At 59.9% G+C, this 230,686-nt stretch carries 201 protein-coding genes, 11 tRNA genes, 2 rRNA genes, 1 other RNA gene and 5 pseudogenes (2 of these 220 cut by a window edge); 90 read left to right on the top strand and 130 right to left on the bottom strand.

The window, feature by feature from the left end; translation table 11 throughout:
- From recF to ACJ2A4_RS01080, 8 genes are all read left to right on the top strand, one after another.
- A protein-coding gene (gene recF / locus ACJ2A4_RS01115; protein WP_408873274.1) for a DNA replication/repair protein RecF crosses the window boundary here: on the top strand, positions 1-683 show its 3' portion. It extends 421 nt beyond the left edge of the window; 683 of the gene's 1,104 nt are visible here — the last part of the coding sequence; its start codon lies off the left edge, out of view; its stop codon occupies positions 681-683.
- An 85-nt stretch (positions 684-768) separates the two neighbouring features.
- On the top strand, positions 769-3,213 hold the full coding sequence (gyrB, locus tag ACJ2A4_RS01110; RefSeq protein ID WP_408873273.1) for a DNA topoisomerase (ATP-hydrolyzing) subunit B: 2,445 nt from the start codon (positions 769-771) through the stop codon (positions 3,211-3,213).
- On the top strand, positions 3,203-3,994 hold the full coding sequence (locus ACJ2A4_RS01105; protein WP_408873272.1) for a DUF3108 domain-containing protein: 792 nt from the start codon (positions 3,203-3,205) through the stop codon (positions 3,992-3,994). Before gyrB ends, ACJ2A4_RS01105 begins: the two co-directional genes overlap by 11 nt.
- Before the next feature lie 104 nt (positions 3,995-4,098).
- Positions 4,099-5,433, top strand: coding sequence for a bifunctional UDP-N-acetylglucosamine diphosphorylase/glucosamine-1-phosphate N-acetyltransferase GlmU (gene glmU / locus ACJ2A4_RS01100; protein ID WP_408873271.1), 1,335 nt, complete (start codon positions 4,099-4,101; stop codon positions 5,431-5,433).
- Positions 5,433-7,259: a glutamine--fructose-6-phosphate transaminase (isomerizing) gene (gene glmS / locus ACJ2A4_RS01095; RefSeq protein WP_408873270.1), complete on the top strand. Its 1,827-nt coding sequence runs from the start codon at positions 5,433-5,435 to the stop codon at positions 7,257-7,259. Before glmU ends, glmS begins: the two co-directional genes overlap by 1 nt.
- A gap of 78 nt (positions 7,260-7,337) precedes the next feature.
- Entirely contained in the window at positions 7,338-10,304 is a 2,967-nt protein-coding gene (locus tag ACJ2A4_RS01090; RefSeq protein ID WP_408873269.1) for an FAD-binding and (Fe-S)-binding domain-containing protein, read from the top strand.
- 116 nt (positions 10,305-10,420) lie between these two features.
- The gene (locus ACJ2A4_RS01085) at positions 10,421-11,041 is read left to right on the top strand and encodes a thiamine phosphate synthase (RefSeq protein ID WP_408874064.1); all 621 of its coding nucleotides are present in this window, start codon (positions 10,421-10,423) and stop codon (positions 11,039-11,041) included.
- 49 nt (positions 11,042-11,090) lie between these two features.
- Entirely contained in the window at positions 11,091-13,664 is a 2,574-nt protein-coding gene (locus ACJ2A4_RS01080) for a cation:proton antiporter (protein WP_408873268.1), read from the top strand.
- On the opposite strand, the gene ACJ2A4_RS01075 is transcribed toward ACJ2A4_RS01080, so the two are convergent.
- Positions 13,661-15,091, bottom strand: coding sequence for a peptide MFS transporter (locus tag ACJ2A4_RS01075; RefSeq protein WP_408873267.1), 1,431 nt, complete (start codon positions 15,089-15,091; stop codon positions 13,661-13,663). The two genes, ACJ2A4_RS01080 and ACJ2A4_RS01075, sit on opposite strands and share 4 nt — an antisense overlap.
- A gap of 583 nt (positions 15,092-15,674) precedes the next feature.
- Between ACJ2A4_RS01075 and ACJ2A4_RS01070 the strand changes: the two genes are divergently transcribed.
- On the top strand, positions 15,675-17,300 hold the full coding sequence (locus ACJ2A4_RS01070) for a porin (RefSeq protein ID WP_408874063.1): 1,626 nt from the start codon (positions 15,675-15,677) through the stop codon (positions 17,298-17,300).
- A gap of 50 nt (positions 17,301-17,350) precedes the next feature.
- Entirely contained in the window at positions 17,351-17,863 is a 513-nt protein-coding gene (locus ACJ2A4_RS01065; RefSeq protein ID WP_408873266.1) for a hypothetical protein, read from the top strand.
- Here the strand turns inward: ACJ2A4_RS01065 and ACJ2A4_RS01060 are convergent.
- From ACJ2A4_RS01060 to ACJ2A4_RS01025, 8 genes are read right to left on the bottom strand one after another with little or no spacing between them, the layout of a single operon-like run.
- Positions 17,860-18,657: an MBL fold metallo-hydrolase gene (locus ACJ2A4_RS01060; RefSeq protein WP_408873265.1), complete on the bottom strand. Its 798-nt coding sequence runs from the start codon at positions 18,655-18,657 to the stop codon at positions 17,860-17,862. The two genes, ACJ2A4_RS01065 and ACJ2A4_RS01060, sit on opposite strands and share 4 nt — an antisense overlap.
- Complete coding sequence (locus ACJ2A4_RS01055) at positions 18,654-19,439, bottom strand: TatD family hydrolase (protein WP_408873264.1); 786 nt, start codon at positions 19,437-19,439, stop codon at positions 18,654-18,656. The genes ACJ2A4_RS01060 and ACJ2A4_RS01055 overlap by 4 nt, the downstream gene beginning before the upstream one ends.
- On the bottom strand, positions 19,436-20,971 hold the full coding sequence (gene metG, locus ACJ2A4_RS01050) for a methionine--tRNA ligase (RefSeq protein ID WP_408873263.1): 1,536 nt from the start codon (positions 20,969-20,971) through the stop codon (positions 19,436-19,438). The genes ACJ2A4_RS01055 and metG overlap by 4 nt, the downstream gene beginning before the upstream one ends.
- Before the next feature lie 30 nt (positions 20,972-21,001).
- The gene (locus ACJ2A4_RS01045; RefSeq protein WP_408873262.1) at positions 21,002-21,925 is read right to left on the bottom strand and encodes a DNA polymerase III subunit delta'; all 924 of its coding nucleotides are present in this window, start codon (positions 21,923-21,925) and stop codon (positions 21,002-21,004) included.
- Entirely contained in the window at positions 21,922-22,566 is a 645-nt protein-coding gene (gene tmk / locus ACJ2A4_RS01040; RefSeq protein WP_408873261.1) for a dTMP kinase, read from the bottom strand. Before tmk ends, ACJ2A4_RS01045 begins: the two co-directional genes overlap by 4 nt.
- A 4-nt stretch (positions 22,567-22,570) precedes the next feature.
- Positions 22,571-23,845, bottom strand: coding sequence for a D-alanyl-D-alanine carboxypeptidase family protein (locus ACJ2A4_RS01035; protein ID WP_408873260.1), 1,275 nt, complete (start codon positions 23,843-23,845; stop codon positions 22,571-22,573).
- Complete coding sequence (locus ACJ2A4_RS01030; RefSeq protein ID WP_408873259.1) at positions 23,842-24,690, bottom strand: septal ring lytic transglycosylase RlpA family protein; 849 nt, start codon at positions 24,688-24,690, stop codon at positions 23,842-23,844. The genes ACJ2A4_RS01035 and ACJ2A4_RS01030 overlap by 4 nt, the downstream gene beginning before the upstream one ends.
- Positions 24,677-25,660: a lytic transglycosylase domain-containing protein gene (locus ACJ2A4_RS01025; RefSeq protein ID WP_408873258.1), complete on the bottom strand. Its 984-nt coding sequence runs from the start codon at positions 25,658-25,660 to the stop codon at positions 24,677-24,679. Before ACJ2A4_RS01025 ends, ACJ2A4_RS01030 begins: the two co-directional genes overlap by 14 nt.
- 182 nt (positions 25,661-25,842) lie before the next feature.
- Here ACJ2A4_RS01025 and ACJ2A4_RS01020 point away from each other — a divergent pair, with 182 nt between their 5' ends.
- Together ACJ2A4_RS01020 and ACJ2A4_RS01015 are read left to right on the top strand one after the other, a co-directional pair.
- A complete protein-coding gene (locus ACJ2A4_RS01020; protein ID WP_041110405.1) occupies positions 25,843-26,409 on the top strand; it encodes a DedA family protein in 567 nt (188 codons plus the stop codon).
- A 5-nt stretch (positions 26,410-26,414) separates the two neighbouring features.
- Entirely contained in the window at positions 26,415-27,479 is a 1,065-nt protein-coding gene (locus ACJ2A4_RS01015; RefSeq protein WP_408873257.1) for a D-alanine--D-alanine ligase, read from the top strand.
- A 21-nt stretch (positions 27,480-27,500) separates the two neighbouring features.
- Here the strand turns inward: ACJ2A4_RS01015 and ACJ2A4_RS01010 are convergent, their stop codons facing one another.
- Positions 27,501-27,965 (bottom strand): MlaD family protein, encoded by a 465-nt coding sequence (locus tag ACJ2A4_RS01010; RefSeq protein WP_408873256.1) that lies wholly within the window; start codon positions 27,963-27,965, stop codon positions 27,501-27,503.
- A gap of 159 nt (positions 27,966-28,124) precedes the next feature.
- Here ACJ2A4_RS01010 and ACJ2A4_RS01005 point away from each other — a divergent pair, with 159 nt between their 5' ends.
- The gene (locus ACJ2A4_RS01005; protein ID WP_408873255.1) at positions 28,125-28,967 is read left to right on the top strand and encodes an undecaprenyl-diphosphate phosphatase; all 843 of its coding nucleotides are present in this window, start codon (positions 28,125-28,127) and stop codon (positions 28,965-28,967) included.
- Positions 28,968-29,005: 38 nt separating this feature from the next.
- Entirely contained in the window at positions 29,006-30,547 is a 1,542-nt protein-coding gene (locus ACJ2A4_RS01000; RefSeq protein ID WP_408873254.1) for an amino acid permease, read from the top strand.
- On the opposite strand, the gene ACJ2A4_RS00995 is transcribed toward ACJ2A4_RS01000, so the two are convergent.
- Complete coding sequence (locus ACJ2A4_RS00995; protein ID WP_408873253.1) at positions 30,539-31,744, bottom strand: mechanosensitive ion channel family protein; 1,206 nt, start codon at positions 31,742-31,744, stop codon at positions 30,539-30,541. The two genes, ACJ2A4_RS01000 and ACJ2A4_RS00995, sit on opposite strands and share 9 nt — an antisense overlap.
- A gap of 203 nt (positions 31,745-31,947) precedes the next feature.
- Between ACJ2A4_RS00995 and ACJ2A4_RS00990 the strand changes: the two genes are divergently transcribed.
- Positions 31,948-32,022, top strand: a tRNA-Met gene (locus ACJ2A4_RS00990).
- A gap of 76 nt (positions 32,023-32,098) precedes the next feature.
- Positions 32,099-32,968: a glycosyltransferase family 2 protein gene (locus tag ACJ2A4_RS00985; RefSeq protein WP_408873252.1), complete on the top strand. Its 870-nt coding sequence runs from the start codon at positions 32,099-32,101 to the stop codon at positions 32,966-32,968.
- Between the two features lie 56 nt (positions 32,969-33,024).
- On the opposite strand, the gene ACJ2A4_RS00980 is transcribed toward ACJ2A4_RS00985, so the two are convergent.
- Entirely contained in the window at positions 33,025-33,483 is a 459-nt protein-coding gene (locus ACJ2A4_RS00980) for a DUF4167 domain-containing protein (protein ID WP_408874062.1), read from the bottom strand.
- A 264-nt stretch (positions 33,484-33,747) separates the two neighbouring features.
- A complete protein-coding gene (gene prmC / locus ACJ2A4_RS00975) occupies positions 33,748-34,593 on the bottom strand; it encodes a peptide chain release factor N(5)-glutamine methyltransferase (RefSeq protein ID WP_408874061.1) in 846 nt (281 codons plus the stop codon).
- A 30-nt stretch (positions 34,594-34,623) separates the two neighbouring features.
- Between prmC and ACJ2A4_RS00970 the strand changes: the two genes are divergently transcribed.
- Positions 34,624-35,094, top strand: coding sequence for a hypothetical protein (locus ACJ2A4_RS00970; RefSeq protein ID WP_011251633.1), 471 nt, complete (start codon positions 34,624-34,626; stop codon positions 35,092-35,094).
- A 3-nt stretch (positions 35,095-35,097) separates the two neighbouring features.
- Here ACJ2A4_RS00970 and prfA read toward each other — a convergent pair whose 3' ends face one another.
- The 6 genes and pseudogenes from prfA to ACJ2A4_RS00940 form a co-directional block, all read right to left on the bottom strand.
- Complete coding sequence (gene prfA, locus ACJ2A4_RS00965) at positions 35,098-36,159, bottom strand: peptide chain release factor 1 (protein ID WP_408873251.1); 1,062 nt, start codon at positions 36,157-36,159, stop codon at positions 35,098-35,100.
- Between the two features lie 4 nt (positions 36,160-36,163).
- Complete coding sequence (gene hisS / locus ACJ2A4_RS00960; RefSeq protein ID WP_408873250.1) at positions 36,164-37,411, bottom strand: histidine--tRNA ligase; 1,248 nt, start codon at positions 37,409-37,411, stop codon at positions 36,164-36,166.
- The gene (ispG, locus tag ACJ2A4_RS00955) at positions 37,411-38,556 is read right to left on the bottom strand and encodes a flavodoxin-dependent (E)-4-hydroxy-3-methylbut-2-enyl-diphosphate synthase (protein ID WP_408873249.1); all 1,146 of its coding nucleotides are present in this window, start codon (positions 38,554-38,556) and stop codon (positions 37,411-37,413) included. The genes hisS and ispG overlap by 1 nt, the downstream gene beginning before the upstream one ends.
- Before the next feature lie 91 nt (positions 38,557-38,647).
- Positions 38,648-39,911 (bottom strand): annotated as a pseudogene (locus tag ACJ2A4_RS00950) (RodZ domain-containing protein).
- A 12-nt stretch (positions 39,912-39,923) separates the two neighbouring features.
- A complete protein-coding gene (locus ACJ2A4_RS00945; protein WP_408873248.1) occupies positions 39,924-40,967 on the bottom strand; it encodes an NAD(P)H-dependent flavin oxidoreductase in 1,044 nt (347 codons plus the stop codon).
- A complete protein-coding gene (locus ACJ2A4_RS00940; RefSeq protein WP_408873247.1) occupies positions 40,964-42,289 on the bottom strand; it encodes an aspartate kinase in 1,326 nt (441 codons plus the stop codon). Before ACJ2A4_RS00940 ends, ACJ2A4_RS00945 begins: the two co-directional genes overlap by 4 nt.
- Before the next feature lie 174 nt (positions 42,290-42,463).
- Between ACJ2A4_RS00940 and ubiG the strand changes: the two genes are divergently transcribed.
- Positions 42,464-43,219 carry a bifunctional 2-polyprenyl-6-hydroxyphenol methylase/3-demethylubiquinol 3-O-methyltransferase UbiG gene (gene ubiG / locus ACJ2A4_RS00935; protein WP_408873246.1) on the top strand — a complete coding sequence of 252 codons (756 nt, stop codon included), beginning with the start codon at positions 42,464-42,466 and terminating at the stop codon, positions 43,217-43,219.
- A gap of 65 nt (positions 43,220-43,284) precedes the next feature.
- On the opposite strand, the gene ACJ2A4_RS00930 is transcribed toward ubiG, so the two are convergent.
- The 8 genes and pseudogenes from ACJ2A4_RS00930 to ACJ2A4_RS00895 form a co-directional block, all read right to left on the bottom strand.
- Positions 43,285-44,556 (bottom strand): lactonase family protein, encoded by a 1,272-nt coding sequence (locus ACJ2A4_RS00930; protein WP_408873245.1) that lies wholly within the window; start codon positions 44,554-44,556, stop codon positions 43,285-43,287.
- 97 nt (positions 44,557-44,653) lie between these two features.
- Positions 44,654-45,085, bottom strand: coding sequence for a DUF2147 domain-containing protein (locus ACJ2A4_RS00925; RefSeq protein WP_408873244.1), 432 nt, complete (start codon positions 45,083-45,085; stop codon positions 44,654-44,656).
- 39 nt (positions 45,086-45,124) lie between these two features.
- Positions 45,125-45,381, bottom strand: a pseudogene (gene grxC / locus ACJ2A4_RS00920) (glutaredoxin 3).
- A gap of 7 nt (positions 45,382-45,388) precedes the next feature.
- The gene (locus ACJ2A4_RS00915; RefSeq protein ID WP_408873243.1) at positions 45,389-46,159 is read right to left on the bottom strand and encodes a double zinc ribbon domain-containing protein; all 771 of its coding nucleotides are present in this window, start codon (positions 46,157-46,159) and stop codon (positions 45,389-45,391) included.
- Between the two features lies 1 nt (position 46,160).
- A complete protein-coding gene (locus tag ACJ2A4_RS00910; protein WP_408874060.1) occupies positions 46,161-46,349 on the bottom strand; it encodes a DUF3553 domain-containing protein in 189 nt (62 codons plus the stop codon).
- Between the two features lie 30 nt (positions 46,350-46,379).
- The gene (gene pgmG, locus ACJ2A4_RS00905; RefSeq protein WP_408873242.1) at positions 46,380-47,786 is read right to left on the bottom strand and encodes a phosphoglucomutase/phosphomannomutase PgmG; all 1,407 of its coding nucleotides are present in this window, start codon (positions 47,784-47,786) and stop codon (positions 46,380-46,382) included.
- Entirely contained in the window at positions 47,786-48,670 is an 885-nt protein-coding gene (gene galU / locus ACJ2A4_RS00900) for a UTP--glucose-1-phosphate uridylyltransferase GalU (protein WP_408873241.1), read from the bottom strand. The genes pgmG and galU overlap by 1 nt, the downstream gene beginning before the upstream one ends.
- A 210-nt stretch (positions 48,671-48,880) precedes the next feature.
- Positions 48,881-48,966: transfer RNA gene (locus ACJ2A4_RS00895), tRNA-Leu, on the bottom strand.
- A 77-nt stretch (positions 48,967-49,043) separates the two neighbouring features.
- Between ACJ2A4_RS00895 and lipB the strand changes: the two genes are divergently transcribed.
- On the top strand, positions 49,044-49,727 hold the full coding sequence (gene lipB / locus ACJ2A4_RS00890) for a lipoyl(octanoyl) transferase LipB (RefSeq protein WP_408873240.1): 684 nt from the start codon (positions 49,044-49,046) through the stop codon (positions 49,725-49,727).
- Here the strand turns inward: lipB and ACJ2A4_RS00885 are convergent.
- Together ACJ2A4_RS00885 and ACJ2A4_RS00880 are read right to left on the bottom strand one after the other, a co-directional pair.
- Positions 49,708-50,301, bottom strand: coding sequence for a LolA family protein (locus tag ACJ2A4_RS00885; RefSeq protein ID WP_408873239.1), 594 nt, complete (start codon positions 50,299-50,301; stop codon positions 49,708-49,710). The genes lipB and ACJ2A4_RS00885 overlap by 20 nt on opposite strands.
- Positions 50,298-50,612, bottom strand: a complete 315-nt coding sequence (locus ACJ2A4_RS00880) for a BolA family protein (RefSeq protein WP_408873238.1) — start codon at positions 50,610-50,612, stop codon at positions 50,298-50,300. The genes ACJ2A4_RS00885 and ACJ2A4_RS00880 overlap by 4 nt, the downstream gene beginning before the upstream one ends.
- Before the next feature lie 68 nt (positions 50,613-50,680).
- Here ACJ2A4_RS00880 and ACJ2A4_RS00875 point away from each other — a divergent pair, with 68 nt between their 5' ends.
- From ACJ2A4_RS00875 to ACJ2A4_RS00865, 3 genes are all read left to right on the top strand, one after another.
- On the top strand, positions 50,681-51,301 hold the full coding sequence (locus ACJ2A4_RS00875) for a DnaJ domain-containing protein (RefSeq protein WP_408873237.1): 621 nt from the start codon (positions 50,681-50,683) through the stop codon (positions 51,299-51,301).
- 87 nt (positions 51,302-51,388) lie between these two features.
- A complete protein-coding gene (gene cobS, locus ACJ2A4_RS00870; RefSeq protein ID WP_408873236.1) occupies positions 51,389-52,405 on the top strand; it encodes a cobaltochelatase subunit CobS in 1,017 nt (338 codons plus the stop codon).
- 4 nt (positions 52,406-52,409) lie between these two features.
- Entirely contained in the window at positions 52,410-54,284 is a 1,875-nt protein-coding gene (locus ACJ2A4_RS00865; protein WP_408874059.1) for a cobaltochelatase CobT-related protein, read from the top strand.
- On the opposite strand, the gene ACJ2A4_RS00860 is transcribed toward ACJ2A4_RS00865, so the two are convergent.
- Both ACJ2A4_RS00860 and ACJ2A4_RS00855 read right to left on the bottom strand, forming a co-directional pair.
- On the bottom strand, positions 54,238-55,665 hold the full coding sequence (locus tag ACJ2A4_RS00860) for a pyridoxal phosphate-dependent decarboxylase family protein (RefSeq protein WP_408873235.1): 1,428 nt from the start codon (positions 55,663-55,665) through the stop codon (positions 54,238-54,240). The genes ACJ2A4_RS00865 and ACJ2A4_RS00860 overlap by 47 nt on opposite strands.
- A 76-nt stretch (positions 55,666-55,741) precedes the next feature.
- Complete coding sequence (locus tag ACJ2A4_RS00855; protein WP_408873234.1) at positions 55,742-56,569, bottom strand: DUF1217 domain-containing protein; 828 nt, start codon at positions 56,567-56,569, stop codon at positions 55,742-55,744.
- Between the two features lie 98 nt (positions 56,570-56,667).
- Here ACJ2A4_RS00855 and ACJ2A4_RS00850 point away from each other — a divergent pair, with 98 nt between their 5' ends.
- Positions 56,668-57,531, top strand: coding sequence for a DUF2125 domain-containing protein (locus ACJ2A4_RS00850; RefSeq protein WP_408873233.1), 864 nt, complete (start codon positions 56,668-56,670; stop codon positions 57,529-57,531).
- Here ACJ2A4_RS00850 and mfd read toward each other — a convergent pair.
- Positions 57,520-61,041, bottom strand: a complete 3,522-nt coding sequence (mfd, locus tag ACJ2A4_RS00845) for a transcription-repair coupling factor (RefSeq protein WP_408873232.1) — start codon at positions 61,039-61,041, stop codon at positions 57,520-57,522. The two genes, ACJ2A4_RS00850 and mfd, sit on opposite strands and share 12 nt — an antisense overlap.
- Before the next feature lie 72 nt (positions 61,042-61,113).
- Between mfd and recG the strand changes: the two genes are divergently transcribed.
- The gene (gene recG, locus ACJ2A4_RS00840; protein WP_408873231.1) at positions 61,114-63,264 is read left to right on the top strand and encodes an ATP-dependent DNA helicase RecG; all 2,151 of its coding nucleotides are present in this window, start codon (positions 61,114-61,116) and stop codon (positions 63,262-63,264) included.
- A 76-nt stretch (positions 63,265-63,340) separates the two neighbouring features.
- On the top strand, positions 63,341-65,035 hold the full coding sequence (locus ACJ2A4_RS00835) for a putative bifunctional diguanylate cyclase/phosphodiesterase (protein ID WP_408873230.1): 1,695 nt from the start codon (positions 63,341-63,343) through the stop codon (positions 65,033-65,035).
- A 55-nt stretch (positions 65,036-65,090) separates the two neighbouring features.
- Here ACJ2A4_RS00835 and ACJ2A4_RS00830 read toward each other — a convergent pair whose 3' ends face one another.
- On the bottom strand, positions 65,091-66,092 hold the full coding sequence (locus ACJ2A4_RS00830) for a lipid A deacylase LpxR family protein (RefSeq protein WP_194258801.1): 1,002 nt from the start codon (positions 66,090-66,092) through the stop codon (positions 65,091-65,093).
- Between the two features lie 277 nt (positions 66,093-66,369).
- Between ACJ2A4_RS00830 and ACJ2A4_RS00825 the strand changes: the two genes are divergently transcribed.
- Positions 66,370-67,056 carry a cold-shock protein gene (locus tag ACJ2A4_RS00825; protein WP_011251660.1) on the top strand — a complete coding sequence of 229 codons (687 nt, stop codon included), beginning with the start codon at positions 66,370-66,372 and terminating at the stop codon, positions 67,054-67,056.
- A gap of 146 nt (positions 67,057-67,202) precedes the next feature.
- Here ACJ2A4_RS00825 and smpB read toward each other — a convergent pair whose 3' ends face one another.
- From smpB to ACJ2A4_RS00805, 4 genes are read right to left on the bottom strand one after another with little or no spacing between them, the layout of a single operon-like run.
- Complete coding sequence (smpB, locus tag ACJ2A4_RS00820; RefSeq protein ID WP_011251661.1) at positions 67,203-67,697, bottom strand: SsrA-binding protein SmpB; 495 nt, start codon at positions 67,695-67,697, stop codon at positions 67,203-67,205.
- 8 nt (positions 67,698-67,705) lie between these two features.
- Complete coding sequence (gene dapA / locus ACJ2A4_RS00815) at positions 67,706-68,599, bottom strand: 4-hydroxy-tetrahydrodipicolinate synthase (RefSeq protein ID WP_408873229.1); 894 nt, start codon at positions 68,597-68,599, stop codon at positions 67,706-67,708.
- A 38-nt stretch (positions 68,600-68,637) separates the two neighbouring features.
- Positions 68,638-69,474, bottom strand: a complete 837-nt coding sequence (locus ACJ2A4_RS00810) for a prephenate dehydratase (protein ID WP_408873228.1) — start codon at positions 69,472-69,474, stop codon at positions 68,638-68,640.
- Positions 69,474-70,199: a 3-deoxy-manno-octulosonate cytidylyltransferase gene (locus tag ACJ2A4_RS00805; protein WP_408873227.1), complete on the bottom strand. Its 726-nt coding sequence runs from the start codon at positions 70,197-70,199 to the stop codon at positions 69,474-69,476. Before ACJ2A4_RS00805 ends, ACJ2A4_RS00810 begins: the two co-directional genes overlap by 1 nt.
- Before the next feature lie 75 nt (positions 70,200-70,274).
- Here ACJ2A4_RS00805 and ACJ2A4_RS00800 point away from each other — a divergent pair, with 75 nt between their 5' ends.
- The 3 genes from ACJ2A4_RS00800 to ACJ2A4_RS00790 all read left to right on the top strand — a co-directional run bounded on the left by ACJ2A4_RS00800 (position 70,275) and on the right by ACJ2A4_RS00790 (position 74,009).
- Entirely contained in the window at positions 70,275-71,063 is a 789-nt protein-coding gene (locus ACJ2A4_RS00800; RefSeq protein ID WP_408873226.1) for an inositol monophosphatase family protein, read from the top strand.
- Between the two features lie 142 nt (positions 71,064-71,205).
- Positions 71,206-72,456, top strand: coding sequence for a phosphoglycerate dehydrogenase (serA, locus tag ACJ2A4_RS00795; protein ID WP_408873225.1), 1,251 nt, complete (start codon positions 71,206-71,208; stop codon positions 72,454-72,456).
- A gap of 50 nt (positions 72,457-72,506) precedes the next feature.
- A complete protein-coding gene (locus ACJ2A4_RS00790) occupies positions 72,507-74,009 on the top strand; it encodes a YifB family Mg chelatase-like AAA ATPase (protein ID WP_408873224.1) in 1,503 nt (500 codons plus the stop codon).
- A gap of 4 nt (positions 74,010-74,013) precedes the next feature.
- Here the strand turns inward: ACJ2A4_RS00790 and metC are convergent, their stop codons facing one another.
- A complete protein-coding gene (gene metC, locus ACJ2A4_RS00785; protein WP_408873223.1) occupies positions 74,014-75,225 on the bottom strand; it encodes a cystathionine beta-lyase in 1,212 nt (403 codons plus the stop codon).
- 2 nt (positions 75,226-75,227) lie between these two features.
- Entirely contained in the window at positions 75,228-76,124 is an 897-nt protein-coding gene (locus ACJ2A4_RS00780; RefSeq protein WP_408873222.1) for a sulfurtransferase, read from the bottom strand.
- Between the two features lie 69 nt (positions 76,125-76,193).
- Between ACJ2A4_RS00780 and ACJ2A4_RS00775 the strand changes: the two genes are divergently transcribed.
- Complete coding sequence (locus ACJ2A4_RS00775) at positions 76,194-77,273, top strand: AI-2E family transporter (RefSeq protein ID WP_408873221.1); 1,080 nt, start codon at positions 76,194-76,196, stop codon at positions 77,271-77,273.
- Complete coding sequence (locus tag ACJ2A4_RS00770) at positions 77,270-77,896, top strand: endonuclease/exonuclease/phosphatase family protein (protein WP_408873220.1); 627 nt, start codon at positions 77,270-77,272, stop codon at positions 77,894-77,896. Before ACJ2A4_RS00775 ends, ACJ2A4_RS00770 begins: the two co-directional genes overlap by 4 nt.
- A gap of 5 nt (positions 77,897-77,901) precedes the next feature.
- Here ACJ2A4_RS00770 and cls read toward each other — a convergent pair whose 3' ends face one another.
- Positions 77,902-79,314: a cardiolipin synthase gene (cls, locus tag ACJ2A4_RS00765; protein WP_408873219.1), complete on the bottom strand. Its 1,413-nt coding sequence runs from the start codon at positions 79,312-79,314 to the stop codon at positions 77,902-77,904.
- Between the two features lie 155 nt (positions 79,315-79,469).
- Between cls and ACJ2A4_RS00760 the strand changes: the two genes are divergently transcribed.
- Positions 79,470-80,192, top strand: coding sequence for an arginyltransferase (locus ACJ2A4_RS00760; protein WP_408873218.1), 723 nt, complete (start codon positions 79,470-79,472; stop codon positions 80,190-80,192).
- Positions 80,193-80,194: 2 nt separating this feature from the next.
- Here the strand turns inward: ACJ2A4_RS00760 and parC are convergent, their stop codons facing one another.
- Positions 80,195-82,402, bottom strand: a complete 2,208-nt coding sequence (gene parC, locus ACJ2A4_RS00755) for a DNA topoisomerase IV subunit A (protein ID WP_408873217.1) — start codon at positions 82,400-82,402, stop codon at positions 80,195-80,197.
- Between parC and ACJ2A4_RS00750 the strand changes: the two genes are divergently transcribed.
- Entirely contained in the window at positions 82,379-82,855 is a 477-nt protein-coding gene (locus ACJ2A4_RS00750; protein ID WP_408873216.1) for a hypothetical protein, read from the top strand. The genes parC and ACJ2A4_RS00750 overlap by 24 nt on opposite strands.
- On the opposite strand, the gene recO is transcribed toward ACJ2A4_RS00750, so the two are convergent.
- From recO to ACJ2A4_RS00660, 18 genes are all read right to left on the bottom strand, one after another.
- Positions 82,849-83,613, bottom strand: coding sequence for a DNA repair protein RecO (recO, locus tag ACJ2A4_RS00745; protein WP_408873215.1), 765 nt, complete (start codon positions 83,611-83,613; stop codon positions 82,849-82,851). The genes ACJ2A4_RS00750 and recO overlap by 7 nt on opposite strands.
- 131 nt (positions 83,614-83,744) lie before the next feature.
- On the bottom strand, positions 83,745-84,653 hold the full coding sequence (tsf, locus tag ACJ2A4_RS00740) for a translation elongation factor Ts (protein ID WP_408873214.1): 909 nt from the start codon (positions 84,651-84,653) through the stop codon (positions 83,745-83,747).
- 101 nt (positions 84,654-84,754) lie between these two features.
- Positions 84,755-85,552, bottom strand: coding sequence for a 30S ribosomal protein S2 (gene rpsB, locus ACJ2A4_RS00735; RefSeq protein WP_011251676.1), 798 nt, complete (start codon positions 85,550-85,552; stop codon positions 84,755-84,757).
- A 196-nt stretch (positions 85,553-85,748) separates the two neighbouring features.
- Positions 85,749-89,171, bottom strand: coding sequence for a DNA polymerase III subunit alpha (gene dnaE / locus ACJ2A4_RS00730; protein WP_408873213.1), 3,423 nt, complete (start codon positions 89,169-89,171; stop codon positions 85,749-85,751).
- Between the two features lie 68 nt (positions 89,172-89,239).
- Complete coding sequence (locus ACJ2A4_RS00725) at positions 89,240-89,935, bottom strand: ABC transporter ATP-binding protein (RefSeq protein ID WP_408873212.1); 696 nt, start codon at positions 89,933-89,935, stop codon at positions 89,240-89,242.
- Entirely contained in the window at positions 89,928-91,178 is a 1,251-nt protein-coding gene (locus tag ACJ2A4_RS00720) for a lipoprotein-releasing ABC transporter permease subunit (protein WP_408873211.1), read from the bottom strand. Before ACJ2A4_RS00720 ends, ACJ2A4_RS00725 begins: the two co-directional genes overlap by 8 nt.
- The gene (gene proS, locus ACJ2A4_RS00715) at positions 91,178-92,494 is read right to left on the bottom strand and encodes a proline--tRNA ligase (protein ID WP_408873210.1); all 1,317 of its coding nucleotides are present in this window, start codon (positions 92,492-92,494) and stop codon (positions 91,178-91,180) included. The genes ACJ2A4_RS00720 and proS overlap by 1 nt, the downstream gene beginning before the upstream one ends.
- A gap of 11 nt (positions 92,495-92,505) precedes the next feature.
- Complete coding sequence (locus ACJ2A4_RS00710; protein ID WP_408873209.1) at positions 92,506-94,164, bottom strand: ribonuclease J; 1,659 nt, start codon at positions 94,162-94,164, stop codon at positions 92,506-92,508.
- A gap of 40 nt (positions 94,165-94,204) precedes the next feature.
- Positions 94,205-95,017 (bottom strand): type III pantothenate kinase, encoded by an 813-nt coding sequence (locus tag ACJ2A4_RS00705; protein WP_408873208.1) that lies wholly within the window; start codon positions 95,015-95,017, stop codon positions 94,205-94,207.
- A gap of 16 nt (positions 95,018-95,033) precedes the next feature.
- Entirely contained in the window at positions 95,034-95,765 is a 732-nt protein-coding gene (locus ACJ2A4_RS00700; protein ID WP_408873207.1) for a biotin--[acetyl-CoA-carboxylase] ligase, read from the bottom strand.
- A gap of 19 nt (positions 95,766-95,784) precedes the next feature.
- Positions 95,785-95,859: transfer RNA gene (locus ACJ2A4_RS00695), tRNA-Val, on the bottom strand.
- Positions 95,860-95,934: 75 nt separating this feature from the next.
- Positions 95,935-96,219, bottom strand: coding sequence for an HU family DNA-binding protein (locus tag ACJ2A4_RS00690; protein WP_408873206.1), 285 nt, complete (start codon positions 96,217-96,219; stop codon positions 95,935-95,937).
- A gap of 141 nt (positions 96,220-96,360) precedes the next feature.
- Positions 96,361-98,925 carry an endopeptidase La gene (gene lon, locus ACJ2A4_RS00685; RefSeq protein WP_408873205.1) on the bottom strand — a complete coding sequence of 855 codons (2,565 nt, stop codon included), beginning with the start codon at positions 98,923-98,925 and terminating at the stop codon, positions 96,361-96,363.
- A 153-nt stretch (positions 98,926-99,078) separates the two neighbouring features.
- On the bottom strand, positions 99,079-100,344 hold the full coding sequence (gene clpX, locus ACJ2A4_RS00680) for an ATP-dependent Clp protease ATP-binding subunit ClpX (protein ID WP_194258823.1): 1,266 nt from the start codon (positions 100,342-100,344) through the stop codon (positions 99,079-99,081).
- 196 nt (positions 100,345-100,540) lie between these two features.
- Positions 100,541-101,188, bottom strand: coding sequence for an ATP-dependent Clp protease proteolytic subunit (locus ACJ2A4_RS00675; RefSeq protein WP_408873204.1), 648 nt, complete (start codon positions 101,186-101,188; stop codon positions 100,541-100,543).
- Positions 101,189-101,322: 134 nt separating this feature from the next.
- Complete coding sequence (gene tig / locus ACJ2A4_RS00670; protein ID WP_408873203.1) at positions 101,323-102,654, bottom strand: trigger factor; 1,332 nt, start codon at positions 102,652-102,654, stop codon at positions 101,323-101,325.
- Between the two features lie 59 nt (positions 102,655-102,713).
- Positions 102,714-102,798 (bottom strand) — tRNA-Leu (locus ACJ2A4_RS00665).
- A gap of 68 nt (positions 102,799-102,866) precedes the next feature.
- Positions 102,867-104,336: an NAD(P)H-hydrate dehydratase gene (locus ACJ2A4_RS00660; RefSeq protein ID WP_408873202.1), complete on the bottom strand. Its 1,470-nt coding sequence runs from the start codon at positions 104,334-104,336 to the stop codon at positions 102,867-102,869.
- 191 nt (positions 104,337-104,527) lie between these two features.
- On the opposite strand from ACJ2A4_RS00660, the gene ACJ2A4_RS00655 reads away from it, so the two are divergent.
- From ACJ2A4_RS00655 to ACJ2A4_RS00640, 4 genes are all read left to right on the top strand, one after another.
- Positions 104,528-104,980 (top strand): hypothetical protein, encoded by a 453-nt coding sequence (locus tag ACJ2A4_RS00655; RefSeq protein ID WP_408873201.1) that lies wholly within the window; start codon positions 104,528-104,530, stop codon positions 104,978-104,980.
- A 156-nt stretch (positions 104,981-105,136) separates the two neighbouring features.
- Positions 105,137-107,272 (top strand): DEAD/DEAH box helicase, encoded by a 2,136-nt coding sequence (locus tag ACJ2A4_RS00650; protein ID WP_408873200.1) that lies wholly within the window; start codon positions 105,137-105,139, stop codon positions 107,270-107,272.
- Between the two features lie 11 nt (positions 107,273-107,283).
- Complete coding sequence (locus ACJ2A4_RS00645) at positions 107,284-107,478, top strand: hypothetical protein (RefSeq protein ID WP_408873199.1); 195 nt, start codon at positions 107,284-107,286, stop codon at positions 107,476-107,478.
- Positions 107,471-108,796, top strand: a complete 1,326-nt coding sequence (locus tag ACJ2A4_RS00640) for a class I SAM-dependent RNA methyltransferase (RefSeq protein ID WP_408873198.1) — start codon at positions 107,471-107,473, stop codon at positions 108,794-108,796. The genes ACJ2A4_RS00645 and ACJ2A4_RS00640 overlap by 8 nt, the downstream gene beginning before the upstream one ends.
- Here ACJ2A4_RS00640 and ACJ2A4_RS00635 read toward each other — a convergent pair.
- The 8 genes from ACJ2A4_RS00635 to ACJ2A4_RS00600 form a co-directional block, all read right to left on the bottom strand.
- Entirely contained in the window at positions 108,741-109,097 is a 357-nt protein-coding gene (locus tag ACJ2A4_RS00635; protein ID WP_062510147.1) for an iron-sulfur cluster assembly accessory protein, read from the bottom strand. The genes ACJ2A4_RS00640 and ACJ2A4_RS00635 overlap by 56 nt on opposite strands.
- Positions 109,098-109,113: 16 nt before the next feature.
- Positions 109,114-109,482, bottom strand: coding sequence for an SUF system Fe-S cluster assembly protein (locus tag ACJ2A4_RS00630; RefSeq protein WP_041110500.1), 369 nt, complete (start codon positions 109,480-109,482; stop codon positions 109,114-109,116).
- The gene (locus tag ACJ2A4_RS00625; RefSeq protein ID WP_408873197.1) at positions 109,479-110,720 is read right to left on the bottom strand and encodes a cysteine desulfurase; all 1,242 of its coding nucleotides are present in this window, start codon (positions 110,718-110,720) and stop codon (positions 109,479-109,481) included. The genes ACJ2A4_RS00630 and ACJ2A4_RS00625 overlap by 4 nt, the downstream gene beginning before the upstream one ends.
- Positions 110,717-111,892: a Fe-S cluster assembly protein SufD gene (sufD, locus tag ACJ2A4_RS00620; RefSeq protein ID WP_408874058.1), complete on the bottom strand. Its 1,176-nt coding sequence runs from the start codon at positions 111,890-111,892 to the stop codon at positions 110,717-110,719. Before sufD ends, ACJ2A4_RS00625 begins: the two co-directional genes overlap by 4 nt.
- Before the next feature lie 17 nt (positions 111,893-111,909).
- Positions 111,910-112,680: a Fe-S cluster assembly ATPase SufC gene (gene sufC / locus ACJ2A4_RS00615; protein ID WP_062510140.1), complete on the bottom strand. Its 771-nt coding sequence runs from the start codon at positions 112,678-112,680 to the stop codon at positions 111,910-111,912.
- A gap of 1 nt (position 112,681) precedes the next feature.
- Complete coding sequence (gene sufB, locus ACJ2A4_RS00610; protein ID WP_408873196.1) at positions 112,682-114,163, bottom strand: Fe-S cluster assembly protein SufB; 1,482 nt, start codon at positions 114,161-114,163, stop codon at positions 112,682-112,684.
- Between the two features lie 12 nt (positions 114,164-114,175).
- Positions 114,176-114,658: an SUF system Fe-S cluster assembly regulator gene (locus ACJ2A4_RS00605; RefSeq protein ID WP_194258828.1), complete on the bottom strand. Its 483-nt coding sequence runs from the start codon at positions 114,656-114,658 to the stop codon at positions 114,176-114,178.
- Between the two features lie 120 nt (positions 114,659-114,778).
- A complete protein-coding gene (locus ACJ2A4_RS00600) occupies positions 114,779-116,056 on the bottom strand; it encodes a DUF445 domain-containing protein (protein WP_408873195.1) in 1,278 nt (425 codons plus the stop codon).
- Positions 116,057-116,201: 145 nt separating this feature from the next.
- On the opposite strand from ACJ2A4_RS00600, the gene ACJ2A4_RS00595 reads away from it, so the two are divergent.
- A complete protein-coding gene (locus tag ACJ2A4_RS00595; RefSeq protein WP_408873194.1) occupies positions 116,202-118,979 on the top strand; it encodes a phosphoenolpyruvate carboxylase in 2,778 nt (925 codons plus the stop codon).
- 88 nt (positions 118,980-119,067) lie between these two features.
- Positions 119,068-120,651, top strand: a complete 1,584-nt coding sequence (locus tag ACJ2A4_RS00590; RefSeq protein WP_408873193.1) for a S10 family peptidase — start codon at positions 119,068-119,070, stop codon at positions 120,649-120,651.
- Between the two features lie 76 nt (positions 120,652-120,727).
- Here the strand turns inward: ACJ2A4_RS00590 and ACJ2A4_RS00585 are convergent, their stop codons facing one another.
- The 4 genes from ACJ2A4_RS00585 to ACJ2A4_RS00570 form a co-directional block, all read right to left on the bottom strand.
- On the bottom strand, positions 120,728-121,171 hold the full coding sequence (locus tag ACJ2A4_RS00585; RefSeq protein ID WP_408873192.1) for a hypothetical protein: 444 nt from the start codon (positions 121,169-121,171) through the stop codon (positions 120,728-120,730).
- Between the two features lie 13 nt (positions 121,172-121,184).
- Positions 121,185-123,287, bottom strand: a complete 2,103-nt coding sequence (gene fusA / locus ACJ2A4_RS00580) for an elongation factor G (protein WP_194258833.1) — start codon at positions 123,285-123,287, stop codon at positions 121,185-121,187.
- A gap of 171 nt (positions 123,288-123,458) precedes the next feature.
- Complete coding sequence (gene rpmB, locus ACJ2A4_RS00575; RefSeq protein WP_062510124.1) at positions 123,459-123,761, bottom strand: 50S ribosomal protein L28; 303 nt, start codon at positions 123,759-123,761, stop codon at positions 123,459-123,461.
- A gap of 96 nt (positions 123,762-123,857) precedes the next feature.
- Positions 123,858-125,660 (bottom strand): ABCB family ABC transporter ATP-binding protein/permease, encoded by a 1,803-nt coding sequence (locus ACJ2A4_RS00570; RefSeq protein WP_408873191.1) that lies wholly within the window; start codon positions 125,658-125,660, stop codon positions 123,858-123,860.
- A gap of 65 nt (positions 125,661-125,725) precedes the next feature.
- On the opposite strand from ACJ2A4_RS00570, the gene ACJ2A4_RS00565 reads away from it, so the two are divergent.
- The 3 genes from ACJ2A4_RS00565 (at position 125,726) to ACJ2A4_RS00555 (ending at position 128,257) form a co-directional block, all read left to right on the top strand.
- Positions 125,726-126,568 carry an NUDIX hydrolase gene (locus ACJ2A4_RS00565; protein ID WP_408873190.1) on the top strand — a complete coding sequence of 281 codons (843 nt, stop codon included), beginning with the start codon at positions 125,726-125,728 and terminating at the stop codon, positions 126,566-126,568.
- Positions 126,565-127,011: a DUF3574 domain-containing protein gene (locus ACJ2A4_RS00560; protein ID WP_408873189.1), complete on the top strand. Its 447-nt coding sequence runs from the start codon at positions 126,565-126,567 to the stop codon at positions 127,009-127,011. Before ACJ2A4_RS00565 ends, ACJ2A4_RS00560 begins: the two co-directional genes overlap by 4 nt.
- 121 nt (positions 127,012-127,132) lie before the next feature.
- On the top strand, positions 127,133-128,257 hold the full coding sequence (locus tag ACJ2A4_RS00555) for an AI-2E family transporter (RefSeq protein ID WP_408873188.1): 1,125 nt from the start codon (positions 127,133-127,135) through the stop codon (positions 128,255-128,257).
- Between the two features lie 23 nt (positions 128,258-128,280).
- Here the strand turns inward: ACJ2A4_RS00555 and ACJ2A4_RS00550 are convergent.
- The 7 genes from ACJ2A4_RS00550 to ACJ2A4_RS00520 all read right to left on the bottom strand — a co-directional run bounded on the left by ACJ2A4_RS00550 (position 128,281) and on the right by ACJ2A4_RS00520 (position 132,752).
- Positions 128,281-128,357, bottom strand: a tRNA-Pro gene (locus ACJ2A4_RS00550).
- A gap of 60 nt (positions 128,358-128,417) precedes the next feature.
- Complete coding sequence (locus ACJ2A4_RS00545; RefSeq protein WP_408873187.1) at positions 128,418-129,251, bottom strand: MerR family transcriptional regulator; 834 nt, start codon at positions 129,249-129,251, stop codon at positions 128,418-128,420.
- Entirely contained in the window at positions 129,241-129,567 is a 327-nt protein-coding gene (locus ACJ2A4_RS00540) for an integration host factor subunit alpha (protein WP_408873186.1), read from the bottom strand. Before ACJ2A4_RS00540 ends, ACJ2A4_RS00545 begins: the two co-directional genes overlap by 11 nt.
- A gap of 74 nt (positions 129,568-129,641) precedes the next feature.
- Positions 129,642-130,616, bottom strand: a complete 975-nt coding sequence (locus ACJ2A4_RS00535; protein ID WP_408873185.1) for a beta-ketoacyl-ACP synthase III — start codon at positions 130,614-130,616, stop codon at positions 129,642-129,644.
- A 6-nt stretch (positions 130,617-130,622) separates the two neighbouring features.
- Positions 130,623-131,732, bottom strand: a complete 1,110-nt coding sequence (gene plsX, locus ACJ2A4_RS00530) for a phosphate acyltransferase PlsX (protein WP_408873184.1) — start codon at positions 131,730-131,732, stop codon at positions 130,623-130,625.
- A gap of 72 nt (positions 131,733-131,804) precedes the next feature.
- On the bottom strand, positions 131,805-132,017 hold the full coding sequence (gene rpmF, locus ACJ2A4_RS00525) for a 50S ribosomal protein L32 (RefSeq protein WP_408873183.1): 213 nt from the start codon (positions 132,015-132,017) through the stop codon (positions 131,805-131,807).
- Positions 132,018-132,170: 153 nt separating this feature from the next.
- Complete coding sequence (locus ACJ2A4_RS00520; RefSeq protein WP_408873182.1) at positions 132,171-132,752, bottom strand: DUF177 domain-containing protein; 582 nt, start codon at positions 132,750-132,752, stop codon at positions 132,171-132,173.
- 106 nt (positions 132,753-132,858) lie between these two features.
- Between ACJ2A4_RS00520 and ACJ2A4_RS00515 the strand changes: the two genes are divergently transcribed.
- On the top strand, positions 132,859-133,431 hold the full coding sequence (locus ACJ2A4_RS00515; RefSeq protein ID WP_062510109.1) for an outer membrane protein assembly factor BamE: 573 nt from the start codon (positions 132,859-132,861) through the stop codon (positions 133,429-133,431).
- Between the two features lie 16 nt (positions 133,432-133,447).
- On the opposite strand, the gene ACJ2A4_RS00510 is transcribed toward ACJ2A4_RS00515, so the two are convergent.
- The 4 genes from ACJ2A4_RS00510 to def are packed head-to-tail and all read right to left on the bottom strand — an operon-like array spanning position 133,448 to position 136,509.
- Positions 133,448-134,839, bottom strand: coding sequence for an ATP-binding protein (locus ACJ2A4_RS00510; protein WP_408873181.1), 1,392 nt, complete (start codon positions 134,837-134,839; stop codon positions 133,448-133,450).
- A complete protein-coding gene (locus ACJ2A4_RS00505; RefSeq protein ID WP_062510107.1) occupies positions 134,817-135,515 on the bottom strand; it encodes a response regulator in 699 nt (232 codons plus the stop codon). The genes ACJ2A4_RS00510 and ACJ2A4_RS00505 overlap by 23 nt, the downstream gene beginning before the upstream one ends.
- Positions 135,512-136,000 carry a MarR family transcriptional regulator gene (locus ACJ2A4_RS00500; RefSeq protein ID WP_408873180.1) on the bottom strand — a complete coding sequence of 163 codons (489 nt, stop codon included), beginning with the start codon at positions 135,998-136,000 and terminating at the stop codon, positions 135,512-135,514. Before ACJ2A4_RS00500 ends, ACJ2A4_RS00505 begins: the two co-directional genes overlap by 4 nt.
- Positions 135,997-136,509 (bottom strand): peptide deformylase, encoded by a 513-nt coding sequence (gene def, locus ACJ2A4_RS00495; RefSeq protein WP_408873179.1) that lies wholly within the window; start codon positions 136,507-136,509, stop codon positions 135,997-135,999. The genes ACJ2A4_RS00500 and def overlap by 4 nt, the downstream gene beginning before the upstream one ends.
- Positions 136,510-136,697: 188 nt before the next feature.
- On the opposite strand from def, the gene rpsU reads away from it, so the two are divergent.
- Positions 136,698-136,901 carry a 30S ribosomal protein S21 gene (gene rpsU, locus ACJ2A4_RS00490; RefSeq protein ID WP_011251722.1) on the top strand — a complete coding sequence of 68 codons (204 nt, stop codon included), beginning with the start codon at positions 136,698-136,700 and terminating at the stop codon, positions 136,899-136,901.
- Positions 136,902-137,020: 119 nt separating this feature from the next.
- On the opposite strand, the gene ACJ2A4_RS00485 is transcribed toward rpsU, so the two are convergent.
- The 6 genes from ACJ2A4_RS00485 to ACJ2A4_RS00460 are packed head-to-tail and all read right to left on the bottom strand — an operon-like array spanning position 137,021 to position 144,080.
- Complete coding sequence (locus ACJ2A4_RS00485) at positions 137,021-139,138, bottom strand: prolyl oligopeptidase family serine peptidase (protein ID WP_408873178.1); 2,118 nt, start codon at positions 139,136-139,138, stop codon at positions 137,021-137,023.
- Between the two features lie 52 nt (positions 139,139-139,190).
- Complete coding sequence (gene motA, locus ACJ2A4_RS00480; protein WP_408873177.1) at positions 139,191-140,057, bottom strand: flagellar motor stator protein MotA; 867 nt, start codon at positions 140,055-140,057, stop codon at positions 139,191-139,193.
- A 26-nt stretch (positions 140,058-140,083) separates the two neighbouring features.
- Positions 140,084-141,019, bottom strand: coding sequence for a flagellar motor protein MotB (locus tag ACJ2A4_RS00475; RefSeq protein WP_408873176.1), 936 nt, complete (start codon positions 141,017-141,019; stop codon positions 140,084-140,086).
- A gap of 49 nt (positions 141,020-141,068) precedes the next feature.
- Entirely contained in the window at positions 141,069-142,475 is a 1,407-nt protein-coding gene (locus ACJ2A4_RS00470) for an ArnT family glycosyltransferase (RefSeq protein ID WP_408873175.1), read from the bottom strand.
- A gap of 4 nt (positions 142,476-142,479) precedes the next feature.
- Positions 142,480-143,586: a glycosyltransferase gene (locus ACJ2A4_RS00465; RefSeq protein ID WP_408873174.1), complete on the bottom strand. Its 1,107-nt coding sequence runs from the start codon at positions 143,584-143,586 to the stop codon at positions 142,480-142,482.
- A gap of 11 nt (positions 143,587-143,597) precedes the next feature.
- Positions 143,598-144,080 carry an Lrp/AsnC family transcriptional regulator gene (locus ACJ2A4_RS00460; RefSeq protein WP_408873173.1) on the bottom strand — a complete coding sequence of 161 codons (483 nt, stop codon included), beginning with the start codon at positions 144,078-144,080 and terminating at the stop codon, positions 143,598-143,600.
- Positions 144,081-144,179: 99 nt separating this feature from the next.
- On the opposite strand from ACJ2A4_RS00460, the gene trxB reads away from it, so the two are divergent.
- Together trxB and ACJ2A4_RS00450 are read left to right on the top strand one after the other, a co-directional pair.
- On the top strand, positions 144,180-145,154 hold the full coding sequence (gene trxB / locus ACJ2A4_RS00455) for a thioredoxin-disulfide reductase (RefSeq protein WP_408873172.1): 975 nt from the start codon (positions 144,180-144,182) through the stop codon (positions 145,152-145,154).
- Between the two features lie 118 nt (positions 145,155-145,272).
- Positions 145,273-146,172, top strand: coding sequence for a LysR family transcriptional regulator (locus ACJ2A4_RS00450; RefSeq protein ID WP_408874057.1), 900 nt, complete (start codon positions 145,273-145,275; stop codon positions 146,170-146,172).
- 445 nt (positions 146,173-146,617) lie between these two features.
- On the opposite strand, the gene ACJ2A4_RS00445 is transcribed toward ACJ2A4_RS00450, so the two are convergent.
- The 3 genes from ACJ2A4_RS00445 to ACJ2A4_RS00435 form a co-directional block, all read right to left on the bottom strand.
- Positions 146,618-146,923 carry an integration host factor subunit beta gene (locus ACJ2A4_RS00445; RefSeq protein WP_408873171.1) on the bottom strand — a complete coding sequence of 102 codons (306 nt, stop codon included), beginning with the start codon at positions 146,921-146,923 and terminating at the stop codon, positions 146,618-146,620.
- 40 nt (positions 146,924-146,963) lie between these two features.
- Positions 146,964-147,854: a signal peptide peptidase SppA gene (sppA, locus tag ACJ2A4_RS00440; protein WP_408873170.1), complete on the bottom strand. Its 891-nt coding sequence runs from the start codon at positions 147,852-147,854 to the stop codon at positions 146,964-146,966.
- A 142-nt stretch (positions 147,855-147,996) separates the two neighbouring features.
- On the bottom strand, positions 147,997-148,464 hold the full coding sequence (locus tag ACJ2A4_RS00435; protein ID WP_408873169.1) for a MucR family transcriptional regulator: 468 nt from the start codon (positions 148,462-148,464) through the stop codon (positions 147,997-147,999).
- Between the two features lie 417 nt (positions 148,465-148,881).
- On the opposite strand from ACJ2A4_RS00435, the gene ACJ2A4_RS00430 reads away from it, so the two are divergent.
- The 3 genes from ACJ2A4_RS00430 to ACJ2A4_RS00420 all read left to right on the top strand — a co-directional run bounded on the left by ACJ2A4_RS00430 (position 148,882) and on the right by ACJ2A4_RS00420 (position 152,789).
- The gene (locus tag ACJ2A4_RS00430; protein ID WP_408873168.1) at positions 148,882-149,931 is read left to right on the top strand and encodes a UdgX family uracil-DNA binding protein; all 1,050 of its coding nucleotides are present in this window, start codon (positions 148,882-148,884) and stop codon (positions 149,929-149,931) included.
- Between the two features lie 27 nt (positions 149,932-149,958).
- Positions 149,959-152,202 carry an FUSC family protein gene (locus ACJ2A4_RS00425; RefSeq protein ID WP_408873167.1) on the top strand — a complete coding sequence of 748 codons (2,244 nt, stop codon included), beginning with the start codon at positions 149,959-149,961 and terminating at the stop codon, positions 152,200-152,202.
- Between the two features lie 203 nt (positions 152,203-152,405).
- Entirely contained in the window at positions 152,406-152,789 is a 384-nt protein-coding gene (locus ACJ2A4_RS00420) for a hypothetical protein (RefSeq protein WP_408873166.1), read from the top strand.
- Here ACJ2A4_RS00420 and ACJ2A4_RS00415 read toward each other — a convergent pair.
- Both ACJ2A4_RS00415 and ACJ2A4_RS00410 read right to left on the bottom strand, forming a co-directional pair.
- A protein-coding gene (locus tag ACJ2A4_RS00415; RefSeq protein WP_408873165.1) for an IS5 family transposase occupies positions 152,786-153,581 on the bottom strand; the annotation gives its coding sequence in 2 pieces (ribosomal slippage) (positions 152,786-153,242 and positions 153,241-153,581; 798 coding nt in all). The genes ACJ2A4_RS00420 and ACJ2A4_RS00415 overlap by 4 nt on opposite strands.
- A gap of 269 nt (positions 153,582-153,850) precedes the next feature.
- Positions 153,851-154,450 (bottom strand): annotated as a pseudogene (locus ACJ2A4_RS00410) (transposase); the annotation flags it as partial.
- Between the two features lie 63 nt (positions 154,451-154,513).
- Here ACJ2A4_RS00410 and ACJ2A4_RS00405 point away from each other — a divergent pair.
- Positions 154,514-155,700 (top strand): IS3 family transposase gene (locus tag ACJ2A4_RS00405; RefSeq protein ID WP_408873164.1). Its coding sequence is split into 2 segments (ribosomal slippage): positions 154,514-154,784 and positions 154,784-155,700, totalling 1,188 coding nucleotides; the frame shifts between segments, so codons are not numbered across the junction.
- A gap of 60 nt (positions 155,701-155,760) precedes the next feature.
- Here the strand turns inward: ACJ2A4_RS00405 and ACJ2A4_RS00400 are convergent.
- Positions 155,761-156,246, bottom strand: a pseudogene (locus ACJ2A4_RS00400) (transposase); the annotation flags it as partial.
- 164 nt (positions 156,247-156,410) lie between these two features.
- Between ACJ2A4_RS00400 and ACJ2A4_RS00395 the strand changes: the two are divergent.
- Entirely contained in the window at positions 156,411-156,794 is a 384-nt protein-coding gene (locus ACJ2A4_RS00395; RefSeq protein WP_408873163.1) for a tyrosine-type recombinase/integrase, read from the top strand.
- A 43-nt stretch (positions 156,795-156,837) separates the two neighbouring features.
- On the opposite strand, the gene ACJ2A4_RS00390 is transcribed toward ACJ2A4_RS00395, so the two are convergent.
- Positions 156,838-157,898 (bottom strand): IS3 family transposase gene (locus tag ACJ2A4_RS00390; RefSeq protein ID WP_408873162.1). Its coding sequence is split into 2 segments (ribosomal slippage): positions 156,838-157,637 and positions 157,637-157,898, totalling 1,062 coding nucleotides; the frame shifts between segments, so codons are not numbered across the junction.
- A 36-nt stretch (positions 157,899-157,934) separates the two neighbouring features.
- Here ACJ2A4_RS00390 and ACJ2A4_RS00385 point away from each other — a divergent pair.
- Positions 157,935-158,429: a hypothetical protein gene (locus ACJ2A4_RS00385; protein WP_408873161.1), complete on the top strand. Its 495-nt coding sequence runs from the start codon at positions 157,935-157,937 to the stop codon at positions 158,427-158,429.
- A gap of 247 nt (positions 158,430-158,676) precedes the next feature.
- On the opposite strand, the gene ACJ2A4_RS00380 is transcribed toward ACJ2A4_RS00385, so the two are convergent.
- Positions 158,677-158,766 (bottom strand) — tRNA-Ser (locus tag ACJ2A4_RS00380).
- A gap of 290 nt (positions 158,767-159,056) precedes the next feature.
- Here ACJ2A4_RS00380 and rplU point away from each other — a divergent pair.
- The 4 genes from rplU (at position 159,057) to proB (ending at position 161,916) form a co-directional block, all read left to right on the top strand.
- On the top strand, positions 159,057-159,371 hold the full coding sequence (gene rplU / locus ACJ2A4_RS00375; RefSeq protein WP_408873160.1) for a 50S ribosomal protein L21: 315 nt from the start codon (positions 159,057-159,059) through the stop codon (positions 159,369-159,371).
- 33 nt (positions 159,372-159,404) lie between these two features.
- The gene (rpmA, locus tag ACJ2A4_RS00370) at positions 159,405-159,671 is read left to right on the top strand and encodes a 50S ribosomal protein L27 (protein WP_008851550.1); all 267 of its coding nucleotides are present in this window, start codon (positions 159,405-159,407) and stop codon (positions 159,669-159,671) included.
- A gap of 101 nt (positions 159,672-159,772) precedes the next feature.
- The gene (gene obgE, locus ACJ2A4_RS00365) at positions 159,773-160,783 is read left to right on the top strand and encodes a GTPase ObgE (protein ID WP_062510076.1); all 1,011 of its coding nucleotides are present in this window, start codon (positions 159,773-159,775) and stop codon (positions 160,781-160,783) included.
- Positions 160,780-161,916, top strand: coding sequence for a glutamate 5-kinase (gene proB / locus ACJ2A4_RS00360; RefSeq protein WP_408873159.1), 1,137 nt, complete (start codon positions 160,780-160,782; stop codon positions 161,914-161,916). Before obgE ends, proB begins: the two co-directional genes overlap by 4 nt.
- Here the strand turns inward: proB and ACJ2A4_RS00355 are convergent.
- Positions 161,907-162,545, bottom strand: coding sequence for a hypothetical protein (locus ACJ2A4_RS00355; RefSeq protein WP_408873158.1), 639 nt, complete (start codon positions 162,543-162,545; stop codon positions 161,907-161,909). The genes proB and ACJ2A4_RS00355 overlap by 10 nt on opposite strands.
- Positions 162,546-162,614: 69 nt before the next feature.
- Entirely contained in the window at positions 162,615-162,881 is a 267-nt protein-coding gene (locus tag ACJ2A4_RS00350) for a DUF2312 domain-containing protein (RefSeq protein ID WP_062510070.1), read from the bottom strand.
- A gap of 282 nt (positions 162,882-163,163) precedes the next feature.
- Here ACJ2A4_RS00350 and zwf point away from each other — a divergent pair, with 282 nt between their 5' ends.
- The gene (gene zwf, locus ACJ2A4_RS00345; protein ID WP_408873157.1) at positions 163,164-164,633 is read left to right on the top strand and encodes a glucose-6-phosphate dehydrogenase; all 1,470 of its coding nucleotides are present in this window, start codon (positions 163,164-163,166) and stop codon (positions 164,631-164,633) included.
- A gap of 6 nt (positions 164,634-164,639) precedes the next feature.
- Positions 164,640-165,110, top strand: a complete 471-nt coding sequence (locus ACJ2A4_RS00340) for a hypothetical protein (protein ID WP_194258858.1) — start codon at positions 164,640-164,642, stop codon at positions 165,108-165,110.
- Here ACJ2A4_RS00340 and ACJ2A4_RS00335 read toward each other — a convergent pair.
- Positions 165,107-166,129 carry an alpha/beta hydrolase gene (locus tag ACJ2A4_RS00335; protein ID WP_408873156.1) on the bottom strand — a complete coding sequence of 341 codons (1,023 nt, stop codon included), beginning with the start codon at positions 166,127-166,129 and terminating at the stop codon, positions 165,107-165,109. The genes ACJ2A4_RS00340 and ACJ2A4_RS00335 overlap by 4 nt on opposite strands.
- Before the next feature lie 75 nt (positions 166,130-166,204).
- On the opposite strand from ACJ2A4_RS00335, the gene rnpB reads away from it, so the two are divergent.
- The 24 genes from rnpB to ACJ2A4_RS00215 all read left to right on the top strand — a co-directional run bounded on the left by rnpB (position 166,205) and on the right by ACJ2A4_RS00215 (position 194,372).
- An RNA gene (gene rnpB / locus ACJ2A4_RS00330) (RNase P RNA component class A) lies at positions 166,205-166,623 on the top strand.
- Between the two features lie 291 nt (positions 166,624-166,914).
- Positions 166,915-167,394: a division/cell wall cluster transcriptional repressor MraZ gene (gene mraZ / locus ACJ2A4_RS00325; protein WP_408873155.1), complete on the top strand. Its 480-nt coding sequence runs from the start codon at positions 166,915-166,917 to the stop codon at positions 167,392-167,394.
- Positions 167,391-168,362: a 16S rRNA (cytosine(1402)-N(4))-methyltransferase RsmH gene (rsmH, locus tag ACJ2A4_RS00320; protein WP_408873154.1), complete on the top strand. Its 972-nt coding sequence runs from the start codon at positions 167,391-167,393 to the stop codon at positions 168,360-168,362. The genes mraZ and rsmH overlap by 4 nt, the downstream gene beginning before the upstream one ends.
- Positions 168,359-169,144 (top strand): hypothetical protein, encoded by a 786-nt coding sequence (locus ACJ2A4_RS00315; protein WP_408873153.1) that lies wholly within the window; start codon positions 168,359-168,361, stop codon positions 169,142-169,144. The genes rsmH and ACJ2A4_RS00315 overlap by 4 nt, the downstream gene beginning before the upstream one ends.
- Before the next feature lie 81 nt (positions 169,145-169,225).
- Entirely contained in the window at positions 169,226-171,205 is a 1,980-nt protein-coding gene (locus ACJ2A4_RS00310) for a peptidoglycan D,D-transpeptidase FtsI family protein (protein WP_408873152.1), read from the top strand.
- An 8-nt stretch (positions 171,206-171,213) separates the two neighbouring features.
- Positions 171,214-172,674 carry a UDP-N-acetylmuramoyl-L-alanyl-D-glutamate--2,6-diaminopimelate ligase gene (locus tag ACJ2A4_RS00305; protein WP_408873151.1) on the top strand — a complete coding sequence of 487 codons (1,461 nt, stop codon included), beginning with the start codon at positions 171,214-171,216 and terminating at the stop codon, positions 172,672-172,674.
- Positions 172,671-174,044 carry a UDP-N-acetylmuramoyl-tripeptide--D-alanyl-D-alanine ligase gene (murF, locus tag ACJ2A4_RS00300; RefSeq protein WP_408873150.1) on the top strand — a complete coding sequence of 458 codons (1,374 nt, stop codon included), beginning with the start codon at positions 172,671-172,673 and terminating at the stop codon, positions 174,042-174,044. The genes ACJ2A4_RS00305 and murF overlap by 4 nt, the downstream gene beginning before the upstream one ends.
- A complete protein-coding gene (gene mraY / locus ACJ2A4_RS00295; RefSeq protein WP_408873149.1) occupies positions 174,044-175,135 on the top strand; it encodes a phospho-N-acetylmuramoyl-pentapeptide-transferase in 1,092 nt (363 codons plus the stop codon). Before murF ends, mraY begins: the two co-directional genes overlap by 1 nt.
- Positions 175,132-176,478: a UDP-N-acetylmuramoyl-L-alanine--D-glutamate ligase gene (murD, locus tag ACJ2A4_RS00290; RefSeq protein WP_408873148.1), complete on the top strand. Its 1,347-nt coding sequence runs from the start codon at positions 175,132-175,134 to the stop codon at positions 176,476-176,478. Before mraY ends, murD begins: the two co-directional genes overlap by 4 nt.
- Positions 176,479-176,482: 4 nt before the next feature.
- Entirely contained in the window at positions 176,483-177,676 is a 1,194-nt protein-coding gene (locus ACJ2A4_RS00285) for an FtsW/RodA/SpoVE family cell cycle protein (RefSeq protein WP_062510049.1), read from the top strand.
- A complete protein-coding gene (murG, locus tag ACJ2A4_RS00280) occupies positions 177,673-178,770 on the top strand; it encodes an undecaprenyldiphospho-muramoylpentapeptide beta-N-acetylglucosaminyltransferase (protein WP_408873147.1) in 1,098 nt (365 codons plus the stop codon). Before ACJ2A4_RS00285 ends, murG begins: the two co-directional genes overlap by 4 nt.
- Before the next feature lie 38 nt (positions 178,771-178,808).
- A complete protein-coding gene (murC, locus tag ACJ2A4_RS00275; RefSeq protein WP_062456879.1) occupies positions 178,809-180,242 on the top strand; it encodes a UDP-N-acetylmuramate--L-alanine ligase in 1,434 nt (477 codons plus the stop codon).
- Positions 180,239-181,159, top strand: a complete 921-nt coding sequence (gene murB, locus ACJ2A4_RS00270; protein ID WP_408873146.1) for a UDP-N-acetylmuramate dehydrogenase — start codon at positions 180,239-180,241, stop codon at positions 181,157-181,159. Before murC ends, murB begins: the two co-directional genes overlap by 4 nt.
- The gene (locus ACJ2A4_RS00265) at positions 181,156-182,067 is read left to right on the top strand and encodes a D-alanine--D-alanine ligase (protein WP_408873145.1); all 912 of its coding nucleotides are present in this window, start codon (positions 181,156-181,158) and stop codon (positions 182,065-182,067) included. Before murB ends, ACJ2A4_RS00265 begins: the two co-directional genes overlap by 4 nt.
- Positions 182,067-183,005 (top strand): cell division protein FtsQ/DivIB, encoded by a 939-nt coding sequence (locus ACJ2A4_RS00260; RefSeq protein ID WP_408873144.1) that lies wholly within the window; start codon positions 182,067-182,069, stop codon positions 183,003-183,005. Before ACJ2A4_RS00265 ends, ACJ2A4_RS00260 begins: the two co-directional genes overlap by 1 nt.
- Positions 183,002-184,399 carry a cell division protein FtsA gene (ftsA, locus tag ACJ2A4_RS00255; RefSeq protein ID WP_408873143.1) on the top strand — a complete coding sequence of 466 codons (1,398 nt, stop codon included), beginning with the start codon at positions 183,002-183,004 and terminating at the stop codon, positions 184,397-184,399. The genes ACJ2A4_RS00260 and ftsA overlap by 4 nt, the downstream gene beginning before the upstream one ends.
- Positions 184,400-184,456: 57 nt before the next feature.
- A complete protein-coding gene (gene ftsZ / locus ACJ2A4_RS00250) occupies positions 184,457-185,995 on the top strand; it encodes a cell division protein FtsZ (RefSeq protein ID WP_408873142.1) in 1,539 nt (512 codons plus the stop codon).
- 115 nt (positions 185,996-186,110) lie between these two features.
- On the top strand, positions 186,111-187,142 hold the full coding sequence (gene lpxC, locus ACJ2A4_RS00245; protein ID WP_408873141.1) for a UDP-3-O-acyl-N-acetylglucosamine deacetylase: 1,032 nt from the start codon (positions 186,111-186,113) through the stop codon (positions 187,140-187,142).
- A gap of 68 nt (positions 187,143-187,210) precedes the next feature.
- Positions 187,211-188,110, top strand: a complete 900-nt coding sequence (locus ACJ2A4_RS00240) for an outer membrane protein assembly factor BamD (protein WP_408873140.1) — start codon at positions 187,211-187,213, stop codon at positions 188,108-188,110.
- A gap of 45 nt (positions 188,111-188,155) precedes the next feature.
- On the top strand, positions 188,156-189,874 hold the full coding sequence (gene recN / locus ACJ2A4_RS00235) for a DNA repair protein RecN (RefSeq protein ID WP_408873139.1): 1,719 nt from the start codon (positions 188,156-188,158) through the stop codon (positions 189,872-189,874).
- A complete protein-coding gene (gene ligA / locus ACJ2A4_RS00230; RefSeq protein WP_408873138.1) occupies positions 189,871-191,922 on the top strand; it encodes an NAD-dependent DNA ligase LigA in 2,052 nt (683 codons plus the stop codon). The genes recN and ligA overlap by 4 nt, the downstream gene beginning before the upstream one ends.
- A 70-nt stretch (positions 191,923-191,992) precedes the next feature.
- A complete protein-coding gene (locus ACJ2A4_RS00225) occupies positions 191,993-193,342 on the top strand; it encodes a hemolysin family protein (RefSeq protein ID WP_408873137.1) in 1,350 nt (449 codons plus the stop codon).
- Between the two features lie 36 nt (positions 193,343-193,378).
- Complete coding sequence (locus ACJ2A4_RS00220; protein ID WP_408873136.1) at positions 193,379-193,951, top strand: isochorismatase family protein; 573 nt, start codon at positions 193,379-193,381, stop codon at positions 193,949-193,951.
- Between the two features lie 10 nt (positions 193,952-193,961).
- Positions 193,962-194,372, top strand: a complete 411-nt coding sequence (locus ACJ2A4_RS00215; protein WP_408873135.1) for an Ivy family c-type lysozyme inhibitor — start codon at positions 193,962-193,964, stop codon at positions 194,370-194,372.
- Between the two features lie 41 nt (positions 194,373-194,413).
- Here the strand turns inward: ACJ2A4_RS00215 and ACJ2A4_RS00210 are convergent.
- From ACJ2A4_RS00210 to gpt, 3 genes are all read right to left on the bottom strand, one after another.
- Positions 194,414-194,490: transfer RNA gene (locus ACJ2A4_RS00210), tRNA-Arg, on the bottom strand.
- Between the two features lie 18 nt (positions 194,491-194,508).
- Positions 194,509-194,585, bottom strand: a tRNA-Pro gene (locus ACJ2A4_RS00205).
- A 49-nt stretch (positions 194,586-194,634) separates the two neighbouring features.
- Complete coding sequence (gene gpt / locus ACJ2A4_RS00200; RefSeq protein ID WP_408874056.1) at positions 194,635-195,132, bottom strand: xanthine phosphoribosyltransferase; 498 nt, start codon at positions 195,130-195,132, stop codon at positions 194,635-194,637.
- Between the two features lie 80 nt (positions 195,133-195,212).
- Here gpt and ACJ2A4_RS00195 point away from each other — a divergent pair, with 80 nt between their 5' ends.
- Positions 195,213-196,439 carry an MFS transporter gene (locus ACJ2A4_RS00195; RefSeq protein WP_408873134.1) on the top strand — a complete coding sequence of 409 codons (1,227 nt, stop codon included), beginning with the start codon at positions 195,213-195,215 and terminating at the stop codon, positions 196,437-196,439.
- A gap of 66 nt (positions 196,440-196,505) precedes the next feature.
- Here ACJ2A4_RS00195 and ACJ2A4_RS00190 read toward each other — a convergent pair.
- The 4 genes from ACJ2A4_RS00190 to ispH form a co-directional block, all read right to left on the bottom strand.
- Positions 196,506-196,581: transfer RNA gene (locus tag ACJ2A4_RS00190), tRNA-Asn, on the bottom strand.
- 111 nt (positions 196,582-196,692) lie between these two features.
- Complete coding sequence (gene rnhA / locus ACJ2A4_RS00185) at positions 196,693-197,145, bottom strand: ribonuclease HI (protein WP_408873133.1); 453 nt, start codon at positions 197,143-197,145, stop codon at positions 196,693-196,695.
- Entirely contained in the window at positions 197,138-198,088 is a 951-nt protein-coding gene (locus ACJ2A4_RS00180) for a homoserine kinase (RefSeq protein ID WP_408873132.1), read from the bottom strand. The genes rnhA and ACJ2A4_RS00180 overlap by 8 nt, the downstream gene beginning before the upstream one ends.
- 6 nt (positions 198,089-198,094) lie before the next feature.
- Entirely contained in the window at positions 198,095-199,105 is a 1,011-nt protein-coding gene (gene ispH / locus ACJ2A4_RS00175; protein WP_194258886.1) for a 4-hydroxy-3-methylbut-2-enyl diphosphate reductase, read from the bottom strand.
- A gap of 102 nt (positions 199,106-199,207) precedes the next feature.
- Here ispH and ACJ2A4_RS00170 point away from each other — a divergent pair, with 102 nt between their 5' ends.
- Positions 199,208-199,801, top strand: coding sequence for a hypothetical protein (locus ACJ2A4_RS00170; RefSeq protein WP_408873131.1), 594 nt, complete (start codon positions 199,208-199,210; stop codon positions 199,799-199,801).
- 133 nt (positions 199,802-199,934) lie between these two features.
- Positions 199,935-201,818 carry an OPT family oligopeptide transporter gene (locus ACJ2A4_RS00165; protein WP_408873130.1) on the top strand — a complete coding sequence of 628 codons (1,884 nt, stop codon included), beginning with the start codon at positions 199,935-199,937 and terminating at the stop codon, positions 201,816-201,818.
- An 18-nt stretch (positions 201,819-201,836) separates the two neighbouring features.
- Here ACJ2A4_RS00165 and ACJ2A4_RS00160 read toward each other — a convergent pair whose 3' ends face one another.
- The 3 genes from ACJ2A4_RS00160 to ACJ2A4_RS00150 all read right to left on the bottom strand — a co-directional run bounded on the left by ACJ2A4_RS00160 (position 201,837) and on the right by ACJ2A4_RS00150 (position 203,802).
- A complete protein-coding gene (locus ACJ2A4_RS00160) occupies positions 201,837-202,394 on the bottom strand; it encodes a hypothetical protein (protein WP_408873129.1) in 558 nt (185 codons plus the stop codon).
- A 228-nt stretch (positions 202,395-202,622) separates the two neighbouring features.
- A complete protein-coding gene (locus ACJ2A4_RS00155; protein WP_408873128.1) occupies positions 202,623-203,183 on the bottom strand; it encodes a cob(I)yrinic acid a,c-diamide adenosyltransferase in 561 nt (186 codons plus the stop codon).
- Between the two features lie 28 nt (positions 203,184-203,211).
- On the bottom strand, positions 203,212-203,802 hold the full coding sequence (locus tag ACJ2A4_RS00150; RefSeq protein ID WP_408873127.1) for a DUF4142 domain-containing protein: 591 nt from the start codon (positions 203,800-203,802) through the stop codon (positions 203,212-203,214).
- A gap of 116 nt (positions 203,803-203,918) precedes the next feature.
- Here ACJ2A4_RS00150 and ACJ2A4_RS00145 point away from each other — a divergent pair, with 116 nt between their 5' ends.
- The gene (locus tag ACJ2A4_RS00145) at positions 203,919-204,350 is read left to right on the top strand and encodes a DUF423 domain-containing protein (protein ID WP_408873126.1); all 432 of its coding nucleotides are present in this window, start codon (positions 203,919-203,921) and stop codon (positions 204,348-204,350) included.
- 7 nt (positions 204,351-204,357) lie between these two features.
- Here the strand turns inward: ACJ2A4_RS00145 and ACJ2A4_RS00140 are convergent, their stop codons facing one another.
- The gene (locus tag ACJ2A4_RS00140; protein WP_408873125.1) at positions 204,358-204,690 is read right to left on the bottom strand and encodes a hypothetical protein; all 333 of its coding nucleotides are present in this window, start codon (positions 204,688-204,690) and stop codon (positions 204,358-204,360) included.
- 89 nt (positions 204,691-204,779) lie between these two features.
- Here ACJ2A4_RS00140 and ACJ2A4_RS00135 point away from each other — a divergent pair, with 89 nt between their 5' ends.
- Entirely contained in the window at positions 204,780-205,301 is a 522-nt protein-coding gene (locus ACJ2A4_RS00135) for a thioredoxin family protein (protein ID WP_408873124.1), read from the top strand.
- Positions 205,302-205,342: 41 nt separating this feature from the next.
- On the opposite strand, the gene ACJ2A4_RS00130 is transcribed toward ACJ2A4_RS00135, so the two are convergent.
- The 12 genes from ACJ2A4_RS00130 to ACJ2A4_RS00075 form a co-directional block, all read right to left on the bottom strand.
- A complete protein-coding gene (locus ACJ2A4_RS00130) occupies positions 205,343-207,031 on the bottom strand; it encodes a M3 family oligoendopeptidase (protein ID WP_408873123.1) in 1,689 nt (562 codons plus the stop codon).
- A 41-nt stretch (positions 207,032-207,072) separates the two neighbouring features.
- A complete protein-coding gene (locus tag ACJ2A4_RS00125; RefSeq protein WP_408873122.1) occupies positions 207,073-208,284 on the bottom strand; it encodes a pyridoxal phosphate-dependent aminotransferase in 1,212 nt (403 codons plus the stop codon).
- A complete protein-coding gene (locus ACJ2A4_RS00120; protein WP_408873121.1) occupies positions 208,281-209,483 on the bottom strand; it encodes a pyridoxal phosphate-dependent aminotransferase in 1,203 nt (400 codons plus the stop codon). The genes ACJ2A4_RS00125 and ACJ2A4_RS00120 overlap by 4 nt, the downstream gene beginning before the upstream one ends.
- A 140-nt stretch (positions 209,484-209,623) precedes the next feature.
- A complete protein-coding gene (leuB, locus tag ACJ2A4_RS00115) occupies positions 209,624-210,733 on the bottom strand; it encodes a 3-isopropylmalate dehydrogenase (protein WP_408873120.1) in 1,110 nt (369 codons plus the stop codon).
- On the bottom strand, positions 210,730-211,356 hold the full coding sequence (gene leuD, locus ACJ2A4_RS00110; protein ID WP_408873119.1) for a 3-isopropylmalate dehydratase small subunit: 627 nt from the start codon (positions 211,354-211,356) through the stop codon (positions 210,730-210,732). The genes leuB and leuD overlap by 4 nt, the downstream gene beginning before the upstream one ends.
- Positions 211,356-212,783, bottom strand: a complete 1,428-nt coding sequence (leuC, locus tag ACJ2A4_RS00105; RefSeq protein WP_408873118.1) for a 3-isopropylmalate dehydratase large subunit — start codon at positions 212,781-212,783, stop codon at positions 211,356-211,358. The genes leuD and leuC overlap by 1 nt, the downstream gene beginning before the upstream one ends.
- A gap of 21 nt (positions 212,784-212,804) precedes the next feature.
- Positions 212,805-213,197 carry a 50S ribosomal protein L19 gene (rplS, locus tag ACJ2A4_RS00100; protein WP_153429028.1) on the bottom strand — a complete coding sequence of 131 codons (393 nt, stop codon included), beginning with the start codon at positions 213,195-213,197 and terminating at the stop codon, positions 212,805-212,807.
- Between the two features lie 24 nt (positions 213,198-213,221).
- The gene (gene trmD, locus ACJ2A4_RS00095; protein ID WP_062509991.1) at positions 213,222-213,926 is read right to left on the bottom strand and encodes a tRNA (guanosine(37)-N1)-methyltransferase TrmD; all 705 of its coding nucleotides are present in this window, start codon (positions 213,924-213,926) and stop codon (positions 213,222-213,224) included.
- Entirely contained in the window at positions 213,923-214,465 is a 543-nt protein-coding gene (gene rimM, locus ACJ2A4_RS00090; RefSeq protein ID WP_408873117.1) for a ribosome maturation factor RimM, read from the bottom strand. Before rimM ends, trmD begins: the two co-directional genes overlap by 4 nt.
- Positions 214,466-214,493: 28 nt before the next feature.
- The gene (gene rpsP / locus ACJ2A4_RS00085; RefSeq protein ID WP_062509988.1) at positions 214,494-214,838 is read right to left on the bottom strand and encodes a 30S ribosomal protein S16; all 345 of its coding nucleotides are present in this window, start codon (positions 214,836-214,838) and stop codon (positions 214,494-214,496) included.
- A 42-nt stretch (positions 214,839-214,880) separates the two neighbouring features.
- Positions 214,881-216,308 (bottom strand): signal recognition particle protein, encoded by a 1,428-nt coding sequence (gene ffh / locus ACJ2A4_RS00080; RefSeq protein WP_408873116.1) that lies wholly within the window; start codon positions 216,306-216,308, stop codon positions 214,881-214,883.
- 128 nt (positions 216,309-216,436) lie between these two features.
- The gene (locus tag ACJ2A4_RS00075) at positions 216,437-216,964 is read right to left on the bottom strand and encodes a Spy/CpxP family protein refolding chaperone (protein ID WP_408873115.1); all 528 of its coding nucleotides are present in this window, start codon (positions 216,962-216,964) and stop codon (positions 216,437-216,439) included.
- A gap of 222 nt (positions 216,965-217,186) precedes the next feature.
- Between ACJ2A4_RS00075 and ACJ2A4_RS00070 the strand changes: the two genes are divergently transcribed.
- Positions 217,187-217,276, top strand: a tRNA-Ser gene (locus ACJ2A4_RS00070).
- Between the two features lie 130 nt (positions 217,277-217,406).
- Here ACJ2A4_RS00070 and ACJ2A4_RS00065 read toward each other — a convergent pair.
- From ACJ2A4_RS00065 to ACJ2A4_RS00050, 4 genes are all read right to left on the bottom strand, one after another.
- Entirely contained in the window at positions 217,407-218,696 is a 1,290-nt protein-coding gene (locus ACJ2A4_RS00065; protein ID WP_408873114.1) for a DEAD/DEAH box helicase, read from the bottom strand.
- 294 nt (positions 218,697-218,990) lie between these two features.
- On the bottom strand, positions 218,991-219,599 hold the full coding sequence (locus ACJ2A4_RS00060) for a nitroreductase family protein (RefSeq protein WP_408873113.1): 609 nt from the start codon (positions 219,597-219,599) through the stop codon (positions 218,991-218,993).
- Positions 219,600-219,708: 109 nt separating this feature from the next.
- A complete protein-coding gene (gene metW, locus ACJ2A4_RS00055) occupies positions 219,709-220,314 on the bottom strand; it encodes a methionine biosynthesis protein MetW (RefSeq protein ID WP_194258905.1) in 606 nt (201 codons plus the stop codon).
- On the bottom strand, positions 220,314-221,504 hold the full coding sequence (locus ACJ2A4_RS00050) for a homoserine O-acetyltransferase (RefSeq protein WP_408873112.1): 1,191 nt from the start codon (positions 221,502-221,504) through the stop codon (positions 220,314-220,316). Before ACJ2A4_RS00050 ends, metW begins: the two co-directional genes overlap by 1 nt.
- Before the next feature lie 148 nt (positions 221,505-221,652).
- On the opposite strand from ACJ2A4_RS00050, the gene ACJ2A4_RS00045 reads away from it, so the two are divergent.
- Complete coding sequence (locus ACJ2A4_RS00045; RefSeq protein ID WP_408873111.1) at positions 221,653-225,435, top strand: glycoside hydrolase family 99-like domain-containing protein; 3,783 nt, start codon at positions 221,653-221,655, stop codon at positions 225,433-225,435.
- Positions 225,436-225,535: 100 nt separating this feature from the next.
- Here ACJ2A4_RS00045 and ACJ2A4_RS00040 read toward each other — a convergent pair whose 3' ends face one another.
- On the bottom strand, positions 225,536-226,135 hold the full coding sequence (locus tag ACJ2A4_RS00040; RefSeq protein ID WP_408873110.1) for a TetR/AcrR family transcriptional regulator: 600 nt from the start codon (positions 226,133-226,135) through the stop codon (positions 225,536-225,538).
- A gap of 88 nt (positions 226,136-226,223) precedes the next feature.
- On the opposite strand from ACJ2A4_RS00040, the pseudogene ACJ2A4_RS00035 reads away from it, so the two are divergent.
- A pseudogene (locus ACJ2A4_RS00035) lies at positions 226,224-227,649 on the top strand (coniferyl aldehyde dehydrogenase).
- A 78-nt stretch (positions 227,650-227,727) separates the two neighbouring features.
- Here the strand turns inward: ACJ2A4_RS00035 and ACJ2A4_RS00030 are convergent.
- From ACJ2A4_RS00030 to ACJ2A4_RS00020, 3 genes are all read right to left on the bottom strand, one after another.
- Positions 227,728-227,804 (bottom strand) — tRNA-Met (locus tag ACJ2A4_RS00030).
- 52 nt (positions 227,805-227,856) lie between these two features.
- Positions 227,857-227,971 (bottom strand): 5S ribosomal RNA (gene rrf, locus ACJ2A4_RS00025).
- Between the two features lie 83 nt (positions 227,972-228,054).
- A 23S ribosomal RNA gene (locus ACJ2A4_RS00020) occupies positions 228,055-230,686 on the bottom strand; it runs 104 nt beyond the window's last position.

Genomic DNA, 230,686 nt, shown 5'->3' with positions numbered 1-230,686 from the left:
TGGTTATGGCATTGTCACCCGATCATGGTCGGCAGATTGCGGCTCATGACCGTTCAGTTGCCAGCCGCAACCGGCTTCTTTCCGAGCGTCCGTCCGAGGCGGCGTGGCTGTCTTCCATTGAGGACTCCATTGCCCGGCATGCTGTTGCCGCTTCCGCTGCGCGGCTCGCACTCGTTGAAAGCATGAACGCCCATCCGTTTGAAAATGATGGATTTTCTGCCAGCACGCTTCATCTGGACTGTGCCATCTCCGCTCGCCTTGGCAGACAGCCTGCGCTGGAGGTGGAGGACTGGATCAGGAGCAGTCTTCAGCAGTCCCGCGATGAGGACCGGCTGCGTTCCGGCACCTCTGTCGGTGCCCATCGCGCCGATTTCACCCTGTCCGATACTGCAACAGGACGTCCCGCCGAGCTTTCGAGCAGTGGTCAGCAGAAAGTCATGCTGACGGGTACGATCCTGGCCCATGCACGGCTGATGCGACAGGAGCGGGGCCATGCGCCGGCGATCCTTCTGGACGAGCCTCTGCTTCATCTGGATGAAGTGCGACGGCGCGCACTGCTCGAAAGCCTTGAAGGATTGCAGGCTCCTGTCCTGATTACGGGCACCGATATCGAACCATTTGCGCCAATTGCAGGCCGCGCCCAGTTTTTTTCCGTCAGGAACGGCACCATATCTCCGTCCTGACATAGCCGCGCCGCTGGCCTAACTGGGCGGCGCAGGCTATACTGACCCCACAGATTTTCAGAGTACCATGGAGACCCTCACGCGCATGTCAGAGACCCAGAACCAGCCCGAGATTCCTGGCGCCGACGGTGAAGATTACGGCGCTTCCTCCATCTCGGTACTGAAGGGACTGGATGCCGTCCGCAAACGTCCGGGCATGTATATCGGTGACACGGACGATGGCTCCGGCCTGCATCACATGGTCTTCGAAATCATCGATAATGCCGTGGACGAGGCCCAGGCCGGACACGCGACTTACTGCATCCTGACGCTCAACGGCGACGGGTCGGTTTCCGTGCGCGACAATGGACGCGGTATTCCGACAGACCTCCATCCCGAAGAGGGTATCAGCGCTGCCGAAGTTGTGCTGACCAAGCTTCATGCCGGTGGCAAATTCAACCAGAACTCCTACAAGGTTTCCGGTGGTCTGCACGGCGTGGGTGCCGCTGTTGTGAACGCGCTGTCCGAATGGATGGAAGTGCGCATCTGGCGCAACGGACTGGAGCATAAGATCCGCTTCCAGCATGGCGAGCGTGATGAAGCGCTTCATGTCATCGGACCGTCCACGGAAGACCGTGGCACACTGGTCACGTTCAAGCCTAGCAAACAGACCTTCACGAAGGTCGATTTCGATTTATCCATCCTGGAACGTCGTGTCCGTGAACTGGCGTTCCTGAACTCGGGCATGCTGATCATCCTGCGTGACGAGCGTCATGCCGAGCCGAAGGAGCTGCGCTTCCACTATGATGGTGGCCTGAGCGCGTTCGCGGAATGGCTTGATTCTTCAAAAACTTCCATTGTCACGCCGCCGATCACGGGTGAGATCGACAATCCCGAAAGCGGCATCCGCGTCGAGTTCGCGCTGACCTGGAACGACAGCTATCACGAGACGATGCTGTGCTTCACCAACAATATCCCGCAGCGCGATGGCGGTACGCATCTGGCCGGTTTCCGTCAGGCATTGACGCGCGTTGTTGGCAAGTATGCCGAAGGTGTGGCCAAGCGTGAGGCGGGATCGCTGACGGGCGAAGATATGCGCGAAGGCATGACCGCTGTCCTGTCCGTGAAGGTGCCGGACCCCAAGTTCTCCTCGCAGACAAAGGACAAGCTTGTCTCGTCCGAAGTCCAGCCTGTCGTTCACGCTGCAGCCTCCGATGCGATCTCCCACTGGTTCGAGACACATCCCAAGGAAGCGAAGGCCATCGTCGCCAAGATCATCGACGCTGCCAGCGCGCGTGAAGCTGCGCGTCGTGCGCGTGAGCTGACGCGGCGCAAGGGCGTGCTGGATGTCTCCTCTCTTCCGGGTAAGCTCGCGGACTGTCAGGAACGCGATGCGTCCAAGGCTGAAATCTTCATCGTTGAGGGTGACTCCGCAGGTGGCACGGCCAAGCAGGGACGGGATCGCCGCTTCCAGGCCATTCTGCCGCTGCGTGGCAAGATCCTGAACGTCGAGCGCGCCCGGTTCGACCGGATGCTGGGCTCGGCGGAAATTGGAACACTGATCACGGCACTTGGCACTGGCATCGGCCGTGGTGATGTCGATCAGGGCGGTTTCTCGGCCGAAAAGCTGCGCTACCACAAGATCGTCATCATGACCGATGCTGACGTGGATGGGTCGCATATCCGCACGCTGCTGCTGACGTTCTTCTTCCGTCAGATGCCGGAGCTGATCGAGCAGGGCTATCTCTATATCGCCCAGCCGCCGCTCTATCGCGCCAAGCGCGGTCAGGAAGAGCGCTATCTCAAGGATGATGCCGCTCTTGAGCAGTATCTGCTGGACAAGGCCCTGGCGAATGCCTCCCTGCGCTTTGCGGATGGCCGGGAACTGACAGGAGAACCTCTGGCCGAGGAAGTCGCATTCCTGTCGGCTGCCGCCCGTCGCCTGCAGAGCATTGCCTCCAAGGTGCCGGTCTGGATCATGGAGCAGGCTGCCATTTCGGGTGTGCTCGACAGCGACATCGCTGTTGCAACCTCGCGGATGCCCGAGTTCCAGCAGCGTCTTGATGGGGCATCGCTGCCCAATGAGCGCGGCTGGAAGGTCTCGATTTCTGAGACGGGTCTGGAATGTGCCCGCTCCGTTCGTGGCGTAGGCGAGGTTTATCGGATCGAACCGTCACTGCTCCGTTCTGCCGAAGCCCGTTGGCTGGTGTCGGAGTGGGAGCGTCTGGCCCGCGATTTCGCAAAACCTGTCACGCTCACGCTCGATCCGACGGCTTACGAACTGTTCGGTCCCGCAGCCGTCATGGAGCGCATCCTGCTTCAGGGCCGTCGTGGCCTGACCATCAACCGGTTCAAAGGCCTGGGCGAAATGAACGACGAACAGCTGTGGCACACCACGCTCGATCCTTCGACCCGCACCCTGCTGCAGGTCCGGGTCGGCGATGTGGAAGATGCCGGGCAGGTGTTCTCTACACTGATGGGCGATGTTGTGGAGCCCCGTAGGGACTTCATTGTCGGCAATGCCCTGAAAGTCGCCAATCTTGACGTTTAAGGCTCTTGTCGCAGGGACTGCACTTGTCCTGATGGCCGGTCTGGGCTGTAGCCCGGCCCGGGCTGAGGGGCAGGTCAACGCTGCCTATGCCGTTTATCTCAAGGGCTTTCACGTCCTGAATGCGCAGGCATCCTATCAGCTCCAGCCCTGGGGCTATGGGGGCAGTACCCAGATCAAGCCCGCGGGCCTGATCAGCTGGTTCGTGACCATGGACGTGACATCCCGCGTTGAGGGAAAGTTTGCGCCCGACGGCAGCGTGCAGCCGGTGCTGTTTGACAGCGGGGGCATTTCCCGCGGCAAACATCGGCATGTCCGGCTGGAGTTCTCGAACGACACTCCCAAAGTGACGGATCTCCAGCCGCCGGAAACTGACCGCGAACCGATCCCCGACAGCTCCCTGCCGCATACGGTCGATACGCTGAGCGGTATGGCGCGGCTGCTGCATTCTCTTGTGACAACCGGAAAATGTGACGGCTCGCAGATCGTTTTTGACGGGATCCGTCTGAGCGAAATGGTGGTGCATGGCCCCACCGTGGCAGATATTCCGCAAGGGCAGGATGAAGCCTATTCGGGGCAGGCCCTGCGGTGTGACTTTATCGGTCGGCAGCTGGCAGGGTTCGTCAAGGACTCTCCGAACAGGGCGAAACTGGCTGCGCCACAGCCGGGAGCAGTCTGGTTTAAGAAGATTGATGGTCTGGGCGCAGTCCCGGTCCGGATCGAGTTCAACCACCCCAAACTCGGGCGTGTCATGGTTGTCATGCAACGCGCCGTGGCTCCCTGAACGGAGCACTCGAACGTCTTGCAATAATCGGCAATTCGAAGTGATGACACAGTCTGCGGGCTCCGTTTGACGCGGGCCCGTGGTTTGGATACCCCGGGCAGGACATGACCGACAGCACCCATCGCACCACTGCCATTATCCTTGCCGCGGGCCTCGGCACGCGCATGAAATCCCGTCTGCCAAAGGCGCTGCATCGTCTGGGCAACCAGCCGATGATCAACCATCTCATCACAACTGCCCGACAGGTCTTTGATGATGTGGTCGTCGTCACCGGCCCGGACATGCCGGAACTTGAAAAAGCCGTCCGTCCTTTCAAAACCGTCACGCAGATCGAGCGGCTTGGCACGGCACATGCCGCCAACACGGCGCGGGACCTGTTCGGTACTGGCGACGTGGCCATTCTCTACGCCGATAATCCGCTGATCACGGCAGATACGATGCAACGCCTGCTGGCAGCACGCAGGGAAGGCGCCAGTCTGGCGCTTCTCGGAATGCGGCCTGCAGAACCGGGACGTTATGGCCGGATTGTGGAAGATCACGACAGGGTCGTGAAGATCGTCGAATTCAAAGATGCCACTGAAGATGAACGCCGCATCACGCTGTGCAATGCGGGCGTCATGTGTGCCGGAGCCGACGATTTCCGGACCTGGCTTGCGGATGTCGGCAACGACAATGCCCAGGGCGAGTATTACCTGACAGACGTGGTTGAAATGGCCGCCAAAGCTGGACCGGTCGTTTGCGTGGAAGCGCCGGAAACTGAACTGGCGGGGGTCAACTCCCGTTCGGAACTGGCCCGTGCCGAGGCGACGCTTCAGACCCGACTGCGAAATGCGGCCATGGATGCGGGCGTTACTCTTGTTGCTCCTGAAACCGTTTTCTTCAGCACCGACACCGTCATCGAGGCAGATGTAACGGTTGAGCCGAACGTTTTCTTTGGCCCTGGCGTCAGGGTCCGTTCCGGAACCCTCATTCGCGCCTTTTCCCATCTGGAGGGCTGCGAGGTCGGGGAAAATGCGATGATCGGCCCTTATGCCCGGCTGCGCCCCGGCACGCTCTGCGCCGCGCAGACGCATGTCGGCAATTTCGTCGAACTCAAGAATGTGGAACTGGGTGAGGGCGCGAAGGCCAATCACCTGACCTATCTGGGCGATGCCTCGATCGGGAGCGGCACGAATGTCGGCGCAGGGACCATTACCTGCAACTACGATGGCGTGTTCAAACACCGGACCATGATCGGCGAGCGCGTGTTCGTCGGCTCGGACTCCATCCTTGTGGCTCCTGTGACCGTCGGGAACGATGCCCTTATTGCGGCTGGTAGCGTCATCACCAGTGACGTTCCCCCCGGCGATCTGGCTCTGGGCCGGGCCAGGCAGACGCTGAAAAGCGGGCAGGGCCTTCAGATCAAACAGTCTCTCAAAGCTCGGAAGGAACAGGGCTGATGTGCGGTATCTGCGGAATTGTTGGACACCAGCCTGCCAGTCCGATCGCGTTCGAGGCGCTCCGTCGTCTTGAATATCGCGGATATGATTCTGCAGGCATCGCTACGCTGACGGCATCCGGGGACATTGAGCGCCGTCGTGCAGCTGGCAAGCTCGACAATCTCGAGCATGTCCTGAAGGAACATCCGCTGCCTGGCACGACCGGGATCGGGCATACGCGGTGGGCCACGCATGGCGCACCCACGGAAAACAATGCCCATCCTCATGAAGCCGGTCGCGTGGCGATCGTCCATAACGGCATCATCGAGAACTTTGCTGAGCTCAAGAAAGAGCTTGAGGCGAAGGGACGTGTGTTCCAGACGGAAACGGATTCAGAAACAGTCGCCCATCTGGTCGATGATTATCTGGGGCAGGGGCTGGAGCCTCGGGAGGCAGCCTTTGCTGCGATCAAGCGGCTGGAAGGCGCCTATGCCATTGCCATGATCTTCAAGGATCATGAGGGTCTGCTGATTGGCGCGCGCCACGGCGCTCCCTTGGCCGTAGGTTACGGCAACGGTGAGATGTTCTTGGGGTCCGACAGCATTGCGCTGGCTCCGATGGCCCGGAAGATGACCTATCTGGAAGATGGCGACTGGTGTGAACTGACCCCCGGTTATGTCACGATTTTTGACATGACCGGCGCTGAAGTCAGCCGTCCGGTTCAGGATCTGACGTTCATGGCCGGGCAGGTCGGCAAGGATGGTTACCGACATTATATGGAGAAGGAACTCCATGAGCATCCGGTGGCCATCGGACAGACGCTGAAGCGGATCACTGATCCGGCTTCAAAGCGCATTGCCCTTCCCGAAATGCCGTTTGATCCGGCGCAGGTTCCACGCATTACCATCACGGCCTGCGGATCGGCCTATTATGCCGGTATGGTCGGACGGTACTGGCTGGAATCCCTGGCGCGCATCCCGGTGGAAATCGATGTTGCGTCCGAAATGCGCTACCGCGAGCCGCCGCAGCCGGACAAGGGCGTGGCGCTGCTGATTTCCCAGTCCGGCGAAACTGCTGATACGCTTGGGGTTCTGCGGAGCCTCAAGAAGGCCGGGCAGAGCATTGTTTCCGTGCTGAATGTCGAGCACTCGACCATGGGACGTGAAAGCGATCTCGTGCTGGGTATGGATGCTGGTCCGGAAATCTCCGTAGCCTCTACCAAGGCTTTCACGGCCCAGCTTTCCGTTCTGGCGGCTCTGGCGATCGACTTCGCGCGGGCTCGCGGCACCATGGATCAGGCCCGTGAAGAACGTCTGACGGCCAGCCTGCTGGATCTGCCGTCCCGCGCGGCCGAAGTCTTTACCCGCACAAAGGATATCCAGGCCATGGCGGCCGTTGTCGCACAGGCTCGCGATGTTCTGTATCTCGGACGCGGGATCTGTACGCCGATTGCGTTTGAAGGCGCCTTAAAATTAAAGGAAATCAGTTACATCCACGCGGAAGCTTATGCCGCAGGTGAACTGAAGCATGGTCCGATCAGCCTGATCGACCAGACCGTTCCGGTCGTCGCCATAGCCCCATCGACGATCCTGTTCGACAAGACCCTGTCCAACCTGCAGGAAGCCAAGGCTCGGGGTGGTCGCATTCTTGCCTTCACCGATGCGGAAGGTGCGAAGCGGCTGAAGGACGTGGCTGAGCAGGTTGTCATCATGCCGGATGTGGACGCGTTTGTGGCCCCGATCCTGTATGCCATTCCCGTCCAAATGCTGGCCTATGAAGTGGCGCTGCTCAAAGGGACGGACGTGGATCAGCCCCGCAACCTTGCGAAGTCCGTTACGGTGGAATGAAGGATTTTCCTATCGGGGGAAAGTTTTCTGCATAGAGTATAATGGCATAGACAGTGAGACGGTGAAGGAAACGCACAGATGGGTGGAGACGCAGTATCCGGCAGAACAACCGGAAATTCAGGCCTGTCTCCCAGCGCATCTGAAATCGTCGTCCGCGAAGCCTTTGTCAGACGACTGGATGAGCAGGGATTTGAAGGCGATATCCATCTTCAGGTCTCCTCCCGTCTCGTCTCTTCCACCGATAACAGCATCTATCAGCGTCTTCCTGCGGCCGTCATTCATCCGCGGACAGGCGAAGATATCAACCGGGCCGTACGCGCTGCCGCAGATGGACAGCTGACCCTTGCGATCCGTGGCGGTGGAACTGGAACCAATGGCCAGTCGCTGACCGAGGGCGTTGTGCTGGATGTCTCGCGGCATCTGGACCGGATCCTCGATTTCGATGCTGAGTCAGGAACGGTTACGGTTGAGCCGGGCGTCATTCTGGCGCGGCTTAATGCGTTTCTGAAACCCCACGGTTTTTTCTTCCCGCCAACGGTCTCGACGGCCACCAGGGCCACGATCGGCGGCATGATTGCGACGGATGCGTCCGGCAAAGGATCGCGTATCTACGGTCGGACGTCCGACTATATAGACGCCATGGATGTCGTTCTGTCGGACGGAACCGACCTCCATGTGGGCGCTCTGACAGCCGCGCAACTGAAAGACCGCGTGAACGGAGCAGGGCTTGCGGCCCGTGCCTATCGTGAAGTTCAGCGGGTTGTGACCGAACAGGCCGACGAAATCCGGCGGGTCTTTCCGGACATGAACCGCGGGCTGACGGGGTACAACCTTCAGAATGTCCTGCTTGAGGATGGAAGCTTTCATCTCGCGCGGCTCTTGGCAGGATCAGAGGGCACGCTTGCCCTGACCAAGAAAATTGTTCTGCGCGTGAAGCGATTGCCGAAATACCGGCAGCTCATCGTCGTCCGCTATGCCAGCTTTAACGACACCCTGCGTGACGTTCAGATCCTTCTTCCTGCCAATCCGTCTGCGGTGGAAGTGCTGGACGATCGCGTTCTCGCCAGGGCCCAGCAGGATGTGATCTGGCATGTGCTTGAGAGCGTTCTAGGCAACAAATCTGCACTTCCGGTCAAAGGCATGAGCTTCGTCGAGTTTGTCGGAGACGATCTGGATGTCCTGCACAAGCAGATGGCTCATGCGGTCACCCTACTTGAGAGCTCTCCCAACAAACCTATTGATCATAAAGCAGTTTCTGATCCAGACATTATCGCGAACCTCTGGACGCTGCGGGAAAAATCGGTCGGTCTGTTGGGCCGCCCTGATGGCCACCGGCAGGGCGTTCCATTCGTTGAGGACACTGCCGTTCCTCCGGATGTGCTGCCTGAATATGTGAGCGAGTTCCGGGATATTCTGGACGGGTACGGGCTGTCTTACGGCATGTTCGGACATGCAGATGTGGGCTGCCTGCATGTCCGGCCGTTCCTGGATATGCTGACCGCAGAGGATCGCGCGCTGATCCGTCCGATTTCCGATGCTGTGGCTAATCTGACGAAACGGCATGGTGGTCTGCTCTGGGGCGAACACGGGCGCGGCTTCCGGGGTGAGTTTTCCCCGCTGTTTTTTGGTGAAACGCTGTTCGCGGAACTCTGCCGGATCAAGGATGTCTTTGATCCCAAAGATATTTTCAACCGCGGCAAGCTGGCACCCGGTGGTGCGGGCTATCCTGTAGACCGGATCGACGGCATCCCGTTCAAGGGACGTTTCGACGAGGACATTGCTCCCGCGCTCCGCGAACCCTATGCGCTTTCCATAAGTTGTAATGGTAATGGCGCCTGTTTCAACCGTGAGCCGGACATGGCCATGTGCCCGTCCTACAAGGCCACGAAAGACCGGTCCCAGTCTCCGAAAGGTCGCGCGCTTCTGATCCGGAGCTGGGCCAGGCTACGCTCGCTGCCGCAGGACGCCCCCGATCGCAGCATGCTTCCGGCCCTGACGGACGAACTCAAGGATGCGCTGGATACCTGCCTGTCGTGCAAGGCCTGTGCGACACAGTGCCCGATCCGTGTGGACATTCCCTCCATGCGTTCGAAGTTCCTTGCCAGCTATTTCCGGGACCATCGCAGGCCGATCCGCGATTATCTCGTTTACTGGCTGGAGCCGCTTCTGGCTGTGGGCCGGACGGTCCCGACGCTGACTAACCTCCTGATGCATAATCCGCTCTCGCGGGCTGTTCTGTCCCGGTTCGGGCTGGTGGATCTTCCGCACCTGCGTCCGGCGCAACTGGATGCGGGCAGCCGGATCAGCCGTTCGTGGTTGCGGCGCAACCGCGGCAATTCGCGTGCTGTCATTCTGATGCAGGATTCATTTACAGGCAGCTTTGATGGCGGGCTTGTCGAGAACGTCCATACGCTTCTGACGGCTCTCGGGCTGGATGTGAAGGTCACGCCTGTCTGGGATAACGGCAAGGCCCGTCATGTTCTAGGATTTCGCAGGGGCTTTGGCGTTACGGCCCGCCAGACGCTCCGAAACCTGCGCAAACTCGCGACATTCAAGATCCCGGTTGTTTCGCTGGATGCAGCCACAGGCCTGATGTTCACCCAGGAATATAAGGATGTCGCAGGAAAGGCGCCGATACCGGCCGTTATCCCGCTGGAAACGTTCCTGCGCCAGAAGATAGAGCAGGGGACGTTGCAGTCCACACAGATCAAGAGCATGGCGCCCCCCATGACTGTCATCTCCCACTGTACGGAGCAGGCTGCACGACCGGAAAGTGCCGGGGACTGGGCCTTTATCCTCGGTCATTTCGGCGTGCCGGTGCAGGCGGGGAAAGCGGGATGTTGCGGAATGGCCGGGCTGTTCGGGCATCAGAAAGAGCATGTCGACCTGTCACGGAAGATCTTTGATCAGAACTGGCGGACCAAGGTCGAAAAGCCCCTCCTCGCAACCGGATTTTCATGCCGCTGTCAGACGGAGCGCATGGCCGGTCATCGCCCGGCCCATCCGGCAGAAGCTCTGCTCGCCGCTTTGCAGGAACGGTCCTGAAAACAGGACGTTAATAAAGATATGCTATCTCTGGACGCATCCGGTCCGAACTGTAACAGTGTGGTCCAGTCTGATGATGCGCCACCTTGTATGCAGGCCTGTGGAGTACGAACGTGATGTCTTCCCTTCCGTCAAGGATCTATGCCGTCGTTGACCATCCCCGCTGGGTGGAACGGCTTGGTGGTGCAGGCCTGCGCTTCATCGAGATTTACCTCCGGGACCTTCCGGAAGAGGAAATCAGGGCGCAGGCTTTGCTGGCCCAGGAACTTGCCGCACGTTTCAATGTATCTCTAGCCCTGAACCGCTACTGGCAGACCGCCATCGAACTGGGCTATGAGTGGCTGCATCTTGGTCCGGAAGATCTGGAAACGACCGATCTGGACGCGATCCGGACAGCTGGCATCCGGTTCGGGATTTCCACTCATACCCATGAGGAACTGGAAACGGCGCTGGCCTGCAAGCCGGATTACATTTCCTTTGGTCCGGTCTGGTCCACGCAGCTTCGGGGCTTGGCACTTGAGGGACGCGGACTGAAGCAGTTGGCAGAATGGCGAAAGCTGTGCGGGACTGTTCCACTTGTCGCGATTGGCGGCATTAACGTGTCCCGTCTGGAAGACTGTCTCAAAGCCGGGGCCGATACGGTGGCCGTCATGAGCGACTTCATTGGTCAACAGGATCCGGAAGGACAGGTCCGGCGCTGGCTCGATGCCTTCTCCCGGGAGACGGCATCAACTTGAAATACGATAAGTCGTCTGCGGACGATCTCATGAAGGGACAGAACCAACGATGATGGTGACAGGACTGGCGGCCGTACTCCTAGCGCTTGCGTTCCTGCTCACGCTTGTCAGCATCATTCAGCCTCTCGCGAAACGTCTTGAGATTTCCGAAGCGGTTCTGCTGGCTTTGACCGGGATCGGGCTTGGGCTTGTTGCATCTCTGATCGTTCGCTCCTCTGCGACCGACCTGCTGGACGGGGCTGCCGAGGCGTTGATCTATTTCCCGGTCAACAGTGAAGCCTTCCTGCTGATCTTCCTGCCGATCCTGGTTTTCCAGGGCGCGATGGCCATTGATGTCCGACGTCTGGCGCATGAGACGGCGACGGTGCTTCTACTGGCTGTTGTGGCAGTCATCGTCTCGACCGCGACAATCGGTTTTGCGCTTTATCCTTTTGCCAAACAGAGCCTTGTTGTCTGCCTGCTCCTCGGCTCCATCGTTGCCACGACCGATCCTTCTGCCGTGGCAGGCATCTTCCGGGAAATCGGTGCGGCTTCGCGCCTGACGCGGCTTGTCGAAGGTGAGGCGCTGCTCAATGACGCTGCGGCCATTTCCATCTTCTCGATCCTGCTGGCGGCCGTAACGTCACATCATCAGATCCACCTGGCTGATGCATTGATGGACTTCCTGACGGCCTTTATCGGGGCGATCGTGGTCGGCGTCTGTCTGGCGCGTCTCACGCTGCTGCTGATTGCCGGGCTGGGAGGTTCGGCCGCCTCCGAGGTCACGCTGACGCTCGCATTGCCCTATGCAGTCTATATCCTGTGTGACGAAATGCTCGGCTTTTCGGGGGTTGTGGCGACGGCAGCAGCGGGTCTGACGGTCTCCGCTTACGGGCCGTCCACTTTCCGGCCGCAGGTCTGGCGCTTCCTGAACGAAATGTGGGAGCAGCTCGTTTTCTGGGCCGGGTCGCTCGTCTTCCTTCTGGCGGCCATGCTCGTGCCCCGACTGCTGATCGGCATGACGAAATGGGATTTCGTGCTGATCATTATCGCGAGCCTTGCGGGCCTGATCGCCCGTGCGGCGGTGATCTTCGGGATGCTGCCGCTGCTGGCCGTCACCAAACTGTCTCCGCCCGTACCAAACCCTTTCAAGGCGACAATGGCATGGGGTGGCATCCGTGGCGCCATCACACTCGCACTGGCTCTGGCCGTGACCGAAAACCAGAGTGTCTCGAGCCCGGTTGCGCATTTCGTCGGTATTATTGCCACCGGCTTTGTTCTCATCACCCTTCTGGTTAACGGCACTACGCTTCGGGCGTTCGTGCTGTTCTTCAAGCTGGACCAGCTTTCACCGATTGATCAGGCCATCCGTCAGCAGATCGTGGGAATTGGACTGGGCGAGGTCGCTGAGCGGACACGCGAGCTTTCGGAAGAACTTGGCTTCAGCGAGCAGACGCGTGCGGGCGTCATCAGCCGTCTTGAGCGGCGTGCCGAGAAGGAGAGGGCGGCCAATAATTTTGAGTCCGCTCTGAGTGACCGCAACCGCGTCAATATCGCCCTGATCACGATCGCCAATCAGGAGCGCTCCCTGCTGCTGGATTTGTTCCGCATTCAGGGGCTGTCCCGCCGTGTGATGGAGACCCTGCTGCGAACAGCAGAGGCCATGGCTGACGGCGCCCGTCTGGAAGGGCGGTATGGCTATGTCCGTGCCCTCAAGCGGCGTCTTCAGCCGTCCTGGCGTTTCCGGATTGCGCAGGAACTGCACAGTCGCCTGCATATCGACGAGCCGCTGACGAATTGCATGATGGAGCGTTTTGAGATGCTCATCATCGCGCATCTCGTCTCGCTTTCACTCCAGCGCTTCATCCGCCAGCGTATGGAGCCGACGCTCGGCCCGCGCATCACGGAAATCGTGTCTGAGGTTCTGGGACGGCAACGCAAGCTTCTGGACGATGCGCTTGAGACGCTGCGCCTGCATTATTCCGGTTATTCGGAGGCTTTGGAAAGCCGTATTCTGCGCCAGATCGCATTGCGTCTGGAGGACGAGGAATATGATGCGCTTGAAGCCGACAATCTGATTTCGGAAGAACTGCACCGCGAACTGCATCGCGAGATCGAGCGTCAGCGTGCCCGGCTTGATGCGCCTCTACGCTTCAACCTCAAGAGCGGTATTGAGCAGCGTCTCAGGGCGTTTCCTGCCTTCAACGGTGTGCCTGACAATGTATTGCAAAAGCTCGCAGGCAAGGTCTCGATGCATTTCGTCTCGCCTGGCGAGGTCCTGTTCAAGCGTGGGCAGCGCGTGCGCTTCGTCTATGCGCAGGTCGCAGGACTGGCAGAGGTCAATCTTGCCGAACGGGATCTGCTTTTCGGGAGTGGGGATCTGATCGGGGCGGCGTCCGTCATCCGGAACGATGTCATGCCGGGGACAGTGCGCTCCTTGCAGTTCAGCCATCTTCTGGCCATTCCACGTCCCGTGTTTGAAAGGCTGCTGAAGGACTATCCGATCGTTCAGCGGCTTATCATCCAGCGTAGCCAGAAGAGGGCGGATGGACTGCTCACGCCCGTTACGGTCCGAACGCTGGATGGCGATGCGGTCTCGACAGCTTCGGCCACCGAGATGCGTCGTCTGGTCGCGCCGCCTTAAGGAACGGGCGGCGCGGTCTCTTTTCCGGGTGCCAGCAGATCGCGGAATCGCACGGCGCAGAAGCCAAGGATCGCCGCTGCCAGCAGTGCAGCACCTGAATGCAGCAGCCAGAACGAGACGTCTGAAATACGCCCGAGCAGCGTTGCCAGCTTTCCGATCAGCAGGTTGGACAGGAACAGGTGGAGCGAGAAGCAGGCGACGAGGATGGTATTCAGGCTGACAGGTGCGGCCCGTGAGAAAAGCGCCATGCCGATCGCGTAATTCATCGAAAACCCGATATCGTTGATGATGTGGAAAGCCAGCCCCCAGAACAGGCTGACTTCATGCGGCCCGGGGCTCAGCCATGCTCCGAGAGCCAGTATCAGGGGCGCAAAAGCTGCGATGAAGGTTCCCAGCGCCACTTTGGCGATTTCCGACAGATCCTGACGTCGGCGCGCATAGGCTTTCCAGAACCAGAGGACGAGCACGGCGCACAGGGTACTGATAAATCCGTCGAGGGATATGAGGTCGCTGACCGGCATTTCATATCCAAGAAGGCGAAGCTGGAAATGTTCACGTCCCCAGAGCAGATAGCCATCAAAAATCTCGGAATTCGGGACAGCTCCCACGGCCATGACAGGGACGAGCGCTAGAAGCAGGATCGTTGTTTTCTTTTCTTGTGAGGTCAGGGCAGGGCGCGGCCTTTTTTCATTCCTGATCGCATCAGGGGCAGTTCGCGCCAACAGAGACGGGGCGGGGAGCCAGCGACGCCCGACCAGATAGACGACCAGCCCGATCAGCATGCCCAGGCCTGCTGCAAGAAATCCCCAGTGCCATTCGATCTGCGCCAGGCTCGCACAGAGGACCGGGGAGACGATGACTGCAATCTGAAGCCCCATCGTATAGATCTGATAGGCGTCCGAGCGTCGTCGGTCTGTCAGGGCATATAATGCGCCCACCTGCGCCCGCAGACCGCCCGCCATACCAAGCCCCAGAAGCAGCAGGCCGAGCGCCAGCACAAAGCTCCAATCGAAGGACATCAGGAAATGTCCCGCTGTCATCAGGATCGCGCCCAGCAGAATGGTCCTTGTCTGGCCGAGCACGCGGTCTGCAAGAAAACCGCCAAGGAGAGGGGTCGCGTAAATCAGGGCCAGGAACAGGCCCGTAATGGCGCCAGCCAGAGCCTGGGTTCCAACAGGCGCGTAAAGAGCCGAAACGAGAGCCTCAAGCGGCTCCAGACCCAGCACATGTCCCGCATGGTCCGGTTGCAGCAGATGATCCGTCAGGTACAGCGCAAGGATGGCCTGCATTCCATAAAGCGAAAAACCAACCCAGCCTTCGGTGAGCGTCAATACCCACAGACCGATCGGGTGCCCCCAGAGTTCCTGCTGCGTGCCTGAGACCGCAGGCCGATCGACGGCTGGGGATTGAGGAATGATCTCGGTCATGCGGCCTCATATGCGCAGGGGAAGAAGATCCTGCGTAGAGGCAGAAAGCCGGTGAGGTAAAGAGGCAGAGAAGAGGGGATGGCGAAATGCCACAGGGCGTTAGCTATGGCATTTTGCCATTATGCCACAGGCACATGTCCTGGGTGTGGCATTTTGTCCTGAATTTCGATCTGTGGCTTTTTGCCATAGATGCGCTGCTCAGCAGCTTTCGAGAGCATGAATGTCCGTGCGTTATGCGGACCGATTCAAAGCCGGGTCAGGAAAAGATAGAGTTATGGCTTGTTGCCATAAGCAGAATGGCTGAAAACTGCGGATTTTGTGCGTTCAGGAATCATGGTGAACAAAATGGATGAACTGCGAGCCTCAGGCAGGGCCGTTCTCACACGCATGTCGTATAAGATATATTATGCCAACTAATATATCTGGAAACCACGAATTTCTGACGTTTTTGTGAGAACACATCCTATTGTTGCGAAGAATGTCTCCATTCGCGCTAGGAAAAGCATTGTAGTCCAATCTGCCGGTGAGCGCCCGCATTGCGATCGTCGGTATATCCGCGGGAGCGGCTGTTTATATGCCATCTATGTCCCTGTGCCGCCTGAGCCTTCTGGGAAGCACATTCTGCATTGCTGCACTCTCCGTCCTCCCGAACGCCGCATGGGCCGATGATTATACGGAACTGCTCGACATTCTCCGGGCCAAGGGCAGTCTGACCCGCTCGGAATATAATGTGCTGCTGGCCCATCATCAGCATCACTCGCACCCTTCGCTGCAGCGCGACGATGACAGCGCGCCTGCCGCCCCTTCACGACACCGCAACCGCTACATGCGCTATGGGCCTCAGAACGAAGGAAGCAGCCTGGAGGCTCCCCCGGATGTGACGACCATCGCCGCTGTTTCCGCAGCGCGCCGTGCCGCCATGGATGCATCGGCCAGTGCACAGGATGCCCGCAATTCGCTTCTGGAAGCGCGCCGGACCTATAATCCGGACAGCATCGTGCGTGTGAAGCCCTATGTCGCGGGTAAAGGTGTGACGATCCAGGCCGGCCAGATCGACATCAACATCTCAGGCTTCGTCAACGCCTATTATACCTATAACAGCCCCGGCGGTGGTCGCCCGGTCGCAGGTGGCGTCTCAACCGGAAGCAGCGGCTTTGATTCCTCGTCCGTCCGTAACGGCCTGTTGCCTGGCGGTCTGATTCTCAAGCTGAATACGGTTCAGGACGGGATCAAGCTTGGTGCCGTCTTTGGCATGTATCCTGGCATCAACAACAACAATCCCAGCACCTTCAACGCCAATTCCGGCGGCAGCCCGGTGGGCCTGGGAACGGCCGGCCTCGATTTTCGTCAGGTCTACATGACCGCTGGCACGGACAAATTTGGTACGGTCAAGCTGGGTCGCGACATTGCGCTGTTCGCGTCTGACGCCATCCTGAATGACGCCACGCTTCTCAGCGTTGGCAGTACCGGCAGCAACGCCAATCCTGCCAACACGTCTCTCGGTCGCATCGGCGTCGGTTACGTCTATACCGATTGGCTGCCACAGATCACCTATATCTCGCCGAAATGGAAAGGCTTCCAGGCCTCCGTTGGTATCATGACGCCGCTCGACGAGTTCAACTTTGCCGGCGGCGGCATCTCCGCAACCACGACCCAGCACAGCTCTCCCATGCTTCAGGGCAAAGTCACCTATGACGGCAACATCGCAGGCTTTACGACCCGCTTCTGGAGCAGCTTCCTTGTTCAGCATCAGCAGAACCTGACCAGCGCGACGCTGGGCAGCAGCAGCCGGAAAGGCACGACGGTCGAGGCTGGCGACGTTGGCGTCAAGGTCTCACGCGGCCCGTTCGAAGGCGTGGCCTATTACTACTATGGCAGTGGTCTTGGTACGACTGGCATCTTCTTCGATGGCGTATCTGCCAACGGACGCAAGCGTGATTCCGAAGGCTACTACGTTCAGGCAGCCTATAAGATTCTCCCCAAGCTCAAGCTTGTTGGCAGCTATGGCGTCAGCAACCTCTATCAGACTCCAGGCGAAGACAATCCGTCCATGGTCCGGCGCAACCAGTCGGAAGTCGGAGCGATCTATTACAATCTGACGGACTGGTTCACGATCGTGGGCGAATATGCCCATACGGAATTGGACTCCCACAGCATTGCTCACGAAAGCGATCACACGATGTCCGCCGGTGCGATGATGACGTTCTGAGCCTGAAAGACCGGGCATTCCCCTGCCCGGTCTTTCAAAAGGAAGTGTCCATGAAAATGCCTCTTCCCTTTGTCCTGAGCGCCCTGTTTGCGCTCCATGGACAGGCGGGAGCCGCGTCTGCCACCGCAATCCAGGACTTCGTAAGGTCAAACCTTGGACTGTCCCGCTATCAGGGAGCGGATATCATGCTGAACGGGAGCGGTACGACACGGCAGTATCTTGTCTATGCCCGGGACAGCACATGGTGCGGGGCAACCGGTGGCTGCACGCTTTTCATTCTCACGAACAGTGGTGGTGACTGGCGGGTCCTGTCACGTATGACGCTGGTCCACCTGCCCATTCGTGTTCTGCCGCATCTGTCGAAGGGCTGGCACGATCTTGAAGTGTCCTATTCCGGAAAACTGCCGGATGGGCGCCCTGCCCTTGTCACCAGTCGTATGCAGTTTGACGGCGCACGGTATTCGCTCAATCCATCAGTCCCGCCCGCCGAACCGGTCGAGCGCCCGGGAGGACAGATCGTTCTCGCCCCGGACAGTCCGATACAGACCAGCACCCCGCATTAAGCCTGAAGGTCTAGCACCATTCCGTCATAGGCTGGTTCAACACCTACCGGCAAGGTCTCGCGCAGGGTCTGGTAATCCATATCCGGCCCCATATGGGTCAAAACCACGTGCCCCACGCCGAGGCGCTCACGCCACTCCAGCACACGTTCGAGCCAGGCATGGGCTGGATGCGGCTCGTACTGGAAGCAGTCCACGACCCAGGTCTGCACGCCTTCAAGCAGCGACAGGGACTCATCCGAAAGCGTCTCGACATCCGTGCTGTAGGCAAAGTTTCCGCAACGCACGCCAAGAGAGGCAATCCGCCCGTGTCGCTGCTCGAAAATCCGAGCGGTCAGACCAGGGAACGTGACTGTTTCTCCGGACTGCACGACATGCTCGTCAAAAACCGGCCGGTAGAACTCTGGTCCTTTCCACGGCGCGAATGCATAGGCGTAGCGCAGGCGCAGTTCTTCCAGAACATCCGGTGCAGCCAGCAGCGGCAGAGGCGTTTCGATCACGCGGTTGATGGCCCGCAATTCGTCGAGGCCGCCGATATGATCGCTATGCGGATGCGTGAAGAGAACCGCATGGACATGGCTCAGGCCACAGTTCAGCATCTGGTCGCGGAAATCCGGTCCGGAATCCACCAGAAGCCGGAAACCGCCCTCACCTTCGATCACGACTGATGAGCGTGTGCGCCGGTTACGCGGCTCCGCTGGGTCGCAGGCGCCCCAGATCCCCGTCCGTGGTCCCTCCTCGCCCCCGATCATGGGAACGCCGGCAGAGCCACCACATCCAAGGATTGTCACTTTCACGCAGCAATCCTCGTGAACAGACGACGGGCATTTTCAGACGTGATCCGGGCAATCTCATCGAGCGACACGCCCCGCTCTTCGGCCAGTCGCGCAGCCGTATGGGCGACGTAACCCGGCATGTTGGGTTTTCCGCGTTTCGGGACAGGTGCGAGAAACGGACTGTCCGTCTCGACCAGAATGCGGTCTTCCGGAACCATCCGCGCCACTTCGCGGATTTCCTCGCATTTCGGGAAGGTCAGCAGGCCCGAGAAACTGATATAGCCGCCGAGTTCCAGAGCTACCTCTGCCAGTTTCGGGCCGGATGCAAAGCAATGGATGAGGAACGGAAACGCGCCCTTGGCGTGTTCGTCACGCAGGATGGCGATCATGTCGTCATCGGCATTGCGGGTGTGGATGACGACCGGCAGTCCCGTCTGGTGTGCGGCCGCGATATGGGTACGGAAGGCAGCGTGCTGGGCCGGCTTGGCCTCGTCTCCGCTATAAAAATAATCCAGCCCCGTCTCCCCGATTGCCACAACGGAAGGCGCTTCGGTCTTGGCGACGAGTTCCTCGACGGACGGCAGACGCTCCTCGCCCGCATAATCCGGATGAATGCCGATTGCGCACCAGATCCGCAGATCCGGCGTGTCATGCTGAGTCAGGGCGATCTGCGTATCAGCCTGTGAAAAGCGCGTCCCGATCGTGATCATGCCGGACAGGCCCGACTCCCGCGCCAGCTCGAAAGCGGGCGCGAGATCATCGAGCATGTCCAAATGACAATGGGTGTCGATCAGTCCCGTCATGCCTCTTCCTCGACAAAACGCGGGAACAGACCTTCCGGCTTGGGAAGCGTGCGACCCGCCGGCAGCAGCGTTTCGAGAGCCGCGAATGTCCGCTCGTCATCCTGCACACCGAGCTGTGTCAGCATCTTGTCCATCGTGTTCGGCATGTAGGGCTGAAGCATGGTTGCGATCCCGCGGATCATGTCCACGAGAACGCGCAGGACGTCCGCCATACGCTCCGGATCGGTCTTTTTCAGGGCCCAGGGCGCCTGACGGTCGATATAGGAATTGGCGGAGCGGATGACCTTCCAGACTTCTTCCAGCGCATCGGTGATCGCCTTGCGCTCAATCTGTTCGGACATGATCGTCGGCAGCAGCGTCACCATGGCCAGCATGGCCTGATCGTCTTCGGTCAGCGTGCCGCGTTCAGGCAGAACGCCGCCCAGATTGCGGGCCACCTGGCTCAGCGTACGCTGGCACAGATTGCCAAGATCGTTCGCCAGTTCGACATTCGTACGCGTGATCATGGAGCGGCGGCTGAAATTGGAATCCCCGCCAAACGGCACTTCGCGCATCAGGAAAAAGCGCAGCGCATCCAGCCCGAATTCGTCAGCGAGCGCCTTCGGGTCGAGGACGTTACCGAGAGACTTGCTCATCTTCTCGCCTTCGACCGTCCACCAGCCATGGGCGAAGACGCTCTTCGGCAGATCAATGCCAGCCGCCATCAGGAAGGCCGGCCAGTACACGCAGTGGAAGCGAGCAATTTCCTTGCCCACGATATGGACATCCGCCGGCCAGAACTTGGCCCGCGGGTCATCGAGATCCGGATAACCCACGGCCGTCAGATAGTTCGCCAGTGCGTCGAACCAGACATACATGACATGGTCGGGATCGTTCGGAACCGGCACGCCCCATTTGAAGCTCGTGCGGCTGACGGACAGGTCGCGCAGACCCTGACGGACGAAGCTCTCGATTTCACGACGCGGGCCGACGGGTCCGATGAAGTCGGGATTGTCTTCGTAGAGCTTCAGAAGCCGGTCCTGAAAATCGGACAGACGGAAGAAATAGGACGGTTCCTTGACGCGCTCGACCGGTGCACCGGAGGGCGCCACGAACGTCCCGTCGGGCTTCTTGACCAGCTCGTCCTCGCCGATGAACGCTTCATCGCGCGTCGAGTACCAACCCTCATAGGCGCCCAGATAGATATGCCCGTTCGCCGCGACCTTTTCCCACAGCGCCTTGGCCGCGCCCTTGTGGCGCTCTTCAGTCGTGCGGATGAACTCATCGGTCGAGATCGCCATGTCCTTCTGCATCTGGCGGAAGGAGGCCGAAACCTCGTCGGCATAGGCTTGGGGGTCCATGCCCTTGGCGACGGCCGTCTGCTCGACCTTCTGGCCGTGCTCGTCGGTGCCGCTGACGAACAGGACCTCTTCGCCGTTCAGGCGATGGAAGCGGGCCAGAACGTCGGCCGCGATGGAGGTGTAGGCATGCCCGATATGCGGAGCGCCGTTCACATAGAAGATCGGGGTCGTGATGGTGAAGCGCCGCGTCATGTCCACTCGTTTCATAACGCCCTGACCATCTCAACTGCCGGAAGCGAGTTCCGCTGCCTGACGGATGGCCTGGGCCTTGTCCAGATTGAAGCCTTCGGTCTGACGCCTCAGCGTGTCCAGTTCGGAACACTGCCGCGCCGCCAGATCGGCCTTTGCAAGATCCCCGCGCCGCGCTGCCGAGCGCGCACGGTCTGCCAGTCCTTCGCCTAGCAAATCGCAGAGCAATGCGAAACCTTCAGCCTCTCTCGCAATACGCTCGCTCAGGGTCATGGTTTCCGAAGCACGCACCTGTCCGGCGAGGATTTCCGCCACAAATGAGGCAATCGCCCCGTCCCGGTCGTGCGAGAGAAAGAGTGCCCGCCCAGGCGATCCATGGGCCCGCGCCAGCACATCCGCAGAGATGCCGGGCAGTGCAGCGCGCATATCCGCGTCCGACAGCGCGGACAGTGTGAGCATCCGGCAGCGGCTGCGGATCGTGGGCAGGAGCGCGCCCGGAGAGGACGTGGTCAGCAGAAGGACACAGCGCGGGGGTGGCTCTTCGAGGATCTTGAGCAGCGCATTGGCCGCAAACCGGTTCAGATATTCCGCCCCGTCCACGATCACCACGCGCCATCCGCCTTCGGTCGCCGTGTGATGCAGGAAGGTCTGGACCGGGCGGACATCCGCTGCGGTAATTTCACCGCGCAGACGGCCTTTTTTCTCGTCCACGGCCCGCGAGATTTCCAGCAGGTCGCCGTGCGTTCCGGCTGCAATACGCCGTGCCTGCGACGAGTTCGGATTTTCCGCGTTCAGAAGCAAGCGGGCCAGACGGAAGGCCAGCGTTGCCTTGCCAATTCCTGCCGGACCGCAGATCAGCCAGGCATGATGCAGCTTTCCACTGGCAAGCGCCTGCCGGAACGTCGCTTCCGCCTCGGCATGGCCATACAGATCCAGAGTATGCCGCGGATCACTCACAGGCCCTGAACCGTCAGGATGTCATGCACGGCTTGCAGAAGAGCCGCACTAACGGCCTCCGGCGTCTGGCCCGCATCCACACGTTTCACCCGCGCCGGATCAGCAGACGCAATCGCATCGAACCCGGCCAGAACGCGCTCATGGAATGCTTCTGCCTGAGCCTCGTAACGGTCCGTCTGGCCTCCACGCGCCTTCAGACGCGCGAGCGCCTGCGTCCAGGGAAGTTCGAGCATCAGCGTCAGATCCGGCTCGAAATCCACGAGTTTGCGGGCACCGTTCAGGAACGCCAGAACCTCGGGCGCCCCCTGCCCGATGCCGTAGCCCTGATAGGCCAGCGTCGAGTCATGGAAGCGGTCACAGACCACGATCTCGCCACGTGAAAGCGCCGGCAGAATGGCATTATCGAGGTGGTCCGACCGGGCGGCCATGTGCATCAGGATTTCGGCCCGCCAGGAGAGATCGACCTTTCCGAACAGCAGCAGGTTGCGGATTTCTTCCGCGCCCGGCGTCCCACCGGGTTCCCGCGTCAGAAGAACCTTATGCCCTTCCGTGCGCAGAGCCTCGGCCAGAAGGCGGGCCTGGGTGGATTTCCCAGCGCCCTCGCCGCCTTCAAGCGTAATGAACAGTCCTTTTCCAGCCATGCCCTTACTGCGCGGGACCATGGCCCAGAAGGGTCATGGCGCGGGCGACCAGTCCAAGCTTGGCAACCGATTCGCCAGCCTCAAGCGGCACACGGATGTCAGCCATGTTCGGCGCCGAAATCACCAGCGCACCGCAGACCTGGCCCTTCGTCACCGGCGCAATCACCGGAGAAGCATAATCCACCCCGATATGGGAGCGCTGCTGCCAGCCCACCGGGAGCGTCATGACGATATCGGCACCTGCCACCAGCGGGACCTGACGGTGTTCGCCCATCCAGACCGGCGCGGAATCCACGACCTGCCCGCGACGGAACAGCGTGGCGTTCTCGAAGTTGGCAAAGGCCCAGGACATCAGACGCTCGCCCTCATGGGCGCGTTCATTGCTCGACGATGTACCGTTGATGACGACGATGACGCGGTTGCCATTGCGCTGGGAGCTTGCGCACAGACCAAAACCGCCCGCATCCGTATGGCCGGTCTTCAGACCGTCAGCGAGGCCCTTGTCGACCAGCACGTTCCGGTTGCCCTGACGGATGTGGTTATAGGTGAACTCAAGCTCACCGAAATAATGGTAGTATTGCGGGAAATCGCGGATCAGATGAGACGCCACTGTCGCGACATCGCGTGCCGTCATGTAATGGCCGTCCGCTGGCAGACCTGTCACGTTGAGGAAGTGCGAGTTCATCATGCCAAGCTTCGGCGCTTCCTCGTTCATCATCGCGACAAAGCGCTCTTCCGAACCCGCAATGCCTTCAGCCAGAACGATGCACGCATCATTTCCGGACTGGATCAGCATGCCCTGGATCAGGTCGGACACCAGAACGCTCTGGCCCAGCGGCACGAACATCTTGGAGCCCTGCGTACGCCAGGCTTTCTCGCTGACCGGCAGGCTCTGCTCCAGACGGATGCGGCCCGTGGCCAGCATGCCGAACACGATATAGGCCGTCATCATCTTCGTCAGCGAAGACGGGGCCATGCGCTCATCGGATGCCTTGTCGAGCAGGACAGCGCCCGTGTCGTAATCGACAACATAGGCCCAGCGCGCCACCGTATCGAACGGACCGATAGGCGTATTCGCAGGCGTGCCGACCGGAGCATCTGCCGCAGCGGCTGCAGCAGCTTTTGCAGCATGGGCAGCATGGCGGTGCGGGCGGGCAAACGCCTTCAGGGGTCCCGCAAAAGAAGCACAGGCCGCAATACCTGCCACCCCACCGAAAAGAGAGCGTCTAGTCCGCACGTTCGTCCCCAGTTCCACGGCCTTCAGACAACCGGCCGTCATTCCACAATGATCCGCGCGCCCTCTACCCCGCACAGGCGGGTGTGGTCCAGTGCCGCATCAGCCTGTGCGATGTCGGAATAGGGTCCACCAAGAACGCGCCACTCAAGCCCGACGGCCTCCCGCGCATGCAGGACCGAGCCGCCACAGCGCGCTGCAACACCTGCTGCCGTCGCGCTGCCAGAAAATATTCCCATCAGGATATAAAGCCCCGATGGCCCCCGACTGCCCTGTGTCCATGTCGCAGGCAATGGCCCGACAGGGACGGACGTTGTCTCGGCGGACGAGTTGTTGCCATAGACCTGCGAGGAGCCATCACTCAGCGAGGTCGCCCGGACTTCCCCGACAGGCGCTGCGGAAATATTCTGGGGCGGCACTTTCACCAGCTTTTCCGCCAGCACACGGCTGACCGCTTCGTCTTCCGTAACTTCGACAGGCGTATCTGCCGTCATGCCCAGAAGGTCCGCTGCTTTCGGAGACAGTGCAATAATGCGTCCGGGATCAGCCGGTCCACGATCCGTCAGCCGGATACGCACGATCCGGCCGTTCAGAAGGTTGCGGACACTGACGATCGCCGGAAGCTGAAGCGTCTGATGCGCTCCCGTCATCCCGTCCGCAGACCAGGCTTCCCCATCAGCTGTCAGACCGGAAGCAGGCGCGTGTTCGCGCGTCGCCAGTCCTGTCGCGTGATAGTCGAACTGCTCGTTCGGATAGAACCATCCGTGTGTGCCAGGCCAGGCATCACCCAGTTCGTAATGCGGATGGACGACAGGTGCCGGCTCGTCACGCTGGCAGGATGTGAGCAGCGGCAGAAGGGCCAGAGTGGCCCCGTACTTACGCAGAGACAATTCCGGTCCCCAGAAGCCCGACGCCGAGCGCATAGTAGTCCGACGGGTTGTACCGGCGGATCACGTTGAAGTTGTGATAGACCATGAAGGCCTGCGTGTTCGGACCATCAGGCTGCACGACAGCACCCTGTGCGTCGGACCGCGAGAATGAGGTCCCGTCAGGCCGGCGCACGCCCAGCGCCATCCACTCTCCCAGCGTCCGCTGACGGGTCCGGCCGATTTCCGCCTTATCGAGCACTTTGGTTAGAGCGACTTCCTGTCCCCAGGGTTCGTCGACCTGCCAGCCGCACTTGCCGAGATAATTGGCAATAGAGGCGAACACATCCGCTTCGGAGGTCCAGATATTGCGCTTGCCATCCCCGTCCCCGTCCGCTGCATAGCGCAGATAGGCGCTGGGCATGAACTGTGCCTGTCCCATGGCACCAGCGTAGCTTCCGATCATGGCGGCTGGTGCGATATCGCCGTCATTGAGGATCTGAAGCGCCTTCATGAGCTCGTTGCGGAAGAAGGCAGAACGCCGTCCGTCAAAGGCCAGCGTCGCCAGCGCATCGATGACGGAATAGGTCCCGTCATGCGCGCCAAATCCCAACTCGAGGCCCCAGATCCCCATGACGGCGCGGTCGTCGCATCCGAAACGTGCGCTTACGGGTGACATCACCGACTGCTGGGCTGCGTAAACGCTCCGTCCCTTTTCAAAACGCGACTCCGGCAGGACGCGATCACGATACTGCGCCCAGGTCAGCGTGAACTCCGGCTGATGACGGTCGAGCTTGAGCACGGAGGCGTTGGGCTGCGTTGTCAGGCTGAGCGCCTGTGAAACGATCGCGGGGGACAGTCCCTGCGCCACGGCCTGTGCCCGAACACTGGCAAGAAAAGCGCTGTAATCCTGTGCGCGGGCGGACGAAAACCCGACTGCCGCCGAGCCGGCAACGGAAGTCAGGGCGGCAAGCAGATGGCGTCGTTGAAGCACGGTCAGGAATGATCCCTTACGGGTAGAAATGATAGGACATACGCTAGCAATCCGCAGCACGGACCGCCAGCCTCCAAAGGAGTGTCGCAGGTCATTCGCACCGAAATATGGCAGGGCAAGATTGTCGTTGGCGCGCTGGCGTGCGAAACCGGCGCCTCAATGTTCATAGAACCTCCCCAATCGTGATTGCCATCGGCCCTGCCATGGCCTCCCAGCCAGCCTGGCTGAAGGCAGCCACCATCATTGTTGGCACCTTCATTCTCGAAGACGTGGCAACGGTGCTTTCCGCGATTGCAGCCCGTGCCGGCGAAGTCAGCATCCCCCTCGCCCTGGGTGCGCTGTATTTCGGCGTGGCGGTCGGGGATATGGGCCTGTACGGGCTTGGTGCTGCCGGTGCCCGCTGGCCTTACCTCAAGCGGTTCCTGACCCTTCCCAAACGCGAACGTACACAGGACTGGTTCAGTACGAACGTCATCCGCGTCGTGGCCATTTCCCGCTTCGTGCCCGGCGCCAGACTGCCGCTCTATACCGCCTGCGGTTTTTTCCGCGCGCCGTTCCTTCCCTTTGCCATGACCGCAGTTCTGGCTACGCTGGTCTGGACGACGTGTCTTTTCCTGCTCGCCATGAGAGTCGGAGGCTGGCTGCTCGCCCATCAGGGCGGCTGGCGCTGGGCCGGACTGGCGGGGTTTGTCCTGTGTATCGTTGTCGTCGGGCGCCTGATCGCCCGTCTCCAGACCGTGAGCCAGTAACAGCAATGTCCAAGTCAGAAGCCGACCAGAACCCGCTCTCCCTTTTCGAATTCTGGCCCGGATCCATCTTCTACACCCCCATCGTCCTGTACTGGATCGCCATGGGGATCAAATACCGCGACCTCAGTATCTCCACCGCCGCCAATCCGCGCATTGAAACCGGTGGCCTGTGCGGGGAGAGCAAGTCCTCCATTCTCGACATGGGTGGCTCCACGGCACAGTCCTACATCGCCCCCTACGTCGTCTTTCGCAGCGGCAAAGGCTCTGAGCGCCGGGCGCTGGACGCCATGGAGCGCAAGGGCCTGTCCTTCCCCGTCGTCATCAAGCCCGATATCGGCTGCAATGGCACGGGCGTGAAACTCGTTCAGTCCCGCGAACAGCTTGAGGCCGTCCTGCCGCAGTTCCCCGATGACGTGGACATGCTGGTTCAGGAGCTCATCACCTATCCGGTTGAGGCAGGCCTGTTCTACATCCGCCACCCCGACGAGCCCCGTGGCCGCATCACGTCCATCACCTACAAGGAAGCTCCGATCCTGACGGGCGATGGCGTGTCTACGGTCGAGGAACTGATCCTGCGTGATCCGCGCATGGGCCTCGTTCCGCAGATCTATCTGCCGCGTCTGGCTGGCAAGGAAAAGAATATCCTCGCCAAGGGTGAGGAAATGCCGCTGGTTTTTGCCGGGAACCACTGCAAGGGTTCCGTCTTCCGCGATGGTCGTGCCGATACGACAGAGGCTCTGACCACACGGCTGGATGCCATCATGAAGGACATCCCGGATTTCCATTTCGGGCGGGTGGATGTGAAAGCCGCATCCATTGAGGATCTGCGCCGGGGCGAGAACTTCCGGATCATCGAGATCAACGGCGTCGGCTCCGAGGCCACCCATATCTGGGACCGCCGTACCACGCTCTGGGAAGCCTATCGCGCCCAGTTCTCACATTACCGTCAGACGTTCCTGATCGGGGCTGCCAACAGGGCGCGTGGATGGAAAACATCGGGGGCGTTTTCGATGCTGCATTCCTGGCGCAAGCAGCGTCGGCTGCTGGCGTCCTATCCGCTGAACGACTGAGCCCGGCGCGGCAGGCTGGCCTTACTGGCCCAGCTTGCCGCCACCAAAGATGTAATTGCTGACCTGCTGCTCCAGCGAAAGCTGATCCCGCGTATCCGTGATCTTGCCTTCGCTGGACAGTGTCGTGCGGGAATGACCGGGCTGGATCTGTAGCGCATTATCCGCCGTCATGGTCGGCGCACCGATGCCTACGGCTGTGTCCACGGGAAGATGCAGCCGCTGGTCCACCGTAAAGGCCACGTCGGCCATCTGCGTCCGGGGATCAAGCGTAATGGAGACGACACGCCCGACAGGCACGCCTGCGAGATCGACATTCGCGCCCTTGTGGAGGCCATTCGCGGAATTGAAGGCCGCGTGCAGAACCTCGCCCTGAAAATCAGGTCCCTTGCGCAAGGCGTTGCCATAGACGAGGAATGTTCCGGCGATCGCCAGAACGAGACCACTGGCCAGGATGGCGCCCCCACGGCCGCTCAATGTTGACTGCATGCCAGCCTCGCCTTCCGGAAAATCTTGAACAGAACGGGAGTTAGTCCTCCCTTGACCACCCGGTCAAGGTTACGTCCAAGGTTGCGTCGCCTGCCACCATGAGGCAAGTGATCTGCTTTTCCGCCTTTGTGACGAAGGCCTCCACCCGATACAGGCTCCATGACGCTTCTCCAGGCCCTCATTCTCGCCATCGTTCAGGGTATTACCGAGCCCTTTCCGGTCAGCAGCCTCGGCCATGCCGTACTCCTGCCCGCGCTCCTGCACTGGGATCTGGACGAACACGCCCCGATGTTCCTACCGTTCCTGACCATGCTCCATGTCGGAACGCTGGTCGCGCTGGCCGGTGTGTTCTGGCGGGACTGGATGGCCATTCTGGGCGGCATGTTCGGCCGTTATGGCCGCTACGCGCAGATGGAAGCGATTCGGATTTTCGGGCTGCTCGTGATTGCGACCATTCCCGCTGTGCTGGTTGGCTGGCTGCTGGAACACCGTCTGCGCGCTGTGTTCGGCACGCCCCTCGCCGTTGCCGGGTTCCTGATCCTCAACGGCTTTCTGCTCATGGCGACGGAATGGCTCCGGCGCCAGAAAGGCCATCGCGATCACAAGCCCATCGCCACGCTTGCCCCGAAGGACGCCGTAATCATTGGCATCTGGCAGTGCCTTGCGCTTCTGCCGGGGCTGTCGCGTTCGGGAGCTACCATGAATGGTGGGCTGCTGCGCGGTCTGGACCATGAAACGGCTGCGCGTTTCTCCCTGCTGATGGCCCAGCCCATCGTTCTGGCAGCAACCGTGCGCGAAGCCTGGCAGATGCGTCACATGACGATTTCGCATGACGTCATGGTGCAGTGTGTCGCCGGTGCCGTCGTCGCAGGACTAACCGCGCTGATCTGTTCGCTGCTGATGCTGCGCTTCTTTCGCAACCATGATGGCTGGGCGCTGACACCCTTTGGAATCTACTGCATCGTGGCGGGCCTTTTTGCCGGTGCCGTCATTCTTCTCTGACCTTTCCAGCCGCCGTTTTTCGCGGCACATTGCGGATCATGCCAGCTTCGATACAATCTTCTCCTGATGCCTCCGGTCCCAGTCGTCGCAAGACCCTTGAACAGGTCCTGTTCGAAAACGACACGAACGGTCTCAAACGAAGCCTGACGGCAACGCAACTGATCATTCTGGGCGTCGGTTCCACGATCGGCGCTGGCATTTACGTCATGACGGGTACGGCCGCTGCGGAATATGCCGGCCCTTCCGTCCTGATCTCATTCGTTATCGCCGCCCTGGCCTGCCTGTTTACGGCATTCTCCTATGGCGAACTGTCCTCGACCCTGCCTGTGTCGGGTTCAGCCTATTCCTATGCCTATATTTCGATGGGCGAAAAGGCTGCCTGGATGGTCGGCTGGCTGCTGCTTCTGGAATACGGGATTTCGTGTTCCGCTGTCGCGGCCGGTCTGTCGGGCTATGCCAGTTCGCTGCTTGGCGTCACTGGCATCCATATGCCGACATCGCTGACCCAGGCGACCCTGCAACCCATTGCCGGCACGGCAGGTGCCAGGATCGGCGCGGGATGGCGGTTTGATCTGATCGGCTTCACAGCAACGCTTCTCGTTACGGCCCTGCTGGTCCGAGGCGTTGAGGAGTCAGCCAGGATCAACACCATGATCGTGGCGCTCAAGGTCGGGGTGCTGTTCGTGTTCGTGGCGCTGGGGATTGGTGCCGTTAATCCGGCAAACTGGCACCCGTTCATTCCGGCCAGTGAAGGCGGGTTTCATTACGGCGTGCGCGGCATTTTCCGTGCAGCTTCGGTCATTTTCTTTGCCTATGTCGGGTTCGAGGCCGTCTCCACAGCCTCCGCCGAAGCCCGCAACCCTACACGCGATGTCCCGATCGGCATTATCGGCAGTTTGCTGATCTGCACCATCGTCTACATGATCGTCGCAACCGTGCTGCTTGGCATCGTGCCCTATCGCGAATTGGATGTGCCCGATCCGCTCGCCATTGCCGTAAAGATCATGCACACGCCCTGGCTGTCCCTGCTGGTTAATATCGGCGCCACGATCGGCTTATGCTCGGTTCTGATGGGCCTGATGTATGCCCAGTCCCGCGTCCTGCTGACCATTAGCCGTGACGGTCTGATCCCCGGCGTTTTCTGTCTGATCCATCCGAAGTTCCGCACGCCGTGGATCGGGACGATTGTCCTTGGTCTGGTCGTCGCTCTCATTACTGCGACGCTGCCGATCGACATTATCAGCGATCTCGTTTCCATCGGCACGGCTGCAGCGTTCGGAATTGTCTGTTTTACGGTCATCTGGCAGCGCAACACGCGGCCTGACATCGTGCGCCCTTTCAGCGTTCCTCTGGGCGGTATCCGCATCCGTGGGGTCTGGATCGGCACGACACCCGCACTTGGCATCCTGTTCTGTCTGGTCATGACCATTCCGCTGGTCTCGGACATGGTTCACGCCGTTACCAGCGGCAATCCGGTCCCGCTGATCCTTCTGGTGACCTATCTGGCGCTGGGCATTGCGACTTACGTCTTCTACGGACGGCGCCATTCCAAAATGCGCCCCGAGCAGCCCTCAGTCTGATGACATCGACGAACTGCCGGGCCCCATACCCGGACCCATATAGCTTCCCGGCGGCGGCCGGCTGATCGGGGGCGCCATACGCTCCCAGGGCTCCTGCGGCCCGGCTGCGGGCGGCATCATGGAGAAACGTGAACGAGGCAGCGCCTCAGGGCATTCATCGCGGATGCGGGCGATGATCTTCTCGCGGATATCGCACCGCAGATCCCAGCTCTGAAGCGCCGTGCGCGCACTGGCGATAATGCGGATGGACATGACATGCGCGTCGCAATCCGCCACCTGCACGTCGAACACGCGCCCGTCCCAGAGCGGACAGCCACGCACGATTTCGTTCAGCATCTCGCGGATCTTGTCCATCGGCGCCTGATAATCGACCCACAGGAACACAACACCGATGATGGCCGCAGAATTATGTGTCCAGTTCTCGAACTGGTTTTCCAGAAAATACGAGATCGGCACGATATGCCGCCGCCAGTCCCAGACCCGCAGCACCACATAAGTCGCATTGATTTCCTCGACCCAGCACCAGTCGCCATTGATGATGATCAGGTCTTCCATCCGGATCGGCTGGGTCAGCGCAATCTGTACACCCGCGATCAGGTTCGTCAGCAATCCGCGCGCCGACAAACCGACGATCAGCGAGGCCGCACCAGCAGACGCGAACAGAGACAACCCATACTGTTTGACGGACGGAAACAGCATCAGCGCCGAGGCCACGGTTACGATGCCCACCAGGATTTCCGTCAGCCGCCGCAGGACACGGATCTGCGTCTGGTGCGAGCGGATCATGATGTCGTCGGTTTCTTCGCGCGCTGCGAGGCGGTTGAGATAGACCTCCGTCATGATCCGGAAGACCATGATCGCCGAGAACCCGAAAGTCAGGATCAGCAGGAACAGGAAGAAGAGCTGAAGATCGTCTTCCTGCGCTGCCGTAAAGCCGGTTGCGGCCGGCAGTGCAGACAGCATGGCCAGAAGCGCGACCATGAGCCGCGTCGGCCTGCGCAGGGACGAGACGATGCGCCGGATCAACGCGGCCTTGCGCGATCCCGGGATCCGCAGAAGCTGCGTCGTCACCAGATTGCCGCAATAGAACGCCAGCACCCCCACAACCACCAGCATCAGCACCGAAACGACGGAAGCAGGCAACCAGGTGAAATAGGACCGTATGGCAAACAGGGTGCTGACGAAATGTTGCGTCACCAGATGAAGGACTCCTTGCGTTAAAAGGAATTGCGGGCCTGAAAGAGGGCAAATGAATTGGAAAACCGCGATACCTCAAATGCCACGGGCACCCCGGACAATGCGACCCGTAAAAACATCTTATTTTCCCGGGACTAACGTGTTGACACCCTGAAAGATCCCCCTTAAAACCCCGCGACAACGCCGGTTAACCCCGGCCGGATGGCGGTGTAGCTCAGTGGTAGAGCAGGGGAATCATAATCCCTTGGTCGGCGGTTCAAATCCGTCCACCGCTACCATCCCTTTTCCCGAAAACAGACAATAGACAGCAGCAGCATCCTGTTTCGCGGTCGTGTTTCCTGTATCCTGTCGGGCATGATCAAGAAGCCCCTCGCCGTCGTGACGATGGTTTACAACGAGCCGGAACACCTGCAGGTGTGGCGCCGTCACTATGGCGCACAGGTTGGAGAAACCGCCTGTTATGTCATCGATCATGGTTCTGACGACGGCTCAACCGCACATCTGGGACAGGTCAATGTCGTCCGCATTCCGCGCTCTCCGCAGGATGACGAACGCCGGACCCGCGCCATCGGCAAGTTCTGCGACAGTCTGCTCGAATGGTATGACAGCGTTATTTACACGGATGTGGACGAAATCCTTCTTGCCGATCCGGCATTCGTCCCGTCCCTGACGGAATTCGCACTCCTGAACCGGTCTCCGGTCGTCACCGCTACAGGTTTTGACGTCATTCATATCCCGGACGAGGAAGCACCGTTCGATTACAGCCGGCCCTTCTCGCTCCAGCGCCGGCATCTCCGCTTTTCCAGCGCGATGTGCAAGCCAGTCCTGACCCGCGTTCCCATTACATGGGCTCCAGGCTTTCACAGCTGCGAAGAAGCTGTCCCCTGCCTTGCGACCCCGCTCTTCCTGTTTCATCTGCGCTATGCCGACCTGTCTTCGGGACTGGAGCGGCTGGAGCGCACGCGCAGGCAGCCCTGGGTCTCCGAAGATGTCGGGCGTCACCAGCGCCTTGAGAACACGGACTGGGAAAACATGCTGCGTGCCATGGCAGGCCTTCCCCGAAGCGACAGCACACTGGACAGCCGCGATGAGCGCCTGACCCAGTGGCGCCAGCAGGTGGAAGACAGCGCCCAGTCGCGCCTGCATGACCGCTACCGCCTTGACCTGCATCTGAGCGGAACCGAGCTATGGCGCCTGCCCGACCGCTTTGTGGGGCGTGTCTGAGGCATAAAAAAACCGGCTCCTTACAGAGCCGGTTTTTTCGTTTCAGAGCTTTCGCCTCAGTCTGCTTCGGCTTCAGCCGTACGGCGGTCCTGATCTTCATCCGAAGACCGCTCGGAGCCGTGTTCCGCGTCCTGGTCCTGTGAGGGCTGATCGTCCTCGTTCCGCTCGCCACGCGGCTCCCTGCGGTCTTCATAGGCGCGCTGACGCTGCTGCTGGCGTTCGTTGCGCTCCTGCTGGCTCTTCTCGGCAGCCTGGTTCATGGCGTTGAGAATACGGAAGTAATGCTCCGCATGCTGGAAATACGCTTCTGCAAGAATGCGGTCGCCAGTTCCGGTCGCGTCGCGGCCAAGCTGGAGATACTTCTCGAACAGCTGCTGCGCCGTACCGCGGACCCGCAGATCGGGTCCGTTACTGTCAAACACATGGTTGCGGTTCAGAGGTATCTGGGCATTGCTGCTGCGTGATGGCCCACTGCCCGCACGATGATGCCGGCCTCTTATGCGCTTCATATTCATCGACCCGTGATGCACTTTCATGATGACGTGGACCGTTCTGCAACCGCAGAAAGTTCCGACCGCCGCTGTCGAAAAAGACGTCTGTCTGTTCCGCTATGGCTGAACCCGGCTCAGCCAGTCTTCCATCGTCAGTGCATGATGACATGAACGATGGGCAAAGATACGCCTGACAGTGCTGGTAAAACACCCTCAAATCGCATGCATTAGCTTTAGCAATACCAAGTTCCGTCAGTCAAGCCAACGGTTTTTCGCCACGATCCGCCCTCACCCGTCCGATTGCAGGACCAGGGCCCTGTCCACGCCACCCAGATCAGCCCTGCGCGCGACTTCCCGCAATCCATTTTCCGCCCCAAGCCTGGACACCGCGTTGATCTGCCCAATGCCCATTTCCAGTATCGCATGGCCACCTGGCACCAGAAGATCCGGCAATGCCCTACACAGGATACGGTAGGCTTCCAGCCCGTCCGCTCCACCATCCAGAGCCCGCGCCGGCTCATACTGCACGACTTCCGGCATCAGCCCGACCAGATCTCCGGTCTCGATATAAGGCGGATTGGACAGAACGACGTCAAATCGGGCGTTCAGCGCATCCGCCCAGCTTCCGGCCAGAAAGACACTGCGTTTCTCCAGTCCGGTACGAACGGAATTGCGTCGTGCCAACGCGGCCGCCTGCGGGGACAGATCCACGCCGATGCCCTTCGCCTGCGGATATTCGGACAGGGCCGCCAGCAACAGGCAGCCTGTTCCGGTTCCAAGATCGAGAATGGAGAGCGGCGCGCTGCGATCCGGACAGACATCCAGCAGGACTTCGATCAGGGCTTCACTGTCGGCACGGGGGATCAACGTGTCACGCCCCGTCTCCAGATCCAGCGTCCAGAAGCCCGTCTCTCCGGTGATGAATGCCAAGGGCTCACGGTCCAGACGCCGTTTCAAAGCCACTGCGAATCGCGATTTCTGCGCTGGCTCCACACCATCCAGAGACAGCAGACCGCCCAAATCCCGCCCTGTCGCCCAGCACAGCAGGAGCCGGGCTTCACGGCGTGCATCCTCAATCCCGGCCTGCTCCAGTGCCTGTGAGGCCTCGCGCAAAAGATCATCTTTGGCCATCATCATCGAAGCGAACCTGTTATAGTTGGTGTCATGAAGTCCAAACGCGCCTTCCTCTATTCCGCCCTGCTGCTTGGCTGCACGCTCAATCCCGTTCACGCCCAGTCTGAACTGTCCACGGAACTGCCCCCGTCCTTTACCGTGACGGACGAGCGCGCGCCCGAAGAAATTTCGGAAGTCTCGCGCCTGTATCTGGACGGCAATCTGGTTGCGACCTTCCGGCTGGGACTGTCCAAGGCGCATGAGACGCAGACGATCCCGCTTCCTGTCGGCCGCTTCGATGTTGATTATGCCCTGTGCGGCGAAATCACCATCGTCCATAATGGCCATCAGGAAACCCATCAGGTCAGCAGCGAAGGCCAGCTCCACCACCCCGAAGGCCATTCGCTCGACGCCGTGGGGACCAACAACTTCACCGATTTCTTTCTGGTCGATTACGATGACGCCGCTGTTGCCACGCACCGGCATGGCCGTGCCGCCGTCTGCGCGACACCGAATACCTGAGGCTCAGAACCCTTCGGCGGCGAGCAGTTCCGTCTGCTCTTCGCGGGTCAGGGCATCGATGATCTCGTCGAACTCGCCGCCCATGATCCGGTCGATCTTGTAGAGCGTCAGGTTGATCCGATGGTCCGTCACGCGTCCCTGCGGGAAATTATACGTTCGGATACGCTCTGAACGGTCGCCCGTCCCGACCTGTGATTTCCGGTCCGCTGCCCGGGTGGCATGAAGCTGCGCGCGTTCCCGCTCATAGAGCCGGGCACGCAGGATCTTCATGGCCTTGGCCTTGTTCTTGTGCTGGCTTTTCTCTTCCTGCATCGCCACAACAATGCCACTGGGCATATGCGTGATGCGGACCGCACTCTCGGTCTTGTTGACGTGCTGACCGCCCGCCCCCGAGGCCCGATACACGTCAATCCGCAGATCATCGTCATTGACCGTCACATCGACTTCTTCGGCTTCAGGCAGCACGGCCACGGTCACGGTCGAGGTATGGATCCGTCCCTGACTTTCCGTCGCTGGAACGCGCTGCACCCGATGCACACCGGATTCGTATTTCAGGCGCGCGAAAACAGACCGGCCGGAAATTGTCGCCATGCCTTCCTTGAGACCGGCCACCTCGTTCTCGGCATATTCCATGACTTCAAAACGCCAGCCATTCTGTTCGGAAAAGCGGCGGTAGGCATCGAACAGTTCCGCAGCGAACAGTCCCGCCTCGTCGCCGCCCGCTGCGGGACGGATCTCAAGGATGGCACTGCGTTCATCAGCCGCATCCTTCGGCAGGAGCGCCAGACGCAGGGCGTGCTGGAGATCGGGCAAAGTCGCCTCGATCTCCGCAAGCTCCATCTGGGCCAGCTCACGCATTTCCGGATCATCAAGCAGGGCCTGTGCCCCGGCTTTCTGTTCCTCAGCGCTTTTCCAGGCCTGGATGGATGCGACCGCCGGCTCCAGCTCGGCATATTCCTGCGACAGACGGGTGAAATCCTCACCCGTTAGCTCGCCGGAAGACATCAGGGCCTGGACTTCCTCCGAACGCGCGACAATCCGCTCAAGCCTGTCGTCAAAAGCCATCTGTTCAGGCGCGTCCTGCGCTCAGAACACGCGCCAGATCCGCAACCGGCACTTCCTGCTGCTCACGGCTGGACAGGTCCCGAAGCTGCACAACATTCTTGGCGATTTCCTCATCGCCCAGAACAATCGCATGGGATGCGCCGGATTTCACCACACGCTCCATCCGCTTCTTCATGTTGCCACGGGTCTCGATCTCGGCCCGCAGACCAGCAGAGCGCAGAGCGCGAGCAATGGACGCGGCTTTGAGCACAGCCTCGTCGCCCATCGGCACCAGCGCAATGCCAGCCGGAAGTTCGGGCACGCTATCCAGCAGCATCGCCAGACGCTCGATCCCGCCAGCCCAGCCGATCGCCGGAATGGCCGGACCACCCATCTGCTCCACAAGCCCTTCATACCGGCCACCGGCCAGCACCGTGCCCTGAGCGCCAAGCTTCGAAGTCACGAACTCGAAAGCCGTGTGGCTGTAATAATCAAGGCCCCGAACGATGCGAGGGTTTTCAACGAAATCCACCCCGAACGCCTGAAGGCTGGAACGCAATCCGTCCCAGAACTGCCGGGAGTTGTCGTTCAGATAATCCGCAAATGCCGGAGCATCGTCGAGCAGCTTGCGGTCCTGCTCGGACTTACTATCCAGAATCCGCAGCGGATTGGCTTCAAGACGGACGCGGCTTTCTTCCGACAGCGCATCCGCATGATCGCGGAAATACGCCACCAGAGCCTCCCGCCAGGCCTGACGGCTGGCCAGATCGCCAAGCGTGTTGAGCTCCAGCGTAACATGATCGCCCAGACCCAGTTCGCGCAGGATGTCCTGCGCCATGGCAATCGTCTCGGCATCCCGAAGCGGGCTTTCCGCCCCGATCAGTTCCGCGCCGATCTGGTGGAACTGCCGGTAACGCCCCTTTTGCGGGCGCTCATAACGGAACATCGGCCCGTGATAAAACACCTTCTGCGGCAAGGACTGCGTCAGACCGTTCGTAACCAGTGCCCGGCAGATCGCTGCCGTGCCTTCGGGACGCAGGGTGATGCTCTCACCGCCACGATCCTCGAACGTGTACATCTCCTTGGACACGACATCGGACGTCTCGCCGAGCGTGCGCGAAAAGACGCGCGTATCCTCGAAGATGGGTGTGCTCCATTCCTCGAAACCATAGGTCCGCAGCACCCTGCGGGCCGTCTCCACAACATGGTGGTGACGGCGCATGGTCTCGCCGATGAGGTCATGGGTGCCGCGTGGGGGCTGAAGTCCTGACATCAGTTGGCTGCCGGGTCCATCTGCTTGGCTGTGGAGGCCTCGACCTTGCCGGCCTCGATATCCGAAACCTTCTTTTCCACCAGTTCGACGATATGCTCGATCATGTCGCCAGCCGGCATCGTATGGTCCTGACGGCCTGCGGCATAGACCATATGACGGCCATTGCCGCCGCCGGTCACGCCGATATCCGTCATCAGCGCTTCACCCGGGCCATTTACCACGCAGCCGATGATGGACAGTGTCAGCGGCGTCTTGATGTGCTGCAGGCGGTCTTCCAGCGTCTGCACCGTCTCGACGACGTTGAAGCCCTGACGCGCACAGGACGGGCAGGAAATGATCTTCACGCCGCGATGACGCAGGCCGAGGGACTTCAGGATATCCCAGCCGACCAGCACTTCCTCTTCCGGAGCAGCGGAAAGCGAAACACGCATCGTGTCACCCACGCCAGCCCAGAGCAGATTGCCCAGGCCGATGGAGGACTTCACGGTGCCTGCACGCTTGGAGCCGGCTTCGGTGATGCCGATATGCAGCGGGTGGTCACAGCAATCCGCAAGCTGCTGATAGGCTGCGACTGCCATAAAGACGTCCGAAGCCTTCACACTGATCTTGAACTCATGGAAGTCATGATCCTCGAGGATCTTCGCGTGTTCCAGAGCGCTCTCAACCAGGGCTTCCGGGTTGGGTTCACCGTATTTCTCGAGCAGGTGCTTCTCGAGCGAACCGGCATTCACGCCGATGCGGATGGAGCAGCCATAGTCCTTGGCGGCGCTGACGACTTCACGCACGCGCTCGGCGCTGCCGATATTGCCCGGATTGATACGCAGGCAGGCCGCACCGGCCTTGGCGGCTTCGATGGCGCGCTTGTAGTGGAAGTGGATGTCCGCGACGATCGGAACATTCACCTCACGCACGATTTCCTCAAGAGCGGCCGTGCTGGCTTCGTCAGGGCACGATACGCGCACGATGTCCACGCCCGCCAGCTCGGCGCGGCGGATCTGCTCGATCGTAGCCTGCGCGTCGGAGGTCAGGGTGTTGGTCATGGTCTGCACGGAGATCGGGGCATCACCACCGACCGCAACCTTGCCGACATGGATCTGGCGCGACTTGCGACGCTCGATGTGCTGATAGGGACGGTAGCTGCTCATGATTTACCTCTTCGTGCCCGGAAAGGACCGGGAGCTCTGACCCAGTGGGCTGTATTCAGGGGCATTGAGCCCCCCTGACTGATATAAGGGTTTAATGCGATGGCGACGATTGTTCCAGCGGCTGATGTTCAAGCTGCCGGGCATTCAGGTCATCAGCCGAAACATCATGTGACGGCTGTGAAATTTTCCGCGGAGCCGGAGGCGGTTTCACAGTCACAGGGGCTGGCGGTACGACCTGTGATGCAGCACCAGCCTGTACAGGAGCCGGCGCGCTGGGCTGAACCGGCAGAGCGACCCCTGATCCAAACATACCAGAGCGGATGGCGTCCGCCGTCACCTCAACATTGCGGCGGACCTGCCCTTCCCGGCCGAGCGGCGCACTGGTCGCTCCGGCCGTGGTCAGGACAACACCGCCAGCATTGCCGAACGACATTTTGAACGGTGCGCCGGCAGGATCGCCCTGCCAGCTCTCTCCCGGCTGCATCACGCGCGACATCAGGACATGACCGTCCCGGTCCCGGATCTGCGTCCAGACAGGTGACAGCGTCCTGACAACAACAGCTCCTTCGGGAACCGCAGGCGGCAGATCCGTTGCAGGTTCGCCGTTCGGTGTGTTCTGCGCAGGCGGCGCCGTATCCGCTGGAGGCGCTTCCGCGTTGTCATCTGTCCCGGATGCAGGAGACGGAGACTCCGCAGCCTGAACTCGGAACCGGTGCGGCTGGAGGTGTCTGGGTCGTTTCCGGCGCAGGCGCTGTTGGTGCTGGAACCGGCACGGCCGTGGGGGCCACCGGAACTGGTGCCACGACTGCGAGAGCATGAGGCTCCGGTGTCGGCGCGCGACCCGGCATCACGGAGGCAACCTGCGGTGATGTTGTGGTCGGTGTTGCCGCACCCGGCATCAGTTCCGCTACGGCTGGCACCTGTCGCTGTGCCGGCGTGTCATGGTCCGTAAAGCGGTACCAGCCCACATAGGCTGCCACCACCACCACGAGCCCTGCCCCGACCAGAACACCGATCGGCAGCCCGCGGTCGCCTTCCGGCTGCGGAAACACCAGATCTGGCTTGCGGGTGACTGCACCACGTGTATCGCGGTGGAAACGCTCGACCAGCGCATCCGCATCAAGCTGCATGGCATGGGCATAGGTCCGCAGGAAACCCACGGCATAGGCCACGCCCGGAAGCCGTGCCAGGTCATCGGCTTCAAGTGCGGCCAGAAGCTTTGGCCGGATCCGCAGCCATTCCGCCACGTCTTCAAGCCTCCAGCCCAGTTCCTCGCGGCGCTCACGCAGCACCGTTCCGACACTTGGCTGGTCGGAAGGCTGCGAAAACGGGCGATTTGAGGATGGAGGAGACATGACCGAAATCCGTTAGCCTGGAGCGTGGATACGGGTTTCGCGCTGTTTGATGGCATCCACAGCCTGCTCAACCAGCGTTGCAATGATTTCGGCGACCGGACGGACTTCCTTGACCATGCCAACCGACTGCCCGGCCATGACCGAACCCGTCTCCACGTCACCCTCGATGACCGCACGACGCAGGGCACCCGCCCAGTAATGTTCGATCGAGAGCTGGGCTTCTTCCTTCGTCAGCTCACCGCTCTGGAACTTCTGGAGTGCCTCTCCCTGAAGCCGCGCATACCGCCGGCCGCCTTCATTCGAAAGACCCCGCACCGGGATGACCGGGAACAGTTCGTCGAGTTGCACGGTCGTCACCGCATCACGGGCATTGGCGCGCAGGAAGGCCTTCTTGAAGTTCTCATGCGCGATGCTTTCCTCGGAAGCCGCAAACAGCGTTCCAAGCTGCGCACCGGCCGCACCCTGTTCCAAATAGGACAGGATCGCGTCACCACGGCCCAGACCACCCGCAACAAACACCGGCACGTCACGGATATGCGGCAGGATTTCTTGCGCCAGAACCGTCAGGGAGACCGGGCCGACATGGCCGCCCGCTTCCGAGCCTTCAATGATCAGGGCCTCGATCCCCATCCGCACTAGACGCTTGCCCAGAGCCAGAGCCGGTGCAAAGCCGATCGCCCGCGCCCCGCCATCGCGCACTTTGCGGATCGTGGCACCGTTCGGAACGCCGCCTGCGAGCACGATATGCGAAACATTATGCGCCAGACAGACATCCACCAGCCGGTCCAACTCGGGATGCATGGTGATGAGGTTCACGCCGAACGGGCGCTTCGTCATCGCCTGCGTAGCAACGATTTCCTCTTCCAGACGCTCGGGCGACATCGCACCACAGGCAATGACGCCGAATCCACCGGCATTGGAAATCGCGGAAACCAGATGCCGCTCGCTGACCCAGGACATGGCCCCGCCAAGGATGGCGACTTCGCTCCCGAGGAAATCACAGCCCGGCTTCCACAGCCGGTCCAGCGTCGCGCGGGCGTTCAGGGTTTCGCTCACGCGTCGGCTCCCTCTTTGGCATCAAGGCCATAAGCCGTGTGCAGAGCACGCATGGCCAGTTCGGTATATTCGGAATCGATCAGGACAGAGATCTTGATCTCGCTCGTGGAGATGACCTGCACGTTGATGCCACGATCGGCCAGCGTGCGGAACATCCGCGCGGCCAGACCGGCATTCGAGCGCATGCCGATACCCACGACGCTGATCTTCACCACGTTGTGGGACGTGATCAGCTCACCATACTGGATATATTCGCGGGCCTTCTCCAGCACGGCGCGGGCCGCGGCTTCATCAGACTTGCTGACCGTGAAGGTCATGTTCGTCATGTTGTCCACGCCGACGCTCTGGACGATCATGTCAACATTGATGTTCGCGGCTGCCAGCGGATCAAAAATCGCAGCGGCGATGCCCGGACGGTCCGGAATGTTCCGCACGGAGATTTTCGCTTCGTCATGCGAGTTGGCAATCCCCGCAACCAGTTCCTTCTCCATGATCTCGTCCTCATCAACCACAATCGAACCGCTGTCGTCATCCGTCTCGGCGAATGATGACAGCACCCGCACCCGGACGCTCTCGCGCATGGCGAGACCGATACTGCGGGTCTGAAGTACCTTGGCGCCTACGGAAGCCAGTTCAAGCATCTCCTCATAAGTGATGCGATCCAGCTTCTTGGCGCGTTTCACGATGCGCGGATCGGTCGTGTAGATCCCGTCCACATCGGTATAGATATCACACTGGTCAGCATTGATGGCAGCCGCGACGGCGACGGCGGACGTATCCGATCCCCCGCGCCCCAGCGTCGCAATGCGGCCATCGGGCCCGACGCCCTGGAAGCCGGCCACAACGGGCACGACATCGTCATCCAGACAGGCCAGCAGCGCCGTGCCGTCCACGCTCTCGATGGCGGCCTTGCCATGCGCGTCGTCCGTCACGAGCGGGATCTGCCAGCCCTGGAACGAGCGCGCCTTCACGCCAAGCGCCTGAAGCGCGATGGACACAAGGCCGCTCGTCACCTGCTCGCCGGCTGCGACAACGGCATCATATTCTTTCGGATCGGCCAGCGGATCCAGTTCGGCGCAGTAGCCGACCATCCGGTTCGTGACGCCGGCCATGGCGGAAACCACGACGGCAACCCGGCGCCCGCGGTCATGTTCTGCCTTCACGCGTTTCGCAACGTTCCGGATACGCTCGATATTTCCGACGGATGTCCCGCCGAATTTCATGACCACCGTCTTCCGTTTCCCGTTTTCGCCCTGGGCGGCGGCATGGGGATCGGCACGACCGGAAAGCTGGTCGCGGACGGGAGTATCGGGCATGGACATCGCGGATTGGGCTCCAGTACGTGTCTGGCGTTGCGCGCTCGGGTCTGGCATCGGGTAGGGCAACGACATGCAAACCGCCCGGCACCTGAACAGACTCTGCCGGTCCACATACTCGTCTCGCTCCGTCACGTCCAGATGACGCGCAGCAGACAGGCACACAGAAGGACAGTTCCGATGCCTACAGACACGTCTCCGGGACAGGATTCCAGACGCTCCTCCGTCTCTGAATCCGAAATCGCCCATTTCAGCGCCCTGGCTGAAGACTGGTGGAATCCGCGCGGCCCCATGGCCCCGCTACACGCCATGAACCCCCTGCGTACCGAGTGGGTCAGCCGCCATGTGGCTCCACTGCGCAAAACATCCGAGCAGCCCCTGACCCTGCTCGATATCGGCTGCGGCGCCGGTCTGGCCAGCGAGGCCTATGCCAAACTTGGCTTCGACACGATTGGAATTGATGCCAGTGCTGCGGGCATCCTTGCGGCGGAAACCCATCTGGCCGAGCATCCCCTTCCGTCAGAGGCTGCTTTGCTGTCCTATCGCAACGGCAGCGCGGAAGACCTTGTGGCGGAGGGCGCGCAGTTTGATGTCGTCAACGCCCTTGAGGTCATCGAGCACGTCAACGACCCGCAGGACTTCCTGATCATGCTGGCCACGCTGACGAAGCCGGGCGGCATGGTTGCGGTATCCACCCTGAACCGGACCCCGCGCTCCTTTGCCGTCGCCAAGCTTGGTGCGGAATACCTTCTGCGGATGCTGCCTGTAGGCACGCATGACTGGAAAAAGTTCATCAAGCCTGACGAACTGGCTGCCATGGCCCGTCGTGCAGGCCTGCGCATGCTGGATATCGCGGGGATGAGCTATGTGCCGTTCGAATGGCGTGAAACCCGCGACACCGGCATCAATTACATCGCGATCTTCCGCAAGGACTGAACAAAAAAAGGGCGGTTGCAGCGAAATGTCCCGCTGCAACCGCCCTTTCCCGGAACAGTGCTCGATCAGACCTGCGTGTTCATGAACGCGAAGGTCGTCGGGCTGCCAACGGGCGTGAAATTGTTCGTAAACGCAATTTCGCCCGTCTTCTTGTCCACCTTGAAGGATGTCACCGCATCCGAGCGCTGGTTGGCGCAGAACAGGAACGCTCCGGACGGATCGAACATCAGCGCGCGTCCGTAATCCGCGTGCATCCAGACCTCGTCCTGAAGCGTCAGGGTCCCGTCCGTCCCGATCGCGAACACGGCCAGCGAATCACCCAGGCGGTTGGAGACGTAAACGAACTTGCCACTGGCCGAGATCAGGATTTCTGCTGCCAGCGTCGATCCGCGGAAATGCGACGTGACGGTGCTGACGGTCTGGATATCGTTAATTGCGCCCGTTGCCGGATCGAAATTGGAAACGACCACCTTCGAATCCTGTTCGCACAGATTGTACAGGATGCGGCCGGAATGATTGAACTGGAAGTGGCGCGGCGCCGAACCCGGTTCCATGTCATAATAGGGCGTCTTGGCCGGGATCAGCTTGCCGGTATCGATATTCAGCGTCCAGACATAGACCCGGTCCAGTCCTGCATCATCCGACAGCACGAACTTGCCGCTCGGGTCAGAATGGATCATGTGCGGATGCGAGCCCGAATGGTCGGACACGGCAAAATTGCCCTGCGGATTGTCCGAAGCCCGCTCCGGCTGGCGCGGTCCCGTGTTGTGAACGACGTCTGACGCCTCACCCAGCGACCCGTCCGAGCGGATCGGCAGAACGGCAACGCAGCCACCAACATAGTTGGCCACCAGCACATAGCGACCTGAATGATGGATGCTCAGATGCGCCGGAACAGCGCCTTTCGAGCTGACAACATTCAGCTTGCGCAGCGAACCCGTCTTGGGATCGATCGCAAACGCCGTGACGGACCCGTCACCATCCTTGTTGAAATCGTCGATCTCGCTCAGCGCATACAGGAAGCGCTGATCCTTCGAGATGGCAAGGAAGGAGGGGCTCGCGATATCGGTGAACGTCGTGATCGGTGTCAGGACGCCCGTGTCACGATCCATGTCGAAGACGGAAATACCCTGCCCGTTTCCGGCCCCGCCTCCTGGCGGCCCGTGTTTCGTATATCCGCCGACAAAGCAGATCGTCCTGGACACAGGTTTCGGCGGGGGCGGAGGCGTCGGGACGGTCTTTTCAGGGTCAGCGGCGCCGGCAACGCCGGTACCAGCTGCAGCAACGCCTGCAACCAGCCCGACCGCAAAGCTGCGACGGGAAACAGGGTGGGACATGATGGGTCTGCATTCCTTTCGGTGTGGCGGAGTTAAAACGCCGCTGCCAGGATAAAGGCGCATTCCCGATCCGGACGCCGGTTTCCCGGTCACAGGCTCAGTGAGCATCCTTCGGCAGTTTGCATTGTGGCCCAACGGGCGGACCATTATAGCGGCTCCAGGTCTGGGTTTCACCCAGAAGAGGCATCCCCAGAACGAATCCGCGCAGTTTCAGAATATTGGGCTGGGATACCCATATCCGCGCCTGATAGACTCGTCCGGTCCGCGGATCAAGAATATGCCCCTGCCACTTGCGGTCCTCAATTGGGACAAAGTCTGTCAGCATGCGGATCCCGCATTGCGAACGACCCCAGACGTCCTTGGGAACCGCGCCGTCATACGCCATGCCGATCAGCTGTCCGCAGAGCATGTGACCACAGGGCTCAATGGAAAAGAGACCGTCATGCTCTTCGGACAGCCACAGACCTTCTTCCGGAATATCGGATGGAGGCGGAGCGGACTGGGCGTGCACACTGGTCAGAGATGTCACAGCCAGCAGGACAGCTGCAAAAAAGCCTGCTCCCCGCATTCAGACCTTGCCCAGCAGGGCATCAAGGCGCCCCGCACGATCAAGTGCCATCAGGTCATCACACCCTCCCAGACCCTTACCGTCTACAAATGTCTGCGGCACGGTCCGGCTGCCGGAGCGGCGGATGGAGTTTCTCGCTCAACTGATCCATGTGGCGCGTTGATTTCCTGAAACGCCACGCCCTTGGAGCGGAGCAGGCTCACGGCATGCACACAATACGGACATCCAGGCTGGGTAAAAATCTCAATTTTCGGCATAGGATCCTCATTCCTGGACAAAGCGCGGGTTCTGTTCATCCACTCTCCCGGTCCGGGCTGCAACCAAAATATCCACGCTCGCCGCACCAGCCTTCATCAAAGCTGCCGTGCAGGCCGTCGCGGTAGAGCCTGTCGTCAGCACATCATCAACCAGCAGAACGGCCTGGCCCTGTATCCGAACGTCACGGCCTTTCCGCACCCGGACCGCCTGTTCCATCTCCTGCTCACGTTCACCGGCGGACAGCCGGGCCAGTGCCCTTGTGGGCCGGACACGCTGCAGAGCATCCACCACACAGGGCAGACCCGCAAGCCGGGAAATGGCCTGCGCCATCAATGCAGCCTGATTGTAGCGCCGCTTCCACAATCGGGTGCGATACAAAGGCACAGGCACAACCACAGTGGCGTTCTTCAGCAGTTCCTCGCCTGAAGCGGCCATCTGACGGGCCAGCACTGCGGCATTTTCAGTATGGTAGGAATATTTGAGTGGGAGGATCAGGCGGCGTGACCAGGCATCATAGACGAAGGCCGCCCTCGCCGCGCGCCATAATGGCGGATGGGCCTGACAGGCCGCGCAGCAGTTCTGCGTTCCCCCCAGCCCCTCATTTTCCAGCGGAACACCGCACCGGTGACAGCATGGCGCGACAATCCGCCGCGCCGCCTGAAAACACGTCCCGCAGAACGCTCCTTCCGTCATGACTTCCGTACCGCAGGCGGCGCAGGTCGGAGGCAGAAGCGTATTCAGAACAAGACGCGCGCCACGGGTCAGGAGTTTTGGCATCCTATCGCGGCAGCAGCCTGAGCGTAACAAGGGATGCGTCGATCAGGACCTTGCCCTGATGCTGGAAATTGACGGTTACCCGCTCTCCCACAGCAGACTGCACCTGCCCCCAGCCCCATTCGGGATGATCGGGGTGCTCAACGATCTGGCCGGGCTCGAGGAAGGACTGGAACGGCCCAGTCACTGGCAAACCCGCCAACTGACCGGAACCGATCCCGTTTCAGTGCCCTGCATTCTCGCCAGAGAAGTCGGGAGCTTCAAGACCGGATGCTTCAAGCTGGGACGCCAGAGCGCTTTTCAGGCGATCCAGACCTGCTTCATCGCGGGCTTCGGCGCGCGCTACCAGCACCGCCTGCGTATTGGATGCCCGAAGCAGCCACCAGCCATCCGGTGTGTTGACGCGGACCCCATCGATTTCGGAGACATCAGCGCCTTCGGTGCGCAAACGGGCTGCCACTTCCCTGATGACCTCGAACTTGCGCGTGTCATCGCAGTTGAAGCGCAGTTCCGGTGTCGTGACCGTCACCGGCAGGCTGTCACGGAAGTCCGAGAGCGGTCCCGGCAGACGTGAGACGATCCCCAGAACCCGCACGGCAGCATAAAGCGCATCATCAAAGCCGTACCATTTGTCGGCAAAGAAGATATGGCCGGACATCTCACCTGCAAGCGGAGAGCCGGTTTCAGCCATCTTGGTCTTGATGAGAGAATGGCCGGTCTTCCACATCAGCGGCTGACCACCGGCTTTTGCGACTTCATCGAACAGGATCTGGCTGGCTTTCACATCCGCGATGATCGTCGCACCCGGATGACGGCTCAGAACATCCTGCGCCAGAAGGACCAGCATCTGGTCGCCCCAGAAGATCTGCCCTCGATTATCGACAATGCCGATCCGGTCCGCGTCACCATCAAAGGCGATCCCCAGATCAGCCTGCTTTTCATCAACAGTCCGGATCAGGTCCTGCAGATTTTTCTCGACCGTCGGATCCGGATGATGGTTGGGGAAATGTCCATCGATATCCCCGAACAGAATGGTATGCTCTCCGGGCAGACGCTCGACCAGACGTTTCAGGACGTCGCCCGCTGCCGAATTGCCGTTATCCCAGACAACCCGCAACGGCCTGACACCGTCATAATCCTGCACAAGGCGATCAATATACCGGTCGGAAATATCGACGAAGGTGGACGATCCTTCCGTCTCCGGCAGAACATCACCCGAAGCGGACAGACGGCCCAGTTCACGGATCTGATCCCCGTAGAACGGCTTGCCGCCCATCATCATCTTGAAGCCGTTGTAATCGGGCGGATTATGGCTGCCTGTAACCATGACGGCGCCATCAGCATCATCAGCCACGGACGCAAAATAGAGCATGGGCGTCGGCCCGCACCCGATCCGCGTAACCTCTGCTCCGGACTCGACGGCGCCGCGAACCAGCGCCTCTTCCAGAGTCGGTGAGGACAGGCGCCCGTCATATCCAATCACGATCCGCTTCCCACCGGCGCGGATCACCATGCTCGCGAATGTGCGGCCAATGGCAAAGGCGTCGGCGGGATGCAGCGTCTTGCCGACGATCCCGCGGATGTCATATTCCCGCAGGCTCGTCGGATCAAAATCATGCCGAAGTGGCATCAGGCGGCGTCCACGTACTGTTTGTACTTCTTGAGGAAGGCCTTCACGGAAGCACCAAGGTCCTCGCGATCAATTGAGAACGCGATCTGGGCTTCGAGGAAACCGGCCTTGTCACCGCAGTCATAGCGCGTGCCTTCATAACGCAGGCCATGGAACGGCACTTCACCGATCGTCTTGGCCATTGCATCCGTAAGCTGCACTTCATTGCCCGCGCCGCGTTCCAGCTTCGCGAGATACTTCATAACGTCCGGCGTCAGCACATAGCGGCCGATGATGGACAGGTTCGACGGTGCGTCTTCCGGAGCAGGCTTCTCGACCAGTCCCTTGACCTCGACGAGCTTGCCGTCATCGCTGCCGACATCGAGGATACCGTAGCGGTTTGTATGCTCGGGCGGGACTTCCGTCACGGCCACGACGTTACCACCGGTCTTGTTGTATGCCTCGACCAGCTGACCGATGCAGCTGCGACCCTTGACGATATCGTCCGGCAGCAGGATGGCGAACGGGTCGTCCCCGATGAACGAGCGCGCACACCAGATGGCATGCCCCAGGCCCAGCGGTTCCTGCTGACGCACGGCGACGAGGGATCCGGCCTGCACGCTGCTGGGAACCAGCGCCTCAAGTGCGCTTTTCTTGCCGCGCTCCTTGAGCGTTGCCTCAAGCTCATAGGCGATATCGAAATAATCGATCAGGCTGTCCTTGCCCCGCCCGGTGACCAGGCAGAACTCTTCGATCCCGGCTTCGCGCGCTTCATCGATTGCATACTGGATCAGCGGCTTGTCGACGACAGGAAGCATCTCCTTCGGCATGGCCTTGGTCGCGGGCAGAAACCGCGTTCCGAGACCGGCAACAGGAAGAACAGCTTTTTTCAGTGGCTTGATCACAAAACCTCACACATCAGCCGAAATGACGCCCGACCGCCGAACCGGAAGTCCGGACGCTCTCAAGGACGCAAGAGGAATAACCGTGTCTCAATAGTCTGGCAACAAGATGGCACAGACCAGAGAACTGCTTAGCAACGTTTCAGTCCCTAGCAGGGTTTATTTTTTGTGATGTGTGATTTGTACTGGGATACACTGACATTAGGATGTCAGTGGTGCGGCCGAGAAGACTCGAACTTCCACGGGGTTGCCCCCACAAGCACCTCAAGCTTGCGCGTCTACCATTCCGCCACGGCCGCCCCGTGACAAACGGTCCTGCGTGGTGCATGACCGTCCGGTGTGGGAGGGGCTATAGCCGATGCCAGAAACGAGGGCAATGACCCGGAATAAGATTTATGAAGAAATTTTGTGGAAATCCACGCCGGGACTGACGCCCTATCCCGAAGCGCTCGCCTTCATGGAAGCGCGCGCAAAGGAGATCCATCAGGAAACGTCAGCACCCCTGGTCTGGCTGGTCGAGCACCCGCCTGTCTTTACAGCCGGTACGTCCGCCAAAGATGCTGATCTCTATAATCCGCATGGATATCCGACTTACGCGGCCGGGCGTGGAGGCCAGTGGACCTATCATGGACCGGGACAGCGCCTCGGCTATGTCATGCTGGACCTGACGCACCAGAACGGTACCGTCCCTCCCCGCGACCTGCGGGCTTTCGTGGCGGGGCTGGAAGGATGGATGATCGATTCACTTGCCCAGCTGGGCGTTGAAGCCTTTACGCGGGAAGGACGAATCGGTGTCTGGACAATCGACCCCCTCACCGGTCTGGAAGCCAAGATCGGTGCACTGGGCATCCGTGTCAGCCGCTGGGTGAGCTGGCATGGCGTTTCAATCAATGTCAGCCCGGATCTGAACGACTTTGACGGCATCGTCCCCTGCGGCATCCGCGAATTCGGCGTCACCAGTCTCCAGCGATTCGACAGCAGTCTGACGATGAAGGATCTCGATGACGCCCTTGCCACGTCATGGCCAGAGCGTTTTGGTTCTATCCCGCGGGCGGCGTAAAGACGGAGGGCACGATCATCACGCCCTGCCGCACGTCGGAGAGCAGGACACCAAAATGATGCTGGCGGGCATCCACACCCTGTAATCCGATCAGGCTGAGTTGCCCGTTCACGTCTGAAAACTGGATCGTCAGCAGTCCCTGGGACGGATTATCCGCCTGCGCCACGGAAACCTGAAGCGATCCGTTTCCGTGGCGGACATCCGTCACCTGAACGTCGCCATCAAACCGGATCGGATATTTCAGCAACAGCCCGAGCGGATTGTGCTTCAGAGACAGATGCGTCACAGCCCCCGTTCCCTGATCGGCAAGCACGAGATGTCCCTCTCCGGCCACCAGTTCCATCGGGTGTGGCACGATATAATCCAGCCTCAGATGTCCCGGAACATACGAAAACCGTCCTTCGCTCTGGCCCGCATCCGGTCCGCGCTGCACGAAAGCGGCCTGTAGCCCCCGGATGCCGTTCAGATAGGCCTCGATACGACGCACATCGCTTTGTTCCGACTGAGGCAGGATCCCATAACCGCTCGTCGCACAGCCAGACAGCAGCAGAAGAGCCAGCAGGGCGCGTTTCATGGTGTTTTCTCTCCGTGCAGGACCAGTGACAGCGCATGGAGCCCGGAACTGAACTCCCCGGCCAGAAGGCTATTGACCAGACGATGACGTGCCACCCGGTTCAGGCCATCGAAACGGGCGCTCGTGATGGCTACATTGAAATGTGTCTCACCGCCGCCGCCAAGCGCCTTTGCACCGGCATGATGCGCGTGCCGGGCACTGTCATCATGAATTTCGAGCCTGCTCGGTGCAAGTTCACGCTGAAGGATTTCCGTGATCCGCTCCCGTCGGCTCGCCGGTTGTGTGGAGGAACGTGAAGCTGTTTCAGACATGGTAAAATCATCCGGCTTGAGGAATGCCCGCTTGCATCGGGCCACTGTGATTGCCCATATCAGACACCATGCAGCGCAAATCCACCAGACACCGGGCTTTCGATCCCGATCCTGACGCGCCGGAACAGGTCTGTGACCATCCGGGCTGCAATGAACCTGCCGGCTATCGTGCGCCGCGCGGGCGCGATGCCCTGCGCTCTTATTTCTGGTTCTGCCTCGACCACGTCCGCGAATACAACTCCCGCTGGGATTTCTATCGCGGCATGACGCCGGGGCAGATCGAGGCGCATCTGCGGGCAGATGTCTCATGGCAACGCCCGTCATGGAAGCTTGGCACGGGCACGGCCAACAAGGCGGAATTCAATGAGGATGACGTCATCGATCCGCTGGACATTCTCGGTGCCACCCGCCACAGCCGCGCCGAACGTGCGAAAGATGCCGCGCGCCAGCGTGCATCCGTCCAGGCCGCCGGGATCCCCGAGTTCCTGCGCCAGCCTCTGGCAACGCTGGACCTGACATGGCCGGTCTCGTTCGATGAGGTGAAGAGCCGTTATCGCGCCCTCGCCCGCCAGCATCATCCGGATGCCAATATCGGTGATGCGAAATCCGAAGAGCGGTTCAAGGCCATCGGATCGGCCTATGCGGTTCTGAAAGTCCATTTCACGCGTCAGGACGATTTCGTTTCCTGAATTTTTAGACTGGAACAGAGGACGCCAAGGCTCCATCTTCTTCAGAACGTCCTGTATCCAAAGACCTAACGAAAGCCTGTCAGATCCATGAGTGATTTCGCAACGATCGAGACCCCGGAAGCCGTGACCACCGCTGAAAACGCCGCTGTCCCGACCAGCGTTCTCGGGGCTCCGGACCGTATGGTGTCATCGGCCGAGGTCTTCGGTATCCGCACGGACATGCAGGTTCCGGCCTATTCGGTCCGCACCGAGCATGTTCCTGACATTGACCCGTCCTACAAGTTCGATGAAGACACGACCCGCGCCATCCTCGCAGGCTTTGCGTTCAATCGCCGTGTCATGGTTCAGGGCTTCCACGGCACCGGCAAATTGTCCCATATCGAGCAGATTGCCGCCCGCCTGAACTGGCCCTGCGTCCGGATCAACCTCGACAGCCATGTCTCGCGGATCGATCTGATCGGCAAGGATGCGATCGTGCTCAAGGATGGCAAACAGGTCACCGAATTCCGCGAAGGCCTGCTGCCCTGGTGCCTCCAGCATCCCTGCGCCCTGATCTTTGATGAATATGACGCCGGCCGCCCGGATGTGATGTTCGTCATCCAGCGCGTGCTCGAAGCTGAAGGCCACCTGACACTTCTGGACCAGAACCGCGTGATCCGGCCCAACCCCGCTTTCCGTTTGTTCGCGACTGCCAACACGGTCGGTCTGGGCGATACGACCGGTCTGTATCATGGCACCCAGCAGATCAATCAGGGCCAGATGGACCGCTGGAACATCGTCGCCACCCTGAACTACCTGCCGCGGGAACAGGAAGTCAGCATCGTGACGTCCAAACTGAAAATCCCGGCAGAAGACAAGGATGCTACGACACTGGTCGAGCGCATGGTTGCTCTGGCAAACCTGACACGCGCGGGCTTCATGGCCGGAGACATTTCAACTGTCATGTCTCCGCGTTCCGTCATCGCCTGGGCCGAGAACAACCGCATTTTCAATGACGTGGCGTTCTCCTTCCGCCTGACCTTCCTCAATAAATGCGATGAAGCCGAGCGTGGCATCGTGGCTGAGTACTATCAGCGCTGCTTCAACGCTTCGCCGCTGGCCTGATCCCTTGTCCGCTCCCAAGAACTCCCTGACTGACGAACAAAAGCAGGAACGCTTCCGGCAGGCGACTGTCGCCACCCTGCGCGCCATGGGTGGTGCGCCGGAACAGGGTGTGGATTTCCAGGGCGCCGTCAAAGGAAGCCAGCAGAATCAGTCCGGCGCCGACAGCGTGGAACTCCCGCATCTGTCGCGCCACATGCACGACTGGGAAATTCGCAAGATCCGTGGCGCTGCGGATGCTGCTGCGCTGCGGATGCGGTATCACGCTGAAAAAACTGCCGGCGTGCCGTCAGAACCTTTGGCCCGACAGGCTTTCGATACGCTCGAACAGGCCCGTTGCGAGGTCTACGGGTCACGCCACATGGCTGGCGTTCGTGCCAATCTGGAACAGCGTGTTGCCCAGCACTGTGCCGAACTTGGCTGCAACCGCATGAAAACGCGCGAGGACATGCCGGCTCCCGTCGCGCTTGATCTTCTTGCCCGCGAGGCTATGAGCGGTCATCCCATGCCGGTGCAGGCTGGTCCGGCTCTGGATGAATGGCGCGCTTCCCTGACTCCGGCCGCCAAGGCCGCTCTGGAAGACATGGCCCGTACCCAGAGCGATCAGGCCGCGTTTGCCCGTGCGACAACCCGCTTCCTTGGTGCCTGCAAGCTCACGGCTGTCCCCGATGAAGACGAGGAGCAGATGGCACCGTCCGATCTGCCGTCTGATGAAGAGGAAACAACGGACAGCGACGCTCCCGAAGCGGATGGTCAGGACCAGCAGGCTCCTGCCGCTACGGAAGAGGAAGAAGAAGGCTATCAGCCTGAGAGTGGTGAAACCGGTCTGTCGGGGGAAAGTGACGCCAGCGAAGCCGCCGAGATGTCCGAAGACGGCACCGAGGAAGCGGCAGGCCCTTCGGATCAGCAGGCCGATGCCGGTCCGTCCGAAGTCCCCAACAGCTACAAAGCCTATACGACTGATTTTGACGAAGAGGTCAGCGCCTCGGACCTGTGTGATCCGGATGAACTGGAGCGTCTGCGTCAGAAGCTTGACCAGCAGATGTCCCAGTTGCACGGCCTTGTCTCCCGTCTGGCGCACCGGTTGCAGCGCCGCCTCATGGCCCAGCAGCAGCGCCGCTGGGAGTTCGATCAGGAAGAAGGCATCATTGACGCTGGGCGCCTGTCCCGTGTCGTGACCAACCCGACGATGCCGCTGTCCTGCAAGCATGAATGCGAGACGGAATTTCGCGATACGGTCGTCACTCTTCTGATCGACAATTCCGGCTCCATGCGTGGCCGGCCGATCGGCACGGCGGCCATCTGCGGTGACATTCTGGCCCGTACGCTTGAGCGTTGTGGCGTGAAAGTTGAAGTTCTGGGCTTCACGACCCGCCAGTGGAAAGGTGGCCAGAGCCGTGAGCGCTGGCTGAAAGCCGGTCGTCCCGCTGAGCCGGGACGCCTGAACGATCTGCGGCACATCATCTACAAGGATGCGGACACGCCCTTAAGGCGCGCCCGGCGCAATCTGGGCCTGATGCTGCGCGATGGTCTACTCAAGGAAAATATCGACGGCGAGGCCCTGCTCTGGGCCTGGAAACGTCTGCGTCGCCGTTCGGAGCATCGCCATATCCTGATGGTGATTTCCGATGGTGCGCCTGTGGATGACAGCACCTTCTCCGCCAATCCGCACAATTATCTGGAAGACCATCTCCGGCAGGTGATTGCCCGGATCGAAGCGGACCGGAGCACGGAACTGCTGGCCATCGGCATTGGTCATGACGTGACGCGCTATTACCGCAACAGCGTCACCATCAGTTCCGCCGAAGATCTCGGCGGAACCATGATGTCCCAGCTCAGCGCGCTGTTCGCGCCCGCAGGCGCTCGTCACGCAACGCGATAACCGCATCCAGCATCCGGTTGGTATGGATGGTTGTGGTCCGGTGATTGACGATCGCCGCCCGCACCGCCAGCCGACCGTTGATTCGTGTCGTGGACGGTGCAGCGATCCCGCTTTCATGCAGATCCTGTACCAGTTCCGAGACCTCGGCGTCATCCAGCCCTTCAAGACCGAAGCAGACGATATTCAGCGTGACAGGGGCCAGCAGGACCAGTCCTTCCGTCCGCTCAACCCGCTTGGCGAGATCCGCCGCGACGTCGCAGCACGTCTCGACCATCTGCCCCATACGCTCCGATCCATAGTGCCCGAGCGTCATCCAGACCTTGAAGGCCCGAAACCCGCGGGACAGATCCGGCCCAAAATCACAGAACCACGGCGCGCCGGCGGCCAGTCCGCGATCTTCGCGCGTCAGGTAATCCAGAGACTGGGCAAAGGCCGCCGCGTGTTTATGGCTGTCACGCACAAGCACACAGCCCGCGTCATAGGGAACCTGCGCCCATTTGTGAAAGTCGAACGCCAGACTGTCCGCTTTCTCAATTCCGGAAAGCCTAGGCAGGAAACGCTCTGACAGGCAGGCCAGCGCGCCGAAAGCCGCATCCACATGAAACCAGAGCCCAGTCTCATGAGCGATAGCCTCGATTGCCGCCAGATCATCAATCGCGCCGCAATCGACCGTTCCAGCCGTCCCGGCCACCATGAACGGCACCAGGCCGGCTTCTCGATCGGCAGCAATCATATCCCGCAGCGCCGAGACATCCATGCGATGATCCGCCAGAACCGGAACGCGGCGAAGTGCGTCGCTGCCCAGCCCTGCCAGATCAAAGGCCCGCGGTAGGCATCCATGAGCGGTCGTCGCGGCATAGCCCACAAGGCCCCGGCCACCAATGCCTTCCTTCCGTATGGACAGGTTCTGCGCCCGGCTGGCCGTAATCACGCTGATAAAATTGGCCATGGACGAACCGGTCACCAGACAACCAGACCCGTCCTGCGGCATTCCAACCATCTGCAAGGCCCAGCGGATCACCTCACGCTCGACCTCAATCGGTGCATGATCCCGACCGCCGCAATTGGCGTTCAGTCCGCCCGCCAGCATTTCCGCCAGCATTCCGACAGGTGTCCCGGCCCCATGCACCCACCCCATGAAGCCGGGATGTGTATTCCCCACGCCATAGGGCACGACCAGATCAAGATAGCGTTCGTACAGATGGTTCAGGGAATGTCCCGTTTCGGGAAGCCCTTCCTTCAGGGCCTGGCGAGCCGAAGGCGGCATGGGTCGCCAGACCGGCCCCTCGCCCACATGCTCCATGCGGTCGAAAACCTCATCCAGCATCCGATGCCCGATCTCCCGGATACCGCGCCAGTCGGTAGGGTCCAGTCCGGCCATGATTATCCCTTCACCTGAAATCCATCAGGTGTCTGCGATACAGGGCCATTCCTGCAATGTCACGTCAGCAAAAGGCTTAGAGCAGAGCGGAATACAGCGAGGAACTGCTGTCGCTGCTGGAGTTTCCCGTAAAGAGGGAAAGAATACCGGTCGTGGATCCGTCCCCACCATACAGGGTCAGCATACTCGCGGGTGTTGTGGTCGCCGTGGGATGGATCTGCAGCAGAGCAAGATACTGCTGCGCAAACTGCTGAATCCCCTTGGTGGTGCTGAGTTTGGACATATCCAGCTTCGATCCCAGCAGGCGGACCTGCTGGTCGTAATCCAGTGCACCGAACTGCGTAGTATCAAATCCGGAGACAACCTCGGCTACCTTCAGGAGCTTCGGATCCGACATGACGTTGGCGAGAGTCATGTCCGTCGTCGCCGTCCGGGTGAAATACAGCGCATCTCCAAGGCCGGGCGTCTCTGTCTGCAGACTGTCTTCGTAGCTGTTGGTCAGATAGCTCTGGGTGATGCTCTGCACCGTATCAGGAGAGGACAGCGGCGAGGTCGTCCAGTCGGAAAAGGCATTTGCAAAGGCCTTCCAGGAGGAGTTCCCGCTGGTCTGCGCAAGGGATTTCGAGGATGTCGGGTCCTGCGTCATGAGTTTCTGGATGACTGCAGTCTCACCAATTGCAGAGGACATTCCGTAAGCCCCCAGCACAACCTTGAGCGCCTTGTAGTTTTTCAGAAGCTGCTCTGGTGTCTTGATCGAAGCCGCATCCTGCTTGAAAGCCGCAACAGCCTGCTGGGTGGAGACGCTTGTTTTTTCCCACTTGTTCGCCGAAGAGTCTTCATCCTTGATGATGGAGACATACTGCGGAATTGCGGGCATGGCGGAGATGGAAGAAGACACGCGCATTTCTCCGAAACAGGGAGCGGGTGCGTCACCCTATCCCGCCATTCCCTAATACAGTCTTAACGTCTCTTGCCCTTCTCCCCAGCCTCCGGAGATCTCTCATGTTCACCCGACTTACGCTGCTTGCTGCGACTGCAGCACTCCTGATGCCCGCTGTTGCCAGCGCATCCACACTGCCCGACATGCCTGCATCCTGCTTCACCTATGAGCTTGCCGGAACCCAGAGCGGTGCTCATGGCCTGACGGCCAGAACACTTCATGCTACGCTGACCGGGACTAACATCACGCTTGATATTCATGGCATCAGCCTGTCCGATCCGTCCGGTCACGTGCAGGGCGCAACTCTGGAGCGTTTCAATGCCGTGGCGGCCTATGCCGCGCTTAGCGCTTTCAGGGGCGGCATCAGCGATGCCTGCAAGGATCAGGGTCTCGGGATCAACAGCAGCGATCTCCGGCCCGGAACGCCGCAGGCCACATGGACGGACGTCAAGCTGGCCCGCCCCGGCCATGACATGACGATCCGCAAGGCCTCGATCCAGGCCGTCCAGACGACACCGGACCTGCATCTGAAAGTCGAGGGCACCGGTATCCACGATACCAAGCAGCCCCTCATGCCGACACAGCTTTCAGCCGATCTGACGGTCCAGGGCCTTGATACGGCGCGTCAGCAGATCACGATCAATGCCCTGCACGCTGTTTCTGGGAGCAGCACCATCGACGGCAAAGGCACCATTGAACCCGGCGCCACCGCATCGACATCGGCAGCAGACCTGCATGTCGGTGTCACGAATGTCGAGACCCTGATCGGACAGATCCGCGACACAGCTCCAAAGAAGGTCGTGGCCGCCCTGACGATCGCCCGGCTGATGGGACGTCAGAGCGGTGACGCGACATTATGGGATATCGGGCTGAGCGGCGGTGTCGTGACCGTCAACCGCATCCCGCTTCCGTTCTCAGTCCCCTGATTTCGCGGCCTCAAGCTTGCGGATCATCTTGCACAGAACGGTCGTGACCTTCTTGGCATAGCCAATGCGGGTCGCATTCGTCATTTCGCGGATGACCGCAAGCTTGTGATCGGGGCGGATCTTCACGCCCGATTCTTTCTTGCGCGTTACCCAGTCGATCAGCGCGGCCGGATTACGGAAACGGTTGCGACGGAACTGGATCACCATACCCTTCGGTCCGGTTTCCAGACGCTCCACGCCAGCCTCGCGGCACAGGCGCTTGATTAGAACCACATCGAGCAGATTACCCACTTCCGGCGGAAGCGATCCGAAACGGTCCACGAGCTCGGCGCGCATGGCCTCGACCTCGGCCTCGTTCGTCAGCGACGCAATGCGCCGGTACAGCCCCAGACGCACCGGCAGATCCGGCACATAGGCCTCGGGAATCAGGACCGGCAGGCCAAGAATGATGGTCGGGGTCCAGCTGTCTTCGTCGTCCTGACGCTTGTCGCGCTCACGGCGCATATCGATCACGGCGTCTTCGAGCATCTGCTGGTACAGTTCGATCCCGACTTCCTTGATATGCCCGGACTGCTCATCACCCAGCAGGTTGCCCGCACCTCGCAGGTCCAGATCATGGGAGGCCAGCGTGAAGCCGGCCCCGAGCGAGTCCAGCGTCTGCATGACCTCAAGCCGCTTTTCCGATGCCGGAGACAGCGGACGTGTTTGCGGCCAGGTCAGATAGGCGTAACCACGCTGCTTCCCACGGCCGACACGTCCACGAAGCTGATAGAGCTGCCCCAAGCCGAACATGTCTGCGCGGTGGATGATGATCGTGTTCACGCTGGGCATGTCCAGCCCGCTTTCCACGATGTTTGTGGAGAGCAGGATGTCATATTTACCGTCTGCGAACTCCGTCATGACGCGTTCGAGCTCCGTGGGTGTCAGACGTCCATGGGCCTGCACGGTCTTGGCGTCCGGCACGATTTCCGTCAGGCGCTCGGCCATCCGGTCCATATCCGCCAGACGCGGCACGACGCAGAAGATCTGGCCGCCGCGGAACCGCTCACGCTGGATGGCCTCGCAAATCATGACGCTGTCGAACGGCGTGATGAATGTGCGCACCGCCAGACGGTCTGTCGGCGGGGTCGCGATCAGGCTCATTTCCCGCACGCCGGACAACGAAAGCTGAAGCGTTCTGGGCAGCGGCGTGGCTGACAGGGTCAGGACATGCACGTCCTCACGCAGCGCCTTCAGACGCTCCTTGTGCGCCACACCGAAATGCTGCTCCTCGTCGATGATCAGCAGGCCCAGACGTTCAAAAGACACGGTCTTGGCCAGCAGCGCATGGGTGCCGACCACGATATCCACCGTGCCATCCGCCATGCCCTCACGGACCTTCGTGGCTTCTTTCGGCGTGATCAGGCGTGAAAGCTGCGCCACGTTGACTGGAAAGCCCTCAAAGCGCGTCGAAAAACTACGAAAGTGCTGACGGGCCAGCAGCGTCGTCGGCACGACAACCGCGACCTGCATCCCCGAAAGTGCTGCCACGAACGCCGCCCGCAGCGCCACTTCCGTTTTGCCGAAGCCCACGTCGCCACAGACCAGACGATCCATCGGCCGCCCGGCGCTCATGTCTTCCAGCACGTCCGCAATCGCACGGGACTGGTCTTCTGTCTCCACGAAGGGGAAGCGCGCGCAGAACTCGTCCCATAGCCCTTCAGGCGGTGCGAGCGTCGGCGCATCCTTGAGCGCACGGGCTGCGGCCGTCTTGATCAGCTCACCCGCCATGACGCGGATGCGCGACTTCATCTTGGCTTTACGCGCCTGCCAGGCCGTGCCGCCCAGCTTGTCGAGCTGAACGTCCGCCTGTTCGGAGCCAAAACGGCTCAGAAGCTCGATATTCTCGACCGGCAGGAGAAGCCGCTGTTCCCCGTCATAGAGGATCGACAGATAGTCATGCGCGACGCGGCCTTCGACGACCGTCTCAAGCCCGACATAGCGCCCGATCCCATAATCGGAATGAACGACCAGATCCCCTTCCGCAATCTCGCCGACCTGCGAGATGAACTGCTCGCCACGCTTGCGGCGACGCGGCGGCCGGGAAATGCGCTCGCCCAGAAGATCCTGCTCGGAGACGAAACACAGACGGTCCGAAACAAACCCGCGCTCCAGCCCCAGTGTCAGTAGGCCGGTCGTACCCTTCGGCATTCCCGCGGCATCCGGCCAGTCTTCATAGGACGTTGCCGTGACACCATGCTCGGCCAGAAGGTGCGAGATCCGTTCCCGTGATCCGCGGCTCCAAGCCGTGACGTAGGTTCTGCGTCCTGCCTCGGCCCAGGTTTTCACCTGCTGTCCGAAGGCTTCAAACATGCCGGCCCGGCTTCCGTCCTTGGCACGCGCAAACAGCGGTCCGGGGCGATAGCCTGCGTCTACGCCCTGAGCCGTGTCCGGCATGGCGAACGCATTGAGAATGACGGATGGGACATCCGCCAGCATCGACTCCCAGCCGTGAGCATCCAGATACAGCCTGTGCGGCGGCAGCGGGCGGTACGGGATCTCGCCCTCGCGCGTCGGCACGCGCCGGGCCTGATAATGATCGGCGATCATGTCCAGCCGCGCCTTGAGGATCTCTGGCGCATGATGATCGAAGCTGACTGCCCCACCTGGCAGATAATCCAGCAGCGTTTCCATCTGGTGTCCGTCACCGTCATGAAACAGCGGCAGGTAATGCTCCAGGCCCGGATAACGGCGTCCGTCCGAGACATTCTCGTAAATCGTATCGGACGTCGCCGCCGGACCGAACGAATTGCGCCAGCCTGTGCGGAAGCGGCTGATGCTATCCGGGCCCAGCGAGAATTCGGAGACCGGGCGCAGTTCAAAGCGCTTCAGCGTCTCGGTGGAGCGCTGCGTGCCGACATCGAACGCGCGGATATTCTCCACCTCATCCCCGAACAGGTCCAGCCGGATGGGATCGCTTTCGCCGGCCGGGAACAGATCGAAAATCCCGCCCCGTGTGGCGAACTCGCCCGCTTCCATGACCGTATCGGTGCGGGTGTAGCCGTTGGCGATCAGCAGTTCGATCAGCATCGCCTGATCGAGGCTCTCGCCGGTCTTCACGCTGATGGACTGCCCCCTGAACGCCGAGCGCGGAGGGACGCGCTGCACCAGACTGTGGACGGTCGTCAGAACAATGCGCCGCGCCTTGGTCGGCTCCAGCAGACGGCACAGCGTCCCGGCCCGTTCGGCAATCAGAACCGGATTGGGCGAGACACGGTCGTAAGGCAGGCAGTCCCAGGCAGGCAGACGCAGAACTTCCACTTCCGGCATGAGCCAGGCCAGCATGTCGGCCAGCGCGGCCACAGCGGCGTCATCGCGCGCAACGTGAAGCAGAGGTCCGTCATGCTCGGCAAGGCGCTGGCGGAGAAGAAAGGCCACACTGCCATCCGGCACGCCCCAGACGGTTGGTCCGAAAGACCTGCCGAAGGACGCTGTGGACATTTCACGGGTCATGGTTTCGTTTTGTTCCATCCTGCTAATGCCCTATACCTGCCGTTCCATCGCCTGTCAGCCCGAGGAGCACGGGAAGCGCCCGTTGTCACGATGCCGTCCGAACAGTTCCCGCAGTCTCTTCCATCCCATTCCGACAAAGAACAGCGCAACGAAGCCTGGGACGACCGTCTCGCTCCCCTCTTCGCACCGCTGACGAGCCTGCCCGGCATCGGCCCCCGGCACGCTACCCTGCTGGAGAAAATCGCGGGCGGCCATCGGGTGCTGGACTTGCTGTTCACCCTGCCCGAACGGGTTGTTGACCGGCGCATTCTGCGCACAGTCGCAGAAGGACACAATCTCGCGCCCGGCGAAATCCTGACAGCCCATGTCCGCGTCCTCGCGCTGCGCAAGGCCGGACGCCCCGGACAGCCCTCCATCATCCGCACCGAGGACGATACCGGAAAGCTGGATCTGGTGTTCTTCCAGACGCGCAACATGCCCAGCCCCACGGTCGGCGCCGAGCTTCTTGTCTCCGGCAAGACCGGCACGTTTCAGGGCAAACTGACGATGCCACAACCTGACCATGTTGTAAGCTGGGCCAAACGCGACAGCTTTCCCTCGCTCGAACCCATCTGGCCCCTGACCGCGGGCCTGTTTCCCTACACGGTCCGCAAGGCCATGCGTGCCGCTCTGGCCCTCCTGCCCGATTTGCCAGAATGGCTGGACCCGGCCCTCGTCAGCCAGCGGAAATGGCCGTCCTTTACGCAGGCCCTGCGGCTGATGCAGTCCCCCGAGATCATTCCGCCGGAAATCGCATGGGAGCCTGTCCGCAACCGCGCTCTGTCCCGCCTTGCCGCTGATGAACTGCTGGCCGATCAGCTCTGCTTCGGTCTCGCCCGCCTCAAAGCCCGTGAGCGGCACGGACGCAGCTTCCCCGGTACCGGCAAACTCCAGGCCGAAATGCTGCGCCGCTTCGGCCATAAACCTACCCACGCCCAGACACTCGCCGTTGCCGAAATTGCTGCTGATCTTTCCGCCTCAACACCCATGATGCGTCTGCTTCAGGGTGATGTGGGCGCAGGTAAGACCTTTGTCGCCATGAACGCCATGCTCCAGACCGTCGAGTCCGGCGTGCAGGCGGCTCTTATGGCGCCTACCGAAATCCTCGCCCGTCAGCATTTCGAGACACTCTCCCGTCTCTGCCCGACCGAATGCGTCTATCTGAGCGGCACCATCAAGGGCGCGGCACGGCGCAAGACCCTCGCCGCCATCGCGGATGGGACGGCGAAGATCGTCGTCGGCACCCATGCCCTGTTTCAGGACGGCGTGACTTTCCACGATCTCGGCCTGGCCGTTATCGACGAGCAGCACCGATTCGGTGTCCGCCAGCGCATGAATCTGAGCGCCAAGGGGGAAGCGACCGACATCCTCGTCATGACCGCAACGCCCATCCCCCGCACGCTCCAGCTCATGGAATGGGGTGAAATGAGTGTCAGCCGTCTGGACTCGAAACCGCCGGGGCGACAGCCGATCCGCACGACCCTGCACAGCATGGACTCGCTCGACAGCGTACTTGCCGGCATCAGCCGCGCCCTGCGTGACGGCGTGCAGGTTTTCTGGGTCTGCCCCCTTATTGAAAACAGCGAAACACAGGCGGCAGCGGCGGCGGAAGAACGCTGGGCTTCACTGGAACAGCGCTTCGAAGGCCTCGTTGGCCTTGCCCATGGCAAGCAGGACATTACCGTCCGTCAGGACGCGCTGGACACGTTCCGTCTGGGCAAAACGCGCCTTCTCGTCGCCACCACCGTCATTGAAGTGGGCGTGGACATCCCGGCGGCTTCGGTCATGGTCATCGAACAAGCCGAGCGTTTCGGTCTGGCCCAGCTTCACCAGCTTCGCGGGCGCGTCGGACGTGGATCGAAACAGTCCTTCTGCCTGCTGCTCCACGATCGGGCCGCCACACCAACCGCCGTCCGGCGGCTCAGCCTGCTGCGCGACACGAATGACGGCTTCCTGATCGCCGACGAGGACTACAGAATCCGCGGCGGCGGCGACATCGCAGGGGACAGACAGTCCGGACTTCCCGGTTTCCGGTTGGCGCAGGGTACGCGTCTCAGCCTGCTCCTGACCGCCATGCAGCAGGATAGCGAGCGTGAAATCGCCCGCAATCCGCATCTGCAAGGTCCCCGGGGCCATGCACTCAGACTTCTGCTGGAAATATTTGACCGGAATGATCCCGACAGGCTTCTGATTTCCGGTTAGACAGAAAAGCTCACGCAGATATAATGCTCCGCATTGAAATAACACATTCAACTGAGTTTTACGGAGTACACGCGTGATGAGCAGTCCTGCCAGAGACGCTCAGAAAGAGACCCCATACGAATACTCTGGCACCTCTTCGGATAGCCGATGGCTTCTCTTTCGCCTGCTCCTGCCCGCGACGGGTGCTTCTGCCGTCGTCCTGCTAAAAATTATCAAGACCGGAACAACCACTGTTCTTCAGTCTGCAGGAGATCTGCCAACGTCACTGCGCAAGACAATCGCTGGTGAAACCGTTCTTGCTGCAGATCGCGCCCAGAACAGCGAGGGCTCTTTTCGCGGACAGTTCTCCGAAGACTGGTCATTTCTTGGATGTCCTGTTCCTCCCCATCATGACAGCCGGACGAACCAGTTCCTGGTCGCCCTCTATCCGGCAGGAAAAAGCCTCCATCCTGCCGCCCACAGCGCCCTGCAGGATGTCGCAGGCCAGATTGCGGGCCAGCCGGAACATCACGGGAAATCATCTCTTCCCGACCGCGAAGAAAGCCTCCATGTTCTGCATCAGTTCATCGAGAGAACAGGCAAACTTTCACGGCGTGCCGTCTTCAGTCTGATTCATCTCAATCTGGATCATCTGTCACTCATCAATGAACGTTACGGATGGGATACGGCCGATCTGATCCTTGCTGAAATGATCCGCCGCCTTAAAGCCGTTCTTCCGGAAGGATGCTTCCTGAGTTCCGTTGGTGGTGGCCATTTCATGGTTCTTACCCCGCCTGGCACAACGGCCGTGACGACACGCTCCCTCGTCAACGCGATCCTGAAAATCTCCAGCACGCCCGTCTCTCTGGACATGGGCGCCATTCCCTTCTCGATTTCGGCAGGCTGGAGCGTGTATCCGCAGGACGCCGAGGACGCGAACCAGCTTATCCTTGCAGCCCGCGCTGCACTGACTGAAGCCAATCGCACCGGTGGTGGCCATGAACGCCGTGCCAGTGCGGAACTCACCAACGCCTACGCTGTCACATCCAATCTGGAGCAGGATCTTCTCAAGGCGGTTGAGGATGATGCTCTTTTCCTGAAATGGATGCCCATCGTCGATACGGCGTCCCAGAAAATCGTCGGACATGAGGCTCTTCTGCGCTGGACCCGCCCCGGACATGGCGAAGTCGCCCCGAACCTGTTCATCCGCTATGCCGAAGAAGTCGGCATGATCGAGGCGCTGGACAGTTGGAGTCTGCGCAACGCCTGCCAAGCGGCCCTGCACTGGCCCATTCCTTTGCGAGTCTGCGTGAATGTCTCGCCCGTATGGCTAGTGAATGAACGGCTGGCGGCCCTTGTCGATGCTGTGCTGACAGAAACCGGTCTTGCGCCCGAACGCCTGCAGATCGAACTGTCGGAGTGCAGACCTTTCGGCCCGTCAGATATTGCCTTCCGCGAACTCTCCCGCGTCCGGGCGCTCGGTGTAAGACTTGCCATTGACGATTTCGGAGCGGGATATTCCTCGCTGGAGCGGTTGCGAATCTATCCGCTGAACCAGATCAAGCTGGATCGCGCCTTCGTTCAGTATCTTGGCGAGGATATGCGGGCCGATGAGATCATGTATGCCATTCTCTCTCTTGCGCGCTCCCTGAACATTACGTGCTGCGCAAAAGGCGTGGAGACAGAACACCAGATGGCCATTCTTGATGCCAATGGATGCGAGGAAGTCCAGGGCTATCTGCTGGGCGCACCCATCCGGGATAGTCACGTCCCACACCCTGCCCAGGCATAAAAAAGCCGCTCCCCCTCAGGGAAGCGGCTTTTTAAACTTGTCACCTGCGGACAGATCAGAATTTGACCGAAAGCTTGAGCGATCCGTAGTTGAACAGACCGGCCTTCTGGGTCTGGAACTGCGCCGTCTGCCAGTTCTGGCTGTAGGACAGACGGACCCCATGCCACATGACCGCCACACCGGCATGGATCTCGCCAACATCCCAGACCTTGTCGACATGCGGCGCATTGGGACGAACCGTGCTGCCCTGAAGCGTCACGTCATATCCCACGGCCTGCCCTTCGACACCGCCATAGAAGTACCAGGCAAAAGGACGAGTCGCACGGAATGCATCCGTGCCGTCCAGCCCCGGCCCGATCGTCGCATTGCCGAAATCGCTATCCAGCCCCTGCCCGATGCGGAACGTCGTCGCTACGTCAGCGTAAGTCCGGTAGTCACCGGCCGCGCCTGAAATTGCCGGCAGAACATCCGCATGGATGCCATAGACATTCAGAACTGGCACACGCCAGATCCGCCCGGCCTGAACCTGGAAGATCGGCTGGTTTGCAAGCTGATGGCCCCAGCCCGTGCTCGGCGTATCGCTGATGGCCTTGTGAAATCCGTTCTGGACCTGACGCCCGAGTCCAGACGGACCAAGCATGCCGAACTGGATTCCCATTACGGTTCGGGAAAGATCGGTATCGTTGATGAGGTTGACCGTTCCCAGCAGCAGACCGGCATAAGGCCGGTCACCCTGCGGCGGATTGTCAGCCTGCGTGTCGCGCGGCGTATCGATGATCTGCTGCAGACCAATGCTGATACGCTGGACGCCGTCTCCCATCAAAGTGCGGTTCAGCTTGGCGATCGGACGGGGAAGGTTATCCGTCCCGGACGTCCAGTTGATGCGCAGACCGGACGTATAATACTGATCCGACGTTCCTTTCAGGGTGGAAATGGCGTCGTTCTCGCCCTGGACGGTCCAGGTTCCGTACGGATCCTGTAACGGTGTGGCCATCGCAGAAGAAGACAGCGCCAGCACGGCAGTGGCTCCAATGGAAAAAGTCAGTCGGCTTCGCATGGGCACCTCTGTTACGCGCGGGGTCCGGAACCACCAAGTACTGGAGAACGTGTGTATGTCATTTCCGTACGCCGAATCAAAGTCTCCACGAAACTCATCTCAATCTTAAAATTAGCGCGAGTTATGTTTCAGCCCCATATTCCCTGTGGCAGAGAAGGAAAAAAGCGTGCTAGTGATTGCTGCAGGAAAGAAACAGCGTCGTTTTTTTCCAAATTTTTGAAATTACGTCACGGCAGGCCCAGCCCTACCATGACACCCCAGTCTCGGGATTAGACCGTTGAGAAACAACAGAACCGACCGCAGCAGCTTCAACTCACCTCGCCGCGGCGGGTTTGACGACACATACTCGTCCCAGCCGTCCTATGGCGACCGTGGAGGCTTTGGTGGTGGCAATGGTGGTGGTGGCTACGGCGCCCCCCGCCGCAACAGCTTCGTCGCAGCTTCAGGCCCGGAAATCAGCTCCCGCGTGAAGTGGTTCAACACCGAGAAGGGTTTCGGTTTCGTTGAACTGTCCGACGGCTCGGGCGACATCTTCCTGCACGCCAACGCCCTGACGAACGCTGGTGTCAGCAACGTCAATCCGGGTGCGACCGTTGTGGTCCGCATCGGCCAGGGCCCCAAGGGCCGTCAGGTCGCTGAAGTTCTCTCCGTTGACGAGAGCACGGCAGAAGCACCGCGTCCCCGCGCTGCTTTCGGTGACCAGCCGCGCTTCGGTGGCGCACGTCCGGGCCGTCCGGCTCCGGATCTGTCCCGCGCTGAAGACATGCGTGGCACGGTCAAGTGGTACAACGCCACGAAGGGCTTCGGCTTCATCACGCCGGAATCCGGCGGCAAGGACATCTTCGTCCACGCCTCCGCTCTCGAGCGTTCGGGCTTGCCGACGCTTGACGAAGGCCAGACGATCAACGTCAAGGTTGTTCAGGGCCAGAAGGGTCCGGAAGCTGCTGAAATCAGCGCTGACTGAATGACCCGGACTTCGGTCTGAGTAAAAAAGCCGCTGCCAGCTTCTGCTGCAGCGGCTTTTTTCATGCTCGGATCTTCAGATTTCAGGCAAATAAAAAAGGCCGAAAACTCCGGCCTTTTTTATGATGATCCATAAGGATTTATGCGTCAGTAATCTTTGCCGCTGCTCCGGACCAGTCGGGCCTTGTCGCGTTTCCAGTCACGTTCGGCAATGGCATGGCGCTTGTCTTCCTTGCGGCGTCCCTGACCGAGGCCCAGTGTCACTTTCGCCATACCACGGGCATTGAAGTGAATATCAAGCGGCACCAGACTGGCGCCCGCACGGCTGACAGCGCCCAGAAAATGTGCGATCTGCTTGCGATGCATCAGCAGCTTGCGCGGCGCACGCGGCTCGAAGCGGGAGAGGACACCGCCCTGATATTCCGGAATGTAGGAATTGAAGAGCCAGATTTCGCCATCACGTTCAGCCGCATAAGCTTCCGTAATGGTCGCCCGACCGAGACGCAGGCTTTTCACCTCCGGTCCCTTCAGCACGATTCCGGCCTCTGTTGTCTCCAGAATGGTGTAATCGAACCGCCCCTTGCGATTCTGTGCGGCCATTCCATGAGAAATCATGCCGCTCTTGGTTTTCTTTCCCGCCATACCTGCAATCAGTCCAGAAGCTCGAGAGAACGCAGAGCCTCGTCAATGGCCAGACGCGTTGCCTCCTGCGGTTCCGCAAGAGGCAGGCGCAGCGTCGCGTTGCACAGGCCCAGTCTGGATAGAGCGTATTTCACCGGCCCAGGGTTGCTTTCCATGAACATGGCATCATGCAGCGGTGTCAGATGATCCTGAATGGCGATCGCATCCTCGATCCGCCCTTCCTGCCAGGCCAGATGCATGTCGGCACACAGATGCGGCACGACATTGGATGTCACGCCAATGCACCCGTCGCCGCCCGCAGCAAGAAAGGACAGGACGCTGTTGTCGTCGCCGGAAAGCTGGTTGAACGGCTTGTCCACGGCACGACGCACTGCAATCGGCCGGGCCATATTGGCCGTCGCATCCTTGGTTCCAACGATATTCGGGTGTTCGGCAAGACGCGCCATGGTCGCGACCGAGATATCCACGACTGACCGCCCAGGGATGCAGTACAGGAACATCGGCAGCGGCGTTGCATCGGCAATCGTCATGAAATGACGATACAGTCCTTCCTGCGTCGGCTTGTTGTAATACGGCACAACCACCAGCACGCTGTCAGCCCCGACCGAATGGGCGTGCTTTGCCATGAGAACGGCTTCGGACGTGCTGTTGGAGCCTGCGCCTGCCATGACGCGCACACGGCCATTCGCGGTCTCGACGCAGTGCGCCACAACACGACCATGCTCCTCATGGGACAGCGTCGGACTCTCGCCTGTCGTGCCGGCCGGGATCAGGGCCGTCGTGCCCGCTTCAATCTGACGCTCGATCAGCTTGGCCGAAACGTCGAAATCAATCCGTCCATCCGTATGCATCGGTGTGACCAGAGCCGTCAGCGACCCCTGATACATGCTCGTATCCGTCATTATTCCGCCTTCTATCATGGGCTCTGCCTGTCCTGCCGTCACGCTGAACGGCGCGAAAGGCTGCTTGGGTACACACCCAGAATTCTGAGATCGTCGCTGACCTGCTCCAGTTCTGCGAGCGCCGCCGCCAGCGGGGCCTGCTCCGGATGTCCCTCAACATCCATCAGGAACTGCGTCGCCGTGAACGAGTCGTCCAGCATGTAGCTTTCGATCCGCGTCATGTTGATACCATGCCGGGAAAATCCACCCAATGCCGCATAGAGCGCACCCGGACAGTTTCCAACGCGCATCAGCAGTGTCGTGAGCACATCTTTGCGCTCTGGGGAAGGAATGCAAGGTTTGCGCGCCACACGATAGAAGCGTGTGGTGTTATGCGAAGCGTCTTCGACATTGCTGCGCAACACCGTCAAACCGTTCAGTTCGGCCGCCAGAGACGACGCGATCGCAGCATCTTCCCTGCGCCCCCACTGTGCGACCATCTCAGCCGCACCAGCCGTATCGAACTGCACCACCGGCTCCACGCCCAGTTCGCTGATCAGCTTGCGGACCTGGCCCAGCGCGACAGGATGCGTGTGAATCCGGCGCACGTCTTCAATCTTCGCGCCCGGTATGCCGAGAAGGCAGTGCTCGACCCGCTGAAAATATTCTCCGACAATGTGAAGCCCGGCATCGGGCAATAAAGAATGAATATCCGGCACACGCCCGGCCAGCGTATTCTCGCAGGCCAGCAGCGCCTCGTCGGCCCGCCCGTCATGCACGGCGTCAATTGCATCGGCGAATGTCGGACATGGCAGCGTGGTCCAGCCCGGACGTGCCTGACGGCAGGCCAGATCGGAATAGGCGCCAGGACGGCCCTGAAATGCAATGACCGGCATCAGACCAACCCTCTCACATGTTCCAAATCAGCAGGCGTATCCACGCCCTGCGGCGCATGGTCAATCCTTGCGCAGCCAATCGTCATGCCCGCCTCCAGCGCGCGAAGCTGCTCCAGACTTTCCCGACGTTCCAGTGCTGACGGCGCAAGAGCCACAAAACGCCCCAGCGCTTCCCGGCGCCAGGCATAGACGCCCACATGATGCCAGTGCGGCCCCTCACCCCATGGAATGGGCAGTCGCGAGAAATACAGCGCGCGGGTGACAGCCTCTTCGCCGAATGCACAGGCAATCTTTACAACCTGCGAGGCGTCGCGTTCAGCCTCACTTGTCACCGGAGCCGCCAGCGTGCCGATATCGAACGTCGGATCTTCGAGAGGCTTCAGAACAGCAGTCAGGCTGGAGGGCTCAATCAGGGGCAGATCTCCCTGAAGATTAATGACCACATCATGCGCGCCATCCGGGTCCACTTCCGCCAGGGCCGCGTGCACCCGGTCCGAACCACTCGCCAGCGCCGAGTTGGTCAGCACGCCGCGCACACCGGGAATATCCCTGACGACATCAAGGATCTCTGCATCTCCTGCCGCTACGACTACAGGTCCGATCTCTGCTGCCCGCGCCCGGCGGACAACCCGGACGATCATTGGGACGCCCCCAATATCAGCGAGGGCCTTGCGCGGCAGGCGGGTCGAAGCAAGTCTGGACGGAATGACGATGATCGGATGCATGGCCCCTCTGATGCCGCCCGCCACAACGGGCGTCAATCTCAGGTCATGCTCAAGCGACGGGAATAGACGAAAATCATGAGTGAAACGGTTCTGCAGACTGCCATCGACGCTGCGACAGCCTGCGCGGACATCGCCCGCCGGACCGTCCTGCCCCATTTCCGGACGTCCCTTCGCGCCGACGCCAAATCCGATGACAGTCCCGTCACCATCGCAGACCGTCAGGCCGAGCAGGCCATGCGCGCCATTCTCGAAGAACGCCTGCCGGAGCATGCCATCCTTGGTGAAGAAAACGGCATAAGCGGTGCCAGCAGTGACTGGCTCTGGGTGCTGGATCCCATTGATGGCACACGTGCGTTTCTGACCGGTCGCCCGACGTTCGGCACGCTTATCGCGCTGTTTCACAAAGGCCGTCCCGTGCTCGGACTGATCGACCAGCCTGTTACCGGCGAGCGCTGGATTGGTGTTTCTGGCCATCCGACCCGCTTCCTGTCCGATCGCCTGCCCGGCACTGTCGGAACGCGGCCCTGCCCGCAGGCAGCCGAGGCCGAGCTCTCCTGCACCGCCCCCGAAATCATGACTGCCGCGCACGCTCCGCGCTTTGCCAATCTGCAAAAACACACCCGCCGCACATCCTGGGGTGGAGACTGCTATGCGTACGGACTGCTTGCCCTTGGCCAGATCGACGTCATTGCCGAATGCACGATGAAGCCCTGGGACTGGGGGGCGCTTGTTCCGGTTGTTGAAGGCGCAGGCGGCCGGATCACGGACTGGCAGGGACAGCCTCTGACACTTGAAAGCGATGGCACTGTTCTGGCCTGCGGAGACGCAATCTTGTTACCCGAAATTGTCCGCCACCTTTCCTGAATCCCGCCAATCGGCTAGGGAGAGGGCCCCGGCGGACGTGGCGGCAGGCATGAGCCGGGACTGGTCTGGCCACGGCCAGGTCTCTGATGGAACCAGTTTGAATTGAAACCGGAGCCTTCCGGTTCATGACCGGGACGGATTTATGGAAACGCAGTTCTCTCTCCCCAAGAACAAGATCCGCATTCTTCTTCTGGAAGGCATTCATGAGAGTGCCGTGGCCCATTTCGCCGCACAGGGCTACACCGAGGTTACACGCGTCAAGGGCGCGCTCGAAGGCGACGCGCTTAAAGAGGCCCTTCAGGGCGTGCACATGGTCGGCATCCGCAGTCGCACGCAGCTGACCCGCGAAGTTCTTGAAGGCGCAGACCGCCTCATGGCCATTGGCTGCTTCTGCATTGGCACCAACCAGGTCGACCTGAACGCTGCACGCATGCTCGGGATACCTGTGTTCAACGCACCGTTCAGTAATACGCGCTCCGTGGCCGAACTGGTCATGGGCGAAGTGGTCATGCTGCTCCGTCGCATCCCGTCGCGCTCGGAAGCCTGCCACAAGGGCGGCTGGGACAAATCCGCCACCAACGCCTGGGAAGTCCGCGGCAAGACGCTCGGTATCGTGGGTTACGGCTCCATCGGCTCGCAGCTTTCCGTCCTGGCCGAAGCCTTTGGCATGCGCGTCGTATATTTTGACGTGATGCCCCGTCTGCCGCATGGCAACGCCATTGCCGTCTCCAGCTTGAATGAACTGCTGGCCCAGTCCGATATCGTCAGCCTGCACGTCCCGCAGACGCCGGAAACCGATCTGCTGATCGGCGAAGCGGAAATCCGGGCCATGAAGCCCAATTCCATCCTGCTCAACAACGCCCGCGGCAATGTCGTGGACCTTGATGCCCTCGCAGCTGCCCTGAAGGACGGCCATCTCATGGGCGCAGGTGTGGACGTGTTCCCGGTCGAACCGAAGAAGGCTGGCGAAGAGTTCAAGACGCCGCTTCAAGGGCTCGAAAACGTCATTCTTACGCCGCATATCGGCGGTTCCACCATGGAAGCGCAGGAACGCATTGGCGTCGAAGTCTCCCGCAAGCTGGTGGATTATTCTGACGTGGGGTCCACGATCGGGGCCGTCAACTTTCCCAGCGTCCAGCTCCCCGAGCGTCCCCGCGGCACGCGCTTCATGCACGTCCATGCCAACCGCCCCGGCATCATGCGCCAGATCAACGATTTGTTCGCATCGGAGAACTGCAACGTGACCGCCCAGTACCTCCAGACAGATGGTGAAGTCGGTTACGTCGTGGTGGAAGCCGAGTCGGAAAGCTCTGACATGGATATGAAGCTTCTGGATGGTCTCAAGGCTCTCGACGGCACCCTTCGTGCCCGCCTGCTGTACCAACGTTCCTGACACCCCTTGCGTTAACCAACGGGAAATAATTTCGGGCTAAGATTTGTCTTATGACAAGTCTCAGCCCGCACACACCTGCCCTTGCCCGCATCCAGAGCTTCGCCTTCTCCGGAATCGAAGCCGTTCCGGTCAAAGTCGAGGTTCAGGTCTCCAGCGGCCTCCCGGCGTTTCTCGTCGTGGGATTGGCGGACAAATCCGTCGGGGAAGCCCGCGAACGCGTCCGCGCAGCCCTGACCGCTATGGGACTGGCGCTTCCGCCCAAACGCGTCCTGGTTAATCTCGTGCCGGCCGATCTTCTCAAGGAAGGCGCGCATTTCGATCTTCCCATTGCGCTCGGCCTGCTCTGCGCTATGGGGGTTTTGTCGTTTGAGGCAGTCTCGGCCTACGCCGCTGTCGGCGAATTGTCGCTGGATGGACGCATCAATCCCGTCACAGGCGTTCTGTCCGCTGCCATTGGTGCCGTCGAAGACGAGCTCGGACTGATCTGTCCGGCCGCGCAGGCGATTGAAGCACGCTGGGGCAATGGCAGCACGGACGTTCTCGGGGCGCCCACACTTGCGGCCCTCGTCTCCCATTTTCAGGGACAACAAATCCTGTCCCCGACGCCGCTCCCAACCGAACATTTTATCGAATACGGACCTGATCTCGCAGACGTCAAAGGGATGGCAATCGGACGACGAGCTCTGGAAATTGCCGCTGCCGGGGCGCACTCCATGCTCATGAGTGGGCCACCGGGTGCCGGAAAATCAATGCTCGCCAGCCGCCTGCCCGGCATTCTGCCCAACCTGACTCGGGAAGAAGCTCTGGAAACCAGTCGGATTCACAGTGTCTCCGGCATTCTGCAAAACGGGAGACTGGTTGTCCGACCGCCCTACCGCGCGCCGCATCACAGTGCGAGCCTTCCTGCCATTGTAGGTGGCGGCGCAAAAGCCCGGCCCGGCGAAGTCAGCCTTGCCAATAATGGCGTACTGTTCCTCGACGAACTTCCTGAATTTTCACGATCCTGTCTGGAATCCCTGCGCCAGCCGATTGAAACCGGCAGCATTTCCATCGCCCGTGCGGCCCACCACACAACCTATCCCGCCCGTTTCCAGTTCATCGCAGCCATGAATCCCTGCCGCTGCGGCTATCTGGGGGATCTCGAACGGAGCTGTCGCAAGGCTCCCCGCTGCGGCGAGGACTACACGGCCAAGATTTCCGGCCCGATGCTCGACCGCATGGATCTCTGCGTGCAGATCGATCCGTTATCTCCCATCGAAATCAGCCGCGCGCCGAAAGGAGAGAGTAGCGCCAAGGTTCGTGCTCGCGTGGAAATTGCCCGCCAACGCCAGATCGACCGTCAGGGCGTTCCCAATTCGCAGGTTTCCCCAGACCAGCTTGAGATGGACGACGATGCCCGCTCTCTCGCAGAACAGGCCGCCGAAAAACTGCGCCTGTCCAATCGTGGCATCACACGCCTGATCCGGGTCTCCCGTACTATCGCCGATCTGGAAGGCACCCAGAGCATCCAGCGCCATCACGTCGCTGAAGCCCTGACCTTCCGTCGCCGCTAGCGATTCAGAACTGGAGGCTGTCCAGCCCACGAGCCAGATCCGTCTTCAGATCCTCAACGTCTTCCAGTCCAATATGCAGGCGGAACGTCGCGGATGTCGGGCCACCTTCACCCGTTACGCGCCGGATATGCCCCGTGGTCGGCAGGACCAGACTTTCGTAGCCGCCCCAGGATGCGCCAATCCCAAACAGGCTCAGCCCGTCGATCATGCGTTCAGTGGCTTCAATGGAAATTTCCGGCTGAAGCTCCACCCCGAACAGGCCGCACGCTCCGGTAAAATCGCGTTTCCAGAACTCATGTCCCGGACAGTCTTCCAGCGCCGGATGCAGGACCCGCGCCACTTCAGGCCGCGTCTTCAGCCACTGTGCGATTTCCAGTGCCGAACGCGACTGATGCGCCAGCCGCACACCCATCGTCCGCAGTCCCCGCAGCGTCAGCCAGCAGTCATCCGGCCCGGCGCATAGTCCAAGCTGGATTGCGGCATCCCGCAGCGTTTTCCAGTGCGCCTCATTATTAACCGTGACCGATCCCATGATGACGTCTGAATGCCCGGCGGGATATTTCGACAGCGCCTGGATCGACACGTCTACACCATGGGTAAAGGGCTGGAACACGCCGATCCCCCAGGTGTTGTCCAGCATCAGGAGCGCTCCGGCCTTGTGCGCGATTCCGGCCAGCATCGGGACGTCCTGCACTTCGAAAGTGTGACTGCCCGGACTTTCCGCAAACAGCACCTTTGTCTCCGGTCGCATGAGCGCCAGAACTTCGTCTCGGGATGCCGTGGGAGGATAATAGGTCGTCGTCACCCCCATGCGCTGAAGCATGGTTCCCGCGAACCGCCGCGTCGGTCCGTAAACCGAATCGGGAAGCAGAAGATGGTCGCCGCAGCCCAGAAACGCCAGAAGCGGCAATGCGCAGGCGGCGAGCCCCGAACCGACAACCTGTGTATGGGTTCCGCCCTCGATCCGGCTGAGCATTTCCTCAAGCTGATGCTGGATCGGCGATCCCATGGCCCCGTAGACCACCTTATGGGCATGGCTGCGACCGTCCGTCCAATTCATGGCTTCCAGAGACGGAAACAGGACCGTCGACCCGCGGCTCACCGGCGCATTTACGAATGTTCCCGATTCCGGAAGCTCGTGTGGACGTCCCTCACGCACCAGCATGGACGCCATCCGGCTCCATCCCACGCTGACCTGCTTTTCCAGATCACTCATGCTTATCCCTCTCCCGTCACGACCGGGGCATCGGGGTCACTGCCCCATTCCGCCCAGGATCCATCATACAAAACCGCATCGCCATATCCCGCGATGGCCACGGCCGCCACGATTGTCGCGGCTGTCAGCCCGGAGCCGCAGGTTGCGATCACGGATTGGTCTTTTGCCGCACCCAAAATCTGCTTCAGTTCGTGTGACGGCAGAAAACAGCCATTGCCATCCACAAGACGCGTCCAGTCCATGCTCATTGCGCCGGGCATGTGACCGCTCCGTACACCGGGGCGTGGCTCCGGGACTGTCGCAGCGAACCGTGCTGCGCTCCGGGCATCCAGCACCAGAGCGTTCGTCTGCTCCAGTGCCTGTCGCACATCGCCCGAACCTGCAAGAAGCCCGTAATGTGTTCGGGGCCAGAAAACTGCGACGTCCCAAGTACTTGCGGCCCCTTGTTCAACCGGGCCGCCAGCTTTCACCCAGGCCTCAAGCCCCCCATCCAGAATCCGTACGTTCCGGTGGCCAAACAGCCGCGCAAGCCACCAGCCTCGGCAAGCGCCCACACTCCCGCGCCCGTCATAAAATACGACCGGCGTATTCTCACTCACACCCAGCGCGCCCATCAGCCTCGCAAACCGCGCAGCACCCGGCACCGTATGCGGAAGCGGGCTGTCCGGGTCCGCAAACACATCGATATCGAATCGCTGTGCATCAGGCAGATGGCGTTCGGTGAACGCAAAGTCGGGGTCGCCCTTCTGCCCCGGCAAAAGCACGCTGGCATCAAGGGGAATGAACCGGCCGACCTCGGAGATCAGGGTCGCGGCATCAACAAGTGGCGAGATCGTCATATCCTTACCATAGGTCGAGGGATGCGCCGGACGCCAGAGCGTGCCAAAGTAGCACTCCATGAACACGCAGCGCACAGAGTCATGCGAGCCGGGGCACGTCTCCGGCCCCCGTCAGGACCATGCTCCCGCATGACGACCGAGCGGATCCTTCTCGGCCTGATTCTGGCGGGAATCGCCTATGGCTGCGGCATCATCCTGTGGCCATTCCTTTCGGCCATCCTGTGGGCCGCGATCCTCGCCTTCACGACCTGGCCGATCTACCGCCGCATGCGCCGCCATGTCCGCCCTGTGCTGGCAGCCCTCGCCATGATGGCATTGAGCGCGCTTTTCATTGTTGTCCCGCTGGCCGTCCTGACCAGCGCGGGGATCAGCGACATTCCCGGCACGATTTCAGAAATCGATGCCCTAATCGTGCATGTTACCAGCGCGAACCCTCCTCCCGTCTGGCTGAACCGTATCCCGATGGCCGGTCCCCATCTCGTGAATGCCTGGCATCATTTCAGCCATGATGTCGGCGCTTTCGCGACCGAGGTGCTGCGTCCCTATGCCGGACAGATTGCCCATCTGACGCTGACGGTCCTGCTCCGCCTCGCCGGAGGCCTCGCTGAGCTGATCATGGCGCTGTTCGTCGCTTTCTTCCTGTGGCTCAACGGCGACACACTGGGGAACACCATCACAGCCCTGATCGACCGCATTGCTGGGCCCCGCACGACGCCACGTCTTATCAACATCATCGGTCGCACGGTTCGTGGCACGGTTTACGGCATCCTCGGCACCGCCCTAATCCAGGGTGTACTGACCGGCATCGGTCTCATGCTGGCGGGCGTGCCGTCTCCCGTCCTGCTGGCAGGCATTACCGCCTTCGTGGCCGTTTTTCCCATTGGTGCCCCGCTGGTCTGGGTTCCGGCTGCCATCTGGCTGGGCATGACCCACCATTTCGGCCACGGGCTGTTTCTGGCCATCTACGGCATCCTCATCATCTCGGGCGCCGATCACGTCATCCGCCCGGCCTTCATCGCCCGCGGTGCCCAGCTTCCTTACCTGCTGACCGTCCTTGGTGTGCTTGGCGGCATCGTGACCTTTGGTGGCGTGGGGATCTTCCTCGGCCCCGTCCTGCTGGCTGTCGGCTATACCCTGACCAGCGAATTTGCCGCCGGTCCCCATCATCGCGAACGCAATCCCCTTTACCTGCCGGAGCCTCCGAAATGACGACGTCCCTTTTGTCCGGAGCCTCTTTCAAGATTTTGAGCTGGAATCTCTATCGCTGGGAAGGTGCCTCGCTGGAAGACGTCCTAACGGTCATCCGTGCCGAAGACCCCGATATCGTCGTCATGCAGGAAGCGCAGGAGGCCGTTGATCAGCTTCCGGAAATCCTTGGCGGGTATTACGACCGCATCCCGCTTCCCGGGCGTCCACATGGAACAGCCTGCTGGAGCCGCCTGCCATTTACACGTCCACCATCATTCTGCCGCCTGCCCCGTGGCCTTCTGGTCAAGCGCACGGCCCAGCTGATTGATTTCGGCAGTTTCTCGCTCGCCAACGTCCATCTGTCCCATGGCCAGATCCTCAATCGGCGCCAGCTTCGCAGCATCAGCGCCAATATGCGCCACCGCGCCGTCATCATGGGTGATTTCAACCTTGTCGGTCCCGTCCTGCTTCCGGGCTTTCTGGATGTCGGACCCAAGGAAAAGACCCACCGGATGCTGAATCACGTTCCCCTGAGACTGGACCGCTGCCTCGTGCGTGGCCTGTCCCGTCTGGAGGCCCGGGCTCTGCCGCGCTTCGGCTCCGATCACCGTCCGATCTCCGTCACACTCAGACTGGGCGCGTAACAGCCTTACAGATACGGCAGCAGGAGCCTGATTGCGGAATTCCGCATCCGGATCGGGAATGGCATGCTGTCCAGATCATGATGCGTCAGCCGGTTGCACCGATGGGTTTCCATGAACGTGGACAGGTCTTTAGCCACGCCTCGGTCATAGATTTCCAGATTGATTTCGAAGTTCAGCCGCAGGGAACGCATGTCGATATTCGCACTTCCCACAAAGCTCCATTCGTCATCCACGACCATCAGCTTGGAATGATTAAACGGCGGATCGGCCATCCATACCCGGCAGCCCGCATCCAGAAACGGCCGCAGATTGGCATCCCGCGCATGGTCGATCAGCGCATGGTTGCTGCTCTTGGGCACGACAATATCGATCGTCACACCCCGCAATGCCGCAAGAATAAGTTCTGTTGAAAAACGGTCATCCGGCAGAAAATACGGCGTCATGACCCAGATATGCGAGCGGGCCAGCGAAAAGGCCTGCAGCATCCCGTATTCGATCTTTTCCAGATCCGTATCCGGGCCTGACGTCACGATCCGCATCGGCACGTCTCCCACCGGAGACGGCTCGGGCAGGTAACGCTCGCCTTCGAGTTCTTCTCCTGTCGTGAATGACCAGTCCCAGGCAAAGGATACGGCGAGCTGATGCACGATCGGCCCCTGAAGGCGGAAATGCGTATCCGCGACCGGCAGCTTGGTCCGCAGCCGGAGCATATTCTCCTCGCCGATGTTCAGCCCGCCCATGAAACCGACTGTCCCGTCGACCACCAGGATCTTGCGATGATTGCGCAGATTGATGAACGGCATGCGCCAGGGCCAGACCGAGTGCATGAACCGCGCGCAAGCCACCCCTTCACGCCGCAGCCGCCGCTCGATCCCGCAGCGGAAATACCCGCTCCCGATTCCGTCCACCAGAACCCGCACTGCGACCCCACGCCGCTTTGCGGCCACCAGAGCCTCGGCAAAACGCTGGCCAACTTCATCGTCCCTGAAGATATAGGAACACAGAATGATCGATTTCTTCGCCTGACCGATCGCTTCCAGCATCACCGGATAGGCATTGTCCCCGTCATGCAGGCAGGTGACAGAATTGCCCCGCATCAGCGGCCGTTCCGTCAGCCGCCCCAGCATTTTTGACAGCGGTGCCAGATTGCCCTCCACCGTCTGCCGGTACTGGGCCAGCGGATCGCGCCCCTCCCACAGATGCTGGTTGACCATCTTCTGCGCCCGGCGCCGGACACGATTGATGCCGAACATCAGATACAGCACTGTTCCCAGCAGCGGTGCGATCCAGCAGATGCCGATCCACCCTGTGCAGGATGCCGTGTCACGTTTGTGAATGAGAGCATGGACCGTCACGAAAACAGGAAGGATCCAGCGCAAAATCTGCGTGAGGATATGGAAAACGGTCCAGTGCGTCATAAATCTCCCTGTAGCGAACACCCCGGGCCTGAAAACAGCACACAGGCCTCCGGACGTTCACGCTTCATCCTTTCGCAAAGATGAAGGATGCGCCACCCCCCGTCATTGCGATAAGATCATTGACCGGTCCGGTTTTTTAAAAAGGAGAGCGTTCCATGCAGCATCGCCCACAGCTCTTCTACACGACGGCCCCGGCCCCATGCCCGTATCTGCCGGACCGCACCGAACGCAAGGTCCTGACCGAGCTTGCCGGTCCTGAAGCAGTCGCCCTTCACAATCGTCTTTCCCAGGCCGGCTTCCGTCGCAGCCATACCATTGCCTATGCACCGGTCTGTGTCGGCTGCCGTGCCTGCACGCCTATGCGCATCCCGGCCGCGACCTTTGCGCCGACCCGGACCCAGAGAAAGATACGTAATCGCCATGCGGGCCTCGTCGTCAGCATGGTGCCTCCAGTCCCCACGGACGAGCAGTTCCGCCTGTTCGAAATGTATCAGGCCGTCCGCCATGCCGATGGCGACATGGCCCATATGTGCTGGCGTGACTATGTGGATCTGATCGCCAATACCCCGGTTGAGACCTTCCTGGCCGAGTTCCGGCGCCCTAACGGGGCGCTCGTCTGCGTCAGTCTGGTCGACCGCCTTTCGGATGGTCTGTCCGCCGTTTACACTTTCTATGACGTCAACGACCTGACGGCCTCATGGGGTACGTTCTCGATCCTGTGGCTGATCGAGGAGACCACCCGGATGGGGCTGGATCACCTGTATCTGGGCTATTATGTCCCCGGCAGCCCCAAGATGGCTTACAAAGCCGCCTTTGGGCCCGCCGAAATTTTCCGCGATGGCCACTGGGGCCTGCTGCCGGGTCTTCTCCCCGCCTGACTTCAGCTCTTGCGAAGCATCCACTGCGGCGCCGCACGTCCGACGGCACCCCGACGCCCCTCAAGTGGCGCCAGATCCGCAGTTTGACGGACGCGCTGTCCTTCCTGCCACAGTAGCCCTTCGGATAATGTCAGCGTCCGAATATCCCGCAGCGTGCTGTCGCCCAGTTTCTGGAACGCCACGCCAGCCCCACGCGTCATTTCCGGCACCTGCTCCAGCGGGAAGATCAGCGCGCGTTTGTTCTGCCCCAGTGTCAGCACATGCGTGCCAGCCACCGGAATACAGGCAAACACCTCGTCGCCATCCTTGACGTTGAAAACCTGTTTGCCCGTCCGCTTCTCGGCCACCAGCCCCGCTTCGGACACGATCATGCCACGCCCCGCCGCCGAGGCGATCAGACGGCGTCCCTCATCCGAAACCGGGAACAGCGTCACGACACGGTCTTCCTGCGGCACCTCCACCACGGTCCGGAACGGCTGTCCGAATCCACGTCCGCGAGGCAGATCGGCCGCCTTGATCGTATAAGCCTTGCCGCTGCTGGAAATCAGACACAGACGATCCGTGCTCTGACATTCAACCGACAGCCAGCCTTCATCGCCTTCCTTGAAGCGATGCCCTTGCGGATCGAGCCCATGACCCTTCATGGCGCGGATCCAGCCCTCGCGGGACAGAAGGACCGTCAGCGGCTCCCGGTCAATTTCCAGCGCTGCGGAAATATCAACCGGCTCCGGCGCGGCCGCAATCAGCGTCCGGCGGTCCCCAAGCGGACCGGAGCCGAACTTTTTGATCGTGCCCTCCAGATCCTTGCCAATCCGGGTCCAGCGACGACGCTCCGAGCCGAGCAGGGTCTCGAGAGACTTCTGTTCGTCCGCGAGCTTGTCCCGCTCGCGCCGGATTTCCATTTCCTCAAGCCGACGCAGAGAGCGCAGCCGCATGTTCAGCACCGCTTCGGCCTGAACATCCGTCAGGCTGAACGTCGCCATCAGGCTGACCTTGGGCTCGTCCTCTTCACGGATGATCCGGATCACCTCATCAAGGTTCAGATAGACCGCAAGGAAACCCTCAAGGATCTCAAGCCGCCGCAGCACTGCCGCCAGACGGTGGTTCGAGCGCCGCACCAGCACTTCATGCACATGATCCAGCCAGGCCCGCAGAACCTGCTTCAGCGACAGCACACCCGGAACACGGTCTCCACCCAGAACATTCATGTTCAGGCTGAACCGATTCTCAAGCGCCGTGTTGCGGAACAGTGTCTCCATCAGGACTTCGGGCTCAACCCCCTTGGTCTTGGGCTCCAGCACAAGCCGGATATCGGTCGTGCTCTCGTCGCGCACATCACCCAGAAGCGGCAGCTTGCGCTGCTCCATCAGGTCGGCGATCTGCTCAATCAAGCGCGATTTCTGCACCTGATACGGGATCTCGGTGACGATAATCACCCAGGTGCCAAACCGCCCCTGCTCGACTTCCCAGCGTGCCCGCGTCCGGAAACTGCCACGACCGGTTTCGTAGGAGCGGATGATGGAGTCGCGCTCTTCCACCAAAATGCCGCCCGTCGGGAAATCCGGCCCGGGCATCAGATCCACCAGTTCGGCGATCGTCACATCCGGCTTTTCGATCAGAAGCTTCGCGGCCCGGCAGATCTCGGCAGCATTATGCGGCGGGATGCTTGTCGCCATACCGACGGCAATGCCTGCCGCGCCATTGGCCAGCAAATTCGGGAACGTGCCCGGCAGTACGATCGGCTCGTGATCTTCATTGTCATAGGTCGCGCGGAAATCGACCGCGTCATCCTGAATCCCGTCCAGCAGCGCCTGCGCCACTTCCGTCAGTCGGCTCTCGGTATAACGCATGGCGGCCGCGCCATCGCCGTCGATAGAGCCGAAATTGCCCTGCCCCTCGACCAGCGGATAGCGGACCGCAAAATCCTGCGCCAGACGCACCAGCGCCTCGTACACGGAAGCGTCGCCATGCGGATGGAACTTACCGATCACATCACCGACGACACGTGCACACTTTTTAAACCCTGATGTGGGATCAAGGCGGAGCTGCTGCATCGCATAAAGGAGGCGGCGGTGTACCGGCTTCAGGCCATCACGCACGTCCGGAAGGGACCGCGACATGATTGTCGACATCGCATACGCAATATATCGCTCGCTCAGAGCCTCAGCGAGCTTGGTATCCTCGATATGACCAGCCAGATCCGTTCCCATGCATCTCCCCTCTTTCGTGCAGGACTTAGACACTGGCGTGCCATCCTGTCCAGCGCTCTCCTCATCGGCACGGCCGCCTGCTCACCCTATCGGCCCGTCCAGAAGGCAGAAGTGTCCTTCGCCCTGGCCGGGTTCAGGGCACACCCTGCCGATACGACCGCACGCTGGGCGATGATGAACCTCCTGCCCCCCAACACCCTGACCTACCGTATGCAGAACGGGCAGCCGGTCCTGCTCTATGCCGATCCCATCGCCTGCGGCTGCGTCTATATGGGCGATAAAACGGCCTATGCTGCCTACAAGGCCAGTCATCCGATCGATGTCGCGCAGGAACAGCGCATGACGGCCGAGATCAACCAGCATCCTGGCTGGGACTGGTCCGTCTGGGACAGCACGGCCGATGTGGACGTCGTCAACGGCCTGCGCCCCGGCCCCAGCCACGTTTTCTACTGATCGGACTCCGCCGCAACGTCCGCTGCGGGCTGAAGCCGCTGTACATACTCCACCAGTCGCTCCCGCGCTGCGGGCAGCGGCTGGTGCCGCACGCCAAAGACCCAGCGCGACAGGAAATGTCCCGTCAGCGCCAGACCATCCTTCCAGTCTTCGGGCGTTCCATCCTGTGTTTCATCGGTCAACAGAGCTGGGAGCGGAAGAAGCCTGTCCCGCCATTCGCCAGCTCCTTCCCGGCTCACCGCCCGTCCTGACCGTGGCGACACATACATCAGATCTTCCCGCGCCCCCGTCACTGCACATTCAGACAGATCCAGTCCATAACCGAGCCCTGCCAGAAGCTGGGCTTCCCAGCGCAGATAGGCGCCCATCGGCGCAGGCTCGGGTGCCACGCTGATCAATGTTAGAAGACGGACCAGCTGCATGAAAAGTTCCGGATGAGGCTCGCCCTGTGGGAGCGCCCCATCGACCAGCGCACAGGCACTGCTCACCATCTCAAGCTGCAATGGAGCATCCAGAATGCGGCCCGCCACACATTGAACCGGCTCGGCTGTCAGCGTTCCGAGCTGATCCGCAAGTCGCGCCCGCCATCGCGCCATGACCAGATTGCCGGTTTGCCACAGGGAAGCCTGCCGGCGGGAAGCACCCCCGCGCGCCATGCCATGCGAGACCCCGTGCTCCTCGCTGAACAGATGGACGAGCGCACTTCCCTCACCATAAGGCTGGACTGACAGAACCAGCGCCGCCGCTTCCCATTCCATCGTCCATCCTCCCTGATCCGTACGCCAAAACGCAAAAAGCCCCCGTACGCCGGAGCACACAGGGGCCTTTCTACAGACTTCGAGCCCGACCTGAACCGGGCAGACCCGGCTCAGGACAGGAATGGAAAACCTTACTTGGTGCCAGCAGCAGCAGCGACTTCAGCAGCGAAGTCGTTCTCTTCCTTCTCGATGCCTTCACCGAGCTGGAAGCGCTCGAAACCGACCAGCTTTGCGCCAGCCTTGTCGACGATCTTGGACACGCGGCTCTCACCGTCCAGAACCCACACCTGCTCCAGAAGAACGACTTCCTCATAGAACTTGCGGATACGACCTTCGACCATCTTTTCGATGATGGCTTCCGGCTTGCCGAACTCACGGGCCTGCTCGATCAGAACAGCGCGCTCGCGCTCCAGGGACTCCGGATCGACGCTGGCAACGTCCAGAGCAGCCGGACGGGTTGCAGCAACATGCATGCCGATCTGGCGACCCAGCGTCAGCAGGGCGTCGGACTCGGACGGAGCTTCCAGAGCGGCCAGAACGCCGATCTTGCCAATGCCCGGACGCAGGGCGCTGTGGACGTAGCTGGCAACAACGCCGGACTCGACCGACAGAACCTTGGCACGACGGATGGCCATGTTTTCGCCAATCGTGGCGATCAGGTGCGTCAGTTCGTCAGCAACCGTACGGCCCGACGGCACCTTGCCAGCCTTGATGGCGTCCAGATCGTCGCCGACTTCCAGAGCCACGTGAGCGACCTGCTCGACGAATGCCTGGAATGCCTCGTTACGGCCCACGAAGTCCGTCTCGGCATTCACTTCGACCATGGCAGCGCGGTTCTTGGCGGACACAACGCCGACCAGACCTTCAGCCGTCGTACGGCCGGACTTCTTCGCAGCCTGGGACAGACCCTTCGTGCGCAGCCAGTCGATGGCGGCTTCCATGTCGCCGGCAGCTTCCGTCAGGGCCTTCTTGCAATCCATCATGCCCGCGCCGGTCTTCTCGCGCAGTTCGCGGACCAGGGCTGCTGTGATTTCTGCCATTTATCTCATCCCTCAAAAAAGATCATGCGGCCGGACGATTTCGCCCGGCCGCATGCCATGTTTCAGTTGCCGTTTTCCATGACCGGACCCTGGCAGTCTGTTCAGCCAGCGGAAGCGGGAGCTTCTGCGCCTTCAGCAGCGGCAGCTTCCAGAACAGCCGTCTCAGCCGGCAGTTCTTCAGCAGCACCGATGTCCTGACCCGAAGCAGCCAGCTCGGCGGAAATACCGTCGAGAACCGCGCCGGAGACCAGATCGCAATACAGGGTGATGGCGCGGATGGCGTCATCGTTGCCCGGGATCGGATAGGTCACGCCAGCAGGGTTGGAGTTGCTGTCGAGGACGCCGATGACCGGGATGCCAAGCTTCGTGGCTTCTTCGATCGCCAGCTTTTCCTTGTTCGTGTCGATCACGAACAGCAGGTCGGGCAGGCCACCCATTTCCTTGATGCCGCCGAGGGAACGCTCGAGCTTCTCGCGGTCACGCGTGATGTCGAGAACTTCCTTCTTCGTCAGACCGGCCGTGTCACCGGACAGCATCTCGTCGATCTGGCGCAGACGCTTGATGGAGCCCGTGATGGTCTTCCAGTTGGTCAGCATGCCGCCGAGCCAGCGGTGGTTGACGTAGTACTGGCCGCAACGCTGTGCAGCTTCAGCAACATGGTCAGCCGCAGCGCGCTTGGTGCCAACGAACAGGACGCGACCACCATTGGCGACCGTGTCACGGACAACCTTCAGGGCGCGGTCCAGCATCGGAACCGTCTGCTGCAGGTCGATGATGTGAACCTGGTTACGCACACCGAACAGGTACGGCGCCATGGCCGGGTTCCAGCGACGGGTGTGGTGACCGAAATGAACGCCGGCTTCAAGGAGCTGGCGCATGGTGAAATCAGGCATTGCCATGATTTAGAATTCCTTGCGTCTGGTTGAACCTCCGCATGGCAACGTCCTGAGATCAGGACACCAGAAAACCCTAGAGCCATGCGTGCGGATTGCTCTCATCCGGAGAAAACTCCGCAAAAGAACGGTCGCGATATGGCGGAAAATTACCCCGAAAGCAAGGCCTGTCAGCAGAGTTTCACACAATACTGCCCACCGGTCAGACCTGTAAGGCCTTCTCAACCCCCCGCAATGTCCGCAGCCGCTCTGCAAGACGTGGCGTCACCCGGTAATGTCCCGGAATAGAGATTTCGACATCCTGCGTCTGCTCAACAGAAGGCAGAAGTTTCACACGCCCGAAGCCGCCCTGAACCTCTTCCAGCAGAGAAGCCAGATCCGGCAGGGACGCATCCTCCTTCAGCCAGACGCGGATTTCCGAACGCTCCGCCGCAGCCGCGACCTCCAGATCCATGACATTCTGCGCCGTAATCCGCAGCGCATCGCCATCCACCTTAAGCTCCGCCGTCACCAGGATGGCCTGTCCCGCCACCAGCAGATCCCGGCAGGATATCAGCGTCTCGGAAAACAGCGTAACCTCACATCCACCACCACTATCGGACAGATTGACCCAGGCCATTTTCTTGCCGGTCCGTGTCGGTCGCTCCTTGCGATCCACGACGCACCCTGCAATTTTGACGCGTGTAGTCCCTGTTTTTGCAGCATTTTCCAGCGCATTGGATGGTGTCACACCCAGCCGCCTCAGGACGCTGCGATACGCATCCAGCGGATGCGCACTCATGTGGAACCCGATAGCCGAAGCTTCCAGCGAGAGACGTTCAAAGTCGGGCCAGGGACGACCTTCGTTCAGGCGCAGGATCTCACGTTCCTGACCCGCGCCACCGAACAGTCCGGCCTGACCCATCTGCTGCTCCTGCGCCCGCGCCTGAGCCCGCCGCAACAGGATATCGGCGCTCGAAAAAACGATATGGCGATCCTTGAGAAGACTGTCGAAAGCCCCTGCTTTTGCAAGGCTTTCCAGTTGGATCTTGTTCAGGCTTTTCGGGTCACAGCGCTCCGCAAAATCCGTGAGATCCTGAAATGGCTTGTCCCCACGGCACGTCACGACACTCTGCATCGCGGCCGCGCCCACACGCTTGATGGCCGACAAGGCATAACGGATCCCCTGACGCCCGTCTTCCAGTGTTTCAATAGAAAAATCTGCCAGAGATTTATTAATATCAACGGGTAACACGGGAATCTTCATCCGCCGTGCTTCCTGACACAGAGCCGCCAGCTTGTCCGTCTTTTCCCGTGCCAGAGACATGCAGCCCGCGAGGAATGCGACTGGGTGGTTCGCCTTCATCCAGGCTGTCTGATAGGACACCAGCGCATAGGCTGCGGCATGCGACTTGTTGAAGCCGTAATCCGCAAAACGGGCCATAAGATCAAAGACTTCGACTGCTTTTTCCTGAGGAATGCCACGCGCCGTCGCACCCTCAGTAAAGATCGCGCGCTGCTTTTCCATTTCTGCGGCGATTTTCTTGCCCATCGCACGCCGCAGCAGATCCGCACCACCCAGACTGTAGCCCGCCATCTTCTGCGCAATCTGCATGACCTGTTCCTGATAGACCATGATCCCATAGGTCTCTTCAAGAATATCGCGGATTTCTTCGTGCGGCGGTTCCCACGGCTCGCCATGCTTGCGGCGGCAGTAATCCGGGATGTTGGCCATCGGCCCCGGGCGATACAGCGACACACCCGCAATCAGATCTTCCAGCCGGCTGGCCGCCATCTGCTTGAGCATGTCCCGCATGCCCGCGCCTTCGAACTGGAACACACCGGCCGTATCGCCCTTGGCCAGCATCTCGAACGTCTTCGCGTCATCCAGCGGAATACGTGAGAGATCGACTGTAATTCCCTGTTCTTTAAGGAAATCCAGGCCGCGCTTGAGAATGGTGAGCGTTGTCAGGCCGAGAAAGTCGAACTTCACCAGTCCAGCCTGCTCGACATATTTCATATTGTACTGCGTCACGAGCATGTCGCTCTTCGGATCGCGATACAGCGGCACCAGTTCCACCAGTTCGCGATCACCGATCACCACACCCGCAGCGTGGGTGGAGGCATGACGGTATAGGCCTTCAAGCTGCAATGCGATTTCCATGAGCCTTTTGAGCGACTCATCGCTGTCCCGCATTTCCTGAAGACGGGGCTCACCCTCAATCGCATCCGATAGCGAAACAGGCTTGGCCGGATTGTTCGGGATCAGTTCGGCGACGCGGTTAACCATGCCATAAGGCAGCCCCAACACACGGCCAACGTCACGCACAGCCGCTTTGGCCTGAAGCTTTCCGAACGTGATGATCTGCGCCACACGGCTTCCGCCATATTCTTCGCGCACATATCGGATGACCTCATCGCGACGGTCCTGACAGAAATCGATATCGAAATCCGGCATGGAGACGCGCTCAGGATTCAGGAATTGCTCGAACAGCAGCCCGAACGGAATTGGATCGATATCCGTAATCGTTAGCGCATACGCCACCAGCGAACCTGCGCCCGATCCACGTCCCGGTCCGACCGGAATATCATGCGCCTTGGCCCACTGAATGAAGTCGGCAACAATCAGGAAGTAGCCCGGGAAGCCCATCCGCGCGATGATATCGAGCTCCACCTGAAGGCGTTCGGAGTAAAGCTTGCGCTTTTCTTCATCCGCATTGATCGCTTCAAGGCGCTTTTCCAGCCCTTCCCAGGCCATGGCGCGAAGCGTTTCCTCTTCCGTCGAGCCTTCGCGCACCTTGGGACAGATCGGCAGGAGCGGCTTGCGCGTACAGGCCGCTACAGCACATTTTTGCGCAATGATCAGCGTGTTGTCACAGGCTTCCGGAAGATCATGAAAGACGGCCCGCATTTCGGCAGGCGTCTTGAACCAAGCCTGTGGAGACACATGCCAGCGGTCTTCTTCCGCAATCGTCCGACCCTGCGCGATACACAGCAGCGCATCATGGGCTTCATGCATTTCAGGTTTGGGAAAGAAGCATTCATTGGTCGCCACCAAAGAAATGTCCATCTGATCCGCCATCGGGATCAGGACGCTTTCGACTTCCTGCTCCCCCGCCTCTCCAAGCCGGTTCAGCTCGACCGCGATATTTCCCCGGAAAGCTTCTTTCAGACGGCTCAGAAGAGCCTGCGCCTCAGATTTCTGTTCCTCGAGGATCAGCTTGTTGATCGGCCCGCGATTGCCGCCCGTCAGCAGAAACAGTCCCGCCGCATGCTGACACAGAAAGTCGACCGCAACCGAAGGATCAGCAGGATCGCCGTTCAGAAAACCTTCGGAGGACAAAATCTGGAGATTTGCCAGCCCTTCCTCATTCCGCGCCAGAACCACCAGTGGCTCAGACATCGCTCCGGGTTTTGTGCTGCGCGGGGGAAGTGAAATCTGGCAGCCGACAATCGGTTGAACACCGTTGCTGCGACAGTACAACGAGAACTCAAGCGCACCGAACAGATTGCCGCTATCCGTCAGGGCGACAGCCGGCATGCCATTCTTGGCCGCCAGGCTCACAAGCTCCGGAATCCGGATTGCGCCCTGGCTCAGGGAGTACGCGGAATGATTTCTGAGATGAACAAAATCGGCATGAGACATGCCGCCATTCTATCAGGGACGGACAGCGGATACAGGAGATTTTGATATCCCCTGCTCCACATCATGCTTCAGAACGGAACGAGCTTTCCATCCCGCAGCGTCACGGTCCGGTCCATACGGGAGGCCAGTTCATCATTATGCGTTGCAATCAGCGCTGCCGCGCCCTCTTCCCGCACCACACGCAGAAGCTCGCCAAACACATGATCGGCGGTGCCGATATCCAGATTGCCGGTGGGTTCGTCTGCCAGAAGCAACTTTGGCTGGTTGGCCAGCGCACGCGCAATTGCCGTCCGCTGCTGCTCGCCACCCGACAGGCGCCCTGGCAGCGAATCAAGACGATGCGACAGCCCGAAGCGGCCCAGCAGATCCCTTGCCCGCTCCCGCGCCTTGCGCGGTGATACACCTGCGATCAACTGCGGCAGCATGACGTTCTCACACGCTGTGAACTCGCCCAGCAGATGATGGAACTGGTACACGAACCCGATCTGATCGCGCCGAATTGCCGTCCGGGCGGTATCGTTCAAGCCACTGGCCGGACGATCTGCCACAAAGACCGTCCCCTCTGAAGGTGCTTCCAGCAGACCTGCCAGATGCAGAAGCGTGGATTTCCCGGTTCCGCTCGGCGCCACCAGCGCCACAATCTCACCGGAGCGGAGCTCGAATTCCGCTCCGCTCAGGATTTCGAGCGTTTCTTCACCCGACCGGAAACGACGTGTCAGACCTTCAAGACGCAAGGCACTCGCACCCGTTGAAACTTCATTCATGACGCAGCGCCTCGATCGGATCGGTTCTCGCCGCCCGCCAGGACGGATACAGCGTCGCCAGCAGCGACAGGATCAGCGACATCCCGATCACTTCCCAGACCTGCGACCACACAAGCTTCGCTGGCAGGCGCTCCAGAAAATAGACTTCCGGATTAAACAGGTTCGTCCCCGTGAGCGACTGGAGCCACTGACGGATCCGTTCAATGTTCAACGCAAATGCAATGCCCAGCGCCGAGCCCGCTACAGTCCCGACAATTCCGACAGACGCACCGCACATGAGGAAAATCCGCATGATTGCGCCCCGGCTTGCACCAAGTGTCCGTAGCACGGCGATATCCCGCGTCTTGTCCTTGACCATCATGATGAGCGACGAAATGACATTGAACGCCGCCACAAGGATGATCAGAGTCAGGATCAGGAACATCACGTTCTGCTCGACCGTCACGGCGTCCAGAAAGCCGTTCGCGCTCTGCGTCCAGTCCAGAACGCGTAGGCGCGGGTCTTCCAGACGTGCGGCAATGGCCTTGCGCGTCGGCTGCACGTTCGAGGGATCAGCCGTCGAGACCTGAATGAGCGAAACGGCGGACGAACCCAGCATCAGGAACTTCTGCGCGGCAGGCAGCGGCATCAGGACGATGCTGGAATTGTAGTCATTCCAGTTGGCGTCGAAAATGACGGCCACATGGTAGGTCTTCACCCGCGGCATTGTCCCGAACGGCGTCGCCTGCCCGTCAGGAGACAGCAGCGTGATCGGAGATCCGATCGTTAGTCCGGCCCGGTCCGCCATCGTCGTGCCGATCGCAACCGCATTGTCGCCGGTAAAGTCGTTCAGACTTCCCGCGATGATCCCGCTGCTCAGCGCTGTCCAATCCCGGAGCGACTGCTGGGACACGCCCTGCATTTCCGCACCCGACGAGAAACGTCCCGCCTCAACCAGCACAGTGCCCTGCGCCATGGGGATGACGGATTTTACGCCCGGAACCTGCCGGATTGCTGCAACATCATTTTCGTAAGCCTCGATGGGACGCCCATAGCCGTACACGGTCAGATCACCGTGCAGCCCGAGAATGCGCCCCATCAGATCGACTTTGAACCCGTTCATCACCGACATGACGATGATGAGCGTCGCCACTCCAAGCGCAATCCCGATCAGGGAAAAGATGGCAATGATCGAGGCGAAACGTTCGCCACGGCGGGCGCGGAGATACCGCCCCGCCACCATGCGCTCAAAGCGGCCGAACATCAGGCTGCTCCGATTTTCGCCAGAGCGTCCTCGACCGACAGCTCGAACCGCTCGCCCGTGGCGCGCTGCTTGAGCTCGACCTTGCCTTCCTTGGCGCCACGCGGTCCGACGATGATCTGCCAGGGATGTCCCATCAGATCCGCATCGTTGAACTTCACGCCGGCCCGCTCGGAGCGGTCGTCATACAGCATGTTCTCGGGATCGGTGCCGTAGATACGGTCACAGATCGCATCGCATGCCTCATCACCCTGACGCAGGTTCAGGATCGCAGCGCGGTAAGGTGCCACGGAAGCCGGCCAGATGATGCCCGCATCGTCATGCGACGCTTCGATGATCGCACCGACGAGACGCGACACACCCACACCATAAGAGCCCATGTGCGGATGGAACGGCGCACCGTCCGGACCGCTGACTTCGATTCCCATGGACGCGGTATATTTCGTTCCGAAATAGAAGATGTGGCCAACTTCGATGCCGCGACCTTCGCGCTTGCGCTCGGCCGGAACCTTGGCCCATTCGGCCTCGTCGTGCTTCTCATCCGTTGCCGCATAATGGTCGGTCACGGTCGAGAAGAACGTGGCCAGACTCTCGGCATCGTCACAATCCACCGGACGGCTCAGCCAGTCCTGTTCCTCAAGCGCTGCATCGAAGAACACGGCGCTTTCACCCGTGGGCGCCAGCACCAGAAACTCGTGGCTCAGATCGCCGCCGATCGGGCCGGTATCGGCGATCATCGGCACGGCCCGCACGCCCAGACGCTGGAAGATGCGCAGATAGGACAGCATCATCCGGCGATAGCTGGCAACGGCCCCGTCATAAGACGCGTCGAAGGAGTAAGCGTCCTTCATCAGGAACTCACGTCCACGCATCACACCGAAACGGGGACGAACCTCGTCACGGAACTTCCACTGGATATGATAGAGCGCCTTGGGCAGTTCCTTGTAGGACTTCACGGACGATCCGAAGATATCCGTGATCATTTCCTCGTTCGTCGGCCCATACAGCAGATCACGGCCATGACGGTCCTGGATCCGGAGCATCTCCGGACCATAAGCGTCATAGCGGCCTGACCGGCGCCACAGTTCGGCCGACTGCAGCGTCGGCATCAGGACTTCCTGCGCCCCGATGGCGTCCTGCTCTTCACGGATGATCTGCTCGATATTGCGCAGAACCCGCAGGCCGGCCGGCAGCCAGGCATAGATGCCCGAAGCGGTCTGGCGCACAAGGCCAGCCCGCAGCATCAGACGGTGAGACGCAATCTGCGCCTCGGCCGGAACTTCCTTCAGCGTCGGCTGGAAGGCTTTCGTCAAACGCATGTGTATTTCTCTCAGACGCGCAGCAGGTGGACATCAACGAGTGGACGCTTCTGGAGCTTGCGCCCCAGAGCACGGCGCAGAGCCGTCTTGGCCGCATCCCGGAACGCCGCATCGTCCTGACGCAGTTCGTCGGGGATCTGATCGATGGCATCGGCGAATTCTTCCTGAATCCGCACGCTTTCCGGATCATCCAATTCCAGCAGACCCGGCGCGCTGATCTTCGGATCGCCGATGACATAGCCTTCGTCATCGACGGCAAAGCTCGCCAGTACGATACCGTTGAACAGCATCTTGCGACGGGCCGCCAGAACACCGCCCGTCATCGGCAGCAGACGACCACCATCCAGAGCCAGACGGCCCGTCGGCGCCGTATCTACGACCTTCACCTCACCCGGAGACAGGTTTAGGATATCGCCATCTTCCAGCAGGATCGGCTCGGCACCCATCTCATGCGCCAGCGCGGCATGGGCTGTCAGATGACGCCACTCACCATGGGTCGGGATGCTGTATTTCGGACGGACGATCCGATACAGCGTACGAATGTCCTCGCTGGTCGCATGACCGGAGGTGTGGACCTTCGCATCCTTGTCCGTCAGAACCGTCACGCCGCGACGCGACAGATTGTCCTGCACGGCCATGACGGCCTGCTCGTTGCCCGGGATCATCCGCGAGCTGTAGATCACCGTATCTCCCTCACCGAGGGCGATGTTCGGATGCGTGTCGGACGCAATGCGCGACAGGGCCGAACGCGGCTCACCCTGACTGCCGGTGATGATCATCAGCAGGTTGTCGTCTTCGACATCCCGGGCATCCTGCTCGGTCAGGAAGGGCGGCAGATCTTGGAAATAGCCGCACTCACGTGCCGCCGTCTCAAGATTACGCAGCGAACGCCCGACGATCATGACCACACGACCGGAAGCCTGGGCCGCCTTCGCGATGCTCTCGATGCGCGCCACATTACTGGCAAAGCATGTCACGGCAATCCGGCCTTCCAGTCCTGCGATCAGTTCCGTCAGACCCGTACGCACATCGGCTTCGGACTCGGACTTGCCCGGCTTGAGCACGTTCGTGCTGTCGCCAACCATGGCGAGCACGCCCTCGTCGCCCAGTTTGCCGAACGTCTCCAGATCCGTCACCGGACCGACCAGCGGGTTTTCGTCCAGCTTCCAGTCGCCCGTATGGACGATCAGACCATGCGGCGTCCGCAGAGCCACAGCCTGTGCCTCGGCGACGGAATGCGTCACGGACACGAACTGCAGATCGAACGGCCCTACGTCAAAGCGCGAGCCCGGGCGGATCACGTGGATCTTCACTTGGTTGTTCAGATGCGCTTCCTGGAGCTTGCGACGCAGAACCGCAGCCGCAAACGGCGTGGCGTAGACCGGACAGCGCAGATACGGCCACAGATGCGCCACCGCACCCAGATGATCTTCATGCGCATGCGTGATCACCAGACCGCACAGGTCCCGCGCACGATCTGCGATGAAAGTCGGATCCGGCATCAGCACTTCGGCTTCAGGCGTATCATTGCCCGAGAAGCCGATGCCGCAGTCGATGGCAAGCCAGGTATCGTGACCGTTCTTCGTCAGGCAGTAGAGATTGAAATTCATGCCGATCTCGCCCGTCCCGCCCAAAGGCAGGAAAGACAGACCGTCCGGTTTTTCTGTCATGATGGTTCCTTGCAGTTATGACATATAATCAGAGTGATATTCATTGCCCGATGCCCTGTGAGCGTTCGGGGGAATAGGAAAGCGGCGGTCCCGTATTGCGGTCCGCCAGAAGACGCAGGCCATCCAGTGTCAGATCAGGCGCCAGCACATCAAAAAGCGGCGTTCCTTCAGAGAACAGCGGGGCCAGACCGCCTGTGGCAATCACGGTGGGCTTTGCATCCATTTCATCGGAAATACGGCGGATCAGTCCTTCGACGAGCCCGACATACCCCCAGAACAGTCCTGAACGCATTGCCACGCTCGTATTACGTCCAATCGCCGTGGTGGGACGGCCAATGCTCATGCGAGGCAGGCGCGCGGCGGCACGGTGCAGCGCATCAATCGACAGGTTCACACCTGGAGCGATGGCGCCACCACTGAACTGCCCGGCACTGTTCACAACATCGAAAGTTGTCGCGGTACCGAAATCAACAACGATCAGTGGGGCCCCGTAAAGTTCACGACCCGCCAGACCATTCAGGCGCCGGTCAGCCCCAAGCTCATTCGGATTATCGACCAGAACATCAATACCCCAGTCCAGCCTTGCATTGGCGACAAGAGGCACGACGTCCAGCCACTCACGGCAAAAACGACGCAGTTCATACAGCGCCACAGGGACGACTGTGCCTATAATGGCCCGGGTGATGGCCGTCGCATCCAGCCCCAAGCGGTCAAAGAGTGTCAGAAGCCAGGCCGCATATTCATCCGCCGTCCGTGCTTCATTCGTCGAGATACGCCACTGCCCCAGCCACGACTCTCCATCGTGTACAGCGAACACGATGTTGGTGTTTCCGGCATCTATGACGAGAAGCACGTTGCGGTCCGGTCCTTCAGTCCAGCAGGATATCGCCGGTTACAACCGGAATGGTCTCACCGTTGGGCAGGGCAAGCAGCAGGCGTCCCTGTGCATCAAGCCCTGAAAACGAACCTGTAATATAGGTTTCACATCCCTGAACCGCAAGCGGAGACCCGACCGGATGCGCCCGTGCCAGCCAGGCAGCCCTGACAGGTGCAAATCCTTCCCGCTCCTGAACGGCATTCCATCGATCGATCTGCGCCACAAGGGCCTTTCCGAAAGCCTCTGCAGAGGGGGCATCGGTTTTTTCGGAAAGCGCGGCGAGACGACGTCCCGGGATTTCCGGGGCCTGTCGCAGATTGGCGCCGATTCCAACGACAACCCATGGGCTATGCTGCGGGCCGCCCGTCTCGATCAATACGCCTGCCATCTTCCGGCCATCCAGCAGAAGATCGTTCGGCCATTTCACCATAAGAGGAGATGGGCCTGTTGCCGTCGGGCAGAAATGGGTCGCCGTCTCGAAGAGGGAGACGGCCATAACAAAAGGCAGGGCTGCGATGAAGGCTGTCGGATCGGCTGGACGAAAAAGCAGCGAGATCGCAAGATTGCCGCCCGGATCAGTCCAGGTTCTTCCACGGGTACCGCGCCCTGATGTCTGGGAAAAGGCCTGAATGGCCAGATGATCGGGTTCCCCTGCTTCGGCTCTGGCTTTGCACAGATCGGAAGTGGACCCGAGCGTTTCATGATATTCGAAACGCCAGCTCATGGCTGCATAGTATTCTTTATGGTGGGCGATGACGGGATTGAACCGCCGACCCTCTCGGTGTAAACGAGACGCTCTACCGCTGAGCTAATCGCCCTCAGACTGTGTATGCGGTCTATATACACGGTTCCGGATAGCGGTAAAGCCACCCGAAACCGTTTTGTGAGCTTTTTCAGCTCACGGCGTCCTTCAGACCCTTGCCCGGCTTGAAGCGGACAGAGGTGGAAGCCGGAATGTTGATCTCTTCGCCCGTGCGCGGGTTGCGGCCCTTGGCGGCCTTACGCGTTGCAGTCACGAAGCTTCCGAAACCGACGAGACGGACTTCCTGCTTCTTGGCAAGCGTTGCCTCGATCGTGCTGAACACCGCATCGACAACTTCGCTGGCCTTGGCCTTCGGAAGATCGGCAGCGTCTGCAACGGCGGCGATCAGTTCCTGCTTGTTGAGGGGCTTCTCCATGATGTGCCTTTCTGGTGTTAGAGCGCCTGAGCCGGGCTCTGGTGAGTCCCTTCTGGCTCAGGCGCCTTGTTCGATCTGCGGCCGCACTATGAAGCGGATTTTGCCCGCGTCAACTGCTAGAATTGCAGAAGCGTGTCCGTGTCAGTGCGGAAGTGCCTGTGGAGCAGGTTTATCCACTGCAATTCCACCCATAGGATCGACATTTTCGTCCCACTCGATGGGCTCTGGCGCACGTGTCAGAGCAATCTTCAGGACCTCATCCACATGGCTCACGGGAATGATCTTGAGCGCATGACGGACATTGTCCGGTACTTCAGCAAGATCCTTCTCGTTGTCCTTGGGGATCAGCACCGTCTTGATGCCTGCCCGCACTGCCGCCAGCAGCTTCTCCTTCAGCCCCCCGATCTCCAGGACACGACCACGCAGGGTGATCTCACCCGTCATGGCCACATCCTTGCGGATGGGGATCTGCGTCATGATGCTGACCAGGGATGTTGCAAGCGCGATACCGGCCGACGGACCATCTTTCGGAGTTGCACCTTCGGGAAGATGGATATGGATATCCCGCTTCTCGAACAGCGGCGGACGGATCCCGAAGTCCTGTGCCCGCGAGCGGACATAGGACAGCGCGGCCGAAATGCTCTCCTGCATGACTTCGCCGAGCTTGCCGGTCTGCTTGACCTGCCCCTTGCCCGGAACCATTACGCTCTCAATCGTCAGAATTTCACCACCAACCGACGTCCAGGCAAGCCCCGTCACCACGCCGACCATGTCTTCCGTCTCGGTTTCACCATGACGGAAACGACGGACGCCTGCGTATTTCTCAAGGTTCTTAGGCGTGATCTCGACGTGCTTGACGCCCGTCGTGATGATCTCCTTGACGGCTTTACGTGCCAGCTTCGCCAGTTCGCGCTCAAGGTTACGCACGCCCGCTTCGCGGGTGTAGGAGCGGATCAGTTCGCGGATCGTGTCATCAGTCACCGTCCACTCATTCAGCTTGAGATTATGAGCCTCGGCCTGCTTGCCCAGAAGATGACGGCGCGCGATCTGCACCTTCTCGTCTTCTGTGTAGCCGGACAGGTTGATGATCTCCATACGATCCAGCAGCGGCTGGGGCATGTTCAGGCTATTAGCCGTCGTGACAAACATCACATCCGACAGATCATAATCCACTTCCAGATAATGATCCGCGAAGGTGGAGTTCTGCTCCGGATCCAGCACTTCGAGCAGCGCAGAAGACGGATCGCCCCGCCAGTCGGCACCCAGCTTGTCGATCTCGTCGAGCAGGAACAGCGGGTTGGACGTCCGCGCCTTCTTCATGCCCTGAATGATCTTACCCGGCATGGAGCCGATATAGGTCCGGCGATGGCCACGGATCTCGGATTCATCGCGCACACCACCCAGCGACATACGGATGTAGTTCCGTCCCGTCGCCTTGGCGATGGACCGCGCCAGTGACGTTTTACCGACGCCCGGAGGTCCAACGAGGCACAGGATCGGCCCCTTCAGCTTCTGCGAGCGCGTTTGCACCGCCAGATATTCGAGGATCCGCTCCTTGACCTTCTCCAGACCGTAATGCTCGGCTTCGAGAACGTCTTCGGCATGCTGGAATTCACGCGTGATCTTGGAGCGCTTCTTCCAGGGGATCCCCAGCAGCCAGTCGAGATAGTTGCGCACAACCGTGCTCTCGGCCGACATCGGGCTCATGCCACGCAGCTTCTTCAGCTCGGCATGAGCCTTTTCCTTGGCCTCACGGCTCAGACGGGTCTTGTTGATCTTCTCTTCAAGCTCGGAGTTCTCGTCTTTGCCGTCTTCGCCTTCGCCGAGTTCCTTCTGGATCGCCTTAAGCTGTTCGTTCAGATAGTACTCGCGCTGGGTCTTCTCCATCTGCCGCTTCACGCGGTTACGGATGCGCTTTTCGACCTGAAGGACGCCGATTTCCGTCTCGATATGAGCAAAAACCTGCTCAAGACGACGCGCAGCCGAAGCTGTCTCGAGAATTTCCTGCTTTTCGGAAATCTTAAGGTTCAGATGGCTTGCGATCGTATCGGCCAGTTTGGAAATGTCCTCGATCTGGTTGATCGAGACCATTACTTCTGGCGGGATCTTCTTGTTAAGCTTGATGTACTGCTCAAACTGGGAAACCGTAGAACGGCTCAGGGCCTCGATCTCGCTTCCGGGTGCCGCATTAACGGCTTCCTCGGGAATTTCCTCGATTTCTGCTTCGAAATGCCCGTCCACGTCGAACAGACGCGTAATGTGTACACGCCGCGTTCCTTCAACCAGAACCTTTACGGTCCCGTCGGGCAGCTTCAGCAGCTGCAGGATCGTCGAAACCGTCCCGTAGCGGTAGATATCATCGACAGAAGGGTCATCCAGAGAAACGTCCTTCTGCGCCACAAGCAGAATCTGCTTGCTCTCGCGGGTTACGGTTTCCAGCGCCTTTACCGACTTCTCGCGCCCGACAAACAGCGGGACGATCATGTGCGGAAAGACGACAATGTTCCGAAGCGGCAGAACCGCCATGACGTCATGACGCACAGGCTCCTGCACCACCGGCGCAGCAGCTTCTGTCTCTGCCTTGCGCGCTGAGGCACGCGGCTTGCGGGTCACTTTCTTCGGGGCAGCCGCAGTTTTTTCGGAAGCGGTTACCTCATCCATCTTCTTGGTACGGCGACGGGTTTTCGGCTTGGTATCGTCAGTCATTCACTTGATCTCCAGAGGGACGATCTTGCGATACCGGCCTGCCTTGCAGCGCCGGCACCGCATCTCTTTCATGCTTGAACGGCATGAATTCGGACAACCTCAGTCAGTTATGTCGAAACCCGACGGGTCCGGCGCAAGAGCCAGCCCCCTTTTTCAAGCAGACTGTTCCGCGGGTTCGGTTTTTCCCTTCCCGTAAACATAGACCGGCTGCGCCTTGTTTTCGGCCACGTCCTTGTTGATGACGACTTCCTCGACACCTTCAAGTCCTGGCAGATCGAACATCGTTCCCAGCAGGATATTTTCCATGATCGAGCGTAGACCACGGGCACCGGTCTTGCGTTCGATGGCACGCTTGGCGATGGCCGCAAGGGCATCTTCCGTGAAGGTCAGCTTGACGCCTTCCATTTCGAACAGACGACCATACTGCTTGACCAGCGCGTTCTTGGGCTTGCTGAGGATCTGGATCAGAGCGGCCTCATCCAGATCGTTCAGAGCCGCGATGACAGGCAGACGTCCGATGAACTCGGGGATAAGACCGAATTTCAGCAGATCTTCCGGCTCAACGCTCTGGAGGATCGCACCGAGACGACGCTCGTCATCCGAACGGACATCTGCACCGAAACCAATGCCAGAGCCTTTGCCACGAGCCGAAATAATCTTGTCCAGTCCGGCAAAGGCGCCACCGCAGATGAAGAGCATGTTGGTCGTGTCAACCTGCAGGAACTCCTGCTGTGGATGCTTGCGGCCGCCCTGCGGCGGCACGGAGGCGACTGTACCTTCCATGAGCTTCAGCAGGGCCTGCTGCACGCCCTCACCCGAGACGTCACGCGTGATGGACGGGTTGTCGGACTTGCGGGAAATCTTGTCGATCTCGTCGATATAGACAATGCCGCGCTGGGCCCGGTCGACATTGTAGTCAGCCGACTGAAGCAGCTTGAGGATGATGTTTTCCACATCCTCACCGACATAGCCGGCTTCGGTCAGGGTTGTGGCATCGGCCATCGTGAACGGGACATCCAGGATGCGGGCCAGCGTCTGGGCGAGCAGCGTCTTGCCCGAACCCGTCGGACCAATCAGCAGGATGTTGGACTTCGCGATCTCGATGTCATTGCTCTTGGCGGCATGGGCGAGACGCTTGTAGTGGTTGTGAACCGCCACGGAGAGCGCGCGCTTGGCCTCGAACTGACCGATCACGTAATCGTCAAGGACCTTGCAGATTTCCTTGGGAGTCGGCACGCCGTCACGGGACTTCACGAGATGGGTCTTGTGCTCTTCACGGATGATATCCATGCAGAGCTCGACACATTCATCGCAGATGAAGACCGTGGGGCCAGCGATCAGTTTGCGGACTTCGTGCTGGGACTTCCCACAGAACGAGCAATACAGGGTGTTTTTGGAATCGCCGGATTTGTTGCTCATCGCTGTTCCCTTTCCCTTGCGCACGACCTGACCACATTCACGCAGCAGACATGCGAAAGAACTTTAACTGTAGGCCGAGGTCAAAGCCTTCGGCAACCCCGGAGCCAGAACGCCCCAAGACACGAAAAGCGGCATATCGGGATGCCGCTTTTCCATTCCAAGGGGAGCGCCTCACTCCCCCTGCCTCAGAGACGTCTCAACTCGGGTCGGGCGTGGTCTCATGCGGATTGCGTTCGACGACCTTGTCGATCAGGCCGAACTCGCAGGCTTCATTGGCCGAAAGATAGCTGTCACGCTCGAGCTTCTGCTCGATCTGCTCCAGCGTCTGCCCGGTATGTTCGCGATAGATCTCATTCAGGCGCTGACGGATGATCAGGATTTCACGGGCCTGGATCTCGATGTCCGAAGCCTGACCCTGCGCACCGCCGGAAGGCTGGTGAACCATTACGCGGGCATTCGGAAGAGCATAACGGTGGCCCTTCTCGCCGCCTGCCAGCAGCAGGGATCCCATAGACGCGGCCTGACCGATGCAGACGGTGCTGACGGGGCAGCGGATGTACTGCATGGTGTCATAGATCGCGAGACCGGCGGAAACGACACCGCCCGGGCTGTTGATGTAGAACGAGATTTCCTTGGTGGGATTCACGCTCTCCAGATAGAGAAGCTGTGCGCAGATCAGGGACGAGACCTGATCATAGACGGGTCCGGTCAGGAAAATGATGCGCTCCTGAAGGAGACGCGAAAAGATGTCGAAAGAGCGCTCTCCGCGGGCAGTCTGCTCGACCACCATCGGCACCAGAGAGTTGCTAAACACCTCGAGGGGATCACGATCCCGAATGGTCATGCTGTCTGTTCCTCAATGCCCGATGGGCTTTCTTCTGTTCCCTAACATGGACCCGACATGGCGTTCCGTCAAAGGGAGCAGGCAGGAAAAAACGGGCACCCCGAAGAGTGCCCGCTGGTTCCCGCGCCGAAAGATCAGAGTTCGGCGGGCGGAATTTCGGCCAGTTCTTCCGGCGTCACTTCCTTGTCGGTGACATCGGCCAGCTCGATCAGATAATCGACGACCTTGTTTTCCAGGATCGGGCCACGGAGCCCTTCGACAGCCTGCGGGTTCTTGGAGAAGAACTCGAAAACCATCTGTTCCTGACCCGGGTAACGCTGGGCTTCCTGCTGCATCGCACCAAGAAGCTCCTCGCGGGAGACCTGGATTTCCTGCTTGCGGCCGATTTCAGCCAGCAGCAGACCAAGCTTTACGCGACGCTCTGCAATACGACGGTAGTCAGCCTTGAGGGTCTCTTCGTCCTTGCCGGCGTCTTCCTCGTCCAGACGACCAGCCTTGCGGTCTTCTTCGACGCGGGCCCAGATCTGGTTGAACTCGGCATCAACCATGCTGGACGGAGCTTCGAAGTCCGTCTTCTCGGACAGGGCGTCCAGAAGGTCGCGCTTGATGCGCAGACGCGACAGCTGCTGGTATTCACCCTCAGCCTGCTCGGTGATGATCTTGCGGATCTGCTCGAGGTTCTCGAAGCCAATCGTCTTGGCCAGTTCGTCGTCGATAGCCGGATCAACAGCCTTCTTCAGGGACTTTGCCTTGACGTCGAAGGTCACGGCCTTGCCGGCCAGTTCGGCAGCCTGGTAGTCGGCCGGGAACGTCACGTTGATGACGCGCTCTTCGCCAGCCTTCATGCCTTCCATCTGCTCGGCGAAGCCGGGGATGAAGCCTTCGCCACCGATTTCGACGTTCACGTCATCAGCCGTGCCACCGTCGAACGGCGTGCCGTCCAGCTTGCCCACGAAATCGACGCACAGGACATCGCCCTTGGCGGCCGGACGGTCTTCCTCGATCGTCTCGAACTTGCGGCTGCGACGGGCCACGTCGTTCAGGGCCTTGTCGACGGTCTCTTCGCTGACCTTGGCGCCAAGGCGCGTCAGCTTCAGGCCGGACAGGTCAGGAACTTCGATTTCCGGGAGAACTTCAGTCTCAACCTTGAATTCGAGATCCTTGCCGTCTTCGATAGCGGAGACCACATCGACCTTCGGCTGCATGGCCGGACGGATCTTCTGCTCTTCGAACAGCTTGGCCGTGGCGTCATTGACGGCTTCTTCAAGCAGTTCCGCATTCACGGACGCGCCATAGCGCTGCTTGACGAGGGAGGCCGGCACCTTGCCAGGACGGAAGCCCGGAAGCTTGATCGTCTTAGCGACTTCAGCGAGTTGCGCATCGCGGCGGGCCTGCAGGTCAGCAGACGGGACAACGACGGTGAAGGCGCGCTTAAGTCCTTCGTTGAGCGTGGGCGTAACCTGCATGAGCCAGGCGATCCTCTCGGTCGGTAGGTTGGTCAAATCTCTTTCTCGGGAAGCCGGGTTGGTGCGGGCGGAGGGACTTGAACCCCCACGACTTGCGCCACCAGAACCTAAATCTGGCGTGTCTACCAATTTCACCACGCCCGCAGCGCTCGGCTTCCAGGTTCGTGTTACCGAACCTCGGAAGCGCGGCCTTTAGCGCATGAAACGCCACTTCACAACAGGGATGCGTCCGGCTTTTTGTTCAAAGCCTCATGTGCAAGACGCGTGGCAGCCGCACGCGCAGGCCCCAGAGGCAGGTCCAGATCCTCGGCCACAGGCCATCCGCCATGGGCCTTTCCGGCCTGGATCCCGGCTTCTCCATGCAGCCAGACGCCCGCACAGCAGCCTTCCCAGACATCCATTCCCGCAGCAAGCAACGTCCCGATCACGCCCGTGAGGGTGTCACCGGAGCCTGCGGTCGCGAGCGCCGAAGAGGCATGGGTATTAATGGCCAGACGGCCATCCGGCGCTGCAATAATCGTGTCCGGCCCTTTCATGACCACAACCGCATTGATGCGTTTTGCGGCCGCAAGCGCAGCATCCAGCCGGCTGCCTTCGACCGGACCGAAGAGTTTGCGGAACTCTCCGATATGAGGCGTGATGGCTGCGACACCTTTTAGGCGGGACAGATCCTGCGCACCCCATGACAGGGCACCGGCATCCGCAAGGACAGTGCGCCCGGCTTTCAGAAGCTGCGGAAGCGTGTCTGCAACTTCGTCCTCGGTAAGGCCCGGGCCACAGATCCAGACCTTGCGGCGGGCATCTTCAAGGAGTTTGGACAGCGGCGCATCGTCCACGATCAGGCCGGGATCGCCGAGTTGATAGGCCGGAGCCCCCTCACCTGCGGAAATCCGGACGAGCCCTGCCCCGCTGCGACGGGCACCACGCGCCGAGAGACGGGTTGCTCCGGGCATTTCGGCACCCCCGCACAAACTGACAACGCCACGGCGGTATTTGTAGTCACCATCGCCAGAGACAGGCGGGGTCCACAGACCAGGCTGGTTATGCTGCACGACAGGCGTAATACCTTCCCAGGCCTGCTCAGGCATGCCGATATCGGCGCAGATCACTTCGCCACACAGATCGGAGCCGGGTTGCAGGACATGACCGGGGCGCGGGCGGACGAACGTAACCGTCAGAACGCAGTCGCGCGCCTTGCCGAGAATTTCCCCCGAAGCACCCGCAACACCGCTTGGCATGTCGATTGCGACAACCTGGCGGGCCGCAGCCAGAACCGATGCGACATCGTCGCTGACGGGCCGCTTCAGTCCGGAACCAAATACCGCATCCACCACCAGATCGGCGCTGGCCAACTCTTCTGCGGTAAATGGCACCGTCGGGCCTGTCCAGCAGGCGGCCATTGCGGCGGCGGGCGTACCGGGTTTCGGGCTGGCAAGAGCAGCCACACGGACCGACCAACCCCAGCGCGCCAGATTGCAGGCAACGACATAGCCGTCTCCGCCATTGTTCCCCGGACCACACGCGACTGTCACGCGGCAGGGTGAAAAGCGGTTGCGGATGACGCGTGCGACGGCCCATCCGGCATTTTCCATAAGCCGCGTGGACGGGAGAATAGCCGCGGCTGCGCGATCCATGCGGTCGCTTTCCTCGGGGAGCAGCAATACGAAGGGATGACTGGACATGACGGGGCGTTCTCCTGCTGTGTCTCATGACAGAAAGCATGACCGGCTTCTGCGTTGCTTTATCGTGATGGCCAGCCGCGATGTGCCTGACGCGTTCCCTCTGGCGCTCATGGGGCCGCGTCGGGTATTCAGGGAAATGCTTCGGGAATGTTTTTCCCCTTTTTTCCAATTTTCAACCATGACGAGGATCAATGACAGGATCGATCATCTGGAGCCTCGTGCTCGCAATTCATGTGCTGTGCATGACTTACTGGGTCGGCGGGTCGGTTTATTCGACTCTCGTCGTCCGCTCCACCGTCGGGCTGCTTGATCCGGGGCCACGGAACTCCGTCCTGCTTCAGGGCTATACGCGGTTTTTCCGTGGGCTCTATCAGGTCGTACCGTTCTCGCTGCTGAGCGGCTGGGCCCTGATTTTCCATGAAGGCGGTTTTGCGGCCGTGCCCTGGACCGTCAATGCGATGCAGCTTCTTGGCCTGGTCATGGCGGTGATCTTCATCCTGACCGTTCAGGGCCCGTTCCGTCGTGCACGGCGCGCCATGCGTCCCCAGCCTGCCCTGTTCGACACCCTGCGCAGCCGGACGGCCATGATGGCAGGGCTGGGTGTGCTGACCATTCTTGTCGCAGCAATGGCACGCGGCATCTGAAATCGTATGCGATACGGCGCTTTTCGGGCCGTATCGCTTGCCATTCCTGCCATTTACCGATAACGCACCAGTTATAGCTGCGGGTAATTATCCCGCCCTCAACTCCGGCCCACGCCTGTCCGGGTGTGCACCGTCAACGAGAGTCTCGAGAGTCATTTGAGCGCGAAAACGACCTCCGGTCCTTCCAAGCCCCGTACGACTGCCCCCTCCAAACGCGGACGCACTTCTGCTTCGCGGACCGCTGCAGCCGAAACTTCCCCGAATATTGCAGAGACAGGCGAGACGCCTGCGGCCGATGAAACTCCGGTCGCCAAGGCTCCACGTACGCGTCGCTCGAAGACCGCCGCACCGGTCGCAGAAGAAGCAGGGGCAGCGAAGGCCACCACACGTCGTCCGCGCAAGACGGCATCGCCTGCGGTCGAGCCTGCTGCTGAAGACGCAGCTCCCGTTGCAAAGACCGTCGGACGTCGCCGGAAGGCTGCGGCAGCACCGGAAGTGACCGAAGATGCCGCTCCGGCGACCCCGGCTCCCCGTCGTCGCCGTGCCACGAAGGCGGTAGAGGACGTGGCTGAGGTTACGGAGACCGCTACTCCCAAACGCCGTGGCCGCCCCCGCAAGACGCCCGTTGTGGAAGAGCAGCCTGTCGCAGAAACGGTGACCGACGAGGTTGCCGAGGCCCCTGTGGCGCCGCGTCGGCGTGGTCGTCCCCGCAAGGTGGATGTCGCCGCTGCTGCTGCTGCAACTCCTGTGGAAGCACCGGTAGAGAAGAAAGCACGCTCGCCCCGTCGCAAGGCGGCTGCTCCGGTCGAAGAACCTGCTGCCCCTGTCGCGGAAGAAACGCCTGTCGTTCAGGCCGAGCCGGCCAAAAGCGAAAAGGCTCCGCCACGTCGTCGCCGCGCCAAACCGGTTGTGGAAGAGCCCGTCGCAATCGTCGAAGAGACGGTTGAGACGCCAGCCGTGGTCGAAGCCGTGGCTGTTGTTGAAGCTGAAGGCGCTTCCGACAAGCCGCGTTTTGCCGATCTTGGGCTGGGCGAGCCAATCATGCGCGCCATCGAGGAGCTGGGTTACGAACACCCCACTCCCATTCAGGCCCAGGCCATTCCTGAAGTCCTGAAGGGCCATGACGTTTTGGGTGTCGCCCAGACCGGAACCGGCAAGACGGCATCCTTCACGCTGCCAATGCTCCAGAAGCTGGCCGGCTCCCGCGCCCGCGCCCGGATGCCGCGCTCGCTGATCCTGGAACCGACGCGCGAACTGGCGCTGCAGGTTGCCGAGAACTTCAAGCTCTATGGCAAATATCTGCGCCTGACGCATGCGCTGCTGATCGGTGGCGAAAGCATGGCCGAGCAGCGCGACGTGCTGAACCGCGGCGTGGATGTCCTGATTGCAACTCCGGGTCGCCTTCTCGATCTGTTCGGACGCGGCGGCCTGCTTCTGACGCAGACCAGCACGCTCGTGATCGATGAAGCCGACCGCATGCTGGACATGGGCTTCATTCCGGATATCGAAAAGATCGTGGGTCTCCTCCCCGCACATCGTCAGACGCTGTTCTTCTCCGCCACTATGGCGCCGGAAATTCGTCGTCTGGCTGATGCCTTCCTCAGGCATCCGGTTGAAATCACGGTCTCCCGTCAGTCCTCTGTGGCAACGACGATTGAAGAAGCGCTGGTCATCGTGCCGGAAGACGAGAAGCGTCGCACGCTCAAAAAGCTGCTGCGTCGCGAAAACGTCCAGAGCGCGATCATATTCTGCAATCGCAAGCGCGATGTGGACATGATCCAGCAGTACCTGACGAAGCACGGAATCGAGGCCGGCCATCTTCACGGTGATCTGGCCCAGTCGCTTCGCTTCTCGACGCTGGAGCGTTTCCGATCCGGGGAACTCAAATTCCTCGTATGCTCGGACGTCGCAGCACGCGGAATTGACATCGGCGGCCTGTCGCATGTCTTTAATTACGATCTGCCGTTCAACGCCGAGGACTACGTCCATCGCATCGGACGCACCGGCCGCGCGGGCAAGGAAGGTCATGCCTTCAGTCTGGCCACGCCCCGCGATCGCAAGCTGCTTGAAGCCATTGAAGCCCTGACAGGCAAGGTCATCGCACGTCCGGCCCTCGAAGGCATCACAACCGTGGACTGGGCTCCGGAAGAAGGCGAGCGTCGCCCGACAGAAGCCGCCCCCCTGCCTCACAGGAGGTGGCGGAAGACGGAGAGCAGCGGGGGCGCAAGCGTCGCCGTGGTGGCCGCAAGCGCAACCGTGGGGATCGCGAGGAGCACGAGACCGTTCAGGTAGCTTCGGTTGCCGTGGTCGAGGCGCCTGTCAGTCACCGTTCGGTCGAACTGGCTCCCGCCTTTGAAAACGATGGACCGAAAACCGGCTTTGGCGGTGACACGCCTGCGTTCATGCTGGTTCCACGCCGCAGGAAAGTGACGGTTTCCGCCAGCACTGATCCTGCCGCTCCTGTTCAGCATGATGGGCGCCATTACGGTAATGAATGAGACCCTGACCGGAGTTGCAGAACTCCGGATTGAAGGACTGGGTGCAGCAGGCGACGGCGTTGCGCATGTTGATGGTCAGAGCGTTTTCATTCCCGGTGCATTGCCCGGTGAAGACGTTCGGGCCCGCCTTGTTCCCGACCATCCTGAACTGATTGAAATCGTTCGCCCTTCCCCTGAGCGTGTGACGCCTCCGTGCAGCCTGTTTGGCGAATGCGGAGGCTGTGCATTGCAGCATCTTTCCCTTCCGGCTCTGCTGGACTGGAAGGCGCAGCGCGTCATGCGTGCCCTAACGGCGGCCGGATTTACGGATCTTCCGCCTGCTACGCTGTACCAGACGAAGCCGCTGACGCGGCGGCGTATGGATTTTGCAGTCCAGCGCGTGCCAGGCGGTGTGGTGATCGGACTGCATCGCCGGAATGGTGATCCGGTGGACATGACGGAATGTCACGTCCTGCATCCCGATCTTTTCGCACTTCTACAGCCTCTGCGTGAGGTTCTGGGAAGTCTTGGCGCTCTGACGGGGCGTGGAAGCCTGATGGTCAACCTGCTCGACAGCGGGCCTGACCTGACGCTTCAAACTCCGGCACCCCTGACGAGTGCCGACCGCCTCAAGCTGGCAGCATTTGCCCGCGAGCATAACCTATCGCGGATTTCCTGGCAGGATCCGAAGGATCTGGGCATCGAAACGGTTGCCCAGTCTGGTGCCGTCCGGGAAGATTTTGGGGGCGTGATCGTCTCCCCGCCTCCTTCCGCCTTTCTTCAGGCGACGGCAGATGCCGAAAAGGCCATTGTCACCGCTGTTGTGGACGGGCTGCCGTCGCTCAACAAAAAGGACGTAACGGTCGAACTGTTTGCCGGATGCGGGACGCTGACGTTCCCAATGTCCGAAAAAGGCCGGGTTATGGCCTATGAAGGCAACCTGGCGGCCGCGAACTGCCTGAAGGCTGCCTCCGGCGGACGCCGCGTTGATGGATTTCATCGGGACCTGGGGCGTCAGCCGCTTCTGCCGCATGATCTGAAATCGACGCGCGCCGTGGTTCTTGATCCGCCTTATGCGGGCGCAGGCGCGCAGACGATGCCTTTGGCCAAATCGGCCGTGCCAGACATCGTTTATGTGAGCTGCAATCCAGCCGCGCTTGAAAAAGACGGCAAGGCTCTGTGGAACGCAGGCTTTTCGGTCATCGGCCTGACGATCGTGGACCAGTTCCTGTGGTCCACGGAAGTCGAAGCCGTGGTCGTGTTGTCACGGGACGTGAAGCGGATCAGACGTGAAAACTCTCGCCGCAGCCGCAGCGACCTTTCTCGTTCGGATTCCTGAACGTGAAACCGGATTCGAGGTCCTTGACCTCGTAATCCATGACAGTCCCGGTCAGGAACAGGGTGGCCTTGCGATCCACCAGCAAGGTCACGTCCTGATCCTCGACCCGTTCATCCGTCGGCTGCGGGGCTGTCACGAAGTTCATTTCATAAGACAGTCCCGAGCACCCGCGCGTTCCCACGCTGATGCGCAGAAGCTGGCCCTGATGTGAGCCGGCGTAAAGAGCTTTCAGGCGCTTGGCTGCCTGATCGGACAGGGTCATGAGGGCGGGCAGCGGGCGGCGCGTTGCGACGTCGGACATGAAGGTTTTTTCCGGATCAGAACATGTTGAGGGCAAGACGGGCATCGTCGCTCATGCGGCTCATATCCCACGGCGGATCCCAGACGATTTCGACAGTGGCCTGACTGACACCCGGAACATGGGACACAGCATCGCGCACCATCTCCGGCAGTTCCTGCGCACTGGGGCAATTGGGCGCCGTCAGCGTCATCTCGATATGCACGCGGCCGTCATCATGCAGATCGATCGCGTAGATCAGACCGAGTTCGTAGATGTTGACCGGGATTTCAGGGTCATACACCGTCGCGATGGCCGCGATGACCGCTTCCTGATCTGGCGCCGTCCCTGTTGCGGGGACAGCAGCTGTGTCTTCACTGGTTGTGATATCGGTCATGGCTTCACTCATGTGAGCATCATCCGGGCCCGTTCAAGGCCTTCGATCAGCGCATCGATCTCTTCAGTCGTGGTGTAGATGCCAAAGCTGGCGCGCGCGGTGGCATGAACACCAAGACGACGCACCAGAGGTTCGGCACAATGCTGCCCGGCACGGATGGCAATTCCGAGCTGATCCAGCAGGGTTGCCAGATCATGCGGATGCGCCCCGTCCATGACGAAGGAGATCACGCCCCCGCGCTCCTTCGGTTCGCCCAGGATGCGCAGACTGTTGATGCCACGCATCTTTTCCAGCGCATAGGACGTCAGCTCGGCTTCATGGCGCGAGATGGCGTCATAACCGATCTCTTCCACAAAACGGACAGCCGCCCCAAGACCGATCGTCTCCAGAATGGCGGGCGTACCGGCCTCGAACTTGTGCGGAACATGCGCCCAGGTGGCACGCTCAAAGGACACGTTCTGGATCATGTCACCACCGCCCATGAAAGGCGGCATGATGTCCAGCAGCTCCATCTTTCCCCAGAGTGCCCCGATCCCTGTGGGACCGTAGAGCTTGTGACCGGTGAAGGTGAAGAAATCTGCTCCGATGGCCTGCACATCAATCTTGCGGTGCACCACCGACTGCGATCCGTCCAGCAGGATGCGAGCGCCATAAGCGTGAGCGATTTCCGTCAGTTTCCGGGCCGGGGTGATCGTTCCTAGAACATTGGACATGTGCGTGACGGCAACAAGCGCCACCTTGCCATCCGACAGAAGCGCTTCATAAGCGTCCAGATCAATATCGCCAGCGTCATTGATGGGGGCGACGCGCAGTTCGATACCTGCACGATCCCGCAGCATGAGCCAGGGCACGATATTGGCGTGATGCTCAAGCTCCGAAATCAGGACCGCCTGCCCCGGCTTCAGCATGCTGCCGAAACTGTGCGCCACGAGGTTGATGGCCTCGGTGCTGTTACGGGTGAAGACAATTTCCCGATGATCGGGCGCATTCAGAAGACGGGCCACGTCATGACGGGCGCGCTCATAGGCTTCCGTCGTGCGCTCGCTCATCCAGTGCAGGCCGCGATGGATATTGGCATACTGGTGATACGCCGCATCCCGCATGGCCTCGATTACGACATCCGGCTTCTGGGACGAGGCCGCGCTGTCGAGAAAGACCAGAGGCCGACCATGAACGGTCTCGTTCAGGATCGGGAAATGGGCGCGGATTTCCGACAGATCCATCCTGGTACGGCTGTCAGCGACGGTCATGACGTCATGCTCCGCAGCAGAAGATCACGCAGACCTTCGTCGGAAACCAGATCCAGCGCATCGATCAGGAAGGCTCGAACCAGAATGTCACGCGCCTCTGCTTCCGGAATACCGCGGGAACGCAGATAGAAGAGCTGCTCGTCATCAAGCGCACCGACAGTGGCGCCATGGCTGCACTTGACGTCGTCCGCATAGATTTCCAGCTCGGGCTTGCTGTTGATCTGTGCCCGTTCGGACAGCAGCAGCGCCTGGTTCATCTGGTAGCCGTCAGTTTTCTGGGCCACGCGATCAACGAGGATCTTGCCCTGGAAAATACCCTGCCCGGCGTCGGACAGAACCGTCTTGACGGTCTGGCGCGAGCTGCCGTCGGGGGCAGCATGATGGATCATGGACGTCAGGTCGTTCAGGCGCTGCCCATCGACGATTTGCACACCATTCACATGCGCCATGGCATGAGGGGCGCCCAGTGTCACAACAGCTTCGTGACGCGCAAGGCTGCTGCCCTGGTTCAGGGTGAAGCTGTCATATTCGCCTTTCTCCGCCACATCGGCCGAGACGATGGCGAGATGCGTGGCGATCAGGCTCTCACGCTGTACCTTGACGTGACGCAGGGTCGCCCCCTTGCCCACGACGATATCGAAACGCGGATTGGCGATATAACGCCCCTCACCTGCACTGACATCATACAGCGTTAGGGACGCGCCGTCTTCCAGCACGATGCGATGCTGAAGATGCGTCGAAACATTCTGCCCGTCGGACAGGCTGACGAGCGTCAGAAGACCCGCATCCGTTCCAGCGGGAACACGAATGTCGAGGCCTCTTTCGCCAAGCGCCGTATTCAGCGTCGCGGAAAACACTCCCTTAAGCGGAGAGACGTTTTCCGAAGCCTGCCGAACTGCTTCCGGCAGAGCCGACAACGCGTCCAGAAGCTGACCATTGCCATAGACCACGCGGGCGCCCGTTTCAGGCAGAACCAGACGACCTAGCAGCGCAGTGGCGGTTTCGGTCGTCAGGGGCGCAGCCTTCTGCCACGCCGTATCCGCAATCGAACGCAGCGGCGTATAACGCCAGGCTTCGATGCGACGCGTTGGCAGCCCCGTTTCGGCCAGCGCCGCACCCTGACCAGCGGAACGCGCAACAAACGCCTCCAGAGCCGGAACAGCGTTCTGCATCACGGTTGGGGCTCCGCTCACGCTGCCGCCTCGAGGAACTGGGTATAACCCTGCTTCTCAAGCGTCTTGGCGATATCGGGGCCGCCGCTGTGAATGATGCGACCATGCGCCATGACATGCACGCGGTCCGGCACGATGTAATCGAGCAGGCGCTGATGATGGGTGATGACCAGAGCCGAGAAATCCGGGCTGCGCAGGGAGTTCACGCCTTCGGCCACGATGCGCAGGGCATCAATATCCAGACCGCTATCCGTCTCGTCAAGAATGGCGAAAGACGGCTGGAGCAGACGCATCTGGAGCACTTCGTTGCGCTTCTTCTCACCGCCCGAGAAACCGACATTAACCGCACGCTTGAGCATGTCGTCGGACATAGACAGGTGCTTGGTCTCGGCACGGACAGCCTTGAGGAAAGCCACGGCATCCAGCTCAGCTTCGCCACGCGCCCGGCGAACGGCATTCACGGCAGTGCGCAGGAAGTTCGCGTTGTTCACACCCGGCAGTTCGACCGGCGACTGAAACGCGAGGAACAGGCCAAGCGCGGCACGCTCTTCGGGTTCGAGCGCCAGCAGGTCCTGCCCCTTGAACGTGGCGGACCCACCCGTGACTTCGTAGTCGTCACGACCGGCGAGCACATAGGACAGCGTGGATTTACCCGAACCGTTCGGCCCCATGATGGCGTGGATTTCGCCCTTGGGCACTTCGAGATCGAGGCCCTTGAGGATGTCCTTGGGCGTGCCATCGGCGTCGATGCGGGCCTGAAGACCCTGAATTTTCAGAAAATCGCTCATATTAACCCACACTTCCTTCGAGGCTGATCTGCAGAAGCTTCTGCGCCTCGACCGCGAATTCCATCGGGAGCTCCTTGAGCACCTCGCGGCAGAAACCATTGACGATCAGACCGACTGCATCTTCTTCCGAAAGCCCGCGCGAGCGGCAGTAGAAGAGCTGGTCTTCAGAGATTTTTGACGTGGTCGCTTCATGCTCCACGCGCGCCGTCATGTTGCGGCTTTCGATATAGGGCACCGTATGCGCGCCGCACTGGTCGCCGATCAGAAGGCTGTCGCACTGCGTGAAATTGCGTGCGTTCCGCGCCTTCGGCTGCATGCGGACCAGACCGCGATAGGTGCTGTCAGACTGCCCCGCCGAAATGGTCTTGGCGATGATCGTCGAACGCGTATTCGGCGCCAGATGGATCATCTTCGTGCCCGTATCGGCCTGCTGGTGATTATTGGTCACCGCAACCGAATAGAACTCGCCAACCGATCCCTCACCGGCCAGCACGCAGGACGGGTATTTCCAGGTAATGGCAGACCCGGTTTCGACCTGCGTCCAGGAAATCTTGGAGCGCGCGCCACGGCAGATGCCACGCTTGGTGACGAAATTATAGATGCCGCCACGGCCTTCATCATCGCCCGGATACCAGTTCTGGACGGTGGAATACTTGATCGAGGCGTCTTCCATCGCGATCAGCTCGACCACGGCCGCATGAAGCTGGTTTTCGTCACGCTGTGGCGCCGTGCAGCCTTCCAGATACGAGACGGTCGCGCGATCTTCGGCGATAATCAGCGTGCGTTCGAACTGCCCGGTATTGCGCGCATTGATGCGGAAATAGGTGGATAGTTCCATCGGGCAGCGGACGCCCTCGGGGATGTAGACGAACGAACCATCCGTGAAGACGGCAGAATTCAGGGCCGCAAAAAAATTGTCTCCGGCCGGGACAACAGTGCCCAGATACTTCCGGACCAGTTCGGGATATTCACGAATGGCGTCGGAAATCGGGCAGAAGATCACACCGGCTTCGGCAAGGGTCTTGCGGAAGGTCGTTGCGACGGACACGCTGTCAAAAACGGCATCCACGGCGATGGGCAGACGCTCCTCGGCACCTTCGACACCGGCAAGCAAAGCCTGCTCATGCAGGGGAATGCCCAGCTTGGCATAGGTCTTGAGCAGCTCGGGATCGACTTCCTCGAGGCTCTTGGGGCCGGGCTTCTTCTTGGGCTGTGCGAAGTAATGCGCGTCCTGATAATCGATCGGCGGGTGATGGATATGGGCCCAGATCGGCTCTTCCATTTCCAGCCAGGCGCGGAAAGCCTTCAGACGCCAGTCCAGCATCCACTGCGGCTCACCCTTGCGCTCGGAGATCAGGCGCACCGTCTCTTTGTTGAGGCCCTTGGGCGCGATATCCATCTCGATATCGGTCTCGAAACCCCATTCGTAGCTGGATTTCGCGAGTTTTTCGACTGTCTCGCGGGTTTCCGTCACGGCTGGCATGGTATGTTGTCCTTAACTGACCGCGTCGGTCACAGAGGAGGTCTCCGCTCCAACGGGGGCGACAGGTGCGGTTGCGGGACCACGCTTTGGCAAGCGCTCCGCGCGACGGCCCATATCCGCCAGTGTGATGCTGTTGAGTGTATTGAGAATGGCATCGTTCACGACATCCCACTGCCCGGACAGACCGCACAGGGAACTGTGCTCGCACTCGCGACCGTCACAGCAGGCGGTGATGGCAATAGGTCCGTCCACCGCGGCGATAACGGCCGCAACAGTGACTTTTTCAAGCTCACCGGACAGGCGGTATCCGCCTCTTGCACCACGATGGGAAAGCACCAGTCCGCTGGAGGCCAGACCCTTGAGAAGCTTGGCGACGGTAGGTTCGGGGACGCCGGTTTCCACCGCAAGAGCTGCTGCTGTTGCCAGTCCTTCGTGACGACCGAGATGGACCAGAAGGACAGTGGCGTAATCGGCCAGTTTTGACAGCCTCAGCATCGCTTGCACACTCACATCTTGTTCTAATTCAAGACTTGCTAAGTCCTGATTTGTTCCAAATGGCCCATACCGGAGCAAAGGTCAAGACTTCTGTGCCCGACCTGCCCTAGACATGGAATGTTACACACCAAAAAACAGTCGGGAAACGCCGTCGAGCGCCGCTCCGGCAAGAAAACCGACGACTGTGCCATTTATGCGGATATAGGCGAGGTCACGCCCGACACGCGACTCCAGCCGGTTGGCCAGATCAGTGCCGTCCCATCCCGCCATCACGGCCGCAATGAAGCCTGAAAGCTTCTCGCGCAGGCCCGGCAGGATCCGCTGGACGGTGCTTTCAACAGCCTGATTGACCTTCAAACGCAGGGACGCATTGGAACGCAGGGCACTGGCAAGCTGGACGATGACAGCATCAATGACTGTGGCGCTCCACCCATCCTCGCGCCCGCTGTCCTCTTCCACCATACGGCGCAGACGGTCCCACAGCTCCGAACTCCAGCCCTTGAGGCTGGTATGGGTCAGCACGGACGTAATCGTATCCGCCATGTCCTTGCGACGCGCAGGATCGTTTTCAATGCGGTCGATCTCGCCACGGACCCAGGTGGTAAAACCGTGCCGCAGATCCGAGTCCATCGGATCGACACGCTCAAACTCGGCATGAAGCGCCATGAGAACACGGCTGGCGACCGAGCCACCAATGGCCCATCCCAGAAAACGCCCGCCCTGCTCGCGGACCCGTTCTTCGACGAAATGGCGCAGATCGGACTCCCGGGAAGTCACGGTCGTCTTGATGCGCTCAAGCAGGAAGGACAGGACTTCCTGATGCATCTCGCTGTCCACCATGGCACGCATGCCACGCGAGACCAGTGGCGCCATTTCCTCACCGTTCAGCAGAACCGGGAGAGCGCGGGACAAAGCGGCCTTGGCCCGTCCGTCTTCCATGCGGTCGAACATCAGCGGAATGGCAGAACGCATGCTGGTGACAAGCGTCTGGCGCGTTGCCGGCTCACTCAACATGTCGGCAATCAGCCCGGAAAGGTCGATTTTCGACAGCGCCCGTCGCACGTCTTCCTCAGTAAAGAACTGGCCCGAAATGAAACGGCCCAGCGCCTGCCCGAGGCGTTCCTTCTGACGCGGCAGAATGGCGGTATGGGGAATGGGAAGACCCATCGGGTGGCGAAACAGCGCCGTGACAGCAAACCAGTCGGCCAGACCGCCGACCACTCCTGCCCTTGATCCCGCACGCAGCAGGCCGAATGCGAGACTGCCATCACCGATATGACGCGCCGCCGCCAGGGTGGTCCCGGCAGCAAGCACGCCCATGCCTACCAGCAGGCCGCCCGCCATGAATCGGGGCGACAGACCTGCAAGGCCGGATTTTCGGGAAACGGGAGGAGACATGTCCGCGTGCATGAGCGCACCGATAGCATTATCCTGACGGGCTGTCGCGTCCAGAGCGCGGTTGCACTCGATGGCTGGGCGTGAAAAGTATTGCAGCCCGTTTTCGTTCCATTTTTCTTTTTCCGCAGAAGCGAGACTGCTCCCGATGTCTGACTGCGCCTCCCGGCTCGATCCGTCCCTCCATGACCGTATTGACGCCATGACGTCACGGCTTCTCCATGAGCGCGATGGCCTCGCAGACCTGATTGCGTCCATCGGACAGGGCCTGTCCGCCGATGACGGGAGCGAAGACAGGACGCAGCTGACCGAGATTGAGAATGTCGTCCGCGCCCTGCGGGACGAACACTTCGTAGAGCGGGCCGCGCATCTGCGCTCTTATGTCGGGCTTGATACGGCTGATCCGCAGAGCCGTCTGGAAGCCGTAGCAAAGCGCCTTGTCGAGCAGGCCCCGGATGCGACCTCCCTGACCGTCCCCAAAATTGCGGCGGTTTTTACAGCCCACCCCACTTTTGCACTCGCCGATGGTGTCTACGACATCCTCACACATCGTGCCGAAAATCCGGAACTGCCGGTGCCGTGCCTCAAGACCCATCGCCGTCCCGCGCCGCCAACACTGGCGCAGGAGCAGGCTCTGGCGCTGGCGGCTATTCTGCGCGGTCGGGATGCTCTGGATGATCTGACGCAGGCACTGCTCCGCGAGATGGCTGAGCGCTGGTCTGGCGAAGCCGGTCAGGTCGATCCCTCCCCTGTCATTCTGGCAAGCTGGGTCGGGTTTGATACCGACGGGCGCAATGACATCGGCTGGTGGGATACGCTGCGCATCCGGCTTGAGCTGAAATTCTCGCAGCTTCATCGCCTGACGGACGGGCTGGAACGGCTGGGCCTGCAGGACAGCGCACTCGCCATGCGCGCACGCCGGGCGATCGAGGCGGTCAAGACGCAGCATGCCGCCTGCCCGACCGGCAAGGATGCGGCTCCGGAAATCATCAAGGATTTTGCACAGACGCTGATTGCCTTCCGCGAAAAGGCCCTCCTTGATGCCTCTGAGCTTCTGCCGCTGTTCCAGGATGCCGCGGTCGGGCTGGATGACGAGGCCAAACTGCAACTGCGGACCATCCGTGCCGGGTTCATGAACCACGGCCTCGGGATCGCGCGCATTCATACACGACTGAATGCCGCGCAGATCTACAACGTTGCTCGCACCCGGCTGGGCTTGACCGATGACCCTGCCCTGCCCTCACGCCGGCGCGTTCTGCTAGCCAAGATCGACGAAGCACTGTCAAACCTGCAGCCGCGGGCCGTGGATTTCGGCTCCCTGCTGGTTGAGCCCGCCTCTGCCGCACGGCTGATGATGACGATGGCGCAGATCCTCAAGCACATCGACACAGGATCGCCCATCCGCTTCCTCATTGCCGAGACCGAAAGCGGTTATACGCTGCTGGCCACTCTCTGGCTGGCGCGTCTGTTTGGCATTCAGGATCACCAAATCGAGATTTCGCCACTCTTCGAGACCGAAAGCGCGCTCGAAAATGGCGAGACCATCCTTGAAGAGGCCTTCCGCTCTAGCCACTGGCGGGACTACCTGCGGGCGAACGGGCGCCTGTCGCTCCAGTTCGGTTATTCCGATTCGGGCCGTTATGTCGGACAGCTTGCAGCAACCAATCTGGTCGAGCGTCTACGGATGCGGACCCTGTCCCTGCTGGCAGAGCATGACCTTCAGGACGTCTCCCTGACGCTGTTCGATACGCATGGCGAGAGCATCGGACGGGGTGCACATCCGTTCAGCCTGCGCCAGCGTCTGGACTATTTCTCCCCGACCCGCACACGCCTTGCCATGCGGGAAGCCGGGATTGGCTGCCGCGTCGAGACGGCCTTTCAGGGTGGCGACGGCTACACGCTGTTCGGCACCAAAGCTCTTGCGGCTTCCACGATCGCAACCCTGGCGGAACACACAGCCGAAATCCCGCAGGACACACAGGACCCGGTCTATGAGCGGCCTGACTTCGCGTCGGATTTCTTTTCCACCATCGCGCTCGACATGGGCGCGCTCGTGGATGATCCAGGTTATGCGGCGCTGCTGAGTGCATTTGGCCCCGCCCTGATTGACAAGACAGGATCCCGTCCCTCTGCACGCCAGTCCGATGCCGCGACCGTCACGCGCATCACGCATCCGGGGCAGCTCCGCGCCATTCCCAACAATGCAATCCTTCAGCAGCTCGGCTGGTGGGCAAATGTGCTCCACGGTCTTGGAAACGCGGCACAGCGGCATCCCGAGACATTCGAACATTTCGCCACGGACTCCTCGCGCTTCCGCGAAGCCATGGATTTCGCACGTCAGGCCCTGGCCCATTCCGATCTGGATGTGCTTCGGACCACCATCCATCAGCTTGATCCGGGCACCTGGCTGGATCGCGCGGCAAAGGCCCAGAGCGATGAAGAGCGTCAGAGCCTGCTGTGCATTTCACACGGTCTGGAGCTGCTGCGCTTCTGGGCCAGTGGTCCTGCGATGTTCCGCCGCATCCAGACTGATCATATCGCCCTGCGCGCGGCATGGCCGGATGCGCCGCGTATGGATGCCCGCGAGAAGCTGCTTCATGCCATTCGCTTTGCCCTGATCGACAGGCTGTGGGAACTGTCAACGCGCATTCCGTATTTCGGCCCTCGCAACAGCCTGACACGCGAAGCGATCACGAACCTGATCCTGTGTCTGGACGTGCCGCGTGCGCTGCACCTGCTGGAAGATCTGTTCCCGATTACGGCCCCCAGCGTTGCAAATCTCGACTTCGGAGAACCGGGGGATGCTGCCGAGGCCGCGGGTTTCGCACGTGAGCATGAAGAGATCTTTGAGCCTCTTTCACGCTGTTTTGCCCTGCTGCGCGAGGTCGGCGTTGCCATCATGCATGCCAACCGGGCTTTCGGCTGAGGAATGATACGCGGACGGAACTCTTGTTCAGGAAGGCTGCGTGCGTTTAAAAAGCTCGCGTAACAAACCCTAACGAAAGTTCCTCTGCATGCTTCGCAAGGCCCTTCTTCTGGGTGCAGCCATAATGGCTGTGCCGGCTCTGGCCGCAGGTCCCGCAACACCGGCACCCAATGCTGACAGCGTGACGAACGGAACAGTAACGGTCAATGGTGCCACCATCCCCTATCGGGCAGTGGCGGGCACCATTCTGGTTCACGGCGCCGACTACAATGATTCCGGCGATATTCTGGCCAAGCGTGGCACCAAGCTCGATGCCGGCAAGGATGACGACAGCAAGAATGCGCCGGTCGCCTCCATGTTCTACACCGCCTACTTCAAGGAAGGCGTGCCCGCCGAAAAGCGCCCGATCACCTTCCTTTATAACGGCGGCCCGGGCTCGGCTTCCGTCTGGGTTCACATGGGCACGTTCGGTCCCCGCCGCGTGAACACGCCAGGCGATACTCATCTGCCGGCCGCCCCTTACGCGCTCATCAACAATCCGCAGTCTTTGCTGGACGTCTCGGACGTTGTTTTCATCGACGCGCCGGGCACGGGTTTCTCGCGGATCGCGGGCAAGGATGCAGCAAAGGAATTTCTGGGCGTCGATGGTGACGGCGAGGCCTTCACGCACTTCATCTCGAAGTTTCTGGCGAAATATCACCGCTACAACTCGCCCAAATACCTGTTCGGCGAGAGCTATGGCACGATGCGCTCGGCCGTGGTCATCAACGACCTTGAGCAGGACGAAAATATTGACTTCAACGGCGTGATCCTGCTGTCGCAGATCCTGAACTACGACAACAGCGATGACAGCCCGCAGTTCAATGCAGGCGTGGACGATCCGTATGTGCTGGCCCTGCCGACCTATGCTGCAACGGCATGGTATCATCACTGCCTGCCGGCCGAGCATCCGGACCTGAAAGCCTTCCTACATGAAGTCGAGCATTTTGCGATGACTGACTACACGCTGGCTCTGCGTCAGGGTGCGGACCTGCCGGATGATCAGCGTCAGGCGATTGCGGCAAAACTGCATGACTACACGGGCCTGCCGGTCGATTACATTCTGCGGGCAGATCTGCGCGTCAATGGCGGCGAATTCGATCAGCAGCTTCAGGCGAAGACCGGTATGGCGACAGGCCGTCTGGACACCCGCTATTCAAGCCCGACGATCGATCCGATGAGCCAGGAAGTGGATTATGATCCGCAATCCAGCGCCATCAGTTCGGCCTATGTCACGGTCTTCAACGACTACGTCCGCAACACGCTCAAATACGGCACGGACGAGGATTATCGCCTCTATAACAGCCAGGGCCACTGGGACAGCCATCATCACCAGCCCGGCCACGGTTATCAGCCCAAGGGCGAGCCGAACGTCATGACGGATCTGGCCATGGCGATGAAGACCAATCCGAACCTGCATGTCATGCTCAATGCCGGCTACTACGATCTCGCAACGCCTTATTTTGAAGGCGTGTACGAGATGAAGCATCTGCCGATGCCGAACAGCCTGCAGAAAAACATCGAATATGCGCAGTACACGTCCGGCCACATGGTCTATGTGGACCCGAACACGCTGCAACAGTTGCACGATAACGTCGCGGCCTTCATCCGCCGCACGGACAATCTGCACTGATCCATAGCACGGTCAGAACAAACACCATGCAAGGCGGCGGAGGGAAAACCTTTCGCCGCCTTTTTCATTTCCGGCGTTACGCCCGGACTGGCCAGCCGATCCGGACAAGCACGTCGTCGGGTCCGTTAACCGCGAACTCATACATTCCCCAAGGCTTCAGGGATGGTCCTTCTTTCTCGATGATCTGGTCTGCAAAAACCTGTGCCAGGGCATCCACGTCCGGTCGGCGGAAATAAAGTCCGAACGGATTGCGCCCCGCTTCGACCCAGCCGGCAACCGCCTGTGTCAGATGAAGTTCCGCACCGTCCGGAGTTTGTAAAATCCGGTACTCCGACACACCCCCATCAGGCGCAGAGAACCCCAACAGAGCAAAAAACTGTTCTGCCTGAGGAATATCGTTCACTGGCAGGATGGCAATGACCGCTGTTCGGGCCTCAAAGTCAGACATGACTGTCACCTTTGCATGAAAGAACGCACAAAAAACCCCGCCAGATTGCTCTGGCGGGGTATGATGTTTCACCGGAGTGAAGAAATCAGGCGGACTTCGCGATGATTTCTTCAGCCACGTTGCGAGGCACCGGATCGTAGTGGTGGAACTGCATGGTGAAGGATGCACGACCCTTCGTTGCAGAACGCAGGTGCGAGATGTAGCCGAACATTTCCTTCAGCGGCACCTGTGCACGGATCATGACGGTCGAACCGGCAGTTTCCTGGCTCTGGATGATGCCGCGACGACGGTTAAGATCGCCCACGACGTCACCGACGTGATCGTTCGGCGTCGTGATTTCTACGTCCATGATCGGCTCGAGGATCACCGGACCGGCGTTCTTCATGCCTTCACGGAAGCAGGCCTTGGCGGCGATTTCGAAGGCCAGAGCCGACGAGTCAACGTCATGGTACTTACCGTCGAGCAGCGTGAACTGGAAGTCCACGGTCGGGAAGCCGGCGAGAACACCCGTGGTGCTCTGCATGCGGATGCCCTTTTCGACTGCCGGGATGTATTCCTTCGGAACCGTACCGCCGACAACCTTGTTCGTGAAGATGATCTCGTCCGGCTTGTCAGACGGAGCGAACTCGATCTTGACTTCAGCGAACTGACCCGAACCACCCGACTGCTTCTTGTGGGTGTAGGTCTCGACATGCGGCTTCGTGATCGTCTCACGATAGGCCACCTGCGGTGCACCGATGTTGGCATCGACGCCGTATTCACGACGCAGACGGTCAACGATGATGTCCAGGTGAAGCTCGCCCATGCCGGACAGGATGGTCTGACCCGTTTCCTGATCGGTCTTCAGATGCAGGGACGGATCTTCGGCCGTCAGCTTCTGCAGAGCCAGCGTCATCTTCTCGACAGCGTCCTTGGTCTTCGGCTCGACGGAGATGTCGATGACCGGGACCGGGAACTGCATGCGCTCCAGCACCACCGGATCGGAAGCATCAGCAAGCGTGTCACCCGTAACGGTATCCTTGAGGCCCACGAATGCGGCGATGTCACCGGCACCAACGGACTTCACTTCCTGACGCTTGTCGGCATGCATCTGGAACATGCGGCCAACGCGTTCCTTGTGACCCTTCGTCGTGTTCAGGATGGTGTCACCGGAGTTCAGGACACCACGATAGACGCGAACGAAGGTCAGCGTGCCGTACTTGTCGGAGATGATCTTGAACGCCAGGCCAGCGAACTTGCCGTCCGGATCGACCGGAACGATCGGCAGGAAGTCTTCATCGACTTCTTCGTCTTCCGGCGGAGCGATACGGATGCCTTCGACTTCGTCAGGAGCCGGCAGGTAGTCGATGACGGCGTCGAGCAGGGGCTGAACACCCTTGTTCTTGAAGGCCGTACCGCACATGACGGGACGGAATTCGCCGGAAATCGCACCCTTCTTGATGCACTTCTTGAGGGTTGCGACGTCGACGTCACCCTTCTCGAAGTACTCTTCCATGGCAGCGTCGTCGACGGCAAGAGCCGTGTCGAGCAGCGTCTGGCGGGCTTCCTCGGCCTTTTCCTTCAGGTCAGCCGGGATTTCTTCGTAGTGGAACTTGGCGCCGAGTTCGCCGCCTTCCCACACGATGGCGCGCATTTCGACCAGGTCGACCACGCCAACGAAGTTTTCTTCGGCGCCGATCGGGAGCTGCAGCGGCACGGCAACAATGTCGAGCTTCTCCTTCAGCGTGCTGAAGGCGTAGTAGAAATCCGCACCGGTACGGTCGAGCTTGTTGATGAAGATGATGCGCGGAACGTTGTAACGGTCAGCGAGGCGCCAGTTCGTTTCGGACTGCGGCTGCACGCCGGCCACGCCTTCGATCACGAAGATCGCGCCATCGAGCACGCGGAGCGAACGATTGACTTCGATGTTGAAGTCGATGTGGCCCGGGGTGTCGATGATGTTGATGCGGTGGTCGTTCCACTCACACGTCACGGCTGCCGAGGTGATCGTGATGCCACGCTCACGCTCCTGCGCCATGTAGTCGGTCGTGGTGTTGCCTTCGTGGACCTCACCGATCTTGTGAGAGACACCCGTGTAATACAGGATACGCTCGGTCGTCGTGGTCTTACCGGCATCGATATGCGCGGTAATACCGATGTTGCGAATCTTCGAGAGAGCCGATTTGGCTTCCTGAACGCTTTCGGACACGGAGAACCTCCAAAATACAATGAAAGGTGTTTCAGCCTGAACCGAAACACCTCCGCTGCGGCCCTGTGAAAGGGCCGAACCTGATTTATCCCAGTGGCGGCTGAATGACGCAGACCGCCATGGTTTTCAAGAGCAATCTTGTGACCAAACCTAAAGTTCGGCAAAAATTCCTCAGGCGGTCTGGGCAGCCTTGCGTTCCTGGGCGCGCAGGATACGGCGCTTGATGACCTGGGCTTCCGTCGGAAGCTTGCGGTTCGGCGTACCCAGTAGGAACGAATCCAGCCCACCGTTGTGCTCGACCGTGCGGATACCGTTGGTGGACAGGCGCATGCGCACCGAAGCACCAAGAATATCGGAGATCAGCGTGGTCTCCTGCAGGTTCGGGAGAAAACGACGGCGGGACTTGTTATTGGCGTGGCTGACGTTGTTGCCCGTCAGCACGCCCTTGCCCGTGATCTGGCAACGGCGAGACATGGTGGTACTTTCCTCGATGCTGGATGACGCAGGACAGCGAGGTCCGGCGTGTTCCGTAAATCAGGCGCGGCTTATGACGTAAGGTTGGGGCCTTCGTCAACCCCTGACTACGCTTTCTCCGGCCTGTGCGGCCCACATTGCGGCATAATGGCCACCTGCGGACAGCAGTTCCATGTGGCTTCCCTGCTCTACCACGCGTCCCGCGTCAAGCACCACGATGCGATCGGCATCCTGAACAGTGGAAAGACGATGCGCCACGATGATCGTCGTGCGGGCCTGCGAGAGCACTGCCAGCTCTTTCTGGATGGCGACTTCCGTGCGGGTGTCGAGCGCGCTTGTGGCCTCGTCCAGAAGCAGGATGCGGGGGTCTTTCAGGATAACGCGGGCGATGGCGACGCGCTGCTTCTCGCCACCGGAGAGCTTGAGTCCCCGCTCGCCCACAACAGTCTTGTAGCCGTCGGGTAATTCCCGAATAAACGCATCGATCTGGGCGCTGCGGGCCGCTCTTTCAATATCCTCGGGTGACGCAGACAGATCACCATAGGCAATGTTCTCGCCGATGCTGGAATTGAAGAGCACCGTATCCTGCGGGACCGTACCGATGATGTTCTGGATGTCGGTGGGTGCGATATCGCGCAGATCATGACCGTCAATGCAGACCGCACCTTCCGTCGGGTCATAGGCGCGGGTCAGCAGGCGACCCAGAGTAGATTTACCCGAACCCGTATGCCCGACGATGGCCAGAGAGGTTCCTGCGGGGACGTTTATGGAAACGTCATGCAGGATCTGCCGGGCCGGGCTGTAGCCGAAGGAAACATGCCTGAACTCGACAGCTGCCGCACCCGCTTCCGACAGTTTGCCTGGTAGATGCACCGGCTGGGGGGCATGGGTGATTTCTGAGCGGACGGCGAGGAGTTCGAGATAGTTTTCCAGATCGACGCGCGCATTGCGCCAGCCTGCGCTCACATAGTTCAGAGCGCCTACGGACGAATAAAGACCACTCAGATAGCTGCCGATCAGGACGAACTGCGCAACGGCCAGACGATGCGCCACGATGTCATGAGCGGCCATCGCGAGAAGGGTTGTTGTCGTGGCGGCGATCAGGATGCCACGGCTGACCTGGGACAGGCTGACATAACGCTGGAGGCTGATCTCGGCTTGGCGGAGATCTCTGCGCGCCACATCATAACGGGCGATTTCATGCGGTTCGTTGGCGAAGCTGCGGACTGTCTCGAAGTTCAGGATGCTGTCCACAAGCTGGTGCTGGGCTTCATTGCTGGCACGGTTACGGGCGCGTCTTGCCGTCATCCGCAGACGTGTAAAGACGTAGGAGACGGCAGAATATAGCCCCAGCGCGACCAGAAGCAGGCAGACATAACGCCAGTCAAAGATCTTCAGAATGACCGTCAGCGTCATGATGAGTTCGATAACGTTGGGCAGGACGTTGAACAGCGCCAGAGACAGCAGGGTCCCGACGGCATCAGCACCACGGTCAAGCGTGCGGGTCAGCGAACCCGTCTGACGATCCAGATGGAAACGGACGCTCAGATCATGCAGATGGCGCAGGCCGAGAACGGCGACACGGCGCTGGAGATCCGTTTCAACGGGTTTGACGAGCAGTTCCCGCAGCGGGGTCGCCAGCCCGGAAATGATACGGATGACGGCATACTGGGCGATCAGCCAGACCGGGACGGCCAGAAGCGTTTCCGGACGCGACAGGCTGCTGACCATGCGGCTGAAGAGCCAGGGCGTGGCGACGGCTGTGCCGCTCTCCACCAGAAGAATGACGAGTGCAAAACCGATGCGTGTGGCGTCGGGCCAGAGCTTTTCGGGGCGGATCATGGGCCACAGAACCCGCAGGGAAAGCGCTTCGGAGGTCGAATTGGTTTTCTTGAACATGTGTAGACTATGGGAAGTGCAGGCGATGCTTTGCAAATGACTGCCTGCATGCGACATATTGGTCTGTGTCTGACAAATCCTTATCCCCTGCCCTCGAACCCTTTCTCCGCCACATCGCGGCCTGCAACAGCGCGGTCCTGCCGGGCGGTCGTCTCCCGTTTTTCTGTGGCACTGAGCAGATCGGCTGGGTCAGCCCGGCAATAGCGCAGACGCTCGAAACGCTCGGCCTTCAGCAGGATCAGGGTTTCGGAGTAAAAGCCGGTGCGGAGCTGTTCCCCCTCTCCCAGACGCTTTGCGAGATGGGACTTTATGCCTCCCATGACGAAGCTTTTGACGTTCGCAACGACAATGGCCTCGTGCTGGGACAGGTGGACCGTGACGCCATTCCCGTTCTGGGGCTGGCGGCCGAGGGTGTGCATCTGAACGGACTGGTCGAACGCGCGGACGGGCTTTTCCTGTGGGTGGCCCGCCGTAGCATGAGCAAGCGGCTGGACCCGGGAAAGCTGGACCATCTGGTGGCGGGCGGTATGAGCGCCGGTCTCGACCCACAGACAACGGTCGTCAAGGAAGCACAGGAAGAAGCCGGCATCCCCGCCGAACTGGCCACAACGGCCCGGCCCGTCAGCCGGATCGAATATGCGCTGGAGCGTCCTGAAGGGCTGCGGCGCGATGTCCTGCACTGTTACGATCTGCTTTTACCTGAGGAATTCGTGCCGGTCGCGGAAGACGGTGAAGTGGAAAGCTTTCACCTCATGCCAATTCAGGATGTCATGGCGCTGGTGCGGGATACCGATTTATTCAAGTTCAACGTCAATCTTGTCCTGATCGACCTGTTCATTCGCCGGGGCCTGTTCACGCCTGCCGAGGCTGACGTTCTTCGGAATGCCCTGGCAGGACAGCCTCGGTGAAAAAGAGACTGCCTCTGCTGGCCCTCACGGCTCCGCTGCTCGGCGGCTGCATCGTGCCGGTCAGTGTCACACCTAATCTGTGCCGGGAAATCCAGACCCATGACGGCGTGCAGATCCGGCTGATGTTCGGTCTGACGCGACCGGATGGCAGCATCGTTGATGGTGACGACTGGCAGGCTTTCGTGGACAGCGAGATCACACCACGCTTTCCGGCAGGATTTACCGTCTTTGATGGTCAGGGACAGTGGTATGATGCGGCAGGGCACAGGGTGATCCGTGAGGCGTCCCGAATTGTCTGGATCGTGGCTCCCTCCTCGGACCGCAATCTGCAGCCATATCTGAAAGCCATCCGCCAGGCCTATCAGAAACGTTTCAGCCAGCAGGCCGTTGGACTGGCCATCCAGTCCGGCTGCTCTTCATTCGAAAGCGTTCCCGTGGAATAGTTCCCGTGTACGGAACAGCGTTTCTCAGGTTTCACATCTGTTTTCATCCGGACTTCTCTCGTCGGGGCAGGTTTCCCTGCACAGGACGACAGTTCAGGCATGTTTTCATTCCGGAATTCTCATGACCGATCTTTCTCCGCCTCCTTCCCCTGACACCATCACGGTCGAGGCCTCAGACTCCACAGGTACTATCCAGCGGCGTGCACGGGGCTTTCTGGCCCTCTTCTTCGTGGCAATAGGCCTGTACACGCTCAAAGGCTTCCTGCCGGCTCTGCTGTGGGGCTGCGTGTTCGCCATTTCAATCTGGCCGCTTTATCGTCGGGCGGAACTGCGTTTCGGCCGAAGCGACTGGCTTCCACTGGTCTTTACGCTGGCTGTCGCGCTGATCTTTCTGGTTCCGGTCTCGCTGGTGGGGGTCAAGGTTGCAGACGAAGCGCGGAGTGCGCTCGAATGGATTGATGACGTGCGGAACAACGGCATTCCGATGCCGGAATGGGTGCCACATCTGCCCTTCCTGTCCGCCCAGGCCACCAACTGGTGGCAGAACCACATGACAAGCCCGCAACGCCTGTCCCATCTGCTCCATTCGGTGGATGTCGGACATGGCATGCAGATGACGAAACAGGTCGGATCGCAGCTTGCCCGCCGCGGCACACTGTTCGCGTTCTCGCTCCTGACGCTGTTCTTCCTGCTCAAAGATGGAGACAGCGTGATCCGCAAGTGTCTTCTGGGGTCTCAGCGCCTGTTTGGTGAACAGGGCGAGAGTCTGGCCAAGCAGATGATTTCATCCGTGCATGGCACGCTGGCCGGGCTTGTTCTGGTAGGGCTGGGCGAAGGGGCCATTATGGGTATCGTCTACATGGCCACAGGCGCACCACAGCCCCTGCTGTTCGCAATGGTGACGGCCGTAGCCGCGATGATCCCATTCCTGGCCTGGCCGACAGTCGGGCTTGTGGCCCTGCTTCTGCTGGCCAAGAGCAGCATGATCGGCGCAATCGTTGTCATGGCGATCGGATCAGTCGTGATTTTCATCGCAGACCATTTCATCCGCCCTGTCCTGATCGGCGGCAGTACGAAGATGCCGTTCCTCTGGGTTCTGCTGGGAATTTTAGGAGGGGCCGAGACCTGGGGTCTGCTGGGCCTGTTCCTTGGTCCGGCCATCATGGCCGCACTGCATCTGCTGTGGACCATCTGGACAGAGGTCAATCCGCGCAAAGGGATCTATGCACCGGATACAGGATCTTAAAGGAAGGGATTTTACCGCAGGACTGGTCGGGCAGGCGGGATTCGAACCCACGACCCCCAGTCCCCCAGACTGGTGCGCTACCAGGCTGCGCTACTGCCCGTCGTCCTGCGGTGGCGGTGGTTTAGCAGTGTCCCGCCGTCACCGCAATGGGGCATTGTGACTAGACGGGCAGAAGATTTCGCAAATTCTGCAGCTCTTCGAGAATTTCGCGAAGTTCCGAGCGCAGAAGACCGTTCTCAGCCTCGGCCTTTTCCAACGTACTGAAAAGCTGTTCGTTTTCATCACGCAGCGTCATCAGGAGCGCAGAATTGGGCGCTTCGGCTTCGGCTTCGGCTTCGGCTTCGGCTTCGGCTTCGGCTTCGGCTTCGGCTTCGGCTTCGGGGCTCTCATTTTCTGCCGTGATGTCAACCGCTTCCGTCACACTGGCCTCATGAGCCGACGTCGGAAGCTCCGGGAAAATGATATCATCGACAGGGTCAGGCGTGGGAACGGCGGGAACGTCTTCGCTTTCCACAGCTACGACAACCGGCAATGCCTCTTCGGAAGGCACGCTGTGGTCTTCAACCGCGTCAACAATGGCAACCGGAACGTGAGCCGGGGCTTCAGATTCGACTTCCATTTCCGGCACCGTCTCGACAGCAGTTTCCGGAGAAGTTTTCTGACCTGCACGCGCCTTCTGGCTACGACGTTCACGCAGAACCCGCAGAACCCCCTGCCCTTTGTAACCCTGCACATAAAGCAGGTCCGAAATCAGCCGCAGGGTCTCGATATGCTCGGGACTGTAATAGCGACGGCCACTTTCGCCACGGAACGGCTTCACACCCGGATAGATCGTCTCCCAGGAACGCAGGCGATGCTGCGGGATATGCAGCTCTTCTGCGACTTCACTGATGGTACGATAGGCTTCCGGAGCTTTTCTGACCTTCTCCGGGCCGGTTGAAAGCTCATCATTCGACGAAACCATGACGGCATTGGTGGCGAAATTATCTGTCATGGGAAGAGGTCTCGGCCGCTGCGGCATTTTCGGAACCGTTCATGCGGTCCCTCAGCAGTTGGGAAGGTCTGAACACCAGCACGGCACGTGGCAGAATAGGGACTTCGACGCCGGTCTTGGGATTGCGTCCGATACGCTCCCCCTTCTGGCGGACGGAAAATGTCCCGAATCCACTGAGCTTCACGCATTCACCCGCTTCCAGCCTGTCCGAGATCACACCCAGAAGGCTTTCAAGAATCATGGAGGAGTCGTGCCGGGAAAGACCGACACGGCTGTAGAGATGCTCAACAAGATTCGCGCGCGTGACTGTGCTCATGACACTTGCGTATCATGACGTTCAGAACAGTCAAAGGAATCAATCATTAACCTGCTCTCTGGCAAAAAGCAGACTTACATCCGGATCAGTGCGGAGCCCCAGGTCAGGCCGCCGCCAAGGGCTTCCATCAGCACGAGGTCACCCTTCTGGATGCGCCCGTCGCGGACAGCTTCGTTCAGGGCCAGCGGAATCGAAGCAGCCGACGTATTGGCATGACGGTCCACGGTCACAACCACCCGATCTGACGGCAGCGCAAGTTTCTTGGCCATCCCGTCAATGATCCGCAGATTGGCCTGATGCGGTACCATCCACTGGATGTCCTGCCCCGTCAGACCATTGGCTTCCAGTGCTTCATCCACAGCCTGAGACAGCTTGACGACGGCATGACGGAAAACCTCCCGCCCCTGCATGCGCAGATGCTGTGTCGTGGACGCGCAGCCTACGGCACCATCCACATAAAGGATATCGCCTGTACGACCATCCGAGTGCAGATGGGTGGAGAGAATGCCCTCGCCTTCCGCGCCACCCGCTTCCAGCAGCACTGCACCCGCGCCATCTCCGAAGAGAACGCAGGTGGCACGGTCATTCCAGTCCAGCAGACGGGAGAAGACCTCGCTGCCGATCACCAGAACCTTCTTGGCCTGACCGGACTGCACAAGGGCACGCGCCGTCGCCAGAGCATAAACGAAGCCCGAGCAGGCTGCGCTGATATCAAAGCCGAACCCCGTCGTCATACCCAGCAGGGCCTGAACCTGTACGGCAACGGCTGGGAAAACCTGATCCGGCGTCGAGGTCGCAACCAGAACGGCATCCACGTCTGACGCGGACACTCCAGCATACTCAAGAGCCTGCCGCGCAGCTTCCGCCGCCATACTGGCCGTCGTTTCGTCGCCCGAAACGATATGCCGCTGGGTGATACCGGTGCGGGTCCTGATCCATTCGTCCGAAGTCTCGATACCATACTTGCTGGCGAGATCGTCATTGGAGATGACGTCGCGCGGCAGATAGCCCCCGACACCCGTCAGGCGGACACGAATGGGATCGGACATTTCTTTTCAGCTCACAGGTTCAGGGGCGGCCTTGGCGGATACAGGAGCAGCCGGCTCGACAACTCCCATCCCCAACTGCTCCAGACGGTCGCGGATCTTGTCGTTCAGATGGTGTGTGACAGCATCCATGGCAACATCGAGAGCCGCAGCAAAGCTTTCGCCATCCGCGCCACCATGGGACTTCACAACGATGCCGTTCAGACCGACAAACAGCGCTCCGTTATAGCGCCGGGGGTCGATCCATTCCCGCATCCGCTCAAGACCCGGCTTGACCAGAAGATAGCCCAGACGGGTCAGCAGATTGGTCTGGAACACGCGCTTCAGAAGGCTGAAGGCCAGCTTGAGAGCGCCTTCACCGGTTTTCAGGGCGACATTCCCCGTAAAACCGTCCGTCACCACCACATCCGTCGTCCCGGCTGTGATGTCATGACCTTCCACAAAGCCGTGGAACTGGGGGGCCAGCGGGCTGGCACGCAACCGTTCAGACGCTTGACGCAGACGGTCATCGCCCTTCAGCTCTTCCGAACCGACATTGAGAAGACCAATTGTGGGAGACGGAAGACCAAGGGCCGCCTGTGCAAAGGCTTCGCCCATGATGGCGAATTCAACCAGATTACGGACATCGCAGGCAATATTGGCTCCGAGATCCAGCATCACGATATCACCGCGCGCAGAAGGCTCGACAGCCACCATGGCGGGACGGGAAATTCCCGGAAGGGCTTTGACGATGATCTTGGCCAGCGCCAGCATCGCTCCGCTGTTGCCCGCAGAAACGACGCCACGGGCTTCCCCGGCGGCGACAGCTTCCATAGCCATACGCATGGACGATCCCCGGACGCGCAGTGCCGAAGTCGGTTTCATGTCCATGGGGATACTTGCCGCGGAATGGCGGATATCACACAGACGGGCAGCTTTGGGATATTTTGCCAGAGCCGGCTTGAGAAGGGCTTCGTCTCCGATCAGGAGAATACGGGCCTTCGGGTGCCGGTCGGCGGCCAGATCAAGTCCGGCAAGGACGATATCCGGGGCACTGTCACCGCCCATTGCATCGACGGCGAGGGCGTAAGGCCCGGAGGCCGCGATGTCACGTTCGGGCGTGACAGGCGCTTTGGTCATTGAGACAGTTTCCCGGACAGCATCACAGATGCGGGCCGCGCTCTCTGGAAGCTACGGACCCGCAGGTAGGGATCAGGCGCGGACGGCGGTCTTCAGGCTCTTGCCGCTGTTTCCAGCAGCGACCACTTCGCGGCCGTCATAATGACCACAGTGGCTGCAAACGTGGTGCGGACGCTTCATTTCGCCGCAGTTCGAGCACTCTGCATGAGCTTCGACACCCAGGGCGTGGTGGCTGCGACGCATGCCACGACGGGACGGCGTAGTCTTTCTTTTAGGGACGGCCATGGCTTTTATGCCTCTTTCTGCTTCAGTGTCGGCACCCCTGCTCCGCTCCCCGCGGCATCCGGTGCCCTGTTGTTCGTCGTCTCGTAATTACGTCGAGTTCAGGCGGGGGCTCTAGCAGAGCCAGGGGCAACCCGCAAGTCAGACGTGGGATTTTTATTCTTTCCTGTCCCCGTTTTTCAGCACGGAAAGCGCCGAAAACGGATTGGGACGGCGCGGACCATCCGGCCCCTCGCCAGACAGCTGTGCCCCTTCTTCCCCTTCTGCAGGCGCCACGTCAACTGCATTTTCCAGACCGGTGCCGGGTTTGCGCGGATACGGGTCCAGCATCAGGGCCAGTTGCTCGGCCGCCGCCTCACCGATATCGACAGCCTTGCCATCATGCGGAACTTCGTCCGGGCCATCCAGATCAATGGAATCGATGTCGAATTCGTCTTCCGGCATATCGGCCGCAGGAATGAATTTCAGGAAGAAGGTCTCGGCCAGCACATCATCGAAAGGCTCGGATGTGATGACACAGACCTGCGTGACCCTGGCTGAAAGGTGCCCTTCCGCGAGGACACTCCGGTTCTCGGACGGTGTCAGACGAAAGCGGCAGGTCAGGGTCTCAATCGCGGGGATGCCGAAGCGTGCAGCCAGTGCCTTGCACTCGGCAGGCGAAGCCTCGATCGTCTCTTCCAGTCCCGAGCCCAGCCGATTGAAAGGGATGCGTCGGGAAAATTCGGGTGAATGGGACATTCAGGCACTCCAGCCCCCGGAATATGGGGAAATCGTTGACATGCAGGCGCCGTTCGGGCACGCGCTCATTTGAGCGGTTCTCTTGCACAGGATAGTTTCCGGATCCATGAATAACGCATCTTCCCCGACGCCCCAAAGCAGAACACGCCTTCTTCGCCGTTTCGCACAGGCCGGCGTGGCATGTGTTCCGCTGCTGCTCGGCGGATGCTCGTTCTTCTCTCCAATTCCCGAGCCGCGCGGCTCCCTGATCGAAAAGACGGATTACGCGCAGCTTGTCCCCGGAACCAGCACCCGCTCTGATGTGCTCGATCTGCTCGGTTCGCCCACCGCACACGCGACCTTCGACGACAACACATGGATCTATGTCTCCATGATCACGTCCCCGACGCCGCTGACCTTCCCGAGCGTGAAGAAGCAGCAGGTCGTGGTCCTGAATTTTGATAACGGTGGTGTCCTGCGCAAGATGGACACGCTGAGCAAGAAGAACGCGATGTATGTCGGCATGGTGGGTGCGAAGACACCGACGCCGGGTACCAGCTCGTCGATCTTGCAGGAGCTGCTGGGCAATGTCGGCCGCTACAACCCGATGAGCGGCATGAGCAGCCAGTTCGGTGGCAGCACGGGCCCGATGGGTGGTCAGGGCACCGGCAATGGTGGCGCCGGCAACTCGCTGCCCTAAGCTTCCGGACGCATGATTATTTCGGGAGGCTGAGCAGAACGCCCAGACCTCCCAGCGGACTGTCCATCAGACGGATGGACCCGCCATGGGCATGAATGATGTCACGGACGATCGTCAGCCCCAGCCCACCCTTGCCATCCTGACTGCCGCTGGCAGCATTAAGCTCTGAAATAGCGGCGCGCCGGCTTGCTGACAGGCCAGGCCCGTTATCTTCAACCGCGATTTCGATATTCCGCTCACCCTCACGCAGGGAAAAGCGCATGGCCCCTCCGTGCCGCCGTGCATTTTCCGCCAGATTCGTCAGAACGCGGCGCAGGGCATCCGGGCGGACGACCGCTTCCACACCCTCGCGTCCCTCAACGCCGAGAACCTGCCCCCCTGCCCGCACAGTGGCAGCAGCAACATCATCCAGCATCCCTCTGAGATCGATCGCCACCGGCTCCTCTGCCCCTTCTCCACGGGCAAATGACAGATAGCTTCCAATGAGGCGTTCCATGTCCTCAATGTCTGTCACCATGTCAGACAGGTCCGGCTTGAGCGCCTCGGCGCGAATCAGACCCGTGGTCGGGATCATGGCAACCGTCAAACGCAGCCGGGTCAGAGGCGTGCGCAGATCATGCGAAACTCCGGCCAGAACAGCGGTTCTCTGCGCGACAAATCGGTTGACCCGCGCCTGCATGCGATTGAAGGCAATGGCAGCCTGACGGACCTCGCGGGCGCCCTGTGGACGGATGGGGCCCTGATCCCGCCCCATTCCAAAAAGTTCAGCAGCAAGACCGAGACGACGGATGGCGCGGACCTGATTGCGCATGAACAGGCCGGCAATCAGGAACAGCAGGATGGAACTGCTCACTGCCCAGACGACGAACAGCCAGATCGGCCCGATATTCAGGCGCTTGACCGGCACCATGACCACCAGCACGCCATCAGGAAGCTGGATGGAAGCGCGCACGGTCTGGGGATCTTCGGACCAGTCGACATCATAGGGACGAACAAGATTTTGCTGAATGGAACGGGCGAAATCATCGTCCATTGGGCCCAGCACGTGATTGGTGCCCTGCCGGGTCAGCCTTTCACCGGCGTGAAATGAAAAGCCCAGTTGCGTGCGGGACGCCGCGTCCTGAAGAGTAAGCGCACGTTCAGCTTCGGATGACGTATGCTCGATCATGGCCATGACCAGCGAGACTTCACCCGTAACGCCGTCCGAGAGGCGCCGGGACACCACGTTCAGATAGGTGCCGTAGAACAGGCCCAGCGCAATGGCCTGTGTCACGAGCAGCGGAATGAGAACGATCAGCATGGACCGCCCCATCAGGGAGCGCGGCAGAATACGCCGCAGGGGGCGATCCAGCTTCTGCCAGGCGTCGTCCCGCTCGATCGCCGGATCAGCGTCCCGGTTTGAGAACATAACCCTTCCCGCGCACGGTATGGAGGAAACGAGGCTCCTTGGGATCAGGCTCGATACGACGGCGCAGGCGGGTGACCTGAACATCAACCGCCCGCTCGCCGATCTCATCCATTTCAAGGGCTCTGGCGATGGCTTCACGGGAGAGAACCGTCCCGGGCTGGGCCGTCAGAACACCCAGCAGGGCCGCCTCACCGCCTGTCAGATGCACCGGGCCATGAGGACCGCTGAGCAGCCCGCGCTTGACGTCAAATTCCAGCTCTCCCAGCCGCAGCATGTCGGGCACTTCATCAACCACCGGCAATGCAGGCACCACGCGGCGCAGATGGGCGCGCAGGCGAAGCAGCAGTTCGCGCGGCTCGAAGGGCTTGCCCAGATAGTCGTCCGCACCGGCTTCCAGTCCGCCGATCCGGTCCGCAGGCTCCCCCCGTGCCGTCAGAAGCAGGATCGGAAGCGACAGGCCGTCTTTCCGAAGACTGTTCGTCAGGGACAGACCGTCTTCGCCGGGCATCGTGACATCCAGAACAAGAGCATCAGGCTGGATGCGTTCCAAAACCTGACGTGCCGCCAGGGCATCAAGAGCCGTGCTGACACGATAGCCGTTCTCAGACAGATAACGTTGCAGCAGCCGCAGGAGGCGCGGATCATCATCGACGACAAGAATATGTTCGTCGCTCATCGTGCAGGGCTTTCAGTTGGCACCTGAAGAGGTGCGAGGACACGGCGGAAACCCTCAACGGCCGTCATGCCGGCTTCACGATATGCCCGGGTCATGACCTCGCGGATCATGAGGAACAGTTCACGCTCAAGCGCCTCCCCGGCCTCCGTCAGGCGCAGGGGACGTCTGCGCCGGTCGTGACGGTCTTCTTCCTGTACAAGCAGTCTGCGTTCCCGCAGGTCTCCCAGAGCGCGCCCGAGCGACTGTTTGGTAATGCCAAGACTGTTCAGGAGCGCACCGGGCGTAATCCCCGGATGGGCAGCAGTCAGGAAAAGAATGCGGTGATGAGCCGGCCCCAGCCCCTTCTCACGCAGCAGCGTCTCGCAATCAGCATTCAGCGTCCGCCAAGCCAGCATCATGGCTTCATAGGACTGCCGGATCCGGTCTTCGCGCAGGTAAAGATGCGCCGTCGCGGAAGATGGCGCTTCCATAAGTCGGGAGGTCACCGGAGAATTTCCTCAACATATCCGAAGCGGTTAAAATCGGTAATACGCTGCGGATAGAGAATACCGTTCAGATGGTCGTTTTCGTGCTGGAGAACATTGGCATGAAAACCCGTGGCCTCGCCTTCAACCGCGTCACCATTTTCGTCCAGCCCCGAATAGTGCACACGAGCATATCGCGGCACATCAGCGCGCAGACCCGGAATCGACAGACATCCCTCGCTGCAGATGATCATTTCGTCACCGACAGGCGTGATTTCCGGATTGATGAGCACGCGGTGCAGCAATGCGTCTTCGGGATTCGCCACACGGTTCGTCGGAACGTGATAAACGAAAAGCCTCAGAAGCTGATGAACCTGCGGAGCCGCCAGTCCCGCACCGCGCGCATCAGCCATCGTTTCCATCATGTTAGCGATGAGAGACTGGATTTCCGGGGCTTTCGGGTCAGAAACGGCCTGTGCCACCTGATGCAGGACGGGGTTACCCATGCGGGCGATCTTGAGCAGGGCCATGAAATTGTCTGTCCTTTGAAAGAGGGTGGCATCCGGTCAGCCCAGAGTGCGCGTTGGGAAGAATCCATTCAAGCGCGGCTGAATGAATTGCGTTCCCCGCAGAAGGTGTGTTAAGGGCACCATCCTTAGTTGGAATGCCATATCACGGGTGGCGCTGAAGAGCGGGCCCATAAGGAGTTGACGGCACCGTGCAGGTTCTCGTTCGTGACAACAATGTTGACCAGGCGCTTAAGGCGCTCAAGAAGAAGATGCAGCGCGAAGGCGTGTTTCGTGAGATGAAGCTGCGTCGCCACTTCGAAAAGCCCTCCGAGAAGCGCGCCCGCGAAGCAGCTGAAGCTGTTCGTCGCGCCCGCAAGATGGAGCGTAAGCGTCTGGAGCGTGAAGGCTTCTAAGCCTTCCCGTCATCCGAACGGAAAAAAGGCCGCGTCCTCAGGGACAGCGGCTTTTTTTGTGCCTCGATTTTGCGATATCCCCTGCCCGCATCAAGCAGACAGGGAATAAATGGATAGCCTCAAGGCGCATCCATCAGTTTGCGGCTGAGATAGATCGCCTCAAGAGCGCGCTCATGTGCGACTTCCGCAGCGTTGACCGTGCCGGCATGACCGCCCTCTACATCTTCATAATACAGGAAAGGCAGATGCAGGCTCTCCAGCCGGGCTGCGAACCGCCGGGCATGGATCGGGCCAACCCGGTCATCACGTGTCGATGTGAAGATAAACGGCTCCGGATAGGACACTCCGGCTTTTAGGTTTTGCAGAGGTGACATCTTTTCCCAGAAAGCGCGCGGTCCCGGTTCCGAGATGCTGCCATATTCTGCTGCCCATGAGGCACCAGCCGCCATCTGCTCGTAGTTCATCATATCCAGAAGTGGCACACCGATGATCGCTGCATTCCACAGATCCGGATGCTGGGTGAACTCCACACCTGCCAGCAGTCCGCCATTGGACCGCCCGCGCAGCCCCAGATGCCTGGGAGACGTAATATGCCGCGCCGTCAGATCACGCGCCACGGCGGCAAAGTCATCATAGGCCTTCTGCCGCCCTTCCCGACGTGCAACCTCGTGCCATGCAGGACCAAACTCGCCGCCACCGCGGATATTGGCCATGACGTACACGCCACCACGATCGAACCAGGTAATACCAAGGTCCGGGTGATAGACAGGCAGATAGGACAGTCCAAAACCACCATAGGCTGTCATCAGCGTGGGACGGGCGCCATCCTTCTGCCAGTCCTTCGCATGAACAATGAAATATGGAATGGCCGTACCATCCGGGCTGATCGCGGACATCTGCTCCACAATCAGACCGGACGCATCAAACAGATCCGGCTGACGATATAAAAGTTGTGTGGTCTGCGATGCCGTATCCAGACCCCAAAGCTGGGGTGGCTGAATGAACCCTTCAAGCTGAAGGTAAGCCTGCGAAAGCTTCGGGTCGGACGAAACGATTTCTGCTGCCATGTTGCGAGGCAACGCAATGGAACGCGAGACCCAGCCCTCCTTCGCCTCATGACGGAAGAGTTTCAGAACAGGCTGGACGTTATCGTACAGAACAACAACCAGACCGTCCTTGGTGACGGCCAGAGCGTCTCCCATTCCGTCTCCAATGGTCTGACGGGACGTAGGTGACAGGATAAGCTCCGGGACCGCCGATTTTTTCAGATCCAGAGCAACAATACTGTCCGCGTGAAACGTCTGACTAGGCAGTACCCAATCCTGCAGCAGATGAAAAACCAACTGGCCATTCAGGTAAGACAGGCTGTCGTATTTTTCGGGAAGAGGCAGCCGGGTCAGCTGATGTGTCTCGGGATTGAAGAGACTGAGTTCCGTGTGAAAGAAATCCCGGTGACGGCTGATGAGAAAAAGCTGCTGTCCTTTTTCATCACGCAGAGTTTCCGGCGACACATCCATATCCGAAATCTGCCCACGATAGACTTCGGTAGCCTGAGCCAGCGATTGTCCTCGGTGCAGCAATCGGACGGAATACGGATAGCCTGACTTGGTGAGCCCTGCGTCACCAGTCCCCCAGTCACGGGAAACGAGAAGCGTGTTGGCATCAACCCATGTGACGGTCTGTTTGCCAGAAGGCAGAACAAAACCATGCTTTACGAAAGCACCCTTCTGCGTGTCGTATTCCCGGACCACATGCGCGTCTTCACCCGCCCGGGACAGGGCCATGAGACAGAAACGTTCCTTCGGAACGAGACAGTCCAGACCTTCCATGACCCAGTTTTCATGCTCTGCCCGAGCCAGGGCATCGAGATCGAAACGCGTCTTCCAATCCGGGTGACCGGAATTAAAGGAAGCGGTCGAAGCACTGCGCCATATCCCGCGGACATGGACATCGTCCTGCCAGAAGTTCCAGATTTCCCTTCCCTGCTGGTGCGGCACGGCAAGACGCGCCGGGGACTGCTCTGCAGTCAGAATTTTCTGGTAGAGAGGACTGTAGCGCGGGTCTGAGGCAAGCGTTGCTTCAGTATGAGCATTCTGTGCCCTGACCCACTTCAGGGCCTCAGCGCCGTCCGTCTGGCTTAACTCGGCTGGAGACGGCAGAGAGGATGTGCCTGCATAAGCCGCCACAGGCAGAATGGAGAGAGACAGGCACAGCGCTCTCGCAAGAACAGGAAACATGGAGACCCTTTACGATACCGACGATATCGGCATCGTAAAGAACTCTGGCAGATCAGGCCACAGCCGCTGCGCTGACGGCTTCCTCCACCTCCTGAAAGCTCGGCATCAAGTCGGACGGAATGCTCTTCCGGCCGATTTCCACGCTGACCTGTGGCGCATTGCCCTGCAGATGCGCGACGATCACGGAGCGCACGAGATCGAGATAGGACGCCTCTTCCTCGACAACCCCACCCAACCGACTGGCAATCGGCGCCACAATTCCATATGCCAGCAGAATACCAAGGAATGTTCCGACAAGCGCGCCTGCAATCATCTCACCCAGAATGATCGGAGGTTTGCTGATGGACGCCATGGTCTTGATCACACCCAGCACCGCAGCCACGATCCCCAGAGCCGGTAGTGCATCGGAGACAGACTGAAGCGCATGAGGCAAATGCATTTCCTCACGCATGTTCTTCTTGAGTTCATTCCCCATCACTTCATCCATCTGATACGGATCAGTGACATTCATGCCTGCCATACGCAGATAGTCGCAGATGAAAGAACAGACATGGGGATTATCACGGATTTTCGGAAAAGCCCCGAAAATCGTGCTGCCCTGCGGATCCTCGATATGGGATTCAAGCGCCATGAACCCCTTGGAAGATGCCAGTTTCGCGATATGAAACAGCAGGCTCAGGAGATCAACATAGTCCGCCCGGCTATACTGGGACCCCTTCATGGCCTTCTTGACCCCGGCTGGAAGATGCTTCACGGCCGCAATGGAATTGGCCATCAGGAAGGTTCCGACCGCCGCGCCCAGAATGGTCAGCAGTTCAAAAGGCATGGAGGATACGAGAGGGCCGATGGCTCCGCCAGATGCCACGAACGATCCGAAAACACAGCCCAGAACAACAACCAGACCGATAATAATGAACATCCGAAAATTTCCTGACTGACTTGAATTTATTGAGAAATATCGGGCGACAGCACCAGAACGATGCGACGGTTCCGGGGGCTGAGCGGCTGGGCAGGATCAAACAGGTTTCTGTCCGCATATCCACTGACGGATTTCAGGCGTCCGTCAGGAAAACCACTCTGAACAACGAGATCCCGTACCGCGACGGCACGCGCACTCGACAGGCTCCAGTTACTGAGCTGTCCGGGGCGATAGGGCGTGGCATCGGTATATCCGGCAATGGACAGTTTGCCGGGCAGTTTCTCGAGATAGGGTACAATAGCCTTGATCAGCTTTACCGCATGAGAGTCAGGTGCAGATTGCCCCATCGCGAACATCGGCAGATGGTCTGAATCCGCAATCTCGATGTGCAGTCCGTCGTCCCCAACCGTAACCGAGACCTGTGAGCGTATATCCGCGAGTTCAGGCATGTTGCTGACGAGCGCCTGGATCTTCTTTGCTGCGGCAATCCTGGCTTCCTGTGTAGCTTTTGCGGAAGCTGGAGCAACGGGAGGCTCACCTGGCTGGATCTGGTTGTCATGCAGCACGACAATCTGCGCCGTATGAACACTGGGAGCCGTAGCGGGATCTGTCTTTTGCTGGGCTGTGGGGCCCTGGGGCAGTTTTCCGGCCTGGTCCTTTCCCGGCTTCACGGCGACAGGTTTCGTTTCGAGCGATACGGGTTCCGGTGCTGCGGGCAGAACATTATCCATTGGCGGTGGCATGTCTTTCCGGACCGCCATCGGATTGAAGAAATTGGCGATGCCCTTGCGCTGTTCTTCCGTGGTGGCGTTGATGAGCCACATGACCAGAAAGAACGCCATCATGGCCGTTACGAAATCGGCATAGGCGATTTTCCATGCGCCGCCGTGATGGCCACCTTCGACCACATCAAAACGCTTGATGATGATCTTTCGAGCTTCTTTGCCGTTCTGGTTGGACATCCCGCCTCCTGAGTGATTTCAGTATGGCAGGCGAGTCTTAAGGAGAGGTTTAAGAACGCCCTGGAAGCTGCACGCCAGAAACGAAATCCGGCGGACTTATGGTGTAGCAGCGGATGGCCTGTCCCCGGACCTGTCGGCAAAGTGTGGCAGCTTTATCGGACTGTGAACCGTGTCGCTGCTCTTCAACCTTCACCGCTTTTGCAGAAGTCTCGGCGGGAAGACGAAAAAGATGCCAGCGCGGATCAGTCCCCAGAACCGGCAGGATGTCCTGCGTGAACGCCAGTCTGGCGGCCAGACCGTAGTCTTCAGCCGCGAGCGCAGTCGCACCTTCTGCCTTGGCCTGCAGGGCAAGCTGACGGGAAAATTCGGCCCAGCCCCCTGTCAGGCGCAGTACCGGATCCCGGTGCGGGATCAGATGCAGGGGTGAGAAAACGGCCTGAATGCAAACAATGAAAGTCAGGATTAGCCCGGTGATGACCGGCCAGCGGATGCGCCAGCCTGCTTCAAGGGCACCAAGAGCAAGAACCGGATAGATCACAGCGGGCCAGTTAGGCTGAACCCTGTCCCCGAACGCATGCGTGATGAACACGATCATCGGCACCAGCGCCAGCCATGCCAGAAGCCGGTTGCGTTTCAGACACCCCCAGAGCCCTGCTGCGAACAGAACAAAAATGAAAGGCGTGGCCAGGCCGATCTGGCCACCCAGCAGTTCGCCCACAAATTGGACAGCGCGTGCCGGGTGCCAGTCCCCTGCCCGACCGCCCTGCCGCACAAAGCTGGCCCAGTGGTGATGCGCATTCCACAGAATGACGGGAGACATCGACGCGAAAAGCGCCGGAATCGCGAGCCACGGTCCAGACTGTCGACGCAGGCGGGACGTTGTGAGAACAGCCCCGCCCAGTCCAAGGCCGATCAGGACAGCGGTGTATTTTGAATCGAACGCCAGTCCCAGCAGAGTGCCTGTGCCAATCCACCAGGGCAGAGCCTCACGTGACGTCTGATCCGGATCGATCGCGCGGCTTAGCGTGTAGAGAAACAGTGTGATGAAAAACAGCAGCGGCGTATCGGGCGTCATGGTGGCCGAGCCCAGCCCCAGCATGAGCGTCGCATTCAGAACGAGCGCCGCTTTGAAACCGGATTGTGGCCATGGATGCGTTGGCAGCAGTCGGCGGGCCGCATGATACAGCGCCCAGCTCCCCGGCAGAACCGAGAGCGGACCGAGCAGACGCACACCCAGCGGCGTATTTCCCGCAATCCATGTGCTGGCGCGGATCCACAGCGCCACCATGAACGGATGATCCAGATAGCCTGGCTGAAGATTACGGGACCAGACCCAGTAATAGGCCTCATCTGGCGTCAGCGGAACACTGGCAGCAAGGACAAGCCGCACGACCGTCAGGACGCCGAGAAGGCCCCAGAACAGCCGGATTGAACGACACGTTTCAGTACCAGTCACGGGTTCAGCGCCAGACGAGCGTCGAAGAGACCGCATAATTCCAGACAACTCCGACGACCGCGCCAGCGGCGGAGGAACGGTCCCAATGCCCATGCCCGGCACTCCCCAGCATCATGCGGGCAATGCCGATATTGGCGACCGCACCCAGCGAGCAGACGGTCACGAAAATGACCAGGCCTCTCCAGAGTTTCGGCCCTCTGAGACGCCTGTCATGATAGGTGAAGCGGTTGTTGAGCAGGAAATTCGTCAGAATGGCGACAGCCGTTCCAGCCAGCTGGGCCCAGGAAAAACTCAGGCCACAGGCGCCCGCAAGGTTCAGAACGCTTACATTGACGACCACGCCGATCAGTCCGACCAGCGCGAAAGCCATGAAGCGTGTCGGCAGCCAGCCATGCGCCAGCTTGTCGAGCAGCATCGTCGCAAACTGGAGCAGAACCACGACATCAAGCTTGCTCTCGCCTGCCAGCCGCGGGCGGAAAACGAACGGTACTTCAACAATGCGCACGCTTTTTGGCGCAGACATGACCAGATCAAGCAGGATCTTGAATCCGGTTCCTGACAGACGGGGCAGCAGGGTCTCAAAAAGGTCCCGTCGCATCGCAAAAAAGCCGCTCATTGGATCGCTCAGCGGATGCGGCATGATGGCCTGCGCGGCCTTGATCCCTGCATCGGAAAGCAGATGCCGCCACTGCCCTGCCAGCCCTGCACTATCTCCTCCCGCGACGTGCCGGCTCGCCACGACAATATCCGCGCCGTCCCGCAATTCCGAAAGCATGGTCCGCAGGACGGACTCATCATGTTGCAGATCGCCGTCCATGACCGCGACCCAGGGCGCGCTGGAGGACAGGATCCCTTCGATGACCGCCGAAGACAGGCCACGGCGCCCGACCCGGCACAGCACCCGGACCCGGGGATCCAGACGTGCAATCCGGGACACCTCGGCAGCCGTACCATCCGGCGAGCTGTCATCGACGAAGATGACTTCCCACTTCCGGCCTTCGAGCGCGCTGCCCAGTGCGGCGACCATGGGCGCCACATTGGCGACCTCGTTGTAACACGGGACGATGACGCTCAGTTCGGCCGGAAGAGGCAGCAGCCGGGAAGCGGTCATGGGATCAGCCGTCAGATCGGCACGCCGGCAAGATCACGGCTTGTATGAATGGTCTGAAGCGTCTGGACGCGGACGACATGCGGACTGTCGGTCAGCAGGCGCGTCAGGGCATTCTGATGGGCGGCATCACGGGCGACAAGACGCACCAGAAAGTCTCCGCCACCGCGGATCATATGGCACTCGCGCGTTTCCGGCCAGGCACCGACCTGCGCCTCAAAGGCTTCCAGCACACTCCCCTTCTGGCTCTCAAGACCGATCAGGGCATAAAAATTCAGGGACCAGCCCAGCAGGGCCGCATCAACTTCTGCGTGATAGCCCTTGATGATTCCAAGTTCTTCAAGCCGCCGGACACGTCGCAGACAGGGTGGCGCGGAAATGCCGGTACGACGGGCAAGTTCCACGTTGGTCATGCGTCCATCGGCCTGGAGTTCGGCAATGATCTGCCGGTCGATGGCGTCCAGTTCAATCGGTGCGGGGTGCGGAGGAGCGTTCATTTCAATCTGACGTATATGGCAGGTGACATGATCCGCAAAGATGGCAGATGCGTCCGAAGTCTCTATATGAGGGGACCAGATACCTACCGAGGACCCATCATGCCCGAAATCCATCATACGGATCTGCTGGTCGTTGGCGCCGGCCCCGCTGGCTATACGGCAGCAATCTACGCGGCCCGCGCAAGTCTGAAGCCGATTCTCGTCACTGGCATGCAACCCGGCGGCCAGCTTACCATCACAACGGATGTTGAAAACTATCCCGGCTTTGCGACTCCTGTGCAGGGTCCCTGGCTGATGGAGCAGATGCGTGCCCAGGCAGAACATGTCGGGACACGACTGATCTATGATCTGATCGTACAGGCCGATCTGAAGAACGGCCCGGGTCCGGATGGATATTTTCGGCTTACCGGAGACTCGGGAGACGAGTTCCGGGCCCGGACGGTCGTGATCGCAACCGGCGCACAGGCGAAATGGCTTGGTCTCGAATCGGAGAAGCGCCTCCAGCGCGGCGGCGTTTCGGCCTGTGCGACCTGTGACGGCTTCTTCTATCGTGGCAAAACAGTCGCCGTGATCGGCGGTGGTAATACGGCAGTCGAGGAAGCGCTGTACCTGACGCATCACGCGGACAAGGTGCATCTGATCCATCGCCGCGACAGCCTACGGGCCGAGCGCATCCTGCAGGAACGCCTTTTCTCCAATCCGAAAGTCGAAGTGCACTGGAACAAGGCCGTCGAAGAGGTTCTGGGAGCCGGAGAGCCGGAAGTCGTCTGCGGGCTCGAGCTGAAAGACACACGAACGGGCGCACTGTCGAGGCTTGATGTGGACGGCGTTTTCGTTGCCATCGGCCATACGCCGAATGCAGGTCCGTTCCGCCATGAAGTCGCCTGTGACGAAGACGGATATATCCGGACGGAAAGCGGCGGAACGCAGACGTCGGTCAGGGGTGTGTTTGCTGCTGGCGACATTCAGGACCGCGTTTTCCGTCAGGCAGTGACCGCTGCCGGTACGGGTTGCATGGCTGCGCTGGAAGCCGAACGATATCTTTCTGGCATACCTGCCATGACAAAAACTTGACCCTCGCCTGCGCTTCAGACAGTTTCGTCCATTCAACGACATATCTTGACGGATAACGCCGGGACATATGGGTAAGAAGGACGAAGACCGTCGTATCGGCGAACGGGGAGAAAACCAGATGGACTGGGACAAGCTGCGGATTTTTCATGCCGTGGCAGAAGCCGGGTCCTTCACCCATGCCGGTGACCGGCTGGGACTGAGCCAGTCAGCGGTCTCACGTCAGATCTCGGCACTTGAAGACGTCCTGCGCGTGCCGCTGTTTCACAGGCATGCGCGTGGACTGATCCTGACGGAACAGGGCGATGTCCTGAACCGTACGGTTCGAGAAGTCTTCTCGAAGCTGGCGCTGACGCAGGCTTTCCTGAGCGAAAGCAAGGAACGCGCGGCCGGAAAGATCAAGATCACCACGACAACCGGTTTCGGTCTGTCCTGGCTATCTCCGCGACTGAACCGGTTTCTGGAGTTGCATCCCGATATTGAAGTTACGCTTCTGCTCGAGGATGCAGATCTGGATCTGGGGATGCGTGAGGCAGATGTGGCGATTAGGCTCCATCCGCCGACACAGCCCGATCTGGTCCAGCGGCATCTCGCAAACTTTCCCATGCCGATCTACGCAAGCGCCGAATATCTTGAGCGTCATGGCACACCGCAATGCCTGGCAGATCTTGCCGATCACCAGATCATTACTTTCGCAGGCTGGCATCTGCCGCTGCCGAACGTGAACTGGCTGCTCGACCTGCTGCGGCAGGAAGGCGTGGCGCGACAGGGCAGCCGTCGGCTGGCGATCAACAATATTTCTGCGGTTGCGAACGCCATTGCGGCCGGAACGGGCATCGGGTCCCTGCCCCTTTACGCTGCGACAGGTTATCCTGGACTTATCAGGATCCTGCCCAATCAGCAGGTCCCGCTGGTGGAAGCGTACTTCGTCTATCCGGAAGAACTGCGCACCTCAAAGCGAATCGCGGTATTCCGGGATTTTCTTCTTTCCGAGATCAGCAATCTCAAAGGGCATGACTAGGACCGGAGGCTGACTCGCCTCCTAACCCCGACGTCCATGTCCCGAAGAGCAGGCATGTCCCCGATTGTTAGAGCGGAATACTGCTTCGCCAATTGGGGCAAAACCGCTTCCTCGCCCCAGACGCCCGGCGTTATTCGGCATCTGTTCAAGCACGATGACACCTGACGCCAGCCGATAACAGACTTTCACCTGCGCTGAACGGGCTTTTGTAACGTGCTGAGACGCGGATTTTCGCGATTTCATTGCCCCATGGGCCAGCGCCACCGACGGAGCCATTACAGGCAATCCGGTCAAGGACAGGCTGGCAGCCCAGAGAATGACAGCCATGGAACGGGAAACAGATTTCATGGCCTCAGGATACCGCAAAACCGGCTTGCGGAACCAGTCCCCACCACCCCGCACAACATTCTCGCCAGAGCCTGATGCAGCGACGACACAGGCCGGTTTAATCGCTGGACTTCCGGGAAGACATACGCTGGTTAACGCGCTCCCTGAGCTCCTTGCCCACTTTGAAGAACGGAACACTTTTTTCCTCAACCGGAACAATATCTCCGGTCCGGGGGTTGCGCCCCGTTCTGGCAGCCCGCTCGCGCGGCAGAAAAGCTCCGAAACCGCGCAGTTCGACACGATCTCCACGCGCCAGCGCCGCACCGATCTCGTCAAAAACGGCATGGACGATGCGTTCAATATCGCGGGTAAGAAGATGCGGATAAGCAATCGCCAGTTCCGCAATGAGTTCGGATCGGGTCATGACAGTTCTTCCACCTGACTCCGCCTTCTGAAACAGACGGTCAGAGTTGCAAAATCGCAATGGCTCCGTCAAGGCCCTCGCGATCAATCGCACTGGAGAAAGACTCACCCAGCAGGCCTTTGAGCAACGCTTTCTTCCCAGGCCACCAGAACCAGGATCGGGTGTGTCCCGAAATCAGCGGCAAAACGGGATAGGACGCATTCCCGATTTTCAACTGTTTTCTGAGCCAGAGCCGCGCAGCGTCTTCGTCGCCCAGTTCGTCCACAAGTCCGAGGGCAATGGCCTGTTTTCCCGTATAGGCGCGTCCATCCGCCAGTGAGCGGACTTTCTCTTCGCTCATATGACGTCCAGTGGCCACCATGGAAACGAACTGTCCGAACAGGTCATTCACGAGTCCCTGCAGCATCTGGCGCCCTTCCGGCGTCAGGGTGCTTGTCGGGTCCGTCTGGTCTTTCATGGGACCTGACGTAATGGCATCCATCCCGATTCCCAGGCGACCCAATCCGACTGACACGTCTGGTCGCTGGAAGATCACGCCGATCGATCCCGTCAGTGTCGAGGGTAATGCGACAATATGCTGGGCGGGAACGGATAGCATGTACGCCGCAGATGCCCCCATATCCCCCATTGACACAGCAACCGGTTTGACCGCGGCAAAGCGCCTGACAGCCTCGTGCAGGCGCTCTCCCCCAGTGACACCGCCGCCTGGGCTGTCAACGACGAGCAGCAGGCCGGTCACATCAGGCGAAATCTGGGCCTGTTTGAGAGCTCGCACCGTATCTGAAACATCATTCTGGACGATGCCAGTAATAACAAGCCGGACAATATGTGGCCTGTGCCCGAAACCGGCCGCAGCAGGTCGGCCATAGCCCGCCATACAGACAGCGATGGCCGTAAAGACGGCCACAAGAGCACCGATACGCCAGAACATCAGTTGTCGATGCTTTAACTGGACCGCCAAAAAGACATTCAGTTCAGTATTGATGGAACTGCTCCTGTTCCTGCCGCCTGAATTGGATCAGTTGATGAAAAGTCCATATTAGAGAGTTTTCATCAACTGGATCCGAGAGCTTTCAGTCTTCCTTTTTGGTACGGCGCGCACGGGCAGTTTCTTTCTTGCCCTCGGCACCGGCAGCACTGATCTTGCGTCCTAGACCGATCTCGCGGGCCAGGGCCGAACGACGCTGGGCATAGTTCGGTGCAACCAGCGGGTAATCCGAAGGCAGACCCCAGCGCTCACGGTACTGTTCCGGCGTCATGTCATAGGCGCTCTGAAGATGGCGCTTGAGCATCTTCAGCTTTTTACCGTCCTCAAGACAGATGATGTAGTCAGGAAAAACCGAGCACTTGATGGGGACAGCCGGCTGCGGACGTTCGGACTGCGGTTCTTCTTCCGGAACTCCAGCCTTGGCCAGAGCGTCATAGACCTGACGGATCAGAGCTGGCAGTGCCTCGGCTTCAAGTGTACCGCGCGATGCCTGCGCAGCAACGATCTTGGCCGTGAGTTCCAGAAGGCCGGTATTGGAAGTGTTTTCGGACATGATATTTCATCCCTCTGCTCGAATGAATTTTTTTGGTTCTATAACGCCTGTAAACGATCAGGTAAATGCACTGCGGAAATATTTGGCTTATGCCTCTTCCAACTCATTGATTATCATCATACCAAAATAGTCCGCAAACAAAAATAGTTCAGAGCAATTGCGGCAATATTCGGTCATACAACAGACAACCGAGATAATGACATGAACGGCAAAACAGTTGTCCTTTCAGCCACAAGTGATTTTTCCGGCTGGCGCGCGTGGTCCAGAAAACTGCTTCACGACAGAGTAGCGGCAGACGAAATACGCTGGACTATAGAAGCTCCAGCAGACCTGTATGCCCGCTCTGCTACACGAGTCCTTCCGGAAGCCCCCTCGACAACCACCATCCCTCGATCTTTAGCAGCCCTTTTCCCCGCAGTGTTTGCTTCTGAGGCTCCAGACCGGTTTCAGTTACTTTATTTTACTCTTCAACTGCTGCGTGACGGAACGTCGATCTCCGATGAGCTTTCCACGCGGTTACAGGATCTCGCCACACAGACCCGGCATCGCGTTCTCGATCTCCGGTGCCAGATGCCGGATGCGCGTAATCCTGACTGGCAGATCATTCGCACATCCCACGCCTCTGCCTTGATCGACAGTCAGGCTTCGGCTCTGTCAAACCTGAGACCGGCTCCGTGGATCCTAACGGCTCCTGACCGGACCTTGTGCTGGGATGGTCAGGAATACCGCTTCGGACCGGGGCTGGAAAAGGATATCGCCGATCCTGCCGAACTGATTGCAACCGTGCGCGAAATCGCTACGGCCGGAGCCGATAATGCCTGGTGGGACGGCATTGCCCCTGTGCGCCTGCATCCCGTAGCGTCCGAAATTGGCTCATCCACTTCACTGGCCAGTCTCCGCGGACAGGCTATTGACTGTCAGATGTGCGATCTCTGTGGCCCCGCGATACGCACGGTTTCAGGAGAAGGCGATCCCGAGGCCCGCATTATCTTTGTCGGGGAACAGCCGGGCGATCAGGAGGATCTTCAGGGGCGACCGTTTGTCGGCCCCGCGGGACAGTTGTTTGACCGTGCCCTGAAAGAAGCTGGCGGCAACCGGACAGAAGCTTGGATCACCAACGCCGTCAAACATTTCAAATTTGTTCCCAGAGGGAAACGTCGTATTCACCAGAAGCCGGACTCGACGGAGATGGCCGCCTGCGCGCCATGGCTGGCCGCCGAGCGGAAGGTTCTGGCGCCAAAAGTGACCGTGATGCTCGGCGTTACAGGCGCCAGTGCTGTTCTGGGGCGACACGTCACAGTGTCGCGTGAGCGTTCAAGGCATATTCCTCTGGAGGACGGAAGTATCGGGCTGGTAACCGTCCATCCATCTTATCTGCTCCGCCTTCCCGATGAGGAGTCGAAGACACGCGAATATACAAAATTTGTAACCGATCTCAGAATGGCAATTTCCGCTCTCGCCGGATAATGCTGTTAGGGCTAAGAAACTCCCGCAATGAGTGGCAGCACCATCTCCTCGGGACAACCAACTCCGGATAATACGACCACACGGCCTGCACCTTTGCGGCCGCGCGCGCGTCCCTTTCTTTCATGGCTGTACGCACCCAGTGCCTCATCCGTAACTTTTGCCCTGCGCAATACCATTGCGGCCTGCCTGGCAGTCGGGATTGCGTTCTGGATGGAACTGGATGACCCGGCCTGGGCGGCCATGACCGTTTGGGCGGTCGCGCAGACCAGCCGCGGCGAAAGTCAGTCCAAGGCCAAGTGGCGTATCGTCGGCACCATCAGTGGCGCAGTTGCGGCCATCACGATCATGGCAGCCGCTCCGCAGGCACCATGGATGTTCTTTCCCATGATCGCGGTCTGGATCGGTTTGTGCAGCGGCTTTGCGACATTTGTCAGCAATTTCCGCTCCTATGCCCTTGTTCTTGCAGGATATACCTGTTCGATCATCTGCATGGGCGCCGCCTCCAATCCCGATAATGTCTTCATGATCGCCATGTCGCGCGGGACCTACATTGTCCTCGGCGTGCTGTGCGAAGCCTTTATGGGGCTTATCTTTGCCACGAGTCAGGAAAGACACGCCCGGGCCCAGCTGAGGCAGAAACTTAAATCGGCGCTGGTCCTCGTCACAACGACATTGTGCAGCCTTCTGGGTGAAGAGCGTGGCGCGCTCAATGCCGCCCGCCGTCAGTTCGGTACGATCCTTACGATCAACGATCAGATCGAATTTGCCGAAGTCGAAATGGGACCACACGGCCATGAAGGCGATCACGCACGCGCAGCACTTGCCGCGGTCTCCGCGCTTCTGTCCCGCGGCTTCGGAATGGCCATGCGCCTTCAGGTGCTTAACCATAACCATCCGGCCTTTACCAAGACAGCTGATGAAATCCTCGCATTTCTAAAGCAGTTTCCACAGCGCCTGCCGGATCAGAACGCCGTCCCTGCCCTGCTCGCTGATCTTCAGCACTTTCGTGACGTGTGCCGCCTCTACGCGGCACCACATCGCGAGTCCGATGTCCGGACGGATCTTGAACCCATTCCTGGGCAGGAACCATTCGACCAGACGGCCGAAGGTCAGGAAATGCAGCAGGGTCGGCTGGATGAACGCATCCTGTTCGTCTCATTGGGCGAATTGCTGGGCGATCTCGAACAGGCCATCAAGGAATATGAAGCCAGTACCCATCGCATCAGGGGTGACCATTTCCATTTCCAGCTTGAAACCCATCGCGATACCCGTGAAGCCGTGCATAACGGCCTGCGCGGGGCCTGCGCCGTTCTGATCACCGCCTATATCTATGAAGTGACGGCTTGGCCAAACGGGCTTGGCTTCATCGCCATTACGACACTGGTCTGCGGCCTCTTCGCCACCAAGGAAAATCCTGTCCTCGGCACGACAGAGTTTCTCAAAGGCGCGGTCGCTGCCTATTTCATGGCATGGATCCTCGTTTTCGTGCTCATGCCGAAAGTCACGACATTCGAGACACTGGCGCTCTTTCTCGGACCAGCAATGTTCCTGGGCGGGCTGGCCAAAGGCAATCCGGCCACGGCTGGCGGTTCAGCGGCCTATGGTCTGCTGCTCCCGGCCATGCTGGGACTCCAGAACCATCACGTCATGAACGAAATCGCGTTCTACAACGGCAACATGGCGACCGTTCTGGCCGTGGCCGTCAGTGTCATTGTATTCCGGAGCGTCCTGCCCTTCAGCAGCGATGCCGAACGCTTTCGTCTGCGCCGCATTATGCTGGGGGAACTACAGCATCTGGCCCATCCGGGCTTCACTCCACGCATCAGTGTCTGGATTGGCCGCAACACAGATCGCTTTGCACGCATCATCCGTCATGCCGGCCCCACCCCTGCTCCGCTGATCGAAGCCTGCATCCTGGGAACGCTGGCAACACTTACCCTTGGCCTGAACGTCATCAGGCTCCGCGCCCTGTTGGACCGTGAATACCTGCCCGAAAGCGCACGGCGTCCGATCCTGCTGGTCCTGCATTATGTGGAAGAATCGACACGCCGGCATGACAAGGCGGCCCGTATTGCGGAAGCTGCCGTCAGACGCCTGCGTGTTCTCGACGCCCAGGAAACGGATCTGGTGACGCGCCTCGAACTGACACGCGCCATCACCTATCTCGTCGTCATCGCGTACACGATGCGGACGAACGAAGACTTCCTCGATGCCAGCAAGCCGTTCCGGGGAGAAAAGAACAGCCGTCTGCTCAACTCGGGTCAGGGCTGATTGTTTTTCAATGATTTTAGATCAGATGGCGGAGAGGGTGTGATTCGAACCCACGGTACCCGCGAAGGCAAAACGGTTTTCGAGTAAAACACAAATAGCATAATACTGCTTGTTTTACTTGACTTTTTGCCTTTGTTGTTGTATTGTTTTTTTTCAACGCCAACAAATGAGAAAGGAAAGCCAAGGCGAACAGGCAAGACTACATGAAACAAGTTCAACAAAGAGGTAAAAAGTTTACCGCTACCGTCCGACTTAATGGACATTCTATTAGTTCAACTTTCCCAAAAAAGCAACAAGCTAATGAATGGGCAAGCAGAGTTGAAATTGCAATAAAAGATGAAATAGTTAATCCTGCTAACAAGTTCAGGAAAGACGACTTTATTGCAAAGAAATCTATAAAAAAGATTTCTGTCAAAGAAATCCTTAAGCAAGCAAAAGAAGATAATAACACTCCATCCTATGAATGGACCCTTTTGCGTTGCATAAAAAAATATAAATATGAAGAGCTTGATAAGCTCAATGGGGCAAAGCAAGCACTTCTAAGACTTAATATGTGGGAAAAAACTGATTTAGCTAGGGCCTGTTAGGGCTTGATCCAGTCTGCTGCGGCAGCGATGTGGATGACCGCGAGGAACGACGTTGCTGTTTTTTCGTATCTGGTTGCGACAGCGCGCCACTCCTTGAGGCGAGCCCAGAGGTTCTCGACAAGATGTCGACACCGATAGGCCCATTTTGGGCAGGCGACCGGCCCATCGCGTCGTTTCGCAGGAATGGCGGGCCGGGCTCCCATGTCCCATATCCGTTCACGAAAGGCATTTGACGCATAGCCCTTGTCCGCCACTACCCACAGGGGAATGGCGGGAAGGTTGTCGAGCATGGCTGGTGCCAGGGGCAGTTCATGAGCCTGTCCGGGGGCCAGCGCAAAACCGAAGGCTTTTCCATGTCCATCAGCGATCACGCAGACTTTCGTGCCATAGCCGCCGCGAGAGCGGCCAAGTGCTTCACGATGGTCCCGCTCTTCGAAAGAGGCCCCTTTTTTGGGCTCCCGCCGCCTTGTGGTGAGCCCTGATGTTCGTACCATCCAGAAAAGTCATTCCGAACGCCACTCCCTGTTGTTCCTGAACCAGTGCGAGCAGCCGCTCCCATACGCCGAGCTTCGCCCAGCGGATGAAAAGCTGCGCAGCCCGCCACCACGGACCCAGTTCAGCGGGGATGCTCCGCCATTTCGCGCCATTCTCATGACGCCAGAAAATCGCTGCTATCGTCCGCCGCAGATCATGTGGCGGCGTCTTGCCCCTCGGGCGAACCTCCTCAATCAGAGGTTCCCAGATCGCCCATGTCTCGTCCGTAAAGGTGCCTGTTCTGTCTCCTTCTTCCATCCCTACAATATGGGAAGAAATTCAAGATCTAACAGTCCCTAATATGAAGCTAACAGACATAACCCCCGATATCGTTCATGAATGGAAGATAAACAGGAAAATTAAGAAGGGTGATAAATATTATGACCCCTCACCTGGAGGGATCGAAGAACCGTTGGTTGATGCGCCTGGCTCGTGATTTCAGGCTTTTGGCGATTTGATTGACGGTTTTTGGGGGAGCTTTTGATCTGCGTTTTGAGCAGATCGGGAACTGCTCTCCCGCTGGATGACTATGCGCTCGCGTTCAATCTTTCGAGGAAGAGGAAGCGGCGCATGTTGTAGACGATATTGGCCAGCCCGATCCTCATGGTGGCCCGGGTGATACCGACAGTTCGGATGAACAATCCCGTCTGTGATTTCTGGTCGGCAAAGACGTGCTCGACGCGCGATCGGATCACGGACTTTCCAGCATTCGATTTCTGGATATGTCGGGGCATAGGCTTGAGATGCGGCTTTTTTCTGTGAACCTTTGAGACAAAACCCTCTTTGTCCATGAAGTCCTCATTCGCTTTCGAGCGATAAGCTGTATCAGCCCAAACGCTTGAGGCCGTATTGGTTTTATCTAACAGCCCCTCTCTCAATCGCGCACCATCACTGGCGGCGGTATCCGTCGTCTTCCATTTTCGGATGAACCGAAACTTCCGGTCGATGGACACGTGGGATTTGTAGCCAAAGAACGGGATGGCGAGATCGCTCGACGGTATGGTTCCATCGTCCTGCCGCTTCGCCTTCGTGAACTTCAGTGTCCATCGTGCATGACGATCCTTATGCGACATCTTTGCGGGCTTGTCCTGCCAGTCTTCGGGAATACGTCCTGCCCGGAGATCAGAGGTGGTCCCCATTTTTCGGACAGGGCGATAAGCTATCATCTGGCCTGAACGAGGACGGGTTTTATGGGCAAGGTTACGCGGAAGAGGTATGCGGCAGAGTTCAAGTCACGGGTTGCGCTGGAGGCGATCCGTGGGGAACTGACGCTGGCGGAACTGGCTTCGAAACATGGAGTGCATCAGACGATGATCGCACAGTGGAAACGGCAGGCGATCGAGGGGATGGCGGCGACCTTTTCCGGGAAGACGGTGGCTGAGCCGCCGGTCAGCCCAGCTGATGTGGAGAAACTGCACGCGAAGATAGGCGAACTTCTCGTGGAACGGGATTTTTTGCGGGATGCCTCTGCTCGGTTGGGCGTGATCAGAGGCGGCAGATGATTGACCCGAAGAGAGCATGCCTGCCGATAATCCGGCAATGCACGCTACTGCAACTCAACCGGTCGGGCGTCTACTATCGGCCTGTGCCACAGAGCGAAGCCAATCTGGAGCTGATGCGGCTGATCGACGCCCAGTTCCTGGAAACGCCGTATTATGGCTCACGGCAGATGACATGGCATCTGCGCCGCCAGGGACATGAAGTGGGCCGCAAGCGGGTCCGGCGGCTCATGGCGATCATGGGCCTGCGGGCGATCTACCAGAAGCCGCGCACGACCGTGCCTCATCCGGAGCATCGGAAATATCCATATCTGCTGCGGGATCTGGTCATTGAGCGGCCTAACCAGGTCTGGTGTTCCGATATCACGTATATCCCCATGAAACGGGGATTTCTCTATCTCGTGGCGATCATGGACTGGTTCACGCGCAAGGTCCTGTCCTGGCGTCTGTCGAACACGATGGACGTGGAGTTCTGTATCGAGGCGCTACAGGATGCCCTCATGCGCTATGGCGCCCCGGACATTTTCAATACTGACCAGGGGTCGCAATTTACGACACCCCGTTTCAGCGGGATACTGGAAGAGCGTCAGATCCGCATCAGCATGGATGGGCGCGGTCGCTGGCTGGACAACGTGTTCATCGAGCGCCTGTGGCGGTCGCTGAAATACGAATGCGTCTACCTGTACGCGTTCGAGACCGGATCAGAGCTGAGGGCCGGGCTTGGCAGATGGATCGCCCATTATAACGAAAGGCGTCCGCATACGGCACTGGCTGGACGAACGCCCGATGAGGCGTATCATAACGTGCCGACGCCATCTGGTCCGGGGTTAACCCCGGACCAGATGGCCAACAGCAACGCCGTCAGAAGGGCGGCATAACGACAACCGGGTATAGCTTATCAAGCCCGCAAAACTGTCCGAACGGACGGGACCACCTCAATCCGCTTTCTCAGCCTTCGTATTGCGCTGCTTTGGAGCAGCCACCAGTGTTGCATCCAGGATCTGGCCGGACATCGGTAAATACCCGGCGTTGCGCAGGGTCGCATCAAAGCGGTTGAACAGCCCTTCGATCGCACCCGCCTGGGTCAGACGCTCGCGGAACAGCCAGACCGTTTTGGCATCCGGCACCCGATCCGAAAGTCCCAGACCAAGGAAACGCATAAAGGAGAGGCGATCGTTGATCAGATATTCCGTCCGCTCATCAGACAAATTGTTGAGCGTCTGGATCACCAGAATTTTGAACATCAGCACCGGATCAAATGGCGGTCGTCCGCCTTTGCTTCCGTCAGAATACGCCAGAGCCTTCTCCAGGTCAGGGCGGAAGACTTCAAAATCCGCAGTCCGGGAAAAGGCCTCCAGCTGATCACCAAGCCCGCTCAAGCGGGCAAGCCGTTCTTCAACATCAAAGAAACCCGGCTGCTTCATCTTTCATCATCCCCAATCAACTAAGGGGAAATGGAATCACAGAGCAGACCTCAATACCAGGGGGTTTTTCGAACCCTCCACCTTCCACCATTCGCAACGATTTATATCGTCTGTCTGTAATTTTTGAGACAGCAAGAAAACCAAAAACGAAACATGGATGGGGTTTGAAAGACCTGAAAAATCCAGTGAAGGAAATCTTACTCCCCTCACCTGATGAAGGCAGAGACAGACGCCTTCATGGAAACGAAGAAGACAGGATGAGAGACGCCATTAAAGAAGGCCCTCACGTTCTGGAAATGCTGGCCTTCTTCGAAATCGCATTAGCTACAGGAATGCGAAAATCGGAAATCCTGAAAGCAACGAAATCCGAAGTTATAGAAGGTCGGATGGGTTGGAGTATCCGAAAACCCAAAACCAAAAACGGAACCAGCAGGACCATCCACCTATCGGAACGAGCTAAGGAATCCGTCATGCTTGACGTGCCCCCTTTTTTGTATCCACTCAAAAGGAGAGTTCCCGTTTTTTATGGCTTTGGGTTGATGGGATGACAAGTGTCTCGGGGGCATGCCCCCGAAACACTTGTCTGGCGACCTAATCCGGTGTCCTGCCACCCAGCTGGGAATGGGGGCGCACCGTATTGTAGTCTTCCCGCCAGTCAGCCAGAACCTGTCGGGCATGGCTGAGAGACGTGAACAGCGTCTCGTTGAGGCATTCATCCCTCAACCGGCCGTTGAAACTTTCGACAAAGCCGTTCTGTTGCGGTTTCCCGGGGGCGATATAGTGCCATTCAACCTTCATCTCATCGGCCCATTTCAGGATGGCATGGGATGTGAACTCCGTACCGTTGTCGCTGACAATCATGAGGGGTTTGCCATATCGTTCCACCAGGGCCGTCAGTTCCCGCGCCACACGTCCACCTGACAATGACGTGTCGGCAACCAATGCCAGGTTCTTGCGACTGAAATCGTCGATAACAGCCAGAATGCGGAACCGGCGGCCACAAGTCAGGGCATCCGAGACAAAATCCAGGCTCCAGCGCTGCCCGGGTTCCTGAGGGATGGTCATGGGAGAACGCGTCCCCAGTGCCCTCTTGCGGCCACCCCGATGGCGGACTTTCAGCCCTTCCTCCTGATAAAGGCGGAACAGCTTCTTGTGATTGGGGCTGAATCCTTCCCGCGCCAGAAGATAACCCAGGCGGCGATAGCCAAAGCGGCGTCGTTGGTCCGCCAGTTCCCGTAGGCGCTGGCGCAGGGCAGCATCGTCCGCTCCGGTAGAAACATACCGCGCGACACGCCTGGCAACACCAACAAGCGCACAGGCTCGGCGTTCACTCAGGGCCAGAGCTTCCTGAATGTGTCGGACCGCCTGCCGTTTCGCGACAGGCGTTACCACTTTTTTCCAACGATCTCCTTCAGCGCCGCATTATCCAGCATGGCATCCGCCAGAAGACGTTTCAGGCGGCTGTTTTCATCTTCCAGCGCCTTCAGCCGTTTGGCCTCGGATACCTCAAGGCCACCATAACGGGTCTTCCATTTGTAGAAGGTCGCGTCACTGATCCCATGCTTACGGCAAAGATCAGAGACCTTCAGTCCGGATTCCTGTTCCTTCAGGATCCCTATGATCTGCTCTTCCGTAAAACGACTGCGCTTCATCCGTCCGTATCCTTCTCGATCGGACTCTACTTTTAAATGGTTACATTTCCGGGGGGCACGTCAACCCAACCTGATAAAAATTTCATTTTAACCCAAGCTGAAAAGAAAGATATTTCAAGATATTGGAATGAGTTTGAATTAGCTAAAAATCAGACCCGCATTCAAAGCAAAAGAGACGAAGGAATATATAATATTGCTTCGCGTGTTGCGATGGAACAATCAGATAAAATATCAGAATGGCGTGAAAGACCCGAAGCTATGGAAGCTCTGGAAAAATATAGAAAAATATCACGTCTTTATAATGTGTTCGAACGCGACGATTTAGACGAGACAGGAAAACAGGAGATTTTAGAAGGCGTGAAAAATCAGGATATCGACGGAGTTTTAAACTCTCTGACAGAGAACAACGTGAGAAGAATGCAAAGAGAGAAAGTTGAGGATTTAGGGAACGAACAGGAACCTGAAAAAATTGAGATTCAGGAAGAGCAGCAGACCCAGAGAAAAAAGAGATCCAGCAGCTTTGAGATGTAAGAGATTCCAAAAATGTCAGACCCATAGATACCTCTCCTATTTTGGGAGGTATTTTTTTGTTCAATTTTCAGGATTGACAAACCCACAAAAATAATGGGTGCAGACCAACAACAGCGATTTTTTGTTGTTAGATTGTTGTTGCTGTTAACAACATTTGACAAGAACGCAAAAACATGCATATCCCGCAGTCTTCTGCAATTCGTCTTGACAAAAATGTATATATATTAGTAGCTTACAACCGTTCGGTTGGCGGAGAGGGTGGGATTCGAACCCACGGTACCCGCGAAGGCACAACGGTTTTCGAGACCGCCCCAATCGACCACTCTGGCACCTCTCCGTACGGCCCTGCTTTTGCGCTGAACCTGATCGACGGAGGGGCTTATGGCGGGGTTTGCCCGACATTGCAAGAGGGTCCGAAGACGTTCATGACAGAAACCTGTCTGCAGACGCGTTTTTTCGCCGTTTCTGATTGACTGGAACGCCTCAAATCTGTATCGACCGCGGCTGTTCCATGTCATTGCACCCGCTGGAGTGCATGGAGCCAACGACAAAAAGCGACTGGGTCGCGCCAGATCGGGTCAACCCGGCAGAAGCGGCCACGAGATCGGAACAGAGAGAGTTTCCAGAATGTACGCAGTCATCCGCACCGGCGGCAAGCAGTATCGCGTTGCTCCCGAGAGCATCCTCAAGGTCGAGAAGCTCGAAGCTGAAGCCGGCAGCACCATCACCTTCACCGACGTCCTGATGGTTGGCGGCGAAGGCAGCCTGACCGTTGGCGCCCCGCTGGTCGAAGGCGCAACCGTGACGGCAACCGTCGTCGCTCAGGATCGTCTGCCGAAGGTGATCATCTTCAAGAAGCGTCGCCGTCAGAACAGCCGCCGCAAGAACGGCCACCGTCAGCCGGTGACCGTCCTGCGCATCAACGCGATCAACGCGGCCTGATCGGCCCGACACTCCAGGTAAGGATAAACAGCCATGGCACAAAAAAAGGCAGGCGGTTCGAGCCGTAACGGACGCGACAGTGCAGGTCGTCGTCTGGGCGTGAAGAAGTTCGGTGGCGAAAGTGTCATCGCAGGCAACATCATCGTCCGTCAGCGCGGCACGAAGATGAAGGCTGGCGCCAATGTCGGTATCGGCCGCGATCACACGCTGTTCGCTCTCGTGGACGGTCATGTGAAGTTCCAGCGCCGCGCAGAAGGCCGTGTCCACGTTTCCGTGGCACTGCCGGAAGCTGCTGAATAAGCAGCCCGCGTTTTCCAGCGCAAGCGGAAGGGGCCGGTCCTGTTCGGGACCGGCCTTTTTGCGTATAAAGCGCCTCTCACCTTATTCTTGCGGACAATACGATGAAGTTTCTCGACCAGGCCAAGATCTATGTACGTTCCGGTGACGGTGGGGACGGCGTGATCGCATTCCGGCGCGAGAAATACATCGAGTTCGGCGGTCCGGACGGTGGTGATGGCGGCCGCGGTGGCGATATCATTTTCCGCGCGGTTCCCGGCCTGAACACGCTGATCGATTTTCGCTACACGCAGCATTTCAAGGCCCGCAAGGGCGGCAATGGCGCAGGCTCCAACCGGACAGGTGCCGCTGCGGCCAATGTCACCATCAATGTACCGGTCGGCACGCAGATCTTTGACGAAGACCGTGAGACCCTGCTGGCCGATCTGGATGCCGAGGGCAAGGAAGTCCTGCTGTGCCGTGGCGGCGATGGCGGCCTTGGCAACACCCATTTCAAGAGCAGCACCAACCGTGCGCCACGCCGGGCCGACAAGGGCTGGCCGGGCGAAGAGCGCTGGGTGTGGCTGCGTCTGAAGCTGATCGCCGATATCGGCCTCGTTGGCCTGCCCAATGCCGGCAAATCCACCCTGCTCTCCGTCGCCTCCCGGGCCCGCCCCAAGATTGCCGATTATCCGTTCACGACCCTGCATCCGCAGCTCGGCGTGGTGCGGCTGAACAATACGGAAGAGTTCGTGATCGCCGATATTCCCGGCCTGATCGAAGGAGCCAGCGAAGGTGCCGGGCTTGGTGACCGCTTCCTTGGACACGTGGAGCGTTGCGCGACGCTGCTGCATCTGATCGACGGCACGGAAAGTCAGGTGGTCAAGCACTGGCGCCTGATCCGCAAGGAACTGGAAGCCTATGATCCCGTGCTTGCCGCCAAGCCGGAAATAATCGTTCTGAACAAGTGCGATTCCCTGACACCTACCCAGCGTTCCGCCAAGAAGCGGGCACTGGCAAAGGCTTCTGGCGCGGAAGTGATGATGCTGTCCGGCGCGACGCAGGAAGGGCTGCCCGAACTGCTCCGCCTGCTTCAGGATCGCGTGACCGCTGCCAAAAAGGATCGGCAGGGATGACCGCTCCGGCTTCTGCTCCTCGTCTGGCGCAGGCCCGCCGGATCGTCATCAAGATCGGAAGTGCGCTTCTGGTCGATTCCGCGAATGCAAGCCTTCGTCTTGAATGGCTGCAGAGCGTCTGCGCGGATATTGCTGAGCTGCGTGCCCGGGGCGCGGAAGTCATCGTCGTATCCTCGGGGGCGATTTCTTTGGCCCGGCATCGCCTCGGCCTGACATCCCGCCGTCTGCGGCTGGATGAAAAGCAGGCCATGGCCAGTGTTGGCCAGATCGGACTGGCACAGGGCTGGAGCGCGGCCCTCGCTGGCCATGATCTGGTCGCGGCCCAGCTTTTGCTGACACCGGACGATACGGAAAACCGTGAGCGCCATCTCAATGCGCGCGCCACGCTCCAGACCCTGCTCGACCTGGGCTGCGTTCCGGTCATCAACGAAAACGATGCCATCGCGACTGGCGAAATCCGCTTCGGCGACAATGATCGCCTTGGCGCACGTGTCGCCCAGATGACCGGGGCCGACTGTCTGGTCCTGCTGTCCGACATCGACGGGCTCTATACGGCGGACCCGCGACAGGATCCGTCCGCACGGCATATTCCCGTTGTCGAACAGATGACGGACGAGATCATGGCGATGGGGGGTGAGCCTCCGCCGGGTTATTCGTCCGGCGGGATGCGCACGAAACTTCTGGCTGCGCGGATTGCGACACGTGCGGGTGCGAATATGGTCATCGCTGCCGGACAGGACCATCATCCGCTTTGCAGACTGCAGAACGGCGGTCTGTGTACGTGGTTCCTCGCCCAGACCGATGCCGGATCAGCCCGCAAGCGCTGGATCGGTGGAAGCCTCCAGCCCAAAGGCAGCCTCACGATTGACGCCGGCGCCAATCGCGCCCTTCAGGAAGGAGCATCACTGCTTCCGGCAGGCGTCACGGGACTTGAAGGCACGTTTGGGCGCGGTGATCTTGTCACCATCCGCGACGCTGACGGAGCCATCGTCGGGCGTGGACTGATCGCTTATGATTCTGAAGAAAGCCAGAAGCTGATCGGCCATCGTTCCGAAGAAATGGAACAGCTTCTGGGATATCGCGGACGGGACGCCCTGATTCATCGGGATGATCTGGCGCTCGATCATCCCTGAATATCTCCGTTACCCTCTGGGAGGCCAGCGCAGCTTGGGTTCAGAGCGAGGCTGGTAAGCGTCTTCATCCCCTGTTGCCCGACCCGAAGACCGCCTGCCCGGACCGTGGCCCAGAGGCTGACGTCCGGCCTCTGAGTCCCCTGCTCCCACGGAGCACGGGACCAGTTGCGCTCAGGAGTGCCGGCACTCCTTTCCCGCCCGGCCGGCGCCGAGACGCGGCTCCGACGCGGCAATGTGTCAGGATCGTCCTGCCCCGGCCCGTCTTCATAAGATGGAAGATCTGACCGCAGGCTTTGCGCCGGCATCAGATAATCTTCATCCGGCCGCGCCGTCAGCGGCTGAACCACACGCGTTTCTGACATGGGGTCTATCCGGGCCACAGACGCAGTCACGCCCTGTTCCCCCAGATCGGCCGAGGCGCCTTCAGGACGCGTAGAGACAGCCAGTCGCAGGTTCAGCGCGCGGAGTTCCGCACGAAGTTCCGCAATCTGGAACTCCAGTTCCTGCAACCGGGGCTTGGTGCCGAAAACGGCAAAGGGCATGCAGAGGAGCGCCAGCGCAAACAGGGCCGCTACAACGGCCAGGCACCCGAGGGCCCAGCCTGGCAGCCAGGAAAAATCAGACATCATGAGGAGGCCTGGTCCAGTCTGAAAGTGGCGCGTTCAGGGTTCCGGAGACCGGAATTACATGCCCCGCAATTACATACCAAGGGCACGACGATAGATATCAAGCAGCGTTTCCTGCTCTTCAACCTCGGCCGGCTCCTGCTTGCGCAGACGAATGATCTGCTTGATCACCTTCACGTCAAAGCCGGCGGACTTGGCTTCCGAAAAAATATCCTTGATGTCGCCGGCGAGAGCCTTGCGCTCTTCTTCCAGGCGCTCGACACGCTCGATGATGGAGCGCAGACGGTCCGCAGCGATCCCGCCCGTTGCGGCGCCTTCGCTTTTGCTTTCTGCATCCATGTCCGGTTTCCTTCCTGAGGCGTAAGTCTGGGCTGTATTTTCCGGCGCTGCACGAACACAGCATCCGCCGCGCGGCTTATCGTGAGGAGGGCGGGACGGTCAACGGAATTATGTGCACGTTTCATGAACGCGTGAACATGACGAGGCTTTTCTCCCGAGGTCGTGCTGGGGCTATCCCTTGACAGGAAGAGCGCTGACAGGGAACTAGACGGTGCCTGAAAAGGCCTGAACCCTAACCCTTTTTTCCCCGGTCTGCGGGTTCGAGAGGTCAGAGAGTCTTCCATGGAACATTTCCAGCAGGTCGAGCCTTTCGACTATGTCATCTTCGGTGCCACTGGCGATCTTACGATGCGCAAACTGCTGCCCGCGCTCTATAACCGTCTCCGAATGGGCCAGATTCCAGATGATGCCTGCATCATCGGAGCCGCCCGTACGGAGCTGGACCGGGAGGCCTATGTCGCGCGGGCCCGAGATGCCCTTCAGCGCTTCCTTCCCTCGGACATCCTGAGCCCGGGACTGGTCGAGCGCTTCCTTGCCCGTCTCGACTATGTGACGCTGGACAGCAGCCACGAGGGACCCCAGTGGGAAACCCTGAAGTCCCTGCTGGCCAAGGCGCAGCCTGACCGCGTCCGCGTCTATTATTTTGCAACCGCACCACAGCTCTACGGTGGCATCAGCGAGAACCTGCACCGGTACGGGCTGATCACGCCTAATTCCCGGGTCGTGCTCGAAAAGCCGATCGGCACCGATATGGCGACCGCAACCGCCATCAATGACGGTGTCGGGCAGTATTTCCCGGAAAAGCAGATCTACCGGATCGACCATTATCTCGGCAAAGAGACCGTCCAGAACATCCTCGCCCTGCGTTTCGCCAATCCGCTGATGAATGCGGCCTGGTCCGCAGAGCATATCGAGAGCGTTCAGATCACGGCCGTCGAGACCGTTGGTGTGGAAGGCCGTGCGGCCTATTACGACACCTCCGGCGCCCTGCGTGACATGATCCAGAACCATCTGCTTCAGGTCCTGTGCCTGGTTGCGATGGAAGCACCGGACTCCCTTGAGGCCGATGCCGTCCGCAACGCCAAGCTTGCCGTCCTGAACGCCCTGCGTCCCATCACCGATGCAACTGCCGCCACCGAAACCGTGCGTGCGCAGTACACGGCAGGCGTGGTCGATGGAGAGAACGTCCCAGGCTATCTGGAAGAGCTGGGCAAGCCGAGCACGACAGAAACCTATGCCGCGGTACGTGCCTGGGTTGATACACCGCGCTGGAAGAACGTGCCGTTCTATATCCGCACGGCCAAGCGTTCAGGCCGCAAGGTTAGCGAGATTGTGATCACATTCCGCCCGGCCGCGACCACGATGTTCGGTGCAACGCCCGCCAGCAACAGACTGGTCCTGCGCGTGCAGCCCAATGAGGGCGTGGAACTGCGGCTGAACGTCAAGAACCCTGCACTGGACGTGTACAATCTCCACACGGCAGATCTCGACGCCAAAATCCGCATGAAAGGCGGTATGCCCTTCCCTGATTCCTATGAACGGCTTCTGCTTGATGCCGTGCGTGGTGATCCGGTACTGTTCATCCGCCGCGACGAGGTCGAGGCCGCATGGCGCTGGGCCGAGCCCATCCTCGATGCATGGAAGCATGACAAGGCTCCCATGCAGACCTACAGTGCAGGCTCTTACGGACCGGAACAGGCCACCCGCCTGCTCGCTGGGCATGGCGATATCTGGCACGAAGCCGCGGAGTAATACCATTTGAGTGATGATAAGAGCGCAACGCCCCGTCTCGGCCGCAATCCGGGCCGGGGCCCGCGCCGGCAGCCCCGCAGCTTCAAACAACTTCTGCTGCGGCGAATGCTGGTCGTCATTCCGGCCTTCCTGTTGATGTTCATTGCGGTCCGGACCGGACTGCTGGACATGTCCTATGACAAGATCACGTTCAGCAAACTCAGCTGGTTCGACAACACGGCTCTGGTGGAGCATCTCCGCCTGGCCGTTGTGAAAGACAACCTGACGGACCTGCCCCGCCACTGCCTGGTTTTCGTGGTGAACGGGAATGCGGCCGATAATACACCGACTATGGATGTTCTGGGACGGCACGGAAATGGTTGTCCCGGCGCAACACCTTCGGCCGACAAGCTGTTCAGCCTGAAGATCAACCGCTCCGAGCGCACGGTACAGACAGATGCCGGAACGCCCGGCGCCTTCCACGATCTGCCCCTTTAAGACACTCCTAGAAAGCGAGGCCTCCTAGCGGGCTTCGCTTTTTTCTGCGCAAATGCCTCGCGCAGAAACAGCCCCCCTTCCCTGAGCGCCCGACGCCCGTCCCGGAACAGTGCATAACCGTTCAGGAAGCCGTGGATCATCCGCGGAAAGTTTTTTAGTCTGACCGGTATGCCGGCTTCATCGAGGCGTCGGGCATAAAGCTCCCCCTCACCCCGAAGCGGATCAAATCCCGCCGTTACGATCATGGCAGGCGGAAGGTCCTTCAGGCTCTCCGCCAGCAAAGGCGAGAACGCCGGATCAAAAAGCTGCTCGGGCGAACTGAGCGTCTGGCCGCAATACCAGTATAGAAGCTCCGTGCTCAGCATGTAGCCTTCCGCGTATGTCTCCCGCGAAGGAGGCGCGAACGGACCACTCAGGGCCGGATAATAAAGAAGCTGGGCACTGAGCCCGCGCATCCCCTGCGAGCGCACCCACTGCGTCAGCACGGCGGAAAGATTGCCACCAGCACTGTCCCCGGCAACAGCAACAGGCATGTCAGCCGGCACAGTCCGAAAAATCCAGTCCAGCGCTGATTTGGCATCCTCCAGTCCGGCCGGGAAACGGTGTTCCGGTGCAAGGCGATAATCCAGCGAAAGAACCATCGCCCCCGACGCCGCCGCAAGCCGGCAGCAGATCCCGTGATGAGACACGAGATCGCAATGCACGAATCCACCGCCATGCAGAAAGAGCACGACGCCCCGAACCTTTCCACGCGGCCGGTACAGGCGCGCCGTCCTCGGTCCCTCCGCTCCCGGAACCCGGATGTCACGCCAGCTACGGACCCGCAACGACGACAGCCAGACCGGGAAACTTGGGCGCCCTGTGACCCGCCGGATCTGCCGCAGGACGTCCGCGGACGGGGGTACGGCCGGGATCGGCGGGATCTCATCCAGAGCAACACGCCGTGGTACGACGCCCCGTTTACGGGCCTGTCGGGCAAGCCAGAAAAGGAAAATCCGCAGGGTCAGGGTTGGACGCATTTTGTCATTATGCCGGGATTTTACTGAAAAGTCTGCCCTTGACCCCACGAGCGTCCCGGAGCAGTGTCTGCGCCGCCAGACGGCTGGACGATCGCTGTGTGTGCGATGAGGATCGCATCCAGGGAGGAAAGTCCGGGCTCCATGGGAAGACGGTACCGGTTAATTGCCGGCGGGGGCGACCCTAGGGACAGTGCCACAGAAAACAGACCGCCCGCCGGACTGTGCCCCACGCGTTCATTCGCCGGGGAACATGTTGCGGGTAAGGGCGAAACGGTGCGGCAAGAGCGCACCGCATCTCCGGCAACGGCGATGGTCATGGTAAACCCTACCGGGAGCAAGACCGAATAGGAACGGCAGGTCTCCGCAAGGAGACCGGGGGTTTCTCGCCCCGTCGTTCGGGTTGGTTGCGTGAGGCCTGCAGCAATGCAGGTCCCAGAGGAATGATCGTCCCGCTTTCGGGCGGACAGAACCCGGCTTACAGGCCGTCTGGCACCCTTTGGAAAAAATCTGTTCTTCCAGTAATTGTTCTCCTCACCAAAGAAGAACAAAAACAGAACAAATAACGGCAGGCATAGATCCGTCCGAGCGATTATCCCTGATAAACCCTAACAAACCGCAAAAATTTCCGTCACATTTCCAGTTTTGAAAATGTCGCAGTTTTCTGCGGTTTTCTGACGATATCTGTTTGACGTCCCATGAAATCCCATGATATCCCAGTCAAGACCAAGCCAAATAACCAGAAGCCGCATTACCGGTTCTGAGCGCAGGAAGGAGGCACATCATCCATGAGCATGTTCCTCGGCACGCATCAGAACCGTTTCGATGCCAAAGGACGTGTTTCCATTCCTGCATCTTTCCGCGCCGCCCTGAAATCACAGGCCCAGCCGGGAGATCCACTGGTCATCCTGCGCCCGTCCCATCTCCATCCCTGCATCGAGGGCTGGACAGCTGGTGCATTTGCCGCCCTCGCCACACCGCTCGACGAATACGATCCCTTTTCGGAAGATCATGAAGATCTGGCCGCCAGCCTCTATGCGGATGCCTATCCGCTGGACAGCGACAAGGAGGGCCGCATCATTCTTCCCGAAACCCTGCGGACCCACGCCGTTCTGACGGATGAGGTCGCTTTCATGGGGCTTGGCCGAACGTTCCAGATCTGGAACCCGACCGCTGCCGCAGAACGCCGTCAGGCCGCACGCAGCCGCGCAAAGACGCTTGCCACCAGCCGCCGTCCCGCCAGCAACCCTGCGGGAGCAGCAGAATGAACGCGATCACCCTGATCCATTCCGGCCATGTTCCGGTCATGCTGCATGAGGTTCTCGAAGCGCTCTCTCCCCGCGCCGGCGGACGTTATCTGGATGGAACGTTCGGTGGCGGTGGCTATGCCCGCGCCATCCTGAATTCAGCCGACTGCACGCTGGATGCGATCGACCGCGACCCCGCCGCCATTGGGCGCGGAAACGCCATGGCCATTCAGGCCAACGGGCGCCTGCGGATGCATCAGGGGACGTTCGGTGACATGGAAGCTCTAGTCGGAGCAGAAGGACCGTTCGACGGCATCGTGCTGGATCTGGGCGTTTCGTCCTTCCAGATCGATCAGGCCGAGCGTGGCTTTTCCTTCCGCAATGACGGTCCTTTGGACATGCGGATGGGCTCTGATGGCCCCTCCGCCGCGGATCTGGTGAATACCTGCAAGGAAGCAGAGCTCGCGGACATCCTATACCGCTATGGCGAAGAAAAACTCTCCCGCCGTATTGCACGCGCCATCGTAGCTGCACGCGCCGAAGCCCCGATCACCACGACCGGTCAGCTGGCACACATCATCCGTTGCTGCGTCCCCCGCGACCGCGCCAATATCGACCCCGCGACCCGCAGCTTCCAGGGCCTGCGCATTGCGGTGAATGACGAGCTTGGCGAACTCGAACGCGCTCTTGAGGCCGCACCGCGCCTACTGGCCCCGGGTGGCGTTTTCGTGGTCGTGACCTTCCATTCCCTCGAGGACCGTCTGGCCAAACGCGCCATGGCAGTGCTCGCAGGACGGACGGGAAACCCATCCCGTTACGAACCGGCCCCGCTCCGTCAGGAAGCGCCGGCCTTTTCCCTTCTTCATTCCCGCCCCCTCTCCGCCACGGATGAGGAAGCCCGGGAAAATCCGCGTGCCCGCAGTGCCCGTCTGCGCGCACTGGTCCGTAACCCCGTCTCCAAGATGCCCGTCTCAGGAATGCCCTCATGATCCGGCCCTTCACCGTTGCCTGCGCTGTCCTCGCCGCAGGATCTGGCCTGTTTCTCTATACCAAGAAACACGAGACCACGGTTCTGGACCAGAAGATCACGAAGATCGTTCAGGAAACCCAGCGCGTGCGCGGCCAGACCGCCATGCTCCGGACGGAATGGGCCCTTCTGAACCAGCCGGATCGCCTGAACACACTGGCGGCCCGTTTCGTGCCGTCCCTGCATCCGATGGAGCCGGATCAGTTCATTCGTATGGCCTCGCTTGAAGCCCGTCTGCCCGCACCTGGTTCCAAGGCGCAGCCCGCTGATCCGCGTGAAGGACTGCATGAGGTCGTCAACCGTGCTGCTGAAGCGGCCCATTTGCCGCTGCCTGCACCACAGACTGTCACCCATACGCCCGCACAGTCTGCACCTGCCCCGCATCCGCTGGTTGTCGCTGTGGCAACCCACCCTGCTCCGGCAGCAAAGCCTGTGCCAGCCCAGCCGCATGTCTCCCATGCGCATAATGCCGATACGCAGCTGGCCTCGGCAGCGCCACGCACCATTACGGCGTCTGCCCGCAGCCATGCGGACAGCGCGCCCAGCGTCCATCTCGTAAGCTATCGTGAAAGCCACCCTGCTCCGCTGATGGTCGCAGCCTGGCACCCGCAGACCGTCCGCGTGAGCCATGCCGCAGCACCAACCCGTCTGGCCGAAGAGCGTCCGCACCCGCATCACGCACAACTTTCCGCTCTGGGAAATGCGAATGACGCATTGCCCGCGCCTGTGCCGTTGGCTAACTGAGAGCCCTTCCATCATTAACCGCTCGTTCAGCATTTTCGGATAGCTTAGGGCGAGCCCTTCAACAGGACGCACCCCCGCACGATGCCTCAGGACGTGCCACCTTCTTCCGGTTCGCAGCGCCCCGAGCGCCCGGATGTGCCGTCAGGGCGTCCCCGCAAGACCGCGCAGCCACGGGGACTACGCCGACTGAATCTTGACCAGATGCACGGGCGCCTGCTCGGCGTCGGGATGGGCTTCCTTGCGATCTATGGCGCTGTGGCGCTTAAGGCGACCGTGGCGACTGTCCTGATGCCGATGGAGCCTGAAAAGCGCCAGATCGCGCCCCAGGTCCCGGAAATCCCCAAGAGTGACCCACGCGGAGAAATGGCGGGCGATTTCGTTCTGCCAACCGTCAAACGCGCCACAATCACCGACCGTACAGGTCAGGCCTTGGCACTCTCGCTCCCCGTCGCGCAGGTCTATGCCAATCCGATGGAAATGATCGACCCGGCCGATGCTGCGGACAAGCTCCGGAAAGTTCTGCCGCAGCTCGACCGTGACGAAACAATCCGCCGCCTGTCGCTGAAAAAACAGTTCGTCTATCTGGCCCGTGACATTTCGCCCGTTCAGGAAATCGCCATCAATAATCTTGGCATTCCGGGCATTTATTTCGAAGCAGGCGAACGCCGTCATTATCCGCTGGGCCGCACGGCTGCCCAGATCATGGGCAGCGTCGATATCGACGATCATGGCATTGCGGGCGTGGAGCGGTATTTCGACAAGCGACTGAATTCGGACAAATCTCCGCTGCGCCTGTCGCTGGACGTGCGCGTACAGACCGTCGCGCATGACGAACTTCAGGCTGCCAAGGATGAATTCTCCGCCATCGGTGCCAGCGCGATCGTCATGGACGTCCGCACCGGCGAAATCCTGGCCATGGTCAGCCTGCCCGATTATGACGCCAATGACTTCGGTCATGCTCCCAACGACGCCCGCTTCAACCGGGCCGTCACCGGCATGTATGAGCCCGGCTCGACGTTCAAGCTGCAAACGGCCGCCATGGGTCTGCAGCTTGGGGTCGTCCATCTGTGGGACCGTTTCTCGACCATCCCCATCAAGGTCGGCCGCTTCACCATCCGTGACATGAAAACGGACCATTTCGCCCCCTGGCTCTCCCTGCCCGGCGTGCTGGCCTATTCGTCCAACCCGGCTGCTGCTCACATCGCGCTCGATGTCGGTGCGACCCGCCAGCAGGACTGGCTGCGGAACATGGGCTTCTTCAACCGTGTTCCGGTCGAACTCCCCGAAGCCGGCCGGCCACTCGTCCCCGCCTCGCGTAACTGGGGCATCTCCACAGTCATGACCGTCGGGTTCGGTCATGGTGTGGCTGAACCGCCGCTGGCCATCGTCCGCGGCACGGCGGCCACGGTGAATGGTGGCATCCTGCTGAAACCGACACTCGTGGCCCGTGAGCCTGAAGAGGACAACAAACCAACTCCGGATGCGGCTCAGCTCCGTCCCGTTGTCTATCGCCCGGATGCAGACGGCGACGAAATCGGAGCCGAAACGCCTGTGGGCACCCGTGTCCTGTCTGAACAGACATCGGCGGTCCTGCGCAAACTGCTGCGTCTGGACGTCACACTGGGAAGCGGTAAGTCTGCCGAGGTTCCGGGCTATTATGTCGGCGGCAAGACCGGCACGGCGGAGAAGATCGGCGCACATGGCGGGTATCTGAAACACGTGAACGTCTCAGCCTTCACCAGCGTGTTCCCGATGAACAACCCGCATTACGCCGTCTATGTCATGCTCGACAGTCCGCAGGGCACGGCCGCAACCCATGGCTGGACGACGGCTGCTTGGAACGCTGCCCCCACGGTTAAGAAAATCATCTCGCGCGTTGGCCCAATCCTGAACCAGTTCCCCGATCTGGCGAACAAGGATGCGATCGACGCCTCGCTGGCCATTCCGATGAACCCGCCCGTACCCGCCGGATACCGCGCCCTTGGTCCCGGGAATGATCCGGGTGACCCGCGCAATCAGGCCCACGCCGCCAAGACCCAGCCCTCAAAGACACAGCACTGAACCGTTTGATGCGCCTCTCCCAGCTTTTTGCCCTTTGCGGTACGTCCCAGCCTCTGACGGACGATCCAGACATCCTGTCCGTAACAGCCGATAGCCGCAGAGCCGGTCCGGGTACGCTCTTCTTCGCCCTGCGCGGGGTAAAGCAGGATGGCAGTGCTTTCATCGCACAGGCCATGTCACAGGGTGCTGCGGCGGTCATCGTGGATCATGAGACTGCCGAACTGGTTGCCGCAATCCCTGTGATCGTGCGTCCGGACGCCAAGCATCTTCTGGCCTGCATGGCCTCCGCCCTTGCCGGTCCGCAACCCTCCTGCGTTGCGGCAATCACCGGCACGAACGGCAAAAGCAGCACAGCCGATTTCCTGCGCCAGCTCTGGACGCTTCAGGGACACCGCGCCGCCAGTCTGGGAACGCTGGGCCTGCTTTCCGACACGGACGTCCCGCCACCGCCCAGCCTGACAACCCCCGATCCTGTATCGCTCTCCCGTACACTCGCCGCTCTGGCTGGCAAAGGCGTTGAACATGTCGCGCTCGAGGCCTCTTCGCATGGACTGGAGCAGCACCGTCTGGACGGCATCACACTGACAGCGGCCGGCTTCTCCAACCTGACACGCGATCATCTCGATTATCATTTGACGCTCGAAGCCTACCGGACCGCAAAGCTGCGCCTCTTTGAAGACGTTCTCCCGGCAGGTGGCATTGCGGCCGTCAACGCCGATATGGACCCCGAGACGTTTGCGGCCCTGAAAGCCATCGCGGATCGACGTGGCCTGAAGCTGCGCAGCGTCGGACAGAACGGAACAACCCTTCGGCTGGTCGAAGCACGCCCAACCCCGACGGGCCAGATCCTGCGTCTGGCCCTGCATGGCGAGGAACTGCCCGAAATCACTCTCGCCCTTCCCGGCCGCTTTCAGGCTGACAATGTCATGCTCGCAGCAGCCATGTGCTGGAACGACGATGCCGAAGCGCTGGAAGTTCTCAGGCTTCTGCCACACCTGACAGGCGTTCACGGCCGATGCGAACGGGCCGTTACGCTCCCCAACGGCGGCGCAGCCTATGTCGATTACGCTCACACCCCCGACGCGCTCGACTGCGTCCTGTCCAGTCTGCGTCCGCATACGGCAGGGCGTCTGGTCGTGGTCTTCGGGGCGGGCGGCGACCGTGACCGCGGCAAGCGCCCGCTCATGGGGGCCGTTGCCGCGCGAATGGCGGATCTGGCGATCGTGACGGACGACAACCCCCGCACGGAAGAGCCCGCTTCCATCCGCTCCGAAATCCTGACGGCCTGCCCGGATGCACTGGAAATCGCAGACCGCCGCAGCGCCATCGCAGCGGGACTTGAGGCCCTGAAGCCCGGCGATATCCTGGTCGTGGCCGGCAAGGGACATGAGCAGGGCCAGATCGTCGGCACGGAAATTCTTCCCTTCGATGACCGTCTCGTCATTCGTGAACTGGCAGGTGCGGCATGAGCGTTCTGTGGAACAGTGCGGACCTTCGCGCCGCGACAGGCGGAACACTGAATGCCGATGTTCAGGTCACCGGCATCTCGATCGACACCCGGACACTGACGCCGGGCGATCTGTTCATCGCCCTGCGAGGCGAGACGAGCGACGGTCACGCCCATGTGCAGCAGGCTCTGAACAAGGGTGCCGCCTGCGCGCTTGTGCATGACACGGCTGGTCTGGACGATCCGCGCCTTCTGATCGTTCCTGACACCATGACCGCCCTTGTGGATCTGGGCCGCTATGCGCGCACGCGCTTTCGCGGAAAAGTCGTCGCCATCACCGGAAGTGTCGGCAAGACGACGACCAAGGACATGCTGAAAGTCGCGCTGTCCGCCATCGGCCCGACGCACGCTGCCGTAGCCTCCTATAATAATCACTGGGGCGTACCCCTGACGCTGGTCCGACTGCCGCAGGACGCCCAATTCTGCATCAGCGAAATCGGCATGAATCATATCGGGGAAATTGCGCCCCTCGCCGCTCAGGTCCGGCCCGATGTGGCCATCATCACCACGATCGGCACGGCGCATCTCGGCCATATGGGCAGCATCGAGGCGATCGCACGAGAAAAATCCGACCTGTTTGGCGCGCTTGCGGACAAGGGGACCGCCATCGTCCCCGACGACGCAGCCGGTCAAGAGCATTTCCGGACAGCACTACCCGCAGGATGTGCTCTGTGGCGTTCGGGCTTCTCCGAAAAGGCACAGCTCTGGATCGAAAATCTGCACTGCTCGGCAGACGGCAGCAATTTCTCGCTGCATCTGCCATCCGGTATCCAGAACGTGACGCTAACGGCGCCGGGAGAACATTTGGCCCGCAATGCCGCTTTGGCTCTCGGCGCGGTTGCAGCCCTTGGCGAAGACGTCTCCGTTGCCGCCACCGCACTGCAGAACTTCGTGCCGGGTGCAGGACGTGGACAGATGCGCACGATCCTGAACGACGTGCGTCTTCTGGACGAAAGCTATAATGCCTCCACACCCAGCATCCGCGCGGCACTGGCGACCCTCGCGCTGCTTCCGGCCCAGCGGCACATCGCGGCCCTGGGGGACATCCGCGAACTCGGCACCTTCGCCGATGCCGAACACCGTTCGCTTGCAGACGCCGTTCAGGCCGCCAAAGCCATTACCTTCTGCTGCGGCCCCCATATGCGCGCACTCTATGATGCGCTCCCATCGGAACTTCAGGGTGGATACGCCGCTGATGCCGCGTCTCTGGCCCCGCTGCTCCTCAAAGCCCTTCGCCCCGGTGATCTCCTGCTCGTGAAAGGCAGCTTCGGCAGCCGGATGCGTGACGTGATCTCAGTCCTCGACAACGCTTCCAGCCCGGTTTCTGCCTGATGCTTTTCAATCTCATCGCCGCCCATGACACGTCCCATGGCGGGTTCTTCAACCTGTTCCATTACCTGACGTTCCGTTCGGGCTGCGCCTGCCTGACGGCGCTGGTCATCTCGCTGGCACTGGGCAACCCTTTCATCGCACAGCTCAAGCGGATCCAGCGCGAAGGCCAGCCCATCCGCACCGTCGGCCCCGAGCGGCATATTCTGGAAAAGGCTGGCACGCCCACGATGGGCGGCATGCTGATCCTGATCGCGCTGTTCTCAGCCACATTACTCTGGGCCGATCTGACAAACGGGTTTGTCTGGGCGGTCATGCTGACCACGGGCGCCTTCGGGGCGGTCGGCTTTGCCGATGACTACCTGAAGCTCTCCAAACGCAACACGACCGGCGTGTCCAAGCGTACCCGGCTCGGCTGCGAGTTCCTGGCGTCTCTGATCGCCGGGATCTGGCTCCAGTCCCTGACGCCGCCAGAACTGCGCAACATGGTCGCCTTTCCGTTCGTCAAGGACGTGCTGCTTCCACTGGGCTATGCCTTCCCGATCTTTGCGATGATCACCATCACGGGCTTCGGTAATGCCGTGAACTTCACGGACGGGCTGGACGGGCTGGCCATCGTCCCGGTCGTAATCGCGGCACTGGTCTTCGCGCTGATTTCCTATCTGGTCGGCAATCACGTCTTCGCCGACTACCTGCAACTTCATCCAGTTCCCGGCACGGGCGAACTCGCGGTCTTCTGCGCAGCATTGATCGGCGCAGGCCTCGGATTCCTGTGGTTCAACGCTCCGCCAGCCGCCGTCTTCATGGGCGATACTGGCTCCCTGTCCCTCGGTGGGGCTCTGGGAGCCGTGGCCGTCGCCACAAAGCATGAACTCGTCCTGTGCATCGTGGGAGGCGTTTTTGTGGCCGAAACTCTGTCGGTTGTGATCCAGATTTTCTGGTTCAAACGGACCGGACGGCGCGTGTTCCTGATGGCACCGCTGCACCACCATTTTGAGAAAAAGGGCTGGCAGGAGCCGAAAATCGTGATCCGGTTCTGGATCGTCTCCATCGTGCTGGGCCTGTGCGGTCTGGCGACGCTGAAACTGCGATGAGCAGCTTTCCGTCCAACCTCCTTGCAGGCGAGCGCTATGCCGTCTGTGGTCTGGGACGCAATGGCACGGCCGTTGTGCAGGCGCTGCTCGGGATGGGGGCAGCAGTTCAGGCCTGGGATGATCGCAATGCCGACCTTCCGGCGCAACCTAACCTGACAATCGCTCCCCTGACCGACCTGTCCGGCATGACGGCCCTCATCCTGTCCCCCGGCATTCCTCATCTGCTCCCCAAGGCCCATCCCGTCGCGGACCTCGCCCGGATACAGGGGATCCAGATCCTGTCCGATGCCGAGATCCTGTATCGCGCCGTCCGTAAGTCTGGCTCAAAAGCCGCGTTCGTCGCCGTCACCGGAACGAACGGAAAATCGACGACGACGGCGCTGATCGCCCATCTTTTTACGACGGCCGGACGTCCTTGCGCGGCGGGTGGCAATCTCGGCACGGCGTCGCTGGCATTACCGCTCCTGCCCGATGACGGCGTCTACGTCATCGAAATGTCGTCCTACATGCTCGAACGGCTGGACCGGTTCCACGCGAACGCCGCCTGCCTGCTGAACCTGACCCCCGACCATCTGGACCGGCATGGCGACATGGCAGGCTATGCCGCCGCCAAGGCCCATGTCTTCGACAATATGGGTCCGGACGATCTGGCCGTGATCGGCATGGACGATGACTGGTGCCGCGCCATCGCCTCACAAGTCGCATCGCACGGCGTACAGGTCGTTGAACTGGACGCAGACGCCTTGCCTCCTTACGACGGCCCAGCCCTTCCCGGACGGCACAATGCCCAGAATGTCGGCGCGGCCTTGGCTATCACGCGCCATCTCGGCCTTGATGATGCGGCAATCCGGACCGGCCTGAAATCCTTTCCCGGCCTGGAGCATCGCCTCCAGAAAGTCGCGGAATGCGATGGCGTCTCTTTCATCAACGACAGCAAGGCCACGAATGCCGAGGCCGTCTCCAAGGCTCTCGCCGCCTATGACAAAGTCATGTGGATTGCGGGCGGAGTTGCAAAAGCGGGTGGCATCGAAAGTCTTGCGCCCTTTTTCGGTCACATCGCACAGGCTTTTCTGATCGGACAGGATGCGGATGTTCTGGCCGCGACGCTGGAAACGCATGGCGTTCCCTTTCAGCAGTGCGGAACGCTGGAAAAAGCTGTTCCGGCCGCTTTTCAGGCTGCTTTAGAGGGGGACATTCCCGTCGTTCTGCTCTCACCCGCCTGTGCAAGTTTCGATCAATTTCGCAGTTTCGAGGATCGAGGTTCACACTTCCTTCAGATTTGCGATAATATTGTGAAATCAGGCCATTCGGGCGCTACGCTCACGCAAAAGCAGGAGGATTGACACCATGTCGGGACTGTCCCGTGTCGAGACTTCTGCCGTTGCCCGCTGGTGGCGCAATCTGGACCGTGTAACGCTTGCCTGCGTCGGTCTGCTGATCGGGCTCGGCTACGTCCTGATGCTGGCGGCCAGTCCTGCCGTGGCCTCGCGTATTGGCGCCTCGCGCAACATGTTCATTCTCAAGCAGGTGATCTTCCTGGCGCTGGCCGGAGCGATCGTGCTTGGAACGTCCTATCTGTCCCGGCAGGCCATCAAGAAACTCGCGATCATCGGCGGCATCATAGCGCTTGGCGCCACAGCCATGACGCTGGTGCATGGCATGGAAATCAAGGGCGCGCGGCGATGGATTGCGCTGCCGATGATGTCGGTCCAGCCCTCGGAATTCCTCAAGCCTTGCTTTGCGGTTGTAACCGGCTGGCTGCTTTCCGCGCGCCGTTCCGTCGTGATGTGGGGCAATATCGCTTTCCCCGGCATGCTGGTGGCCTTCCTGTGCTTCGGGTTCATTCTGGTTCTGCTGAAATCCCAGCCAGATATCGGAATGTTGTCGGTCATTACGATGGTCTTCATGACCCAGCTTTTTGTTGATGGACTGAAGCTCTACTGGGTCGGACTGTGCGTGGCCGGCATGGCGGGCGCCTTTGCAATCGCCTACATCGTCTTTCCGCATGTGCAGTCCCGCGTGCAGCGCTTCCTGCATCCCGATGTTGGTGATCATTATCAGATCGACACCGCTCTTCGCGCTTTCGGAAATGGCGGCCTGCTCGGCCGGGGCCCCGGTGAAGGCCGCGTGAAGGATCTGCTGCCCGATGCCCATGCCGACTTCGTCTTTGCCGTCGCTGGTGAGGAATACGGCCTGATCCTGTGCATCGGCATCATCCTGCTGTTCGGTGTCATCGTTCTGCGCACCCTGCTCAAGCTGATGCATGAGGACGACCCGTTCGTCATCGTCTCCACTGCCGGTCTGGTGACGGGATTTGGCCTTCAGGCCTTTGTCAACATGGGTTCGACATTGCATCTGATCCCGACAAAGGGCATGACCCTGCCCTTCATTTCCTATGGCGGCAGTTCGGCAATGTCGGTGGCCCTGACCATGGGGATGGTTCTGGCCTTGACACGCCATCACGTCGGCCAGAGCAGGATCGGTCAGAGAGCCTCCGCCCCATACGGACAGGCCCCATTGTTTGAGAGGAACGCGCCGTGAGCCGCCCCATCGTTATCGCCGCCGGTGGCACGGGCGGACATTTCTTCCCGGCCGAAGCCGTCGCAACCGTGCTTGCGGAACGGGGTCACGACCTTGTCCTGATGACGGACGCCCGACATGGACGTCGCGAAACCGGCCTGTTCAAGGACCGCCCGCAATATGTGCTGGATGGCGCAGGTGTGGCTGGCAAAGGTCTTGGCGGGAAAATCCGTGGCATACTGGCCCTGCTGCGCGGCATGATGGATGCGCGCCGTATCCTCGCTTCGCTGGATGCAGCGGCTGTCGTAGGTTTCGGCGGCTATCCGTCCATCCCCCCTCTGACCGCATCGCGCCTTCTGCCCGCAGCAAAGCGTCCGCAGATGGTCATTCATGAAGGCAATGCCGTGCTCGGACAGGCCAACGCCTTCCTGTCCCGCTTTTCTCCGCTGATCGCCACGTCCTACGCGAAAGTCGCCCGGCTTCCTGAAAATGCCCGGACAACCCTGACCGGCATGCCCGTCCGTGAGGGCATCGAGGCGCTGTTTGGTCATGTCTATGCCCCGCCCGAAGACAGGATAAACCTTCTGGTCTGGGGTGGCTCCCTAGGCGCACGCGTGTTCTCCGACATCGTGCCACAGGCGCTGGCCGCCCTTCCTGAAGAAGTCCGCAAACGCCTGAAAGTCACACAGCAGATCAAGGCCGATGATCTGGAACGCGTCCGCACCATCTACGAAAATGCAGGGATCGAAGTCGAGGCTGCCCCCTTCTTCACGGATGTCCCGGCCTGTCTGAAAAACGCCCATCTCGTGATCGGACGCGCAGGCGGTTCTTCGGTTGCGGAACTGGCGATGGCCGGTCTGCCGTCCATTCTGGTGCCGCTGCCCATCGCCGCGTCCGATGAACAGGGTGCTAATGGTCAGGCGCTCGTGGATGCCGGTGCAGCCTGGATGATCCGCCAGCCCGATTTCACGCCCGCAGCCCTGACGGCTCTGCTGACAGACCTGTTTTCCCATCCAGAAAAGCTCGAAAACGCAGCAAAAGCCGCTCATCTGTGCGCGCGCCCTCATGCTGCCGCAAAAGTCGCTGATCTGATTGAATCCGCCCTGCGGTCCTGATCCCTGTTTTCTCGTTCCTGCCCAAGAGTACCTGCCCCATGCGCGCCCTGCCCCTGAACATCGGAACCATTCACTTCGTCGGTATCGGCGGCATCGGCATGTCCGGCATCGCCGAGGTCCTGCACATGCTGGGCTACAAGGTGCAGGGTTCCGATATCGCCGAGGGCGCCAATGTGCAGCGCCTGCGCCAGGCAGGGATTGTCGTGCATATCGGCCATGACGCCGCCAATCTGGGCGACGCACAGGTTGTCGTTACATCGACGGCCGTGAAAAAGGACAATCCGGAAGTCGTGGCCGCCCGCGCCAAGCTCATCCCGGTCGTCCGGCGTGCGGAAATGCTGGCCGAACTGATGCGCCTGCGCTGGTCCGTCGCCATCGGCGGCACGCATGGTAAGACGACCACCACCAGCCTCGTGGCCTGCGTGCTCGAACATGCCCGTCTGGACCCGACCGTCATCAATGGCGGAATCATCGAGGCCTACGGCACCAACACGCGCATGGGTTCGGGCGACTGGATGGTCGTCGAGGCCGATGAAAGCGACGGATCCTTCCTGCGCCTGCCGGCCGTGATTGCGGTGGTGACGAACATGGATCCGGAACATCTGGATCACTGGGGCACGGAAGAGGCCATGCAGGCCGGCTACGACCAGTTCGTCTCAAACATTCCGTTCTACGGCTTTGCCGTCCTGTGCGTGGATCACCCGCAGGTCCAGCAGATGATCCCGCGCCTGTCCGATCATCGCGTCATCACCTATGGCTTCAGCCCGCAGGCCGATATCCGCGCCGAAAAAGTCGTGATGGACAAGCGGGGTGCCACGTTCGAGGTCGTGGTCACCAATCGCCAGCGCAACCGCTCGCGCCGCGCCGGTCCGTTCCGCCTGCCGATGCTCGGACACCACAATGTCCTGAACTCGCTCGCCGCCATCGCCGTCGCGCTTGAAATGGAAATCAGTGATTCCGTGATCGCGTCCGCCCTGACGACCTTCAAGGGCGTCAAGCGGCGCTTCACCCGCACGGGCGAATATAACGGCATTTCCATCATCGACGATTATGGCCATCACCCCGTTGAAATCGCCGCCGTGCTCAAGGCCGCCCGTCAGGCCGGTGCGCGCAACGTCATCGCCGTCATGCAGCCACATCGTTATTCGCGCCTGAAAGTCCTTTTCAACGAGTTCTGCACCTGCATGAACGACGCCGACACGGTCATCGTGGCCGACGTCTATGCCGCGGGCGAAACGCCGATCGAGGGTGCGGGCCGCGATGCGCTCGTTGAAGGCCTGCGCGATCGCGGCCACCGCTCCGTCGTGCCGCTCCCCAATCCGGCCCATTTAGCGGAAATGATCAACGCCATCGCCAAGCCGGGCGATTACGTCGTCTGCCTCGGCGCCGGCACCATCACCCAGTGGGCGCAGGCCCTCCCCGCCCAGCTCGAAGCCCTGAACCGCCAGCCTGCAACCGAAGGCGCGGCATGACGGGCAGCAGCGACTTTCCCGTCAAAGGTCTGCGCGGTCGACTGACCCCGAACGCCCCGCTCGGTCCCCGGGCATGGTTCCGCGTGGGCGGCCCGGCGGACTGGCTGTTCGTTCCCGAAGACCAGGACGATCTGGCCCTTTTCCTGCGCGAAAAACCGGCCACCATGCCGGTTACGGTTCTGGGCGCTTGCTCGAACGTCATCATCCGCGACGGCGGCATTGCTGGCACGGTCATCCGTCTGGCGCGCGGCTTTGCGGACATCACCGTTCAGGACAACAGCCTGATCGTGGGCGCGGCCGCGCTCGACATCACTGTGGCCGAACATGCCGCCGCTGCCGGTCTGGCAGGCCTGGAGTTTTTGGCTGGCATTCCGGGATCGATCGGCGGTGCTGTCCGCATGAACGCGGGCGCCTACGGGTCGGATATCAATGCCGTTCTCGAATGGGCGGACATCCTGACGGTCGAAGGCGATCTGCGGCGCCTGTCCCATGACGATCTCGGCTTTGCCTATCGTCATTCGGCGCTTCCCGAAGGCAGCGTGGTGATCCGCGCCAGCCTGCGCGGCACACCGGACAACGCAGATGCCATCCGCAGCCGCATCGCGGAGATCCGGGCCTCACGCGAAGCCTCGCAGCCCGTGCGGGCGCGGACCGGCGGCTCCACCTTCCGCAACCCCGAAGGCCACAAGGCGTGGCAGCTCATTGACGAAGCCGGCTGCCGTGGTCTCCAGATCGGGGATGCTCAGGTCAGCGAAAAGCACTGCAACTTCCTGCTCAATCTGGGACAGGCCAGCAGCGCGGATCTGGAAACGCTGGGCGAAACCGTGCGCGAAAAAGTGCTGGCACAGAGCGGCGTGGACCTGCATTGGGAAATCAAACGTATCGGACGCAAATCCGAAGGAGAACAGACGGTATGAAGGTCGCAGTCCTGTTGGGGGGAACATCCAGTGAGCGGCCTGTCAGTCTTGTCAGTGGCGAGGCCGCAATCGAGGCCCTGCGCGAAAAGGGACATGACGTCACCCCGATCGATGTGGGCCCCGATATCGCAACGACCATCGCCAGCCTGAAAGCTGCCGCACCGGACGTCGTTTTCAACGCCCTGCACGGCCCGCGTGGCGAAGACGGCGCCATTCAGGGCGTTCTGGAATGGCTTGACCTACCCTACACCCATTCCGGCATCCGCGCCTCGGCCGTAGCAATGGACAAAGGCGCAACCCGTATTCTTCTGGCCGCCGCCGGTCTGCCCGTTGCACAGGGACGCGTCGTGACGGTTGAAGAGCTGGCCGAAGCCGATCCTCTTCCCACACCCTACGTCATCAAGCCCGTCGCCGAAGGCTCCTCCGTCGGTGTCGAGATCGTGCGGACGGGAGATAACCGTCGCGCCGAAATTGCACAGACCTGGCGTTTCGGAAAAGAAGCGCTGGTCGAGAGCTTCATTCCCGGCCGCGAACTGACCGCAGGCGTCATGGGAGACCGGGCTCTGGCCGTCACCGACATCCTGCCCAGCGAAACGGCTGCGTTCTATGATTTCGAGGCCAAGTACAAGGCGGGTGGCTCGCGCCATGTCGTCCCTGCGGAGCTTCCGCAGGCCGTGACGGAGCGGGCGCTCGATTACGCCCTGCGCGCCCATCAGACGCTGGGCTGTCAGGGTGCGAGCCGCACGGATTTCCGTTACGATGAGGACACCGACACGCTGGTCATCCTGGAGGTCAACACACAGCCCGGTATGACACCGACATCTCTTCTGCCGGAACAGGCTGCCTATTGCGACATCTCCTATCCGGAACTGTGTGACTGGATGGTCCGGGAGGCACTGACGCGCTGATGCGGGAGGATCCGTCCTTTCAGAGAGACGATTTTGTCCGGGAACGCTATTCCGGGGCCCTCCCGCCCCAGGAAGACCGTCCGTCACGGGCAAAGCTGTTCTGGCGCCGGCAACGGCAGCTGGTCCGGCCTGCGATCGTCTTTCTGGTCGTGATGGGAATTGCCGGCGCCGGCATACGACTGCTGTACGACGCAGCCTCCGAAGAGCGCTTCGCTCCGCTACGGGCCCGTCTGGTGGAAATGGAGCCCCTGCCCATCCGCCACATCATCATCAACGGGCGCAGCATGACGAGCGAGGCTTCGATCCAGGAGGCTCTTGGAACATCGGTCGGTCATCCGATCTTCGGATTTTCCGTCGAAGCTGCACGTCAGCGGCTGGATGAACTGCCGTTCATCGACCACGCAACGGTTGAACGGCACATGCCCGATACCGTCATCATTACGCTTGTGGAGCGCACACCGATCGCCGTCTGGCAGGATCGCGGGCATTTCATGCTCATCAACCGGGCGGGAGAGGAAGTCTCCGATCAGGGCCTGACCGGGAAAAATGCGCAGGCATTTCTCCAGTTGCCGCTGGTCGTTGGCGAAGGCGCAAATACGGCAGCGGCGAGCGTGATTGATGCCCTGAACCATGAACCTCTGGTCAAAAGTCAGGTCACAGCCCTGATCCGCGTGGGCAACCGGCGCTGGAATGCCACGCTCAAGGACGGGACGACCGTCATGCTGCCTGAAGGCGAAGAAGCCGCGGCTTTTGCGCGTCTGGCCCGCTATCAGCAGAGCATGCGCCTGCTGGAACGTCCGGTCCAGTCGATCGATCTGCGGCTTCCGGACCGGATGGTTGTTCACCAGCCTCCGCAGGCTCCAGTTCCTGCCCCCGACAAGGCAAAAACCGATCCGTCCTCACCTCCACCACCAGCAGACGGCACGAAGCAACCATGAATGACCTTACCTCCATGTCAGATCTTCCGGCATTCCGTCGCCGGGGCGGTCTCAGGGGCCGGTCCCTCATCCCCGTCGGTGGCGAGCGTGATGTCAGCGTCAACCGGGTTCCGCGTGACATCCTTCCTCTTCCCCCCGAAGAAACCCAGAGGACCATCGCCTGGCGTCCGGGGATCTTCGGAGCGCTGGATATCGGCACGACGAAAATGACCTGCCTGATCGGCAAGGGCGAAGCTGATGGCTCCATTCAGGTTCTGGGGCATGGATGGCGCCGTTCCCACGGCATCCGCTCAGGGTCCATCGTCGATATCCGCGAAGCCGAAGCTGCCATCCGCGCCACCGTTGGACAGGCCGAAGAAGCCGCCGAACGCCGCATGGACTCGCTCGTCGTCAACCTGTCCTGTGGCCGCCCGCTCAGTCGTCTGGTGGATGCACAGATTCCGATCGGCGGCCGCGAAGTCACCGCTGGAGACGTGCAGCGCCTGATCGCAGAGGGACAGGCCCGCGCCTGGATGGAAGGGCGCGAGGTCATCCATACGCTCCCCATCGGATATGTCGTTGATTCGATTCCCGGGATCGCAGACCCGATCGGTCATCAGTGCGAAGAACTGGCCACGCGAATGCATGTCGTGGACATGAACTCCAGTGCACTTCGCACGCTCGACGCCGTCCTCCAGCACGCGGAACTGAAACTGGACGGACTGGTTGCAAGCCCGTTCGCCTCCGGTGTCTCCGTACTGGCTGCTGAAGAACGCGAACTGGGTGTGACCGTGGTGGAAATGGGCGGCGGTACGACCTCCCTTGCAGTTTTCTGTGAAGGCAAACTGCTCCACACGGCCCAGATCCGTGTCGGCGGCCTGCACGTTACGCGCGATATTGCCGGTGTGCTCTCCACGTCTCTGGAGACGGCCGAACGTCTCAAGACGATGTATGGCGCAGCCCAGATGGGCTCGGATGACCAGCGGGAAATCCTGTCGGTTCCGCTGATTGGCGAGAACAGTGACCGTCTTGTAAGGCTTCAGCGGTCCAAGGTCATTTCCGTTATCCAGCCCCGGATTGAAGAGACGCTCGAACTCGTTCGTCAGTCGCTCGACAACGCCGGACTTGGCCGACTGGCCAATGGCAGGGTCGTCCTGACGGGCGGTGCATCGCTACTGGAAGGAATCGTCCCTGTCGCAACCCGCATCCTCGGCCGACCGGTCAGGATGGGAAAACCCCAGAATATTTATGGCCTGCCCGAGACGGCCGCGGCTTCGGCAGGCTTTTCAACCGCTGCGGGGCTTCTGGCCTGGGCAGCGGGTGCGGATCGGGAGTTTGGAGATATCTCTGCCCCCGAACCAAGACCTCGCGGACTTGTTAAACGTCTCGTGGGCTTCATACGTAACCATGTATAAGCTACTACAGATCATAACGCCCTCACCTGTCGCTTTCATGCAGTTCCGGACCAGATCATGACACTAAACCTTACTCCAACTCCGAATTCCCACGTTGAGCTGGCGCCACGCATTACGGTGATTGGTGTTGGTGGTGGCGGTACAAATGCCGTCGACAACATGATCGCATCCGAACTCAAGGGCGTGGAATTCGTCGTTGCCAACACCGACGCCCAGCAGCTTGCCCATTCAAAAGCCGAACGCCGCGTCCAGCTTGGTCCGCATCTGACGCGTGGACTTGGTGCAGGTGCAAAGCCGGAAATCGGCCGTGAGGCGGCTGAAGAAGCGGCCCAGGAAATCGACCGTCAGCTCGAAGGCGCAAATCTGGTCTTCATTACGGCCGGCATGGGCGGCGGAACGGGTACGGGTGCGGCTCCGGTCATCGCGCGCATGGCACGTGAGCGCGGCGTCCTGACGGTCGGCGTTGTTTCCAAGCCCTTCAATTTCGAAGGACGCCGCCGTACGACCGCCGCAGAAAACGGCATCGCTGAGCTGCAGAAGCACGTCGATACGCTGATCGTCATCCCGAACCAGAACCTGTTCAATTCGGCAACGCAGAACACGACGTTCCGCGAAGCCTTCCGGATGGCCGATAACGTCCTGAACATGGGCGTGCGTGGCATTACAGACCTCATGGTCTCTCCAGGTCTCATCAATCTCGATTTCGCGGACGTCAAGGCCGTGATGGAAGAGATGGGCAAGGCCATGATGGGAACGGGCGAAGCCTCCAGCGAAGAAGATGCGGAAGACCGTGCCGTGCTCGCAGCCGAGCGCGCGATTTCCAACCCGCTGCTGGAAGATGCGTCCATGGCTGGCGCACGTGGCCTTCTCATCAACATCACCGGTGGCGAAGACCTGACGCTGTACGAAGTCAACGCTGCCGCAGACCGCATCCGTGAGGAAGTCGCCGATGATGCCAACATCATCTTCGGCGCACTGATCGACGAAAAGCTGAATGGTCGTGTCCGCGTGTCCGTCGTGGCAACCGGCATCGATACCCAGCCGCGTCAGGACCCGTCCGCTCCGAGCGAGCCGCGTCAGGCGCCTGCCCAGCAGTCCAATCCTGCCGCCCCTGCCGCACGCGATAATTCGGCTTCCCGGCCCGCAGCAGCGTCCTCTTTCCAGCCGGGTTCGACCTATGCTGGGGGCCCGCCGCGCCCGAATTTTGCGATCGACCCCCAGCAGACACCGGCCCAGAACACGGCTCCCCAGCCGCCCCAGCCGGAAGCCCCGGCCGCACGGCCTGCTGCCAGCACCGAGGCGCAGCCGCCACGACAGGACAGCGCGCATCAGCCTTCCCCACGTGCCGGCCTGTTCTCTGATCCGTCCCGCCACGCTCCGCAGCCTCAGGCCGAGGCACCGCGCAGCCTGTTCGGTCTGGTCACGGGTGCATTCCGCAGCCGCCCTCCCCAGCCCCAGCAGCCGACCCAGCCCGCCCAGCGGACGGAACCCAGCGCATCTGAGGGTTACCAGCAGCAGGCACCGCAGCATCCGGAGCAGCCTTCCAGCGGTGGTGACGATTCCAACCTGGATATTCCCACCTATCTGCGGCGCTGATCCGCTTCCCCCTTACCCGCGTGGTGAGGGGGTAATATCTGGCAACAATCGTTGACTGGAATTGCGGCTCGGTATCTGTTTTCTAGTCTCCGGGAACAGATTTTTCGGAGGTTTTATGCAGGTTACGCCCACGCATGGTGGCAACACGGCGCATGGCGTTGATGCGAAACCACCGGAAACGGTTTCGGGCATTGACGGCTCGGTCACTCGCTCCGAGCGCGGCAATTCGAAAAACCTGCAGACCACCCTCGCCAATCCCATCCACTGCCAGGGCATTGCCCTGCATAGCGGTGTGACGGTCGATCTGATTCTTTCCCCGGCAGCAGCCAATACCGGTGTCAGGTTCCAGCGTTCGGACGTCGCTGGCTCTCCGTCTTTCCCCGCCCTGTACGACCATATCGTGGACACCCGTCTCTCAACGGTCGTGGCCTGTGACGCCGATCCTGCTCTGCGTGTGGCGACCATCGAGCATCTGATGGCTGCGCTGAATGCCTGCGAAATTGATAATGTCCTGATTTCAGTCAGCGGGCCGGAACTGCCTGTTCTGGATGGGGCTTCCGATGCATTCATGTTTCTGCTCCGCTGCGCTGGCCGTAAAACCTTGGAGACGCCCCGGCAGGTCATCGAAATCCTGCGTAATGTCCGGGTTGAAGGTGAAAACGGCGCCTTTGCGGAACTGCGCCCTGCCCAGCGCGGTCTTTCACTGGCCATCTCCCTCAGCTTCGCGGCACGGGCCATCGGTAACCAGCGTTATGCCATGCAACTGAATGAACAGCGCTTTGCCGAGGAAGTCGCGTTCTGCCGTACGTTCGTCAATCGCCAGGATATCGAATATCTGCAGAGTATTGGTCTTGCGCGTGGCGGCTCTCTGGAGAACGCTGTCGTCGTGGACGGTGAAAACATCCTCAACCCCGCTGGCCTGAAAATCGAGCGTGAATTTGCACGCCACAAATTACTCGATGCCATCGGAGACCTCTACTGTGCGGGCCACAGAATGCAGGCAGGATTTATTGGTCACAAATCCGGACATACGCTGAACAACAAACTTCTGCGGACGGTTTTTTCTGATGCCGCCAACTGGCGTTTTGTGTCCGCCGCTTCCCCGAGGGCTCTGACAAAGACGCTGCGCGCGCGCGTTGCCGCCTGAGACGCATGGCAGGTCTTTCGTCAGCGTATTCCCGTGATATAAGACAGGCTTCCACGGGAAGAGCAGGTATGACAAGCAGCACTCAGCGTCATTTTGAAGCATCGGTCACGAATGGTGGTTTCATTCTGAGAGCTGCGGCTGTCAGCGGATTTCTGCTGCTCTCCGGCTGCTCGATGTTCTCGCACAAGCACGAAAAGCCCGCGATTCCCAAAACCGCTGATGCCGAGACCCTGTATAATTACGGCATCGACGCCCTTCATACCGGTCATTACGAACTGGCTGGCGGTGAGTTCGAACTGCTTCAGCAGAACTACCCCTATTCCGGCTTCACGGGTAATGCCGAGCTGATGGAAGGGTATGCCTACTACCTTCAGGGCGAATACGCGCTTTCGGTGCAGCAGCTTGAACGCTATCTCCAGCTGCACCCGACCAGCCCTGACGCGGCCTATGCCTTCTATCTGCGCGCGCTTTGCTATTACGAGCAGATCGCCAACGTGGAACGCGACCAGCAGGGTACGGTTGAAGCCCTGGACGCGCTGGAAGAAGTCATCACCCGCTTCCCGCAGACATCCTACGCCCGTGACGCCCAGCTGAAGATCGATCTGTGCCGCGACCACCTTGCCGGCAAGGAAATGCTGGTCGGCCGCTGGTATCAGCAGCAGCGTAACTACGAAGCTGCCATGACCCGCTACCAGCGCGTCGTGCAGGATTATCAGACGACCAACCACGTCGCCGAGGCCCTTGAGCGTCTGGTCGAGGTCTATCTGGCCCTCGGCCTGAAAGATCAGGCACACCAGACGGCCGCCGTTCTCGGCTACAACTATCCCGACAGCCAGTGGTATCGTTATGCCTATAATGATCTTCGGGAAAACAAGCTGCTCAAGAGCGATCTCAAGAAGCCGGTCGTCCATCCGGGACAGCGGGACCATCGCGGATTCTTCTCGCGGATGTGGCACAGCGTCTTCTGATCGTGTCCCTTTGACACGAGCCGTCACACGCCCAACATTGCTGTCATGCTGACACATCTCTCGATCCGCGACGTTGTTCTGATCGAAAAGCTCGATCTTGGTCTCGCCCCCGGCCTGACGGTCCTGACCGGCGAGACCGGTGCCGGCAAGTCCATCCTGCTCGACAGTCTGGGCCTGGCCCTCGGAGAGCGTGCCAGCGGTGGTCTCGTGCGCTCCGGAGCCACACAGGCCAGCGTGTCGGCCATTTTTGAAATCGCCGCCGATCACCCCGTATTTGCTCTGCTCGACGAACACGGCATCGTCCGCGAGGACCCGTCGGATCCTGTCGTCCTGCGACGCATCGTCACCCCCGATGCCCGCTCGCGCGCCTATATCTGCGACCAGCCGGTCGGCGTCGGCCTGCTCCGGCGTATCGGTGCCTATCTCGTGGAAATCCAGGGCCAGCACGAACAGATGGGGCTTGCGGACCAGAGCACCCATCTTGATCTGCTGGACGCCTTCGGGATTACCCCCACTTTGCGGGAAAAAACAGCACGAAGCTTCCGCCAATGGGCAGCGGCCCGCGCTGCCTTAAAAGCTGCGCGCACCGATATGGAGGCTGCGGCGCGCGAAGAAGAATGGCTGCGTCAGACGGTCGATGACCTTGAACGCATGGCCCCGCAGGAAGGCGAAGAGGATGCACTGGCCGCCATGCGCGTCAGTCTCCAACACGATGAACGCCGCGGCGAAGCCGTGGCCGCCGCGCTGTCGGAACTGACCCCCCGCGACCGCCGTTCTTCCGCGCCCGCTGCCGCCCTGCGCTCCGCCAGCCGTGCCTTGGCGCGGCTGCTGCCGGCACCGACGGATACAGACACACTCGCAGGCAGCCATCAGACACAGGCGCAGGACGCACTTGATGCGCTCGGAAAAGCCGAGGAGGCCCTGGCCGAAGCCGAAATGCTGCTAAGCCGTCTTGCCGCAGACACGGAAGGCGACCCGCGTCTGCTGGAAGAAACGGAAGAACGCCTTTTCGCGCTCCGTGCCGAGGCCCGCAAACACAACGTCTCCGTCGCGGAACTACCCGGCTTTCTGATCGAGGTGAAAAGACGGCTGGCAGCGCTTGATTCCGGAAACGCCGAACTGGCCCGTCTGGAAACGGCTCTGACCGAAGCCCGTCTTGAATACGAAGACGCCGCACGAGCCCTTTCTGCCGCACGCAAAAAAGCCGCCGAGAAACTCGAAAAAGCCGTCAGCGCCGAACTGCGCCCCGTCAAGCTGGAACGTGCCCGCTTCATCGTCTCGATCCTCCCGCTCGAGCCCGACCACTGGAACAGTCAGGGCATGGAGCAGGCCTCCTTCCTGATCGCCGCCAATCCCGGACAGGCTCCCGGCCCTCTCGCCAAGGTGGCGTCCGGCGGTGAGCTCTCACGCCTGATGCTCGCCCTGAAAGTGGTTCTGGCGGAACGCTCCGACGTCGGCACGCTCGTCTTTGATGAAGTCGATTCCGGTGTCGGCGGCGCAACCGCGTCTTCCATTGGCGACCGACTGCACAAGGTCGCGCAGGACGTGCAGGTTCTGGTCGTCACCCACAGCCCACAGGTTGCGGCGCGCGGCGACCATCACCTGCGGATCGCCAAGCGTGTCCGCAACGAACGCACCGAAACCCTGGCTGAGCCTCTCCCCCACGACGCCCGGCGCGAGGAAATCGCCCGGATGCTCGCGGGCGACACCATTACAGACGCAGCCCGCGGGGCTGCCGACAGTCTTCTGGGACATCCTTCATGACCACTGCCCCTGTATCCGCCGCCGAGCGTCATGCCGCACTCGAAGCAGACCTCGCGCGGTGGGACGAGGCCTATCATGGACGCGATGAACCCGAAGTGTCCGATGCCGTCTATGACGCAGCCCGGCGCGAACTTCTGGCCCTCGAGGAAGCTCACCCGGAACTCCGGACCGAAGGTGGTGCCAGCCACCGAGTGGGTGCGGCCCCCGATTCCGCTTTCGGGAAATATCGTCACCTCGTGCCGATGCTGTCCCTCGACAACGTGTTCGACCCCGAAGGCTCCGACGGCTTCGTCTCGAAAGTCGGACGCTTTCTGGGACTGGACGAGGAGCGGTTGCAGGCCCTTCAATTCGTCGCCGAACCCAAGATCGATGGCTTGTCCATCAGCCTGACTTACGAACACGGCCGCTTCGTGCGCGGCACGACACGTGGCGACGGGATCGAAGGCGAGGACGTCACCGCCAACCTCCTCACCCTGAACGATATTCCACACGACCTTCCGGCAGACGCTCCCGACCGGATCGAGATCCGCGGCGAAGTCTTCCTGTCCAAAAGCAGCTTTCTGGCCCTGAACGAACAGCAGGTTGCCCGCGGCGCCCGGCCTTTCGCCAATCCCCGCAATGCCGCTGCCGGCTCTCTTCGCCAGCTGGACGCGGAAATCACACGCAGCCGTCCGCTTTCCCTGTTTGCCTACGCACAGGGCTATACGTCAGCTCCGGTAGCCGCCACGCACTGGGACTATCTGGAAAAACTCCGCAGCTGGGGCTTCACGGTCAATCCGCTGTCCGAAATGATCGCCCATGCCCGCGACATCCCGGTCTATGTCGAAAAACTCGCCCGTGAGCGTTCGGAGCTGGATTACGATATCGACGGCATCGTCTTCAAACTGGACGATATCAGCCTGCAGGACCGCCTCGGTTTCGTCGGCCGCGCGCCACGCTGGGCCATCGCCTGGAAGTTCCCTGCCGAACAGGCCATCACGCGCCTGCGGGAGATCGAAATCCAGGTCGGCCGGACAGGCGCCCTGACACCGGTCGCCCATCTTGAGCCCGTCAATGTCGGCGGCGTTATCGTCTCGCGCGCCACCCTGCACAACGAAGACGAGATCGCCCGCAAGGACGTGCGCGTCGGTGATCTGGTCCGCCTCCAGCGCGCAGGCGACGTCATCCCACAGATCCTTGGGCCCATCCCGAGCGAGGAACCCCGCTCTGAACCGTTCGTCTATCCCGACCACTGTCCCGTCTGCGGGTCACTCGCCGAACGCGTGCACGGAGAGGCAGTCCGCCGCTGCACAGGCGGCCTGACCTGCGAGGCACAGGTCGTCGAGCGTTTGATCCACATGGTCTCGCGCAACGCTTTCGACATCGACGGTCTTGGCGAGCGCAGCATCCGTGAATTTCACGATGCCGGCTATATCCGCACGCCCGGCGACATTTTCCGCCTGCGTGCCCATGAAGACGCCCTTCTCCAGCGTGACGGCTGGGGCAGACTGTCCGTGGACAATCTCCTTCGTGCCATAGACGAACGGCGGACTATCCATCTGTCCCGGCTGATTTTCGGCCTCGGCATCCGGCGCATCGGAGAACGCAACGCCCAGCTCCTCGCACGGCACTATCAGACCTTCGAGAACTGGCGCGCCGCCATGCTGGCCGCCCGTCCGGACTCCGAGGAACGGGCCGCCCTTGGTGCAATCATGGGCGTGGGTGACGCAATTGCCGACGAACTCTCCGCCTTCTTCTCCGAAAGCCACAACGTCGAAACGCTCGACGATCTGGCCTCGGAGCTCACGGAGATCATCCCCGAAGAAGCCCCGTCGGAAGGGCATCTTTCCGGAAAGATCATTGTCTTCACCGGCACGATGACCACCATGACCCGCCCGGAAGCCAAGGCCATCGCCGAGCGTCTGGGCGCGCAGGTCACGGACAGCGTATCCAAAAAGACGTCTCTGGTGGTTCTGGGCGAAAAAGCCGGATCCAAGGCTAAAAAAGCCGCCGAACTCGGGATCGAGACCGTCGATGAAAGCGGCTGGCGCGTGCTGGCGGGGCTGTAACAGAACTGCAAAACCGGAAGCGTGAGAAAGTTGGTAACATCCCACTTTTTCAGGGTATAACGCCTCCCGCATGTCAGTCTCCCCTTCCTCCCAGCACCAGATTGCTCTTCTCCTGCTGGGCCTTGTCGCCACGATCGCGCTGATCGGCGTCTCCGTGCTGATCTCGCTGTCCGAAATTTCCTTTGCCGCGGCACGCGATGTGCGTCTGCGCTCCCGGGCAGAAGCGGGAGACCCACGGGCCGTTGCCTTCCTCAAGCTGCGACGCAACAGCGGTCAGGTCATCACGGTCCTTCAGATCTGCCTGAACGCCGTCGGCGTCCTGGGCGGCATCATCAGCGAATCCATGCTGAGCGACCCGATTGCCGAAGGCTTTCGCGTTCTGGGAATGGCCCCTTCCCTGGCAGACAAGCTGGGCTCGGCCTGTTCCTTCATCCTGATCACCGGCCTGTTCGTCCTGTTCGCGGACCTTCTGCCCAAGCGCATTGCCATGAACGCGCCGGACCGCATCGCGCTCAAGGTCGGCTGGTTCCCGGCCGTCGCCCTCAAGGTTCTCTATCCGGCGGTATTGGTCTTCTCAAAGATTTCCGACTGGCTGCTCAAACTCCTCAAAATCCCGGCCGCCGCAACAGTCGAGCCCGTCACGCCAGAAGACCTGCGAGCCATTCTTGCAGCAGGCACAGCCTCCGGTGTGCTTCTGGAAGAAGAGCACCAGATGATCCAGAACGTGCTGGGCCTTCAGGACCGGTCCGTCACCTCTGCCATGACACCGCGCGACGAGATCGTGTTCCTCGACGTGCAGGAAACTCCGGAAAGCCAGCGCGACAAGGTCCGGGTCCGTCCGTATTCGCGATATCCGCTGTGCGATGGCGGCCTCGACAAGGTCATAGGCTCCATCCGCGCTGAAGACGTCCTTGTGGCCGTGGTGGACGAACCGCAGCCCAAAAGCACAGGCCTCGCCCCCGTCGCCAGCCAGATTTTCAAGATGCGACGGGATGTTCTGTCTCTGCCCGACACGCTCAATCTCTGGGAAACACTGGCCCAGTTCGAAGCCCACTCCGCCGGCTTTGCTCTGATCGTCAACGAATATGGTCTGGTTGTCGGCCTTATTACCTACAAGGACATCATGGGCGCGCTGATGGACGGTCTGGTCAGCCCATTCGAAGAGCAGGCCATCGTCCGCCGCGATGACAAATCCTGGCTGATCGACGGCGCCGCCCCCATCGGCGACGTCATTCGCGAACTCGACATCCCCATGTTCGACGATGCGCAGAACTTTGATACGGTTGGCGGCTTCGTCATGAACCGCCTACGCCGCATGGCCCGCAAGGCCGACAGCGTGCAGTCTTCAGGCTTCCGGTTCGAAGTCGTCGATGTGGAAGGCTTCCGAATCAACCAGTTGCTGGTCACACGCCTGAACTGACTTCCGTCGGCTAACGGAGCCTGCTTAGATCAGGACATGATCGATCTCAGCCGCTCCGCTCTCATTCTTGTTGATATCCAGAACGATTTCCTACCCGGCGGTGCTCTTGCCGTTCCGGAAGGCGACCGCATTCTCGACGAGGTCAACGCGCTTGCCACACGGCCATTCAGGGCTATCATCGCAACTCAGGACTGGCACCCCCGCAACCACTGCTCCTTCACCGCACAGGGAGGCCCCTGGCCGCCTCACTGCGTCGCGGGCACCCATGGAGCAGCTTTCCCAGAAGCACTCACACCCGCTCCTGTGACGCACATCATCCGCAAAGGCGTGCTGCAGGAACGGGACAGCTATTCGGGATTTCTGGATAACGACCGCGCAACTTCCACCGGGCTGGACGGGTTATTAAGAGGTCTCGGCGTCGAACATGTGGTTATCTGTGGGCTGGCTCTCGATTACTGCGTTGCGGCGACGGCGCTGGATGCCCGCCATTACGGATACCGCACAGACCTCGTTCCTGAAGCGTGCCGGGGTATTGCAGCTGATCCCGGATCAGCGCTGGAAAAACTTGAAAAACAGGGTGTTCTGCTGAAAAGCGTAGATGCCTACTGAAGGTAGAATAATGCGGATATCCAGACTGCTCCTGACAATCATAGCACTGGCAACCTGTGATGCCGCTTTGGCAACCACACCTCCAACGACAGCGGAACTGGCCGGAACAGATGGGTTTCACCAAGCCTATCAGGCCATGCTGACCCTACCATCATGGGTCACCACGGCTCACGCGACTTCCGTACCGGTCAGCAATTTCAGCGCTGATGGCAAAGACTACATTCTGGGTCATATGTGCCGTCCCCATGACTGCGCGGCAGAGCAGCTTGAAGTGGTTTTCGCCAAGGATCATTCGGCAGCGTGGGGTCTTCTGAGCATTCGGAACGAAACATCCCTCAGGCAGAACTTTCTTGGCGCGCCTGATGCCGCCATGCAGAAAATTCTTCTGAAAGCCTATCAGGACAATAATCCATCAAACTGAATTTAAAGGAATATTGATTGGCGCTGGGCGTGTCAGGCAGATGGCGCGCCCTACTGGATTCGAACCAGTGACCCACAGCTTAGAAGGCTGTTGCTCTATCCAGCTGAGCTAAGGGCGCATCTGTAAAGCCATTAACTGGTCGGGGCGCCCGGACTCGAACCGGGGGCCTCTTGTACCCAAAACAAGCGCGCTACCAGGCTGCGCCACGCCCCGAACCGGCCGGAACCTAGGATGTCTGACCGGTTGAGGCAAGAGGGTTTTTTTATTCGCCTTCGCTTCGTACGAGGGGGGGCACGAAAAGCGGCGCCGTATCCCATGGAAAGAGCACCCAGGTGTCCTGCGCAACTTCCGTTACGTAGTGATCGGTGAAGGGTTTGCCATCAGGTTTGGCATAAAGGCAGGCGAACACGGCCTTGGGCAGCAGTTCGCGAACGATACGGGCAGTCACACCCGAATCCACAAGGTCATCCACGATCAGGAAGCCTTCACCATCGCCAGCAGCCACAGGCGGCTTGACGACCTTGGGCTCGTGCTGGGTGCCCTCCTCACCGGCATAGCTGATGACCGAGACGCTTTCGATCAGGCGGCAGCCCATTTCGCGGCCCAGAATGGCGGCGGGGATCAGGCCACCACGGGTAATGGCGACGATTCCACGGAAAGGACCATGTTTCTGCATGAGCGTTGCGGCCAGAAGGCGGGCGTCACGATGGAGCTGGTCCCAGGTGACGGTCGCATAATGAACGGTTTGGGGAGTTCTGATTGGCTGTCATGGTCTTCCTCTGCCTTCCGTCTGGCAATTTTGCAATAAACTTGAGAGACGGAAATGCCTAAAGTGCCGCAATGATTGATCCGGCCCTGCGCTCCCTCCCCGGCCTTCCGTCCCTGATTGTCGGAAGAATTTTCTCACAGCTTTCCGCAACGACCATGACAATCGCCATCGGATGGCAGATCTATGCCCTGACGCATGACGTGGCATCTCTGGGTTATCTGGGCCTCGCCCAGTTCCTCCCCATGATCCCCCTGACATTCGTGGCCGGACATGTCGCGGACCGCTTCAACCGGCGAACCATCGTCCTGATCTGTCAGGCCTGCGAAATCGTGGCCACAGGCGCACTGGCTTTCGCAGCCGCATTCCATGCCCTGACAACAGGCGCCATTTACACATTCGCGGCCTTCTACGGCGTCCTGAGAAGCTTCGAGATGCCCTGCCAGCAGGCCTTTCTCCCCGCTATCGCACCACCTGCCCTGTTACCCCGCGCACAGGCCCTGCTCTCTTCACTCTTCATGACGGCTTCGATCGTCGGGCCCAGTCTGGGCGGACTGCTCTACGGGATCGGGCCTGTCGTCTGTTACGACCTCTCCACCGCAGGGTTTGCTGCCGCTTTCGGAGGCACATTATCCCTCAGGCTGGTTCATACGGTCCCCGCCAAGGAACCGATTACGTTTGCCTCGGTTTTCGCTGGCCTGTCTTTCCTGAACCGCCGCCGGGATCTTCTCGGAGCCATTACGCTCGACCTGTTTGCCGTGCTTCTGGGCGGTGCCACAGCCATGCTGCCGGTCTATGCCGACGGTATCCTGCATGTCGGTCCGATCGGCCTGGGCATGCTGCGTGCAGCTCCGGCCGTAGGAGCCCTTCTGATGTCCTGGGGGCTGTCACGCTATCCTCTGAAAGGTCGCGCAGGCCTCATCATGTTCGTGTCCGTGGTGGTCTTTGGCGTTGCAACGATTACTTTTGGAGCCTCCCACATCGTCTGGCTCTCCATCATTGCCCTGATGGTTCTGGGCGCATCTGACGTCATCAGTGTGGTGATCCGCTCTTCGCTTATCCAGTTGGCCACACCGGATTCAATGCGGGGTCGCGTTTCGGCCGTGAACACGCTGTTCATCGGTTCAAGCAACCAGCTTGGCGAATTTGAAAGCGGGATGCTCGGAACGGCCATCGGACCGGAAGCCGCAGTCATTGCTGGCGGCGTTGGCACCATCGTGGTCGCAGCCGTCTGGGTGCGCCTGTTTCCGCGCCTGTGGGCGCTGGACCGTCTGGAAGACGTTTTCCCGGAGGAGCAGTAAGTCCAGAAACGCAAAAAGCTCCCAAGAGGGAGCTTTTTCTGCGGCCAGAACCAACCTTGAAAAGGCTGGCTCCCGAAGTAGGACTCGAACCTACGACCCAGCGATTAACAGTCGCTTGCTCTACCAACTGAGCTATTCGGGACCGGCGAGGTGGTATGTAGCCAAATGGCCGGGGCCGGTAAACCCCCAAAATGAACTTTTTCGAGAGATTTTTTCGTTTCTCTTCAAAGACCTGCGAAAAACAGCCGTTTTTTCAGAGCTCTTCCCGCCCCCGCGTCGCAAGCTGATCCACGCGTTCGTTGTTTTCGTCCCCCGAATGACCTTTAACCCAGAGCCATTCGATCTCATGCGCCTTCGCAGCATTCAGAATCCGCTCCCATAGATCCATGTTGGCCACGGGATCACCTGCCGCATTACGCCATTTCCGCCGCACCCAGCCGGTATGCCAGCGTGTAATGCCATTGCGCAGATATTCGCTGTCCGTATGCAGTGTCACAATGCAGGGACGCTTCAGGGCTTCCAGCGCTTCGGCCGCAGCCGTCAGTTCCATCCGGTTGTTGGTGGTCTCCGGATGGCCGCCCAGAAGTTCTTTTTCCTGACCGCGACAGACCAGAAGGGCTCCCCATCCACCGGGGCCCGGATTGGGCTTGCAGCCCCCATCTGTCCAGATTTCAACCTGAGGCCGCGCCGAAGACGCCTCAGACATGCTTCATGCTCGCGAAATGTCGCAGACGTAGCAGGTAGGCCAGCGGATCCTTGCGGGTAACCAGCGCATTGGCCGGCGTGTTGATCCAGTCATACAGCCGGGTCAGCAGAAACCGGATTGCAGCCCCCTGACAGAGCACTGGAAGGGCCGATTTTTCTGCTTGAGTGAGAGGCCGGACGCTTTCGTAGCCCTGCAGAATGGCTGCAGCAAAAGACGGCTCGAAGAACTTTTCGTCCCGGAAACACCATGCATTCAGGCAGATCGCCAGATCGTAGGCCAGAAAATCCGTACAGGCGAAATAGAAATCGATCAGCCCCGAGACCTGACCGTTCTGGAAAAACACGTTGTCCGGAAACAGGTCGGCATGGATCTGCCCGCGCGGAAGGTCATCCGTCGCAGGCCAGGCAGCCTCGATTTTCTGAAGCGCTGCCCGCACTTCCGCCGTCAGACCGGGCGCCAGCGCATCCCCGCTCTCACCACAACTGTCGAGAAGCGGTCCCCAGGCCGAGGCAGACAGCGCATTGGGACGCACCGCCTCATAGCCTTCACCGGCGAGATGCAATTGGGCGAGAACCTTGCCGAGTTCCAGGCACAGCCCGGCGTCAAGCTGCGTTGCCGAAACACCCGGCAGAAAAGTCGTGATCGCCGCCGGACGGCCTGCGAGGCTCCGGAGTGCCTTGCCGTCCCGGTCCGAAACCGGCAGCGGGCAGTTCAGTCCTCTGCCCGCCAGATACTGCATGAGCCCCAGAAACCACGGCAGCTCATCAGCTTTTACGCGGCGTTCAAACAGCGTGAGAATAAAATCCCCCTCCGTGGTGCGGAGGAGGAAATTACTGTTTTCGACACCCTCGGCGATGCCATGAAACGAGACCAGCGTCCCGATCTCGTAAGTGCCAAGAAACGCCTCAAGCGTCTCGGCCGCCAGTTCCGTATAGACGGCCATGAGAAATCAGTCGTCCTCGCCAGCCAGGGGGCCAGGCAGACGGAAGTTGATGTTCTCTTCCTTGACAATTCGCTCTTCGATCTTGAGCATGTATTTCTCGGCAAGCGCCGTCACCATTTCCTGCACAAGGCTCTCGGGAGCGGACGCACCGGCACTGATGCCCAGCGTCTCCACGCCTTCGAGGACGCTCCAGTCGAGATTTTCAAGCTTCGGCACCAGCAGGGCACGACGTGCACCGGAGCGCTCGGCGACTTCCCGCAGACGCTGCGAGTTGGAGGAGTTTGGAGAGCCGATGACAATCACCAGATCGCTCTCGGGCGCAATCGCCTTCACGGCTTCCTGACGGTTGGTCGTGGCGTAGCAGATGTCCTCGCGCTTCGGCCCCTCGATCAGCGGGAAGCGCGAGCGCAGGATATCCACGATCTCGGCCGTATCATCAACTGAAAGCGTCGTCTGCGTGATGAAGGCGAGCTTCGTCGGATCTTCCGGCTGAATTGTACGGGCTTCTTCCGCATCATTGATCAGCGTGACAGCGCCCGGCGGAAGCTGGCCCATCGTGCCCACGACTTCCGGATGGCCGGCATGACCGATCATCAGGATGTGACGCTGGTCCGGACCACCACCTGCGAAATGGCGCTCTGCTTCGCGATGTACCTTCGAGACCAGCGGGCAGGTCGCATCCAGATACAGCAGGTTGCGGCGCTGTGCCTCTGCCGGAACCGCCTTGGGAACGCCATGGGCCGAGAAAACGACATGTCCGTCTTCGGGAACTTCATCCAGTTCCTCGACGAAAATGGCGCCCTTGGCTTCCAGTCCTTCAACGACAGTCCGGTTATGGACGATCTCGTGGCGGACATAGACCGGAGCGCCATAACGGCGCAGGGCCTCTTCCACGACACGGATGGCACGGTCCACACCGGCACAGAATCCACGCGGACCGGCGAGCAGGACACGAAGGGTTTTATGGGCTTCCACACCGTCGGTGCGGGAAGGAGCGAAAGTCGTCTGTTCTGACATGGTGTTCCCCAAGCGGGCGGAGTTCGATATGTAGGACCAGTATCGACCGGATTGCCTCTCGTCGCAACGTCCGGGCCGCTTTGTTGGGAGTTTCTTCAGCTGATGCCAGCCATCCGGCGCCTCGCCTCGCCCCTGTTTGCTCCGGCTTTTGCCCTTGTGGCGCTTTCGAGTCTGGCCGGCTGCGACGAATCCAACCCGAGTTTCTTCGCACCTGCCTGCCCGGCGCTCGATATTCCGGGTTCGGCCGCGGACCAGTTCGTCTATGACGGCAAGAGCGCGGATATCGGCAGTCTCGTCAGCCATGCCCAGATCGCCTCCCTTTCAGGAGACTGTGAACGGGGTCCGGACGGCCCGCATGGTCATCAGACGGTCCGCACGCGCCTGAGCCTTGCGATGAACCTGACCCGTGGTCCGGCTGCGACCAGCAGCACGATCGACGTGCCGTATTTCATCGTCATCATGCGGGACGGCAAGATCGTGGACAAGAAGGTCTTCACCGACAGCTTCCGCTTCCCGGCCAATGTCAGCACGCAGTCCGTCCGGACAAACCTGCGGCTGATCGATCTTCCTGCGACCGACAATATGACGCAGGAAAATCCCTACACGCTCGAGATCGGCTACCAGCTGACACATGGAGAACTGGGTTACAACCGCGAGCATCTCGCGCCAGTCGCCTTCCACAGTCATACCCAGTAAACAGAACGCCAGGCCCGAGTGGCCTCAGATACAGGCGGCAATCCGTTACATCAAAATGGTTGCCGCATGAACAGCCCGGCATGCGAACAGGGCGGAATGTTCCGTACCGGCCATCATTTCGGAACAGAAACACATGGACAGTCGCGAACTGACCCTCCGCGGGATTATTCTCGGAGCCCTCATCACGGTCGTGTTTACGGCAGCAAACGTCTATCTGGGCCTGAAAATCGGCCTGACATTCGGTTCATCCATTCCAGCAACGATCATCTCGATGGCCGTCCTGCGCCTGATGGGCGGCGGCACGATGCTGGAAAACAACATGGTCCAGACGCAGGCCTCAGCCGCGGGCACCCTGTCCTGTGTCTTTGCAGCGTTCCCGGCCCTCATCATGGTCGGGTACTGGCATGAGTTTCCGTATGTCGTAACGCTCCTGCTCACCATGGCCGGTGGCATGACGGGCGTCGTCTTCACCATTCCGCTGCGACGGGCCCTCGTCAGCAACTCCGACCTGCCCTATCCCGAGGGCACGGCCTGTGCGGAAATCCTGCGCGCCTCCTCACCCGAAGGCGACGCCCAGAGCCTGAAATCCCTGACGCTCGGCACACTCGTCTCTGGCGCGATCGCATTTGCCACGTCAGGCTTACGCCTCCTGTCAGACGGATTTTCCGCTGCCACCGTCGTCGGATCATCCGCTTTCCGCCTGAGCGGCAGTTTCTCCCTCGCCCTGCTTGGCACCGGATATCTGGTCGGCATTGGCGGAGGCATTGCGATGCTGCTCGGCGTATTTCTGGCCTGGGGCGTGATGGTGCCCGTTCTGGGCCACGTGGCTCCAACTGCCAACCCACTGGCCGACGCGACCGGTCTCTGGCTGCACAAAGTTCGTTTCATCGGCGCAGGCGCTATTGCCGTCGCAGCAATCTGGACTCTGCTGGCGCTCGCCAAACCGGTGGCACAGGGTCTGAAGGAAGCCCTGTCGATCACCCATCAGGCCACCGGCGACGACAGCGACCGCGACCTGACACCCCGCACGCTAATCAGCCTGTGCGCGGGCATCGCCGTGCTGCTGGCAGGATTGTTCACCTTTTTCCTGTGGCCCGTCATGTCCCATGGTGGCGCTCTGTTTGCCCTTGTCATCCTGGGTCTAATTGCCTGCTTCGGGCTGGGCTTTCTGGTCGCCAGCGCCTGCGGTTACATGGCCGGCATCATCGGCTCATCCTCCTCGCCCATTTCCGGCGTCGGAATCATCGCCATCATCGTGATTTCCGTTGCCTTATGGGGACTGGAAAGCGGTGGACTGCTCACGGTTGAACAGCGCCCGATTGCCATTGCTTTCGGTCTCTTCGTCCTGTCCGCTATCACGGCCTCGGCAGCCGTATCCAATGACAATCTTCAGGATCTCAAGACCGGTCAGCTCGTCGGTGCGGCTCCCTGGAAGCAGGAAGTCGCCCTCCTGATCGGTTGTGCCGTCGGCGCGATCGTTGTCCCCTGGGTTCTTCAGGTCCTGTATCAGGCTTACGGCTTCGTAGGAGCAGTACCTCGCGCGGATATGGACCCCACACGGGCGCTCGCCGCACCCCAGCCTGCCCTGATGGCCGCTATCGCAACCGGCATTCTGACCCATCAGCTCGACTGGCTAATGCTGGAAATCGGCGCTGCCATCGGCGTAGTTCTGGTCGTGCTGGATATCGTACTACATCGCCGCAATCTGGCGCTTCCGCCGCTGGCCGTCGGTATGGGCATCTACCTTCCGGCAGATGTCTCGGTCACGATCGGAATTGGTGCGGGGCTTGGATGGCTGCTGCGTCGTTTCCCCAAGGAACAGGGAACGATGATCGCCTCAGGCTTCATCGTCGGAGAAAGCCTGATCGGCGTGGCGCTGGCAGCAATGGCAGGTGCCACGGGAAGCGCCGATACTCTGGCCCTTCCCATACCGGCCCTGCTGAATGCAGGGCTCGGCTGGGCGGTCTTCTGCGGCGTCCTGCTCTGGTTCGGACGCCAGGTCAGACAGTCACAATAATAAAGTGAAGGCCTGTCATCAGGCCTTCACCCACCACTGCACTGGCTCCTGCTCGGAAGCATCGGCTTCTGCCATCTCGGCAACCTCAGGAGCAGCCTCCTTGCGGGGACGCCCGACAGGACGGGGCGCACGACGTGCAGCCTCGGCAGCCTGTTCACGCGCCTGATGCAGGGAAGCCTTCAGTGTCTGGATGGCGTCCTGATTTTCGCGAAGTTCGCGGTTCAGTTCACTGATCTGGATCTTCGCGTGGGCTTCGCGTGTTTCAAACGCCTTGAGTTGGGACCGGACTTCCACGAGGCTCCGCTCGGCTTCTTCCCAGCGACGCTGCTCGCGCTTGACCGACTGGCGCAGGCGCTCGATTTCTTCCTGGTCTTCCTGACTGGGCGCGCGGGCAGCAATTCCCCGACTTCCCTGATGTTCGACAACAACCTGTCCATCACGGACAAAGCGACGGCGACGTTCCGGAGTGGCCGTTACAGGCCGCGCTTTGGAAGAACGGGAGGAAGCCCCGGCTCCCAGACGGGCCAAAGCCTGTCGCAGCTTGTCTTCTTCGTTAACCTGATGCTCGTCGTGCATTCTGTATTCTTCAACCAATATGATATTTATAGATTTCTTCCCTGCACGACAGGCCTGCCAAAAGGCAGAAAAGCTGACCGGACCCTGGTCCACTCAGCAGTGACATGTCCTGACAAGGATATGGAAAATCGAACTCGTCTGGAGAAACTCCAGCGTTCTGAGGACGGACTTCTAGCACTTCAGGCGCATTCTGTCACCAGAACAATAAGCCGATACCTATATTTTCTGCTAATGCCAGCGACCCGGAGACCAGAGAATATCCGTTTCACCATCATTATTGGCGTGACGGGCAAGAACAAAGAAGTAATCAGACAGTCTGTTCAGAAAGCGCAGGGCCTCTGCCGGCGCATGTTCCAGCACGGCCACCCGGCGTTCCGCCCGGCGCGCAACCGTCCTGACAAGATGGGCCTGTGCTGCAACGAGACTTCCACCCGGCAGGACAAAGCTCCGGAGATCCTGCTGGTGCTGGCGCATGTCTTCCAGCCGGACCTCAAGCCATGTGCTGGCTTCCGAAGTCAGGCTGGGAGAGCGTTCAGGATCCGGCAGACACAGATCCGCTCCAAGATCGAACAGACAGGACTGGATCTGCCGGATTTCATCCGCAAGAGCAGTCGTCCGGGTATCCTGTGCCATGTAACAACACAGAATACCCAGCTGGGCATTGAGTTCATCGACAGTCCCCATGGCTTCAATACGGGGTGAGGACTTGGACACACGCGTCCCGTCCCCCAGCGACGTCTGTCCCGCATCACCGCCACGGGTTACGATCCTGTCGATCCGGATGCTCATGCCTGTTCCGTCTTTCCTTACGTTATGCTCAGCGGTTTCTCTTGTGCTTTGCGTGATGGCGGATCGTGCGATCTCCCATCAGGTCATGAGCACGCGAAGTGTGATCGGTCAGCAGCTTGTCCGTATCCGAAGCAAGGGTTTTGATATCGGGCGTGCCACCGGAGGCCTTGGCCGTCGTGATGGCCTTGTCCAGATCCGCAGTACGGACGCTCACGACATCCCGCAGGAACATGCGGTCATATGCGGCACCATACAGATGGGAAAACGAATCGACATGCTCCTGATCGGCTGCGTCAATCTTGGCCGCAACCGTCAGGTTGGCGTCCGATGCGATCTTGGCAACGGCCTTCTGGTTCGTCGTGTGGTCGCCCTGAACCGTCGTCGCGAATGCCTTGATGACGTCGCTGTTGCTGTGGGTGGCTGCAAGCGTTGCGATGGCGATCTGCGTCTGATCCATTTCATCGACCTGCTGGATGAATGTCGCATCCGCCGTGGTCAGCTTGTAGGTGGACGCAACGCTCGGCAGAGCAGGAGCCGGCGGCGCGTCGGGAGCGTTACAGGCTGCCAGCCCGGCGAGAAGGCCGGCGGACAGGCACAGGCGGACATATGAAACGGTCATTGAAGCTTCCTTTTTCAAACGCGCCTCCCCTGCGAAGGACAGGCCGCGACAGACTGACATTCCACTCATGACAGTCTCTCATTCGCTGTTCAGACAACACATGATACATTCACGGCATGTCCGCAAATCCTGTCCGCGCCAGTTTGCCCGATCTGCTCCGGGGAAGTTTAATATTTGCAGCCCTCTCTGCCGCATCGGGCGTCATGCTGGGCGCACTCTCCGCGCATCTGCCGGACCGGCTTTTTGCCGTCCCAGGCGGACGCGCCATGCTGCATTCCGCAGTTGAAATCCAGATGTGGCACGCACTGGGTCTTTGCGTGTTGTCCCTGAACGCTGCCCGTCTGTCGCCGAAACTGATCCGCCTGGCCTGTCTGTGCATGGCAGTCGGCATGGTTCTGTTCTGCGTACCGGTTACGCTGCTCGCCCTGTTCAATCTGAAACTGGGACCCATGTCGGTTGGACGAATTGCGCCTTATGGCGGCACAATGCTCATGATCGCCTGGTGTCTGGCTGCCGCATCGGCGCTGCGTCGTCCGTTCCAGAACTGAACGGCGATCAGCTTCGGCTTTTTCTGATTCGCTGAAAAACCAGCAGGCCGATGGACTGGACGGCAAGAGCCGCAAGAAAACAGACAATCATGATCCCGGTCAGGATCAGCTGTTCGCGCCCGAGACCGGATTCAATATGAAACAGACTGTACAGTTCCTGCCAGGCGGACGTTCCCGCCACATGCTGTGCAAGTCTGATCGCGGGCTGCCAGAAGCGGAACACCGAGGCGAAAGCAAGCGTGAGCCCTACAAGGATGACAGTCCGGATCAGGGTCTCCGTGACACTGACCTCACGTGACTGCGTGGCTTGCGGAGGTGCTGCTGGCTTCTTCAAACGCATGACCTTTCGTGGAATTTGAGCTTTAATCATTTGTTCCTGTCATTCTGCGTTATGGCATGCAGAAGACAACATCAATGAAAGCCTTTTTCATGCGTCGTTCCCTTCTTGCCGCAACCGGCCTCGGTCTGGCGCTCCTTGCAACCCTTCCGGCACAGGCCGCACCCACCATGCCCGCAGTCCCTGCCCCCCAGCTGAGCGAAACATCAGCCCCTCCCGTCGCCACGCCCTATCCGGACACGGCGGTGGCTCATGATCAGGTGGCGCAGGCCTTTGCCTTGGCGCAGAAGACGCACCGCAAGGTCCTGCTCGATTTCGGTGGCAACTGGTGCCCGGACTGCAAGATGCTCAGCGGCATCTTTGCCCTGCCTGATGCCGCACGCTGGCTGGACAGCCAGTTCGTCGTGGTCCCGGTCAATGTGGGACGCATCAACACCAATCTTGATCTCGCCGAACGCTATGGCGTGACAATCAAGGCTGTGCCGACCGTCATCATCGTCACACCGGACGGTCACGCCCTGAACGGCGATGGCTCTACGGCACTGGGCAATGCCCGCAGCATGTCCCCACAAGCGGTTCTGGACCTCATTTCCGGCTGGAACAAACGCGGATAAGCCCTTGAGGCTCCGGCTTTTTCTGGAGCCTCCCCTCAAACTCAGAGGGCGAGAACCTGCTCGGCCTCATGTACGACTTCCGCCAGAACATCGGCCTCGAACGGAGAGGTCAGTCCCGCTTCGGACACAAGCTGGGCGAAGGGTTTGGAGCCCCCTTCAGCGCAAAGCCTGCGATACGTTTCCAGCGTCCCTTCCCGATCCAGACGTGAGCCCAGCCAGAGCTGTAACGCACAGCACTGTGCCAGCGCGTAATCGATGTAATAAAACGGCACACGGTAGATATGGAGCTGCGCCTGCCAGCGACCACCCTTCGCCGGATATTCCAGATCACCCCAGTCCCGCCATGGCATATAAAGCTTTTCAAGCCGCTGCCACGTCTCATGCCGTTCTTCCGGCGTCATGTCCGGACGGGCATAAACTTCGTGCTGGAAGTGGTCCACGCAGACGCCATACGGGAAGAACGACAGCGCGTCGATCAGATGCATGCGGCGATAACGGTCTGCCGCGCCATCTTCGACCAGTTCGCCAATCTGCGGCCAGGTCAGGAACTCCAGCCCCATGGAATGGATTTCCGCAGCCTCCATGGTAGGCCAGAGCTGATCAATCCAGGGCAGATCACGGCTTTTCCAGTTCTGGAACGCATGACCCATCTCATGGGTGAAAACCCCGATATCATTATGGGTGCCATTGAAATTGGCAAAAATATAGGGCGTTCCAACCGTCGGAAATGACGTGCAGAACCCGCCACCAGCCTTGCCGTCCCGGTTCTTCAGATCAAGATACCCTAGATCCCGCATCTGGATATAAAAGTCGGCCATTTCCCCCGAAGGATCTAGCTCGCGGAACATGGCTTCTGCCCGCGCAACCAGCAGATCGTGGTCGCCAGCGGGTTCGGGATTTCCCTGAAGGTCAATGAGAGCCTCGTCCCAAGCCATCAGCCTGTCGCAGCCCATTTTCAGGCGGCGACGCTCCATAAGCGAACTGATGAGCGGCGTGACATAGGCCAGCACTTTTTCACGGAACGCTGCGACCTGCTCCGGACCATAATCCGTGCGGCGCATCCGGCGATAACCAAGCTCGATATAGTTCTCAAAACCAAGCGTCTTCGCCATCCGGTCGCGCAGGGCGACGAGCTTGCCATAAAGCGCGTCCAACTCTGCTCCGTTCTTTTCAAAAAAGGCCCAGCGCGCCTTTTCGGCATCATGACGGATTTCGCGGTCCAGTCCCTGAAGGTAAGGCACCAGTCCGGACAGGTTGAGCATCTTGCCATCGAACGGAATTTTCGCCGAAGCGAGAAGCGCGGTGTATTCTCCCGTCAGCCGTGCCTCTTCCTCAAGATCCGTGCTGATACGCGGATCGAAGGTCGTCGTATCCGATTCCCAGAGCCGGACCACATGCGGCGTCACGATGGCCTCAAGACCCTCACGGTCAGGATCCGCCAGAAGGCGTTTCTTCACCGTCACCTCATGATCGGTCGCAACCGGTGAAAGCCTGTCGGCATAATCCCGGTCCGCTTTTGCAGTCTCGTCCTGCGTATTGCGCGAAAACTGCAGATGGACGTGTGATGCCCAGGACTCATACTCACGTCGGACCGCATCAAACGCCTGAAGAGCTTCCACGCGATCGCCCGCATCAAGCATGGCCGCGATGGCATCGTAACGGGTCTTGAGCGACTGTTCGTCAGGCCGGGGAAAAGACAGTTCGGAAAAGGGAGGGAGTGTCTTTGTCATGGCACAATTCTGCCAGTCTCCCGCCTTTGCGTCCATGCCTGTCAGGGCTGCCGGATATCACCCACAAACCGTGCGATCCGGCGGCAGGCTTCCGCAAGCTGTTCGTCCGATGCTGCAAAGGACAGACGCAGATACGGACTGTATCCGAATGCAGATCCAGGCACTGTTGCGACATGCACTTCGTCCAGAAGCGCTTCCGCAAAGGCCACATCCGTATCGAGCAGCCGCCCCTGCCCCGACGTTCCACCAATCAGGGCTGCCACGCCCGGATAGGCATAAAACGCACCTTCCGGCATCACGCAGGTCAGACCCGGCACATCCTGAAGCGCTCTTACAACAAGACCGCGCCGACGCTCATAAGTCTCCAGCATCCGGGCGATCCCATCCGCATCCCCATCCAGAGCAGCCACTGATCCGGCCTGAGCGAGCGTGCAGACGCCGGAGGTGGAATTTCCCTGAACCGCGATCATTCCCTGGATCAGCGGAACCGGTCCACAGGCAAAGCCGACACGCCATCCTGTCATGGCGTAAGCCTTAGCCATCCCGTTCACGATCAGGATACGATCCGCCAGATCCGGCGCAACACTCAGCAGGGACAGGTGTTTGCGACCATCGAACGTCAGATGCTCGTAAATCTCGTCACTCATCACGAGGACATGCGGCGCATCACGCAGCACATCCGCAATGGCTTCGAGATCCTGACGTTCAAGAATGGCGCCCGTTGGATTGTTCGGGAAGTTCAGCACCAGCCATTTCGTCCGGGGCGTAATGGCCTTGCGGATGGCTTCGGGATCGGGACGGAAACCATTTTCCTCCCGACAGCGGATTTCGATCGGAACCCCGCCAAGCATCCGGGTAATCAGCGGATAGCTGACCCAATAAGGTGCAGGCACAATGACTTCATCGCCGGTTTCCAGCGACGCCATCAGCGCGTTGAAAATGACCTGCTTGCCACCATTCGCCACCATGATCCGGTCAGGTGTGACATCCAGACCATTGTCACGACGGAACTTCCGGATGATGGCCTCGATCAGTGGCTTCTGACCCGGAATTGGCGGATATCCGGTATCACCGGCCTTGGCCGCAGCATAAGCGGCTTCGATCGCTTCGGGAGGCGAAGGAAAGTCCGGCTGACCCAAGGCGAGCGAAATGACATCCGCGCCCTGTGCCTTCAGTTCACGGGCGCGAGCCGCCATCGCAATCGTTGCGGGCTTGGGAAGCCCTGCGAGGCGTGAAGCGATGGTAAAGCTCATGAAAGCCCCTGACAGAAAGCCTGGATCCGGGTGCAGGCTTCCTTCAGCAGTTCCGTGCTGGTCGCATAGGAAATGCGGAAATATCCCGGCGTCAGGAACGCCGTGCCATGCACGGCCGCAACTCCGGTCTCTTCAAGCAGGGCATTCACAAAAGCCTCGTCGCTGTCGATGAAGCGTCCCCCCTTGCTTGTCTTACCCAGAACTCCGGAAATGGACGGGAATGCATAGAATGCCCCTTCCGGCAAAGCACAGCTCAGACCTAACGCATCATTCAGCATCCCGATGACCAGATTGCGTCGTTCCTGGTAGACCGCCACCATTTCAGAAATGAAATCCTGTGGACCGGACACGGCTTCCTGCGCAGCAGCCTGTGCAATGGAACAAGGATTGCTCGTGCTCTGTCCCTGCAGTTTGACAAGCTGCCGGGTCAGTTCAACCGGAGCCGCGGCAAATCCGATCCGCCAGCCCGTCATGGCATAGGCCTTGGACACACCGTTCATCGTCACGGTGCGCGAGCGCAGGCGCGGCTCGACCTGCACCACAGTCTTTGCAACGGCACCGTCATACAGGAGCTTGGCGTACATATCGTCTGTCAGGATCCAGATATCCGGATAGTCCAGCAGCACATCCGTCAGGGCCTTGAGTGCCTCGGTATCGTAAGCCGCGCCTGTCGGATTGCAGGGCGAGTTGAGGCAGAGCCATTTCGTCTTGGGCGTAATCGCGGCGCGAAGCTGTGCGGCCGTCAGGCGGAAGCCGTTTTCCGGGTTCGTCTGGACAATAACAGGCGTGCCATCAGCCAGCGTCACGATATCGGGATAGGAGACCCAGGCCGGTGCCGGAATGATGACCTCGTCCCCCGCATTCAGGGTCGAGACCATAACATTGTAAATGACCTGCTTGCCGCCCGTGGAGACACAGATTTCCTCGGCCTTGTAATCCAGATCGAAATCAGCGTTCAGACGCGCCGCCACGGCCTTGCGAAGCTCAAGCGTCCCCGCAACATCCGTATATTTCGTCTTGCCGGCCTCAATAGCCCGGATGGCCGCCCACTTGATAAAGTCGGGCGTATCAAAATCCGGCTCACCTGCGGAAAGACTGATGATGTCACGGCCTTCAGCCTTCAGGGTACGCGCTTTCTGGGTCACGGCAATCGTCTGGCTGGGAAGGATACGGTTCAGACGGTCGGCGATAAAGGACATGACAGGTTTCCGGATCATTTTGATGCCGCGATCCTAGACACGTTCGGGCAGTTTTGACCACAGCGCGCCGGGCTACAGACAACAAAAAAAGGCGCCCTCCCTTTCGGAAAGACGCCTTGGAAACGGACAAGAGCCAAAACTCAGGCTAGTTTTTCCATCTCGCGAAGAACCGCCTGTCCCATCATTTCAGTCCCGACGCGCGCCATCCCTGGCGACATGATATCGGCGGTCCGCAGACCCGAAGCCAGAACATTGGACACGGCTGTCTCGATCAAATCCGCATCTTCACTCCGGTTGAGCGAGTAACGCAGCAGCATGGCGAAGGAGAGGATCTGAGCCAGAGGATTGGCAATCCCCTTGCCTGCAATGTCAGGCGCGCTGCCATGAATCGGCTCGTACAGGGCATTGCGCTTGCCATCAGCACGGACCGGACCAAGCGTGGCCGAAGGCAACATGCCAAGCGACCCGGTCAGCATGGAGGCCAGATCGGAAAGAATATCGCCAAACAGGTTACCCGTGACAATCACATCGAACTGGTTTGGATCACGGACAAGCTGCATGGCGCAGTTATCAGCCAGCATGTGGGACAGCTGGACGTCCGGATATTCGCGCTTGTGCACATCTGTTACGACTTCCTTCCATAGAAGGCCGCTTTCCATGACATTGCACTTCTCGACCGAGCAGACGCGGTTGTCGCGCTTGCGGGCAAGATCGAAAGCCACACGGGCCACGCGCTCGATTTCGGAGGTCGTATAGACTTCCGTATTGATCCCGCGACGCGAGCCATCAGGCAGCGTCTCGATCCCACGCGGCTCACCGAAATAGATGCCCCCGACCGTCTCACGGACAATCATCAGGTCCAGCCCGCGCACGACTTCAGGCTTAAGCGCAGACGCATCAATCAGCGCATCGAACAGCTTGGCCGGACGCAGGTTAGCGAACAGTTCAAGTTCCTTGCGGAGCTTGAGAATTGCCACTTCCGGACGCTTGTCAAAACTGACATGGCTCCAGGCCGGATCCCCAACCGAACCGAACAGGACGGCATCTGACTGACGGGCCAGTTCAATGACTTCATCACGGATCGGCACGCCATGGACGGCCAGAGAAGCCGCACCGACGAGTTCTTCCGTGATTTCAAGCTTCAGCCCGCGATGTGCACTCATCCAGTGCACGATCCGTGCGACTTCGCGCATGACTTCCGGACCGATGCCGTCTCCGGCCAGAACCAGAAGCTTGTGTGCGTCGCTCATTTTGAAGTTCCCATGGTAATTGACGGCACCCAGGCACGGCTCGGACGGTGCTCGAAACTGGTGATCTCGGCATCATGCGCCATGGTCTGCCCGATATCATCCAGACCTTCGAGCAGCATATGACGGCGGAACGGATCAACATCGAAAGCGATGGTTTCGCCGTTCGGACGCACGATCACCTGACGCTCCAGATCCACCGTCAGACGCGAATTCGAACCCTGACGGGCATCATCCATCAGTTCGTCGCAGATCTCGCGCGGCAGCCGGATCGGAAGAATGCCGTTCTTGAAGCAGTTATTGAAAAAGATATCGGCAAAGCTGGGCGCAATGACACAGCGGATTCCGAAATCCAGCAGCGCCCAGGGCGCATGCTCACGCGAGGAACCGCATCCCAGATTGTCGTATGTAATCAGGATCTCGGCATGCCGGTAAGGCTCCTGATTGAGTACGAAATCCGGATTTTCATTGCTGTCGGCGTCATAACGCTGGGCCGCAAAAGCGTTCTTGCCCAGACCTGTCCGCTGGATGGTCTTGAGGAAACGCGCCGGAATGATCTGGTCAGTGTCGATGTTCTCGGTCGGCATCGGCGCCGCAATGGCGGTCAGTTCCGTGAACTTGTCCATCACACGGTCTCCTTCACCAGTTCACGCACATCGCACAGATGCCCCGTAACGGCAGCAGCGGCAGCCATGGCGGGTGAACAGAGATGCGTGCGGCCATCCGGGCCCTGACGCCCCTCGAAATTACGGTTGGATGTCGAAGCGCAACGCTGACCCGGTGTCAGACGGTCCGGGTTCATTCCCAGACACATCGAGCAGCCCGCTTCCCGCCATTCAAAACCGGCATCAAGGAAAACCTTGTCCAGCCCTTCGGCCTCAGCCGCATGCTTCACCAGACCGGAGCCCGGCACAACCATGGCGCGAACGTTCTCGGCCACGCGCCGTCCGCGAACCACATCCGCAGCAGCGCGCAGATCTTCCAGACGGCTGTTGGTGCAGGAGCCGATGAACACGACATCCACAGGCGTCCCGGCAATTTTCTGCCCGGCTTCAAGGCCCATATAGTCCAGCGCACGCTGGATCTGGGCGGCACGGGCCGGATCGGCAACGGCCGACGGGGACGGCACGGAACCGTCGATCGGCAGCACGTCCTGCGGGCTGGTGCCCCATGTGACAGACGGGATGATCTCTTCAGCCGCGAGCGTGACTTCGGTATCGAAATAGGCCCCCTCGTCAGAAGCCAGACTGCGCCAGTAGTCACAGGCCTGCTCGAACGCTTCACCCTTGGGGGCGAAAGGACGGCCCTTCACATACGCAAACGTCGTCTCGTCAGGGGCCACGAGCCCCGCACGCGCGCCGGCTTCGATGGACATGTTGCACAGCGTCATGCGGCCGGCCATGTCCAGATCCCGGATGGCGGAGCCTGCAAATTCAATGACATGCCCGGTTCCGCCAGCGGTTCCGATCCGGCCAATGATGGCCAGCATGATGTCCTTGGCGGTCACACCGGGACCGACCTTTCCCTCGACGGAGACGCGCATGTTCTTCGCCGGCTTTTGCAGGATCGTCTGGGTCGCGAGCACGTGCTCGACCTCGGACGTGCCAATGCCAAACGCCAGCGAACCGAGCGCACCATGCGTGGAGGTATGGCTGTCACCGCAGACAATCGTCATGCCCGGCAGAGAAATGCCCTGCTCTGGACCGACGACATGCACGATACCCTGAGAGGCGGAGCGCAGCGGAAAATAGGGAAGGCCGAACTCGGCGACATTCTTCTCAAGCGTTTCGATCTGGAGGCGGCTTTCCGGCTCTTCGATCGGCTTGGAACGGTCGGACGTGGGAACGTTATGGTCTACCACGGCCACCGTGGCATCCGGACGACGCACGCGACGCCCGGACATCCGCAGGCCTTCAAAAGCCTGCGGACTTGTCACCTCATGAACGAGGTGCCGGTCGATGTAGAGGATGCACGTCCCGTCCTCGAGACGTTCGACGACATGATCGTCCCAGATCTTGTCAAAAAGGGTTCTGGGCGAATTGGTAACGGGCATCCTGTCTCTACTCCGAACGGTTTAGGAAGCGGCCTTGCTGTCCGCCTTCGGCAGATCGCGGGGACGCTCGGCAATACGGGCGGACTTGCCCGAACGGCCACGCAGGTAATACAGCTTCGCGCGACGGACCTTACCGCGACGCACGACTTCGATGCTCGCGATCGACGGTGCGTACAGCGGGAACACACGCTCCACGCCTTCACCGTTGGAGATCTTGCGAACCGTGAAGTTGCTGTTCAAGCCCTTGTTGGAACGGGCAATGACAACGCCTTCGAAGTTCTGCACACGCTCACGCGTACCTTCGACAACGCGGACGCCAACGCGAACCGTGTCACCTGCAATGAACTCGGGAACAGCGCGGACGCCGGAAAGACGCTCGATCTCGCGCGCCTCATACTGCTGGATAATGTTCATGACCAAACTCCTGAAAACAAAACTTCAATGGACCTGCTGTCGTGCCAGATACGCATCCCAGAGGTCCGGGCGGCGCGCCTTCGTGACGGCGATTGACTGTTCATGGCGCCAGCGGGCGATGGCACCATGGTTGCCGGAGAGAAGAATGTCGGGCACGTCCTGCCCGTCCCACACTGCCGGCTTGGTGTATTGCGGATATTCAAGAAGCCCGTCGGCAAAGCTCTCGTCCTGACCGCTGACATCCGATCCCATGACGCCCGGAAGAAGACGGACACACGCATCCAGAAGTGTCAGGGCAGGAATTTCCCCACCCGACAGCACGACATCGCCCATGCAGAGCTGCTCGATATCGTGCTTTTCCAGAACGCGCTCGTCCACCCCTTCAAAGCGGCCACAGAGAACGACGACCCCCGGACCGGACGACAGGCGCTCCGCATCTTCATGCGACATGCGCCGCCCCCGTGGCGTCGGATAGACGACCGGACGACCATCCAGCGCGGGGAGCGCTGAGAGGGCCGTATCCAGAACGTCTGCCCGCATCACCATACCGGCTCCGCCACCGAACGGCGTGTCGTCCACGGCCCGGTGACGTCCCAGCCCGTGCTGGCGCAGGTCATGCGCCTCACAGGACCAGATTCCCCGCTCCAGCGCCCGGCCCGCAAGGGAGAACCCAAGCGGTCCCGGGAACATGTCCGGGAAAAGGGTCAGGATGTCCGCGCGCCAGCTCATGCCCGTACCTGGACCTCACCGGACAGATCCCCCTCGACCTCGACTTCAACGGGCAGGATGAGAACCACTTCCCGTTTTGCAAGGTCCACGCGGGGCACACAGGCCAGCGTGAACGGCACGATCAGACCACGATCCACTTCGAGGCTGACGCCTGCGCCGTAATCATGAACCACCGAAACCGTTCCCAGAACATCGCCGTCTTCCGAGACTGCCGTCATGCCGATCAGATCGGCATGATAGAACTCGTCATCCCCGGTATCGGGAAGAACCGCACGCGGAACATACAACTTCGCATTGACCAGCCGCTCGGCAGCATTACGGTCAGGAAGATCCTGCCCGTCCGCATCCGTAAGCGCGGCAACGCCCGCTGAAACCCAGCGTGCCGTCCATGCCCTGCCCTGCGCATCATGCAGCGTACCGAGCGTCTCGACCGAAGCCGGATCGTCAGTGGCAGCATGAAGATGCACCAGACCGCGAACACCGTGCGGGCGACCGACGGTTGCAATCAGGACATCACTGTCAGGGTTGAAGCGGGGCACGTCTCGGACTTCCTGAAAAGCGGCTCAATCAGGCCGCAGCAGCAGCGGCAGCAGCCTTGGCGCGCTCCTGAGCCTTCGCCTTCGGAGCGGACTTCTTCGGCTGCTCGTTGTAGGTCGGCTTCGGAGCCAGGCCTGCATTGCCGAGGAAACGGGCAACACGGTCCGTGGCGAGAGCGCCGTTGGACAGCCAGTGCTTGATGCGGTCGTCAACCAGACGGATACGGTCGGCATGGTCAGCCGGCAGCATCGGGTTGTAGGAACCGACCTTCTCGATGAAACGACCGTCGCGCGGGCTGCGGCTGTCAGCAACAACGATGTGGTAGTAAGGACGCTTCTTGGCACCTGCACGTGCAAGGCGGATCTTGAGGCTCATGAAATACTCCTGAGAGACAGACTTGTAAAAAAACGGGGCGGATCAGCCGAAAGGCGGGCGTCCACCGGGCTTACCCCCGGGGCCACCCATGCCCTTCATCAGATCAGCCAGACCACCTGCACCACCCATGCCGCGCATCAGGCCACCAAGGCCCATTTTGCTGATACGCTTCATCATGGTGGACATGTCGTTGAACTGTTTGAGCAGACGGTTGATTTCCGGAACCGTGGTTCCCGAACCAGCCGCAATGCGCTTCTTGCGGGACGCCTTGATGATCTCGGGCGTCTTGCGCTCCTGCTTCGTCATCGAGGAAATGATGGCCTTGTGACGTTTGAAGATCGACGTATCGAGCTCCTTGTCACCCAGCATATCCTTGATCTTTCCCATCCCCGGCATCATGCCGAGAATACCGGAAATCGAGCCCATGCGGTTGATCTGGTCGATCTGGGAGACATAGTCATCCAGGTCGAACTTGCCCGCGAGCATCTTCTTTGCAACGCGCTCGCCTTCCTCGTGATCGAGGGTTTCGGCCGCACGTTCCACCAGCCCGGCCACGTCACCCAGGCCGAGAATACGGCCGGCAACGCGCTCGGGATGGAATTCTTCAAGCGCTTCGAGGTTTTCACCCGAGCCCGTCAGCTTGATCGGCGCGCCAGTGATGGCCTTCATGGACAGAGCCGCGCCACCACGGGCATCGCCATCCATACGGCTCATGACAACGCCGGTGATGCCGACAGCCTCGTTAAAGGCCTTGGCCGTGTTCACAGCGTCCTGACCGGTCATCGCATCGACGACCAGCAGCGTCTCGGCTGGCTTGGTGAGCGTGCGGATTTCCCGCACTTCATCCATCAGGGCTTCATCGATCGACAGACGGCCTGCCGTATCGAGGATGACAACGTCATAACCTTCAAGACGTCCCGTCTCGAGCGCACGCTTTGCGATCTGAACGGGAGACTGCCCGGCAATGATCGGCAAGGCCTGCACACGTCCCGTCTTGGCATTGACGCGCTCGGCCAGCTGCTGAAGCTGAAGCTGCGCCGCCGGACGCTGGACGTCGAGGCTGGCCAGAAGGACTTTCTTGTGCTCGCGGCTGGACAGACGCAGGGCGATCTTGCCGGAGGTCGTGGTTTTACCCGAACCCTGCAGACCCATCATCAGCACCGGCACCGGCGGATTGGCGGACAGGTTCAGCGGAACCGCCCCTGCCCCGCCAAGCGCGTCGATCAGCGCGTCATTGACGATCTTGGCGACGGCCTGACCGGGAGAAACGCTTTCCAGCACTTCCTGCCCGACAGAGCGTTCACGGACCTTGTTGACGAAGTCCCGCACCACAGGCAGCGCAACGTCCGCCTCCAGCATGGCGAGACGCACTTCACGCATGGCCTCGGTGACATCAGCCTCCGAGAGCTTCCCGTTCTTGGAAAGCCCATCGAGGACACCGGACATCTTGCCTGAGAGTTGTTCGAACAACGGGTCACCTTAAAGCAAACAGAAACACGCCACTGCGCGAGTCTTCGCGAGGTGGCGTGTCCGGAAACAGGACTGCTCTATCGTCTTGGTGCCGAAGCGTCAAGCGATAGAGGCAGGATCAGCAGTTTTCAGGGCATATCATCCGGATCGCCTTCCGGCGGATGACCCAGTAGAGCTTTCATCTGTTCGTGAAGGTCCCTGAGCTTGTCCATGGTCTCCTTGGCCTGCTGGCGCTGAGCCGGAGTCAGGAGATCATGCAGTTCTTCCATGGTCTCAAGATGAAGCGCGGAGACCTTGGCCTTGACCGCATCTTCCTGCTTGCTCAGGTCCGCAAGAGCGGAGCGGTCCAGATCGCCGGCCGTTTCAAGGGCCGTATGGATCTTGTCTTCAATAGCCCGCCCTTCGAGACGCAGGGCATGCTCATCCTGATGTGCTTTTTCAAAAATGGTCTTGAATTTCGCTTTCTGCGCCGTGGTCAGCGTCACCCCAGGCGGAATTGGAGGCATCATGTGACCCGGGGCACCATGCGGTCCTCCCGGAGGCGCGCGCATGCCGTCAGGAGCGTGATGCCCTTCAGCAGATGCCACAAGAGGCGCTATCGTCAGACCGAGGGCAGCAAGGACGGGAAGGAAGGCAGCGGGACGAAAAATCGTCATGGACGTCATATCCTTGGAGGTTATGGCAGCCGGAGACGCAGACATCGCGCCTCCACACCTTCCTAGATGGCATGCTTCAATGTTGCTGACCTCCCCCTTCTGCGTTTCAAAGAGTAAGGCGCAGGGGTTCATGTAACACGGCGACTTGACGGCAGACGCTTCCCGTCGCATGAAGCATCCAGATCCGCGCAGGGCTTTTCAGAAATGAAAGCCTTTCCGGATGGAGAGGTGGCCGAGTGGTTTAAGGCAGCGGTCTTGAAAACCGCCATACGTGAGAGCGTATCGTGGGTTCGAATCCCACCTTCTCCGCCAAGCTTCCAAAAAAAATTCAAACCCAATACCGCCCGGAACAGGCTGGTTTTCCCCCGCCTTTTGTTCTGCAGACACAAAAAAACCGTCTCTGAAGATACAGAGACGGTTTCTAATTATCCGAAAAGCAGGATCAGCGTGGGCGCGGACCACCGCGGCCTAGTGCGCCACCACGACCACCACCCGGACGTCCACCCGAAGGCGGACCGGAGCGACGACGGCCGCCACCGCCGCCTCCACGACCGCCACCCAGAACCGGCGGACGCAGCGTCGACAGACGCGCTTCTTCGGAATGGAACGGATGATCGGTTACGACGGGAATGGGCTTGCCGATCTTCTTTTCGATATCCTTGAGCCATGCGCGCTGCTCGGCATCACAGAGCGATACCGCACAGCCCTCACGTCCTGCACGCGCTGTCCGGCCGATACGGTGGACGTAGGATTCCGGCACATTCGGCAGATCGTAATTGAAGACGTGACTGACTTCGTCCACGTCGATGCCACGTGCAGCAATATCCGTTGCAACGAGTGCCTTGATGGAACCGCTGCGGAAACCGGCCATGGCGCGCTCACGGGCACCCTGGGACTTGTTGCCGTGAATGGCTTCTGCCCGGATCCCGTTTTTGTTCAGGAATTCGGCAACCTTATTGGCTTCGTGCTTCATCAGCGTAAAGACGACAGCGCGGGCCACGCTCGGGCTTTCCAGCAGCATGAGAGCCGCATCTTTCTTGCTGCCCGAGTCAACGAACATGACAGCCTGACTGATACGATCAACCGTGCTCGACTCAGGCGTTACCTGAACCGTCGCCGGGTCCTTGAGCAGTGAATGAGCCAGATCGCTGATGGAGGACGGCATGGTAGCCGAGAACAGCAGGGTCTGACGCTGCTTCGGCAGCAGAGCCATGATGCGCTGGATATCGCGCACAAAGCCCATGTCCAGCATCCGGTCAGCCTCATCGAGGACGAGGATTTCGAGGCTGGAGAGATCGATGTACTTCTGGCCGATCAGATCCAGCAGACGCCCGGGCGCGGCAACGAGAACGTCAACGCCACGACGGGTGGCTTCGATCTGACGCCCCTGCCCCACACCACCAAACACGACGGCATAAGAGAACTTCATGTGCCGCGCATAGGCAGCGAAGCTCTCACCGATCTGGGAAGCCAGTTCGCGTGTCGGCGCAAGCACCAGAGCACGGACACCTTTCGGCGGCGCAGGCCGACGATTTGAGAAAATGTGGTTCAGGATCGGCAGTGCGAACGCTGCAGTCTTGCCCGTTCCGGTCTGGGCGAGACCCAGAAGGTCACGTCCTTCAAGAAGGTAAGGGATGGCGCCAGCCTGGATCGGCGTTGGCGTAACGTAGCCTTCTTCAGCAAGGGCCTTCTGAATTGGCTCGGCAAGCTTGAGTTCAGCAAAACTGGTCATGGACCTCTCCTTTGAGACGGCAAGGTCATGCTCAGGCAACCGCACCGCTATATAATCTGCCAAGCCACTGGCCGCAGGCATTCATGGCAAATGACAGTACTCTCTGGGTCGCCTTTAAAGCCGGGCCTGAAACAGGCCCGGACAAAAGAAATCGGCTGGATCATGAGATCGTCATTACACTTCAGCAAACTGGCCCTGAAGTGCTCGTGGGATGTAGGACAACATTTGTCCCATTGCAAGGAGACAGCAAAGCCCCGCTTGGAAAAGCTATTGTTATTTCTTGAGATTTTGCAATCAAGAGAAGCAGTCGTATTGAGCCACTGCATCAAGAGGCAAAAATCCGCCTCGTGGCTGAGGTGACGATGCCTCACGTCCGAGCGCTACGAACATCACAATCTCATGATCCTTCGGAAGATTGATAATCTTTCCGACCTGCTCGAAATCGAACCCGTCCATGGGACAGGTCTGCAGACCATGTGCCGAAGCGGCCATCATGAGGGCATAGGCCGCGAGACCGCAGGAACGGAGCCCTTCGTCCCGCTGCACCTGTTCATGTCCTTCATAATAGGACCGGATCATTTTGACGTATCCGTCCCGTACGGATTCGGGCGCATCCTTCCAGTACCGGGCGGGATCCTTCTCCCAGGCCTTGATGTCGGCACACATCACGATCAGCGCGGCACAGTCCTCGACCTGTGGCTGATTCCAGGCAGCAGCCCGGATCCGGCGACGCTGTTCCGTATCGCGGACGACAAGGAACCGGCAGTTCTGAATGTTGAAGGCGGTTGGAGCGTGACGGGCAGCGTCCAGAATGGCCGTCAGTTCTGCGTCGGGAATCCTGTATTCCGGATCAAAATGCTTGGTGGCACGACGCGATGCGATGGCCTGAAGGATTTCGCTCATGAATTGAAAGCTCCGCTCTGACTGCTACGTAATCAGACCCTGACGAAACAGAATCCGTGTCTGAGTTTAACCGGGTCCAGGAACGAAGGTTGCAAAGTGTGTATGAAACTCAGTGGCCCGCCCGCTTGAGAAGAAACATGGCCTGCTCGCCAAACAGATTGGCAAGCCTGATGGAGCGGCGCCAGGGAGCGCGAGCTCCGTCCTCGTCAATCGCCAGCCACTGCTGAACGACATAGCCTTCCTCTTCGCAGAGCAGGAGAAAATCCTGGATCGTGCAGGGATGGATGTTCGGCGTCGAATACCAGGGCGTATTCCACACAGGCGTCATCGGCATCCGGCCGGTCGTCAGAAGCTGGAGCCTCAGTCGCCAGTGACCGAAATTGGGGAAAGAGACGATGGCGTGACGTCCAATCCGGAGCATCTGCCGCAGGACCTCACGCGGACGCTCGACGGCCTGTAGCGTTCTTTGCAGGACCACATAATCGAACGTATCATCCGGATAATCCGCCAGATCATGATCCGCATCGCCATGCATGACCGGCAGGCCATGTGCGACGGACTGCGTGACGTTCTGCATATCGATCTCGATCCCGCGGGCGTCGCAGGACCGTGTGCGATACAGATAGTCGATCAGCGTGCCATCCCCGCTGCCAACATCAAGAACGCGGGCTCGTGGTGCGATCATTTCGGCGATGAGCCGCTGGTCCACACGCATCAGCGGTTTCCCTCCAGAAGGGCCGCATGTTCGGCTGCGCCATTGATGAAGCCCTGGATCGTCCGGTCGAAATCCGGCTCGTCCAGCAGGAAGGCGTCATGCCCGCGATCACTTTCGATTTCGACAAAAGAGACGTTTGCCCCTGCCCTGTTAAGTGCACGAACCAGCAGACGGGACTGAGATGTCGGGAAAAGCCAGTCCGAACTGAAAGACACGACACAGAAGCGGGTCTGCGAGTTCCGGAAGGGATTGGCGAGATCACCGTCATGCTCGGCGGCCAGATCGAAATAATCCATTGCCCGCGTAATGGTCAGATAGGAATTGGCATCAAACCTGCGCACGAAGGTTGAGCCCTGATGCCGAAGATAGCTCTCAACCTCGAACATTTCGCCGAACAGTGAAGGGCTGCTCGATGCAGGAACGGCCGTTGCAGCATCGTGCCGGACGCGCCGCCCGAACTTGCGGCTGAGCGCTTCTTCGGAAAGATAGGTGATATGCGCCATCATCCGCGCAACACCGAGACCCCGTGCGGGGATGGCGCCGAAATCCCTGTAATGGCCGTTATGCCAGTCCGGATCGGCGAAAATGGCCTGCCGGCTGACTTCGTTGAACGCGATATTCTGGGCCGAGTGGAACGGAGATGTTGCGATCGGCATGACGGCGAACACACGGTCAGGAAAATCGGCAGCCCAGGTCAGGGCCTGCATCCCGCCCATGGACCCACCGATGACCGCAAACAGACGCTCAATGCCTAAGTGATCAATCAGCTTCGCCTGAGCTGCCACGATGTCATGCATGGTGATGGGCGGAAACTCACTGTCCCACGCCTTCCCGGTTTCTGCACAGATTGATCGCGGACCAGTCGTGCCCATGCAGCCGCCAAGAACATTGGAGCAGATCACGAAATACCGATCCGTATCGATCGGCAGACCAGGCCCCACCATCCGGCTCCACCAGCCGGGCTTTCCGGTCAGAGGATTTTTCTCTGCCAGATACTGGTCACCGGTCAGGGCGTGGCAGACCACAATTGCATTGTCCCGCTTTGGCGAAAGCGTCCCATAAGTGCAGTAAGCGATCTCCAGAGGCGCAAGATGCACACCACATTCCAGATCGAGACCGCTCTCCAGTCGCACGGTCCGGTGTGTGTAAACCGGACCATCCGCAATGGTCGGTGACGCGCTGATGTCCATCCCTAACCCGCCTCTGATGCCACGCGTGAAGGCAGCATGCCTTCGGGCGCCACGGTATGGCATCGCCGGGCGATACGATCAAATCTCTTTTGGGTTGACGATCAATTAACGACTTGAAGAAAGTTAAAAAAACGTAAAAAACTAATGCATGTCGAATGCGTTCTCCCGTGCCCCATCTGAGACCTCACGGACCTGGCCGTTTCCGGTTGATGCGTCTCCGCTGCAGATTTTGGGCCATTCCGGAACTTTCGACGCATTCTATTACGTCAAGACCAACCCCGATCTGAAGACGCTGGGAACAGCGGTTCTGCAGCATTATCATCAGCATGGGTGGCGTGAGGGTCGCAAACCCAACCCGTTCTTCGATCCACACTGGTATCTGAGCCAGAACCGTGACGTCATCGGTGATCCACTGCTGCATTATGTTCTACGGGGAGAACGCGAAGGCCGACGCCCGATCGCGTGGTTCGATCCTGTATGGTACGCGCGCACCTATCCCATCCCGGAAGGAATGCTGGCGCTCGCACATTACCTGTTGAACCGGCACAATACGCCCCTGCGTCCGATACCGGAGTTCGATCCGGATTTTTATCTGCGCTCATATCCGGATGTCGCGAACGCAGGTCTGGATGCACTCGAACACTACATGATCCAGGGTTTCCGGGAGGCGCGGAAACCTTTTGACGGATTTGACCCTCTTTATTACCGCCGCAAATACCTACGTCATTCTCCTGACAGCAATCCGCTGCTGCACTACCTGGAAAATCGCAACCGGCCCGACGTTCATCCGAGCAGCCCGGAAACCGAAATATCCGTCTTCGGAGAAATCAAGCGCAGGAGCAAACCCGGACCGCTCTTCGAAAAAACCCGCCCGCTGCCGAAAAGCGCCATCCGTCGCGCGCGGGTTCTGGCCTATTATCTTCCGCAGTTTCACACCATTCCCGAAAATGATGCCTGGTGGGGTGAAGGCTTTACGGAATGGACCAATCTGCCCCGTGGGATCCCCCGCTTTTCGGATCATTACCAGCCACGCATTCCGCGGGATCTTGGTCATTACACACTGAATTCACCGGAGATTCTCGAGCGGCAGGCTGCCATGGCCCATGCCGCCGGAATTGAAGGCTTCATTTTCTATTTTTACTGGTTCAACCGCAAACGCCTGCTGGACCAGCCTCTGGAAATCCTGCTGGCCAATCCACAGATCGAGCTTCCATTCTGCCTCATGTGGGCGAATGAGAATTGGAGCCGCCGCTGGGATGGCTCGGAAAACGATCTGCTGATCGCGCAGGATTACCGCCCCGAGGATGATGAAGCCCTTGTGGACTGCTTCGCCCGGTATTTGCGGGATTCCCGTTACATCCATTTCGATGGCCGTCCTGTTCTCATGGTCTATCGGCCGGGCACCATTCCGGACGCTCCGGCCGCATTCGCCAGATGGCGTTCGATGTTCCGAAGCCGGCACGGGATGAACCCGCTTTTTGTCATGGGACAGGCATTTGGAGACGAAAATCCGGATCTTTTCGGGCTCGATGGTGCCATCGAGTTTCCGCCTCACAAGGTCGTCTCGGGCTGCAACCTACTGAATGATGAAATCAGGCTGTATGATAATGAATTCAGTGGACAGATTTATGATTATGGCGAAGTCGTAGACGTATCCCTGGCACAGCCCAAGACACCGTTCCCGCTTATCCGAACCGCCGCGCCGTCCTGGGATAATGATGCGCGCCGGCAGGGAAAAGGCCTCGTTCTGCACGGCTCGACACCGGAATTATACGAACGCTGGCTCAGCGGCCTGATCGAACAGGCCCAGACGCGCACGTTTTTCGGCGATCCCGTCGTCTGCATCAATGCCTGGAACGAATGGGCTGAAGGCGCCTATCTGGAGCCTGATCAGCATTTCGGGAGCGCCTATCTGAATGCGACAGCCCGGGCCTGCACCGGTTTCAGCAGAAATCATTCACGCTCAAGACTTCTTCTGATTGGTCATGATGCCTTTCCAGCCGGGGCCCAACGCCTCCTTCTGGAAACCGGGCGAACATTGAAGCGCAGCTTCGGAGCAGACATCCAGTTCATCCTGCTCGCAGACGGCGCCTTGCTTGATGAATATCGCAGCGTTGCACCGACCGAGATTCTTTCCCCGGACACAGCCACGACGACAGCCCGGTTGACCCATTTGCAGAAGCAGGGCTTTCAGTCCGCAATCATCAACAGCGCCGCGTCTTCTTCCATCGTTGCCGATCTCGCGGCCGCGGACATTGGCTTCGTCTTTCTCATTCACGAACTCCCTGCCCTGCTTCGCAGCCGCAACCTGACAGCCTCGATGGAAAACGCCTGCGCACGCGCAAGGCACGCAATCGTTCCAGCTGAAAGCGTAGCGAGAAAACTTGGCCTGGACGGCCCTAGGAATTTGAAAATCTTACCGCAGGGTCTCTATAACTCGGCCCCTTTTTCCGTACAGGCACGACAGAAGATCCGGAAACAGATGGGTTTCAGCCTGTCGGACCGGGTTATCATGGGCGCTGGCTACGCAGACCTGCGAAAAGGCTTCGATCTCTTCCTGCAACTCTGGCGCAAAATGGATGGTCGAACACACTACATATGGCTGGGTAATATCGACATCGCATTAAAGAACAGTCTGCATGTCGAACTGGAAACCGCCCTTTCCAGCGGCACATTTCATATGCCTGGCCAGGTAGAGGATGTGCCTGCCTGGCTGGCTGCCGCCGACGTCTTTGTCCTGCCTTCTCGTGAAGATCCATACCCGTCGGTTGTGCTGGAAGCCCTTGCCTCCGGGCTCCCCTGTATTGCTTTCGATGATGCTGGCGGAATCCCCGACCTGCTGCGGGATGGCGCGACAGCCCCCGACACCCATAGCCGGGTCGTTCCCTTCGCAGACGTTCCGGCTATGACCAGTGCGGCTGAAGAACTGGCAGAATGGTCCCTCATGCGCCCCGCCAGGGAACGCCAGAAAACCGCACGCGCCGCGCAGCGCCGTTTTAGCTTTAAGCCGTATGCAAACGAGCTCCTAAGCCTTGCTTTGCCTGCTGTTCCGAAGATTTCTGTTGTGGTTCCATCCCATAATTATGCGCGCTACATGAGCAGTCGGCTGTCTTCAATTTTCGCCCAGACAGTCCCGGTTCTTGAAGTGATCGTCCTGGATGATGCGTCGGACGATAACAGTCTGGAAATCGCTCGCCAGACCGCCAGGGATTGGGATCGGGACATCACATGTATCGAGAACACCGTTGCTTCCGGCTCTGTTTTTCGACAGTGGCATAAGGCCCTCAAAGTCGCCCGTGGTGACTGGATCTGGATTGCCGAGGCCGACGATTTCTGCGAGCCGGATTTCCTGCAGAACATCATGGATGGCATCAAAGATAATCCATCGGTCGTCATGGCTTTCACGGACAGCCGTGCTGTCGATGAAAACGGTTCTCCGATTTTCGCGTCCTATCGCGCCTATTATGCCGAAAGCGCCGGCCTGCTTCTGGAAAATGACAGTCATTTCACCGGGGAAAGTTTTCTCCGCGGATGTCTGTCAGAACGCAATCTTGTCCTCAATGTAAGCAGCGCACTTTTTCGGAAAGAAAGCCTCCTGACGGCCATCAAGACCTGCCAGAAAGACCTGCAGATCCTGCGTGTCGCGGGGGACTGGCGTATTTACCTGGAACTTCTGTCTCAGAAGAACGCCGAAGTCATATACATTGCCAAACCGCTCAATATTCATCGACGACATGCCGATTCAGCGACCCATACGCTCAATCGACGAAATCACGTTGAAGAGATTACTTATATGCACGGTCTGATCGCAAGCCGCCTCGCACTTCCTGAAACACAAATATCCCGACAAAAGCGCTATTGCACCATGCTGGAACGGCAGTTTGGTCTTGTCCCCAAGACTGGTGCAAACAAAACCATCTCGCTTTCCTGATCACAAACAGGCAGAGCAATCAGGAGGCCGCGCCCCTGTTAACGGCAGCATTCTAAGCATAGCTTTAACGTGTTACGCACGAACAGCTGATCAATCCTTATCAGCACATTCCATCAAGCAACACGTTCAGCGCAGCCAGAACCGGCTCTGATCCGACCTTTTCTTCCAGAAGCTGGCCATTGATCGCCAACATTGCCAGCCCGTGCACCTGTGCCCAGCTTGCTGCCGCCAAAGCGTCGATGGCTATCGGACGGAAAGAGCCGTCCTTCTGTCCCTGTTCAAGAAGTTGCAGAAGTATACTGAATGTCTTCATGGCGGCAGCATGCAGATCAGGATCCATTGACTTGTCTGCATCTGCACTAAATATCAAACGATAAAGGCCAGCATTACATAGGGCAAAATCAATACAGGCCTGCGCTCCGGCAATAAATTGCTCGCGTACGGAAGACTGGATCAAGGACATGGCCTGCGTCATGCTTTCCCCAAGCTGGACGAAGCCCAGACGGGCCAGTTCCCTCAGGAGATCCTCACGGTCGCGAAAATGCTTGTACGGAGCCGCATGACTGACACCGGTACGACGCGCGACTTCGCGAAGCGTGAAAGTCCAATTCTGATCCGTGGCCAGCATGGCGAGAGCCGTGTCGATCAGGGCACGACGCAGATCGCCATGATGATAGGGGCGTTCTTTCGTTTCACTCATCCGTGAGGCTCATGTTTACAGAAGAAACTTTTATTGACGCCAGATCATAATGCTCCATATCCTGCCTTCACAAGTTTCTCCTGTAAACATGGAGGACGCAATGTCCGATACTGTTTCAGCAAACACCAAGCCGACTGACCTCCACACCATTCTTGACCGTCAGCGCACTGCATTTTTGCGCTTTGGCCCACCCAGCTTGAAAGAGCGGCAGGCAGATCTGCGCCGCCTGAAAGCAGAAATCCTGGCGCGGCGAACAGACATTGTTCAGGCTTTGAAAAAGGATTTCGGTCAACGTTCGGAGCGCGAAAGCGCCATCGTGGAACTGATCCCTCTGGTTCAGTCTATCAATTACATGATCCGGAATCTCAGAAGCTGGATGAAGCCGGAAGGGCGGCATGTTACCCCATACTTCCAGTTCGGTCGCGCCTGGGTGACCCGTCAGCCAGTCGGCGTTGTAGGCATTATTGCGCCCTGGAATTATCCGGTCTCACTGGCTCTTGTTCCTTTGGCAACAGCCATTGCCGCCGGAAACCGAGCAATGCTCAAGCCATCGGAAATGACCCCGGACACCTCCCTGGTCGTTGCCAAGATCGTTCAGGCTGTCTTCCCGCCTGAGCAGGTTTCTGTCGTGACCGGAGATGCCGAACTGGGCGCTGCGTTCTCAGCTCTGCCATTCGATCATATCCTCTTCACCGGGAGTACGGCGGTCGGAAAGAAAGTTGCAGCCGCAGCAGCCCGCAACCTGACGCCCGTCACGCTCGAACTCGGCGGAAAGTCGCCGGTAGTAATCGAGCCCGGCTTTTCCATTCAACGAGCAGCGGATCGGATAGCATTCGGCAAACTGACTAACGCCGGACAGACCTGCATTGCTCCCGATTATGTCCTGCTCCACGAAGACGATCAGGATGCCTTTGCAAAAGCCTATCAGGACGCTGTACAAAAACTTTATCCAGGCGGTTACGCCGGATCAGCGGATTATACGGCCATCCTCAATCAACATCATTATGAACGATCTGATCCATAATGCCGCAGAACACGGCGCCCGCGTTCTCCGTCTGGGAGACAACGCAAATGACAGCCATGTTCTTGCTCCTGTCCTGATTCTGAACGTCACACCTCAGATGTCAGTCATGCAGGAAGAAATTTTCGGCCCTGTTCTGCCAGTGCTGACCTACAGAAATCCTGATGAAGCCATCGCTTTCATCAACGCACGTCCACGGCCTCTGGCACTCTATTACTTTGGAGAAAACCGCACTGAACGGGACAGGCTTCTCAGACGAACGGTTTCAGGAAATGTCACGATCAATGGCACCCTGATGCATTACGCGCAGGACGATCTTCCTTTTGGCAGCATCGGAGATAGCGGCATTGGGGCTTATCACGGAAAAGAAGGCTTTATCGCCCTTACCCATCCGCGTGGAGTTTACAGACAAGGGCGCGTTAATGCGACAACACTCCTTCGGCCACCATTCAATAGACTGACTGACATTATTACTGATCTTATTTTGCGGTAAGTAAATACGCCCTTCAGCAATTTCCATCTGAATGCAAAAAAACCCGCTGGTCAGGGACCGAGCGGGGTTTTTCGAAGATGGTTGCGGGGGCAGGATTTGAACCTGCGGCCTTCAGGTTATGAGCCTGACGAGCTACCGGGCTGCTCCACCCCGCGGTGGTGTTTTTGATGTTGGGGATTTGTTGTGGTGTGTTGGGTAGGCTGGGGGACCTGGCGGCGACCGACTTTTCCGCACCTTAAGGTGCAGTATCATAGGCGCTGAGGGATTTCACGGCCGAGTTCGGGATGGGATCGGGTGTAGGGCCCTCGCAATGGCCACCAGGTCTTCCAGCCCACCCTGTCTTTTGAGAGAGGGTGGTGGTTGGTGCGTTGTGAAGAGTGTGGCTGATTTCTGTGCATGTGTTTTGGAGTGAGAAGTATGAGCGATTAGGACCGGTTAGCTGCATGCATTACTGCACTTTCACACCCGGCCTATCAACGTGATGGTCTGTCACGGCTCTATGAGACCTCGTTTTGAGGTGGGTTTCCCGCTTAGATGCTTTCAGCGGTTATCCCGTCCATACTTAGCTACCCGGCTGTGCCACTGGCGTGACAACCGGTGCACCAGAGGTATGTTCATCCCGGTCCTCTCGTACTAGGGACAAATCCTCTCAAGTCTCTTACACCCACGGCAGATAGGGACCGAACTGTCTCACGACGTTCTAAACCCAGCTCACGTACCACTTTAATCGGCGAACAGCCGAACCCTTGGGACCTGCTCCAGCCCCAGGATGTGATGAGCCGACATCGAGGTGCCAAACCTCCCCGTCGATGTGGACTCTTGGGGGAGATCAGCCTGTTATCCCTAGAGTACCTTTTATCCGTTGAGCGATGGCCCGTCCACGTGGGACCACCGGATCACTATGGCCGACTTTCGTCTCTGATCGAGCTGTCACTCTCACAGTCAGGCGGGCTTATGCCATTGCACTCGACAGCCGGTTTCCGACCGGCCTGAGCCCACCATCGCGCGCCTCCGTTACACTTTGGGAGGCGACCGCCCCAGTCAAACTGCCCACCATGCAGGGTCCCGGACCAGGCTTACTGGTCTCGGTTAGACATCAGAAAAATTCAGGGTCGTATTTCAAGGATGGCTCCACCCAAGCTGGCGCCTGGGTTTCAAAGCCTCCGACCTATCCTACACAGAATGTCTCTGATGCCACTGCAAAGCTGCAGTAAAGGTTCATAGGGTCTTTCCGTCTGACCGCGGGTACCCCGCATCTTCACGGGGAATTCAATTTCGCTGAGTTGATGCTGGAGACAGTGGGGAAGTCGTTACGCCATTCGTGCAGGTCGGAACTTACCCGACAAGGAATTTCGCTACCTTAGGACCGTTATAGTTACGGCCGCCGTTTACCGGGGCTTCAATTCAGTGCTTGCACACCTCCTCTTAACCTTCCGGCACCGGGCAGGCGTCAGGCCCTATACGTCATCTCACGATTTCGCAGAGCCCTGTGTTTTTACTAAACAGTCGCTACCCCCTGGTCTGTGCCACCCAATCATGGTTGCCCACGGTTGGGTCTCGTTTATCCCGAAGTTACACGAGCAATTTGCCTAGTTCCTTCAGCATCGTTCTCTCAAGCGCCTTGGTATTCTCTACCAGTCCACCTGTGTCGGTTTCGGGTACGGTCTATACGCCAGAGCTATTTCCTGGAATGATTGAAAAGCCTGTTCAATCCGTTAAGGACAGACAACATCTCTCATTCGTCACTTCTGGCAGGCCCAGTAATATTCAACTGGTTCCCATCGACTACGGCTCTCGCCCTCGCCTTAGGGGCCGGCTCACCCTGCGTGGATTAACCTTGCGCAGGAACCCTTGGACTTTCGGCGACAGTGTTTCTCGCACTGTTTGTCGCTACTCATGTCAGCATTCGCACTTCCGATATCTCCAGAGAGGGTCACCCCGTCTCCTTCGCAGACTTACGGAACGCTCCGCTACCGCGCATACAAAGTATGCACCCACAGCTTCGGCACGTGGCTTGAGCCCCGTTACATTTTCGGCGCAGGGTTTCTAATAGACCAGTGAGCTATTACGCTTTCTTTAAAGGATGGCTGCTTCTAAGCCAACCTCCTGGTTGTTTTGGAATCCCCACATCCTTTCCCACTTAGCCACGATTTAGGGGCCTTAGCTGGTGGTCTGGGCTGTTTCCCTCTCGACAATGGACCTTAGCACCCACTGTCTGTCTGCCGGGCTATACTCCTGGGTATTCGGAGTTTGGTTAGGTTTGGTAAGGCTTTGGGCCCCCCTAGCCCATCCAGTGCTCTACCCCCCAGGGTAAACACCCGACGATCTACCTCAATAGATTTCGCGGAGAACCAGCTATCTCCGAGTTTGATTGGCCTTTCACCCCTAGCCACAGCTCATCCCCGACTTTTTCAACAGGCGTGGGTTCGGCCCTCCAGTGCGTGTTACCGCACCTTCAGCCTGGCCATGGCTAGATCACTCGGTTTCGGGTCTTCTGCCAGCAACTCATTCGCCCTATTCAGACTCGCTTTCGCTACGCCTACACCTAACGGCTTAAGCTCGCTGCAAACAGAAACTCGCTGACCCATTATACAAAAGGTACGCCGTCACCCCATAAGAGGCTCCGACTGCTTGTAGGCGTCCGGTTTCAGGTCTCTTTCACTCCCCTCATCGGGGTGCTTTTCACCTTTCCCTCACGGTACTTGTTCGCTATCGGTCACTAAGGAGTATTTAGGCTTGGAGGGTGGTCCCCCCATGTTCAGACAGGGTTTCACGTGCCCCGCCCTACTCGAATCCTCATCAGAACACTACGCTTACGGGGCTATCACCCATTCTTGCCGGACTTTCCAGACCGTTCAGCTTCTTCCTGATCAGGCATTGGCCTGCTCCGCGTTCGCTCGCCACTACTAGCGGAATCTCTGTTGATGTCTTTTCCTCCAGGTACTGAGATGTTTCAGTTCCCCGGGTTTGCCTCATACACCTATGTATTCAGTGCATGATCCTCTTGCGAGGGGGTTGCCCCATTCGGACATCCACG

This window comes from Gluconobacter roseus (assembly GCF_046058915.1).
Classification (GTDB): domain Bacteria; phylum Pseudomonadota; class Alphaproteobacteria; order Acetobacterales; family Acetobacteraceae; genus Gluconobacter; species Gluconobacter roseus_A.
Note: the sequence above shows the minus strand (reverse complement) of the source record. Positions and strands in the feature narration are given on the sequence as shown.

What these genes read in the sequence shown, in the direction of transcription:
- ACJ2A4_RS01070 (WP_408874063.1), top strand. Translation starts at nt 15,675, where the DNA reads ATGTCCCTGTGCCGCCTGAGCCTTCTGGGAAGCACATTCTGCATTGCT.
- ACJ2A4_RS00710 (WP_408873209.1), bottom strand. Translation starts at nt 94,164, where the DNA reads ATGACAGAAAAACCGGACGGTCTGTCTTTCCTGCCTTTGGGCGGGACG.
- trxB (WP_408873172.1), top strand. Translation starts at nt 144,180, where the DNA reads ATGCCCGAAATCCATCATACGGATCTGCTGGTCGTTGGCGCCGGCCCC.
- ACJ2A4_RS00260 (WP_408873144.1), top strand. Translation starts at nt 182,067, where the DNA reads ATGCGGGAGGATCCGTCCTTTCAGAGAGACGATTTTGTCCGGGAACGC.
- ACJ2A4_RS00985 (WP_408873252.1), top strand. Translation starts at nt 32,099, where the DNA reads ATGATCAAGAAGCCCCTCGCCGTCGTGACGATGGTTTACAACGAGCCG.
- ACJ2A4_RS00880 (WP_408873238.1), bottom strand. Translation starts at nt 50,612, where the DNA reads ATGTCTGAAACAGCTTCACGTTCCTCCACACAACCGGCGAGCCGACGG.
- ACJ2A4_RS00915 (WP_408873243.1), bottom strand. Translation starts at nt 46,159, where the DNA reads ATGCCAAAACTCCTGACCCGTGGCGCGCGTCTTGTTCTGAATACGCTT.
- rpsP (WP_062509988.1), bottom strand. Translation starts at nt 214,838, where the DNA reads ATGAGCCTCAAGATCCGCCTTGCACGTGCAGGTGCCAAGAAGCGTCCT.
- ACJ2A4_RS00285 (WP_062510049.1), top strand. Translation starts at nt 176,483, where the DNA reads ATGTCGGGACTGTCCCGTGTCGAGACTTCTGCCGTTGCCCGCTGGTGG.
- rsmH (WP_408873154.1), top strand. Translation starts at nt 167,391, where the DNA reads ATGAACGCGATCACCCTGATCCATTCCGGCCATGTTCCGGTCATGCTG.
- ACJ2A4_RS00875 (WP_408873237.1), top strand. Translation starts at nt 50,681, where the DNA reads ATGCAGCGCAAATCCACCAGACACCGGGCTTTCGATCCCGATCCTGAC.
- ACJ2A4_RS01065 (WP_408873266.1), top strand. Translation starts at nt 17,351, where the DNA reads ATGAAAATGCCTCTTCCCTTTGTCCTGAGCGCCCTGTTTGCGCTCCAT.
- ACJ2A4_RS01035 (WP_408873260.1), bottom strand. Translation starts at nt 23,845, where the DNA reads ATGACGGCCGGTTGTCTGAAGGCCGTGGAACTGGGGACGAACGTGCGG.
- ACJ2A4_RS00170 (WP_408873131.1), top strand. Translation starts at nt 199,208, where the DNA reads ATGCCAGCCATCCGGCGCCTCGCCTCGCCCCTGTTTGCTCCGGCTTTT.
- ACJ2A4_RS00435 (WP_408873169.1), bottom strand. Translation starts at nt 148,464, where the DNA reads ATGTCCGAAAACACTTCCAATACCGGCCTTCTGGAACTCACGGCCAAG.
- prfA (WP_408873251.1), bottom strand. Translation starts at nt 36,159, where the DNA reads ATGGCTTTTGACGACAGGCTTGAGCGGATTGTCGCGCGTTCGGAGGAA.
- ACJ2A4_RS00555 (WP_408873188.1), top strand. Translation starts at nt 127,133, where the DNA reads ATGACCGATCTTTCTCCGCCTCCTTCCCCTGACACCATCACGGTCGAG.
- ACJ2A4_RS00570 (WP_408873191.1), bottom strand. Translation starts at nt 125,660, where the DNA reads ATGTTCAAGAAAACCAATTCGACCTCCGAAGCGCTTTCCCTGCGGGTT.
- ACJ2A4_RS00805 (WP_408873227.1), bottom strand. Translation starts at nt 70,199, where the DNA reads ATGCATCCGATCATCGTCATTCCGTCCAGACTTGCTTCGACCCGCCTG.
- ACJ2A4_RS00065 (WP_408873114.1), bottom strand. Translation starts at nt 218,696, where the DNA reads ATGACCAGTTTTGCTGAACTCAAGCTTGCCGAGCCAATTCAGAAGGCC.
- ACJ2A4_RS00940 (WP_408873247.1), bottom strand. Translation starts at nt 42,289, where the DNA reads ATGTCCATGCCCGATACTCCCGTCCGCGACCAGCTTTCCGGTCGTGCC.
- ACJ2A4_RS00625 (WP_408873197.1), bottom strand. Translation starts at nt 110,720, where the DNA reads ATGACCGTCGCTGACAGCCGTACCAGGATGGATCTGTCGGAAATCCGC.
- ACJ2A4_RS01015 (WP_408873257.1), top strand. Translation starts at nt 26,415, where the DNA reads ATGTCCAAGTCAGAAGCCGACCAGAACCCGCTCTCCCTTTTCGAATTC.
- ACJ2A4_RS00050 (WP_408873112.1), bottom strand. Translation starts at nt 221,504, where the DNA reads ATGGACATCAGCGCGTCACCGACCATTGCGGATGGTCCGGTTTACACA.
- ACJ2A4_RS01080 (WP_408873268.1), top strand. Translation starts at nt 11,091, where the DNA reads ATGATGGTGACAGGACTGGCGGCCGTACTCCTAGCGCTTGCGTTCCTG.
- ACJ2A4_RS00505 (WP_062510107.1), bottom strand. Translation starts at nt 135,515, where the DNA reads ATGAGCGACGAACATATTCTTGTCGTCGATGATGATCCGCGCCTCCTG.
- ACJ2A4_RS00215 (WP_408873135.1), top strand. Translation starts at nt 193,962, where the DNA reads ATGCGGATATCCAGACTGCTCCTGACAATCATAGCACTGGCAACCTGT.
- ACJ2A4_RS00860 (WP_408873235.1), bottom strand. Translation starts at nt 55,665, where the DNA reads ATGGCCGGACTGGACCCTACCGACTGGCGCGGTATCCGGGAGATCGGG.
- ACJ2A4_RS00045 (WP_408873111.1), top strand. Translation starts at nt 221,653, where the DNA reads ATGTCGAATGCGTTCTCCCGTGCCCCATCTGAGACCTCACGGACCTGG.
- sufB (WP_408873196.1), bottom strand. Translation starts at nt 114,163, where the DNA reads ATGCCAGCCGTGACGGAAACCCGCGAGACAGTCGAAAAACTCGCGAAA.
- ftsZ (WP_408873142.1), top strand. Translation starts at nt 184,457, where the DNA reads ATGACACTAAACCTTACTCCAACTCCGAATTCCCACGTTGAGCTGGCG.
- sufC (WP_062510140.1), bottom strand. Translation starts at nt 112,680, where the DNA reads ATGAGCGATTTTCTGAAAATTCAGGGTCTTCAGGCCCGCATCGACGCC.
- ACJ2A4_RS00535 (WP_408873185.1), bottom strand. Translation starts at nt 130,616, where the DNA reads ATGTCCGATCCCATTCGTGTCCGCCTGACGGGTGTCGGGGGCTATCTG.
- ACJ2A4_RS00465 (WP_408873174.1), bottom strand. Translation starts at nt 143,586, where the DNA reads ATGACCGCTTCCCGGCTGCTGCCTCTTCCGGCCGAACTGAGCGTCATC.
- murF (WP_408873150.1), top strand. Translation starts at nt 172,671, where the DNA reads ATGAGCGTTCTGTGGAACAGTGCGGACCTTCGCGCCGCGACAGGCGGA.
- ligA (WP_408873138.1), top strand. Translation starts at nt 189,871, where the DNA reads ATGACCACTGCCCCTGTATCCGCCGCCGAGCGTCATGCCGCACTCGAA.
- ACJ2A4_RS00135 (WP_408873124.1), top strand. Translation starts at nt 204,780, where the DNA reads ATGCGTCGTTCCCTTCTTGCCGCAACCGGCCTCGGTCTGGCGCTCCTT.
- ACJ2A4_RS00305 (WP_408873151.1), top strand. Translation starts at nt 171,214, where the DNA reads ATGCGCCTCTCCCAGCTTTTTGCCCTTTGCGGTACGTCCCAGCCTCTG.
- lipB (WP_408873240.1), top strand. Translation starts at nt 49,044, where the DNA reads ATGACCCGGAATAAGATTTATGAAGAAATTTTGTGGAAATCCACGCCG.
- ACJ2A4_RS00590 (WP_408873193.1), top strand. Translation starts at nt 119,068, where the DNA reads ATGCTTCGCAAGGCCCTTCTTCTGGGTGCAGCCATAATGGCTGTGCCG.
- trmD (WP_062509991.1), bottom strand. Translation starts at nt 213,926, where the DNA reads ATGAGCTGGCGCGCGGACATCCTGACCCTTTTCCCGGACATGTTCCCG.
- ACJ2A4_RS00265 (WP_408873145.1), top strand. Translation starts at nt 181,156, where the DNA reads ATGAAGGTCGCAGTCCTGTTGGGGGGAACATCCAGTGAGCGGCCTGTC.
- ACJ2A4_RS00810 (WP_408873228.1), bottom strand. Translation starts at nt 69,474, where the DNA reads ATGCCGGTCATTGCATTTCAGGGCCGTCCTGGCGCCTATTCCGATCTG.
- ACJ2A4_RS01005 (WP_408873255.1), top strand. Translation starts at nt 28,125, where the DNA reads ATGACGCTTCTCCAGGCCCTCATTCTCGCCATCGTTCAGGGTATTACC.
- motA (WP_408873177.1), bottom strand. Translation starts at nt 140,057, where the DNA reads ATGTTCATTATTATCGGTCTGGTTGTTGTTCTGGGCTGTGTTTTCGGA.
- ACJ2A4_RS00770 (WP_408873220.1), top strand. Translation starts at nt 77,270, where the DNA reads ATGACGACGTCCCTTTTGTCCGGAGCCTCTTTCAAGATTTTGAGCTGG.
- ubiG (WP_408873246.1), top strand. Translation starts at nt 42,464, where the DNA reads ATGCCTACAGACACGTCTCCGGGACAGGATTCCAGACGCTCCTCCGTC.
- ACJ2A4_RS00545 (WP_408873187.1), bottom strand. Translation starts at nt 129,251, where the DNA reads ATGACAGATAATTTCGCCACCAATGCCGTCATGGTTTCGTCGAATGAT.
- ACJ2A4_RS00310 (WP_408873152.1), top strand. Translation starts at nt 169,226, where the DNA reads ATGCCTCAGGACGTGCCACCTTCTTCCGGTTCGCAGCGCCCCGAGCGC.
- ACJ2A4_RS00690 (WP_408873206.1), bottom strand. Translation starts at nt 96,219, where the DNA reads ATGGAGAAGCCCCTCAACAAGCAGGAACTGATCGCCGCCGTTGCAGAC.
- ACJ2A4_RS00720 (WP_408873211.1), bottom strand. Translation starts at nt 91,178, where the DNA reads ATGTTCGGCCGCTTTGAGCGCATGGTGGCGGGGCGGTATCTCCGCGCC.
- glmU (WP_408873271.1), top strand. Translation starts at nt 4,099, where the DNA reads ATGACCGACAGCACCCATCGCACCACTGCCATTATCCTTGCCGCGGGC.
- murD (WP_408873148.1), top strand. Translation starts at nt 175,132, where the DNA reads ATGAGCAGCTTTCCGTCCAACCTCCTTGCAGGCGAGCGCTATGCCGTC.
- cls (WP_408873219.1), bottom strand. Translation starts at nt 79,314, where the DNA reads ATGACGCACTGGACCGTTTTCCATATCCTCACGCAGATTTTGCGCTGG.
- metC (WP_408873223.1), bottom strand. Translation starts at nt 75,225, where the DNA reads ATGAGTGATCTGGAAAAGCAGGTCAGCGTGGGATGGAGCCGGATGGCG.
- plsX (WP_408873184.1), bottom strand. Translation starts at nt 131,732, where the DNA reads ATGACCAAAGCGCCTGTCACGCCCGAACGTGACATCGCGGCCTCCGGG.
- tig (WP_408873203.1), bottom strand. Translation starts at nt 102,654, where the DNA reads ATGCAGGTTACGCCCACGCTCAACGAAGGACTTAAGCGCGCCTTCACC.
- ACJ2A4_RS00485 (WP_408873178.1), bottom strand. Translation starts at nt 139,138, where the DNA reads ATGTTTCCTGTTCTTGCGAGAGCGCTGTGCCTGTCTCTCTCCATTCTG.
- hisS (WP_408873250.1), bottom strand. Translation starts at nt 37,411, where the DNA reads ATGTCAGGACTTCAGCCCCCACGCGGCACCCATGACCTCATCGGCGAG.
- prmC (WP_408874061.1), bottom strand. Translation starts at nt 34,593, where the DNA reads ATGATGGCCAAAGATGATCTTTTGCGCGAGGCCTCACAGGCACTGGAG.
- ACJ2A4_RS00655 (WP_408873201.1), top strand. Translation starts at nt 104,528, where the DNA reads ATGACAGGATCGATCATCTGGAGCCTCGTGCTCGCAATTCATGTGCTG.
- ACJ2A4_RS00660 (WP_408873202.1), bottom strand. Translation starts at nt 104,336, where the DNA reads ATGTCCAGTCATCCCTTCGTATTGCTGCTCCCCGAGGAAAGCGACCGC.
- ACJ2A4_RS00160 (WP_408873129.1), bottom strand. Translation starts at nt 202,394, where the DNA reads ATGCACGACGAGCATCAGGTTAACGAAGAAGACAAGCTGCGACAGGCT.
- clpX (WP_194258823.1), bottom strand. Translation starts at nt 100,344, where the DNA reads ATGAGCAACAAATCCGGCGATTCCAAAAACACCCTGTATTGCTCGTTC.
- ACJ2A4_RS00630 (WP_041110500.1), bottom strand. Translation starts at nt 109,482, where the DNA reads ATGAGTGAAGCCATGACCGATATCACAACCAGTGAAGACACAGCTGCT.
- ACJ2A4_RS00760 (WP_408873218.1), top strand. Translation starts at nt 79,470, where the DNA reads ATGCAGCATCGCCCACAGCTCTTCTACACGACGGCCCCGGCCCCATGC.
- ACJ2A4_RS00195 (WP_408873134.1), top strand. Translation starts at nt 195,213, where the DNA reads ATGATTGATCCGGCCCTGCGCTCCCTCCCCGGCCTTCCGTCCCTGATT.
- ACJ2A4_RS00460 (WP_408873173.1), bottom strand. Translation starts at nt 144,080, where the DNA reads ATGAACGCTCCTCCGCACCCCGCACCGATTGAACTGGACGCCATCGAC.
- ACJ2A4_RS00130 (WP_408873123.1), bottom strand. Translation starts at nt 207,031, where the DNA reads ATGACAAAGACACTCCCTCCCTTTTCCGAACTGTCTTTTCCCCGGCCT.
- mraZ (WP_408873155.1), top strand. Translation starts at nt 166,915, where the DNA reads ATGAGCATGTTCCTCGGCACGCATCAGAACCGTTTCGATGCCAAAGGA.
- mraY (WP_408873149.1), top strand. Translation starts at nt 174,044, where the DNA reads ATGCTTTTCAATCTCATCGCCGCCCATGACACGTCCCATGGCGGGTTC.
- ACJ2A4_RS00385 (WP_408873161.1), top strand. Translation starts at nt 157,935, where the DNA reads ATGGTTACATTTCCGGGGGGCACGTCAACCCAACCTGATAAAAATTTC.
- rplS (WP_153429028.1), bottom strand. Translation starts at nt 213,197, where the DNA reads ATGAACATTATCCAGCAGTATGAGGCGCGCGAGATCGAGCGTCTTTCC.
- ACJ2A4_RS00835 (WP_408873230.1), top strand. Translation starts at nt 63,341, where the DNA reads ATGAGCAGTCCTGCCAGAGACGCTCAGAAAGAGACCCCATACGAATAC.
- ACJ2A4_RS00515 (WP_062510109.1), top strand. Translation starts at nt 132,859, where the DNA reads ATGAATAACGCATCTTCCCCGACGCCCCAAAGCAGAACACGCCTTCTT.
- ACJ2A4_RS01055 (WP_408873264.1), bottom strand. Translation starts at nt 19,439, where the DNA reads ATGACGGGACTGATCGACACCCATTGTCATTTGGACATGCTCGATGAT.
- ACJ2A4_RS00180 (WP_408873132.1), bottom strand. Translation starts at nt 198,088, where the DNA reads ATGGCCGTCTATACGGAACTGGCGGCCGAGACGCTTGAGGCGTTTCTT.
- ACJ2A4_RS00635 (WP_062510147.1), bottom strand. Translation starts at nt 109,097, where the DNA reads ATGTCCGACGTCGCAACGCGCCGCCCGCTGCCCGCCCTCATGACCCTG.
- ACJ2A4_RS00445 (WP_408873171.1), bottom strand. Translation starts at nt 146,923, where the DNA reads ATGACCCGATCCGAACTCATTGCGGAACTGGCGATTGCTTATCCGCAT.
- gyrB (WP_408873273.1), top strand. Translation starts at nt 769, where the DNA reads ATGTCAGAGACCCAGAACCAGCCCGAGATTCCTGGCGCCGACGGTGAA.
- lon (WP_408873205.1), bottom strand. Translation starts at nt 98,925, where the DNA reads ATGACTGACGATACCAAGCCGAAAACCCGTCGCCGTACCAAGAAGATG.
- ACJ2A4_RS00930 (WP_408873245.1), bottom strand. Translation starts at nt 44,556, where the DNA reads ATGTCCCACCCTGTTTCCCGTCGCAGCTTTGCGGTCGGGCTGGTTGCA.
- ACJ2A4_RS01090 (WP_408873269.1), top strand. Translation starts at nt 7,338, where the DNA reads ATGGGTGGAGACGCAGTATCCGGCAGAACAACCGGAAATTCAGGCCTG.
- recG (WP_408873231.1), top strand. Translation starts at nt 61,114, where the DNA reads ATGCCGTCCGAACAGTTCCCGCAGTCTCTTCCATCCCATTCCGACAAA.
- rpmA (WP_008851550.1), top strand. Translation starts at nt 159,405, where the DNA reads ATGGCACAAAAAAAGGCAGGCGGTTCGAGCCGTAACGGACGCGACAGT.
- dnaE (WP_408873213.1), bottom strand. Translation starts at nt 89,171, where the DNA reads ATGTCTCATGCCGATTTTGTTCATCTCAGAAATCATTCCGCGTACTCC.
- ACJ2A4_RS00060 (WP_408873113.1), bottom strand. Translation starts at nt 219,599, where the DNA reads ATGAGCGAAATCCTTCAGGCCATCGCATCGCGTCGTGCCACCAAGCAT.
- ACJ2A4_RS00605 (WP_194258828.1), bottom strand. Translation starts at nt 114,658, where the DNA reads ATGCTGAGGCTGTCAAAACTGGCCGATTACGCCACTGTCCTTCTGGTC.
- ACJ2A4_RS00855 (WP_408873234.1), bottom strand. Translation starts at nt 56,569, where the DNA reads ATGCGCGTGTCTTCTTCCATCTCCGCCATGCCCGCAATTCCGCAGTAT.
- glmS (WP_408873270.1), top strand. Translation starts at nt 5,433, where the DNA reads ATGTGCGGTATCTGCGGAATTGTTGGACACCAGCCTGCCAGTCCGATC.
- ACJ2A4_RS00675 (WP_408873204.1), bottom strand. Translation starts at nt 101,188, where the DNA reads ATGACCATTCGGGATCGTGATCCCCTCGAGGTGTTTAGCAACTCTCTG.
- ACJ2A4_RS00220 (WP_408873136.1), top strand. Translation starts at nt 193,379, where the DNA reads ATGATCGATCTCAGCCGCTCCGCTCTCATTCTTGTTGATATCCAGAAC.
- ACJ2A4_RS00420 (WP_408873166.1), top strand. Translation starts at nt 152,406, where the DNA reads ATGAAACAAGTTCAACAAAGAGGTAAAAAGTTTACCGCTACCGTCCGA.
- ACJ2A4_RS00155 (WP_408873128.1), bottom strand. Translation starts at nt 203,183, where the DNA reads ATGAGCATCCGGATCGACAGGATCGTAACCCGTGGCGGTGATGCGGGA.
- ACJ2A4_RS00850 (WP_408873233.1), top strand. Translation starts at nt 56,668, where the DNA reads ATGTTCACCCGACTTACGCTGCTTGCTGCGACTGCAGCACTCCTGATG.
- ACJ2A4_RS00700 (WP_408873207.1), bottom strand. Translation starts at nt 95,765, where the DNA reads ATGAGCTGGCGTTTCGAATATCATGAAACGCTCGGGTCCACTTCCGAT.
- mfd (WP_408873232.1), bottom strand. Translation starts at nt 61,041, where the DNA reads ATGGAACAAAACGAAACCATGACCCGTGAAATGTCCACAGCGTCCTTC.
- ACJ2A4_RS00780 (WP_408873222.1), bottom strand. Translation starts at nt 76,124, where the DNA reads ATGGAGTGCTACTTTGGCACGCTCTGGCGTCCGGCGCATCCCTCGACC.
- ACJ2A4_RS00355 (WP_408873158.1), bottom strand. Translation starts at nt 162,545, where the DNA reads ATGATGTCTGATTTTTCCTGGCTGCCAGGCTGGGCCCTCGGGTGCCTG.
- ACJ2A4_RS00750 (WP_408873216.1), top strand. Translation starts at nt 82,379, where the DNA reads ATGACCAGCCAGATCCGTTCCCATGCATCTCCCCTCTTTCGTGCAGGA.
- ACJ2A4_RS00600 (WP_408873195.1), bottom strand. Translation starts at nt 116,056, where the DNA reads ATGTCTCCTCCCGTTTCCCGAAAATCCGGCCTTGCAGGTCTGTCGCCC.
- ACJ2A4_RS00510 (WP_408873181.1), bottom strand. Translation starts at nt 134,839, where the DNA reads ATGTTCTCAAACCGGGACGCTGATCCGGCGATCGAGCGGGACGACGCC.
- ACJ2A4_RS01085 (WP_408874064.1), top strand. Translation starts at nt 10,421, where the DNA reads ATGTCTTCCCTTCCGTCAAGGATCTATGCCGTCGTTGACCATCCCCGC.
- ACJ2A4_RS00970 (WP_011251633.1), top strand. Translation starts at nt 34,624, where the DNA reads ATGAAGTCCAAACGCGCCTTCCTCTATTCCGCCCTGCTGCTTGGCTGC.
- murC (WP_062456879.1), top strand. Translation starts at nt 178,809, where the DNA reads ATGCGCGCCCTGCCCCTGAACATCGGAACCATTCACTTCGTCGGTATC.
- cobS (WP_408873236.1), top strand. Translation starts at nt 51,389, where the DNA reads ATGAGTGATTTCGCAACGATCGAGACCCCGGAAGCCGTGACCACCGCT.
- ACJ2A4_RS01010 (WP_408873256.1), bottom strand. Translation starts at nt 27,965, where the DNA reads ATGCAGTCAACATTGAGCGGCCGTGGGGGCGCCATCCTGGCCAGTGGT.
- ACJ2A4_RS00350 (WP_062510070.1), bottom strand. Translation starts at nt 162,881, where the DNA reads ATGGATGCAGAAAGCAAAAGCGAAGGCGCCGCAACGGGCGGGATCGCT.
- dapA (WP_408873229.1), bottom strand. Translation starts at nt 68,599, where the DNA reads ATGACGGATACGAGCATGTATCAGGGGTCGCTGACGGCTCTGGTCACA.
- murB (WP_408873146.1), top strand. Translation starts at nt 180,239, where the DNA reads ATGACGGGCAGCAGCGACTTTCCCGTCAAAGGTCTGCGCGGTCGACTG.
- ACJ2A4_RS00225 (WP_408873137.1), top strand. Translation starts at nt 191,993, where the DNA reads ATGTCAGTCTCCCCTTCCTCCCAGCACCAGATTGCTCTTCTCCTGCTG.
- ACJ2A4_RS00125 (WP_408873122.1), bottom strand. Translation starts at nt 208,284, where the DNA reads ATGAGCTTTACCATCGCTTCACGCCTCGCAGGGCTTCCCAAGCCCGCA.
- rpmF (WP_408873183.1), bottom strand. Translation starts at nt 132,017, where the DNA reads ATGGCCGTCCCTAAAAGAAAGACTACGCCGTCCCGTCGTGGCATGCGT.
- recN (WP_408873139.1), top strand. Translation starts at nt 188,156, where the DNA reads ATGCTGACACATCTCTCGATCCGCGACGTTGTTCTGATCGAAAAGCTC.
- proB (WP_408873159.1), top strand. Translation starts at nt 160,780, where the DNA reads ATGACCGCTCCGGCTTCTGCTCCTCGTCTGGCGCAGGCCCGCCGGATC.
- proS (WP_408873210.1), bottom strand. Translation starts at nt 92,494, where the DNA reads ATGCGTTTGACGAAAGCCTTCCAGCCGACGCTGAAGGAAGTTCCGGCC.
- lpxC (WP_408873141.1), top strand. Translation starts at nt 186,111, where the DNA reads ATGCAGGTTACGCCCACGCATGGTGGCAACACGGCGCATGGCGTTGAT.
- ACJ2A4_RS00980 (WP_408874062.1), bottom strand. Translation starts at nt 33,483, where the DNA reads ATGAATATGAAGCGCATAAGAGGCCGGCATCATCGTGCGGGCAGTGGG.
- ACJ2A4_RS00790 (WP_408873224.1), top strand. Translation starts at nt 72,507, where the DNA reads ATGACAAGTCTCAGCCCGCACACACCTGCCCTTGCCCGCATCCAGAGC.
- ACJ2A4_RS00450 (WP_408874057.1), top strand. Translation starts at nt 145,273, where the DNA reads ATGGACTGGGACAAGCTGCGGATTTTTCATGCCGTGGCAGAAGCCGGG.
- ACJ2A4_RS00540 (WP_408873186.1), bottom strand. Translation starts at nt 129,567, where the DNA reads ATGAGCACAGTCACGCGCGCGAATCTTGTTGAGCATCTCTACAGCCGT.
- sppA (WP_408873170.1), bottom strand. Translation starts at nt 147,854, where the DNA reads ATGTTCTGGCGTATCGGTGCTCTTGTGGCCGTCTTTACGGCCATCGCT.
- ACJ2A4_RS00075 (WP_408873115.1), bottom strand. Translation starts at nt 216,964, where the DNA reads ATGACGATTTTTCGTCCCGCTGCCTTCCTTCCCGTCCTTGCTGCCCTC.
- ACJ2A4_RS00520 (WP_408873182.1), bottom strand. Translation starts at nt 132,752, where the DNA reads ATGTCCCATTCACCCGAATTTTCCCGACGCATCCCTTTCAATCGGCTG.
- leuB (WP_408873120.1), bottom strand. Translation starts at nt 210,733, where the DNA reads ATGAGCGACGCACACAAGCTTCTGGTTCTGGCCGGAGACGGCATCGGT.
- zwf (WP_408873157.1), top strand. Translation starts at nt 163,164, where the DNA reads ATGGAACATTTCCAGCAGGTCGAGCCTTTCGACTATGTCATCTTCGGT.
- ftsA (WP_408873143.1), top strand. Translation starts at nt 183,002, where the DNA reads ATGAATGACCTTACCTCCATGTCAGATCTTCCGGCATTCCGTCGCCGG.
- ACJ2A4_RS00800 (WP_408873226.1), top strand. Translation starts at nt 70,275, where the DNA reads ATGAGTGAAACGGTTCTGCAGACTGCCATCGACGCTGCGACAGCCTGC.
- rpsB (WP_011251676.1), bottom strand. Translation starts at nt 85,552, where the DNA reads ATGGCAATGCCTGATTTCACCATGCGCCAGCTCCTTGAAGCCGGCGTT.
- ACJ2A4_RS00885 (WP_408873239.1), bottom strand. Translation starts at nt 50,301, where the DNA reads ATGAAACGCGCCCTGCTGGCTCTTCTGCTGCTGTCTGGCTGTGCGACG.
- ACJ2A4_RS00775 (WP_408873221.1), top strand. Translation starts at nt 76,194, where the DNA reads ATGACGACCGAGCGGATCCTTCTCGGCCTGATTCTGGCGGGAATCGCC.
- ispH (WP_194258886.1), bottom strand. Translation starts at nt 199,105, where the DNA reads ATGTCAGAACAGACGACTTTCGCTCCTTCCCGCACCGACGGTGTGGAA.
- parC (WP_408873217.1), bottom strand. Translation starts at nt 82,402, where the DNA reads ATGGGAACGGATCTGGCTGGTCATATCGAGGATACCAAGCTCGCTGAG.
- rnhA (WP_408873133.1), bottom strand. Translation starts at nt 197,145, where the DNA reads ATGTCTGAGGCGTCTTCGGCGCGGCCTCAGGTTGAAATCTGGACAGAT.
- def (WP_408873179.1), bottom strand. Translation starts at nt 136,509, where the DNA reads ATGGCCCTGCTCAAGATCGCCCGCATGGGTAACCCCGTCCTGCATCAG.
- ACJ2A4_RS01075 (WP_408873267.1), bottom strand. Translation starts at nt 15,091, where the DNA reads ATGACCGAGATCATTCCTCAATCCCCAGCCGTCGATCGGCCTGCGGTC.
- ACJ2A4_RS00120 (WP_408873121.1), bottom strand. Translation starts at nt 209,483, where the DNA reads ATGTCCTTTATCGCCGACCGTCTGAACCGTATCCTTCCCAGCCAGACG.
- smpB (WP_011251661.1), bottom strand. Translation starts at nt 67,697, where the DNA reads ATGGCGGGAAAGAAAACCAAGAGCGGCATGATTTCTCATGGAATGGCC.
- leuC (WP_408873118.1), bottom strand. Translation starts at nt 212,783, where the DNA reads ATGCCCGTTACCAATTCGCCCAGAACCCTTTTTGACAAGATCTGGGAC.
- serA (WP_408873225.1), top strand. Translation starts at nt 71,206, where the DNA reads ATGGAAACGCAGTTCTCTCTCCCCAAGAACAAGATCCGCATTCTTCTT.
- metW (WP_194258905.1), bottom strand. Translation starts at nt 220,314, where the DNA reads ATGCGTGTGGACCAGCGGCTCATCGCCGAAATGATCGCACCACGAGCC.
- rplU (WP_408873160.1), top strand. Translation starts at nt 159,057, where the DNA reads ATGTACGCAGTCATCCGCACCGGCGGCAAGCAGTATCGCGTTGCTCCC.
- ACJ2A4_RS00150 (WP_408873127.1), bottom strand. Translation starts at nt 203,802, where the DNA reads ATGACCGTTTCATATGTCCGCCTGTGCCTGTCCGCCGGCCTTCTCGCC.
- ACJ2A4_RS00335 (WP_408873156.1), bottom strand. Translation starts at nt 166,129, where the DNA reads ATGCGTCCAACCCTGACCCTGCGGATTTTCCTTTTCTGGCTTGCCCGA.
- ACJ2A4_RS00830 (WP_194258801.1), bottom strand. Translation starts at nt 66,092, where the DNA reads ATGCGAAGCCGACTGACTTTTTCCATTGGAGCCACTGCCGTGCTGGCG.
- tmk (WP_408873261.1), bottom strand. Translation starts at nt 22,566, where the DNA reads ATGGCTGGAAAAGGACTGTTCATTACGCTTGAAGGCGGCGAGGGCGCT.
- ACJ2A4_RS00640 (WP_408873198.1), top strand. Translation starts at nt 107,471, where the DNA reads ATGAATGAGACCCTGACCGGAGTTGCAGAACTCCGGATTGAAGGACTG.
- recO (WP_408873215.1), bottom strand. Translation starts at nt 83,613, where the DNA reads ATGGAATGGGAAGCGGCGGCGCTGGTTCTGTCAGTCCAGCCTTATGGT.
- ACJ2A4_RS00425 (WP_408873167.1), top strand. Translation starts at nt 149,959, where the DNA reads ATGAGTGGCAGCACCATCTCCTCGGGACAACCAACTCCGGATAATACG.
- ACJ2A4_RS00595 (WP_408873194.1), top strand. Translation starts at nt 116,202, where the DNA reads ATGTCTGACTGCGCCTCCCGGCTCGATCCGTCCCTCCATGACCGTATT.
- metG (WP_408873263.1), bottom strand. Translation starts at nt 20,971, where the DNA reads ATGACGCGGCGCTTCACCATCACGACCCCGATCTTCTATGTGAACGGC.
- tsf (WP_408873214.1), bottom strand. Translation starts at nt 84,653, where the DNA reads ATGGCAGAAATCACAGCAGCCCTGGTCCGCGAACTGCGCGAGAAGACC.
- ACJ2A4_RS00145 (WP_408873126.1), top strand. Translation starts at nt 203,919, where the DNA reads ATGTCCGCAAATCCTGTCCGCGCCAGTTTGCCCGATCTGCTCCGGGGA.
- ACJ2A4_RS00315 (WP_408873153.1), top strand. Translation starts at nt 168,359, where the DNA reads ATGATCCGGCCCTTCACCGTTGCCTGCGCTGTCCTCGCCGCAGGATCT.
- rpmB (WP_062510124.1), bottom strand. Translation starts at nt 123,761, where the DNA reads ATGTCTCGCCGTTGCCAGATCACGGGCAAGGGCGTGCTGACGGGCAAC.
- ACJ2A4_RS00040 (WP_408873110.1), bottom strand. Translation starts at nt 226,135, where the DNA reads ATGAGTGAAACGAAAGAACGCCCCTATCATCATGGCGATCTGCGTCGT.
- pgmG (WP_408873242.1), bottom strand. Translation starts at nt 47,786, where the DNA reads ATGCCACTTCGGCATGATTTTGATCCGACGAGCCTGCGGGAATATGAC.
- ACJ2A4_RS00140 (WP_408873125.1), bottom strand. Translation starts at nt 204,690, where the DNA reads ATGCGTTTGAAGAAGCCAGCAGCACCTCCGCAAGCCACGCAGTCACGT.
- ACJ2A4_RS00240 (WP_408873140.1), top strand. Translation starts at nt 187,211, where the DNA reads ATGACAAGCAGCACTCAGCGTCATTTTGAAGCATCGGTCACGAATGGT.
- sufD (WP_408874058.1), bottom strand. Translation starts at nt 111,892, where the DNA reads ATGCAGAACGCTGTTCCGGCTCTGGAGGCGTTTGTTGCGCGTTCCGCT.
- ACJ2A4_RS00165 (WP_408873130.1), top strand. Translation starts at nt 199,935, where the DNA reads ATGGACAGTCGCGAACTGACCCTCCGCGGGATTATTCTCGGAGCCCTC.
- ACJ2A4_RS00475 (WP_408873176.1), bottom strand. Translation starts at nt 141,019, where the DNA reads ATGTCCAACCAGAACGGCAAAGAAGCTCGAAAGATCATCATCAAGCGT.
- obgE (WP_062510076.1), top strand. Translation starts at nt 159,773, where the DNA reads ATGAAGTTTCTCGACCAGGCCAAGATCTATGTACGTTCCGGTGACGGT.
- ispG (WP_408873249.1), bottom strand. Translation starts at nt 38,556, where the DNA reads ATGAGCAGCTACCGTCCCTATCAGCACATCGAGCGTCGCAAGTCGCGC.
- leuD (WP_408873119.1), bottom strand. Translation starts at nt 211,356, where the DNA reads ATGGACAAGTTCACGGAACTGACCGCCATTGCGGCGCCGATGCCGACC.
- ACJ2A4_RS01000 (WP_408873254.1), top strand. Translation starts at nt 29,006, where the DNA reads ATGCCAGCTTCGATACAATCTTCTCCTGATGCCTCCGGTCCCAGTCGT.
- ACJ2A4_RS00725 (WP_408873212.1), bottom strand. Translation starts at nt 89,935, where the DNA reads ATGAATGAAGTTTCAACGGGTGCGAGTGCCTTGCGTCTTGAAGGTCTG.